This window comes from uncultured Cohaesibacter sp. (genome assembly GCF_963556055.3).
Lineage (GTDB): Bacteria > Pseudomonadota > Alphaproteobacteria > Rhizobiales > Cohaesibacteraceae > Cohaesibacter.
In genome coordinates, this window is record NZ_CAUVYE020000031.1 from 135001 (window position 1) to 365686 (window position 230686).

Consider the following 230686-nt stretch of genomic DNA (forward strand, 5'->3'; position numbering starts at 1 on the left):
CATTTGGTCAGAGACCAAAGCCCCAAGACGTTTTCCATCACCGAATTCAAGTTCAACATGTTCACGGCCCAAGAAGGTCGCATTGGTATCAACCATGCACCCGCTTTCGGTTACCGTCGTCATCGTTCCGAGCACACGGCGTCCTCCAGAGCGAATGATGCACAGTTGCATCATCTTGGCCTTGAGGTCATTACGTCGTTCATCAACGTCTCGGGCAATCCCTTCAAGAAAATGCTCAACCTCGGAGCCCAGCTTGCCCGCTGCGCTGGTCAACTGTTCAGCCGCCTGTTCCACCGACATGGCCTCATTGGCCGTTTCTTCAATGACATTGGATGCTCCTTGCGCTTTCGCGCGCGCTGTGTCCACTTCGGAGGACGCTTGCTGGACGGATCCCGCAATATCCTGCGTCGATGCCTCCTGTTCTTCCACTGCGGTGGCAATGGTCGTAGTAATCGCGCTGATTTCACCAACCGTCTCCGAAATGCGGGCAATCGAGCGAACCGCATTTTCAGTCAATTGTTGCACACCACCAATTTGGGTACTGATTTCTTCCGTGGCTTTTGAAGTTTGACTTGCCAGCTCCTTGACCTCTGATGCCACAACGGCAAATCCCTTGCCCATTTCTCCGGCGCGAGCCGCTTCAATCGTGGCATTCAGTGCCAACAGATTTGTTTGATCGGCGATATCGCGAATAAGACCGACGACGGCTCCGATCCGCTCGGCAGCTTCCGCCAGAGACCCAACATCGCGGTTTGTGGTTTGAGCGATTTCGGTTGCCTTGTTGACCATCTGATTGGCATGCACCGCCTGACCGGCAATCTCTCGGACCGAATGAACCATATGGTCCGTCGCAGTCGCAACCGACTGAACATTGCTCGAGGCACCTTCCGAGGCTTTCTCTGCCTGATTCGCCTCACTGGAAGCCTGGGTCGCGACACCGGACAGTGTCTTGGCAGACCCCTTCATGGAAGCGGCCTGACTATCGACAGCCCCGATGGTTGTCTCGATGACACTCTTGAAGCTTCTAACCATGTCTTCCAGATCGGTTTGCCGGTTGCGCTCACGCTTTCGCTCTGCTTGCTGGTCATTCTCCAGACGTGCCCGCGCCACGGCATTTTCCCGAAACACTTCCACAGCGCGCGCCATATGACCGATTTCATCATGGCGATCCAGCCCATCAATCTCCACATCGATATTGTTTTCGGCAAGCCGTGTCATGTTTTTCACAAGACCATAGAGTGGCTTTGTTATGGATCGGGCAACCAAGTAGGAAAGACCAATGACCGCGATAGTGATAACGGAGAGAAAACCGCAAATGATCCAGAACTGCTCTTCGGCCTCAAGAGCAAACGCCTCTGACTCAGACAGAATGCCGGCTGCGATTTTATCCTCTATCCCTTTCATCCGATCAATACGTTCCGTACTGGCAGCAAACCAGGCAGGGCCGCTAATCGAGGAAACCTCTCCCCCGAATGGCGCCTTGTTGGCAACAGAACGCATTTGATTGACGACGGCCTGCTCTTCACCCTCAAGCAACGCTTTCCAATCGGCAATGGCCAACGGATGACCGAATCTCTGAAATGTGGCAATGAAAGATCTTTGCATCGCCTCAAGACCAACGAAATTCCGATAGATCGGCTCTTCGAATTTTCCGGCACCGAACCCCGTCGCCCCCATGGCGCGCTCGATCCCAGCCCGCTCCTTTGCCTGCAAGAAACCGATGTAGGAAACCAGATCCCTGACAATATCGCCATTATCGGAGATCATGGCAACGCTCTCCACCATATTCAGCAACTCGGAGATGAGAGGCGTATAATAACCCGCCATTTGCGGCACAGTCAGAGCAAAGCCATCAACACCCGCACGCATGGCCTCCAGCTTTTCCAGATCTGAAACCGCTTTGTTGTAAGGAGTCGTAAAGCCTTCAAAGTCGAGATGCCCACTCGGAGCTGGCAGCTTCTGGCGAAATAGACTGAGAGCGCGATCTGTATCTGCGCGACGCGAACCGATGTCATTGGCAAATCTTGCCCCTTTCGAGCCAATGAAGCCCGCCGACGTCCCCCGCTCCTTTTGCAGCTCATGCACAAGATCGGACACCACTGGCGCAAGCGCAACCACTTCACTGACAGAGCGCGCCAACACCGCTTCCTGATTTGCCTTGATCAAGTCCGAAATACTGACCCCGATCAGTGCACATAAAGGCACGAGAGCCAGGATTGCAATACGAACAGAAAGCGAAAGATTTTTCCAAAACAGAATCATATCCAGTCCTCGCGAAGCTTAACTGGAAATATCAAGCCATAGAAACATTAATGAAAGTAATAAACAATGTTATATAAAACAAACATCTTCCAATGTTTCCAATAGACTTGCATAGAGAAGCAAGTAAGCATAGTAAATATCAAGAATGTATTATACTTGTTTTCTTGAAGACAAGGAACGACCAAGAATAAATCCATTGAGACCCAAAATCACGCCAAGGGCCAAGGGCGAGAAGAGCGCCTCTTCTTGAAAAATCCCGTTCACGAGCGCGACAAGAGTGATGTAAAAAGTGATGGAATGCAGATTGATATTGCTCACAAAGGAAACCTTGTAAGTCTGCCAGGCAATCCAGACATAAACGGCCAACAGTCCGAAAGTTGCGAAACCCATCTGATGCAACAAGGCGGCAACAGCACTTTCCATGGCAACAGGCGTCCGCCCGGCCCGTTGATAGGCTTGCCAATCGAGCTTGTCGAAATCGGTTATCAGGTTGCCTCCATCGCCGATCCCGTTGCCAAGAGGATAGTCGATAAAATTGTAAAGCCCTCCCATGAAGCCCAGCACATGGAAATCGCCAATTCTCAAACCCGTGATAATGCCCAGGAAAATATAGATCAGCAAAACAGCAACAAGAGCCCACACGGCGAAAATGGGACCAAAGAGCCAGCGCCCCAGCAAGGCGCAATAGGCCAGAAACAACATGATGAGGGCCCCTTTGGCACTCGCCATGAGCAGCAGGGGAGCAAGAAGCAGGGCCAGATACCATCTCTTGTTGGTCAACATCAAAACGGTGAGAAAGGCCAGAATATAGGAATAACTGATCGGATGCCCATTCGGGCCGTTCACTCGCAGAACGGTCAGGCCCTCACCCAGCAGAGGGGTATTGAAAAAGGCAACCCGCATCGAATCCAGCATGCCAACCACAAAACGACCGGTTTGCAGAGCCACCTTGTCGGGTACAAGATTTAGAACCGCTTCCCTGGTTGTCAAATCCCACAAGGTCCAGCCGTTTGTCAGATCAATCCATAGCTGCCGATCGAAAACCTCGATATAGCCAAGACCTATGATGAGCACTGTGACCCAGGTAAAGAACGGAACGACCGACAATTCCCGCTTCAATGTGGCCAAAAGGAAAATCTGGAAGATCACCAGCGGCGTGATGATGTTGCGCAGATAGATCGACGCGCCAATGGGATTTTTTGCAAAACCCAGAAGAAAATAGACGCCAATCAGGCAAAAGCCGACAAGACAGGCAAGCATGACGCGATTAACCGACCGGCTGTAGGATCGCCAATTCACTCCATAATGGCCAAACATCCAGAGCCAGAAGACCATCGCGGTGAAGAAGTTGTAGCCGCGGATAATATTGTAGTCGTCCGAACTTGAAAGATAACCCGAAAGCATTGAGACGAACATGTTCTGAAATATCTGGGAGAAGATCACCACAAATGGCGCTGCCGGCGAAAAAAAGAACACAAGCCCGGTCGCAAGAACGAACTGGCTGGCAAAGGCCAGAATCGGACTGATAGAATGAACAACGAGGGGAACTACCGTGAATGCAAGACAGAGAAAGAAGAGGAAGACCTGATCTGCAACGCCCCTCGCCAAACGGAGAACGGCACCCTTACCAATCTCAGGGCCAGAAAGCGTCGAGTCCAATTCAATCGATACCATCCAGAACGACCGCCCCTATAAAAGATCCAATGCCTGTCTCAACTTCAGGCAAAGCACCAGCACGAAAAACGCAGGCCGATCATGTCGGCCACTTCACACACACCCTTCAGACTAGCCACACTTCTATTAGAAAAGATTTAAGCAAACCGAGATGTCCCTTTCCCAAAAGAAAATCGTGGCTTCACAAGCTCGGAACAATAAGATTGGGCGGAAAAGACAGGATGGTGACCCCGGCGCGAGTCGAACGCGCGACCTACCGCTTAGGAGGCGGTTGCTCTATCCTTCTGAGCTACGGGGCCAGCCAGACGAAAAAATCGAATCAACTGGATGAAAAGGCAGGACCAGTCAAAACCGGACAGCTTCGCCAACACAACAATCCAAGCCATGTCTGATTTCTTCGCAGAGCAAAATGCCGACAATCGAATCCCCCAAGTGTCAGAACAACCCTGAGGACCGACGAAAGAGATCGACAAATTGTCATGGCTCTGTATCATTTCAACAAACCGAGATCAACCGGTCAGGCCATCATTTCACGACAGGTCTTCTTTGCTCAGAGATCCGGCCGAACAGGAAAGTGCGATGTTCAAATTCTTCAGCCGAGCAACGCTGTTTGCCCTGTTGTCCTCTCCAGCGGTCTCGACCCTGGCAGACACGAGCGGCATCAACAGCTGCCTGTCCGGCAACCGGGCTGAATTACCACCCGTTTTTCTGAGCTATTATCCGCCAAATGACTTCACGACACGGAATGGAGACAAGTTTAAACTGGCAGGCATCATCCTCGAGTCCCTCGCCACGCAAAAACTTGAAAAAAGGAAGCAGGACGTGATATCCCGCTTCATAGCAGAGACCCGTATCACCAACCACATCCCCGCCAGCCCAAAACCGGATCGCTATGCCAGACTTGCGACCTTCCCAACCCGTGTTGGAGACGACAAAGCGGTCACCCTTCAGGAAAAACTGATAGTACAAGGCCTTGCACGCGTCTTGATCGAAGGCCTGCCCTCCCAATGCGCCCATGGCTTGCTCAAATTGGAAGAGACGGCCCGATCAAAGCGGACTGGTTTGTGGAAATTGCAGCAATATTCCATAAAAAAGGCAGACCAGCTCCAACTTTCTGCCATTGTGTCGACTTACCAAATCGTTTCGGGGCAAGTCATTTCCGTAAGCCGCCGCCCGGAAGGAACGAGCTTTGTCAATTTTGGCAGGAACTGGTCCGAGGATTTTACTGTGTCCTTGAGCAAAAATGCGCTCAAAGAATGGGAGGCGGGAAAAAGAAATCTGGAAGATTTGCAAGATCGGACTATATATGTACGCGGTTGGATTGAAGAAAGCGGCGGGCCAATCGTCAGGATTTCAAACCCGTTTCAACTGTCGATTGCCTTAAGCGAATAAGAAGATTTGACGGCGATCCCGAAACGAATAACTTGTAACAGATCGTTTGACATGGCACTTGTCAAAAGTAACAAGATCAAAAGCAGTGTGGGGACGAAAGCGTGACTAAAAAGCGCAAGAGCAATTTGAGAGTGATAGGCACAGTCTGCCTTTCTTTCATGCTGCTGTCCGCATGCAAAAGCTTTTTGTCCGGAACAGAAGGCCCCTCCATTTCCGGTGTTGCCCCCAGTGGTCAATATGCGGTGAACAGTGCGGAAACCGAGATTGGCGCTGCCGAGCATCCCAAGATCGTAAAGGCCTACGGCGGGATCTATTACAACAACAAACTGGAAATGATGGTCAGCAAGCTTGTCGGTCGTCTGGTTGCCGCCTCAAGCGAGCCCAATCGTCCCTATCGCATAACCATCTTGAATTCGCCCACGGTCAATGCCTTCGCCCTGCCCGGTGGATATCTCTATGTCACCAGAGGCCTTCTGGCCCTCTCCAACGACAAGGCTGAACTCGCCGCAGTCCTCTCCCATGAAATGGCCCATGTCACTTCCCGTCACGCCCTCGCAAGGGCCGAGGCGAAGAAGAATAATGAGCTTGTTTCAAAAGTGATGGACAAGATGGTGGGGCAAAACACAAAAACCGCCAGCGTCAAGGCCAAAAATCTTGTGACCCTGGCATCTTTCAGCCAGATTCAGGAACTCGAAGCCGACAAGGTTGGCATTGAAACTGCTTATCTGGCGGGACTGGATCCTTTTGCCGCAAGCCGCTTTCTGTCCACCATGGGCGACTACGCCAATTATCTGACCGGCCGTTCTGAAACGAATCAGGCCAGCTTCCTGTCAACGCACCCTACGACGCCACAAAGAATCAAGGCGGCCATCCTGACAGCCCGTCGCTATGGCGGACCTGACATAGGTGCCAAGGAAAGAGACGATTTCCTTGATGCAATTGATGGCATCCTGTTTGGAGATTCACCGGACGAAGGCTTTGTCCGAGGCAATGCCTATATCCACCCGCAATTGCGCATTCGCTTCAGCCTGCCCAAGGGATACCGACTGGAAAACACTTCCAAGGCGGTTCTGGCCGTCGCAGCAGACGGCACCGCCATGCGCTTTGATGGCGTCAATGTCAGCCCGGATATTCCGCTTACCCAATATCTGACATCGGGCTGGGTAACAGGTCTCATAACCGGCTCAATCAGAGAACAGAATATCAACGGTCATTCAGCGGTTCTGGCAGCAGCCGAAGCAAAGGGCTGGACCTTCCGCATTGCCATCATTCGGGATCGCTCGGCAACCTACCGATTCGTCTTTGCCACCACCAATCCCAATGCCGATTTTGAAAGTGCAATCGCCGAGACAGTGAACAGCTTCCAAACATTGACCGCAGCACAGGCCAAACTCTTCAAACCTCTGCAAATCAGTATCGTCACAGCGAGCAGGGCCGACACGATCGACTCAATGGCCGCCCACATGGACGGAACAGACGACAAGAAACGGCTCTTCATGATTCTGAACAATATCGATCCGAGCCAGAACTTGAAGAATGGCCAGAAGGTCAAACTCGTCGTCAGCCGCTACTAGTCGAGAGGCCGCACGCCAATCTTGCAACTTCCCCCCCCGAACGCACCGAGCGCCCCTTTTTCCGCGCAACGCGGCGTGCAAGGCGTGAGAAAAGACAAGCTTCCAGCTGATCCGAAAAGACCACTGGCACGATTGGCGCCCTCCAAAAGACAAGAATGAAAAAACCCGACAGCATCGAAATGCCACCGGGCTTTTTCCTATCAGGGAATTGAACCGGGCAAAAATCAGGCAGCAGCCTCTTCCTGCTCACTCTTGGCAGCCCCGCGACGGGGGCTCTTTGAGAGATTTTTCTCGATCAGATGAACCGCTTCAGTACCAGACAATTTGCGAATTGCTGCCACTTCACGCGCCATCCGGTCAAGTGCAGCTTCATAAAGCTGGCGTTCTGAGTAGGATTGCTCTGGCTGGGTATCCGAACGATAAAGATCGCGAACGACCTCTGCGATTGATTGCAGATCTCCGGAATTGATTTTTGCTTCATATTCTTGAGCGCGGCGACTCCACATGGTGCGCTTGATCCGTGCGCGACCGGTTACCGTGGTCAATGCTTTTTCAACGGTTTCTTCTTCAGACAGTTTACGCATGCCAACAGAAGCAATCTTGCCTGTTGGAACACGCAAGGTCATTTTGTCCTGCTCGAAACTGATGACGAACAATTCGAGCGTCAGGCCAGCAACTTCCTGTTCCTCGATATTGACGATTTGGCCCACACCGTGGGCCGGATAGACAATAAACTCGTTGATTTTAAAGCCCTGACGTTGGGTGGCTTTTTTGATTGCCATACGCTTGAAACTCCCGCGTCACTTGTCGAAGCGAACAAAATTGCCCGCTTGCAATTATTCCGAATAAAAAGAGGGAAATCCCCCTTGACCGGTATTCTGTCGAGACAAAACCGTCCTGCACCCACCTACACAAGCAGGCCCATTCCGGTATCGCCATTTCCTTCAAAGCTGAAATCGGTCCTCACATAAAAAGGCCGGTGTGGATTGCGTACTTTCACATTGCATCTGGAACCAAATACGCATAAAAAAACTCCTGAAGTAGGAGCCGTGCAACCTTCCTTTGTCAGCTGATTAGGGGAGCATATCATATTTTTGCACATTTTCCAATGTTTGATTGTGATCAAATTGACATCTGATGTCCGCGCTCCCGGCATGCGCTTTCATATTCCCGTAAAAAAGCTCGAATTTCAGTCGTTTTAGACTGCAAAACACTGACTTTTATTGGGACCAAAAAAGTCGGCCAATCCATCTCGGACCGCCGACTTCCAGCCTAGCAAAATTGCATGGCTGCCATTCTCAATCACCATCACCCGGATTTGGAGACAGATGTTTCAGCTTGTCTGACACGCCGTCCCATTTCTTGGCATCTTCCATTGGCTCCTTGGCAATCGTGATATTCGGCCAGATCTGGGAATATTTGGTGTTGATTTCAAGCCACTCCTCAAGCCCCGGTTCCGTATCGGGCTTGATTGCTTCAGCCGGACATTCCGGTTCACAGACACCGCAATCAATGCACTCATCTGGATTGATGACGAGAAAGTTTTCACCTTCATAGAAGCAATCCACCGGACAGACTTCCACGCAGTCCGTGTATTTGCACTTGATGCAATTGTCCGTTACCACATATGTCATTGCAAACTCCGCGTAAATTATGGTTTGCAGCAGCCCCTGCACGTCGTCGCCGAGACTGCTAACATTGGCTCTTCAACCAGAAGCTTGAAAGAAGTTGCCAAAGAACGACCGCCAACAATACGATCTTTTTGTTCGATCCCTTAGCTATCGTTTTTGCAGAAACCATTCAAGCAGAACCAAAGTCAAGTATCCACTCGAACAAAGCTTTAGGTCAATTTCCTTCAAAAAATCATAATAGAGGCATGATATCCCCCACCGGAAACAGCTTTAGCCGAATCGCAACGTTCAATGCAAATTAAATGAATGTCATGGACGCTTCCAGATCGAATTCGGTGAACACATCGAAAACCGCAAAGCCCGAAAACCAACCTAGTCCAGATAACCACGCTTCAGGCGCAACAATTCACGACGATCCTTCTTCGTGGGACGCCCGGAATGCATCTCTTGCGTCACTCCGCCTGGTTCTTGCACTTTTTTATCCGGCACCGGAGACAGATCCTTATAGAGCAATTGTGCCTCAGGTGCAGGGCCGCGACGGCTCCCCAATGCAGCCACTTCAAGAATGCGGACCTGATTGGCTTTTGCAATGGTCAACACATCACCGACTTTGACAGTGCGGCTGGCAGCTGCGACCTTTTCCTTGTTAATGCGTACTGTTCCGGATGTAACAAGTTTGGCCGCAAGGCTCCGTGTCTTGGCCACCCGTGCAAACCAAAGCCATTTATCAATCCGCAATTTGGCGTTTTCTTCGCTCATCCCGTTGCAGACCCACTCTTCGATGCAGTCATGAAAAAGCGGGCAGACGCCCGCTTTTTCATAAAGTTTTCAATCAAGAACAGTGACAAGACACTATTTTTTCTTGTCCAGATTGGCCTTGAGAGCGGCCAAGGCTGCAAATGGTGAATCCGGATCCGCAACCTTTTCCGGTTTGCGTGCGCCTTGATCTCTCGGCTTACCACGGTTTTTGTCACCACCGCGAGGACGATCACCACCCTTGTGGCCACCCTCCGACCGCGGACCACCACCGCGTTTGCCGCCACCTTTTCCGCGGAAATCTCGCTGACCATCCTTCTGGCCATCTCCGTGACCACTTCGGGAACCAGACCTCGGCCGCTGACCGGAACGGTTGGGACGCTTGTCTCCCCGTCCACCAGGACGCCAGATCTCAAGCCACTTTTCTTCTTCCTCTTCCGCTACAGCCTTGCCTTCCGCACTCGCCTCTTCGGCTGGCTCATTGGCAGCCTCGGCGCTCTTGTCCTCGTCCGCTGCCGGACCTTCACTGTCTGAAGGTGCCTGAGTTTCCGAAGGCGCAGAAGTTTCGCTTGCACCCTCATCTCCGGCTTCCAATGTAGCGGGAGTCTCAGACGCGTCGGTTGCCTCAGCAGCCTCAGCGGTTGCCTCGCCCGCCGGCTTGGCAGCCTCGTCGGCCTCGACCGGGGTCGGTTCGATCTTGCGACGCTCGACCCGATAGCCAAGAGACTTCAGGATGGTCGAGAAATCTTCACCCGCACATCCAAGCAGCGATGTCATGGCAACAGTGACGGTAAAGCCCCTGTCAACCACGCCTTCGGGTGGCTCTGGTGCTTCCTCGGTCGGACGCCAGCTTAGCAGAGGACGAATCAAATCGGCCAGCCGCTCCAGAATGTCGATGCGCACGGCCCGCTTGCCATAGACGCCAAAACCGACAGTCTTGTAAAGTGCCGGCGTAATGGCTTCATTGACCGGTATCGATGTCCGCCCGGAAGCCGACAGAGACGGAACCTCGACAACACCGTCCTGTTCGAGTCCTCCATTATGCAAAGCCCACATCATGACCAGCAAAGTGCTGGGAGCAGGCTTGAGAAGAGCAGGAACATAGATGTGATAGGCACCAAAACGCACACCGAACTTGCGCAAGGAGGCACGCGCCTCCTGATCAAGCGAGCGGACATCGTCCGCGACAGACCGGCGATCCAGAATACCGAGATTTTCAACCAGTTGGAAGGCAAGCCCCTTGGCGATCCCTTCAAGTTCCTCGGCGCTGGACAGATCGACCAGTGGCTGAAGCAACAGATTGATATGATTGCTCAGCCAAAGATTGATACGGTTCTGCACATTTTCAAGCGCCGCACCGGTCAGACCTTCATCAGCCAATATCGTCAATCTTGGTTTCAGGACATCATCACCAGCCACAAGCTTGGCGATCGGAGCACCTTGCCAACGCAGCATGCCATCACCAGACAGCAAGAACTGGTCATTGGCCGCTCCGGCTATTTTTTCCGATCTGTTTTCGAATTCCACAGACAGGACTTTCTGCGCAGCGGCATGAATGGCTTTGGCGTCATTGCCTTCGGCACTCACATCGGGCGCAAAGCGAAATCCATGCAATTGTCCAACATGCTGGCCTTCTACCAACACGTCTCCGGCAGGAGTAATTTCCGCTTCGAGCATTGCTTTTTCTCTCAGACGTTTCATTAATACACTGGTGCGCCTATCTAGAAAGCGCTTGGTAAGCCGCTCATGCAGAGCATCGGATAACCGATCCTCTACGGCTCTGGTCTTCTCTTGCCACAAAAGGGGATCATCAAGCCACCCCTTTTTGTTAGCAACAAAGGTCCAAGTGCGGATATGTGCGATTCTATTGGCGAGTGTGTCAATATCGCCATCAATTCTATCCGCATATGCAATTTGTGCAGAGAGCCAGTCCTCTGACAAGATCCCTCGATCATCAAGCTGTTGATAAAGAAGACCAATCAATTCTGCATGGTTCGCAGGTGCAATCTTGCGATAATCGGGCACCTGGCAAACATCCCATAGAAGTTTCAATCGCTCAGGATGATTGGCCCGACGCTTGATATCCCGATTTTTGTACAAAAGTTCCAGCGCCTGCAAGTCGCTGGCTGGCAGGCTCCGCGTCAATCCGGGCTGGTTCGGTGTCACTTCAAGCGACGCAATCAGATCCGCATAGGATGTGAAATCAAGAAGCCGACTGCGCCATTGCATCATCTTGACCGGCTGAAAGATGTGACATTCAAGCTGTTCAACCAGTTCATCCTCGAACGGAGCCACGCGCCCCGTAACACCGAATGTGCCATCGCTCGTGTGACGACCCGCCCGTCCCGCGATCTGGGCCAACTCCGCAGCTGTCAAACGGCGATGCTGAAATCCGTCAAACTTCTTCTCTGCCGCAAAAGCCACATGGTCGAGGTCGAGATTGAGCCCCATCCCGATAGCATCCGTCGCAATCAGATGGTCGACGTCACCATTTTGAAACAACTCCACCTGAGCATTGCGCGTGCGAGGGCTGAGGCTGCCCATGACAACCGCGGCACCCCCCTTTTGCCGGCGCACCAATTCGGCAATCGCATAAACATCATTGACAGAAAAGGTCACAACCGCCGAGCGCCTTGGCAGGCGGGACAGCTTTTTTTGCCCCATATAGGAAAGCTGGGAAAGCCTCGGTCTCGATGTGATTGTCGCCTTTGGCAACAACTGCTCTATCAGCGGCTTCATGGTCGCAGCCCCCAGAAGCAGCGTCTCTTCTCGCCCACGCAAATTCAACATGCGATCTGTGAAGACATGACCGCGTTCAAAGTCGGCAGCCAACTGGATTTCGTCAATGGCAACAAAGGCAACGTCCGCTTCCGATGGCATCGCCTCGACGGTGCAGGCATGATAGCGCGCGCCATCCGGCACAATGCGTTCCTCGCCGGTATGCAGCGCCACCTGTGCTTTTCCGACCTTGGCGACGAGCCGGCCATAAACCTCACGTGCCAGAAGCCGAAGGGGCAAGCCGATGATGCCGGAGGAATGGGCAACCATGCGTTCGATCGCCATATGCGTCTTGCCCGTATTGGTGGGGCCAAGAACAGCGGTCACGCCTCCATGCGAAGCATCACCCTTCGGAGCGTGACTGAAATTGTCTGCCCAACCCGGCGCACGTTCACGAATATGTGCCCCCGCGCTTTCTGCCGTCTCGTCCGTCGGGGTGGATTTCGCAATCGGAGCAACCTTTCGCGCCGCTGTTGAAGAGGTCGGCTTGTGATGCTTTCTGGCTGGCTCTTCAATACCCTTGGCCTTCGAATGCCTCAGGAGTTCGGCTTCAATGCCGGCAAACCCGTCCTGCTCGTCGGAGCGCACCTTCCGACGCATCTTCTCAGCGGCCCGTGACGCTTTTTCTTGCCGCGCCCGTTCTTCCTGCTCGCTTCTGAGAGAGTGTCCGAGTTCGACAAGCGTCGCAAACGGTGAATCAGGATTGCTCTTTTTACTCATGACTTCGGCATCAGCCTATCTCTGAGCCGATCAGATCATCGGCCGGCTCAGTCATTATCATAGTGGCGGCACAAAGATGTGGCGCAGTTTCATCTTTCTTCCAGATAGCGACCCCTGCCAGCAAAGGCAACAACAAAGGATCCCGGCATATCTTCATGCCGTTCCAAATTTGCAGCAAAATGACAAGCGCCGCAATTGCCTGCAAAGGAAAGACAAAGAACCAAACCTCTTTGTGAAAAAGGAGTCGTAAGTGACTCTTTTTAATAAATAGAACGAGTCTGGAACGAATCATGGCCGAATCGCTGACACTTCGATGTTTCCACTTTGTTCCAACCCCATCTAGATGACAATTTCAATACAGACACCAAATATGGTGGGACGAATGTTTCACGGACAAATGCGAATGGTTTCGGAGAGTTTCAAAAATCGCCAGTTTTTAATCAAAGTGATTTAAAATGGAACAGTCATTTCTTTTCAATAAGTTAATAAGGGCATCAACGGAAAGCAGCCCATCTTAACCATTTGAACGCAGGTGGAACAAAGTCAGCACGAATCGATGATATCGCAATGTTTGCGATTTGTTCTCACAACATATATACATTTTTCACTCAACACGACCACATTTAGTGCAAAGGATCTTGATTTTCAAAATGGACCTGATTCTCTGGCTTGGGAAATTAAGCAAATTTCCCGAAATGAAACAAAAATCAAATGAAGGCTGGAAAGTGTAAGCGCCGCCTTTCGAACGGTTGGCGCGTCACAATAGGAGAACAAAGAAGAAGCAGGAAGCAGGTTTCCAAAGCTGACACGAAAAAAGGGCCTTTCGGCCCTTCTCGAATTCACTTCATTAAGCAGGCATATTCTGGCGACGGGTCTGCCATGACCGCAGACCGTAGCAGCTAGTCGATATGCATTTCCTTTGCGGCAAGCACCATCCGCCCGACATTCGTTCCGATCTGCAACCGGTAAATTGCAACCACCGGATCATCGGCCACCGGAATGAACCAGGCTTCGATGTCCTTGTTATTCTCCAGGCTTTTGGTGCTGCTATTGTCAGGTCTGTGACCGGCCACAAAGCGAACACGCGCCCCGCAAACCGTTGCAGGCCCGGAATACTGATCCGCTCCCTGCCCCTTGATATCTTTCATGCCCTTGTAAAAGAGCTCGATATTATAGCGCCAACGCCCATCGAACATGCGGATCGTGCGATCACAAACCGACTTGCCGACCCGATCATTCTTGGAGCGCACAGACATCAGCAGACTGCTGAGAGGATCAACAATGCCTCTGGTATGAACGCGCGTCAGAGGAATGCGATCCTCACGCTTGATCAGCGGTGGTGAGGCAGAAAAGTCGCTCACATTGCCCGAATGCATCGCGATCTGAACCACATTGTGAATTCTGGCCTCTTTGGAATTGAGCGCATACATGGAAGGCAGAATACGTTCGCCGCTGAAGGAGCCTTTGCTAACAGCCCGCCCCTTGCTATCGATGAACAGTCTGGAAATACCGGATGTTTGCGCAAAGGCATCGATCTCATAACGGTGCCCCTTGACCGAAGCGCTGACAGAGCCACCCCCGACCGGAATACCGGCAACATAAATCGAGAATTTGGCCCCGATCTCTGTGGCACTCACCTGAGGAACCACGCCGATCAAACCCGCCAGCAATCCCAGTGCCAAAGGCGCGCGAGACAAACCGGCGCGATGACGCAAATCAGATGAACCCAACATCCATCGTGAGGAAAAATGCTTCCATTTCAGCATATTTATGCCCCGAACGCCCTTCACAACGACAACTCACTTGTCGTATTCAGAAAAATAAAGCACCGCAAATCCCCGAATGCGATGATCGCAAAGAGAACGCTTGCATAGCTCACTATCTCCACACTTTCACTGAATATGGTTAACAAATTGCGAGCAATTCATTAGTCTTGCCAAACGAGACAATTCTGCAACAGGACGACTTTCCCAAAATGCAATGCCCCGCACAAAGCCGCTCATTTTCTTGCCAATCCCGGTTGAGCGCCTTACGGAAGCAAACAACTGGATAGAGCGAATATCTGGGAAATACGTTAGATTCTTGAACAGAAGGGATTAAACAGAGCAGAAATGCTTGACGAGCCGCCAAAGGATCACTATACCGAGGCGACTTTCCGCCGAACTGCAAGAACGCAGACCGGATGGACACAGAATCTGTAATGAGCGGGCGCCGTTCGGCGTCCTAATAATTTGTGAGGGAATTTCCATGGCACGTCGCTGTGAACTGACCGGTAAAGGCGTTCAGTCCGGTAACAATGTCAGCCACGCAAAAAACAGAACCCGCCGTCGCTTTCTGCCAAATCTGGTGAATGTGACTCTGCTGAGCGATACCCTCGGCACTGGTTTCAAGATGCGCGTCAGCGCTCACGCTTTGCGTTCTGTTGAGCACCGTGGCGGCCTTGACGCTTTTCTGGCCAAAGCCAAAGACACTGATCTGTCCGATAACGCGCTTCAGATCAAACGCAAGATCGAAAAAGCAACTGCTATCGCATCTTGACGGTCTGGCGGCTTGGCCGCTGACAATCGAACAACAAAACAGCGCCAATTGGCGCTGTTTTCTTATCTCCCTGCTGCTTTGGGCTATTCTCCCATTCGCGGCCTATATCAAGGAGGGTGACATATGGTTGCTACTCGAAAAAGCATTGGCCTTGCTGTTCTGGCCATGGTCGGCGTTGTTGCCGCCTCCAATTATCTCGTTCAATTCCCCTTCAAGCCGTTCGGATTGCAGGACCTCCTCACCTGGGGAGCCTTCACCTATCCGATGGCCTTTCTGGTCACCGATCTGACCAACCGCAAGTGCGGCCCCCAGAATGCCCGTCTGGTGGTTCTGGCAGGCTTTGCCATTGCGGTGCTGATTTCCATTTGGCTCGCTACCCCGCGTATCGCGATTGCGTCAGGCTCGGCATTTCTCGTTGCCCAGCTGCTTGACATCACGGTTTTCAACCGCCTGCGTAAGAATACCTGGTGGCAAGCCCCATTGGCCTCTTCCTTTTTTGGATCAGTGATCGACACGGTGATCTTTTTTGGCATCAGCTTTGCCGTGCAATTCGCCTTCATCGATCTCGCTTCCGGCATCACGCCCGACACATTCGCCACAGAAAGCGCATCGCTTCTGAGCCTCGGCCTCATCGACGCACCGCGCTGGGTCAGTTGGGCGATTGTTGACTATTCATGCAAAATGGTCGTGGCGCTCGCCATGCTTGCCCCTTACAGGCTCTTGCTTGGCCGCAAGGACTTGCTGACACTAGCCGCCTGAAAGAGCAAAGACTGATCACAATGAGCGAAAGCCGGTTTGAAAGAAATCAGACCGGCTTTTTTACTGGTCCCGGGACAGAAGAAACTGCAAAAGCAATGTGCGTTGCAAGGCGCTGAAATTATCGTCGGAGATAAGGCTGACGACATTGTCTCCATCAGGCAGACCCTGAATATCAAGCCCCTCCATATTGTCGAGCGCGTAGGCAAGATTGCCACGCATGAGGACATCGGTCTGCTCGATCGGGCCAGGCCTGAAATCACTGCGTCTAATCCGGCGCAATTGTATCTCAAGCCCGCCGAGCAACGACACTTTTCGCTCCAGAATGATCAGATCGCCCTGTTGGGTAAAGGCCGCATCTGTCACCGAAAGTCCATCGGACTGAGGCAGGTCGAAGGTGCGCACCTGTCCCGGCTCGTAAATCCAGCCGAGCACCCGTCCTTGCCTCACCTTTTCTGACAGCAGAATGAACGCACCATTATATGGGCTGCCTTCCGGCGCAATTGCGAGCGCTTCAAGCCCCTCATTGGCCTGATTGGCCTCCTCGATCAAAGCGGGCAATCGCTGCTTTCCCTCAAGACGGGCAAAGCCGAAATCCTTGAGACGATAACGCGTGAGCCGAACGATCCCCTCGAAGCTGACAAAGGCCTCCCCACTTCTGACAGCCAACCCCTCGGCATCTCTCTGCCAGTCTCTCTGCGCTTTCCCAAGGCCAGGCAGATAACGGATTGCGGTTTCCCTGACATCCACCGGCTTTCCCTGTTCGAACACCAGCCGCCCCGAGAGGGCTGCCCCCTTGTCACCTACAGCGATGAAATGCTCGGCATCCAGAAAGGCAAGGCCCGAAAATCCCCCGAAAAGAGGATCGTCGCTGGAAAGCTCAAGACCACCTATCCAGTCAAGTTTGCCAAACCGCGTTTGTGATCCGGAAAGACCATGAAAGGAGAGGATCTTCGAGGCTTGCACCCATATCGGATGCGCATGCGGTCGGTCCCTGGGCAACACCGAAAGCGTTTGAGCCCTGGAAGCACTTGCAAAACTCGCCATGAAGATCGCAACAACAAAAAGGCAGGCCACTGAAAGCAACCTGCCTGATACAGAAAAACACCCAACCGGTTTCATGCGATCAGCGTCTCCGCAACCGGCGAGGTGGTTTTTTCAATTCTACCGAAGCATTTTCATCAAACAGCTCTGCCAGTTTTTCCGTCATCGCACCACCAAGCTCTTCGGCATCGATAATCGTCAGCGCCCGCTTGTAATATCGGGTCACGTCATGACCGATACCAATCGCCAGCAGATTGACCGGAGAGCGGTTTTCGATCTCGTCAATCACTTCCCGCAAGTGCTTTTCAAGATAGTTGCCGGCATTGACCGACAGGGTTGAATCATCCACCGGTGCCCCATCCGAGATCATCATCAGGATCTTGCGCTGCTCGGGTCGCATCAGCAGCCGCTTGTGAGCCCAATCCAGTGCTTCACCGTCTATATTTTCCTTCAGCAGCCCTTCGCGCATCATCAGACCCAGATTACGCCGCGATCGCCGCCATGGGCTATCGGCAGACTTGTAGATGATGTGGCGCAGATCATTAAGACGCCCCGGTGTTGCGGGTTTGTCGGCCTGCATCCATGCCTCGCGAGACTGCCCGCCTTTCCATGCCTTTGTGGTAAAGCCGAGAATTTCCACCTTGACGTTACAACGTTCAAGCGTCCGCGCCAGAATATCGGCACAAACCGCAGCAATGGAAATGGGACGTCCTCGCATGGAGCCCGAATTATCCAGCAACAGCGTCACGACGGTATCTCTGAACTCGGTATCACGCTCCCATTTGAAGGAAAGCGGACGCATCGGATCAGTAACCACACGGGTCAAGCGCGCGGTATCGAGCAATCCTTCTTCAAGGTCAAAATCCCAACCGCGATTCTGCTGGGCCAGCAACCGGCGCTGCAAACGGTTGGCAAGACGTGCGACCACCTGGTGTAGATTCTGAAGCTGCTTGTCCAGATGCCCACGCAGCCGATCCAGTTCGGCCTGCTCGCACAACTCTTCTGCATGTACGATTTCGTCATAGGCACGTGTAAAGACCTTATAGCCGGTATCGGGCGAATTCTTGCCATAATCCTTCGGATTGACGGCCTGCCCTGCATCCTCGCCCTCCAGATCATCAAAATCCTGCATGTCCTGACTGATCTGGTCATCGGCGTCGGATTCGCCACCTTCAACATCTTCAGCGCTTTGCTGAGTCTGATCTTCCTGTTGCTGCTCGCCGCCCTCTTCGGTCTCGGACGGCTTGTCATTTTCAGCAGACTCATCCGTGCCATTGTCGGTATCGTCTGCATTGTCATCACTGTCTTCAGGCTCGCCGCCAAGATCATCGGCAACATCGAGATCAGACAGCAACCGCCGCAATTTACGTGCAAATCCAGCCTGATCAAGCATCTCCTCTCCAAGGTCGGAAAGGCTATCCCCGGCTGTCTGCTCGACCCAGTCACGCCATTGCTCGACAAGATGGTGTGCCGATTTTGGGATCGGCGTTCCCGTCAGCTTTTCTCGCACGATGAGAGACAGCACATGATCGAGCGGAGCTTCCTCACCGCGCGTGGAATCGCCACTGACAAATCGGCTATAGCGGTCCTCGAGCATGGCGGAAACATTCTGCGCAAGCCCTGACATCTGGCTTGAACCGATCGCCTCGACCCGCGCCTGCTCCACAGCATCGAAAACGCCTCTGGCTCTCGCCCCTTGCGGTGCCAGCTTGGCATGAACGCGCGGATCATGGCAGGCAACACGCAAAGCCAGGCTATCGGCCTGTCCGCGCAAGATTGCAGCTTTCTCGGCAGTCAGGGCCCTGGGAGGCTCGGGCAGACGGGCCTGTCCCGATACCAGCATGGGCCGATCAGCAGAGAAATGCACATCAAGCTCGACATGACCCGCGATCGCCCTCAGCGTCCCACTGACAGACTGCTTGAAACGTTCATTCGGATCGACCGAACCACCTAACTTGGATGATGACTTACTCGACATGCTTACAATTTCTCACTGAAGCCCTTTATTGAAAACGGGCTTAACTGACAGCCACATTCAGAGCGGATTCAGGCAACTCCTCACCAAAACAGCGCTGATAGAATTCGGCAACCAGCGGCTGCTCCAGCTCATCGCATTTATTGAGGAAGGTCACACGGAAGGCAAAGCCGAGATCGCCAAAGATATCGGCATTTTCCGCCCAGGTAATGACGGTACGAGGGCTCATGACCGTGGAAAGATCACCATTCATGAAGGCGTTCCGCGTCAGATCGGCAACCCGTACCATTTTGTCAGCGGTATCGTGCCCATCATCACCAACCAAGGACTTGACCTTGGCAAGAACGATATCGGTTTCCTTGCCGTGAGGCAGATAATTGAGCGTGGTGACAATGGACCAGCGGTCCATCTGCCCCTGGTTGATCTGCTGCGTACCGTGATAAAGCCCGGACGTATCCCCCAGACCAACGGTGTTTGCGGTTGCAAACAGACGGAACGCCGGATGAGGCCGAATTACGCGGTTCTGGTCAAGCAATGTCAGCCGACCGGCGACCTCAAGCACGCGCTGAATGACAAACATCACGTCAGGACGACCAGCGTCATATTCGTCAAAAACCAGCGCAACGTTATTCTGCAAGGCCCAGGGCAGGATGCCATCACGGAATTCGGTGATCTGCTTGCCGTCCTTCAAAACGATGGCGTCCTTGCCGATCAGATCGATACGGGAGATATGGCTATCGAGGTTGACGCGCACACAAGGCCAATTAAGACGGGCAGCCACCTGTTCGATATGGGAGGATTTGCCCGTTCCATGATAGCCGGAAATCATCACGCGTCGATTGTGGGCAAACCCCGCCAGAATCGCCAGTGTTGTCTCCTTGTCAAACAGGTAATCGGGATCGAAATCGGGCACATGATCGCTTGCCTCGGAGAAAGCAGGCACTTTCAAATCGATATCAATGCCAAAAAGGTCGCGCACAGACACTTCGGTATCCGGCAAATTGGAAATCTCGTTGCTCATTTCATTCATAATACTGCTCTGGATAAGGCCATTCTGCGTCTTGCACAGATGCTGCTTTGAGGGAATGTCAACTGGCGTCAGACTTGCGGCCCGCTTCATAAAAGCTCTGCTGTTCAAGTCGGCAACTTAAAGCAAACAGACCCAAAAAGGAAAGGAAAGATTACTCATTCTGTTCCAAATAGGAAAATCAACAGGACAGCCGATCAAATCTGCAAAAAATCAGGACACGAGTGAAAAAGGATGAGGGAGCGCAATAAGGGACCTTGAGGCCCCTTATACAATCTTGTCTAGCAGTAACCACCGGCGCGGAGCGTATTATAGGCCGCGATCACATCTTGCAGCCGCTCTTCGCAGGCCCGATCGCCCTTGTTGAGATCAGGATGATTTTCCTTCAACAGGCGCTTGTAAGCGCGTTTGACGTCATCCGCCGTTGCCGGCAGCGTCAAACCAAGCGTCTGAAAGGCCTTGGCCTCCAACGGGCGCAGCTTGCGTGTCTGGCCCTGATGCCGAGACCGGCGCTTCATGCGCTCGGTGGCGCGCTGTTGCCTGCCGTTCGAAAAGCCGGTGGTCTCCCAGCTCTTACCAAGTGTTTCACCGGCCTTCTCGGTTTCATTGCCCCAGGCATTGACACCCATTTTCCAAGTCGGGCGATCACCGGTTACCGTGCTGGCCTTTGCTTCATCTGCGGTCTGGTCGTCCATTCCGGAAAAATAGTTATAGTTCCGGTTGAATTCCCGGGCATGCTCTTCACAAAAATTGTGATACTCGCGACCGTTCGAGCCCCGCTTTGGAGCACGACAGCCCCCGCGTTTCTCGCATCCGGGCCATTCGCAGGTTTCTTCTTCTTGCTGCTTTTTTCTACGATCGACATCGGGTTTGATCCGAATGGAGTCGAAGAGTTTTGAATCAAGTTTCATGCGTCTTTACTTGTCTCCAACCATTGTGTTTGACAAACAAATTCAAAACGGGCATTTCAAAAATTCATGGGATCTTTGAAATACCCGAAGATTGATGGTGACTTGCGCTTCGGCATTCACAACGCCCGGAGGCATCCCACAAGCGCGAATTAGGGTAATCGGATCTTGAGAATTTTCCGTAAAAATATTTTTCAAAATCCCTTGCGAAACCGCTTACTGTTCCCATTTGCAAAAGACAGTGAAGTCAAGATCCAAATCACCTCGAAATTCTAGAGTGCAATAGTTCACCATTCTGAGCCATGACCGTCAAGAAGAACATCGAAAATAAACTGAACAATCAACTTCATCCAACCATGCTGGAGGTCATTGACGAATCCGATCTTCATCGTGGTCACCTTCACGCCCGTCCTGAAGGGGAAACACATTTCCACATCAGGCTAAGCAGCCCTGCCTTTGACGGTCTGTCTCGCGTTGAAGCGCACCGACTGGTCCATGACAGCCTCAAGGAAGAGCTCAAGGAGCAGATCCATGCACTCAGGCTGGAAATCATTGCCCCCTGAAGACGAGTCTGTCTCGTGCGTTATTTGACCGGCGTGATGCGCAAGGATGTAATCCTGTTTCGCTCTTTCTTCAACACCCGAAACCGGAAGTTATAGAAAGTGAACCCCTGACCCGGCAAGGGAATCTGCCGCGCCTCATGAATGACAAGCCCGGCAATGGTCGTAGCTTCATCATCCGGCAGCTCCCAGTCCAGGGCACGATTAAGGTCGCGAATGGGCACGGAGCCATCCACAAGCACCGATCCGTCCGGCTGCTTTTTCACGCCCTTGACGTCGACATCATGCTCATCGGCAATGTCTCCGACGATCTCCTCGATGATGTCCTCAAGGGTAACAATCCCCATCACCTCGCCATATTCATCGACAACCATCGCGAAATGGCTCTTGCGTTTCAAGAAGGCATTGAGCTGCGCCTTGAGGCTCGTCGTATCAGGCACGAACCATGTCTCTGAAGCAACAGCCAGGATATCGAGGTCGCCGGCTTCGCCCTTCACGTCTGCCAGCGCGCGCAAGAGATCCTTGGCATGCAGAACACCAATGAAATTGTCCTGCTCTCCCTGCCAGAGCGGAATACGGGTATAGGGGCTTTTCAACACCTGATCGACGATTGACTGGGCCCCATCATCAAGATTGATCGACATGACATTGGTCCGGTGAACCATGACATCGGAAACGTCCAGCTCTCCCAGATCAAGCAAGCCGCCAAACCGGTCCCTGTCAGCCTTGACGACACTCCCTTCCTTGTGCAGAAGATCAACCGCGCCACGCAATTCATCCTGCCCAGACTGCGCCAGATTGTCCTTGGCGCTGATGCCCAGAAGCGAGATCAACCGGTTGACCAGCCATTCCACAGCCGCCATCGGCGGCCCGAACACCTTGGTCAGGACATGAACATACGGCCCCACGCGCAAGGCGAAATTGTCAGGATCGGAGATAGCCCAGGTTTTGGGAAACACTTCGGCAAAGACAAGCACGATCACGGTCATCACCAGCGTTGCATAAACAACACCGGTTTGCCCGAACAGGTGGATGAACAGACTGGTGGCAAGAGCCGAAGCCAGAATATTGACCAGATTGTTGCCCAGCAACAGCGACCCGATCATCCGTTCCTTGATCTGTAGAAGCTGGTTGACTGCATGCGCTCCCTGCTCACCATTCTTTTCCTTCTGGTGCATGCGCGCTCTTGAGGCCGCGGTCAACGCAGTCTCTGAGCCGGAAAAGAAGCCGGAAAGCAAAATCAGAACCAGAATAGCCAGCGTGATCAACCAAAGACCGGTTACCATCAGACCAATTTCTCCTCAAGAAACGCGCGTATCAAATCTGGCTCAACATCTTTCTTGACGAAAGACTGCCCCAGACCACGCGTCAGAATGAATGTGAGACTGCCGCGCGAAACTTTCTTGTCCTGCGCGATATAGTCCATCAACAGCTCAACCTTGGGCAACTGCCCCGGAATGTCCCTAATGTGGGTAGGCAACCCCACCTGTTGCAAGTGTGCGACCACACGGTCTGTTACTGCCAGATCGCAAAGCCCCAGACGGGCCGAAAACTCATGCGCCAGCACCATGCCGATCGCGACGCCCTCACCATGCACGATCCGCTCGGCGTCATATTCCGCCATCCCTTCAAGAGCGTGCCCGAATGTGTGACCAAGATTGAGCAAGGCCCGTTGATTGGCTTCATGCTCGTCCGCCGCCACGACATCGGCCTTTGCCTGACACGAGCGGGCAATTGCCTCTTCCCGTTCCGGGCCACCTTCGAAAATGCCCTGCCAATTATTCTCAAGCCATTCAAAGAAATCGGGCTGATTGATAAGGCCATATTTGGCGACTTCGCCATATCCGGCCTTGAAGTCGCGCGGTTTCAAGGTATCAAGGACAGCAGTATCGGCCAGCACCAGATGGGGTTGATTGAAAAGGCCAACCAGATTTTTACCATGCCCGGTATTGATCCCGGTCTTGCCACCCACCGACGAATCCACCTGAGACAACAGGGTGGTCGGCACCTGAATGAAACGCATCCCGCGCCGGATCACGCCAGCAACAAAACCCGCCAGATCACCAATAACCCCACCACCGAGCGCGATGACGATATCGCCACGTTCCATCTTGCTGTCGAGCACCGCATCACAAGCCTTGATCAGACCCTGATAGCTTTTGCTTTTCTCACCGGGTGCCATGATAACCACGGAATAGTCGACACCCGCTTCATGAAGGGAGCTTTCCGCGGTGTCCAGATGCAGACCGGCAACCGTCTGATCGGTAATGATCACGGCTCTTGAGTGAGGAAACAGATCTTTGAAATAGCGCCCGAGGTCGCTCAGAATGGATCGTCCGATAAGAATGTCATAGCTGCGTGTACCAAGTTCCACGCGAACGGTATTGCTAACATTATCCATTTACTTTGCTTCCCAGCCACAAATGCGAGCACGCATGGCCCGCTTCATTGGTTTGCCCTAAGGCAAGAGAGTTGAAATCAGTCTTTGTCCGCCTGTGCCAGATGGTGCTCTATCGCATCAATCACGGATGTAACGATCTGCTCGTGCGGAGCATCCAGAGACATCACAGTCACATCTGCTTCCGCATAGACAGGATAGCGTTGATCGATCAGCCTCCGCATCACACCTTCCGGATCCGGGTCTTTAAGCAAGGGCCGATGGGATCTGCGTCGAACACGCGCCATCAGGACATTGAATTCGGCCTTTAACCAGATCGATATCCCAGATCTTGCAACAAGGTCTCTGGTTTCCGCATTCATCCACGCCCCGCCACCAGTCGCGATTACCTGATCACCCTCATCAATCAGGCGTGCGATGACCCTCTTCTCGCCATCTCTGAAATGCGCTTCCCCATGCTGGGCGAAAATCTCGGCAACGGTCATATTGGCAGCGGCTTCAATTTCATGATCGGCATCGCGAAAGGGGATCGCCAGCCTTTTGGCCAGCCGACGACCGATTGTCGTCTTGCCGGCCCCCATCAAGCCAACCAGAACGATCGGACGTCCATCGAGCGCTGCGACGAGACGGCTCTCCCGAGCGTTGCTGACACCTTTCTTTGAATCCGCCATTTGCGTCCTTGCCATTTGCGCCTTTATGCACATCCCGTCTGTTGTTTCCAATCGCGGTCAGGTTTGCGCCGGAATGGTTCGAACTGTCAAGCGAGCATTTGAATTTCAATCGCTTCAAAAGGAACCCGTCCCCAAGTGAACACGGAGACCTTGGAAAAGATCTGCCCCAAAAAAGACAATGACTTCCCTTAAGCGCTAAGATATCACACAATAATGTCCTGACATCAAACCAAGGATATTTTCATGTCTAGTCTTTTTAAAGCGCTTATATTTCTGCTCATCCTGGGTGGCATCGTGGCAGGCGGCATTTTCTCGCTCGCAACCTTTGTAGAGCCTGGCTCGCGCGAAATGGTTGTGCGCATTCCGGCAAAAGACCTGCAATAGCATCAGCACCTGAAATCAACCACCATATAAGAGAGCAAAGCGTGCCCCTTAACAACCGTCAGGCAATCAATCTCTTTCTTGACTCCTTGAGCGCAGAGAAAGGCGCCTCAAACAACACGCTTGACGCCTATCGCAGAGACCTGGACGATCTGGACGAGTACCTGACGGGGCAAGACCTTGACCTTGAGAGCTGCAACACCAACATCCTGCGCGGCTATATTTCAGAGCTTGCAGAACGAAATCTCGCCTCCTCCTCGGTCGCCCGAAAGATTTCCTCCATAAGGCAACTCTTCCGCTTCCTTTATCGCGACGGATATCGTGCCGATGATCCGTCAACCATGCTCAAGGCACCCAAGCGCCAACGACCACTGCCCAAAATCCTGAGTGTTGCAGAAGTGGACAGGCTGATCGAGGCGGCGCGCTTCAATGCCTCTCTTGCAGGCCCTACTCCCAAAAGGCAGGTTCGGGCAATGCGGCTCTATGTTTTGCTGGAGCTGCTCTATGCCACAGGTTTGCGTGTTTCAGAGCTTGTTACCTTGCCAGCTGCCGCCGCCCATTTGGACCGCCAGTTTCTCAATGTGCGCGGCAAAGGCGACAAGGAACGTCTGGTTCCGCTGTCAGAGCGTGCCAAAACCGCCATGAAAGACTATCGCGCCATGCTCGAGGCAACAGGAACACCGCAAAATGCGGACCCGGATCACTGGCTCTTCCCCTCCTTTGGAGAAGCGGGTCATTATTCCCGTCAAGCCTTTGCCCGCGAATTGAAATCTCTCGCCCATGACGTCGGACTGGACGCGGCATCGGTTTCTCCCCATGTGCTTCGCCACGCCTTTGCCAGCCATCTGCTGCAAAATGGAGCCAACTTGCGCGCCGTCCAGAAACTGCTCGGTCATAGCGACATTTCCACCACACAGATCTATACTCACATTCTGGATGAGCGTCTGATTGAACTGGTCAATCAGAATCACCCATTGTCCGAACAATTCAAGCCCGGTCACGAATGAACTGACGGCGTCAACTGACGGTGCCCCTCTTAAGCATAGTTGTTGTTATTGTCTCAAAGCACAAAGCTAGCCGGAGCGATTGCTTGACAGCGACACACAAAAAAGGCCAACGTGGCCGCAAATCTGGTACCTGTGGTCAAGGCTTGAGAGCCGGACACATAGATATGACGGCCAAGCCTGACTTTGAGACAGCATAACGGGCGTCAGACATCGTCGAGGATACCAACAGGAAAGAAATTGGATCGAACCTGATATGCATAGTTATCTGGAATTTGAAAAACCCGTAGCAGACCTTGAAGGCAAAGTTCAGGAACTGCTTGTCTTGCAGGATGCTGGCGAAGCCGTTGATGTCGCCGATGAAATCAAGCGCCTGCAAACCAAGGCGGATACTGCGCTCAAGGATCTCTATGCCAATTTGACCCCCTGGCACAAAACGCAAGTGGCACGACACCCCGATCGGCCCCACTTCGTCGACTATATCAAGGGCCTCGTAGACGAATGGACACCGCTGGCCGGAGACCGGAAATTCTCCGATGACGAAGCCATTGAAGCAGGCTTTGGCCGCTTCCGAGGACGCCCTGTGGCCATTCTCGGCCAGGAAAAGGGGAGCGACACAGAAAGCCGTATCCGTCACAATTTCGGCATGGCCAGACCGGAAGGGTATCGCAAGGCGGTGCGCATCATGGAACTGGCCGACCGCTTTGACCTGCCGATGATCACCTTTGTCGACACGGCAGGTGCCTATCCGGGAATCGGGGCCGAGGAGCGAGGCCAGTCAGAGGCAATTGCCCGCTCGACAGATGCCTGCCTTGCCATGGGAACCCCCAATGTCGCCACCATCATAGGAGAAGGAGGGTCCGGCGGTGCCATTGCCATTGCAACGGCCAACCGGGTCTTGATGCTTGAACACTCGATCTACAGCGTCATTTCTCCCGAAGGAGCTGCATCCATTCTCTGGCGCGATTCAACCCGCGCAGAAGATGCGGCAACCAGCATGAAAATCACCGCTCAGGACCTGATGGAATTCGAGATCATCGATCGAATCGTATCCGAACCCATGGGTGGCGCACATCGCAATCCTGCCAGCGTGATCGAGCGCGCAGGCAACATGATCGAAGACTGCCTGAAGGAATTCGACGGCATGAGCAGGGATGCCATTCGCAAACAACGGCGAGCAAAATTCCTTGCCATTGGATCAAAGCTCTAACCTGACCAGTCCTGCGAATAGAAAAGGGTGGCCAATTTGGACTGCCCTTTTTTGCGCGGCCACGACTGTTCACTTGAGCCCAAAGCGCTTATGACCGGACCCTTCTGCCAAACAACGAGGTCAACACCCATGGAGCGTTGATCAAGACAGCCCTGCACATCATTTATTTACGGTTTGAATCTATTGATCTTTGACAAAGAAGTCCCATTTTAGCCTAGTCAGACCGCCGCACAAAAAGCTGTCCGCAGACACGTTCTGGCCAACCTTTTTTGCGAAATCAACCCTTGGCCATAAAATGACTATTTGAATCCTCTTTACTTGATGGCTCCTTCTTGCACCGCTCAGAGGAACATGGCAAAAGGTATGTAATGAAATTATCTAGAATGAGTCAGGGTTTTTTCGTGCGCTTCATATCCGATAAAAAAACGAACCGGCGCGCTGCCTTGCTGGCAGCTTTGGTAGGCTGCTCCCTGTTAAGTGCCTGCAATCCTGAACTTATGGAAGACGGCAAAGCGACCCAGCCGATCCCGCACAAACTCAAGGACGCAATTCACAAGATTGGCTCCAGTGAAAGTGCCCCTCTCTATATCCGGATATTCAAAAAGGAAGCAGTTCTCGAAGCCTGGAAACAGCGCAAGGACGGAACCTATGCGCTGCTGAAGACCTATCCTATCTGCGCTTACTCGGGCACCTATGGCCCGAAAAAGAAAGAGGGCGACCGCCAGGCACCAGAGGGATTTTACTCCATTACGCCGGGGCAAATGAACCCCAACTCCAACTATTACCTGTCCTTCAATATCGGCTACCCCAACAAGTTTGATCGCGCCTATGGCCGCACCGGTGCGCACCTGATGGTGCATGGCTCTTGCTCCTCTCGTGGATGCTACGCCATGGATGATGCGCAAATTGCCGAAATCTACGCGCTTGGCAGAGAAGCCTTTGCCGGTGGCCAACGGTCCTTCTCCGTGCATGCCTTCCCGTTTCGCATGACCCCGGAGAACATGGCCGAGGTTCGAAACAACGAGCATTTCCCTTTCTGGCAGAATCTCAAGAATGGGTATGATCATTTCCAGATCACTCATGTACCGCCGCAAGTGGAAGTCTGTGATCGAACCTACGTTTTTGATCCACAAGGTAACGGCCGGTTCAATGCGACGTCCCCCTGCCCTGACTATACGATTGATCCGTCTCTTCTATCGGCTCTCCAGAAATTGAGAACAAAGGAAAATGTCCAGTTCCAGCAAGCGGTTGAAAAACTCCAGGCAAAGCAGCAGGAACAGGAACTGAAAACCAACAACAAGATGATAGAAGCGCAGCTTGACCTGCTCAAGCGCAAGGAACGCGTGGCAGAAGGAAAGGACCCTGACGGGTTCCTCGCCGGATTGATCAAGAGCAACAAGCCAACAGAAACTGTGACCTCTTCCGTTCAGACAGAGCCTTCGGAAAGCACCCCTGAGGCATCGCAACCAACTGAGAAGGCAGGGTTTTTCTCAAGGTTGACGTCCAGCTTTTCGAAGAAAAAGATCCTTTTGCCGCAATCGGCAAGCAATGAGTCAGCCTCAGCCTCGACGCTCACCACACTTCCCAAACCGCGACAGTGAAACGGACCTTGCGTCGCTTTGCATAAGATATAAAATATCTCCGGGAAGAGCTTGACGACACTTGCGTCAGGCGATAAATGTAATGTTATAACGTTACTGAAAATGGATTGCACTTTTCAGAACCGATCAACAATTCACGCAAATATGAGGTCATACAGAGAGATCATGACAAACCCCGCTCATCTGAAATCCCTTTTTGCTGCCTCTGTCGCCCTGATAGCACTTGGAGCAACTCATCCCGCCAATGCCGCCCCCAAGGTTGCAGCGTCGATAGCGCCGGTCTATTCCATCACGGCAGCCATTATGAAAGGCGTCGCCGAACCTCATCTTCTGGTCGAGCAGGCAACCTCCCCTCATACCGCAAAATTGCGCCCGTCGCAGGCAAGAATTCTGCAAGAAGCAGACCTTGTTTTCTGGATTGGTCCCTTTTTGACACCCGGATTGAGCAAACCGCTAGACTCTCTTTCAGACCCTGAAAAGATTGTCACCTTGGGAGACATCAAGGGGCTGACCAAACTGCCGGTGCGTATTGGTGGCAATTTCGAAAGGCATGTTCATGGCGATGATGAAGGTCATGATCACGAAGAAGGCCACGATCATGAGGCCGAACATGATTACAATCACGAAGAAGACCATGGTCATGAACATGAACATGATCACGCAGCCGACACTGAACACGATCATGGGCCAAGCGATCCGCATCTCTGGCTTGATCCGCACAACGGCATCCAGATGGCCAAAGCCATTACCAATAGACTGAGCGCGATTGACAAGGAAAACACTTCGACATATCAGGCCAACGAAAAAGCATTCGAAGAGGCAATGAACAAGGCAGAAGCCGAAGCCAAAAAGCTTCTGGAACCGGTCAAGGACAAACCGTTTCTCGTCTTTCACGATGCCTTTCAATATTATGAAAAGCATTTCGGCATTTCAGCAGCCGGGTCCGTCATGCTTCAGCCTGGCGTCGCGCCGGGCGTTGCCCGCGTCAAGGAAATCCGGGCGAAACTCATGGATCTGAAGGTGGCCTGCCTCATGTCCGAACCTCAATTTTCAGACAAGATCCTGACAACCCTGATTGAGGGAACCGGCACGAAACTGGGCCAGCTGGATCCTCTGGGCACCAATCTGACCCTGGGCCCGGATCTCTATCCCGAGCTCATAAAATATGAAGCCGTCAAGCTCAACGAGTGCCTGCAATAGTCAAGAAAGCAACCGCCCTCCGGCATTGTTTTTCGATCTTGCTTTGTCCCGTAAGCCAGACACAATATTGCAGTATATCTCAAAGAGGAAAAGCGGGCCCGACGGGCCCGCTTTTTTGATAACCACTTGCGATCAATGCAAAGGCCCCTACTCGCCCTTTTTGAGGAACGGGAAGCCATATCCCAGAATTTCAGGATCAATCGAGCCAATGACCGCAAGATCCTTGTCTGGATAAGGCAGATGGGACAACACATGGCGCAGCAGATTGAGCCGGGCCCGGCGTTTATCATTTGAGCGAACAACAACCCAAGGCGAATAGTCCTTGTGTGTTTCCTGAAGCATGCGATCACGCGCGGCGGTATAGGCGTCCCATTTATCCAGAGCCTTGAGATCAATCGGCGACAGCTTCCAGTGTTTGAGGCGGCTATGCCTGCGATCATGAAAGCGCATGAGCTGCATCTCCTGCCCGACATTAAGCCAGAATTTAAACAGCCGCGTGCCACTGTCACACATCATCTGCTCGAACCTTGGCGCATCCAGAAGGAATTTCTCGGTCTGCTCGGGTGTACAGAACCCCATCACCGGCTCCACGACGGCACGGTTATACCAAGAGCGATCGAAAAGCACGATTTCGCCTTTGGTGGGAAAATGCTCCACGTAACGCTGGAAATACCATTGACCTTGCTCGACATCGCTTGGTTTTGGCAGGGCCACAGCCCTCACATTGCGCGGATTGGTATATTGGGTGATAACCTTGATGCATCCGCCCTTGCCCGCAGCATCCCGCCCTTCGAAGACGCAGACTATCCGCTCGCCATTGGCCTTGACCCATTCCTGAGCCTTGACCAGTTCGATCTGGAGGAGTTCAAGCTCTTCCTCATACTGCTCCCGATCCAGCTTTTTCTTGTAGGGATAGCCACCGCTTTCCATCGCTTCTTTCTCAAAGCCTTTTGGTAATTTGGGATCGTCCAGATCAAACGACATCGTCAGCTTTCCTTCTTTCCAATCGGGATCCAGTCACACATGGGAGCAAGCCTAGCTCCAAAAAAATCAACATGCCAGCCTCACAAGGAAGGATTGTCAAATTTCCTTCACAATTCAGGAGTCATTTGCGCGACCGAGATGCGATATCTAGGTTCAAAAACACGTCATCAAAAGCTTTCCGCATTCATTTGTCTGAACAAAATGCTATGATCGAATCTCGCGATCACGTCTGATGAGATGGCCCAAAGCTTACGGAAATCGCAAGACGCTGCGGCTCGGCGATCCGGAATGAATGGCCCTCGTATCAATTCTGGTTACAGAAAAGGAAAATCCGTGCTCTGTATCAATACCATGCACCGCATGATGATCATCATCCACCTGGCACTCGCTCTTTTGTTGGGAAGCTTGAGTCTTGGCTGGGCACAGCAGGATACGACAAATCTGGCTGATTCCCTGATTGCCAGGCTTGACCAGATTGAGGCAACCCTGAGCCGGGACAGTCTGTCCGATCAGACTTACACGGACTTGCGCACCGAACTGACCCAAATCACGAAAGAGGCAACGGATCAGAAGCAGATCCTGCAACCTCAATTGCAGGACGCTCAGGCCAGACTGAACGCTCTGAAACCTGCCGAAAGCACGGAAACCACCGACAAGAGCAATGAAACCGAAGAATTGACAACGCGGCGGCAGGAAATCGAAACCAAGCTGACTGAAATCGACGGAAAGCTCAAACTGGTCTCTTCAACTCTTGTCCGCATCGAACAGCTAAACAATCGCATCACGCTTGCCCGGCAGGAACGCTTCACCAACCGCCTGATGGAACGCAGCAACACCATTCTTGACCCCACTCTCTGGGTCAAGGGGCTTACCGGTCTCGCAACGACATGGCATGTGAGCGCAACGCTCTTTTCCGATTGGGGTTCCTTTCTTGCGACCAAGGTTGCCGATCAGGCCTGGCAACTGGTCACGATGCTGGTTTTCGTTATCCTTCTGATTTTCGGACCTCTGAGATATCTTCTCTTTTCCGGGCTCTCGAAACTGGCGAGCCTGGAAGCGCCGACACCCCTTCAGCGAAGCTTTTTTGCCGCATGGGCCGTCATGGTCTACACGCTGTTCCCCGTTGCCATTTTCTGGACGGTGATTCTGATCCTGAGCAATGCTGGTCTGCTACCCACTCGCATAGAAACGCTCTTCTCCAGACTTCTGTTCGTGCTCTTCTGTGCATCAATTTCCTATGGACTGACGCGCGTCCTGCTTGCGCCCAACAGACCGAATTACAGATTGTTGAGGATCGAAACCGGCGACGCGCAGAAGCTCTTCAGCCTTGCCATGGCCCTGCTTGCCACTTTCATGATTCAGATGCTGTTTGATGAAGTGGACGAGATCCTGTTCGCACCGCTGGAAACAACGATCTTCATCAATGGTGCCGCCTCCGTGCTGATCGCCATTTTGGTATCGCTTGGCTTGCGCCTGATCATCAGAACCCAAACTGATCAGGAGCCCTCGCCTCACCCCCTGACCGAGATTTCCCAGCATGGCTTTACGCTACCGCGCTTCATTCATTTTCTTCAGCCGCTGATCTGGCTGATCTGTATTGTCATTTCGGCAGCTCCAATCCTTGGCTATGTCTCCCTGGGTTCCTTCGTTGCCGAGCAATTGGGGCGCCTATTCGTCATTCTTGCTTTGCTTGGCATTCTGTCAGCTCTCATTGACAATTTCCTCATGGAATATCTTGATCGGGCGGATACAAGAAAAGTGGGCCTTTCCAAAACGATCGGCATAGCCCCCTCGGCGATCGATCAGCTCAGCGTCCTTCTGAACGGTGTGCTGAGAGTTTTGCTTTACGTTGGTGCCGCCCTGATGGTCTTCACCCCTTGGGGGGTTGAGTCGGACGACTTCCTGACAGCTCTCAAAAACGCTGTCTTCAGCATCAAGCTCGGCGACCTGACCATTTCTCCGATCAATATTCTTGGAGCACTTGTCGTCTTCATCATCGCCATTGCACTTCTCAAAAGCGTTGAAAGATGGATCGAACAAAGATGGCTGCCTGCCACCAATCTGGATACCGGCCTCAAAAGCTCGATTGAGACCAGCCTCGGTTATCTGGGCTTTATCATCGCAGCCATGCTGGCCTTCTCTTACATGGGCATAGACCTCTCAAACATTGCTCTGGTCGCCGGGGCTTTGTCGGTTGGTATCGGCTTTGGTCTGCAAAGCATCGTCAACAATTTCGTCTCCGGCCTGATCCTGCTAGTCGAACGCCCCATCAAAACCGGTGACTGGGTCGTGGTCGGATCGGATCAGGGTTACGTCAAGAAAATTTCCGTAAGGGCGACCAAGATCGAAACCTTTGATCGGGCCACGGTTGTCGTTCCCAACTCCGAATTGATTTCGAACCGGATGATGAACTGGATGCATAATGGCTCGATTGGCCGCATCATCATTCCGGTTGGGGTGTCCTATGACGCCAACCCCGAACAGATCCGCGAAATCTTGATGAAGGCGGCGGAAGAGTCCGAATTCGTCACCAGCTATCCCGCCCCGATTGTCTATTTCATGGATTTCGGAGCCTCGTCTCTGGACTTCGAGCTGCGCTGCTACATACATGACATCAACAGCTCGCTGGCCGCGAAAAGCGCATTGCGTTTCGAGATTTTCAGAACCCTGAAAGAAGCCAATATTGAAATTCCATTCCCGCAGCGCGATGTTCATGTGCGTTCGATCTCCTTGCCTGAAGGCAAGCAGGCGAGTGACATCCTGCCCCAACAAAAAAAGCCCAAAGCAGCAACCAAGCAGAAAAAGAACGTGAAGAATGATGAGGTCGATATCGAAGACATGCCTTCAGCCGAGCAAGACAATGCGGGAACCGAAGGGGCGGCAAACAGTGCGGAAAGCTAACAGGAAAGCAATTCTGGCCCCGATGCTATTGGCCTTCCTTCTAAGCGGCTGTTTGGGATCATCAATGGAGCAATCCCCGGCCCTTTATACCAATCTGGGACAGGGCGGGGTGAGCGTTGACCCCAACGAAGCGCTTGCCATGCTCAATGCTTACCGCAACCGCCATGGCCTCAACAGTCTCAGCCTTGATGAGAAGCTGAACAAGGCGGCTCAGGAAGAGGCCGACGCAATGGCGGGCGCAGTGAAGGTCAGCCACGCACTCACACCGGATCTCACTCTGGTCAAGCGCCTCAGACGCGCCGGGTACGAACCTGCCATTGCCACGGAAAATATCGGTGCAGGCTATTGGACCCTGGCAGAGGCCTTTTCCGGCTGGCGCGACTCCCACCGCCACAATGCCAATATGCTGCGCGAAGGCGTGACGCAAATGGGGATCGCCACCCAATATCGGGAGAATGTGAAATACAAGGTATTCTGGTCGTTGATTTTGGCCAAGCCTGACGAGGGACGAGGCGCTCAGCCGCTTTCTCAAACGCGTCCGAGCAATCTCTTTGCCCATTGACGAGCCGTGTCGTTGACCTGATAACCCAGCTTCATGCCACGGCACGCAACCCGCCCCTTTTCGGTAAGGGGAACGAACAGAACGGCAAGCCTGCGGCGGCCTGACCAGATATGCTCTGCCACCGGATGGCCAGAGTCGGCCAGGCTGTCGATATAGTCGACATCCGGGTTCGCCATCACCTGCCGACTGACCTCCAGCAGGATCTGAACACCGGGCGAATATCGCTTATAGACTTCGTCCATACCGGTTTTCCAGGTAAAGAGTCCATTGCCAGCCCTGAAAGAGGCAAGGGCCGATATGCATCGATCCTCCAGCATCAGCATGTCGATCTGCAATCGCCCCGCAGCGAGCAAGTCCGGCATGAAATCCCTGGCAAAGGCCAACATGTCCGGATTGGCAGCCAATGCTGTTCCGCTCAGCCCCTTCCAACCCGATGCTTCCACTTTGAAAAACTGTTCAAGGGCATCGCCGTGCCCAAGCCCCTTGGCGGTTGACTCGAACCGCAAGGACCCAAGTTCCTTCAAGCGCCGTTCCTGACGCCCTGTGGTTCTTCGCTTGTTTCGGCTCAAGGACAGCCCACAACATCGCGCTTCCATGGCTGAAGGATCGCTTTGCATGAATGCGCGCTCATGAAGTCGCGACATCACGATCCGGGACATGTCTCCTTCTCCCAGCCTGTTTTTCACCCAGCCGCTCAACCATCGATATTCAGAAGTGTCGATTGGGAAATAGGGCCAGAGCAACACATCGACACCGGATGTCTGAGCGAGATGATCGAGGCCGTTGCAAAAATCTTTCTCATTGCGAACGAACAGATTGTCCGGATCCCAGAAGGCACCACCGACAGGCCCATATCCATGCGCCCAAAATCGGGCTACCCGAGCCCCCAGAGAGGCTGCATTGCTAAAAATTTCAAAGGGAAAGCGATATCCGCCAGCTTGTGCGATATGAATTTTTCCAGCCGTGACGCGCCCCTCACCGGCGCGCACAAACACTTCCTGAACAAAAGGATTGTCAAAATGGTCGACCTGACAGCAACATGACTGTTTCGGCTTGACTTCAAGAAGCATTAATAAAGTCCTATTGGTTCACTCAAAATGCCTTGACTTTCACAGGCCGGAACTTTGGCTTGATATCTACCAGAAACCTCTTTCGCAAAAGAAAACACCAGCCTGCCAGCACCTGCACTTGTCCAGAAACAGCGAATTATGCTGAACAAAATCTTTACATTACAAAACTACAGTAAAATCCGTGAATTCGGAATCCAAAAGCGCCAGCATGGTTAACTTCGCTCGCCGTTTGCCATGCCGGTTTCGGCAGAATTCAGAGCCGAAATCCATCCTGTTATCAACCGAAGTCCCACGCCCCAACCCCGCCCCCATATGCTAGACTGGGATGACGATCAAATAGCGGCAAAGACAAACAGAAGACGATATTGTGACAGAGCTTGACCTTTCAGACCTCAAATGCCCGATGCCAACCCTATTGACACAAAAAGCGCTTGAAAGGCTCATGCCAGGTGATCGTCTGCACGTTACGACCACCGACCCGATGGCCCGGATCGACCTGCCCCATTTCTGTTCCCAGAAGCAGCATACTCTTGTTGAAATGCATCAACTGGACGACACCAGAATGATCTTCATCATTCAAAAAGGTGAAGCGGATCCCTCGCGAGAAGCCTGAGTTCAGAAATCACTCAAGGCTTCGGCTTGGGCAATTGTGCCAGATGAATGAGCGTACCCTTTTGAGCCTTGAGAGGCAGAACGGACTTCGCTTTGGGACCCAACTGCGGCAACTGCGCCAAGGTATCAGGCAACAAGACCGGCTTGAGAGTCTTTTGCACGCCGACATAGACACGAACCGGATCCATCAACTTGAAGCGGGGCGAGAGATAACTGTTCTTGAATGTCACCGTCGGCGTCCATTTGACCTGACCATTTGGACAGATGTCGGACCGCAAATCTTTCGCCGAGCGCACTGGCCCAAAGGCTGCTCCATTGGCGACAGACACCCCGGTGCCCCGCGCCATATCCTTGCGAGAGAAACCTTGCGTCAACAGAAAGGCAGCCGTTTCAGCTCGTATCTGAGAGTTCGGAGCGCCCAGCACAACCGCAATCAACTGGCGACCACCCCGCTTGGCAGACGCAACGATATTATACCCTGACGCACAGACAAAACCGGTCTTCATGCCATTGGAACCGCGAAACTGCTCAAGCAAAGTATTGTAAGATCGCAAGACCCGTTTGCCATGCCGGATCGCCGGGATCTGAAAGAGAAAGCGATATTGCGGGAATTCAAGCAAAATGTGACGCGCCAACAGAGCCAGATCACGCGCTGAAGAAGTCTGCCTGCGATCATAAAGGCCATTGGCATTGACAAAATGTGTCGCACTCATCCCAAGTCGCGCAGCCTCTGCATTCATCCGATTGGCGAAGGCAGCCTCCGAGCCGGAGATGCGTTCACCGAGCGCGGCTGCAATGTCATTGGCGGATTTGACCAGCACCATGCGCAACGCGTTGGCCACAGTCAATTGCGTGCCGACGGGAAACCCCATCTTGGCAGGAGGATAGGCAAGCGCATGTTCCGATACTGTCAGAACCGAATCCTCGGACAACTCCCCGCTCTCCAGTGCCCTGAAGGCAATATAGGCCGTCATGAGTTTGGTCAGCGAAGCCGGATACCACTTTCTGTTGGCCTCCTGCTGATAAAGCACATTGCCAGTATCCACATCAAGCAACAGCATTGGATTGGGCGAAAGCGTCAAGTCCGGCAAGGGCTCTGCCTTCGTTTCCTTGGCAGCGGCCAGCGCCAGGTCCGCACCCTGCCCGACAACAAGAAGACCACCGAGCAGCAGGACAAGCACAGCCCACTTTCCCGCGCGCGCCAGACAGACAAGACAGGCATTGAAATATGCGAACATAAGAGAACAACTCCCAGCCGAAACCGGCCAACATCTTAACAAATCAATAACGCCCATTCTCTAGCGCAAGCGGACAATCCAAACAAGTTTGAACATCAATTTCAGATTTCAATCTTTTCGTAGATATTACCCAAATGGGTTTCGCTTCTCTGCAAAATCGCTTGCCCATCCCTAGTCGTAAGGCTAGTCTCTAGCCGATCTCGAAGCATCTGGAGAAAGCAACCGAGAACAAAAGATGCTATGAAGACAACACAGAGCCCTCCATATCCCATTTACGAGCCCGGATAAAGAAACAGGTTTGAAAAATGCCAATCATCAACCGCATTGCTGAATTCCAGAACCAGATCAAGAAGCTGCGCCAGGATCTCCATGAATATCCGGAATTGCAATATGATGTGCAGAAAACAACAACACGGATCATCTCCGAGCTGAAATCCTATGGCATCTCCAACATCACATCTGGCGTTGGCCGCTCCGGTGTGGTTGCAGTGATTCAGGGCAAGAGCAACAAGACAGGGCGCACCATTGGCCTGCGCGCCGACATGGATGCCCTTCCCCTGCACGAGACGACCGGCAAGCCCTATGCCTCCAAGGTTGAGGGCAAAATGCACGCCTGTGGCCATGATGGCCATACAGCGATGCTGCTCGCAGCGGCAAAATATCTTCAGGAAACCCGCAACTTTGACGGCGAAGTGGTGCTGATTTTCCAACCCGCTGAAGAAGGCGGTGGCGGTGCCCGCGCGATGGTGGAAGACGGGCTCATGGATCGCTGGAATATCGAGCAGGTTTACGGTATGCACAACTGGCCGAATGTCCCGGTTGGAGCCTTTCATATGTGTTCCGGCCCGATCATGGCGTCTGCTGACCGCTTAAAAATCGAAGTCGAAGGCAAGGGTGGTCACGCGGCAAAGCCGCATGAATGTGTCGACACGATTGTCGTGATGGCGGCCATCATCCAGGCGGTGCAGACCATTGCCAGCCGCAACACCGACCCGCAAAAATCGATTGTCGTATCACTCTGCCACGTCAACGCTGGCTTCACTGACAATGTCATTCCGCAAACCGGCCTGATCGAAGGCACCGTTAGGACGCTGGATCCGGCGGTTCGCAACATGGCAGAGACACGCCTCAAACAGATTGTTGAAGGGACGGCAGCCATTTATGGTGCCAAGGCAAGCCTGAGCTATATTCGCGACTACCCGGTCACGGTCAATCATGATGATCAGACGAAAATAGCGGCAAAGGTCGCCAAATCCATTTCCGGTGCGGACAAGGTCGAAACCGACATTGTAGCCTCGATGGGATCGGAAGACTTTTCTTTCATGCTCCAGGAAAGACCCGGTGCCTTCGTCTTTGTCGGCAATGGCAATTCGGCAGCCCTTCACCACCCGGACTATGACTTCAATGACGAACTCATTCCGATCGGAGCCTCTTACTGGGCAAAACTGGTTGAAGAAATCCTGCCAGCATAAGTGCCTTTGAAAGACCAAAGACAAACAGGATCAGCAGCGCCGCGCGTCTACCCAATTCGCGGCCCTGCCTGTCGGGTCTGCGTCATGAGACCTACAGACCTACAGAGCAGCGAAGCCGGCTCAACCGGCCAGCACCACGAAAAACAGGACAGCTCAAACCTCCAGCGCCATCAGATGGGCCTCGATTTCTTCGATCAACGCCATCTCGTCTGAACGGCGACCCTTCTTTGAGCAATCAAGACAGACATCTATTCTCGCCGGCTTTGCACTCAAGAGAACAACCTTGTCTGCCATTCTCGCCGCATCGCTCGCGTCATGAGTTACCATCAGGATACTCATGCCTGTTTTCTCGACCAAATCGAGCAGCAGGCCCTGCATCGAGCGCACAAGCCCGATATCCAGCGCCCGAAATGGCTCATCCAGCAACAGAAGATCGGGGTCTATCACCAACGCCCTTGCAAGGGACACCCTTTGCCGCAAGCCTCCCGACAACTGGCCGGGATAGGCATGTTGCTGGTCGCAGGGAAAACCCACGGCATCAAGAATTGCCCGCGCCCGCTCATCTCTTTCCTTGCGTGACACAGCCAGAGCCTTGAGGGCAAAAGCAACATTCTCCAGCGCGGAACGCCAGGGAAGCAACAGCGGATCCTGAAACATCATCCCGACCCGTTTGGCCGTTCTCGCCACCCGTCCCGATAAAGGATCGCCAAGACCTGCGGCAAGGGACAGCATTGTTGTTTTGCCACAGCCGGACAGCCCCATCAAAACACTCACGCTCTGCCTCTGGCAATCGAGATCGATCCCGTCCAGAATGAGCCTCTGACCATAGGAAAAGCGGACATTGTCAAACTGAAGACAAGGATCATGCCTGTTCATTGTCTGCCCCCTTCGCTCCCGGAACAATGAGCCATTGACGCACCAAGCGCAGCAAAACCTGATCAAGCAGCAACAGAATGAAAATGACGACAAGAATCCAGGCAATCATCTGGGCAGTGTCAACCCGCGCACGTGCCGCCGCAATGCCGTCCCCGATCCCGCCCGAGCCGGACAGCAACTCAGCCATGATCGACACTTTCCAGGACATTGCCAGGGTTGTCGCGAGAGCGGGATAAATATGGTGAAGCATATGCGGACCATAAATATCGACGATCATGGACCCGGTCGGGGCCCTGAACAGACGCGCCATGTGGGCAAGATCATTGTCAAGACTGCGCACCCCTTGCGCAGCTGACGCAAAAATGATCGGAGCCGTGGCAACCACCACCGTGAAAACAACGGCCCAACGGCCACCAAACCACAATAGCGCCAGCACCACCCAGGCAATCGCAGGCACCCCCAGAAGCATCACGCTGACCGGACGAACCATGAAGCGGAAATCATCCCAAAGACCAGCGATCCCGCCGAGCACAACACCCAGCCCGACACTGAAGAACCAGCCGGTGATCGCATTAAAAGCGGTCTGGACCAAAGCCTCGCCGACCTCTCCACTTTTGATCATCTGGCCAAGAGTCGCAAATGTCTCCGCAACACCGGGCAGAACCAGATCACCGTAACGCCTGTGACCAAGCTCCCAAAGAAGAATGATCAGTGCCACCCCGGCGACAAAAAACAACGAGCGTTTCAGAAAAGGCCCTGAAATCCTGCCAGATGCCGACACGCCTACCCCCAATAGAAGCCTTCATCTGGCTTCCTGCCTCCTACGATGCCCGGATCAAGGCTCATGATATGCTCGAAATACAACTCGATATCTTCGCGTGATTCCTTGGCCGACTTGACATCAAGATGAATGAAAGGCAACGACTTTTCAATGATCGGAGCAGGTAAGGGCAGTGTTTGAGCGGCCAGCTTGCCTGCCTCGGCCCAGTTCTGCTTGATCCATTGGCCGGCATCGACGCAAGCCTCATGGACAGCACGAACGACGTCGGGATTGGCGTCAAGAAATTCGGGATTGACCGCAAGACCAACCTGCGGAATCTTCGCTCCTCGCCCGGTATGCCGACCATACACTTCAGTGATATCGATCGCACGATAGAGCGGCAATTTTGCCTTGGCGGCCCTGATCAGAGCCGCCGTGGAAGCAGGCTCATGCAACAACGCAACGTCCCCGCGACCGGAGAGATAAAGCGGCACCGCTTCACCGGGCGTGCCGACATAGTCAAGCTTGACATCCTTGTCAGGATCAAGCCCCGACCATTTCAAGACAAGGCGGAACAGCAGATCCGGCGCTTCATTCTTGTTGGACAGCAGCACCGTTTTGCCCGCCAGATCTTCAATTCTGTGCAATCCCTCTTCCCGTGACATGAGGTAGAGCACGCCCCAGGTGACCACATTGACCATGACGGTTCCCGCCCCGCGATTGAAGAAATTGGCTGCCGCATAGGTTGAGGTTGCAAACAGCTTGAAATCTCCCGATGCAATCCCGGCCCGCATCTGGTCGGTGCTTTTCCAGACATCGAATTTCAGGTCTGGAACCTTCGAGGCAAGCTGACCCGACGCGACGGCCCTTGCGAACACCGCCGATGGAGAGGCAGGAATGCCCCAAACGGTCAGCGGATCACCAGCCGCCAACGCTCTCATCGCCGCGCCGGGAAACAGACCCAACCCACACAGGGCGCAACCGAATTGCAACATGGAACGACGATCAATCAAGTGACGTGAAGATATTGACACTGCCTCATTCTCCCCCAATTGCTGCACTGCAATATCTTACAAGAATTACAGTCAGGCATTTGTTTGCTTCAATCTGCATTTTACTATGGTTTGACGAGTCGAAATCTTTATAATCGTTCAAAGTTTGCCAGCAATGATGATTTATACATTCGTATGCGTCATTCTGTCGCTTCCGAAACAAAAATGAACAAACAATCCGCTTCGGTTATCATTCATAGATCTGGAAACATTTCGACTCGGTACGCCAACCTCAAGTAAAATATACACATTACGATTTTTCGATATAATTATACAAAAAAAATACAGCTATGGCAAAATTCTTGACAAATAAATTCATAAATTTGTCAAGCCCACCGGAAATAATACTTTTGATTTAGCGCAAAGTAATTAGCCCCCTCAGGTAGATCATGCCCCTCGAGGAAGTCTGAGTGTACCGGGGGGAAATCTTTTTCTAGCAAAATGTCCATCAGAAAACTGCGGATATTTGCATTACGGGAAAATTGCGCGTCGAAAAAAGAAGCCCTTGGGTCACGGGAACCGATTAACACGAAATGGGGGTCACTGTGGCTAAAGTCGTGTATGGTGTATGGGATGGAGTGGTTCATGATTCAAGACAGCCGATATCATCGACCAATACTCCAATCAAAACACTGAAAAACTTTGAAGAATTTGATGATGGAAACCCGATAAGAGCCTTTTTTGCCGATCGCGGGTTTCTCGTTTTTGACGAAACAGTCAGTCTTGTCGACGCTCTGTTCCATTACATGAACAAGGCGGCCGAGCAGTCATGTGGCGCCTGCACACCGTGCAGAATGGGAACCGTGCTTGTTCGGGATGCTCTGGACAAAATGAGACGAGGACTGGATTCGCCGCTCGACTTCGACGAGATCGCAATGCTCGGCGAGCAGATGCAAGCCACCTCACTATGCGGTCTGGGCCAGACCTGCGCGACGGCACTCGTGGATGTCATCAAGCATTTCCGCGATCAAATCGAAAGTGAAACCGCCAACCACATGCCAATCCGGGGCCAACATGGCATGGTCTACATGACTGCCCCATGCATCGAGGCCTGCCCTTCCAAAGTCAACGTTCCGCGCTATATCGACTATATTCGCGACGGCAAACCGGAAAACTCACTCGGCGTGCTGTTGCAGAAATATCCGATGGCCGCGACTTGCGGTCGTGTCTGCGTACGCTATTGCGAAGAAGCCTGCCGCCGCCAGTTTGTCGACGAAGCCGTCGGCATCAAGACACTCAAGCGCTTCGTTGCCGATCAGCAAAAAGGGCCAAATGCTCTCAAATTCACCAGAGACATGATTGCAAAACCGCTGGCCGAAGGCATGCGCGTTGCAGTCATCGGCGCGGGACCGGCTGGCATTTCCTGTGCCTACCATCTGCTGCTGCACGGCTATCACGTCGATATCTTTGAAAAACTTGATCAGGCCGGAGGCATGGCCCAGATCGGCATCCCGAACTATCGCCTGCCCAAAGACACGTTGGCCATGGAAACCGACATCATCGTCGATCTTGGCGGTCGTTTCATGTTTGGCCAACAGCTGGGCACCGACTTCACCATCGATGATCTTTTCGCCCGTGGCTACAAGGCGGTCTTCCTTGGCCTTGGCTGCCAGGAAGGCACGATGCTCGGTCTGGAAGGCGAGGACAAATCCCGCCAGGGTTACTATACCGGCATCGACTTCCTGCTGAAGGTCCATGACCATGTTGACGGCATCGAGAAACTCAATCTCGAAGGCGATGTCGTTGTTGTTGGCGGCGGCAACGTTGCGATGGATTGCGTCCGTTCTGCGGTTCGTCTCGGCGCACAAAAAACCCATCTGATCTATCGCCGCACACGCGACGCCATGCCCGCCGACCGCGAGGAAATCGAAGCGGCGGATCACGAAGACATCGAATTCCACACGCTGTGCAATCCAACCAAGATCATCATGGAAAACGGCAAGATCACGGGAATCGAGCTTATCAGGATGGAAGAAACGGAACCTGACGAGTCAGGCAGACGCAACGTCAGGCCCATCCCGGGAACGGAATTCGTGATGCCCTGCACCACGGTTATCGCAGCGATTGGCCAACAGGTGGAAAATCAGGCCGAAATCTCCAATGAAGGCATCGACTTCAACAAATGGCGTTGTGTGGAAGCGGACAAGTCCCTGACCACTTCGCGACCCGGCGTCTTTGCCGGCGGCGACTGCGTGACGGGCCCTTCGACCCTGATTTACGCCATGTCGGCGGGCCTCAAGGCTGCCCGCAGTATTGACGACTGGATTCAGGTCGGAACGCCGCGCTTCTTCAAACGCTCTCGCATGAGAGAACTCATTAACGACAATGCATTCCTGGCAAATGATGTGGTCGAAGCTCCGGTTCGCAACGAATACCGCGTCCACAACCCGGAACTTGATCCGGAACTGCGCAAGAAAATGTTTGGAGAAGTCGAACAGACGATCAGCAAGGCGGAAGCTTACGCCGAAGCCCAGCGCTGCATGCGCTGCTATCGTCTTTATTCCGTCATTACCCAACACGCCATCCCGGAAGGAGCCGCCTGAGCCATGTGCACAAATGAGCCAATCAGCTATGCCGGACGCGATCCCGCCGAGGCTACCATCAACTTGACCATCAATGGCAAGAAATGTACCGCGTTTGACAATGAGACCATTCTGTCCTGCGCACGAAGGCACGACATCTATATCCCCACTCTTTGCGAGCTGGATGACATCGACCATATTCCCGGCACCTGTCGAGTCTGCGTCGTTGAAATTGCCCAGTCGGGACATGAGGAAACCCAGATTGTCACCTCCTGTAACACACCTGTCCTGGAAGGCATGAATGTTCAGACCCGCAGCCAGAAAGCACGTCAAATGCAACGGTTGCAGGTTGAACTTCTCATGGCCGACCATTTGCAGGATTGTGCAACCTGCATCCGCCATGGCGATTGCGAATTGCAGGACGTGGCCCAATATGTCGGGCTCAAGGAAAACCGCTTCTTTGATCGCGCCTTTGCCGAATCCCGCGTCGCCGAGGTTGCCACGACAGCCATGAGCCGCGACATGCGTCGCTGCATCCGCTGTCAGCGTTGCGTCGCCATCTGCCGCTATCATCAGGGCATCGATGCGCTGGTCATCGAGGGTACGGGCATCGACCGCGTTGTTGCCCTGCGCGATGGCCATGACCCATTGAGCAACATTTGCGTTTCTTGCGGCCAATGTGTTCTGGTCTGCCCGACCGGCGCGCTCGGCGAACGTGACGAAACCGACAAGGCCCTTGACTATATCTGCGATCCGGACATCACCACCGTTGTCCAGTTTGCCCCCGCTGTACGCGTCGCGTTCGGTGAGGAATTCGGTATGCCAGCCGGCACCAATGTGGAAGGCCACATCATCGCCGCCTGTCGCAAGATCGGCATCGACATCGTACTCGATACCAACTTCGCCGCCGATGTGGTGATCATGGAAGAAGGCACCGAATTGCTCGGCCGCCTGAAGGAAGGCAAGAAACCGACCTTCACGTCCTGTTGCCCGGCATGGATCAATCTGGCAGAAACGCACTATCCCGACATTCTGCCGATGCTTTCTTCCACCAAGTCCCCCCAGCAGGTTCTCTCGACCATAGCCAAGAGCTATCTGCCGGAAAAACACAATATTGATCCGGAAAAAATCCGTGTCATCTCCATCATGCCCTGCATCGCCAAAAAGGATGAAGCCGCCCGCCAGCAGCTTGGCCATTTTGGCAGACAGGACACGGACGTGGTTCTGACAACCCGTGAATTTGCCCGTCTCCTGCGTCGGGTAGGGATCGATCTCAAGGACATCAAGCCATCGACATTCGACGATCCATTCATGAGTGAATATTCCGGTGCTGGCGCCATTTTCGGCACCACAGGCGGCGTCATGGAAGCAGCGGTACGCACCATCTACGCCGTCGTCAACGGCAAGGAACTTGATGCAATCGAACTGACCCAGCTTCGCGGCTTTGAGGGTGTCCGATCCGCAACGGTCGATCTCGGCGGCCCGATCGGTGAAGTGAAGGTCGCCATGGTCCACGGACTTGGAGACACCCGCAAACTGGTAGAAGCTGTTCGCAACGGTGACGTGGATTTCGACTTCATCGAAGTCATGGCATGTCCTGGCGGCTGTGTAGATGGCGGCGGGTCCTTGCGGTCCAAAAAGGCCTACCTGCCGCTGGCGATGGCAAGACGCGAGACCATCTATAACGTTGACAGACAGAAAAATGTCCGCCAGTCGCACAAGAACGAACAGGTTCAGGCTCTCTATCGCGACTTCCTTGGCGAACCGAACTCGGACAAGGCCCATCACTTGCTTCACACCCATTATGAAGACCGCCGCCGCGAGCTTCAGCACACAGTGAGTGAAATCTGGGCAGATATCACAATGAGTACGATGCTCTACTAAGCCTCTCTCGACTTGCGACACTTGCTGCGGGGCATCCGCCCCGCGGCTCTCTTCCCGGGAAACGCCCCGTTACCCCTCTTCAATACCCGCCTCATTGTTTGCAGCCAATACAATCATTCCAGCACAAGAAACATTGCAACAAGCAGGGTTTCTTCCACAAACCATTTGCGTCAGGCAGATAGCTTTATAAACAATCTATGATTGCATTTAACTGATTGTTCCCCTTTATGGAGCACTTATCCAGGTCATCGAGAAAGGCAAAAAAGCGAAGATTCTTGCCGGTCAATTCGGTTGATTTTGTTTTAGATCAACTGGACAGTTATGGTTTAGAGTGCTAGCAAAGACGCAGTTTGATTGGGATAGTTTAAGAAATAAGAGATCGAAAAGATGGATTTTTCAGAATTGATTGCGACGAAAGCAGCCAAGGTTGGGATATTGGGTCTTGGCTATGTCGGGATCCCGCTTGCGCACCGGATATCGGAGGTTGGTTTACGGGTTCTTGGTTTTGATATTCTGGAGAAGCGCGCGGACGATCTGAACAGCGGCAAGAGTCCGATCAAGCATATACCTGATGCCAGTATATCGCAGATGCTTGAAGCGGGTTTTGAAGCGACGACGGATTTTTCCCGATCGAGTGAATGTGATGCCCTGATCATTTGCGTTCCGACGCCACTTGACAAGTCACGGGAGCCGGATCTTTCGTTTGTTGTCGAGACGATGGATTCGATTGCGCCTTATCTGCGCAAGGGTCAATTGCTTTCGCTTGAGAGCACGACCTGGCCGGGCACGACGAAGGAAGTTTTGCTTCCCTATTTTTCGAAAGCAGGTCTTGAGGTTGGCAAGGATTGCTATCTTGTCTATTCCCCGGAGCGCGAAGATCCGGGCAACCCGAATTTTCATACCAGAACGATCCCGAAGGTTGTTGGCGGACACAGCCCGCACTGCCTTGAGGCCGGCCTACAGCTTTATGGCACATTCATCGACCATGTTGTTCCGATCAGTTCCACCGATGCGGCAGAAATGGTCAAGCTGCTCGAAAACATCCATCGCTCGATCAATATTGGTCTTGTCAATGAGATGAAGGTGATTGCGGACGCGATGGGCCTTGATATTTTCGAGATCATCGACGCGGCCAAAACCAAGCCGTTTGGCTTTACCGCCTATTATCCTGGCCCCGGGATTGGAGGCCACTGCATTCCGATTGATCCGTTTTACCTGACCTGGAAGGCCCGTGAATTCGGGATCCATACCCGTTTCATCGAGCTTGCGGGAGAAATCAACGCGGCGATGCCTCAGTATGTGGTCGACAAGACCGTCAAGGCCCTGAATGAAGCCGGCAAGCCGCTGAAGGGAGCCAAGGTTCTTGCTCTCGGGATTGCCTACAAGCGTGATGTGGATGACATGCGCGAAAGCCCTTCGGTATTCGTGATGGAGATTTTGCGCGATTGGGGAGCCGACATCAGCTATTCCGATCCCAACGTTCCCGTTTTTCCGAAGATGAGAGAACACCGGTTTGACCTGACCTCAGTTGATCTGTCACCGGAAACGGTTGCGGACTATGATGCGGTACTGCTTCTGACGGATCACAATGCCTTTGATTACGAGATGATCAAGAAGCATGCGAAGCTGATTGTCGATACCAGAGGCAAGTTCAGGAATGACAGCGAGGTCGTCAGGGCCTGATCGGCCGGATGATCCCGAGGATAGAGACAGGAAACGAATAGATGACAAATTTCGCCTTGATTGGTGCTGCGGGGTATATTGCCCCCCGCCATCTTAAGGCTATCAAAGAGGTTGGCGGCAATCTTCAGGTTGCCTATGATATCAATGATAGCGTGGGTATCATGGACAGCCATTTCCCTGATGCTGCCTTTTTTACCGAATTCGAACAGTTTGATACCTATTGTCATGCCCGTCAGGTTGCGGGAGACAAGATTGACTATGTGAGCATTTGTTCTCCGAACTATCTGCACAAGTCCCATATTGGCTTTGCGCTTCGCGCTGGAGCGGATGCGATCTGCGAGAAGCCACTGGTTCTCAATCCTTCCGACATTGACGATCTTGAGAGGCTTGAGAAGGAAACGGGCAAACGGGTCTATTCCATTTTGCAGTTGCGCCATCATCGCGCCATTCTTGATTTGAAAAAGCAGGTTGAGGCCGGTCCGAAAGACAAGGTCTATGATATTGACCTTGGCTATTTCACCTCGCGCGGGGCCTGGTATCATGCGTCCTGGAAAGGCTTCCCACACAAGTCCGGGGGTGTTGCGACCAATATTGGCGTTCATTTCTATGACATGCTGAGCTTCATCTTCGGCAAAGTGCGCAGCAGCGTTGTGCATTATCGTGGAGAGGACGCGACCGCAGGCTATATCGAGCTGGAGCGTGCTCGGGTTCGCTGGGTGCTTTCGATCAACCGCAATCATTTGCCCGACCACACACCGGCAGGCCAGACGACCCATCGCTCGATCACGGTTGATGGCAAGGAGATCGAATTCTCTTCAGGCTTTACCGATCTGCATACGGTCAGCTATCAGGAAATTCTGGGCGGCCGGGGCTATGGGCTTGAGGCTGTCCGCCCTTCCATTGAGCTGGTGAGCGGCATCCGGACTGCGCCGATTGAATTGTCTCGAGGTGAACAGCATCCCGATTTGCAGAAAATCATCAAGTCATGAGCAACGCGGCCTCCTTTGTCCATGAAAGCGCCTATGTCGACCAGCCTTGCGAGATCGGCAAGGGCACCAGGATCTGGCATTTTGTCCATGTTCTGGCCAACACGGTGATTGGCGAGAATTGTGTTTTGGGACAGAATGTCATGGTCGGTCCGGACGTGACGATTGGCAATGGATGCAAGATCCAGAACAATGTCGCGCTCTATCGCGGCATCCGGCTTGAAGAGGATGTTTTCTGCGGCCCGTCCTGTGTCTTCACGAATGTTACGACACCGCGTGCGCATGTGGAGCGCAAGAGTGAATTCAGTGAAACACTGGTCAAGCGCGGGGCAACGATCGGGGCCAACGCAACGATTGTTTGCGGCAACCAGCTTGGTGCCTATTGCATGGTTGCGGCCGGAGCCGTTGTGACAAAAGATGTGCCGGACTATGCGCTCGTCGCCGGGGTTCCAGCCAGACGGATCGGCTGGGTATCGCGATCCGGCGAACGCCTGGGAGAGGATTTGAAATGTCCCAGAACCGGAGAGCTCTATAGAGAAGTGAACGGAGCGCTTGAGCTTGTCGCTTAGGAGAAAATCAGATGCAATTTATCGATCTGGGTGCGCAACAGGACCACATCAAATCCTTGCTGGATGAGCGCATGGCGCGGGTTCTTTCTCACGGCAACTATATCATGGGGCCGGAGATCGGGGAACTTGAGACAGCCCTCTCGGATTTTTGTGGCGCAAAGCATTCGCTGACCTGCGCCAATGGTACGGACGCGCTTCAACTGGCGCTGATGGCAGCCGAAATCGGAGCGGGTGACGCGGTTTTTGTCCCGTCTTTCACGTTTGCCTCCACAGCAGAAATCGTTCCGATGGTCGGGGCGACGCCCTTTTTTGTTGATGTCTGTGCGGACAGTTTCAACATGGATGCCGACAGCCTTGCCAGAAGCGTGGACGCTGCGCGCAAGATGGGGCTTCGCCCAGCGGCCGTCATTCCGGTCGATCTGTTTGGCCTGTCTGCCGATTATGACAGGCTTGGAGACATCGCCAGGGCCGAAGGCATGATTGTCATTGCCGACAGCGCTCAGGGCTTCGGGGCCAGTTACAAGGGTCGCGTTTCCGGCAGCATCGGTGATATATCGACAACCTCCTTTTTTCCGGCAAAACCACTTGGCTGCTACGGTGATGGCGGTGCGCTGTTTACCGACAATGACGACTGGGCGGACATGATCCGTTCGCTGCGCGTGCATGGCAAGGGCCATCACAAATATGAAAATGTCCGTCTTGGCCTGAATTCGCGACTTGATACCTTGCAAGCTGCCATATTGCTGGCAAAGCTCAGCGTCTATCCGCAGGAGATCGAGAAAAGGCAGGCCGTAGCAGAGCGATATGACGCAGCGCTCAGGGACGTCATTGAGGTGCCTGTCGTTGCCGAAGGCTATCGCTCGGTTTGGGCGCAATATACGCTCAAGGCCCGGGACGCAGACCATCGCACCGCAATCATGGATACATTGTCCCGCAACGACATTCCGTCAGCCATCTACTATCCCAAACCGCTGCATATGCAGAAAGCCTACATGAACTATCCGGGAGATCCTGACGGTCTGGCAATCTCTGCAACGCTGGCAGATCAGGTCTTTTCCATTCCAATGCATCCATATCTGGACGAAATGACCCAGGATCAAATCATCGCAGGGCTCAGAAAAGCAATCTGATACAAAATCATCCAAACCAGACAAATGCTGGTTTGGTCACGTTCCTGAGATAAACCGCAATTTAAACATCACTGCGAAGATTTTCCAAGACGCGCCAACGTGCCTTGGAAAGTTGATCGCCATCGTTGAAATGCCGGGCAATTTGCTGATACAACTTCTGAGGTATGCATGTGCCTGTTGAAGTTGCCTCCCCGAGTGTTGGCAGTTCGATACGCAAAGACTGGAATTTGAATGATGCCTCAACCAGAAGGGCAGAGCAGAGCGAAACGTATCGCCATTCTGTTGCCCAATCCCTGCAATCCTGATTATCGTGTGATTAAGTGGGCAAAGCTCATGGCGGCAGAGGGGCACGATGTGAGACTTTTTTGTCGGCATCAAGGCCAGATCCCGGCGCGCGAAGAAATTGACGGCATCACATTCATACGAAAAGAAATTAGCCCGAGAACATTTTTGAAGTTGAAGGCAAAATCGCTTTTAAAGACGCTCTTTTTTTCAAAAACCAGATAAGATGCGACCGTGTCGGAATGAGCTAACAAGACGACACACCTGTCCCGGACCACATGCTGATGATCAGATCCTTTTTCTACAAAGTCCTGAAGTTCAACGCTCATCTTTTGAACAGGTTGGTGCGTGTCTACTATTACCGGGAGCAAGCTACGGCATTTGAACTGACCTTTGAAGAGGAGCTGCGGGATTGGCAACCCGATATCATCCAGTGTCATGACTGGCAGACCTTGAGACTTGGTAGCAAGATCAAGGACGAACTCGGCTCCTATCTGATCTTTGACAGCCACGAACTTGAAACACATCGCAATCCTCCCATGTCACCATCCCGCAAACGCTGGATGGAAGCGTATGAAAAGACACATCTTCCGAAATGTGATCTTGTGTCGACAGTTGGCGGCATGATCGGGGAATATCTTGAAGAGCATTATGGGGTCCCACTGCCCGCTGTTGTCTACAATGCCCCCATAGAGGAGGAGAATGTGCGCCCCAGTGTCTTCGAACGATGGGGAAAATCGGCACAGGATTGCACTGTACGCGACCACATTCCAATGGACACACGAACAGAAGATCTTTTCCTCATGGTCGTCGTGGGCAATGTGACCGTCAATCGCGGCGTGGAAACCGTCCTGACCGCGATGCGTGACATTCCTCAGAATGCACATCTTGCAATTGTTGGGCGCATCAATGACCAGTTCCGGAGCATCGTGGGTCAATTGATTGAGCAGGGCGGACTGGAGGGACGGGTTCATCTTGTGGATCCGGTCAATCCCGTTGAGGTGGTGCCATTCATCAGCACAGCTGATCTCGGCGTCATACCGCTCATTCCTGCAACGCTTTCATACGATTTGGCTCTGCCAAACAAGTTGTTTGAGTGTGCCTTTGCGGACCTGCCAATCGTGGCTTCCAACACGCGTGAAATCAAGAAAATGATCGACCAGCATCAACTTGGCGAAACCTGCATCCCGAACGACTCGGATGCGCTTGCCAAGGCGATTAACAAGATGATGATGCAAATCCGCGCCGGGGAGCGAAAGCAGGACAATTCGGCTTTTCGGGAGATGTACCGGTTTGAGAAGAATGCGCGTCCGGTATTGGACGCCATCGCATCCGCTCCCCTGTTGGAGACGTCTTCGGTCAAGTCTTGATCAGCACCGGTTTTGGTCTCCGCCAGAAGTTTTTGCCAGAGGCACAGGATACCCATGAAAACAATCTGGATTATCAATCAATATGCCTCAACGCCTGAAACAGGATATGGAGGCCGGTTCCATTATCTGTCCAAGGCGCTTGCCAAACGCGGCTATCAGGTCGTTGTGATCGGAGAACAGCATCACCATCTCCTGAATTCCAACCTGCCGCGGCCCCTGCCCGAAACCGAGACATGCGAAGGCTACCAGCTTGTTCGCATACCACTGCTGAATTATGACCACGCCCATTCCAAAAAGCGTGTTCTGAACTGGATCCTGTTCGATCGCAAGCTTGGCAAGCTCTATCCGACGATCTCACCAAAGCCGGATGTCATCCTTTATTCTTCGCCGTCCCTGCTACCTTTCTCTGGCGCTTGCAAATTGGCAAGACGCACCGGTGCCCGCCTCGTTTTTGACGTCCGCGATATCTGGCCCTTGACCTTGATGGAGCTTGGAGGCATATCCCGCATAAACCCGATCATCCAGTGGATGCTGCACGTCGAGAAAAAGGCCTACAGACTGTCCGATGCCGTGACGTCCAGCATGCCCAATGCGATTGAGCATTTTGTCATGAACGGGCTAGATCCTCACAAATTCACATGGATACCGAACGGGGTCGATGTTGAGGAGTGGGAAAAAGCCGAGCCACTGAGCGATAAAATTGACCGGCAAATCCCCCGTGGCATGTTCACAATCGGTTATGCCGGATCTCTGGGCACGGCAAATGCTATCGGAACGATCAAGGAAGCGGCGAGCAAACTTGCCACTCATGACGATATTCTCTTCATTTTTGCAGGAGAACGGGACCCTGCAAAAACGGGCCGAGATGGCAACATTCTGACCCTGCCATTTCTTCCCAAGCGACAAATCCCCACCTTGCTGTCGCGCTTTGATGCCAGTGTCATTTCCTGGCATGATTCCCCTCTCTATCGCTTTGGCATTTCTGCCAACAAAGTTCCGGAATATCTTCTTGCAGGCAAACCAATCCTGAATTGCTATTCAGGCCGGGCTGATCTGGTTGAGGGATTCAATGCCGGGATGACTGTGCCCGCGGGCAATTCCGATGCGCTTGCAGAGGCCATCCTGGCTATGAAAGCCCTTTCAGAGCAAGAGCGCCGGGAGATGGGCGAGAATGGGCGCCATTCGGCTGTTACGCAGTTGAGTTATGAAACACTGGCCGAGAAGCTGGAAGACGTTCTCTTTCCAGACCAGAACACGAAAATCTAGCGTGCTTTCCCCACCCCACCAAAGATGCGTTCGCTTCAATCAATGGCAGGTCGGCTTTTGACTGTAAGGAGGCATTCTCGTCGGGGCGTATTTTCCTTTTTGTTGTGCGGCGAAAAACGGATGGCGAAATTTCTCTTGGCAACAAGGCTGATCTACGCCCTGCCATTTGAAAGTGGCATGGACAGTCAGTTGGCCAGATTCAGACTGCCAGTCTTGATAATCATGGCAAATGAGAGAAAACACTCCCGAGTTGTCAATCCTCGAGCAGTTTCTGCAAGTAGCTCGGGACACTGGCTTCCGGCAATGAAATTCCTTTGGGCCAAATTGTGCAGCTATGCGCTTTGAGCAGAGTTGTAACCCCATATTTCTTTCTGGAAGCTGCCGAGTTTGCTTTCAGAACGTTCGGGTCTATCATTATCGCACCGTCATGGGCGGTAGAATTGTATACAGGCGCTACAGAAAACTCGGTTGGCTTCGTGGTCATTTGGTATTTTTTCGATTTTCTTACCAGCTTTTGCACGTCATCAAGAATGCAGAACCCGATCTGCGACAGAACTTTCTTTCCCTCAATTTCAGAGTTTCCAAGATTCTTAAATGAGTGTGTCGGGCAATACTCGACACTTTGTTCTGTTGCGGTAAAACGGATTATTGTTGGCACTCCACTCTGAAGCATGTTTTTCAAGAATTGCAATTGCTTCTCTGGGCTCATGAAGTTAAGAACACTGTGGATGTGTACTATGTCAAACTCTCTAATGAATGAACTGGTGATGTCAGCTGCATGCCCGACACGAAAATCATCATTGAAGCGTGATTTGGCTCTGCGGATCTGTTCAGAAGAAATATCCACGCCAACATATCGCTCAACAGGGTGCTCGTAATACTCCTGAAGAGCATAGCGTAGAAAACCTGCGCCGCAGCCGACATCCAGGAATTTTTTGGCTCCCAGGGAACGCGCCAATTCAATCAATTCAAATGAGTGGCTGTTGAGATATGAGCTAGATTTCCGATGGTGCTCACCTTTTATATATCCAACTATATCATAAGCATCCACAACAGCGGGATCTTCATAATATTCCTGATTCCGAAGCGTGTTGCTTTCATCAATATTTACCGACCAAAGCGAGTTCCTCTCATTATACTCATCAATTTTCGAGAGTCTTTCTTTTTCATTTGGGCTGAAGGTCGCAAAAATCTGTTTCAGTACACTCATGACTAAATTCCGCTCCAGAAACGAATTCTAAATATTGGATGCAGTATCCGTATTAAATGTGGCATACACTGTCCATGAAAAAATGTTCTCATCCTAATTTATTGCTGGTTACGATGACAGAAGCCAGAAAGCCGGATTTGGGTGGATGTTGGCAACTGAAGTCTATTATTGAATGGATCAGACATGCCCAGATGAGCTCATCTGCATCCAATGAAATAATATGATTCAAAGAGCCCGGTCGACGAGCACAGTGTTCCTTTTCTGCTCCAATAGTCTCGTCTGCAATGATCCGCTTTGGTCGCGGTTCTTCTGCTTGCAACCGACATCCAGCAGGTTGAATATCTGGCCCTAAAGATATCCATTGGGGTTCCTCTGTTGCCAGCGCCAATGGTCGGAACACATTTGTTTGAGGTCCCTCTCAGCAGTCCAGCCTAGCAGGTCTTTTGCGCGTTTTGGATCGGCGTAGCATGTGGCTATATCACCGGCACGACGTGGGTACATGTCAAATGGGACGGCTTGCCCACAAACATCGGCAAATGTGTTGACGATATCCAGAACACTGTACCCAATGCCCGTGCCAAGATTGAGCGCCAGACAGCGATGGTCCGAGATTTGCTCCAAAGCCTTGACATGACCGCGTGCCAAATCCATCACGTGAATGTAATCCCGAACGCCCGTTCCATCGGGGGTCGGATAATCATTGCCCCATATTCTGAGTTTTTCGAGACGCCCTGCCATCACCTGCGTAATGTAGGGAACCAGATTATTCGGCACACCAATCGGGTTTTCTCCAATTCTGCCGCTGTCATGCGCTCCCACCGGATTGAAATAGCGCAATATTCCGATGGACCAGTCTTCATCCGAGCTGGAAATATCGCGCAGGATATCCTCGATCATGAGTTTGGTGCGGCCATAAGGATTTGTGACAGACAGAGGATGCTTCTCATCGATCGGCAGATATTGCGGCTCTCCATAAACGGTTGCCGAAGAACTGAAAATGAGCGTTTTCAGTCCAACTTCTCTCATTGCTTGAAGCAGGGACAGTGAGCCAGCCAGATTATTGTCAAAATAAACGAGTGGGTTCTCGACAGATTCCCCGACCGCTTTCAGACCTGCAAAATGGATGACAGCCTGACTTTTGCTCTCTCGCAGGGCTTGGGCAACTTTTTCGTGGTATCGAATGTCTCCCTTGATCAAAGCCACTTTTTTACCTGCTATCGCTTCGACCCGTTTCACTGCCTCGATATGACTATTGCTAAAATTATCGAATATGGTGACATCATAGCCTGAAATCAGAAGCTCAAGACAAGTATGGCTGCCAATATATCCTGCGCCACCAGTTAAAAAAACTCTTGAACTCAAAGGGGACTTCCTTTCATCCGTCGATCATTGCCAATGTAAAATAAATTTCAAATGTGTAGAGCAATTGAGATCTGTCATGGTTTCCTTGACGATCTGCCGGCAAGCATATTCATTTTGATGCTATTAGCCTTTGGTTCTTTTAGGTTTTCCTTTCGTATGACTATGAAACAAATTGCAACCGAGTGAGGTCGCTCCAGAATATCGGCTGGCATTGAGTGACGCCTGCATCTGGTTTCTGACAGGGTTTTACAACTTATTAGTCATGCATGTCCAATTAACAATCTTGGTGCTGACTTTTCCCTAAATCACAGCCTACTCCTGTGATTGCATTGAGGCTAGCTGAATATTTCTAATGGAATCCTGTTTGCCTCTGGTCCATATCCGGGTCATGTGAAGCCTTTCTTGAACATTGGCTTTTGGCCCACAGCGCCCTGAGTTTGGTTGTGTCCTGCGAGGAGTGGTTCCCCGTGCAAGCAGTTTCGCGTTGACCACTTGTTGTTGCAAAATGTCTGCGTCAATTGTAAGGAGACTTCGTCTGGCCAGAAACAACATAATTACGCCACAAAAACGATGCATTGGAGGCTCTGCTTTGAAGGTTGGTTTTCTTCCAGCCTCGACATTCTATAGCAACCGATTTTGGCCATTTGGCAAGAAGGCCTTTGCCAATTGTGCTTACAGATTTAAATGATGGTAGAATGAAGGTAAGCTCCCACAGCATAGGACACTGGCAACCCTTGATTTGAATTCCAGGTAAAGCTTTTTGTTTGGTAAGCTTGCCTTTGAATAGGGTTGCAAAATAGACGTTTGATCTTGTGGCCAACAGTCATGCTAAAGATCTTTGAGTGGAGATAAGATGAGCATAAATAATCAAAGCGAAAAGAAAAATTTTGCGATTTCGGAAAGAATCAACAAGATCGTGAGTAATTTCACTCCTGATCATTTTTCATTCTTTCACGCCAATCTGATTATCTCCTTTATCAATACGGTCATCATCAAAAACAATATTCTTTTGATTTCATGTCTTGTTTTTCTGAGAGTTATTGGTCGGGTCATCATAATTCTGAACTTTGCGATTACGCTGAAAGCGGTTGTGTCTGCAATACGTCCGGATTTGTTGCTGAAGCTTTTCAATAGAATACTTCATCATTACGGATCTGGAATGACGGTCGAGTATGCTCATTTGGCCTATATCGTCGTTGCCCTCATCGTCATCGTCAACATTGTCGACTGGGTTGCGTTCCTGTTGACGGAGAGACTGACCACCACTTTGAACAAGCGCATCAATGCGAACAGCAGCAAGTTTGGCGAGGATGCCGCCATGGGTGAAGACCTGTTCCTGATAGAACGGGTCACCATTATTACTCAAAGTGTCTTGAAGTGTCTGGATGCGCTCATTTACATCTCGATCATGATGTTCCTGATCTTTTTCTTCTCTCCAATTCTTGCGGTGTTCCTTGCCCCTCTACTGTTGTTGCAGATTGCATTTCAGGTCTTGTCAAGGCGCTCAAATTTGAAGGCCACCGAGGAAAACAGACAAATCAGAGATGGCTATGTTTTCGATAGTCAAACGGAAGGCGTGAAGAACAAACGCCTCTTTTCTGAAGACATTACAGAACGCAAACGTTATGTCGACTCGCTTGAAAACCGCCGCTATTCGCGCAATCTCAAGCTTCATTTTGATAATTTCCTGGGAGCGCTGGTCCTTGTCGCGGTCATTTTCTATCTGTTTTCCAGCGAGATGGAGATGGACGCAACGAGAGCCAGTCTGCTCATTCTCTTCATTGTTGCGCTGCGCCAAACCGTTGGCCTGGGCAAGGAACTAAGCCGGGAATTCACGGCACTTCTGGATCTGCGCCGGGATACCGACAAATTGCAATATATCATTGACGCCAATAATTTAACCAAAAAGGAATAGAGACAGCGGCTTTTCGTGATGCCAACTGAAGGTCCTGGGTTTCCGTCCATCTTTTCCCTAGAGGCAGAGGCGGCAGGCCTTTACAGCATTTGGATTTCTCTCTATGTCTTGTCAGGGAAAATCGGTTATCACGAATGCACTCCAGACAACCTAGAACTGGATACCCAGCCAGAGATTTCGGCGGTTGCTTTATGCGTGCGCTTTTTCAGGGAGGGCTATGCAATTGCAATCATCAGTCAACGCCATGTATTCTATCGGAAGGTTGCCGGAACTGCCGCAGCTGGCCTTGAAGCTGAAAGAGCGTCTTGGCTGGGAACCGACCTACTGGATCACCCAGCCGGGTCTTGAAGCCGATGTGAAGTCCTTTTTTCCAGATGTCATCACGCAGGATTTTACGGACGCCAATCTGGGCGTGAACGATCCCGTAGAGCTTGAAACATTGCCAGTCATTGATCCCGGCCTTCTGGTTTCCAATGGTCTGCTTTTGCGCCAGGGGCTGGAAATAACGGCCAGACATGTCCTGGATAACTCGATCAGACCGGATCAGCAGTTCAATTTCTATCTGAATCGTCTGAATTATGCGTTCCGTGTCGTCAAGGGACTGGATTTGCAAGTCTTCGTGCTGGCTTCTTCGCCGCATTGCGTCGCTGATTTCGCTTTCTATACCGCTTTCAAGTTGCTTGGAAGATCGATCCGTTATCAGCACCTGACGGGATTTCGCGGATATCAGTTGGTGTTCGATGATGTCGCTGCTTGGCCCGTAAATGACCTGCCACCTGAAGCTGATCACGACATCTGGGATGACAATGACAAGGAATTGGCGAAGCTTCTGGACGACCAGTCCGACAACACACCATGGTATGTCACCGCTCAAAATGAGCGGAATATGAAGCATGAAAAATATTATACCACTGCGCAAGAGATTATAGAGTCCGGTCTCTATGACTATGGCCACGTCGATTTTCACAAACCGCCACAGAAAATCGTGATTGCAAAGAAGGCAAAGGCGGCGCCGAGCGAGATCACTCATCAAGAGCCTGCTCCAAAAGGCTCAGGCCTTTTCAGTCGGCTGAAACGGGGAGGCGCGTCCCCCTCTGTTGACGCGCCTGTACCGCAGCCTGTCCTAGAAGAGCCTGAGCCGCATCTGGTTGATGCCTTTTCCAGAAAGTTTCAGGAAAAGCATTCCTTGGAACTGGCTCGGGCTTTTGCCTGGACCAGTCGGGGATTTGGGCGCCCCAATATTTCATGGGTCAATCATTATCACTATCGGGACTGGTCTCTTTTGACCAAGCAGCGTTGGGCGGCTCAGTATGAAGCGTTGACGCAAGATTTCAACTTCGACGATTTCAAAGAAACCCCATACGTATTTTATGCATTGCAGTATCAGCCGGAGCGAACCACGAGCCCGGAAGCGGGTATCTTGTCTGATCAATTGTTTGCGCTGCAAATGATACGCGAAGCCATGCCTGAAGACTGGCATTTGCTGGTCAAAGAGCATCCCTCGCAGTTTCTTTGGCAAACAGAAGGCGAACTTGGGCGTTGGGACGGGTATTATGATCAGATCCAAAATCTACCCAGAACCACCCTTGTGCCGACCTCCGTGCCGTCAAGACCCTTGATAAAGTCTGCAAAGGCCGTGTGTACTCTGACCGGGACGGTTGGTTGGGAGGCGAGTCTTGCTGGCATTCCGGCAATATGCCTGGCACCAACCTGGTATTCCACCGAAGGAATTGTGTTGCCAGTGGCTAACCTGGAGACCCTTGGCGAAGCCTTCGGAAAAATCATCAACGGATGGCGGCCTGATCACAGTATCATCAAAGACAGAATTGCTTTTTTGCAGCATTTCGGGCGCAGGTGTTACATCAATCCCAGCCATGCACCACAATATGACGGATTGTCGGAAGACATGAATGCTGAAACGCTTGCAGATCTGTTTGTTGTGAATGAAAGCCGTTTTACAGGAGCATTTCATGAAACCCTTGATCGTGATTCAGTGCCGACTGAGCTCATCTAGGTTACCCGCCAAAGCCCTTCTCGATCTGGGGGGAGCATCACTGCTTCAACGTGTTGTCGAGCGGTGCCAGATGGTCCAGAGCCCGTCGGACATCGTCATTGCAACGTCCACAAATCCGGAAGATGCGATGATTGCTGATCACGCCACGCGATTGGGGGTCAAATCGTTTCGCGGGTCTTTGGAGGATGTTCGACAACGCTTCATTGATTGCGCCTCTGAATTCGGATCAGACTGCGTGATAAGAGTAACCGCTGACAATCCTTACACGGAACCCGCTTTTATCGATGACATGATCAAGGCGAAGATGGCCAATCCGTCATGCCCCTATATCGTGCACGATCTTGACAAGGTTGTTTATGGCACAGCAGGCGAATTGATAGACATGAAGGCCCTGACAAATAATCTGTCTTCGTTACCCGGCATCGGAAAAGAACATACGACTTCGGGGCTCGCGCAGTTACCCGGAGCGATAAAGCTTGTCCCGTCGGCTCCCTTGTCTGATGAAAATTTGTCTCTGACGGTCGACAATCTGGACCAGTTTCACAAGGTTTGGGCGATCATGAAGACATTTGGCAATGGAAAGGATGCGTTGGCAAAGATTGTCGCGTCATTCAAGGCCAGTGATCATCCTTCCCTTCAGTTTCCGGTTCGAAGTCAATGACAGCCAAAGAACTCGTCCTGGGCACAGCCAATCTCGGCATGGCCTATGGAACTGCAATCAAGAGACACGAACCAGACCATGCTTTCAGCCAGCTTATTCTTGGCAAGGCAATGGAGGCTGGCATCACAAGGCTCGATAGCGCCGCAGCCTATGGCAACAGCGAAGATCGCATCGGCGACTTCATCGCTGCCTTGAATGATGGGTCTCTGTTATGTGCCTCCACCAAGACACCGCCCTATTCCGAGGCGATGGGACAGGCCATCGATGCTCTCGTGACCAAGGATATCGAGACGTCCTGCCAGAAACTCAGGCTTCGACGGCTTCCTCAGGTTCTGTTGCATCGATGGTGCAATTACGCTCAGGACGATGGCCTCATCTGGGCGTGCCTTCAAAAACTGAAGGCAGCTGGCAAGATCGGCGTGCTGGGCGCTTCTGTCCAGTCTCCGGCAGAGATGCAGGAAGCGTTAAAAACAGCGGATGTCGAGGCGATCCAACTGGCCTGCAATTTGCTCGACTGGCGGTATGACGAAGCCCCTTACAGGCATGCGCTTATTCAAAGCAACAAGCGGATTGAGGTCCGAAGCGTTTTTCTTCAGGGCTTGCTAACTCTGGATGAAAGAGTGGTTTTTCCGACAACGCCAGACCCCTATGACGAAGGCCAGGTTCGCGCGTTTCTCAAGCAAGCGGCCGATCGCTTGGCTGGTGGTGATCTGATTGAGCTATGCCTGAGATTTGCACGCGGTTTGGAATGGGCCGATGCGATTGTGGTTGGGGCGGATTCTCCTGCTCAAATCGAACAATTGGTTTCGATTTGGAACAAGGGACCATTTTCTGTTGAAGACATGAATTGGATACGTGCTTCCCGTCCACGGTTGCCGGTCAGTTTCCTTGATCCCGCAAAATGGTCTTGACCCGATATTTGGGTTTGAACGGCCATTTCGGTTTTGATAGTTTGAGCCGGTATTTTGTCTACGAAATTCTTTTTCTGTCGGTTGGTTTGCCATGGATAATTCAAGCTCCTCTTCTCTTCCTCTTTACGGTTCTGCAATTTTCGTATCCGGTGCGGCCGGGCATTTGGGAAGAGCAATCGTTGAAGGAATCGCCAGAGATGGCGGCGTGCCGATCTTGAATGGTCGCAATGGCAGAAAGCTCGAGGCCGTTGCAGAGGACTTGGAGCGATCCGGCCATGACTGCCTGATAGCCGCCGGAGATGTGAGTGATTGTGCCCAGATCGACACGCTTCTGGCGGACAGTCATTCGGAGGTTGAGCGACGCGGATTGCGATTTGATGGAATGGTGAACAATGCCTACGCTGGTCAGGCATCTGATACATCAGAAACCATTGCCGATCTCTTCACGCAGGTAGCTCGCACCAACATCGGTGCCGTTGCTCACTTGGTCTACCGATTTTCGGAACTCTCTCCGCATCTGCCAAAATCGGTCGTCAATGTCGCCTCGATGTACGGGATGGTCAGTCCCGACCCGGGCCTTTATCCGGATGGGGTGGCGGTGAATCCAATACAATATGGTGCAACGAAGGCCGGGCTCATTCAATTGACGCGATATCTTGCAGTCAATCTGGCGAACAGGAATATTCGGGTCAATGCCATCAGTCCCGGCCCTTTTCCGACGGGACAGGTTCAGACAGAATTGCCACAATTTATAAGCAATCTGGAAACACGCGTGCCATTGAAACGCATTGGGCAGGCGGCGGAAGTCTATCCCGCCGTTCGGTTTTTGCTCAGAAGCGATGCCAGCTATGTGACTGGGATCAATGTACCCATAGATGGTGGTTGGACTGCCATATAGTGATCGTTCTGGATGTATCGCAGTTTTGCTCTCCGCTGGGGCCTATCAAGTAGCCGGAAACTGCACGTGAAGTGCATTCCCCTTTTTATCACAGGCTCATGATGCGGCCTTCACCTCGCCGTCGGAAAGCAAAGCATAATCAGGTCTTGGCGCAATTCAGTGTGCCTCAGATCATTGATGACCATTCATTGACGACCATAATGCAGGAAATCCAGTTCGCCCCGTGTAAAGACCTGCATCCAATAATCCGCAGAAGCTCCAATATCCAGAGCGGTCCCCCCATTTTTCGCAATACGCCCGATCAGGATCTTGCCAACAAAACCACCACCAACATAGAAGACCGGATCGAGCGAGGCCAAATCATCAATTTGTTCAAGCAAGCTGTCCAGAAGATGCGGCGTGGCTTGTGCGGCCATCTCGTCTTTCTGCACATTATCCTTCACCATCGAGTGAGGCGGCAGTCGGACGTCATTTGTGAACATCTCAAATCCCAAAGACTTATTGATTTCATCCTTGGTGAAACAGCTGACAAGAACATTCGAGCGTCCTTCCTGATGAAAATCCTTCATGTGTTTTGAGATGAACAGATCCTGATGGCATCGATCATCCAACAGGACTTTCTGGCTCCAATCCAGTTGACCCGATTTGGCCAGACGATCAAGTTCCTTATAAAGAATAACATGCGTTCTCATGGTCGACGGCCAATTCTCGATTGGGTTCACCGTTGCATGTATCGCCAGAGGCATATCCCGCATAAGACGATAAATTGATGGAATCCCGAGCATATCCACTCTGGTGAAGGCGTCCTCGGCATCCCGTCTCAGCCTTTGCCGTATGTCTTCGGACATGGTTTGGCTCCACCACAGACGCTCACGCCGATCACGATCAGCCTGCTGCACTCCGGATGCAACATAGTCCACATCGAATGCATAGACTTCACCATCGCCAATTCTCAGCATCGTGAAATTCTCGTGGCGCTGGAGTTTGTCCAAGATCTCCCGCTTAAGTTCACCCTGCTCAAATTCTGAGATTCTGTAATCTGCATATTGCGTCTTTGCCGCAGTCGCGATGTCACGATAACTGTCGGCCAGCCTGCGCGTTGTTGTCGACAAAGAGGAAAAAAGCGCTAACGCCTCCTTCCAATAATAGGTTTTGCTTTTTGATGTCTCTTTGAAATGCGTAACATAGTGCTCAAACACATGAGCCCGAAACGATTTGCTGGAATCGGACGTGTCCGAAAAAACCAGTTTGAGTATTTGCCTGGCTCCATCCCGGTCACCTTCCAGAATGCGCTTTTTCAGCAAATCATTAAGCGTCACCCGATAACGAGCCAGTGGCATGCCTTCCGATATGGCTGTTTTGATCGCCTCGAAATGTTTGTTCTCTGGAATTGTGTCGAGCTCCGTGCGCAGTAATCTATCATATTCCAAACGGTGAGTACGCCGATAATGGCTCATCTTGGTTGCCCAGAACCAATTCTCCAGTCCCTTGAGATAGAATATTTTGCGCTTGTCTTTCTCAACAGCCTCTTCGAGAGCCTGCAAGTCTGCGTTATATTTCTTTGCCTTTTTGGAAAGATCATTCTTCTGGAAAAGGGGAGTGCTCTTTGGAACCGGTGGCAATAGAGAAGCGCCATCAAGTTCCAGCGAGTCAAAGAAAAACTCCCATTCATTCTGTGTCACAGGATGATGGACCAACTCCACCGGAATGGACTGACTATCCATCAATGCCAGAGCCTGATCAATGTTGCCAGCGTCTTGTGTTATTACGGGCACATCAAATTGCTTGATGAAATCATCGATATATTCCACAGCCTGAGAGTGGATCGCACCAATTTTACATCCCTCCTGAAGAGAGTCGAAAAGTGAGCTGGAGCAGATGCTGACAACATATTTGGCGGTTCGGGCGGCAGCGAGGATGTCTACATCACCGGACAAGAACTTGACATTTGAGAACTTGCCCAAAGCCGCTTCATAGGCGGAAATATCTTCACGCGGATGACATTTGACAAGAATCGTCATTGATGGTTTGCGGAGTGCGAGCGCCTCGACGAACTGACTGAAAATCGTCTGCATGGCCCAGGATGTGGCGACCAGGATCGTGTGGTCTCGATCTTCGTTCTGCGCGACAGGGGCTGTCTTTGCATCTTCCTGTTTATCTGGCGCATCGAAGGAGCTGTAGTAACCCAAATTCCTGACAAAGGAGTTTTTGGTTGGAAACCACTTCTCTGGCGCCCAAACGGGTCCCCAACACAGATACTCGTCTGGAAAATAGGGGGGAGTGCGATGCTCCTCCGCGACATTGGGATAGCCATAGCCGAGATGAAAGCGACTGTTTAGTCCATGCTGATAATCAAATGATCTTATTTTCAGTTTTCTCGCAGCATCTATTTGCGCTCCGCGAAAATAATGCGTCATAAGAATCATCGCCTTAGGATTGACCATGCGCAAAAAATTGCTTTGCCATTCAAATTGCTGCTTGAAAGACCGGATAAGTTTGTGAAAGCCTTCGGCATCTCTCAGCTCGACACCCAATTGACTTTGAAAAAAAGCATTGACCGAGTTCCAGAATTCAATGGCTTCCTCGTTCAATTCCGTTTTGGGAAGACGCCACTTACCCGCGAGAAAGCGCATCAGCCCGCTATGCTCGACAGTTGTGATAGACGTCAAATTCTCGTGCTGAACAAGACGATCCGGATCATCGTGCAGAAGAAGAATCTTCTTGTTTCGCTCCAGAAGAGGCTTGATGAACCGTTCTGTGTAAACACATCCATACTCTCTGGCACGGTTTTTGGCACTCGGGCCAAGGGCTCCGCTTTCGATGTAAATATCTGCTTCCGAAAACGGGTTCCCCCCTTCCTCATAGTCGTACCGACTAGGCACCTCCGCTTGAGGGGCCGCCTGTTGATCGTATAATCCAAGTGCCTTTGACAAATCATAATAGAAACGAACCCGGTTGGCAGCCCAGACATGAACGCCCAAGTCCTGCCGAAAGACGAGATTGAACTTGCGCTCAGCCTCCCAGATGGTCCGAAAAACGTCCCACAACGGTGTGCGCACTTCGGGCTCATCAAAATCCTGATAAAACTCTGAGTAGGAATTACTTGTATCCGACATTGACCAGTCCCAGTTCATCGATCCGGTTCGATTATTCTCATAAGAACGTTGTGTTCTGCCATGATTATGGTTTTGCAGGCCATAGGGCAATAGACGAATAATATATTTGGTCGTTTTATTTTAGAGATTGGTGTACATTTCTCAATAACTATTTAGCTTGTCATGAATAAACAAATGTTTTGCCAATGAAAACTACAATTTTAGTTTGTATTTATTTAAAATACTACTTTGTGATGCATTGATCGTGTTGTGCCGTTTCCCGCGCGCTCAAAAGCTGGATCGATATTAAGTCAAGTTTTTGTGCGATTTTTCAGGGGGCAAGGGGCAAGGAAAGCAGCAAGATATCGAAATTTTCGAGTGCGTCGGTCGTATTCTTCGGTTTGAGGCTGCAAGCTGCAACAGCATGCCTTGTCGCATTGGGCAGGTCGCAGCACCTGGCTCGACAAATTCATCGTTGCTAGAAATATTTATCGGTCTGGAAAAATGAGTTGAAATCTTGATGCCCGCTTTATAGTTCTACGACAATGATTGCGTGCAAAGGCCGACCGTGGAAAATCAAATGGGCTCAGAATCCAGCCGATATTTTGACGCGTTTGAAACGGCAGAAACCTGTAGGGAAAACCAATGAATTTTATAGATGTACTAGAAGCCAGGAATGTCTATGAACGGGGCGAGAATGTTACAGAGTATTTGCGAGCCAAATACGGAGAAACTGTAAACAACTCAGAAATAATTGAAATATCATACGATTTACAAGCTGGCAGTTATGTCGAGTTCGTCAAGTCAAATTTCGAAAAAGCAAAACTGTATACGAATGAGTTGGCAGAATTGATTGGCAAGCATGCTTGCGAGGGAGACTCTCTTCTAGATGTCGGAACTGGAGAATTGACGACGCTGTCATTAATTCTCGAAGCAAACAAGTTTTCGCCCTCTCAGGTGCTCGCTTTTGATATAAGCTGGTCTAGACTCAAGAAGGGAGAGGCATTTTTTCATGAAAACAACCGCAAGAATGACGTTCCCTTGCAGACTTTTGTTTCTGACATGAAAGAAATACCGCTTCATTCCAAGAGCGTAGATGTCATTATATCCAGCCACGCGCTGGAACCAAATGGAGATAATCTTTCACAGCTGCTGAAAGAGCTTTTCAGAGTTGCCAAACGCAAGCTCGTTCTTTTTGAACCTTCTTACGAGTTGAACACTCAAGAAGGCAAAGAGAGGATGCAGCGTTTGGGCTATATCAAGGGAATGGAAGCCACCGCTGAGGCCCTTGGAGGTCGGGTGCTGGATATCATCCCGATTAAAAATGTCAGCAATCCACTCAACCCGACAGCTTGTTATGTCATTGAACCACCCCAGGCAGACGGCATGGTCTCAAAAGAAAAGCCGACATTTAGCGTGCCTGGCACGAATTTCGTGCTTGAGCGAAAAGACAGCTTCTTCGCATCCAAAGATACGGGTCTGATTTTCCCAATATTCGAGAATATCCCTATATTGAAAGGGCAAAATGGTATTCTGGCAACTGCTCATTTTTGATGCTGCATAGCGTGAACAGGCTTGCCGATTGTGTATCGTCCTGACCGTTTCCCTTCAACGCTGATGACTTTGATTTTTGCACCAGCTTGGCAAAAAAACGACCCTTTCGTAGTTGAAGCCTGTTCAAACAACTACTGTTCGAGAGTCCGCTCGAGCAGTTTCAGAATTTTGGAGCGCGTATCGCCGTCGCCATAATCTTCGATTGATCTAGGTTCACAGGCATAGCCAGAACTGGTCCACAATCGATTCCAGCCATTTTCAATCGTTTCCACCCATTCGGTCTCATCACGCAGGGTTATGCAGCGAGTTTGGTGGAAATATGCTTCTTTCTGCAAACCACCCGAGTCTGTGAGGGCGAGGCTTGCTTGGTTCAGCAAAGCTTGAATGGATTGATAGGGAACCGGATCTACCACATTAATGTTGCTGTAGCTAAGACCAAACTCTTTTATCTTGTTTCTCGTGTTTGGGTGGCATGGAAATACAATCTGGAAGTCCTTTCCAAACGCATCGCAAAAATCCAGTACCTCACTCAGCCTCTGTTTGTCCTGAACATTTTCCTGACGGTGAACGGTCATAACCGCCAGTGGGCGTTCATCTCTCTTTATGACTTGCGAAACAAGGTCCTGACTCTCAACTGTTTTGCTAAAGCGCAGCACCGCATCATACATGATGTCTCCAACGTGGTGGACACCGTTTGTAATTCCTTCATGCTTGAGATTTTTCAGTGACTCAGGCGTGGAGCAAAAGAGCAGTTTGCTGACATGATCTGTCAAAATGCGATTGATTTCTTCGGGCATATTCTTATTGAAAGACCGAAGCCCCGCTTCAACGTGACAAACGGGAATCAGCAGTTTGGCAGCTGCCAGTGCGGCGGCAAGCGTAGAGTTGGTGTCTCCATAAACCAGACAGTAGTCCGGTTTTTCTTTGATCAGGATATCTTCAATTTTGTGAAGAATTTCCCCGGTCATCCCGCCGTGGGAGCGATTTTCCAGCACGCATCGGTAGTCTGGAGCAGCAATATTCATCTGTTCAAAAAAAACGTCAGACATATTGTGATCATAATGCTGACCGGTATGAACCAGGATCTCGTCTACTCCGTGTTCCAAAAAGAATTCCCGCAACACTGCGGCTTTGACAAATTGTGGCCTTGCACCAACGACTGAAACAATCTTCATTTCTTTTGGATCTCTTCGTAAATTGCTAAAAGGCTGGGCTCATATTTTTCCCAGTTTTCACTTTGACCATATGCCAAGCAGTTGTTGCGCATCTCGTCAAGCTGGTCATCAGTCACGTCGGTCACTGCATTAACAATGTCATCCTCGGTGAAATCCCTTGGCAACAGAAGGCCAATTCCAAACTGATTGATCATCTTGGACATTTCAACCATATCGCTGGCAAGGATGGGCACCCCTGCATTGGGATATTCCCAAAGCTTGTTCGGGGTACAATAGACATGGTTCAAACTGGTATTTTCATATGGGATGATTCCCAGCGTGGCACCCGATGTCCATTTGGCCAGCTCATCATAAGGCGCGGACGGAACCGATACGATACATGCCATGTCGCTGGGGCGATCCGCTTGATGCTGCTCGGCACGCTCATTGACCAGCCCTTGCAGTCTACCATTTCCCATAAAGACCACGGACCAATCACGAGGCAATCTCGGAGCTGCATCCAGCAGGATCCTGATCCCGCGTCCTTCAGCGAGTCCACCTTGAAACAACAGAATTTTTTGATCAGGCTTCAGATTCGCTGCTTGCTGCAAGAAATCGAATTTCTGTTCGAGAACCGTCTTGGGCGTGGCATTCATCAAAATGGAAGCCTTGGGCAGTCTTGGATATTGTTTGGCGTAAATATCCTTGAAGCTCGAACTGATCGTTGTGAAATGATCAACAAATTTGGAGCTCTTCCTAATGACATCTCCCATGAATTTCGCCACATCCGGTGTTTTATAGGACACTTCGGTATAGAGCTCGTGGGCATCCCAGATGACAATTGTATCCGGTGCGGCTTTCTTCAATTTAACCGCGGTCATGAGACCAATTATGTCGTGGGAATGGATGACATTGAAGTTCCCCGGCGCGATGGCGTCCGCCAACTTGTTGGAAATATGACGATAGGCGACAGGAACCGGTTTCTTTTTTTGTACATCGTTTAGTTTTTTTGCAATTAGCTTAAGAAAATACTTCAAATATGACTTCAACAGAAGGAACAAAATCAAGATAATATTTGCAGGCCAAAAAATGTCGATTGCAGAAATGTCGTTGTTTTTGAAAATGAAGTAGCATAAAATCAATAAGTTCAAGAAAAACAATGACAAAAAAGTCAATCTTTTGCTGTTTTTATAAATTGAGTAGTAAAGTGTTTTCTTCAGCTTTTTTATAAAGACGCCAATTGTGTGGCCATAAAAATTTTTAAATTTAGTTCCGATATAAACGGGAGAGCTTTTTTGCACGATAGTTAAGGGAACACCATCAATTTCTTTGGCACTGTTGAAGGATTCTCCATAACCAAACAAATGAACGTCGATATTCTTCGCTTTTAGTGATCTTGCCTGCTTTCGCACCCGAGCATCACTCAAAACCGAGTTGTGAACGACCATCGCAACTTTTATAGGTGCCAGAAAAGACTTTTCAGTATCAGTTCCCATAATTTATAGCCTTCAATCATATTGCGTAGATCCTATATTGCAAGAATACAAAATCATGTGTGTGACAACACCCCGGTTACTTTTGACAAAAAACATATCAATGATCAAGAATGGCAAGTGCTATTCAAGGACTATATTGCCCTGCATGACCATAAGGTTGCTTTTTGTCCTAGCACAACTTTAGAGGGTTTTTTATTCGTTTTTTTAACATAATGCATCTGAAGAAGCACAATCGTGTCAAAAACCGCAAACCAGCAAGGATCAAGGTTGCCAGCCCGCTAGCCTTGCTTGGTCTCTCTCAGCCAGTGCGATCATGTCCAAAAGCGTTGCATTATGTTTGTCCCGGAGAGGGTCCATGGAGGGGTGGGCTGGTTTTGTTCGATGATGGCTCGCCAAGCATTTGTCTGGTTTGGATGATTTTGTATCAGATTGCTTTTCTGAGCCCTGCGATGATTTGATCCTGGGTCATTTCGTCCAGATATGGATGCATTGGAATGGAAAAGACCTGATCTGCCAGCGTTGCAGAGATTGCCAGACCGTCAGGATCTCCCGGATAGTTCATGTAGGCTTTCTGCATATGCAGCGGTTTGGGATAGTAGATGGCTGACGGAATGTCGTTGCGGGACAATGTATCCATGATTGCGGTGCGATGGTCTGCGTCCCGGGCCTTGAGCGTATATTGCGCCCAAACCGAGCGATAGCCTTCGGCAACGACAGGCACCTCAATGACGTCCCTGAGCGCTGCGTCATATCGCTCTGCTACGGCCTGCCTTTTCTCGATCTCCTGCGGATAGACGCTGAGCTTTGCCAGCAATATGGCAGCTTGCAAGGTATCAAGTCGCGAATTCAGGCCAAGACGGACATTTTCATATTTGTGATGGCCCTTGCCATGCACGCGCAGCGAACGGATCATGTCCGCCCAGTCGTCATTGTCGGTAAACAGCGCACCGCCATCACCGTAGCAGCCAAGTGGTTTTGCCGGAAAAAAGGAGGTTGTCGATATATCACCGATGCTGCCGGAAACGCGACCCTTGTAACTGGCCCCGAAGCCCTGAGCGCTGTCGGCAATGACAATCATGCCTTCGGCCCTGGCGATGTCTCCAAGCCTGTCATAATCGGCAGACAGGCCAAACAGATCGACCGGAATGACGGCCGCTGGGCGAAGCCCCATCTTGCGCGCAGCGTCCACGCTTCTGGCAAGGCTGTCGGCATCCATGTTGAAACTGTCCGCACAGACATCAACAAAAAAGGGCGTCGCCCCGACCATCGGAACGATTTCTGCTGTGGAGGCAAACGTGAAAGACGGGACAAAAACCGCGTCACCCGCTCCGATTTCGGCTGCCATCAGCGCCAGTTGAAGCGCGTCCGTACCATTGGCGCAGGTCAGCGAATGCTTTGCGCCACAAAAATCCGAGAGGGCTGTCTCAAGTTCCCCGATCTCCGGCCCCATGATATAGTTGCCGTGAGAAAGAACCCGCGCCATGCGCTCATCCAGCAAGGATTTGATGTGGTCCTGTTGCGCACCCAGATCGATAAATTGCATCTGATTTTCTCCTAAGCGACAAGCTCAAGCGCTCCGTTCACTTCTCTATAGAGCTCTCCGGTTCTGGGACATTTCAAATCCTCTCCCAGGCGTTCGCCGGATCGCGATACCCAGCCGATCCGTCTGGCTGGAACCCCGGCGACGAGCGCATAGTCCGGCACATCTTTTGTCACAACGGCTCCGGCCGCAACCATGCAATAGGCACCAAGCTGGTTGCCGCAAACAATCGTTGCGTTGGCCCCGATCGTTGCCCCGCGCTTGACCAGTGTTTCACTGAATTCACTCTTGCGCTCCACATGCGCACGCGGTGTCGTAACATTCGTGAAGACACAGGACGGGCCGCAGAAAACATCCTCTTCAAGCCGGATGCCGCGATAGAGCGCGACATTGTTCTGGATCTTGCATCCATTGCCAATCGTCACGTCCGGACCGACCATGACATTCTGTCCCAAAACACAATTCTCGCCAATCACCGTGTTGGCCAGAACATGGACAAAATGCCAGATCCTGGTGCCCTTGCCGATCTCGCAAGGCTGGTCGACATAGGCGCTTTCATGGACAAAGGAGGCCGCGTTGCTCATGACTTGATGATTTTCTGCAAATCGGGATGCTGTTCACCTCGAGACAATTCAATCGGCGCAGTCCGGATGCCGCTCACCAGCTCAATGGAAGGGCGGACAGCCTCAAGCCCATAGCCCCGGCCGCCCAGAATTTCCTGATAGCTGACCGTATGCAGATCGGTAAAGCCTGAAGAGAATTCGATCTCCTTGCCATCAACCGTGATCGAGCGATGGGTCGTCTGGCCTGCCGGTGTGTGGTCGGGCAAATGATTGCGGTTGATCGAAAGCACCCAGCGAACCCGAGCACGCTCCAGCTCGATATAGCCTGCGGTCGCGTCCTCTCCACGATAATGCACAACGCTGCTGCGCACTTTGCCGAAGATGAAGCTCAGCATGTCATAGAAATGAACGCCAATATTGGTCGCAACACCCCCGGACTTGTGTGGGAAGCCTTTCCAGGACGCATGATACCAGGCCCCGCGCGAGGTGAAATAGCCAAGGTCAATATCATAGACCTTGTCTTTCGGACCGGCCTCAACCTGCTTTTTCAAATCAAGAATGGCGCGATGATGGCGCAACTGCAAAATGGAATAGACCCGTTTGCCCGTTTCCTTCTCAAGCCTCTCAAGATCGTCAATGTCGGAAGGATTGAGAACCAGTGGCTTCTCGCAGATCGCATCCGCTCCAGCGCGAAGCGCAAAGCCAATATGGGACTTGTGCAGATAGTTCGGAGAACAAATGCTCACATAGTCAATCTTGTCTCCCGCAACCTGACGGGCATGACAATAGGTATCAAACTGTTCGAATTCGGTAAAAAAGGCAGCATCAGGGAAATGGCTGTCCATGATACCCACGCTATCATTGATATCATAGGCAACCTGAAGATTGCCGCCAACCTCTTTGATAGCCTTAAGATGGCGGGGGGCAATATACCCCGCAGCACCAATCAAGGCGAAATTTGTCATCTATTCGTTTCCTGTCTCTATCCTCGGGATCATCCGGCCGATCAGGCCCTGACGACCTCGCTGTCATTCCTGAACTTGCCTCTGGTATCGACAATCAGCTTCGCATGCTTCTTGATCATCTCGTAATCAAAGGCATTGTGATCCGTCAGAAGCAGTACCGCATCATAGTCCGCAACCGTTTCCGGTGACAGATCAACTGAGGTCAGGTCAAACCGGTGTTCTCTCATCTTCGGAAAAACGGGAACGTTGGGATCGGAATAGCTGATGTCGGCTCCCCAATCGCGCAAAATCTCCATCACGAATACCGAAGGGCTTTCGCGCATGTCATCCACATCACGCTTGTAGGCAATCCCGAGAGCAAGAACCTTGGCTCCCTTCAGCGGCTTGCCGGCTTCATTCAGGGCCTTGACGGTCTTGTCGACCACATACTGAGGCATCGCCGCGTTGATTTCTCCCGCAAGCTCGATGAAACGGGTATGGATCCCGAATTCACGGGCCTTCCAGGTCAGGTAAAACGGATCAATCGGAATGCAGTGGCCTCCAATCCCGGGGCCAGGATAATAGGCGGTAAAGCCAAACGGCTTGGTTTTGGCCGCGTCGATGATCTCGAAAATATCAAGGCCCATCGCGTCCGCAATCACCTTCATCTCATTGACAAGACCAATATTGATCGAGCGATGGATGTTTTCGAGCAGCTTGACCATTTCTGCCGCATCGGTGGAACTGATCGGAACAACATGGTCGATGAATGTGCCATAAAGCTGTAGACCAGCCTCAAGGCAGTGCGGGCTGTGTCCGCCAACAACCTTCGGGATCGTTCTGGTATGAAAATTCGGGTTGCCCGGATCTTCGCGCTCCGGGGAATAGACAAGATAGCAATCCTTGCCAACCTCAAGACCCGCTTTCGAAAAATAGGGAAGCAAAACTTCCTTCGTCGTGCCCGGCCAGGTCGTGCTCTCAAGCGAAAGCAATTGACCCTTGCGCAGATAAGGCGCAATCGAATCCATCGTCTCGACAACAAACGAAAGATCCGGCTCCCGTGACTTGTCAAGTGGCGTCGGAACGCAAATGATCAGGGCATCACATTCACTCGATCGGGAAAAATCCGTCGTCGCTTCAAAACCCGCTTCAAGCATCTGCGATATACTGGCATCAGGTATATGCTTGATCGGACTCTTGCCGCTGTTCAGATCGTCCGCGCGCTTCTCCAGAATATCAAAACCAAGAACCCGTAAACCAACCTCCGATATCCGGTGCGCAAGCGGGATCCCGACATAGCCAAGACCCAATATCCCAACCTTGGCTGCTTTCGTCGCAATCAATTCTGAAAAATCCATCTTTTCGATCTCTTATTTCTTAAACTATCCCAATCAAACTGCGTCTTTGCTAGCACTCTAAACCATAACTGTCCAGTTGATCTAAAACAAAATCAACCGAATTGACCGGCATCAAAAACGACAGAAACCCGGCACAAACACAAACCATCACCCTTCGGCACAAAGGCAAGTACCTGACTGTAACTTAAGCAAAATCGTCCCAGCTAACGGCCTCACCAAAAGAGATGTCTCTCGCCAGCCTGCGGCCGATCAAACCGGCATAATGCTTGGGCGGCAACCCAAAACCGGGCCGCACCCGCCTTATATGCGCCTCGGTCACGACATCGCCCTTTTTGGCATCCATGGCGAAATAGAGAGAGCGCCTGAAGATCTTGTTTCCGTCCTCGACCTCAGAACGCTTCATTCCCGGAGCACCAATCGAAGAGGCAGCCTCAGCGGTCAGTTTGACCAGTTGCTTCAACTCGTCCGGTTCTATTGAAAAACTGCTGTCCGGCCCCTTCTCTGCCCTATCAAGGGTAAAATGCTTCTCGATAGACGCAGCCCCCAACACCGTCGCACCAATTGCCGCAACATGATCAAGCGTATGGTCTGACAGCCCAACTTCGACATCAAATTCCTTTTTCAAAAAAGGAATATTGGCCAAATTCGCCTGATCAATTGGCGTCGGATAACCACTGATGCAATGGAACAGAAGAATAGACTGGCATCCAGCACCTCGGGCAGCATCCACCGCCTCCGCGGTCTCCTCGACAGACCCCATACCTGTAGAAATGAGCATGGGTTTATTCTGCTTTGCCACATATCGGATCAGGTCCAGATCAACCAACTCGAAGGATGCAATTTTGAAAGCGGGAGCATCCAGCCTGACCAGAAGATCGACAGCACTCTCGTCAAAGGGCGTTGAAAACAAGGTAATGCCAAGATTGCCGGCAAAGGCAAACAGGTCTTCATGCCACTCAAACGGCGTGTGGGCCTCCTCATAGAGCCGATACAGATTGTATCCCTTCCACAAGCCTTGCGTGATCTGAAAATCGTCCCGGTCCGAACTCAACGTCATTGTATCCGGCGTGTAGGTCTGCATCTTGACAGCATGGGCACCTGCCAGATGCGCAGCCTTGATCGTCGCCTTGGCCCGTTCGATCGAGCCATTATGGTTTGCAGACACTTCCGCGATAATATACGGAGGCTGACCCTCACCGATGGTTCGGCCATTGATGACAAAGGGATGTGATTTCAATTTGCTCATGGATCAGCTTTGCTCGTTTTTGGAAATGGGAAGCTCGTAGGAGCTTTGGATATGCCTGGCATTGGCTGCAAGCAATGCAGCCTGCATGTCTTTATTGCCCGGTGCGATATTCATGAAAAAGAAACCAGCTCTTACAGACGGAATCGCAGGCAACGGGCTATAGGTTCGCTCGATATAGGCCAATGTCGCTCGCAGATAATAGTCGGCATCTTCAAACACGGAAAGCCCGACACAATTGTCATTCATCAGATAGAAACTGCCCACATAGCGCCCGGAAGACGACTTGATGAGATACCAGCAGCGATAAGGATGGTTGCGAACAAAGGCCTCATGATCGGCAAAAGAAGGCAGAGCCCGATGGCTGATGCCATATTTTCTTTGTCCCAGCAGATCATACAGGGCCTGGATCTGCTCTGGCGTCTTCTCGATCTTTTCGAAATGTTGAAACTCGTCAACCCCGGCCATCACCACGTTCCTATCCACTCCCCGCCTGTTCATCATCGTCTGTGACATCGGCCCGGATCCGAGGAGCACATCTGTCGAGCCCACCTTGGCGGCTGGAACAAATCAACCAACCGCATTCACAAGGGCATCCTTGAGAGTGGAGACAACATAGTCCTGTTGCTCGATCGTCAACTTGGGATGCAAAGGCAAAGAGATGGCACGGGCATAATAGGCCTCGGCCTTTGGAAAATCGCCATCGCCAAACCCCATTGCGCGGTAATAAGGCTGGAGATGGACCGGAATATAATGAAGATTTACGCCGACATCGTTCGCTCTCAGATATTCAAAAACCGACCGGTGAATTTCAGGCTTTTCCAGCTGGATGATATAGAGATGAAACGCAGAATAGGACAGGGACTGGCGACCGGGCAGAATGACCGGCAATCCCGCCAGTTTTTCGTCATAGCCGGAAGCCAGTTGATTTCTGACGCTCACATATGTCTCCAGCCGCGACAATTGTGACAGGCCCAACGCGGCCTGAATATCGGTCATGCGATAATTGTAGCCCAAATCGATCTGCTGATAATACCAGGGACCATGGGATGGTTCGGTCATCCTGTCCACATCGCGGGTTATCCCATGCGAACGCAGCAACGCCATGGAATCATAAAGATCCTTTCGTTTGGTCAGAGCCACCCCGCCCTCTGCCGTGGTGACAATCTTGACGGGATGAAAGCTGAAAACCGTGATGTCCGAAAACTGGCAGTTCCCGACCGGCGCATCCTTATAGCGCGCACCCATGGCATGAGACGCATCTTCGATAAGCCCAATGCCATATTGCTGCGCCAGGGAATAAATCTTCTCCATGTCTGGAGATTGACCACACATGTGAACAGGAATGATGACTTTCGGCAATTGCCCGGCTTTATCCGCCTCTATCAATTTCTGATGAAGCGCGTCAGGGCACATGTTGAATGTATCTGGATCAATATCGACAAAATCAATTGCAGCACCGCAATAAAGGGCGCTATTGGCAGAGGCAACAAATGTTATGGGAGACGTCCACACGCGATCTCCGCTTGACACTCCCAACGCCAGACATGCCAGATGCAAGGCAGACGTCGCACTGTTGACGGCCACCGCATAAGGCGCCTCGCAACGCGCTTTCAGATCCTCTTCAAATGCCGGGACCTTGGGACCTTGCGTCAGGAAATCGGATTTCAGAACCTCGACAACCGCATCAATATCGTCTTGCGTTATGTCTTGCTTGCCATAAGGGATCATCAAAGGCTCCCGATGTCGGATGTATTCTCTTCAATCCAGCGAGCCAGAGTTTCCGGCGCCATCCACTCCTGATTATTCTCACTGGTATATTGGAAATCATCCGCCACACTCACGCCATTCTTGATGCGCTCCTGACTGCTCTGCCAGTGATGGATCGAAGGAAGAATTTTGAAGTAGCTATCATAGGCATAAGTGAAAGGAGCATCTTCAGGACTGATCATTTGCTCATGCAGCTTTTCGCCTGGCCGAATACCGATGAACTCATATTTGGCGTCAGGGGCAACCACCTTGGCAATATCCATGATATTCATGGAAGGAATCCGTTTGACATAGATCTCGCCACCAATCATGTCATCAAACGCCGTCCAGACCAAATCGACACCTTGCTCAAGAGTGATCATGAAACGCGTCATGCGCGCATCGGTAATGGGAAGAGATCCCTTGTCCTTGATCGAAAGGAAAAAGGGAATGACCGATCCGCGAGATCCCATGACATTGCCATAGCGGACAACGGAAAAGCGTGTGCCATGTTCTCCGGAATAGGCGTTCCCGGCGATGAACAGCTTGTCCGACGCAAGCTTGGTCGCACCATAAAGATTGATCGGGCTGGACGCCTTGTCCGTCGACAGGGCCACAACCCGCTTCACCTTCTTGTCGATACAGGCATCAATGACATTCATCGCGCCCATGACATTGGTCTTAACGCATTCGAAGGGGTTATATTCCGCCGTCGGCACGATTTTTGTGGCAGCGGCATGAACGACATAATCAACCCCGTCGAGAGCTCGATAAAGCCGCTCGCGATCTCTCACGTCTCCGATGAAAAACCGAACTCTTGGATCATTGGCGAATTTGCGCGCCATTTCCCATTGTTTCATTTCATCGCGTGAAAAAACGATTATCTTCTGGGGGTTGTATTTTTTCAGGGTCATAGGGACGAACTTGTTGCCGAAGGAACCCGTGCCGCCAGTTACCAAGATCACGCTATCTTTAAGCATCAATGCCTCTTGAAATGAAAGGAAGTGGATGAACCGTCCTGAAACTCAGACAAAATCATATAAAGCCAGTTTTCCATAGCATGAAAAAGGCCTGAAGGATGCCACAATCTAGCAAATAGATATCACAGATATCAACCAATTAATCCCGGCCACACCCCGAAAAGTACCCCCTTCCAAACCGAAAATTCCCGGCTCTTGTCTTGATACCCGCAGGCTGTTCCAACCATTGAAACCAAATGCCAAGGTGTCTTTTCCAAAAGGAAAAGACAGGACTGACAGACAGATATGTCACCTGACCGATTACGATTACGAACACAAATCCAGACCGACGCCGAGACTGCACCGCAAGAATTGACGCTTCAGGATCTTTCGAATAAGTATGAAACCAATCCCTATATGATCAGCAGCTCCCGAACAAGCCTGGCCGGTCAAAGGATCAATGCAGGACTCAAACCAAAGGCAGAGTTTCTTTATGATCATCAAAGACCAGGAAACATCAGGAAAGCGAATACTCGTTGTCGTTGCCCATACCGATGACGAAACATTGGGGGCTGGCGCGACAATTGCCCGGCATGCTGCCAGAGGAGACAAGGTTTTTGGACTGTCCATGACCGACGGGGTCGGCTCTCGATTGGCTACGATTGACGATCATGTCAAAAGGCGCCAAAAAGCGGCGCAAAAGGCCGCAGATATACTTGGCTTTGAATGGCTCGAGGCTGGAAATTTTCCTGACAATGCGATGGATTCCGTACCACTCCTATCCATTGCGCAAAGCATTGAAGCCGCAAAAAACACGGTCATGCCCGAGTTGGTCTATACCCACAGCGCAGCAGATCTGAATATTGACCACCGCATCACATGCCAAGCAGTACTGACCGCATTCAGGCCTCAACCCGGAGAAATCTGCACCGAAATTCGCAGCATTGAAGTCCCTTCGGCAACGGACTACGGCCACCCCACTTTAGCACCTCCCTTTGCCCCGAACCTTTATGTCGATGCCACAGAATTCATTGGTGCCAAACTGGCGGCCGCCGAGGCCTATGAAGAGGAAATGCGCCCCTACCCCCATTGCCGTTCGATCCAGGGCATTGAAAATCTGGCTAAATGTCGCGGCAACCAGGTTGGCTTGAACTATGCGGAAGCTTTTTCCATTCTTCGAAAGCTGGAAGTATGAGCAAGATCGTAATTGCTTCGTCCAAAGACTGGTTTGAAAAGGCTGAAAAATCAGCCGAGTTCGACCAGTTGGATGTTCACTGGATCCATAACAAGCACGATTTGACAATTGAACGGCTTGAAGACCTGCAACCACGCTACATATTCTTTCCTCACTGGAACTGGATCATCCCCGAAGAAATCTACCAGCCTTACGAATGTATCGTATTTCACACCGCACCACTGCCATATGGTCGCGGAGGCAGCCCGATCCAGAATTTGATCCTTCGCGGCTTCACATCCTCGCCAGTTTGCGCATTGCGCGTGACCGGAATCCTGGATGGCGGCCCGATTTATGATCGAAGAGAGGTGTCTCTGGATGGAACCATTGAAGCCATTTTCTCAAGAATTGCCACATGTGTTGAAGATTTGATCGTCTCAATTTGTCGTGACGAACCCCTGCCCGAACCACAATCCGGCGACATTGTCGAGTTTTCCCGACGCGTACCCGCAGACAGCGCGCTATCACAGGATCTATCCAGGAGCGATCTCTATGACCGCATAAGAATGGTCGATGGAGCAGGCTACCCCAAGGCCTTTATCCAGTTTGGAGATTACAGGCTGGAACTGAGCGAAGCAGATTTCAGCCAAGGCACGCTTTCCGCAAAGGTCACATTTCATGCCACTGACGATTAGACCGGCCAGTCTTGAGGATATGCAAGACATCTTTGATTGGCGAAATGACGCGCTGTCGCGCGCCATGTTCAAGGATAGCGGCACAGTGAGCTGGGACAATCATGTCACATGGTTTCAAAAAAAGCTGCAATCCAGCGATAGCCAATTGTTCATGGCCTTAGAGAACAACCAGAAGATTGGCATCGTAAGATTTGATGCCAATCAAGAACAGAATGGTTTCGAAGTTTCAATCAACCTGAATCCAGAATGCAGAGGCAAGAAGCTCTCATGCCCTGCGCTTGACGCTGCGATAGAAGAATTTGCCAAGATCCATCCGGACCGATTGACGGCAACAGTCAAGCATTCGAACCCACCCAGCCTCAAGCTGTTTGCCAAATGCGGATTCAAACAAACAAGCTCTGATCACGAGTTCGTTTATCTTTATCGCGATATCGAAATCTGACACTCCTCCCTGCCGGGACGGGTTTGAGTGCGCCATCCCCGATCCTTGGAAACCTCGAACGCGCCAGTGAGCATTCGATGGCCTCACGGACAAACTCGTCGATGCATCCAGCGATCTCACCGCCAAAGCCCATGATCGCCGAATTGAGAAGCTGAAAATCGAAACACAGAAATAGAGCATCTTTTGATTGAGGAAAAGCTGGCAAATGGGTTCCAACCAAAGGCATCCCAAGACCGGATTGATGCACTCGCTCACGACTCTCTCAAACTCCTGCAAAGTCTGAAAAATCGGCGATCTGATCCTACAAAAACTGGTCATCAGATCAGCATTTTCAGAGCATTTGGCCTATTGCAAAAATGAAGGGTATAGAACGCCAAAAACCACCTTACCTTTCAAGGTCTTAGGTGGTCAAAATAGCCAAAGGAGAGAAATGGTGCCCCTGGCCCGACTCGAACGGGCACTCCGGTAAGGGAAACGGATTTTGAATCCGTCGCGTCTACCAGTTCCGCCACAGGGGCATGTGAGGAGCGAATATAGATGCAAAATTTCTGCCGTCAACAGACAACCGTCATAATTCTTCTATAGTCAACACGAATTGACAGCCCTTTGCCGCATCCTCTATAGAGCCTTTTTGGAATTGGCACCTTTTCCTTTGCCACTCCCTACTTGAGGCAGCAATGAGCCGGTTCATTGACAAGGCGTTGTAACCAAGAGCGCTTCAGACCACGATCACGATATCAGAAGGCATAACCCGCGATGCTCAAGAAAATCTATGATTGGACCATGGCACTGGCCAGCAGTCAGCGTGCATCTTATGCCCTTGCAGGTGTTTCCTTCATCGAAAGCTCCATCTTCCCGATTCCACCCGATGCCCTTCTCATCCCGATGGTCATTGCCAAACGGGAAAAGGCATGGGTCTATGCCACCATCTGCACCATAGCATCGGTCATTGGCGGCCTGTTCGGATACGCCATTGGTTCGCTCCTGTTCCAACAGGTGGCCGAACCCATTCTGGCCCTCTATGGCTATGCGGACAAATTCCAGAGCTTCACCGAGCAATATAACGACTGGGGTGTCTGGATTGTCCTGATCGCCGGCCTTACCCCCTTCCCCTACAAGGTCATCACGATTGCATCCGGAGCCACCGGCCTGTCCCTTCCGGTTTTCCTCATCGCATCCATCGTCGCGCGCGGACTGCGCTTTTTCATTCTTTCGGCGCTCTTGTTCTGGCTCGGGCCTCCGATCAGGGATTTCATCGAAAAGCGTCTCGGACTGGTTTTCTCCTTGGCAATGGCGTTGCTGATCGGTGGATTTGTCCTTGCAAAATATTTGCTATGAAGGCAGGGGCGGGACGAATTGCAGCAACCTCAATACTTGACAAATTTCCGTCACCTTTGCTCTTTAGCGAAAAACCAATCTCCCTCTGTGAAAGACATTCTCAATGAAATTGACAGCTCAAATTGGTAAGCCTCAGGCTCTGGCAGCCTCCCTTCTGGTGCTTGGCGCCCTTTTCATTTCGGCCTGTTCCCTGGGGTTCGAACATATTGGTGGCTATCTGCCTTGCCAGCTTTGCTATGTCCAGCGCCATATTCATTATTTGATGATACCACTTTCGCTCATCACCTTTCTGGCTGTCTGGAGACGCCTTCCTCCGCTTGTTGTTCGGGGATTGTTCATCCTTCTTGCAGCAGTGCTGTTTTATGGTGCCTGCGTTGGTGTCTATCAGGCCGGAGCCGAATGGGATTTCTGGCTTGGCCCGAATGATTGCACCAACTCGCTATCGATAACAACCGATGCATCCAATCTTCTGGAACGTTTGAAAAAGACAAGACTGGTTAGCTGTGATGTGGCACAATTGCGTATTCTGGGACTGTCCTTTGGCGGTTGGAATGCGGTGCTTTCTTCCATCGAAGTGGTGATTGCCCTTTGTGGCGCGTTTCTGGGGAGAGACGCCCTTGGCTTCCTGTTCTCAAGACTGCCATTTCTTTCCAATTGGATGCAGGCCATCCATAAAGGCTAACACGAGGGTGTGGGCGTTTTCTTGGCCAGACCCTAGAGAACGCCCTCTCGTCCGGCTTTCATATCCCGATAAATCGCCCAGAACAAATGAGCGGCCGCTCCCCGCTCGGGAGCCCAGTTCATCTCGGCCATATGCGCAAGCTTCTTCTCGGCAGGACGATCATCAAGCTCGAGAACCTTTGCCACCGCAACCTGCAAAGCAAGGTCTCCGGCGGGAAAAATGTCGGCCTTTCCCAGACAGAACAGCAAATAGATGTCTGCCGTCCAGCCCCCGACGCCGTGAAGCGACATCAAGAGACGTCTGGCCTCATCAACATCGCAGGTCCCCAGTCTTTCAAGATCAAAGCCTTCCTCCAGTGCCAATGCGATCTGGCGTACCGTTTTCATTTTCGGGCGAGAAAGAGAACAAGTGCGCAAGTCCTCATCACTTGCCGTTGCCAGCAATGCACTGCCACAGGCACCAAAGCGCTGATTGAATTTGCTCCATATCGCCCGCGCCGATGCGACCGAGACCTGTTGCGCCAGAATGATCTGCAAAAGCCCGAAAAGCCCCGCAGGTTGCCGCCTCAACGGAATGGGCTGACACCGCTCCAGATAGGGAGCAAGCCGCGCATCCTTTTGCACCAGCCTGTCAAGCGAAGCATCAAGCGCCTGCTGATCCTCAAGACGGTCCACGAGCATCTCCTACCAATTTGAGCCCCAAACAAAACAATCCGGATACTGGACGAAGAACATCCTTAAGGGCTATCAAGGTGACAAGCAAGTCGTCCCGACATCAGAGCAAGCAACCCGAGCCAGAAACCCTCATGCAACCGACATTCCGTTTTGCACCAAGCCCAAATGGGGCCCTTCATCTGGGGCATGCCCTCTCGGCACTCCTCAATTTCGAAGCGGCCAAATGCATGGGAGGGCGATTTCTGCTGCGCATCGAGGATATCGACAGGATCCGCTGCACAGATGACAAAATTAACCAGATGCTTGATGATCTGGATTGGCTCGGCATCAGCTGGGAAGAGCCCGTCATGCGCCAGTCGGACCGCTTTGAGATTTACGAACAAGCGTTGAGCAGTCTTAAGGCCAAGCAGATGGTTTATCCCTCCCTTGCCAGCCGCAAGGATATCCGTGAGGCAATCGCGCAATGGCAAAGACAAAACGGGGCGACTTGGCCGAGCGATCCGGATGGATCGCCCCTCTTCCCCCGCTCACAGTTGGCACAAAAGGAACACGCCATGGGAGAGGTCGCCTGGCGCCTTGACATGGACCGCGCCCTTGAAGGATTGCCCTGTCCGCTTGCATGGCATGAAACCGGACCACTGTCTCCCGCTTATCCGGGCGGTGCAGAGCTTGAAGCCAATCCGGCCGAATGGGGTGATGTCATCCTTGCCCGCAAGGACTGCCCCACGAGCTACCATCTCTCGGTCGTCCTTGACGATACCGCGCAAGGCATAACCCACATTGTACGTGGGCAGGATCTGTTTGCAGCAACCAGCCTGCACCGATTGCTCCAAAGCCATCTCGGGCTCCCCGCTCCGCACTATCATCACCATCGCCTTCTTCATGACATCCGGGGGGCAAAGCTGTCCAAGAGCCGAGAAAGCCTGAGCCTTGGATCCTTGCGCAAGGACGGGGTCACGCCCATACAGATCCGCAGCCTGATAGAGTGGAATGACGATGACCTTTCAGCCTTTTCGCTCATTGAGCGATGATGCTGTGGGCCACGGATATCCAGAATGGCAGAGTGACGATGCTCAGAAGAACCGAAAGTGAAATCGCGTTGGCGGACAAGCGATGTCCCACCCCGAAATGGCTCGCCAGAATATAGGCATTCACTCCGGTCGGGCTCGCAGCACCAAGCAGAATCGCAGCCGTCCACTCTTTCGGTAAGGGCAGGATCGTCGCAGTGATCACATAAAACAGCGCCGGAAAGGCAACTGTTTTGACAAGACCGAGAACCAGACCATTCAGCACATCACCGCGCAACCCGTATTCGCGCATGCCGATGCCCATCGACATCAAGGCCAGAGGCACTGTGACCGGTACGATACGATCAATGACCACCCCGGCCAATTGCGGAATGGGCAGGCCCGTCACGCCCCAGATCCCACCCGCAACAATGCCAATAATGATTGGATTGCGCACAAGCCCGATACCAACCTTTTTCAGGATGGCCAGAAAATCAAGAGACTGCCCGGGCTCCCGTCCGTAGACCTCGACCATGGTTGAGCTGAGCAGCGTCATGATCGGCAGATGAATGGTCAGCAGCATGACAAGAGGAACCAGCGCATCCTCCCCCATAACGGCCGAAATCACCGGTATGCCAAGCAGAACCAGATTGGAAAAGCCGCTTGAAATACCAGCCACCGCCAAGACGCTTCCTTCCCTCCCAAAAAGAAAGCGCGTGAGCAACATGCCAAGACCAAAGGCGGCGAACACACAGATGAAAAAGGCAGCCCAAAGAGACCAGGGGGCCTGTTCGGTCAGATTGCTGGTCGCCAGCGAACGGAACATGGTCAGCGGCAACGGCACAGTGAAGACGAATTTGGACAGTGCGGTGCCCGTTTCCTGCGGAATGAGACCACTGGAGATCAGCCCATAACCAATGCCGATCAAGGCAAAGATGGGGAACACGATATAGAAAATGTCGAGCATGGAAGGCTCCGGGAGGAAGGAAATTCTGAAAAGACCTGATACAAGCAAGGCATGATGCCGCTCTTTGGCCGAAAAGACAAATGAATCACGCAAAAATCTTGTTGGCGTTTACGATCGGATCAGGGCATCATGGCCCAACTTTGAAGCGGATAACATACCAACCCGATGCCTATAGCATAGAACATGTCTAGAAACAGCCCTGAAACAGACACCAAAACACAAAACGCGGAGAGCTTTCGTCATGATCTCCGCACCCATCTCAGTGCCATCGTTTCCCTGACAGATCTCATCCAGAAAACATCAGACCCGGACAAATCGGCTAGCCTGATCGCGGCGCTTCATTTTGCAGCCGACAGCGCCCTTGCCATGGTTGCTGGAGATGTCGCAACCAACAAGACAGAAACCAGCGCAAGCATTCTGCTGACAAACTGGCTTGCCGAATTCAAGGGGCTTGCTGAAATCCTCACTCATGCGCAGAAAACGGCCTTTTCGCTCAGGATTGACAAGAGCCTTCAGAATTCAAAACTGATCGCGCCGGACCCGGTCTATCTGCATCGTATTTTGATGTTGTTGCTCGACAATGCGCTGAAATATGCCCCGGGTTCGGATATCACCTTGTCTGCAAGCCAGAATGGCCAAGAGGACATTTGCCTTGAGCTGGCAGATACGGGCCCCGGCTTTCAGTCCCAGGATCCATCCCTGCTCTTTGAGCCCTACAACAGGGGAGAAAATATCAAGCAACAGGGACAGGGGCTTGGGCTCTGGAGCGTGAGAAACATTCTCGCAGCCATGGGCGGCAGCATCACAGCGCATGAAAACAAGCCAAACGGCGCGGTTTTTCAGATTCGGCTGCCCGCTCAGTCGGCATCGCAAAACCTCATTGGCGGAGAAGACAAAAAAGACATTTCAGATGGCCTTCCTGACAAAGCAGGCCAGTCTCAGCTCCATATTCTGGCGGTTGACGACAATGATACCAATCGCTTCATTCTGAGCGAAGTGCTGCAAGCGATGGACCATTCCATCACCGCAGTCCGATCGGGCGAGGAAGCATTGACCTTGCTGGAAGAGATTACCCCGGATCTTGCCATCATCGATATCAGGATGGAGGAAATGGACGGATGGCAACTGGCAAAGCAGATCAAGAAAAAGGACAGCCTTTCCTCGATGCCGCTCATCGCCATGTCGGCCGATGACGCCCCGAACGCCATCGACCCCTTTTGCTGCTGGATGAAGCGCCCGGTTGATCCGGGCACCCTTTATGAAATCATCAACAGGGTATCGCCGGAATGAGCCTCAGGCCACCAGTTCGGTGATATTGCGAATGATCTCGTTGAGCTGAAAATCCTTCGGCGTATAGACAGCCGCAACTCCATATTCCTTGAGGATTTTCTCGTCCGCTGGCGGGATGATACCACCGACCACCACCGGTACATCCTCAAGTTCCAGTTCTTTCATGAGTTTCATGACATCCCCCACCAATGCCAGATGAGAACCCGAAAGAATGGAAAGCCCGACCACGTGAACACCTTCTTCAAGGGCTGTATTGACGATCTGCTCCGGCGTCAGGCGAATGCCCTGATAGACCACCTCGATGCCACTGTCACGCGCCCGGACCGCAATCTGTTCGGCCCCGTTTGAATGACCATCGAGCCCAGGCTTGCCAACCAGCATCTTGAGACGACGCCCAAGTTTTTCAGACGCCACGCTGACAGCTTCACGTACATCTTCCAGATCGGTCCCATCGGTACGAGCCGCCTTGCCAACCCCGGTTGGCGCACGATATTCCCCAAAGACATCACGCAGAATGGCACCCCATTCGCCGGTCGTGACCCCAGCCTTGGCACAGGCGATGGAGGGCTCCATGATGTTGGCACCTGCGGCAGCCGCCTCACGCAAGGCAGTGAGCGCATCTTCAACCGCAACATCGTTACGAGCTTCACGCCAGGCCTTGATCTTTTCAACCGCCTCCTGCTCGACCGCAGGATCAACCGTCAGAATACCGCTATCCTCACCAGAAGACAAAGGCGAGGGTTCGCTTTCCTTAAACCGGTTGACGCCAACTAGCGTCAGACTACCCTTCTCGATGGCTTCGAGCCGCATGGCGTTGGACTCCACCAGCTTCTGTTTCATGTAGCTGGTTTCAATCGCCGCAATGGCCCCCCCCATTTCCTCTATACGCACCATTTCCTCGCGCGCTTCGGCCTTGAGTGCCCGAACCTTGTCCTCGATCTCCTTGGAGCCATCAAACAGATCGCCATATTCAAGCAGATCCGTCTCATAGGCCATGATTTGCTGCATGCGCAGGGACCATTGCTGATCCCACGGACGCGGCAAGCCCAGAGCTTCATTCCAGGCAGGCAACTGCACAGCACGAGCCCTCGCGTTCTTGGACAGAACCACCGCAAGCATCTCGATGAGAATGCGATAGACGTTATTTTCAGGCTGTTGTTCTGTCAGACCGAGCGAGTTGACCTGAACCCCATAACGAAAACGACGATATTTCTCGTCCTTCACATCATAGCGTTCGCGGCAGATCTCATCCCAAAGCTCGGCAAAGGCGCGCATCTTGCAAAGTTCGGTCACAAACCGCATCCCGGCATTGACGAAAAAGGAAATACGACCCACGGCTTTGGCAAAATCTTCCTCCCCGATCACGCCACCATCCTTGACCGCGTCAAGCACGTCGATTGCCGTAGACAAGGCATAGGCCAGTTCCTGCACCGGCGTCGCTCCGGCTTCCTGCAAATGATAGGAACAGACATTCATCGGGTTGAATTTCGGCATGTGGTTATAGGTGAAGCCGATGATGTCGGTGGTCAGACGCAAGGAGGGTTTCGGCGGAAACACATAGGTTCCACGAGAGAGATATTCCTTGATCAGATCATTCTGCGTCGTACCGGACAGTTTCTTGCGATCCGCCCCCTGTTCATCGGCAACAGCGATATAGAGCGCCAGCAACCAGGCCGCGGTCGCATTGATGGTCATGGAGGTGTTCATCTGCTCGAGCGGGATCTGGTCGAATAGCTCCCGCATGTCGCCAAGATGGGCAATCGGCACACCAACCTTGCCCACTTCCCCCCTCGAAAGGGGATGGTCCGGATCATAACCGGTTTGCGTCGGCAAATCGAAAGCCACAGACAGACCTGTCTGCCCTTTGGCCAGATTGGATCTGTAGAGCGCATTGGAGTCCTTGGCCGTTGAATGGCCCGCATAGGTACGGAAGATCCACGGCCTGTCCCTCGTTTTTTCGTCTAATATCGTCTTTGCACCACCGGAATTCAGGCCCTCTTCGGCGCGTTTCGCTCCACTCATAACTCTTTCCTCCCCTAAGGCAATTGCCGTTGCCTCACCCCTCTAAAAACCGGCCTTCCATTCCCACGGAATGAAAAAAGCTTCAAAAACCAACGGTTACGCCGCCGGTGTGCGTTCTCTTCCCTGCGGGCTGCTCCATGCCGCAAAAAAGGGGTTCCTATATTCACTGATCGGAAAGTTTCTCTTCGCACACGCAAAAAGCAAATTGGCAATAAGGCTTATATCTTCTGGCGAAATAATTTCAGATAGTTTCGCAAATGCGTGAAAAACACGATTGAACGACGAATTATGTTGCAACGCAACAAGTCCCTTGCGATGGATTTCTGACCGGAGGAGCATCAATGAACGAAGAGTTACGCGCCCAGGGCACCACTGGCGAGAAAAAGGATCTGTACGAACTGGGAGAAATCCCACCACTGGGGCATGTGCCCAAGGAAATGTATGCCTGGGCCATCCGTCAGGAGCGACACGGCCCACCCCTCACCTCATTCCAGCTCGAAGTCGTCCCGACCTGGGAGTTGGACAGCCATGAGGTTCTCGTTCTGAACATGGCAGCAGGCGTCAACTATAACGGCATCTGGGCCGGGCTGGGCGAACCCGTATCTGTCCTCGACGTGCACAAGCACCCTTATCACATTGCAGGTTCTGATGCCTCGGGCATCGTCTGGGCCGTCGGCAGCAAGGTGAAAAACTGGAAGGTCGGCGACGAGGTTGTCATTCACTGCAATCAGGATGACGGCGATGACGAGGAGTGCAATGGTGGCGATCCGATGTATTCGCCTACCCAGCGCATCTGGGGCTATGAGACCCCCGACGGCTCCTTTGCCCAATTCTCACGCGTACAGGCCCAACAGCTGATGCCACGGCCCAAGCATCTTACCTGGGAAGAAAGCGCCTGTTACGTGCTGACCCTCGCCACAGCCTATCGCATGCTGTTTGGCCATATACCGCACGAGCTGAAACCCGGACAGAATGTCCTGATCTGGGGTGCTTCAGGTGGCTTGGGTGTCTTCGGCATTCAGATTGCAGCCGCAGCAGGTGCCAACCCAATTGGCGTCATTTCTGACGAAAGCAAGCGAGACTTCGTCATGAAACTCGGCGCAAAAGGCGTCATCAACCGCAAGGATTTCAACTGTTGGGGCCAGCTGCCCAAAGTCAACTCCGAAGACTACAACACCTGGTTCAAGGAAGTGCGCAAATTCGGCAAGGCCATTTGGGACATCACCGGCAAGGGCAAAAATGTCGACATGGTCTTCGAGCATCCCGGCGAGGCGACCATTCCGGTTTCCACTTTCGTGGTCAAGCGCGGTGGCATGGTGGTGATTTGTGCCGGCACTTCAGGCTTCAATCTCACCATGGATGCACGTTATATCTGGATGCATCAGAAGCGGGTTCAGGGCTCTCACTTTGCCCATCTCAAACAGGCCCTTGCAGCCAACAGAATGGTAATCGACAAGCATGTGGATCCCTGTCTGTCCGATGTCTTCACATGGGACCAGATTCCTCAGGCGCATGAGCTGATGCTGGGCAACAAACATCAGCCGGGCAACATGTCCTGCCTTGTCAACAGCACGAGAACCGGCCTGAGAACGCTCGAAGAAGCCATTTTGGCAAGTCGCGGAAGATAGATCCCGGCAAAAAGTCACGACGTCGAATACCATCAGGATTGAGCAGAAAGCCGGTTTACCGGCTTTTTGTTTGTCAACCAGAGTGCCGACATCTCCCCTCAGCCATCATTGGCTGGTTCACGGAGCACGGAATCTGCCGTTTCCTCGTCTTCAAACGGTTTTCCCGCCTTGCTGCGCTGAACCCGACGCCAGCGAATGATCCAGGCATTCACTTCCGCGCCGTAAAGATAGATCATCGCCATGATCTGAAGAAAGATCAGCGTCGCCACAACGCCGGCAAGACCCGCATAAACGCGCGCATATTGGGCAAAATGCGACAGATAGTAGGAATAGCCTTCTGCCGTCACCCACCACATGATGAGCGTGATCAACACCCCCGGCCAGACATCATTCCATTCGATCAGACGCATCGGCAGCCACCGATGACTGGCAACGAGAAAAATGGACAGGATCGGGATGGCAATCCCGAACCGGATCACGTTGAAAATGCCCTGAAAATCTTCAATCCATGAAATATGCGGCTTGAGAAGATTCCACGCAATGGGCGCAAAAAACAAACCGGCCGCCGCCGTGAGCATGATGGCTGTCGCCCCGAAGATACCGATCAGTCCCATTGCGCGACGAGAAAGAATGGAGCGCCTTTCATAATAGCCATAGGCGCGGTTAAGCCCCTCACGCAGGCTCTCGACAAGCGATGTCAGCGTGACCAGAAAGATGACCAGAGAAATGGAGAGCAGGCTGCGGGTCCGCTCCGCAATCACCGCATCGACATCAGGCTGAAGAATGGCCGCAATCGGATCGGGCATCAACAAGGCGAGAAGATCCTGAAGGATCTTGCCCAGCCCTTCCCCGCCGATCCACACCGAAACCCCCGTCAACAACAAGAGAAATGGGAAAATCGACAACAGCATCGAGAAGGCGATATTGCTCGCCAGCGCAAATCCGTGATTATCCGAAAACCGCCAGAAAATGCGGACCGGCACCATTACCCATTCCCAAAGACGAGACATTTCAAACAACCTGATTTGACGTAACTGGCCCCAAGACGGAACCTTACACCCCTCTTATTGAGCGATCACGCTTGCAGAGTGATCTTCAAATCGCCGCCTCCTGACCCAGCTGCAAATCGAAAGCCGGAATCATGAAGATCTCGCAGAAATCAGATCTCAATGGCCCACGCATCGTTTTTATAAGCGTTCAGCAAGGAAAATCAAACGCGGAAAACAACAACCTTCGAACGGAGCACAAATCAAACCAGCTTTTACGCCCCTCACAACTGATTAAGCCATTGAATGGACTTTTCCAGAAATGGCAGATAGAGAAGGAAGCTCCCGCCTTTTTATTTGAGTATAAAAATGTTTTCAAAAGCCTTTCCCTTTTCTCTGCCTCAACTTGCTCCCTTTGTTTTCGTCGTGCTTTGGTCCACCGGATTTGTCGGCTCCAGAATGGGGGCACCCTATTCCGAACCCATGACATTCCTCTCCCTTCGCTTTGGCTCGGTGATGATCTTGCTCCTGATCCTGTCCCTTGCCCTTGGAGCAAAATGGCCGACACCTCGACAGAGTCTTCATGCTTTCATTTCCGGATTCATGATCCACGGAATTTATCTTTCCGGGGTTTTCTGGGCCATTGATGACGGCATGCCTGCGGGCCTTTTCGCACTGGTCACCGGATTACAGCCGGTGCTGACAGCCTTCTTCGCCCATGCCATTCTCAAGGAAACCATCAATCGCAATCACGTTATCGGCCTTGGTCTTGGATTGGTTGGCATATCGCTGGTTCTGCTCCCACGATTGCACGGTGGTGCCTTCTCCGTTACCCCCCAGCAGATATGCGTTGCCGTCATCGCCATTGTCGGCATTTCTCTTGGTACTGTTTATCAAAAACGCTTTGCTTCCAATCTTGACATGCGCACCGCGACCATCTGGCAATATCTCGCAGCTCTTCTGTTATGTGGCAGCTTGAGTTGTCTTTTGGAAAGCCAGACCATCATCTGGTCTGGAGCCTTCATCTTCGCGCTGGGCTGGCTGGTGCTCGTGCTCTCGATTGGCGCAATCTTCATGCTTTTATGGCTCATCGAGCATGGAGCGGTGTCCAACACCGCATCGCTCTTCTATCTTGTTCCTGCTGTCACCGCAGTGATTTCCTTTCTTCTGTTCGACGAACCCATCACCTTGTTGCAGATTGTCGGAATGATCATCACAGCAGCAAGCGTGATCCTTGCCAGCAGGAAGGCAGGATAAGCCTAAAGGTTCGCGACCAAAGTCGTGTGCATTGCAACATCAAATCGTATTACTCCTTTGGCTTATTGCAAAAATCGGCTCCTCCATTCACTGTGCAGTGCAGCATAAATGAATTTCTGTCAGCGACTTTCCAATCTCTCATCGTCCGGGAGAAACATAAAGAGATTGGATGTCACAGTCGCCGCCATGAGGAGGAGCCCCCCATGTCTTTGACTATCGAGACCCATCCGATCACCACTCCAGAGACCTTCATGCAGGACATGGAGAAGGCGATCAGTGCATGTGAAACCCTGCTGCAATCCATTATCGAGGCCGTCCGCGAAAAGGTCTCGGAAGACGGCAGGATCAAATCTGGCCTCATCGAGAAGGAACAGCGCATCACCCATGGCCTTGCCTGGGTCGCTACCTATGTCGAAGCGCTCAAGGAAATGCGCAGCTATGCCGAGAACCAGAGCAATGAAGGCAAGTTCGGTGAAATCGAAAGCCTGATCACACGCATCGCCTTTGCCGAATATCTCGCACAGATTTTTGGCGGCATCCCGATGACACAAGGCGAGATTGTCCGCCTCGCCGATTTCGGCATCACACATGACGGGGCGAGCGCCGCCTTAAGCGAAGAAGTGAACCGCCTCATCTCAGAGGGCAACAATCCCGACATCCGCAACCGTCTGGTTGCTCTGATGGAAGCCGCAGAAGGCACCGCCTCTTTTGGCAATGCAGGCCTTGACGAAACCATGGAGGCTTTCCGCGACGAGATGACCCGTTTCGCAGAAAGTGAAGTGACGCCCCACGCACATGAGTGGCATTTGGAAGACGCCTATATTCCGATGGACATCATCGAGAAAATGGCAGAAATGGGTGTCTTCGGCCTGACCATTCCGGAGGAATATGGTGGTCTTGGCCTTGGCAAGGAAAGCATGTGCGTGGTCTCCGAAGCCCTGTCACGAGGCTATATCGGCGTCGGATCATTGGGTACACGTTCGGAAATCGCAGCGGAGCTGATCCTTTGCGGCGGCACCCAAGAGCAGAAAGAAAAATGGCTGCCAGCCATTGCGAGCGGCGAAATCCTGCCAACCGCAGTCTTCACCGAACCCAATACGGGCTCAGACCTTGCAAGCCTCAAAACCCGCGCAACACTTGACGGCGACAGCTACAAGGTCACCGGCAACAAGACATGGATCACCCATCCGGTCCGGGCCGATCTGATGACCCTGCTTGTCCGCACCAACCCCAATGAGCCAGGCTACAAGGGGCTTTCCATGCTGCTGGCTGAAAAACCGCGCGGTGATGACGACACCCCCTTCCCGGCCCAGGGCATGGATGGCGGCGAGATTGAAGTACTCGGCTATCGCGGCATGAAGGAATATGACATCGCCTTCGACAATTTCGAAGTCAAGCGCGAGAATCTCCTTGGAGGCGAGGAAGGTCAGGGCTTCAAGCAATTGATGCAAACCTTCGAGGCCGCCCGCATCCAGACCGCCGCCCGCGCTATCGGCGTTGCCCAAAATGCGCTTGATCTCGGCCTGCGTTATGCTCAGGAACGGGTGCAGTTTGGCAAATCGCTGATCAACTTCCCACGCGTCATCGACAAGCTCGCGATGATGGCGGTGGAAATTATGATTGCCCGCCAGCTTACCTATTATTCAGCCCGCCAGAAAGACCATGACAAGCGCTGTGATCTCGAGGCAGGCATGGCCAAGCTGCTCGGCGCCCGCGTTGCATGGGCCGCAGCCGACAATGCATTGCAGATCCATGGCGGCAACGGCTTTGCTCTTGAATATCCCATCTCTCGTGTCTTGTGCGATGCGCGCGTCCTCAACATCTTCGAAGGAGCCGGTGAAATTCAGGCGCAGGTCATCGCCCGGCGCCTGCTCGACAGCCGCAGTTAAGAAGCCGCACCAACACACAACAACAAGAAAGGGAGGCCATCGCCTCCCTTTTTCACATCCCTTTCAGCCTGCCATGACCTTCTTTCGCAAATTTCCTTGAAAGATTGAACGCAAGACCGTTTAAATCTTTACAGAAGGAGCCAAAGGAATGATGCGATGCGCTGGCGCAAGGCCCTCAAGCAAGCAGAGACCGATCACCCTCAATGGCAAAATGCCTTTGCCGAAAAAGCCATGCGGCACCTGCCAGGCCGCAAGCAACACCCCCCGAGGCTCCAAGTCCCAACACGATAGTGAAAAATCATGACCCAGCGCTCCATCCTCATCACCGGTTGCTCGTCCGGGATTGGCCAACACTGCGCCCTGCGCCTCAAGGAAATGGGCTGGCAGGTCTTTGCCACTGCCAGAAAACTCGAAGATATCGAAAAATTGCGCAACCAGGGGCTCTTTGCCATTTATCTCGACTATACAGACACCCAATCGATCAAGGCCTGTGTCGAGGCGGTGCTCAATCACACCGGAGGCAAACTTGATGCCCTGTTCAACAATGGAGCCTATGGACAGGCCGGAGCCGTGGAAGACCTCAGCACCGATATTCTCAGAGACCAGTTTGAAGCCAACTTCTTTGGCTGGCATGAATTGACGCGCCAGATTGTTCCCGTCATGCGCAAACAGGGCCATGGGCACATCATTCATTGCTCTTCTGTTCTGGCCATAACCCCCTTGACCTTCCGAGGAGCCTATGTTGCCTCCAAATTCGCTCTGGAAGGGCTGACGGACACCATGCGACTGGAACTTCATGGTAGCAACATTCATCTCACCATGATCGAGCCCGGCTCGATTACCAGCCAGTTTCGCGAAAATGCGCGTCAGATGTTCCTCAAGACCATCGACATCAAGGGATCTCACTATCGGGACAGATACAAGACGCGCCTCAAAGCTATGGAATCCGAAGAACCGTCACGCTTCGAACTGCCTCCGGAAGCTGTTTTCAAAAAACTGCAATTCGCTCTTGAATCCAAAAATCCGAAAGCGCGATATATGGTAACCTTCCCCACCTATCTGGTCAGCTACCTCAAGCGCCTGATGCCGACGAGCTGGCTCGATGCCTTCTTGCGGGCCAATAGCGATTGACGCCCATCGGACATTGTCAGGTATATGCAAACACAGCCCTTGGCCATGTCCGCCAATTTCCGCATTTCCAATATCGCACCAATTGCATTAGAGTGCGGCTGACCAAAATCGCGGTCCTTCGCCGCAACAGTCCACAATCAAGCAACGGAAGAAATCTATGGTTCGTCTCAACAAGATCTATACCCGCACCGGCGACAAGGGAACAACCATGCTTGGCAGTGGCGAACGTCGTGCAAAACATGACCTGCGCGTGGAAGCCTATGGCACCGTTGATGAAACAAACGCGATTGTCGGGATGGCCCGTCTTGAAACCGGAGACCATCCCGGGCTTGATCACATGTTGATGCAAATCCAGAATGATCTGTTCGACCTCGGCGCGGATCTCTCAACGCCGGACACTGGTGAGGATCTTGGTTATGAGCCCTTGCGAATCATTGCAAGCCAGGTTGAACGGTTGGAAAATCAGATTGATGCCCTGAATGCAGATCTGGAACCGCTCAAGAGCTTTGTGCTACCCGGTGGCTCCCGCGCAGCCGCTCACCTGCATGTTGCCCGCACCATATCCCGCCGGACAGAAAGACTGGTCACGGCCCTTGCCGCAATTGAAACAGAGCCGGTATCGCCTGAAGCCATCAAGTATCTGAACAGACTGTCTGATTTCTTCTTTGTTGCCGCCCGCTGGACCAACGACAAGGGCGAGCGCGACGTCCTCTGGGTGCCGGGCCAAAACCGCTGACTTCCATCTGCCGATCAGCCAGTTTGGAGGCACGAATGCCACTTCGAGGGTGAAACGAGACATGTTTATTCCACTCCATGACAGAAATGAACTGCACTATGTTCGCCTGCAATATGTGACCATCGGCCTGATAGCGCTCAACGTCATCATTTTCCTGATGACAGGTGCAGGATCAAACGGACTGCAACTGAAGGAAATCGCCTACGCCTATGGGCTCATTCCGAGCCATTTCACCCCCTCGGAACTGACCTCGATCGCCGCCACCGCCCCCAGCGAATGGACAGATTTCATAACATATTCCTTCCTTCATGGCGGCTGGATGCATCTTATCGGCAATATGGCCTTCCTGTGGGTCTTTGGCGACAATATCGAAGATGCGGTCGGCCATTTCAAATTTCTGATTTTCTACTGCTTATGCGCGGCCGGCGCGGCTGCGCTTCACATGCTGGCCAATTGGGGCTCACCCGTCCCCCTCATCGGCGCATCCGGTGCAACAGCCGGCATCATCGCCGCCTACCTGATGCTGACCCCCGATGTCCGCGTCTGGATTCTCCTGCTCGGTCGCATCCCTCTGCCGATCCCCGCAATCTATTGCCTTGGCGCCTGGTTATTGATGCAACTGTTCAATTCGCTAACCAGCACCGAGGACACGGTTGCCTGGTGGGCTCATGTGGGAGGAGCCCTGACCGGAGCCATACTTATCCCGATCATGAAAAGAAAATCTGTTCCTCTGTTCCAACGTGCTAAGTGAAGCCACGTAAGCACAAACAACATATGACAGAAACTCATGTCTATCCGACGGACGGATTGTTGACAGGCCCAATCCCTGCCATTACCGTCCTCGGCGACCAACTTAAATTGTACCTGAAAACTCTGTATTCGATGCAGAAACACCATCGCATACAACTATGATCACATTGCGGATTTCAGAGAAATTTGGAAAAGATCAGCAGGCCTTAATTGAAAGCATTGGCACCGTGATCAGATCGGTTCCAACCTAGCATATATGCCAAGTCTCTTGCGCATCGATTTAGTCACTTGAACCGACACCGGCCGGTTCATATGGGAGAAGTAATTCATGAAAATCCTCGTACCCGTCAAGCGGGTTGTAGATTACAATGTCAAAATTCGCGTCAAAGCCGACGGATCAGGCGTTGATTTGGCCAATGTCAAAATGTCCATGAATCCGTTTGATGAAATTGCGGTGGAAGAGGCGGTTCGTTTGAAAGAGGCTGGAGTGGCCAGTGAAATCGTCGTCGTCTCCGTTGGTCCGCAACAGGCCCAGGAAACATTGCGCACGGGCCTTGCGATGGGGGCTGACCGCGCCATTCTGATCAAGAGCGATGAAGCAGTTGAACCGCTCGGCGTTGCAAAATTGCTCAAGGCCGTTGTTGAACAGGAAGAACCCAAACTCGTCATTCTTGGCAAACAGGCCATTGATGATGATTCAAACCAGACCGGTCAGATGCTCTCTGCCCTGCTGGGCTGGGGTCAGGGTGCCTTCGCCTCCTGCATCACCATTGAGGGTGAAAGCGCCAATGTCACCCGCGAAATCGATGGCGGCTTGCAGAAAGTCACCATTGCATTGCCCGCAGTCATGACCGCCGATCTGCGCCTCAACGAACCACGTTATGCGTCTCTGCCCAACATCATGAAGGCCAAGAAAAAGCCGCTCGAAATGAAAGAGGCTGCCGAATTCGGGGTTGATATCGCCCCTCGCCTGACCGTGCTTTCCACGACTGAGCCAGAAGCTCGCAAGGCAGGCATCAAGGTCGAAAGCGTCGCCGAACTGGTCGACAAACTGAAAAACGAAGCCAGCGTACTTTAAGGCAAGGACGAGGAGACAAATACGATGACAACCCTTCTGATTGCCGAACATGACAACAAGGCCCTGAACGAAGCAACCGCCAAGGCTCTGAATGCAGCGCTCGATCTGGGTGCGGATGTCGACATTCTCGTCGCAGGCAATGCTTGCGCCGATGTTGCCAATGAAGCAGCAAAACTGAGCGGTGCCAACAAGGTCCTGCTTGCAGAAAGCGAAGCTCTCGAGCACCACATGGCCGAAGCCATGTCTGCGCAGGTGCTGGCAATTGCCGATCAGTATGACGCAATTCTTGCTCCGGCCACCGCTTGCGGCAAAAGCTTCATGCCACGCGTTGCGGCCCTGCTTGACGTCATGCAGATTTCCGAGATCACAAAAATTGTCGCGCCGGATACGTTCGAACGCCCGACCTATGCCGGCAACGCCATCCAGACCGTGAAAAGCCAAGATTCCAAAAAGGTTCTGACAGTCCGCACCGCAACCTTCCCTGCGGTCGCCTCCGAAGGATCCGCACCGGTCGAAACCATCGCGGCTGCTGACGCACCATCGACCACGGTCTTTGTGAGTGAAGAGCTTTCCGCTTCTGATCGCCCAGAACTGGCAGGGGCCCGCGTTATCATCTCCGGTGGTCGTGGTCTTGCATCCGAAGAGCAGTTCAATGCCCTTCTGACACCAATCGCCGACAAGCTCGGCGCTGCCATCGGTGCATCTCGCGCAGCTGTTGATGCAGGCTATGCACCGAACGATCTCCAGGTCGGACAGACTGGCAAGGTCGTGGCTCCCGAACTCTATATTGCCGCCGGGATCTCCGGTGCCATCCAGCATCTGGCAGGCATGAAGGACTCCAAGGTGATTGTGGCAATCAACAAGGACGAAGAAGCGCCGATCTTCCAGGTCGCCGACTACGGACTGGTAGGAGACCTGTTCGACATTCTTCCGGAATTGGAAAAGGCCCTCTAGGCCGAGCCATCCCTGAAGCGCGCCTTTCAGGCAAAGATAAAGAAGGCCCTGCACCATCCTTGATGGCTCAGGGTCTTTTTTTTGGCCTCGGAATAAGCCAGACGTGATGAGACCGCTCAATCCTGTTCAAAATGCAGAAAAAGACAAGCCTGTTCGCAGAAAAGGGAACAAAATCTCTGCGCATGAAGGAATTTGACATATTTCAAATTTGGCAACATGCTTTAGTCGAACTGTACTCGCAGGCCATTCTCTGGAAATCTGGCATGCAAAAGCAGCCTATTGGACCCTCGTTTTGTAAATCGGTGATCAGAAAATGTCTGAAATCAGGAAGATTGGTATCATTGGCGCCGGCCAAATGGGCAATGGCATCGCCCATGTCTGTAGCCTTGCCAAATATGAAGTCGTTCTGAACGATATCGACAACGAAAAGCTCGAAAAGAGCATCAAGACCGTTGACCAAATCCTGTCACGTCAGGTGGAAAAGGGACGTATTTCACAGAAGGTGAAGGACGAAGCCTTTGCCCGCGTGCAATTCTCCCGTGATCTGGACCCGCTCTCCGAAGTCGATCTTGTGATCGAGGCCGTGACCGAAGAAGAAGATGCCAAGCGCAAGGTCTTTACAACGATCACGCCATTGTTGCGTCCCGAAACAATCGTTGCTTCCAACACCTCATCGATCTCCATCACCCGCCTTGCTGCGGCAACCGACCGACCAGAACATTTCATCGGCATGCACTTCATGAAGCCGGTTCGTGCGATGAAACTGATCGAGTTGGTGCGTGGCATCGCCACTGATGAGCAAACCTTCCTGAAGGCCAAGGACTTTGCCGAAAGTCTGGGCAAGACGGTTGCCGTTTCGGAAGATTTCCCCGCCTTCATGGTCAATCGCATCCTGATGCCGATGATCAATGAAGCGATCTATACCCTTTACGAAGGCGTGGGCAACGTGGAATCCATCGACACGGCCATTCGCCTCGGCGCAAATCACCCGATGGGACCGCTGGAACTGGCCGACTTCATCGGCCTTGATATTTGCCTCGCCATCATGCAGGTGCTTTATGATGGCCTTGCTGACACCAAATATCGCCCTTGCCCCTTGTTGGTAAAATATGTTGAGGCAGGGTGGCTCGGCAGAAAATCGGCGCGCGGATTTTACGACTATCGCGGTGAAATTCCGATCCCCACCCGATAGGCTGAAACGCCTCCGGCCATGACTGAAGAGCTGGCGCGACATTTTGTCTGATGTTGCACCAGTGTCGCACAATCAAAGCAAATTTCAACGAAGGATTGCAAGCCCGGCGTTCGGCATGTTATTGCAGCACCGGACAAAGAGAAAGGGCTTTATGATTACTCCTACCACATCAGAGCTTGTAACCTGCTAGGCATCACCCGTGAAGGGTCGATGCAATGGAGTCGTTTGCACCTGATCACCGCTCGCGTGAAGCGGGTTCGGGCGTGTTGACGGCTGGATTGGCAGCAGAATCTTTTTCCCATTCATAAACAGAAATCAGATGAAACGGACGGATCTCGTCCGCTAACGTTGCACACGTGCGAACACCACAGCAAACGCTGAGGAGCACGCGCATCGCAAAGATTTTGCTCTGCCATGTCATCCATTCGAGATGAACGGTAGACCCTTATGGAAAGACATAGCAAGCGCGACCGCAAGATGTGGTCTCCAGACTCTAGCCCAAAATGTGAAACCAACCACACAGCAGGAAAAGACAGAAAAAGAAAAAGATGGCAGGCTGCGAACACTCCGTTTCGGTGTGTTCATTGTCGGCAAATGGTATTTCCCACCGATAGCATGGGCACCATTCACCGGAACCATTGCCCCAATTGCCTTTGGTCTTTGCATGTAGACACCAAACCGGGAAACCGGGCGTCATCCTGCCACTCCAGCATGGAACCTGTGGGGCTGACATTCAAGCATAATGGCTTTGACAAATATGGGCGCGCCAGAACCGGCGATATCATGCTGGTCCATATTTGCCGCTCCTGCAACTCGATCAATCTCAATCGGATTGCAAGCGATGACCGGATCGAGGGACTTTTTGACATTTTCAGACAGTCGCAATCCTTGTCGCCAGACATCAGAAAAGGGCTCGAGGAGCATGGCGTCACGCTGTTGAATGGCTGTGACATCAAGGCGCTTCGAACCGCCCTGCTTGGCAAGGCTCATTCAGCCTCTGCCTTGATGGCCGTAGAAGGATCTCAATAGGAGACCTGTTTGAACAGGTGACCAAAGCCAGAAGACCGGAGCACAAATCGCTCCGGTCTTTGCAAATGTCATACAATTTTACGGTTTGGTTTAAAAGCGCATTTACCAGAGATTAACGCAGCCCCTGCTATAAATACGTATTCGTTACCGAACGGTCGAAAGGACTCCCCATGTCAGGCACGGAATGCCTAGGTTCTGCTATCGCCAGCACCAACATGGCACAGGGCAAGATGGAGCTAGGGGCGACCCTCACCAAGATTGCTCAGAATGCGGACAATAACATTGCCGGCGTTCTTGATGCACTTGTCCAAAGAGGGTTGGAAGCGAGCACCGCCAGCACATCACCCGGACTTGGCGAAAATCTGGATATCAAGGCTTGACGGACTTTCTTGCGTCAATTCTCTTGAGCAGATTGATCTGACCGGGCGTGGCACAATCGGAGTTACTGGCCTGCCCGGAGCCACCATCCTTGAGTTTTTCAACCAAAGCCTTCATTTCGTCGGCCGCCCAGCGGGCAGGACCGGCCATATGCGCAAGCGAACAGCCATCAGCATCAATCAGCACCGTTGAGGGCATTCCAAACGCCATGCCCTTGGCTCTCAGCCCGTTGAAGAGTGCCATCTTCTCATCATAATAAAGAGAGAGATCCCTTATCCCGGTTTCTTCGAAAAAAGCCTTCGGCTTTGATGGGGCCTTACGGTCCATGCTGACCGCAACCACCTCAAATCCGTCCCCGCCAACGGCCGACTGCAAGGCGTCCAGATCCGGCATTTCCTCACGGCACGGAGCGCACCAGGTCGCCCAGATATTGAGCAAAACCGTTTTGCCGCCAAAATCAGCCAATTGAATCTCGGCTCCATCCCCTCGCTTGAAGGTGAAGCCGGAAAGATCCACCGGATGACCTTCCGTCTGCAATCCTGCGATTGGCCCTGCGATCAGAGGCTCGATTGCCGAGATCCGGGCCTTTGATGCAGAGCAGGACCCCTGTGCAAACGCCATGCTCGGAACAAGGATCAGCAAAGATACAAATGTCACAAGGCAAATCTGCCAGACTTTGAAAATTGACGATAAATACATGGTCTTTTCCTTTTCAGCCAGACACCCAGCATGGCAATGACTGGACACTTGCCTTTGACATATTTCGTTTTTCACACGCAAAGACGCTGACAGCGATATGTTGATGTGGCATAAAGCAACACGACTTTGACGATCTGATCAATGGAACATGCAGAATGAGTAATAAAATGTGGGGCGGCCGCTTTGCGGAAGGCCCGGATGCCATAATGGAAGAGATCAACGCTTCCATCGATTTCGATAAAAAACTCTACTCCCAGGACATTGCCGGATCCAAAGCCCATGTCCGCATGCTGGCCCATCAGGGTATTGTCGCCGCCGATGATGCCAAAACCATCGAACAAGGTCTAGACACAATCGCGGGTGAAATTGAGGCAGGGGACTTCACTTTTTCGCGCGCCCTTGAAGATATTCATATGAATGTGGAAAGCCGGCTTTCCGAACTTATCGGACCAACCGCCGGCCGCCTTCACACCGCTCGCTCGCGCAACGATCAGGTCGCCACCGATTTCCGCCTCTGGGTTCGGGACACGCTGGATACGCTCGATGAGCAGCTTGCCGAGTTGCAAATCGCCTTCGCAACAAAGGCTGAAGCATTTTCAACCGCAGTCATGCCCGGCTTCACCCATTTGCAAAGCGCTCAGCCTGTTACCTTCGGCCACCATATGCTGGCCTATGTCGAAATGCTCTCTCGCGACCGTGGACGCATCAAGGATGCACGCAAACGCATGAATGAATGCCCCCTGGGTAGTGCAGCCCTGGCGGGCACGTCTTTCCCGATTGACCGTCACATGACGGCCGAATTGCTCGGTTTTGACAGACCGATGGCCAACTCGCTTGATGGCGTATCGGATCGCGATTTTGCCCTTGAAGCCCTCTCGGCGACATCCATCAGCGCCATGCATCTGTCACGCTTTGCAGAGGAACTGGTCATCTGGTCTTCTGCCCAGTTCCGCTTTGCCAAGCTTTCGGACAAGTTCTCGACCGGCTCGTCCATCATGCCGCAAAAGCGCAACCCGGACGCCGCCGAATTGGTCCGGGCCAAATCGGGCCGCATCATCGGAGCACTCAACGCTCTGCTGATCGTCATGAAGGGCCTGCCGCTTGCCTATTCCAAGGATATGCAGGAAGACAAGGAACAGGCCTTTGACGCGCTTCAGAATTTCTCGCTCTGCGTGGCCGCCATGACCGGCATGGTCAAGGACCTTGAGCCCAACATCAAGGAGCTGAAAAAGGCCGCAGGCTCGGGCTACTCGACCGCAACCGATCTTGCCGACTGGCTTGTGCGCAGCCTCAACATGCCTTTCCGTAACGCCCACCATGTCACGGGTAGTCTGGTGGCAATGGCGGCAGAGCGAAATATCGAGCTGCACAAGCTGAGCCTCGAGGACATGCAAACCGTCGAGCCGAAGATAACCGACGATGTCTTTTCGGTCCTGTCCGTCGACAAATCGGTTCGCAGCAGAACCTCTTTTGGCGGCACAGCACCGGCCAATGTCAAAAAACAGGCTAAAAGCTGGCTTAAAAGGCTTGAAAAAGAAAGAGCAGCCAAGCAATAGTGCGATCAAGCACTGGCCGGAGACAGAATTCTCCGGCCTCCACTTCCCCTCGGCTTCCATGCGGACGTGAAGACCGACCAGTCCATGTCAGAGTAAAGGATACAAGCGATGGCCAAATACACTGTCTCAAAGCCTTGCACCAAGACCGTCGCAACACTTCTCATCGCATTGGCCGCAACCGCTGGTCTGTCAGCCTGTGGTGTGCGTGGCCCTTTGAAACCTCCATCGAGTGTCGTCAACAGCCAATCCAAGCAAACGGATCCCGCCGCCAAACAAGAAACGCTTGGCGAACAGCAGCCGGAAACAACCCCGGCCAAGGCTCCGGAAAAGGGGTTCTTCCTGGATCCTCTTCTCTAGGATCGTCGCTTGAAGCAAGACACCACACATTTTACTCTGGCGCTCAAACCCTGTTTTCCTGACACGCCAGATGGCAATTTCACGAGAGTTCCATGCATCATTTTGAATATGTAGACGGCGTCCTGCATGCCGAAGGTGTTCCGGTTCCACTGATCGCCAAAGAGTCGGAACCCCTTGCTACATCTATTCCACGGCCACACTGGAGCGCCATTACAAGATTTTCTCCGAAGCCTTCAGTGATGTGAAGTCGATGCTCTGCTACGCCATGAAGGCCAATTCGAACCTGGCGGTTCTGAAGACCCTCGCACGCCTGGGCGCTGGAGCGGATGTTGTCTCGGAGGGCGAGTTGCGCCGTGCGCTTGCTGCGGGCATACCGGCCTCGAAAATCCTGTTTTCCGGAGTCGGCAAGACGCGCTCAGAACTGATCTTTGCCCTTGAGAATGACATTCTGTGTTTCAATGTCGAATCCGAGCCCGAACTTGACCATCTCAGCCGTATCGCTGTTGAGTTGGGCAAGGAAGCCCGCATTTCCCTGCGCATCAACCCCGATGTTGACGCCCAGACCCACGCCAAGATCGCGACAGGCAAATCGGAAAACAAATTCGGTATCCCGTGGAAACATGCGCGCGCGGTCTATAAGCGAGCCAGCACGCTACCCGGTATCAAGGTGACAGGCATCGATATGCATATCGGTAGCCAGATCACCCGCCTGGAACCCTTTGACTCCGCCTTCAAGCGTCTTGGTGATCTCGTCAAACAATTGCGTGAAGATGGTATCGAGATTGATCATGTCGATCTCGGCGGTGGCCTAGGCATTCCTTACCAGAACAACCAGACCCCGCCCCCCTTGCCCCGCGATTATGCAGAGACCGTCAAGAAACATGTCCGGGATCTTGACTGCGAGGTCTATTTCGAGCCCGGTCGGCTGATTGCAGGCAATGCCGGGATTCTTCTGACCGAAGTCATCTATCGCAAGGAAGGCGAGGGCAAGACCTTTGTGATTGTCGACGGCGCGATGAATGATCTCATCAGACCCACTCTTTACGAAGCCTGGCACGATGTCATACCCGTCAGGGAGCCTGGATTTGATACCCCCGTCAGCATAGTGGACATTGTCGGGCCGGTTTGCGAAACAGGTGATTTTCTGGCGCAGAACCGCCCACTGGCAATGCTTGAGCCTGGCGATCTCGTCGCCGTAATGTCCGCCGGAGCCTATGGCGCGGTCCAGTCCAGCACCTACAACAGCCGCCTGCTGGTGCCGGAAGTGCTGGTGAACGGTGACAAATGGCATGTCATTCGCAATCGTCCCACTTATGAGGAGCTGATCGGGCTCGACAAGATCCCCGACTGGCTCAGCGACTGATCAGCAACAAAACAAAGGGATGGTAAAAACCATCCCTTTTTGATTCCATGAAAAGAAGAAACCGCCTAGCCAACCATGGCCCGGACAATGGAAACCGGCTCTTCAGCCGCCCTGCCCGACAAGGCCCCTTTGACCGCCGAACGGATTTCGGCAAGCGAAAACGGCTTTGACACAACGTCGTGAACAATAACGCTCAAGCTATCACAACGTTCCCGCTGTTCCGCAAACCCCGTCATCATGAGGATTGTCATGTCAGGCCAGCTCTTGGCCGCCGACTTGGCCAACGCGATACCATCCATTTCAGGCATTTGGATATCTGTTAGAAGCAGATCGAATGAATCATCGCTTTCTGACAGGACTTCCAGGGCATCCGTGCCGTCTTCGGCTGTCGCTACGGAGTGGCCATCCATCATCAACGCCCGCTGCACAAACATGCGCACCCCGTCATCATCTTCGGTCAGAAGAATTCGGGCCATTGCTTAACTCCCACATACGCTTTTACTACATCAAGGCCGAACCAGATGGCCTTGTACTCTTGCCCCTATTTGACAAGCAAAAGGTTTACCAAAAGCGAAAGCGAGAACAAAAAGAGAAGAAACGGCACTCTTTTCACAAGAGGGTTTGAACGCAACCACGAGCGCATGGTCCTGAAGCGTCCGTCAGGCCAACATGAATAGTGACAAAATATTGAAATATAATGATATTCGCTATTGCGACTTACGGAAGATATCCCACAAACGGAACTTCACGATAGGAATGAGCCTTGTCCATTCCATAGCCAACGACAAATTTGTCAGGGCATTCGAAGCCAACATAGTCGGCATTGATTTCCGCCACCCGTTTACCCGGCTTATCAAGCAAAACAGCAACATCGGCGCGATTGGCACCCCGTTCCAGCAGCAGGTTCCTGGCAAAGGCAAGCGTGCGGCCCGACTCCAGAATATCATCGATCAGAAGCACATCACGGCCTTTGACAATGACCTCGATATCCCGAACCACTTTGACGGTCCCAGATGATTTGGTGCCCGTCCCATAGCTCGAAAGAGACATGAATTCGACTTCTAGCGGAACTCCGGCACGGTAAAGCGCGCGCAGCAAATCAGCCGCAAAAATAAAACTGCCTTTCAAAACCGCAACGACCAGCAGTTTTTTATAACCAGCAGTCGCAATCGAGGTCGCCAATTCTTCATTCCGTTTGGAAAGAGTCGCCTCGTCATAGAGGACTTCAATCGTCTCTGTCATCGTGTAATCAAATTCCTCTTGGCGCTACATCCAAACGGCAAAGCCGACAAGGCTTGCTCATTCGTTAAACACGCGAAGCGATAGATATTTAGCTTTTGCAGGAGCGGCAATAGACGTTTCGATCTGTTTGCGCTCCCCTGGTCCCAGCCCGACATTGTCAGGACCGATGACCCATGAATAAAGCTCCTCGCGGTCATTGCCAAGAACGGAAAACTCAATAGAAGGAAGAATCACAGGTTCTGTGCCCGGATTGACCAATTCCGTATCGATAGACAGAACAGGCGAGCCATCCCTCTGCTGGATCCGGGCGTCAACAAGATCGATATTCACACCGACAACATTTACATTCATTCCAAACATCGAGAAAAAAGATGCAAGATCAGGGAAATGACGAACCCAGAATGTTGGTGCAAGAAACAGACCCGCCAGAATGACGAGGGTGGACCCGAGGGCTGCTCCACCCCTCATCCATTCGCGTTTGTCCGAAGCCTCCCTTTGCCGAGGACCTGACGCCTTGCGTCCCTTTCGCTTCCCGCGCAACCGTCTACGGCGGTTGGCTCTGGATTCGATGTCCGTTCCACGTGCAGCGACCTTCTGCGCTTCAAATGCTGCGGCATCAATCAAGTCGACGACAGGCGGTTGAAAGTCAGCGCCGCCATCTCCCTTGATCACGAACGGGCTCTCTGTTTCCCTACCCGTTTGCGGCTCAGCCTCGCTGCCAGACACCTTGTCTGCCTCTTCGGTCTTGGCCGGAGCAGTATCAAACATCGCATCGACATCATCCTGACTTTGTTCCTTGCCACCAGCTGAAGGGCTATCGAACAAGGCATCGATGTCATCCTGATTCTGCTCTTCTCCGCCTCCCGAAGGGCTGTCAAACAGGGCATCTATATCGTCCTGACTTTGATCCTCCCCCCCCGAGGGGCTATCAAACAGGGCATCGATATCATCCTGACTCTGTTCTTCTCCCCCCCCTGAAGGGCTGTCAAACAGGGCATCGATATCATCCTGGCTCTGTTCTTCTCCGCCTCCTGAAGGGCTGTCAAACAAGGCATCGATATCATCCTGACTCTGTTCTTCTCCGCCTGACGGGCTGTCGAACAAGGCATCGATATCATCCTGACTCTGCTCTTCTCCACCTGAGGGGCTATCGAACAGGGCATCGATGTCATCCTGACTCTGTTCTTCCTCAAGTGAAGGGGCGACCTCCTCAGGAGGTTGGCTTGGCATTGAAGGCTCCGCAGGCTCTGGCGCCTGCTCTGCGTGCCAGGTCTTCCCGCAGCTCGAGCAGCGAACAGAGCGACCACTTTCACCGATATAATCATCGGGAACCTGATAGCTTGTCGCACAGTTGGGGCAGGTTATCTTCATCAGCGCATCAATTTTCTCGAACCGGGATCAGTCAACAACGGAGGTGATCCTGAAAATGCCTTTGAAACATGTCGAATCATCCACAACATAGGATATCAGCCAAGAAAACTTTGCCAAGCCCTGCCCACAAATCGAGGCCGGTGGTCACAATTCAGATGAATTCATAATCAAGATAATGCAAGCTGCCATCAGCCGATTGGAGGAAACAGAGCTTTGATTCGATTTGAAAATGTTGGTTTGCGCTATGGAATGGGACAGGAAGTGCTGCGTGATGTATCTTTTCATGTTCCTCCCAAGTCTTTCCAGTTTTTGTCCGGACCATCGGGAGCTGGCAAGACCTCCCTGCTCAAGCTCATGTTTCTGTCACTGAAACCGAACCGGGGCCTCATCAAGGTCTTTGGCAAGGATACCGCTCGCCTCGACCATGATGAACTGTCGGAGCTGCGTCGGCAGATCGGCTTTGTCTTTCAGGAATTTCGTCTTCTCAATCATCTGACAACCTTCGAAAATGTCGCCCTGCCCTTGCGCGTCAAGGGTATCTCGGAACAGAATTACAAAACGGATGTGGCCGAACTGCTCGAATGGGTTGGCCTTGGCCATCGCATGCATGTTTATCCGCCCGTCATGTCAGGGGGAGAAAAGCAGCGGGCCGCCATAGCGAGGGCACTCATTTCCCGCCCCAAACTTTTGCTGGCTGACGAACCCACAGGCAACGTTGACCCGATTCTGGCTCGCCGTCTTTTGCGCCTGTTCATCGAATTGCATAGATCAGGAACCTCGATTGTGGTCGCAACCCACGACACCGGCCTTATGGATCAGGTCGATGCGCGTCGCATTGTCCTCAACGACGGAACCCTCTACATCTATGACTGACGGAGGGAAGGACGATGGCTAGAAAACCCGATGGAGACAAATCCAATGGCAACGAGCAGAACAATCGGATACCGCCGCTTGCCCCAATGCCCTCCAGCACACCACGCGTAGGCCCCAACCTCGGTCCCTTCAACAAGCCATTGAGGCATGACACGATGGATGACCCGGAAACCGGGTCCAAGACCTACAGAGATTCCTTTGCGCCTCCGGGAGCGGACATCGCGCCGTCGAACCCGGACGGAGAGCACCCAGCCAAGAAGAAAACCAAAAGCCGCCGCAAAAAGAAGGGGCGCAGCAAGGCGGCAAATGCCGCCGCGGCCCTCATATTGGAGAAAAAACCCGGCCCGATTGTTCCCAAGGGAACCATAGCAGGGCATGCACTGGTATTGGTCATTGCCATCATGAGCTTTCTGGCAGCTCTCACGGTGGCTGCGGTGAGCATCATCTCGGACGCGACGCGCGACTGGCAGTCTGACATAAGCAAGGGGGCAACGATCCAGATCCGGCAGATCGAAGGAACCGACATAGAACGCGAAATTGCCAAGGCAATCGCCATTGCACGCAAGACCCGTGGCATATCAAGCGCCACGGTTCTGTCCAGCAGCGAAAGCAACGCCCTGCTTGAGCCGTGGCTCGGACTGGACATCACCTTTGACGATCTCCCCGTCCCCCGCTTGATCGAGCTGACCGTCAACAATCCAATGACCGTCGATTTTGACTCGTTGAGCAAAGCCCTTCAGGAAGAGGTTCCCGGAGCTATTCTCGACAATCACCGTTTCTGGGTGGAACGCCTCCGCTCCATGGCGGAAACCGCAATCTTCATTGGCTTCACCATCCTGTTGCTTGTCGTGCTGGCGACCATTCTGACGGTGGTTTTTGCCACACGCTCAGCAATGTCCGGCAACAAGGAGACCATTGAAGTGCTTCACTTCGTCGGAGCCAGCAACAAATTCATTGCCGGTGAGTTCCAGCGCAAATTTTTCGCCCTCGGTCTACAGGGAGCTTTCGCCGGAGGTCTTGCCGCCATGGTAACCTTTGTTACGCTTCAGCTGTTATTGGGAGTGCAGGAAGGCTCTGCGGCAATGGATCAGATGCAGGCACTACTCGGTGTGATTGATCTCGGCTATAAAGCCTATATTGGCACTTTTGCGCTTATCATTCTCATCGCAGTATTTACCGCAATCACAACAAGATTGACGGTTACAAACACGTTGAAGAAACTATCTTGAATTCAGTCCAGAACGACAGTCAACATTTGATGCCGCAGGAAACAGAAGATCAGCAGAAGGACAGGGCCCTTGTCCAGAGCAAGAAAAGTCTTGCCTCCAGAATGCGCAAAGCGCTGATGGGGATGATTGCGCTCGTTCTGTTTGCATTCTTTGTGCTCCTCACAGGGTGGGTCATGTTCACCGGCTACGTCCTGATGGCAAGTGAATCCGAGCCCGAAGCCTCTGACGCGATCGTCGTGGTAACCGGTGGAGCGGGCCGACTTGAGAGAGCCATCGAGCTGCTCCGGGAAAACAAGGGCAAAAAGCTCCTGATCTCCGGGGTCCATTATCAGAATTCGGACCATACCCTCATCGCGCGATTTGACCTCTCCGAGAAGGAAATCAATTGCTGCGTCGATATAGACCGCGAAGCACTCAATACGGTCGCCAATGCAACCCAGACCGCGCTTTGGGCGGACAGGAACAATTTCTCAAGTCTGATCATCGTCACGAGCGCCTATCACATGCCTCGCACGATGCTGGAAATGCGTCGCGCCGCGCCACACATCACGTTTCATGGTGACGTGGTTGCTGTCCCGAACCCGGAATCCTGGCTTGTGCGCCTGACTGACTGGAACAATCTGACCCTGCTCTCCAAGGAATATGGCAAACTGCTCGCCGCCATCGTGCATGGAACGACCGAACGCTTGCTTTCAAAACGAACCCATCAACATCTCTAGCGCCTGTAGTCTCCAAAGCCAGAAGAAGCGACATCCCCTAGCATAGCGCCGAACAGGCATGTTGAAAGCAATATCGCCATTCTCGCGAAAATGCCTGCCGAAACTCTGGACAGGCTTGCTGCTTTCATCGATAAATGAGACTGGCCTTCAATCTCAGTGAGCCCTTTCAGATGCAGCTTTTCCGATCAGTGCTATTTATCATAGCCTTCTATTTCGTCACGACACTCACGCTGATCGTCACCCTCTTTACAATGCCTCTTCCCCGCCGTTTCATTATTGTGATCGCAAAGCATTGGGGAACAATCTGCTCCCATCTTTATACAATCATCATGGGCGGGAGCTTCGAGATCAGGGGCCGTGAGCATCTGCGCTCTCACGAAAATTGCATATTGGCCGCAAAGCATATGAGCGCGTTCGAAACCTTTGCCTTGTTGCCGGTGGTTGACGATCCCCTGTTCATTTTCAAGCGCGAGTTGCTGCATATCCCGTTGTTCGGTTGGGGCCTGGCAAAAGCAGGCATGATACCGGTTGATCGCAATTCAGGGCTTGCTGCCCTCAAATCCATGCAGAAGAAGACAAAGGAGAAGATGACGCAGGACACACGCCAATTGATCATCTTTCCGGAAGGCACGCGGCGCCCTGTGGGAGCCCCCCCGGATTATAAGTCAGGGGTCAGCCTTCTCTATAAGGGCCTCAATGTCCGGTGCTATCCTGTGGCACTAAACACGGGATTATTCTGGCCCAAGGACTCCCCGATTCGCCGTTCAGGCAAGATCATCATCGAAATTCTGCCTCCGATTGAGCCAGGTTTACCCATGGATAAATTTTTTGAACAGTTGAGTAACACGATAGAATCGCAGTCAAATCGGCTTATTTCCGAGGCTCAGCGAGCCGTCGGTTCTCAGGAAGCAAGTTAAAGTTAACGAATTGGAAATCCATATATTGTATTTCTCAGAATTCGAGCTACCTAATGTTGTAGGACTTGCAAAGTTCGCAAAATTGTTCTATATTTGTTCATGCCGGGAAAGTACTTAGTTGTGGGAATTTGAAATGATATCAAGGCCAATCGGGGATTTTTCCATCGACAGTTTGACCAATCGGTTCTGCTATTGGCAGAGCGCGAACGGTACGCGTCATATTTTCACGCAGATTTCAAAAGACGATATTGCAAGCTTTTCCGATTGTGTTCTGCTTCTGGCGACAGAAAAGGAAACAGGGCAGCAGCCCGATCTGGAATGGGTTGGAGAAATTTCCGATCTTTCTCCCATGACACTTCAACATCTTGAACCCGAAGCAGTCGAATTTCTGACAGCGTACGTCCACCTGCTATCCGGAAGCCCTCAGGAGCGTCAGGAAGTGATCGCCGATCTATCCGGTGTAGCGGGAGCCGGACGGGAAGCCTGTAGCCTGAGCGCCTGATAGCCTGAGCGATCCAGCCAATTCATATATCTCGAGCCAGATATGGCCAAGAGTTAGCCCTTCACCTGCCTGAGCCGATTGGCCAGCGAAGTCAGATCGTCATCCCTGATCTGGATCTCCTCCAGATGGTCGACCGTGTTCAGGACATAGTCGATATTGGGCCCTGCCTGCCCGGAACTACCCAGCACAATTTGACATTGCTCCTCAAGCGACAATTTTCCCGCAAATTGCTCGTGTTGTGTGTCGGCAATATATGTGACGGCACTTACCACCGCATCCTCTTGCTCTTCGGGTCGCCTTCTGAGCCGAACAGGGACATAGTCTTCCAGATAGACAGACGTTACCTGTTCACGAGCACGCAGATAGTCGATCACGGCACCCCTTTGACCATGTGGCACGCGAAACACCATACCCTGACAGGATCCACCCTCGCTCAGCCCCATGACCAGCCCCGGATGTTCCACCGTCCCGCGATGAACATAGGAATAAACACACAAAGCACGATGATAGCCATCAAGCGTCCCGATACGTGCCTCGACGAAGTCAAAACCCGGACGCCACATGAGTGAGCCATAACCAAAAACCCAGAGATCAGACATACTGCAACATTCCGAAATATTCATGCCCAATCAAAAAGACCGGCTTTAGAGTGGATAACGCCTTGATTGCGTCATAAGAACAAGCGACAAGGGAACTCAGATAACAATCTCGGTCGGCATTTGCAACAGAGCGAGCGTCCAATGCAAGATGAGTCAGATCATTTCGAGCCACAACTCGACCCGCGAACAAGATTCGACGAAGAAAAGCAGAAAACCCCCCGCAAGAGAAAATACACCCTTCTCGTAACCAGCCTGCTGGTTCTGTTCGCGCTGTGGTCCGCTGCCTGGTATGCCGGTTTTACGGTTGCCAACAAGGCAGCTGATCGCATCGTCTCGCTTCAAATCCGCGACCAGTCTCTTCTGACCTGTGCGGACCGAGAGGTCGGCGGCTATCCGTTCAGTCTATCCGTTGGATGTTCCTCTTATCGCCTCAGCGACCCGAGAACGGGCCTGATTGTCGAGGGAACCAACGCGGAAACGGATTGGCACGTCTACACCCCTCACCTCGCCTATATCAAGACGGCTCCGAACATTCACTTCAAGCACGCCCAACTGGATCAAGGTCTGGACATTTCAGCCAGCGACATCAGCGGCCTTGTCCATCTCGATCCCTTCAAACTCGTCAGGCAGATCTCTTTCCGGGCGCAAGACGCAACCTTGAAGCCAAGTGATGAGAAGCTAAAGCAGTTTACCGGCGACATGACCGCAAAGGAATTGACGATCAGGGTGCAGCCAAAACCGGACCATGAACAGGATCTCAATCTGTCCTTTGCAGCAAGCGAGCTTTCGATGGGCCAGATCCCCGTCGTAACAGGTGAGCTGTCCTTGACTGCGGCCAATGGAGTGGACGCCATCGCCCAGCTCAGCGGCAACCCGGTCCGCATCTGGTTGGAGCAGTCTGGAGAGCTGAAGGATGTCAAAGGCTGGCTCGAAATTGGTCGAAAGACGCTCAAACTTGACGGGGCCCTTTCCATTGATGAAAAAGGCATGGCCAACGGCACCATGATCCTTCGGATACTCAATCCCTCAATGGACGATATGCAACTGACCCAAAGCCAGGCCGCGCCAGCCAAGCGCGACAACTATGATGGCCTGCTTACCGCAATCCAGTTGATGGGAAAACCGGTTCAGGAAGGCAATCTTGTGGGTTCGGAAATAGCAATCAGCATCGTCAAGGGCAAGATCAAGGCCGGCATGCTGCCTCTGGGATCTCTGCCAGCCATCCGCTAAAAAGAAAGCCCGCCGCCCCCATTTCCGGGTTCGCGACAGGCTCAATATCATCTCTTATCGGCCACCATCCTGTTTGATGGCAACGCCGATCAAACCGGTCAGGCGCTAACTGCCGGTATGCTCGTGATCATCACTGGCAAGTTTGGCTGCATGGGTTTCCCCTTCCTTGAGATGACGCCCGAAGTCAGACGCTTCGATCTCCTGTCCGGCATCAATAATGCTGCGACGAATCGAGCGAGTCCGGGAGAAAAGGTCAAACAAGGCATCTCCATCACCCCAGCGAATGGCCCGCTGCAAGGCCGTCAGGTCTTCGGTAAACCGCCCCAGCATTTCAAGCGCAGCTTCCTTGTTGTGCAAGAAGACATCCCGCCACATGGTCGGGTCTGACGCAGCAATGCGGGTAAAGTCCCTGAAACCACCGGCAGAATACTTGATCACTTCCGAATTGGTGACGATCTCCAGATCAGATGCAGTACCAACGATATTGTAGGCGATGAGATGAGGAAGGTGAGAGGTGATGGCAAGCACATTGTCATGATGGTGTGCATCCATCCGCTCGACATTGGAGCCAAGCGCCGTCCAGAATTCTTCAACACGATCAACCGCAGCCGGATCAGTTCCCTTTGGTGGTGTGAGAATGCACCAGCGATTGACGAACAACTCGGCAAAGCCCGCATCAGGCCCGGACTGCTCGGTCCCAGCAATCGGATGTCCGGGAACAAATTCCACATAGTCAGGCAGATGAGGCTGCATCTGCTGAATGACGGAACCTTTCACGGAGCCGACATCGGAGATGATCGCCCCCTTTGCCAGATGAGGAGCGATTGACTTGGCCACGGCTTCGCACACACCGACAGGCGTGCAGACGATGACGAAATCAGAACCTTCGACGCTCTCACCCAGATCACTGTGATAACTGTCACCAAGTCCCAATTCTTCCGCTCGTGCCAACGTCTCTGACGAGCGGGTATGGACGGCAATATGCTCGACAAGACCCTTCTGCCGGGCAGCAAGCGAAATAGACGATCCAAGAAGGCCGATGCCAATCAAGGTCATCCGCTTGAACAAGAAGTCTGTCATCACGCCTCTCCCTTCAGGAATTTGGCGAGATGCCCCACAACCGTCTCGCATGCCTCGGCAGAACCGATTGTCATTCTGAGCGCATTGGGCAATCCATAGGCGCCGACCTGTCGCAAGACACATCCCCTTTTCAGCAGATAGGCATCGGCCTCAGCGGCGCTTTTGCCCGGCTCATCAAGGAAATGAATGAGAATGAAGTTACCAACGCTTGGCGTTACTCTGAGACCCAGCGCTTCAAGCGCTTCGCTCACTTTGGGAAGCCACTCGGTATTATGCGCAACAGCGGCCCTGACAAAATCCTGATCCCGAATAGCGGCAACCCCGGCGGCCTGTGTCGCGCCGGTCACATTGAACGGTTCCTTGAGTCGATAGAGCGCTTCCAGGATCGCTGTTGGCGCATAGCACCAGCCGAGCCGGAGATTGGCCAGGCCGTAAATCTTGGAAAATGTGCGTGTCATCACGACATTCTCGCTGGTCGCAGCAAGCTCGATTCCCGTTTCGTAATCGCTCCGGGTCACATACTCCGCATAGGCTGCATCAAGCACCAGAATGACATTTCCCGGCAACCCCGCATGCAAACGGCGAATTTCCGAAGAAGGAAGATAAGTCCCGGTCGGATTATTCGGATTGGCGATGAAGACCATCTTGGTCCGCTCGGTGACCGCCGCAAGAATAGCATCGACATCGGTGGTCAGATTGCTTTCCCTGGCAACAACAGGCGTCGCCCCTGCGGCCATGATAACAATCGGATAATAGGAGAAACCGTGTTCGGAATAGATCGCCTCATCGCCTCTTTCCATGAAGGCATAGGACAATAGCGACAGGATTTCATCCGATCCGGCCCCACACAGAATGCGATCAGGGTGCAGCCCGTGAACTTCACCGATGGCCTCACGCAACAAGGCACTGCCACCGTCCGGGTAGAGCTCCAGATTCCCCGCCAACTGCCGATAGGCATCCACTGCCTTTGCACTGGCTCCCAGAGGCGTTTCGTTGGAGGACAGCTTATGAATAGGCGCTGCCCCATCGATTTCCGCTTTGCCGGGAATATAGAGGGGAATATTCATCAACCCTTCGCGAGGCTGAGGTCTCAAGGCTTGTCCGTCACTGGACATCTGACCACTCCTGGAGTTTCTTGTTCTTGTACCACCCGGCGAGTATTACAGCCAAGCTCCCGAACCATTCAAGCAAAAAGCTGTCTGTACAGGCAAAAAACGGGGCTCGCCTGTCGCATCAGGCATCAATCCGCCGAACGAAGCATCTCTATTCGGCCGCGGACAAAGAAACCGGAGACCAGAAACCGCCGACAGTGCCGCGTATGATCATCGGATTGTCAGCGAGCCGCGTCAGCTTTTCGACTGCAACATCGGCAACCGAGAAAGGAACGGCGGCAAGGCATTCGCAATGTCCCTCCTGCATGACGCAGGAAACCAGTTGGCCACCAATCGCTTCAACGGAAGACTGAACGCCTTCGGAGGACGGCGCAGACAAGGCAACGAGACGCATATCCGGCACGCTCGTATCCATCAATGGCATGGATAGCACAAAGGCATCCAGCGCCGCCGGACGATCCACCTGATTGATCACCGGAAGCCGGGCGATGACCTGAACGCCCTGCATGGACAGCGGAATCCACCAGGCACTTTCCGCCTGCCTGTGATTATCGACGACACCCAGCACAGATCCATTTCCCTCATGAACCTGTTCAATGACGTCGACAGCGCTTTCTCCCTCGGCGAAACCGACCGTAAAGCCGAAATAGAAGCGGGCGACATCGCGCAATTCGGATCCAGGTGCCACAACGACACTGAAAGGGGCTTGCATGTGCGTGAAAGTGGCAATGATCTCGCGCCAGATATGTTCAACCGTAGTGATCGGCAAGATCCCTCTGTGGCGGCTGACCAGGCGGCGCATCATGTTCATCTCGCGTCCAGGCCTGAACGCGGCACCGGGTTTGTCGGTGCGCTTGACAGCAATCAGGGCTTCGATGATCTCACTGCGCTCGATCAGATTGTTATGGATGGATTGATCGATCCGGTCGATCTTCTGGCGCAATTCATCAAGGGTTGGTGCGTTGCTTTCATCCACACCTTCAGGGGACTTGCTCATTCTGGTCTCGTCTTGCTTTACGGTCTTTCGACAGAAACCGGCGGCATGCCTGCTCAACCTGGTTGAAATCTGGAAAAACCGCCGATCATTAATCGAATAATATCCAAAGATTTGGATAATATTCATAAAGGCAGAAATCTTAAACGCAAAGAAAAGATTTGACTTGTACCCCCATGCTTCCTAGCTACGTTGCATGAACGCGCGATCTGCCCCCTTGGAGGAAATGCAAAATGAACATCCCGACCGATAGCGACACCCCGGCTCACGGTCATGAGGGTCGGGAAGTCAGTGCCTTGAAAGAGGCCCAGTCCCCGAGCAGCAAGAGCGTGACCTTTGGCCCCGACAAGCCACTGATGCTGGATGCCGGTGTCGAGCTCAGCCCCTTTTCCATTGCCTATGAAACCTACGGAACACTGAATGAGGATCGCAGCAATGCCATTCTGGTCTTTCACGCCTTGACGGGTGATCAGTATGCCGCCTCCCCATCTCCGGTCACAGGCAAGATGGGTTGGTGGTCGACAATGATCGGACCGGGCAAGCCGATTGACACAAATCGCTATTTCGTCATCTGCTCCAATGTTCTGGGAGGCTGTTCAGGCTCCACGGGTCCGGCTTCCATCAATCCGCAAACCGGGAAAGTCTATGGCCTTGATCTACCGGTCATCACGGTTCCGGACATGGTCCGGGCACAAGTCATGCTGATCGACCATCTCGGTATCGACACGCTTTTCAGCGTCATTGGCGGGTCCATGGGCGGCATGCAAGCCATGCAGTGGGCGGCGGAGTATTCCTCACGCGTCAACACCGCAATTCTCATTGCAACCGCCTCTCATCATTCATCACAGAATATCGCCTTTTATGAAGTAGGGCGTCAGGCAGTCATGGCCGATCCGGAATGGCAACGCGGGCGCTATCATGACCATGGAGTAACGCCACGAAAAGGCCTGTCCGTTGCGCGCATGGCTGCTCACGTCACCTACATGTCAGAACAGTCACTTCAGAGCAAGTTTGGCCGGGCCCTGCAAAATAGCGATGAAAAGGCCTTTTCCTTTGACGCCGAATTTCAGATCGAAAGCTATCTGCACCATCAGGGCATGACCTTTGTTGATCGCTTCGATGCCAACTCCTATCTCTATGTCACCCGAGCCATGGACTATTTCGACCTTGCGGCCGATCACAACGGCCAGTTGGCAAAGGCCTTCATGAATACCGAGACACGCTTCTGCGTGGTCTCCTTCACCTCAGACTGGCATTTCCCGACCGCCGCCAGCCGCCACATCGTCCATGCTCTGAATGCAGCGGGAGCCTCCGTCAGCTTTGTCGAAATCGAAAGCGACAAGGGACACGACGCCTTCCTGCTCGAGGAACCGGAGTTTTTCGATGCGATCAACGGTTTTCTGCATTCCGCAGACCGGGAGCTTGAGCTGTCGAAAGCCGCCAGGGACAACAAGGAGACAGGTGCGTGAAAAACATGACGAAAAAGCCCTTGATCGTCGGAGGCCGCGCCGACAATACGCGCATCGATTTCGAACTGGTCGCCGACATGATCGAGCCGGGCACCAAGATCCTTGATGTTGGCAGCGATGATGGCGCTCTGCTGGAGCTGCTGCGAGACACACGAGATGTCAGGGGACGCGGCATCGAGCTATCGCAAAAAGGGGTCAACAAATGCGTGGCCCGTGGTCTCTCCGTCATCCAGGGAGACGCGGATGAGGATCTGATCTATTACCCGGACGACAGCTTTGATTATGTCATCCTCAGCCAGACGATCCAGGCCACGCGCAACCCAAAGATGGTTCTGGAGCATCTTTTGCGCATTGGCCGCAGGGCAATCGTATCCTTTCCGAATTTCGGGCACTGGCGCGTCCGCACAGACCTGCTCTTGCGCGGTACCATGCCCGTGAACGACTATCTCCCATATAGCTGGTATGATACGCCCAACATCCACTTCTGCACCGTCCGCGACTTTGTCAATCTGTGCGGGGAAACCGAAGCCAAAATCGAAAAAGCGCACGGCCTTCAGGGCAATGGAGAGCGGATTTCCTTCAGTGCTCCATGGTGGTTCTGGAATCTTTTTGCCGAACAGGCAATCTTCCTTCTTCGCCGCAAGGACTGAGCGAACAAGGGCCACGCCAGATCGGGAAGATCGCTACGAGTTCAAAAACAGGTCTCCTTCACCGGCCCGCTCTTCTGCCGGGAAGCGCGAAGAATAATGATGCACCGATGCGGGCAGGTTTGGAACTGGCAGGAAGACCGGGCGGAAGCTTGCCTTGACCATCTGGCTCTCTTTGGTGACAAGGCCTTGAGCCATCAATTTCGTCGCCTCCACAATGAGGACACCTGAAAAGGCTGGCCAGAACTGAGCCCCGACGCGTTCCCACAAATGAGCCGAACCGAAAAAACGTTCCCGCTTGAAAGGCGCGAAAAAAAGGCCATCATTCCAGCGTGTGGGGGTAAACATGGTATCGCGCAGCAGATGCGTGAGCTGCCCTCTCGAAAAGGGGCGTCCATAGGCAAAAGGCGAATGCTCAAGCCGCGCCCAGACCCCCCGACGGTTCGGCACAACGATCAGCAAACGCCCACCCGGGGTCAAAACCCTCCAGATCTCGCGCAAATGCTCCGCCGGATTGTCCACCAGTTCCAGCATATGCACAAGAACGATGCGATCAATGCTGGCGTCGGCCAGGGGGAGTTGATTGCATTCGACAAGAGCGGTGAGGGAAGATCCGTTCGACGGCCAGTAGACAGCCCCCTGTCGCGACGGCATGAAGGCGAGAGTGCGATCGGCCCCGTTGCGCATACCGCGAAGATAGGGCGGAGGATAACCGACCCCCAGAATGCTCAGTCCCTTCACATTCGGCCAAAGCCCGCGGATACGCTGATTGATATAGTGAGCGGTCACGCGGCCCAGAGGCTGGGAATAGAAATTACGCAGATCGAGAACATCAAGAAACATATGTTGGTGATCCCATCCCGAACAGAAAGAGAGAGCGAGCAAATGATATCTTCACATCGTTAATGTGGCATCTCACGGGGGGGATTCCAAGATGTAAAAAAAACGAAGCGATCGGCAAGGGCATCCAGATTTCAAATATTTGTGAGCTTGCAAGCGGTGCCAAGTCACGCCAGCCTATGGATCTTGTTCGTGAAACATGCCAATGTGTTTGCGACACCGGGTAACCTGCCATTGGAGAGTTGAAACATGGCTCAGCATCCTCTTTTAACAAAACTCATCCCCTGTCGTTCAGACAATTACGCTGTTCTGGCACATGACCCGGAAGAGAATGTGACGTTGCTGGTCGATGCTCCCGAAGCCACGGCGATCCGACAAGCACTTGAGGAAACAGGTTGGTCCCTCACCCATATTCTGGTCACCCACCACCATTTCGATCATGTTGATGGGCTTGACGATATCAAACAGGCAAGCGGTGCTCACGTCATCGGCCCGGCCCTGAGCCTCGACAAGATCCCCTCGATTGATCAGGGCGTTGCCGATGGTGACGAAATCCGGTTTGGCGGGCAGAAAATCTATTGTCTGGCGACGCCCGGACACACGCTGGACCATATCAGCTATTGGCTACCGGAGGCGGAATTGGCCTTCACCGGTGACACGCTCTTTGCCATGGGCTGTGGTCGTGTTTTTGAGGGCACCCTCAGGGATATGTGGTTTTCGGTCGACAAATTGGCAAAGCTACCCGCTGAAACCACAGTCTTTTGTGGCCATGAATATACCCAAGCCAACGGCGATTTCTGCCTGACAATCGAGCCTGACAATCAGGCACTCCAACAGCGGGTTGAAGAAATAAAGGCGCTGAGACAAAAGGGCCTGCCCACGATACCAACAACCATTCTGGATGAGCTATCAACAAACAGTTTCGTTCGCGCCCACGAAGGAGAAGTGAAAGAGGCTTTGGGCATGGCAGAAGCAGAAGACTGGGAAGTCTTTGCCGAAATTCGCAAGCGCAAGGATAACGCCTAGCCCCCGTCCATCCGGACCAGGCGCATTCGTCAACATGACCGAAACCGAGACTAGAACGGCTCGCTTCCAAACAGCTTTTTGGCGGTTTCGTTGATCAAGGTATGCCGACGATCAAATTTCTTGGCCAGAATGATGTTGGTCATCGTCCGCACGACACCCTGAATTTCCCCTATTTCATCGAGCAGAACATCAAGATCTTCCAGCTGCGGCATCTCGACGATCAGCGCCAGATCAAAGGCACCATTCACCGTGAAACAGGAAGAAATTTCCGGATAGTCTTCCAGCTTCCCCACGACGGAGGCTTGCATTTTCGGATCGATTTCGACAAAAACGATGGCCCGATTGAGCGTTTCAAGGGGATCGCTGTTCAGCAGCACTGTAAATCCGTCGATCACACCCTCACGCTTGAGCCGCTCAATCCGCTCGTGAACCGTCGAACGCGCAACATCAAGTTTGCGACCAATTTCAGACGTTGAAAGCCGCGCATCAGCTTGCAACAGCCTGATAAGCTTTCGATCCAGTTCATCAAGCGCTCTTCGCATCAAGCAATCCTCTTCAAATTGATAAACCAAAAACAATGCCCACCGAATTTTCGGACATATGCCACCGCGGTCATTTCAATTGCTCACTTATTCATGATTTTTCATTTCGCACTAGTGGCAATTTGATACATTACCAAAAATTCCCGGCAATTTATCAGAACTATCCAGCAGTTTGCGAAAACCACAATAACACCCCTCTATATAAAAAGGCACTCGATAATTATACTAAAAGTCGACATCAACAAGTCTGTCATAAAAAACAATATCTTAAAGGTGGACAACTCCTCCCGGTTGATCCATCGGAGCCTTTTTCAAGCTTCTTGCCCACCAGAAGGATCAGGACAACCGACCCATAACAAAGGTCGCAACAGGTCCCTGATGCAAAGATCGCGCGAATAGCTCTTTACAATCACTTTCACTGGAGATCCCATAGATGAGCTCTTCTCTCGCCACGGAAACCAAAACTTTGCTTGAAGCAATGGGCGTTGAGGCGTCCCGACTTTCCGGAACCATAAAAGTGAGCAGCCCGATTGATGGCTCGCTGATCGGCGAAGTCGCCGAGAAAACACCTGAAGACATGAACAAGGCCGTCGAACTGGCGCACGAAGCCTTTCAGAGCTGGCGGGTTGTTCCTGCCCCTGTCCGCGGCGAACTGGTTCGCCTCTTGGGCGAAGAATTGCGCAAACACAAGGAAGCTCTGGGCAAGCTCGTCTCGATTGAAGCGGGCAAAATCCTTTCCGAAGGCCTTGGTGAAGTTCAGGAAATGATCGATATCTGCGATTTTGCCGTCGGACAGTCACGCCAGCTTTATGGCAAGACCATCGCATCGGAACGCCCAGGTCACCGCATGATGGAAACCTGGCATCCGATGGGCGTCTGCGGGGTCATCTCAGCGTTCAACTTCCCCGTCGCCGTCTGGTCGTGGAACACCTGCCTTGCGCTTGTCGCGGGTGATGCCGTTGTCTGGAAACCATCGGAAAAGACACCTCTGACCGCCCTTGCCTGCGATGCAATTCTTGAAAAGGTAATCGCCAGTTTCGATGCAGCGCCCGAAGGCCTGCACCAACTGATCATCGGTGGCCCCGCTGTCGGTGAAGCTCTGGTCGACAATCCACTCGTACCGATCATTTCGGCAACCGGATCCACCCGCATGGGCAAGGCCGTAGGCCCCAGAGTTGCGGCCCGCTTTGGCCGGTCCATCCTTGAACTGGGTGGCAACAACGCCATGATCGTCGCACCAAGCGCAGATCTCGATATGGCTGTGCGCGCAATCTGCTTCTCAGCCGTTGGCACGGCAGGCCAGCGTTGCACGTCCCTGCGCCGCCTCATCGTCCATGAAAGCGTTGCGGACACGCTGGTTCCACAGTTGAAAAAGGCCTATGCCTCTCTGCCGGTCGGAACACCCCTCGATGCAGGCACCCTGGTGGGTCCGCTCATTGACAAAGCCGCCTTCGACATGATGCAGACATCGCTTGCACATGCCAAAGCCGAAGGTGGTACAGTCACCGGTGGCGAAAGGACCGACGTCAAAGAATGCGATGGCGGTTATTATGTCCGTCCAGCCATTGCCGAAATGCCTGCCCAGACCGAAGTGGTGAAGACCGAAACCTTTGCCCCAATCCTGTATGTCATGACATACAAGGATTTCGACGAAGCCCTGAAGTTGCATAACGACGTCCCGCAAGGCTTGTCATCCTGCATTTTCACTCTCGATATGCGCGAAGCTGAAACCTTCATGAGCGCAGCCGGGTCTGACTGCGGCATTTGCAACGTCAATATCGGCCCATCAGGTGCCGAAATCGGCGGTGCATTCGGCGGCGAAAAAGAGACCGGCGGTGGACGTGAATCCGGATCCGATGCATGGAAAGGCTACATGCGCCGCGCCACCAACACAATCAATTATTCAGCTCAGCTGCCACTCGCGCAAGGCGTGTCGTTTGACGTTTAGCGTGCACAGCAAAACAGAAATGTTAAGAAAAAGGGCCGCTTGAGGCCCTTTTTTGTGTTATGAAAGGATTGACCCTTGAGCTTGAGAAAAAATGTTATATTATAACATTCCTTCTCTCTTCTCCTCCTAAGAGACAGCACACGCGTGACCACAAGCAATTCCCTCATTTCCGGCACCGGCATCTCTGTGCACAGCGATGGCAAGGTCCTGCTCGACAATGTTTCGATATCTGTCAGTTCGGGCGAGATTGTCACCGTCATCGGACCCAATGGCGGCGGCAAGACAACTTTGCTCAAAGCCCTGCTCGGTCTGCGCACGATCACCAGCGGCAAGGTTCAGCGCGCCAACGACCTCAATATAGGCTATGTGCCGCAGAAGCTGTCGATAGACCGAACCCTGCCGCTCTCGGTTCACCGTCTGATGACACTGACGGGCACCTACAGCAAAGCCGAGATCATCGCCGCTCTGGAAGAAACCGGTGTGGACCACAAGCTCCATGATACGATCCACACGCTTTCGGGTGGTGAAATGCAAAGGGTGCTCTTGGCTCGCGCCCTCATCCGCAAACCCGAATTGCTGGTGCTTGATGAGCCGGTGCAAGGCGTGGACTATATCGGAGAGATCTCGCTCTACCAGTTGATTGAGAGCATCCGCGGCAAATATCGGTGCGGCATTCTTCTTGTCTCTCATGATCTGCACATGGTGATGCGCGCATCAAACCGTGTCATTTGCCTCAATACCCATGTCTGCTGCTCCGGCCAGCCCACTCATGTGGAGCAGAGCCCGGATTATCAACGACTGTTTGGCACGAAAGGTCTTCAGACCATGGCTCCCTATGGCCACAGACACGGCCATTTCCCGGAAAATGGCGAGCCGCATGACCACATCCATGAGGAAGCCTGCGACCATCATCACCATGACGAGAAAAAGGAATCTCATCATGCTGGATGATTTTTTCATGCGCGCCATGATAGGGGGCGTCGGCATCGCGCTGGTTTCAGGCCCCCTCGGCTGCTTCATCGTCTGGCGGCGCATGGCCTATTTTGGCGACACCATGTCCCACGCTGCGCTGCTCGGAATCGCGCTGAGCCTGATGCTCAATCTGATGCCATTCTGGGGCGTTTTCAGCATTTCCATTGTCATAGCCCTGGCTCTTTATGGCCTTGAGAAGCTGGACCGGCTCTCGAGCGATACGCTGCTCGGCATACTTTCTCACGCTTCCCTCGCTATCGGGCTCATCGCCCTCAGCTTCATGACCTGGCTGCGCGTCGATGTGATGTCACTATTGTTCGGCGACATCCTCTCGATCAACAAAGGCGACCTGACACTCATATGGAGTGGTGGTGCGATCGTGCTGCTCCTGCTCTTTTTCAATTGGCGCACACTGCTTGCGTCAACCGTCAGCCATGACATTGCCGCAGCCGAAGGCATGCCGATAAAGAGAGCCAATCTCATCTTCATTCTGCTGATTGCGCTTGTCATCGCCGTAGCCATGAAGTTGATCGGTGCATTGCTGATCACATCCCTGCTGATCATTCCAGCAGCGGCGGCCCGCCAATTTGCCCGCAGCCCGGAGAGCATGGCGCTGCTTGCCGCACTCGCCGCCTGTTGTTCGACCATTCTTGGCCTCAACATTTCGCTTGTGTGGGATTCCAATCCCGGCCCCTCCATCGTCCTGGGAGCCTTCCTGATCTTTCTCATCTCCCTCGCCATGGCCCCGATCGTGCGATCATTTCGCAAAAATTAGGATTTGGAGCGAAAGAACAGATCCTTGGAGGCCAGCACGGCCCCAAGCGTGATGAGAAGAGCAGCGAGCCCAATAACAAGGGTGAAATCGGCGACACCACCCAGGATGAGCACGCCTGTCGAGAGCAGTGGGGCGGCATAGGCTGCCGCTCCCAGCACCTGAATGTCACCATGCTTGACGCCATAGTCCCAGACATAGAAAGCTCCGCCTGCGGGCCCCAGCCCCAGACCGATGGTCGCCAGCCATTGAGTGAGATTTTCCGGCCAAACCGTTGTTTCGAAGACGAGATGCGCACCAATACTCAAAAGCATGGCAACGAAACAGAAACCGACAACGATATCGGTGGATACATTGGCAAAGCGCCGCGACAGCACCGAATAGCCAGCCCAGAAAAAGGCACCGAAAAGCGCAGCACCATAGCCCGAGATATAGCGCGGATCGATGGAAATCGAGCGCCCCTTTGTCACCACCAGAATGGCACCTGCCAATCCCAGAAGAGCCCCAAGGGCATGGAACCAGCGAAGCCGCTCGCCGGGAAGCAGCGACGAAAGAACCACGATCAACAGCGGCCAGAGATAATTGACCAACCCCGCCTCTACAGGCGGCGATAGCCGAAGTGCGGTATAATAGGCCGCATGATAGCCAAAGATTCCGAACACCCCCAAGGCCCAAACGGTCCATGGCTGTTTCAAAACCCTGATGGCGCTTGGTCTGCGAATCCAGCTTACAAGACCAACCAGCCCCCCGACCAGAAAAGACATCGCGGTTAGCTGGAAGGGTGGCACCTCGCCGCTCAGGACCGTAAAAAGGGCCAAAAGAGACCACATTAGAATTGCAGTGAATCCAACAAGCGTGGCAAGCAATCGTTTTGACATGGAAACTCGCATCCGGACAAATTTGTAAAGGCTTTCCTACAAATACACAAAAACCGCAGAAGGAAAGCTCCTGCGGTTTGTTATCAAAGGCTTTTCTCGAAATGGCTATATTTTAGCCATTTGCCATATATTGCCCGCCATTCATCGTCACCACCGAACCGGTAATGAACCCGGCATGATCCGAAGCAAGAAAGGCAACCATTGCGGCGATCTCTTCGGCCTGACCAAGCCGCCCGACCGGAATGTTGGCAACGATGCTTTCAAGCACTTTTTCCGGGACTGCGGACACCATATCCGTGTCGATATAGCCCGGACAAATGCAGTTGACGGTAATCCCCTTGCGGGCCACTTCCTGAGCCAAAGCCTTGGTGAAGCCGATGACACCGGCCTTGGCTGCTGAATAGTTCACCTGACCCATCTGACCTTTCTGGCCATTGATCGACGAGATGTTGATGATCCGGCCATGACACCGGGCGCGCATTTCATCAAGCACAGGCTTGATCATGTAATACATGGAATTGAGATTGACATTGATGACTTCATGCCATTGATCAACCTCCATCTTGTGCATCATGCTATCGCGCGTAATACCGGCGTTATTCACCACGATATCGATAATTCCGAGATCCTGCTCCACCTGCCGCAAACCCGCATTGCAGGCTTCGGCGTTGCCGACATCCCATTTGTAGGCCTTGATGCCAGTGCGCTCGGTGAAGGCATTGGCGCTTTCGTCATTGCCCGCATAATTGGCGGCCACGATAAAGCCCGCTTCCTTCAGAGCCAGTGAAATGGCCTCACCTATTCCTCTTGTCCCTCCCGTAACAACGGCAACTTTGGACATGCTCTTTCTCCCCTCTGGCAAGTCGCGATCCCTGTCTCTTTCCCGATCAGGCCGATCTGCGCTTACCCGTTTTCGCTCGCCTTCAAGACCCGTGACCCTCCGCAGTACGGCAAAGATCTCTCGCCACCTGTTCGGCCCTCTGCAAGACACTGTCCGAAACGTCTCCCGTTCCACGCCTGTATTCATCAACCGAAAGAGCAAAGTGCCTTTCGATAGTCCACTCTCTGTCACCAGCACCGGCATCCCAGATAGCCCTTCTCTGCTGCATCGCAAAAAAAGCAGGGCATTTGGCTCCTCAGACCGACGCTGGTGCCTTGAAAATCGTTTAGAAGTTGGGGATGAGTCAATTACGCCATGGGCCTAATCTGAAAGACCAATGAAGCCCTTACAGTCGAAACAGAACAAAATTTGCATTTTTGCACTTGCAAAAAGGATAGGTGGCTCACTATTGGCAATGCAGCATGAACAATTTAAGCTATAGATGTGCTAGCACCAACTCTATACCAATCCCTGACCAGTCTGACCCTTTTCAAGAGGCACTGAACATGAAAACGCAATCGGATCAAACTGTCATCAAAAAATACGCCAACCGCCGACTATATAACACAGGGACCAGCACCTATGTGACGCTCGAAGATCTTTCAGAGATGGTCAAGGCGGGCGAAGATTTTGTCGTGTTCGATGCGAAAAGCGGTGAAGATATTACCCGCTCTGTCCTGACCCAGATTATTTTTGAACATGAAAACCGAGGCCAGAATCTTCTGCCCATAACGTTCCTGCGCCAGCTTATCCGTTTCTATGGCGATTCGATGCAAAGCCTGGTGCCAAGCTACCTTGAATTCACCATGCAGAATCTGGCCAAGGATCAGGAACAATTGCGCGACCAGATGGAGCAATCCTTTGGTGCCAAGGCGTTTGAGGCCATGGAAGAACAGGTGCAGCGCAATTCCGAGCTGTTCGAAAATGCGATGAAAATGTTCATGCCCTTTGGCACGACACAACCCAAAAAGCAGCCACAGCCAGAACCTGAAGCACCAAAGTCAAGCGAACTTGACGTCCTAAAGGATCAGATTGCAGACATGCAAAGAAAAATCACCGAATTGGTCGACAAGAGCAATCGCGGCTAGATCGCACGGGATCAGTTCACGCTGACCATTTCGCTTTCATCACCAAAGGGCAACTGCTTGCTGGGCTCGCCAAAATGAAACCCCTGAAGATAGGTGACATCCAGTGGTGACAAGACATCGACAATCTCGGAACTGACGACCCATTTTGCAACCACATCAAAGCCAAGTTCCTTGGCAAGCTCGGCAAACATCCGCACAATCGCTCGATTTTGACTATTCTGGGCTATATCCAGCATGAGAGATCCGGCAATCTTCACCATGTCAGCCTTGACCTGTTTGAGATTCTGGAACGATGTGTGGCCTGCCCCGAAATCGTCAATAGCGACTTTTGCTCCCAACTCGTGCAGAGACGCCACAAAATCGGTAGCAACAGAAAGATTGTCCAGAATGGCTGCTTCGGAAATCTCGATCATCAAACGTTCGGCAACATCCGGGAAATTCGCAATGCGTGCCCGCAAATAGGCCATCCATTCCTTGTCCGTGCCGATTTCCGGTGAAACATTGATGCTGAGCCGGGCATCTGAATAGGTAAAGAGCAGATCAAGCGTCATTTCCAGAATGCGATGATCAAGCATGGCGGCCAGCCCCAACTGCTCGGCAAAATCGATGAATTCCACGGCCGGAATAGGAGCACCATCCCGATCATCGATGCGCACAAGCACTTCGTGCAAAACGACATCACCGCTCTTTGCCTCAACGATCGGCTGAAAGGCAAGCTCAATCCGTCGCTCGTTGAGAGCAGTGATCACTTCGTCAGCCATCCGGATTTTCTTCTGCCGCTCTTCCAGTGCAAACGGTTTGGCGTGGAACGATCTGAAGGTACCCCGATTGTGATGGGTGGCATGGTCGAGCGCATCAAGAGCACAGATTTCCGCAGTCCTGAGATCCCTGACCTCTTCGCCGAGATAAACCCCACCCATGGACAGGGTCACGTGAACCGGACCAGCATCCGTGATGATCAGCTCTTCACGGGCGGCATCGAGAAAGCGCTCGGCTGCCGCTTCCATTTCCTTCTCGGAGCAATTGTTGATCAACAGACCGAATTTGGTACCTGAAATCCGACCCACCAGATCCCCGTCACGCAGACGCCGCGAGATCCGCTTGGCAATTTCCTTGACCACCTGATCGGCGACATCAAACCCGTATGCCTCATTCACGATACGGAAATTGTCGATGTGAGCAACAATGAAACAGGCATGCTTGCCAGCCCCTGCAACCTCATCAAGCGTTTGCTGCAACTGGTCAAAAAAGATGGAGCGATTGAAAAGACCGGTCAGCTCATCAAACTGCGACAGGAAGCGCAACCGCTGCTCACGATGCTGCTGTTCATTGACAACCCGAACGACACCATGAACGCGCTCGGCGCGGCCATCCTCGCCAGCGAACCATCGTCCATTCTCCTCGACCCACAACCGAAGCTCGTTCTCGAATCCAAGCGGGGCCAGACAATAGATGCACTCGAACGGAACCCCTTGCCCTTCATCGCTTTTGCCTGAGCCGAATATGGAGCGATAACGCGAGGTCAGCGTATCTGGCGTGATAAAATCCGTGTAGGCCTTGCCGCTTGGAAAGACGCTGATAATGTCGGTTTGCAGCACATCAAAGGCGTTATTGCTCCAACGCAGCCGATCCCCGCTGGCGTGCCACTCATAGACCACTTCACCGATCGAAGTAAGAATATCCCGCGCATTGTCTGCCATCTTCAGTCCGTAACCCAATCTTGTTGCCGGTCCATGCCTCGGCCAGCTCGCCCTGTCCCCTTTTAGGATCGAACATCGGCAAGCCGGGGACATCAGAAATACCCAGAGTCATAATGGGTCCATCGCGGTTAATTTTTGCCAAATTTATTCCATCACACACATCATTTGCGTTAACCAAGTTATTAACGAAGTGTTAACGTCTGGCTCGGAAATTGCAAATCCTTCCCCTAAACAGGCCAAAAAACAAAAACACGTCTCAAAATGAGACAGTTAACAGGGAAGATAAACGATGTCGGGCTTGAAAATTGTGTCTTTACACGATTATACCGCTGGCCGGAATCAACATTTCCAACAGTTGCTGGGCAACAGTGTGCCGCAGCCAGACAAGGCAAAAGATCGCACGGAGCAGATGGAACAGCCGGTGATCCCGCAAGCCTTGCAATATGCCTCCAATCAGCAGGCATACATCCAGGCGCAAATCCTGGCCAACGAGCTTTACCGCAGCCACAGGCGCCACACGGCCACAAAGAGCCCGCGGGAAGCTGCCCGTGCCTATGGTCAGGCTCGCCGCCGTCCACAATCCGTTTCCGAGATGCCTCAGCAGAAAAACATCATCTAGAAACAGCCCGGCGACCATGAGCGACACACCTGTTAACGCAGCTGTCGCCGACCCGTCCGAAGACAACAAAAGCGGCCCATCTCCAAATGGACCGCTTTTTTCATTTCAGTGTCGCTTTGTTTCAGAATGAAACACCGACAACAGCACGAAACATCTCCACCCTCCCGACAGGATGGGACATCACAAGCAGCAGCAAAAGACAGGGCCCGTCACCTATGGGCCTCTGTCTGACGTCACCCTATCGATAATCACTGAGGCCCGTGACCAAAAGATACATCACGGCGAGCCCCGCGAATGGTCACCGAGTAGCCTGCAATAACGTCTATCAACGATATGAACATCAGAATGAAGAAGACAGACGTCGCAGCCCGACCGACCAGCAGAAACTCGATCAGATAGATGATGAACAGAATCGTCGAGAGAATATGATCGACAATGGACCCGACACTGGTCCGGGTTGCCTTGATGATTTCGACGAAGAGCAGAATCAGCGCCGCGATGATCATCAGATCACCAAGGGTCAGCATGCAGGTTTGCCCCGAGACCATTGGAATATTGATAATCGGCTCGAAACCGGCTTGGGTGATTTCATTTCCAAACCAGCCGAAGGCAAAAATATTATAAACAATCAGCGGAGCAATCAGTAGAGGAATGTTAAAAAGCATTGCGTGTCTCCGTGCAATCTCGATGACTCAAACACATTGCCTGAAAAACAGCATAGGGATATGACCGGCCATTAACAAAAGCAGCATTCCCGATCCGTCCCCCTGGCGCGCCAATGTGCCTCTCTATTTCTTTCATAAAATTGAGCATAAAAAAAGGCCGGACAAGTCCGACCTTTTGAATTTCATCGTCATGAACCAAAGAAATTAGTCTTTCGGCTCCAGGATCTGACGACCACGATACATGCCGGTCTTCAGGTCGATATGATGAGGACGGCGCAGTTCGCCAGAATCCTTGTCTTCGACATAGACCGACTGTTTGAGTGCATCCGCAGAGCGGCGGAAGCCACGCTTCATACGGGTCACTTTACTTTTTGGCACAGCCATGGTCAAAACTCCGTCGTCAATAAGCCACTGTCCGGGGCGCAACCCCGCCGTGGAAACAACTCTAATTGAAGAGATTGCGGGCCTTATACAGAACCAAACCGCACTTGACCAGAGCAATCTTTCAAAAAAGACCGCTTTTTTACGAATTCGCTGAACAGTGCGAGCGGATTTGCGCGTTTTAAACTGGAACCGGTTAACATTCAAGCCCAAAACGGACCCAAGACACGATACCGGCCCGCAAATTCACCTTATCCTTAAGCAGGAACAGATAATCAGCTGGTCAGAGGTGAAAGCCTCTCGATAAATCGCTCTTTCACAAGAGCCACAGCCAGAAACAGCGCCACCACTTGTCAAATCTCACATATTGTAAAGCTGGATTTAAAGCCCATATTTGACACAAGTTGTAATGGCTCTTCTATTGTTTTAGCCCAGAGCAACAGTTACAACAGACTCTGGTAGCCGGAAGATTTTTCAATGACGTTTTGCATCTGATCTTAGGCGGCAATCTGCAAAAAAGCCTCCACGTCGAACTGGAAAGCTGAATTTTAAGGGTTTTGGCAATGATGTCGCGCACCGTCCCCCCTGCACAAACCGTTGAGACGCGTCTCAAAGCATGCGCTGAAGACGTAGCCGAAAAGCTGAACAAATTCCTGACTGACGAGCCAAGGGGCGCCGAGCAGTATCGCCCGCAAAAACTGCTCGATGCCATGCGCCACGGTGTTTTGAACGGAGGCAAGCGGATCAGGCCTTTCCTGATGATCGAGACGGCCAGAATGCTGGGATATGAGCATCCCGGCGTCCTCAGAGCAGCCTGTGCTCTTGAATGTGTCCACAGCTACAGCCTGATCCATGACGACCTTCCTGCAATGGATGACGACGAATTGCGACGGGGGAAGCCGACCGTCCATGTCGCTTTTGATGAAGCAACCGCCATCCTTGCCGGCGATAGCCTGCTCACTCTGGCCTTCGACATCATGGCCGATGAGAAAACGCACTATCGTGCTGAGGTAAGAACCGAACTGATCAGAGGCCTTGCACAAAATGCCGGTATCGGCGGAATGGCTGGTGGCCAGTGTCTGGACATCGAAGGCGAAGGCCGAAACAGGACCGAAGGCGAAATCAGACAGATGGAGCAGATGAAAACCGGTGCCCTGTTGCGGTTTGCGTGCGAAGCGGGGGCTATGCTCGCCGAAGCCAATGCCAAGGAGAGAGCCGCAGTTGCCCGCTTCGGTACCTGCATCGGCCTTGCCTTTCAGCTTGCAGATGACCTGCTTGATGTTACCGCGACCTCCGAGCAACTGGGCAAGACAGCGGGCAAGGACGCAAAGGCCGAAAAGGCGACACTTGTCAGCCTGCATGGCATCGACGCGACAAGGGACGAGCTCAACCAGTTGATCGCTGAAGCGGAATCCGTGCTGACCGTCTTTGGCAGCAAGGCCGACATTCTGTCAGCCACGGCCCGGTTCATCGCCACCCGAAAAAGCTGACCGAACTTGCAAAGCACAAGGGGTGCCCGTCAGGCGCCCCCATTCCCGAACCGCTTCTCGATATAATCAAGAACCATATTGTGAAATTCGGCGGCAATATTCTCACCCCGCAAGGTTGCCGCTTTCTCGCCATCGATGAAGACCGGGGCTGCGGGTGTTTCCCCTGTTCCGGGCAGGGATATGCCAATATCGGCATGCTTGGATTCTCCCGGACCGTTGACGATACAGCCCATCACAGCCACGTTGAGCGCTTCGACGCCGGGATATTTCTCTCGCCATAGAGGCATATTGTCCCGAATATCGGTCTGGATCGCCTGAGCAAGCTCCTGAAATACCGTCGAGGTCGTGCGTCCACACCCCGGACAAGCCGCAACGATAGGAATGAAAGAACGAAAGCCCATCGACTGCAAAAGCTCCTGGGCGACCTGAACTTCACGGGTACGGTCTCCACCCGGCTCAGGCGTCAGGGACACCCGAATGGTGTCGCCGATACCCTGTTGCAGCACCATGCCCATGGAAGCAGCAGAGGCCACAATGCCCTTGGTTCCCATGCCGGCCTCGGTGAGACCAAGATGGAGCGCATAGTCTGACCGTCGAGCCAATTCGACATTAACCGCGATGAGATCCTGAACCTGAGATACCTTGGCGGAAAGAATGATCTTGTCCGCCCCCATACCCAATTCCTCGGCGCGTCCGGCAGACAGAAGTGCCGACTGGATAATGGCCTCATGCATGACTTTTTGTGCGGGCATCGGATCATCACTGGCGGAATTCTCGTCCATCAGCCGGGTCAGCAAGTCCTGATCCAACGATCCCCAGTTAACCCCGATCCGGACCGGCTTGTCATATCGGTTGGCCAATTCGATCAGCGTCGAGAATTGCTTGTCTCGCCGATCCTTGAAGCCCACATTGCCCGGATTGATCCGATATTTGTCAAGCGCTTCGGCGCAAGCGGGATTCTCGCTCAGAAGCTTGTGGCCGATATAGTGAAAGTCGCCAACCAGCGGAACCTCGATCCCCAATCGCAACAGCCGCTCCTTGATGTGCGGCACTGCCTTTGCAGATTCATCCCGGTCAACCGTAATCCGCACCAGCTCCGACCCTGCCTTGTGCAAAGCGGCCACCTGCGCCACCGTGCTATCGACATCTGCGGTATCGGTATTGGTCATCGACTGCACCACGATGGGTGCACCACCACCAACGGTCACAGATCCGACCTTGACCGCGTGGGTTATTTTTCTGGGCAATGGCGAGGTGAGCATGGGCATCGCAGTGACAGAAGGTTGAGACATGGATTCTCACTTTCCCGATCGAAAAAGAAGGGCCAAACCGGGGGGCACCCGGCAGGATCAGACGAACCAACAGCTATATCGCAAATCGAACAGGACTGTTCAAGCCGAGAAGATTTCTATGCCCCATTGTCTGAAAGATCGGATCTGGAACAGGACCTGTGAAACTCAATTCTCAACTGACTTTCGGCTCTCATCCTCGATTTTCCGGCAATCTGCACAAAGGCCGCGAATTTCCATGACCGGTTCATTCGGCTTGAACGAGGCTGCCGAGGCGATGGCCTCGATCATTCCGCCGAGGCTTTCTGACTGAAACTCATCAGCACGCCCGCATTTCTCGCAAAGCAGGAAAATGGTTGCCTCGCCATGAGGCGTATGGCTCTCGCTACAAGCAATATAGGCATTCCGGCTTTCAATCCGATGGATTATGCCATGCTGAATGAGGAAATCGAGCGCACGATAGACCGAAACGGGAGCCAGCATGCTCTCGCCCTGCTCCTTGCGCTCCCTGTTGAGCTGATTGAGAATATCATAGGCGCTGGCAGGAACATGGCTCGAAGCAAGAACCTTCAGCACGGATTTGCGCTGCTCGGTGAGACGCACCCCCTTCTCAGCACACAGCGACACCGCTTCACCCACAACCCGATCAACACAATCTTCATTGTCATGGGCATGAGTTTCGATCATTGCGTATTTCCTTGCATTTCCAGCAACATGATCATCGTCAGTCAGTTAGGCTACGCTTTCGCATATACAGGATCACACGCCAGGTGTATCGCTACAATAAGCCGCATCATTCTCCCGAACAAAGGGGAGGCGACACAAGCAGGGGGCAGCATAAAGGTCATTGGACACCATCAGGTGACCGAATTCAAGCGGTCTTTGCTCCTTCGATATGAAGCAGGTTACGCATATCCCCTTCCCTGGCCGTGAGATCTGCCAAGGTATATTTGTCCAGCGCCGTGAGGAAGGATTCGAGCGCATCATTGAGCGCAGCATTGAAATCACACATCGACAGCAAGGGGCAATCGTAGCTGCCTTCGTCAAAGCAGTCTGCCAGATGGAAATTCTCCTCAGCCGCCCGGATGATCTGACCCAGCGTGATCTCGGATGTGTCCTTGGCCAGTTTCAATCCGCCATTGCGCCCGCGATGAGTCGTAATAAAGCCATTGGAAACAAGAATGGGCAGAATTTTGAACAGGTGATATTCCGATATCCCGTAAACACGTGCGATTTCACTGACTTTTGCAAATTCTTCTTTCTTGGCCGCACAATACATCAAGATACGAACGGAATAATTGGCCTGCTGTGTCAGTCTCATGATTTCCCACCTGTCCTGCTGGCACCCAAAAAGAAGCGTACCAAAGTTATATTTGTTTAACTAGCTCTTTTCCGCATTTCCTTCAATAGCAATAGGCGAAAATGCCATAGGAACCAATGAATATAATATAGGGATAAAAAAGGCGGCTGCCACGCCAAAAAGCAAGCCTATTCTCTTGATTTGCAAATTGCCGGCCCTGCCTCGGGATCAAGTTCACTGGCCCATCGCAAGGACCATTCTGCCACCGGTTCCAGCAGCGAGAAAAGATCCCTCCCCAATTCGGTAAGGGCATAGCCTTCATCGGTCTTCTCGATCAGACCGGCTTCCCTCAGGTCTTTGGTTCGGCTGTTCAGGATGGAAGGAGAAATGGTTTCGCACTGCTCTTGCAGAGAGCGAAAGGTGGCTGGTCCCTTGCTCAGGTTCCAGATGATGCCCATGGCCCATCGACGCCCGAGCAAATCAAAAGCAGCCATGACCGGAGCCCCTCTCTGGGAGCCCCGGACGGGTTTTCCTGGGCGTGGTATTGCCATGTCTTCCATCCTCGATCCGGTAAGGATCTCCACATTATAGAATGAAAGAAAAAGAAACAACCAGATCGCCAGATGAGGTCAGATTATCCGCGCAGCTTTTCAGCCAGCGAGAGACCGCCAATACCGATATTGTCTGCATCCAGTTGTTCTATGAAAACAATGAAGGACTTCTCTGGAATGCGCGTAATTTCTGCGGCGGATGCGGTTATCTGTTTAATGAATGCATTTTTCTGCTGTTGATCAATCTGATCGGCTCCCAGTGTCATTGTAATGACGGGCATCGTTCTGCTCCTTATGCAAAAGGCAAACAATATATGTTTGCTACAAAAATTGTAGCAAACGAACACTAGCACGCTACAAAAATAGTAGCAAGCAGAAAAGTGCATGACCTTTTCGAATGACATAACCACAGGAAAATTCTGAATCAGCGAGAAATTCTTAGACTTTCTTTTGATTTTTACCGAAATTGATGAGAAAAATTACAGTCATCACCAGATCCGAACAGAAATCACCATAACAAAAACGCATGCCATGCTGAATTATCTTCCCTCTCTGTCCGCCCTGCGCGCCTTTGAAGCAGCGGCCCGGCATCTGAGCTTCACAAAAGCGGCCAGCGAACTTGGCGTCACTCAAAGCGCCATATCAAGACAAATGCGAAGCATGGAAGATCTGTTGGGATTGCGGTTGTTCGAGAGAACCGGTACGGGGCTGGTTCTCACCGAATCCGGCGCCATCTATGCTCACAAGATCCGCACCAAATTGCAGGATATAGAGACAGCCACCCTTGAATTGCTTGCCTACAGGGGACAGGGGGGAGAGCTGACCATTGCCTGCCTGCCCACCCTGGCCGCGCGTTGGCTTGTCCCGCGCCTTACCAAATTCACCACAGCCCATCCCGAGGTGATGATCCAGATCATCACCAAGGTTGAGCCCTTCGATTTCGCGGGTCAGGAAATCGACGCAGCCTTCCATTTTGGAGAAGGTGCCTGGCCAAATGCCCTGACCGATGAATTGATGCCCGAATATATCGCGCCATTGGGCCATCCCGGTTTGCTCGAGGAACTGAAACAGACGAGCCTCCAGGAGCTGCTGCTCACTCATCCCCTTCTTCAGGCCTCCTCAAGGCCTTCGCTATGGTCGCACTGGTTCAGCCAGAAGGGCCTGCATCATCCCAATCCCCATGTTGGTCCGCGATTTGAGCATTTTCACATGGTCGTCCGCGCTGCGGCCGCCAAAATGGGCATCGCAGTGATGCCCCGCCTTCTGGCCGAAGAGGAACTGGCAAGCGGGGAGCTTGTCATGCTCGACAAACAACTGACACCCTCCAATGGCAGTTACTATTTTGTCTATCCGCAAGCCAAACGCGCCAATCCGAATTTGCAGACCTTCCGAACCTGGGTGATGCGCGAGGCCTTGGCTGCCAAGAAAAAGATGAACAGCCAGATCGGATAGGGCTTGGAGAGGCTCCCCGCCTGCAAGCGGACATAAACAAATCTCATGAGGGATTGAAATATCCTCGCTTCTCTCGCCTTCCGGCAGGCTCTACTATTGCGCCCATTGACGCCTCATGAATGGGCATGTTGACTGGGCATCATCAACACTTCAAAGGAGCCGGGCCAATGGCCGCCAAATCAGCCTTCACATGGGATGACCCATTTCTTTTTCGCAGTCAATTGAGCGAAGAGGAACGCATGATCATGGATGCCGCCCGCTCTTATTGCGACGACAGATTGATGCCGCGTGTGCTTGAGGCCAATCGACAGGAAGCATTCGATATCGACATCATGCGCGAGATGGGAGACATGGGATTTCTGGGTCCGACGATCCCGGAAGACTATGGCTGCGCCGGGGTCAATCATGTTGCCTATGGGCTGATTGCACGGGAAATCGAACGCGTGGATTCAGGCTATCGATCAGCCATGTCGGTGCAATCGTCTCTCGTCATGCATCCCATTTTCACCTATGGCACGGAAGAACAGAAACAGGCCTATCTGCCAAAACTCGCATCTGGTGAGCTGATCGGCTGTTTCGGCCTGACCGAACCCGATCACGGCTCGGATCCCGGCTCCATGATCACCCGGGCCGAAAAGGTCGAGGATGGCTATTTGCTCACTGGCGCGAAAATGTGGATCACCAATTCCCCCCTTGCCGACATCGCCATCATCTGGGCCAAATCCGATGCCCATGACGGCAAGATAAAGGGCTTCATCGTCTCGGCAAGATCGGATGGCTATTCTGCGCCCAAAATCGAAGGCAAACTGAGTTTGAGGGGCTCCATTACCGGGGAGATCGTACTCGACAGGGTTTTTGTGCCCGAAAATCACCTGCTACCCAATGTCGAAGGCCTATCAGGACCGTTCGGATGCCTCAACAAGGCCCGTTACGGCATCGCCTGGGGTGTGCTGGGTGCGGCGGAATTCTGCTGGCACGCCGCCCGGCAATATACCCTTGACCGCAAACAGTTCGGCCGCCCGCTCGCCCAGACCCAGCTCATCCAGCTCAAGCTTGCCGACATGCAAACCGAAATTGCCCTCGGTCTGCAAGCTGCCTTGCGTGTCGCCCACATGATGGATGACGGCAATTGCCCGGTTGAAAATGTCTCACTGATCAAACGCAACAATTCCGGCAAGGCGCTTCAAATCGCCCGCATCGCAAGGGATATGCATGGCGGGAATGGCGTGTCGGACGAATATCACGTCATGCGGCATATGGTGAATCTGGAAAGCGTCAACACCTATGAAGGCACGCACGATATCCACGCCCTTATTCTGGGGCGTGCCCAGACCGGACTGCAAGCCTTCTGTTAGCACCCAGAACCAGAAGGCCCTGAAAACAACGGATCAGACATGAGTTTGATCAATGAACCCGCCAAGACGGCCCACCTGATCGCTGATATCAGGACATGACCGAAAAAGAGAAAAGGACAGCGACATGACGCTGACAACTGGAGCATCCCTTTTGGTGGATTGCCTCGTGGAACAAGGGGCCTCAACCATTTTCGGCGTCCCCGGAGAAAGCTATCTGGCGGTGCTGGACGCCATTCATGACGCGCCATCCCTGCGCTATGTCAATGCCCGCCAGGAAGGGGGCGCATCCATGATGGCCGATGCATGGGCAAAGCTGACCGGAGAGGTTGGCCTTTGCATGGTAACCCGCGGCCCCGGCGCCACCAACGCCAGTTCCGGCGTTCATGTCGCCTTTCAGGATTCCTCGCCCATGATCCTGTTGATCGGGCAGGTCGCCAGCGACCAGATCGAACGCGAGGCCTTCCAGGAAATTGACTACCGGCGCATGTATGGGCAACTGGCCAAATGGGTCGCCCAGATTGATGAGCCTGAAAGGATCCCTGAATATATCGCGCGTGCCTACCGCACCGCTCTTTCGGGACGTCCCGGCCCCGTTGTCCTTGCCTTGCCTGAAGACATGCTGGTCAAACAGGTCGAGAAACCGGCCCGGTTGCCCACAAGGGCAAAAGCTGCTGACAGTGCACCATCGCCCGAAGCCATGGACGAGTTGAAACAGCGCCTCAGCCAAGCCGAGCGCCCTTTCATGATCGTGGGCGGCGGTGGCTGGTCGCAGGCCGCAAAGGACGCCGTCACCCGATTTGCCGAACGAAATGACCTGCCTGTCGGAGTGTCCTTCCGCTGTCAGGACTATTTCCCGAACACCCATCCCAACTTCGCCGGTCATGTCGGCATTGGCATTGACCCGGCGTTGGCGGCACGGATCAAGCAGAGTGATCTCTTGTTGGTGCTGGGTGCGCGGCTTGGTGAAATGACCACTTCCGGTTATAGCCTCATCGAAACACCGGTCCCCAGCCAGCAGCTCATCCATATTCATGCAGACCCCGAAGAACTGGGCCGCGTCTATCAGCCAGACCTTGCCATAGCTGCCCGCCATGAAACCATGGCTTTGCTACTCGGTGCGCTTGAGCCTGTCCGCAAGGCAACCGATCCAGCTTGGGTTTCCGGCGCCCATGCCGGTTACGAGGCTTTCAGCACCATCCCGGAAAGAAAACTTCCCGGCGATGTGCAATTGGCCGAGATCATGCAGTATATCGATGCCAATACCCCCGACAATACCGTCTACACCAATGGCGCTGGCAACTATGCAATCTGGCTTCACCGCTTCATCAAATATCGCGGATGGCGCACACAGCTTGCCTCCACGTGCGGCTCGATGGGCTACGGCATGCCTGCGGTCGCCGCCGCTGCCATTCAAGACCCGAACCGCCCCGCCATCTGTTTTGCCGGAGATGGCTGCTTCCAGATGACCTGTCAGGAATTTGCCACTGCCGCGCAGGAAGGTGCGCCGATCAAGGTGATCGTGGTCAACAACTCCATGTATGGCACCATCCGCATGCATCAGGAACGGGAATATCCGACCCGCGTATCCGGCACAGCCCTGTCGAACCCGGACTTTGCAGCCATGGCCCGAGCCATGGGTGGCCACGCGGAAAAGGTTGTCAAAACCGAAGAGTTCCCCGCCGCCTTCGAGCGCATGATGGGCCATGACGGCCCGGCACTCATCGAAGTCATCACAGATCCGCGCGCACTGACCCCTGTCAAAACCATCGATGACTTCCGCAACAAAAGCTGAAAACGCAGCTTGAAAATCGCCATGAAATGAAAAAAGAGGGGGGCTCAACGCCCCCCTTTGTGTTATCAGTGCAGCAATCCAGCGGATTTTTACACAAGAAAATTGGAAATGCGACGTTAGTTTTGGCTGCATTGACCCGACAAGATGTGCAACAAATGCGCCCCGAGACCCTTATTTCGGCTCATGCAGCCGCTTAGACCCAGACGGTTGGGGAGACCTGAGATGAAACAACCTGCACCAAAATGGATTATGGCCCTTTGCCTGTCGGTTTGCCTGTTTGCCCCGGACGCAGGGGCTGCACAATCCGACCTAACCTTGGGCATACGCCTCGAGCCGCCCCATCTGGACCCCACAGCGGGAGCGGCCGCCGCCATCGATGAGATCACCTACGCAAACATTTTTGAAGGCCTGACCCGGATCGACGAAACAGGTGCGGTAAAGCCCGCTCTGGCAAAAAGCTGGTCAATTTCCGAAGACGGCCTGACCTACACCTTCAGCTTGCAACAGAATGTCAAATTCCATGATGGAACCGACTTCGAAGCGAGCGACGTGGTCTTCTCTCTGGATCGGGCACGGGGTGAGTCTTCCGTCAACGCCCAGAAGGCGCTGTTCGAGCCCATCGAGCAGGTAACAGCAGAAGACAAATACACGGTCAAGATGACATTGAAACGCCCGACCGGAGCCATGTTGTTCAATCTGGGCTGGGGTGACGCGATCATGGTTGCTCCCGAAAGCGCCGAGACCAACAAGGCCAATCCGATCGGAACCGGCCCCTTCAAACTGGCAAAATGGGTCAAGGGCGATTCCATCACGCTTGCAAAAAACCCAGACTATTGGGGCACGCCTGCCAAGCTGGAAAAGGCCACCTTCAAGATCGTCGCTGACGCCGCAGCAAGCCTTTCGGCCTTGATGGCAGGCGATGTCGATGCTTTCCCGATTTTCCCGGCCCCCGAAATGCTCACCTCCATTGAAGCGGATCCACGTTTCAAGGTCGTCATCGGCACAACAGAAGGCGAAACCATTCTGGCCACCAACAATGCCGAGCAACATTTCAAGGATGTACGGGTGCGCAAGGCAATGGCACACGCCATCAACCGGCAAGCTTTGATTGATGGTGCCATGTTCGGCTACGGCACCCCGATCGGCTCGCACTTCGCGCCACACAATCCAGCTTATGTCGATTTGTCCAAGGTCTATGATTATGACCTCGACAAGGCCAGGGCCCTTCTCAAGGAAGCCGGATATGAGGCTGGCTTCTCGGCGCGCCTGTTCCTGCCTCCAACCGATTATGCCCGCCGTTCCGGCCTTATCATCGCATCGGACCTGAAGAAAATCGGCATTGATCTTGAAATCATCAATGTTGAATGGGCCCAGTGGCTCAAGCAGGTCTTCAAAGACAAAGACTATGATCTGACCATCATCTCTCACACCGAGCCGATGGACATCGATATCTATGCTCGTGATGATTATTACTTCAATTATCACAATGCGGACTTCAACAAGATCATCACGGACCTCAACGCAACCGCCGATGTTGCCAAGAGGACAGAGCTTTTGCATCAGGCACAGAAGAAACTCAATGACGATGCTGTCAACGGTTTCCTCTTCCAGCTTGCAAAAACCGGCGTCTGGAATGCCAGGATCAAGGGTCTTTGGGCCAATGCACCAATTCAGGCCAATGATTTAACTGCCGTGGAATGGATGGACTAAAGCAAATTTTCGCGCTAAAAGGCGTCCGGGTATGGCAGCACAATCTGCCATACCCTTTTTCACAAAAGCGTCTGGCACATGATGCCAGAACCCTGGTCCGTGCGTCATGTTTGTCTATACCCTGCGCCGCTTTGTTTCCCTCTGCATAACGCTTGCGGCCGCATCCCTGTTTGTCTTTGCCGTGATGGAAATTCTCCCCGGCGATCCGGCCGAATTGATATTGGGCATCAACGCACAAGAAGACACGCTTGCCGCCTTGCGTGAACAGCTCGGGCTCAACCTTCCCCTGATCCATCGATACTGGCTCTGGATCTCGGGGATGTTTCAGGGTGATTTCGGTACCAGCTACACCTATTCAGTTCCGGTGACCGAACTGATCGGAGCAAGACTGACCATCTCCCTGCCGCTTGCCCTCATGGCCCTGTTCCTCTCCACCATTCTTGCCCTTCCGCTCGGCATTGTCGCAGCGGCCAATCATTCCAAATGGCAGGATATCTCGCTCATAGGCGCAACACAGATCGGCATCGCCGTACCCAATTTCTGGTTTGCAATGCTGCTCGTTCTGGTCTTTGCCGTTACACTGCACTGGTTTCCCTCGGGCGGCTTTCCCGGCTGGGATGCGGGATTCTGGCAAGCCTTGAAAGCTCTACTGCTGCCAGCAATTGCCCTTGCCCTGCCTCAAGCCTCAATCCTCGTGCGCATCATGCGTTCCTCGATGCTCGATGTGCTGCATGAAGACTATATGCGCACGGCCCGTGCAAAGGGTCTCAACTTGCGTCAAACCCTTGCCCGCCACGGCCTTCGCAATGCCCTCATTCCGGTGGTCACGATCCTGGGCCTGCAATTCTCTTTCCTGCTTGCCGGAACCGTCATCATTGAAAATGTCTTTTCCCTGCCAGGTGTTGGTCGCCTTGTCTTTCAGGCCATCAATCAGCGCGATCTCATAACCGTCAAGGCCGTCATCATCCTGCTTGTGGCAACCGTCATCACCGTCAATTTTCTGGTCGACGTCGCCTACGGACTGATCGACCCAAGACTCCACGGAAAGAGAAGCGCATGAACAAGCCACGCCTCTTTTCTTCACCATCCGACAGGGGTCATGGCTTCTTCGCTCGAGGCCTACACTCGCCTTCCTTCGTCATTGGCGGTCTGATCACGCTTTTCTTTGTCGCTCTGGCGCTCTTGTCCTTTGTCTGGACGCCCCATGATGCGCTCTCGGTCAACATCGCTGACCGGCTCAAACCCATGAGCAGCACCTATTGGCTCGGCACCGACCAATATGGCCATGATCTTTTTTCCATGATCATGCTCGGTGCACGAAATTCCATCGCAGTGGCTCTTGTCGCGGTGGGAATCGGTGCAGGCATCGGTGTCCCGCTTGGCACCTGGGCAGCAGCAAAAGGCGGATGGATGGACGAATCCATCATGCGCCTTGGGGATTTCATTTTTGCCTTTCCTGCAATCATTTCAGCGATCATGATAACCGCCCTTGCCGGTCCCGGAGCGATCAATGCGATCATCGCCATCGGTATTTTCAATATTCCGGTTTTTGCCCGTCTGTCTCGTGGTGCGGCGCTCAGCCTCTGGACGCGCGAGTTCATTTTCGCCGCCCGCCTCTCCGGCAAGGGCTCGATCCGCATCACCATCGAGCATATTCTGCCCAATATCGCCAACCTTCTCATCGTACAGGGCACGATCCAATTCTCGCTCGGAATACTGGCTGAAGCGGGCCTGTCCTATGTTGGCCTTGGCACCCAGCCCCCCATGCCCAGTTGGGGTCAGATGCTGTCCGAAGCCCAGACATGGCTGATGATGGCACCTCAACTGGCGATTATCCCCGGCCTTGCGATTATCCTGACCGTGCTCGGTCTCAATCTGCTCGGCGACGGTCTCAGAGACATGCTGGATCCGAAAATCCGCTCAAGTCTCGATATCGGTGGGAGCAAGGCGTCATGACCCTTTTGCAACTCACCAATCTTTCGCTTTCCATTGCTGGCAAGCCGATCCTGAAAGACATCTCATTTTCGCTTGATGCTGGCCAATGCCTTGGACTGGTAGGTGAATCCGGCTCAGGCAAAAGCCTCACGGCACTCTCGATCATGCAACTGCTGCCAAACCGCAGCTCCCTTGTCGGCTCGATAGATCTTGTCGGAGATGACCTTGTCGGTCTTTCCGAGCAGGCACTTTGTCGACGACGCGGCAATGTCATGGGCATGATTTTCCAGGAGCCGATGACCGCGCTCAACCCGTTAAAGACAATCGGTGCCCAGGTGGAGGAATGCATCCGGCTGCACGCATCGGTAACCCGGCATGAAGCCGAAGAACTCGCCATCAAACAGCTCCAGCGCGTCGGCCTTGATACATCCCGCACATCGCCGGATCGCTTCCCCCATCAGTTGTCCGGCGGCCAGCGTCAGCGCGCCATCATCGCCATGGCGATTGCCATGCAGCCAAGCCTTGTCATCGCCGACGAGCCAACCACGGCCCTTGACGTCACATCGCAGGCAGAAATCCTGGCACTGCTCAAAGAACTTATGCTGGAAGATCGGTCAGCCCTCATCCTGATTTCCCACGACCTTGCCGTGGTGGCGGACATGGCCGACAAAATCGCCATCATGAAAGATGGAGCGATTGTCGAGGCCGGTCCCCTTCCTGCCCTGTTCAATGAGTTGAACCACCCCTATAGCAAAGGCCTTTTTGCCGCCTCGACTCATAAGCCGACACGCAAGAAACCACCCCTGTTCAGCGACGCACCATCGCTTGAACAGCAAAAGCCCATCCTTGACGCAAAAAAGATCGTGCGATCCTACCCGCTGCCACGCAGCTTTCCCTATCTTGAACGATCTGTCACCCGCGCCGTCGACGAGGTGGACCTGACCATTTACCAGGGCCAGAGCGTCGGGTTGGTGGGTGAGTCAGGCTGCGGGAAGTCCACTCTTGCCCGCACGCTTCTGGGGCTTGAGAAGCCCCAGGATGGCACCGTCCGTATCGGCAGACACGATCCTTATGCAGCAGGCAAGGAAGATCTTCTCAATGTCCGCAAGGATATTCAGATTGTCTTTCAGGATCCCAATGGGTCTTTCAATCCACGCCACAAGATCGGCCAATCGATAGCCGAACCCCTTCATCTTTATCGCAACAGCCTCAGCAGGTCCGAACGCGATGCCCGTATTCTCGCGAGCCTCGAACAGGTTGGCCTTGATGCAAGCGACGCGGAAAAATACCCTCATGAATTCTCGGGTGGTCAACGGCAACGTCTGGCCCTCGCACGGGCTCTCATAACAAAACCGAAAATCATCATTGCCGATGAACCGGTTTCCGCACTTGACGTTTCCATCCGGGCTCAGATTCTGGACCTCTTCGCAGATCTGCGAGACAGGCTGAACCTTGCCTACCTCTTCATCAGCCACGACCTGTCAGTCGTTCGCGCGATAACTGACGAAGTCATGGTGATGTATCGCGGCAAGATCGTCGAGCGCGGCAGGACCGAGGACATTTTTTCAGCGCCCCAAAATGCCTACACCCAGACGCTCATGAACGCGGCCCCCAACTTGATGGACGCAATAGACAAGCGGCAGCGCGAACAAAAAGACCCACCGGCAAAGTGACCGGCAGGCCTTGATAACAAGTCAATTGCTCGCAGACATGACGAGACGATCAGCAGGATACGAGACAAAAATGACTGAGCATCAACATAAGATTTTGTTGGACACCATACTCGACATTCAGTATCGCGAAGAGAAGGGTGAAGATATCGCTCTTGCGCTTGCCGAACTCTATCAATTGGCAGGAAGTCTCGACTTCCCAGACGAAGAGTTTGATCTCGTTTTTGAAAAATCAGAGGCATTAAGAGGATTACATACATAAAAAAGACCCACCGGCAAAGTGACCGGCAGGCCTTGATAACAAGCTGAGCATGATAACCCTATGCCGGCTTACACCATGCGATAGGCTTTGAGACGATCAAGGATCGCAGGGTCTCCCTCTCCGCGTTCGGCGGATTTGACCGCAGGCGCAAGCTTGTTGGCCAGTTCCTTGCCAAGCTCCACACCCCACTGGTCATAAGAGTTGATGCCCCAGACAACGCCCTGAACAAACACCTTCTGTTCGTAAAGAGCGATCAGTCGACCAAGCATTTTTGGTGTCAGCTGGTCATAAAACAACAGCGAACTTGGACGGTTGCCCGGGAAAACCTTGTGCGGAGCAAGAAGGGCTGCGGCATCTTCAGATTTGCCCGACGCCAACAATTGGGCGCGGGCTTCCTCTTCGGTCCGCCCCATGGCCAATGCCTCGACCTGCGCGAAACAGTTGGAAAGCAGCAATTCATGCTGTCCAGTGTCCGCATCCGTGGGATTGGCGGCAACCATGAATTCACACGGAATGATGTCATGACCCTGATGCAGTTCCTGATAGAAGGCATGCTGGCCATTGGTTCCCGCAGCCCCCCAAATAACAGGTCCGGTCGCACGCAGAATGTCCGATCCATCTCGGCGAACCCGCTTGCCGTTTGACTCCATATCAAGCTGTTGCAAGAAGGCGGAGAAATATTCAAGCCGCTGGTCATATGGCAATACGGCCATGGACGAACAGCTCCAGACATTGCGATACCACAAGCCAAGTGCAGCAAGCAACATCGGGATATTTTCCCTGAACGGGGCCGTTCCAAAATGCTCATCCATCGCATTGGCACCGGCGAGGAAGTCTTCAAAGCCGTCCGGACCGATAGCAATCATCACCGGCAGACCAATGGCAGACCAGACCGAGTAGCGCCCGCCGACCCAGTCCCAGAATTCGAACATTCGCTCGGAGCTGATGCCGAAGCCTTCAACGCCTTCCTTGTTGGTGGAAAGGGCCGCGAAATGCGCACCAACCGCATCGTCCCCCAAAGCGGAGACAAGCCAGGCCTTGGCCGCTCTTGCATTGGTCATGGTTTCCTGAGTGGTGAAGGTCTTGGAGGCAACAAGGAACAGGGTCCGCGCCGGGTCCAGAAGCTTGAGCGTATCGCCCATATGGGCGCCGTCAACGTTGGACACGAAATGCACATTCGGGCCATCATGGAAAGCGGCAAGCGCCCTGGTCACCATGTGAGGGCCTAGATCAGAGCCCCCGATTCCGATATTGACCACATCGGTAAAGGGCTTTCCGTCAGAGGCGGCAATCGAACCATCACGAACGCCTTCTGCGAAGGCATAAAGCCGATTTTTGACAGCGTTGATGTCGGCCGCAACCATCTGTCCATTGACCTGCAAGTCATCGGAGACGCTGCCACGAAGAGCGATATGCAACACCGAGCGATTTTCTGTATTGTTGATCGCGACGCCCGACTTCATGTCCTGAAAGCGCTCTGCCACACCTGCTTGCAACAGAAGATTCTCCAAAAGCAGCAGCGTCTTGTCATTCACATAGTTGCGTGAGTAATCCAGCGTCAAACACTCATCCATCTGTGCTGAATAGCGATCAAATCGCGCCGGATCCTCGGCAAAGGCCTTCCGCAGGTGAAAGTCAGCGAAATCCTGACGATGGCGGACCAGATCGGACCAAACAACTTCCAATGAGCTCATCTTGCTACCCCAATACGTAAAAAAGACATTATCTCTCCCTCTATTAGCCTGACTATGTGACGCTGTCATATGAGATCGGTCAACAGGGAGCCCTAAAGAAAACTTTTCCACTCAAGCAAGGTCAATCCGTTGACGAAAAGAGGGAGCCGGCGGATTTTATTTCTTGATTTAAAAAGTCTTCTATTTGTGTTTCTGTTGATCCTGATTGTATGATGCAGACATATCGAATCGCACGGTAAAGACGAAAGACAAGAGCAAAAGCTGCTTTGCATGAGCGGCGGGAGAGCTTAATGCGCAATATCATTATTTCCCTTCTCTCGACTATTTTCCTCATCCTGCTCGCTCTGGTCTTCCTCCCCTTCTTCCTTTCAACCGACTATCTCAAGACGCAAGTGGAAGACTTCGTCAAGAAACAATCGGGCATGACGCTTGATATCGGCGGGGATGTCTCCCTCTCCTTTATCACCGGTGTCAAGCTTTCCGCAGAAGCCGTTTCTCTGGAAGACAAACAGAATAAGCCGATCTTTTCTGTCGAACGCCTCGACTTCGGCCTTGCTCTCTCCCCATTGCTTTCGGGCAAAGCCGATGTCACCGGCATCGCGCTGACGCGACCCTTGTTCACCATCAGCCAAGCCAGCGACACGTTGCCTCAAACAGGCGGCCAGCAAGGAAAAGAGCCCCCCTCGGCATCGACGAATGTGTCCACCTCGAAAGACACGCCCGCCACAACGGCCGACGGCCAAGATGACGAAATCGACTTGTCCGCGTTAAGCCTTCGCCAGATTTTGGTCAGTGATGCGATGATTGTGAGTGTCGATGAAGGCGGCCATAGCACAACTCTGGCATCCAACCTTGATGCCAATATCCGGATACCCGACTTTGCAGCTCTGGCAGAACTCGAGATCAGCTTCACCTATCGGGGCAACAAACTCACCCTTGATGGAACGCTTGATAATCCGGCAAACGCAATCAATAAACGACGCGCTCGCTTTGAGCTTGATGTATCGGCAGAGGCGCTCCGCCTGAAGGCCATTGGAGATGTAGACTTGGGCTCCGAACAATGGCTGGTCGCCAACTATGCGGCCAATTCAAGCAATGTCACTCAATTGTTGAGCTGGCTGGACGTCGGATCTGATGTCCTTGACATCGGAACCGCAAGCCTTGAAGGCTCCCTGCTTGCACAAAATGATGAAATCCGCCTTCCCAGCCTGTCGCTCTCGCTGGACAAGCAGACCGTCAAGGCAGCCGCCCGCATCTTTACCTCGAGCAAGCTTGCAAGGCCCTTTGTCAGGCTCGCTCTGCTCGGCTCGGTCTTGAATTTCGACGAAATCTTGCCAAAGACGTCAGGCCAGCAAAGCAAGAAAAGCGCTTCCATCGCTCCCGTTGCCAACCGGTCCTTGATCGCGGCTCACGCACAAACCATCACGGAAACCCTCAAGAGCCAACAAGCAGGAAGTACCACACCGGATCTGTCTGTCCTCACCCGGTTCGACGGAACCCTCGATCTGCGCTCCGGTCGTGTGGTCTATCAAGGCAAGTCCATTCGCCAGTTGAAACTGCTGGCCCAGCTCATAGATGGTCAGCTTGACCTTGATATCAAATCGGCCAATCTGGCCAAAGGCAATATCAAGGCAAATGTGAAGGGAAATATCAATCAACTGGTCTGGACAGGCACACTCAACGCGCGCGAACTTGACTTGACCGAAATTGCCGCGCTCGCAGGGCAGAAAAGCCCGCTTCTGGGCCAGATCTCGACCGATGTCAATTTCGCAGCTCAGGGGCTGGACGCCAAAACGATTCTCGCCAAAGGCAACCTCGCCGGTATTCTTTCCCTGAGCAAGGGCGAACTGGCACCCGAAATTCTGAAAGCGGCCAATCTCAACGGCAAGAATGACAAGCCATCGAACATTTCGGGCCGGATCACAATCGCCAATCTCGATGACCCCGTTGACATCTCCGGCAACCTCAAATGGCGCGGCGAAGCGATCCGTTTTGCAAGCACCGTGGGATTGGGCGAAGCCTTGAACGGAACGGCGATCCCGGCAAGTGTTTCCCTTGATAGCAAGCCCTTGTCGATATTGCTCGCTGGCAAGTTCGACCCGAACAAGCTGAGCCTTACGGGCAGCAAGCTGACGGTCAACACCAAATCGAGCAAAAATCTGCTTGCCTGGCTGGGGCAAAAGGTCAATTCCGGCACCCCCGACATGCCCGTCCGCTTTTCAACCAACCTTGCGCTTGACAGCCAGACCTCGAACCTGACAAATCTTTCTCTTGTAATGGGACAGTCCAAAGGGGCCGGCAATATCACATACAAAGCTGGTAGCATTCCAACAATCACCGGCAAACTCGCCTTTGACAAGCTCGATGTGACGCCCCTGATGGGCGTTGGAACATCGCAAGGACGAACCACAAGCGCCAGCGCATCGTCAAGCAAGGCCAAAGCAACCCCCGGCAAATCGAGCAAAACGGCAACACAATCCAGTTCCACAAGCTGGGACAACAGCCCGATCGATTTTTCAGGGCTCAACACCGTCAATGCCGATTTCACCATCTCGACAAAATCGCTGATTGCGAGGGACATCGTAACCGGTGCGGTCAATCTCAAAACCACATTGCAGAATGGCAAGCTCGCCTCATCTCTGACAAAACTGAACCTCTACAAGGGAACCGGCAACGGAGAGGTTACAATCGATGCGACGTCCAAACCGGAGAAAATGACCGCCAAGTTCGATTTCGCAAATCTTGACATGAAGCCTTTCCTCACAGACTCGATCAGCCTGGATGCCCTGAGCGGTAGAGGCAAGACAAGCATCAACATGAAAAGCCAGGGATCCAGTCAGTTGGCTCTGATCAAGGCTCTTAATGGCACTGCCAATATCGAAATGAGCGATGGCCAGATAAACGGCATCAACATTCCGCAAATGCTGCGCAGCCTTCAGTCCAACATTCTTGAGGGCTGGTCTTCAAGCAAAGCCCAAAGCACGGATTTCTCGGCTCTGACGGCAAGCTTCAAGATCACGAACGGCATCGCGGCAAATTCGGACCTGTCGATCCTCAGTCCGCTGTTTCGCCTGTCTGGCGAGGGCTCGATCGATTTGCCCCAGCAACGGATCGATTATAAGACAACACCGAAAGTCGTGTCGAAATTGCGTGGTCAGGGCGGGCCGGTCAACACCAAGGGCGTTCCCATTCCGATCATCATCAAGGGCAAGCTGGCCAAGCCGCGTATCTATCCCGACATCAAGGGAATCCTCGAAAATCCGCAAGCGATCCTCGAAGGCCTCAATGAAATGGGAAGCGCCGGAAAAGCGGCATCCAAAGGCGTGAAGAAGCTTGAGAAAACCGTCAACAAGGAGCTGAAAAAGCAATCGGAAAAACTTGGAATTGATCTCAACAAGATCATTCAGTTGCCAACGCAGAACAACAACAAAAAGAACCAGAGCCTGGAACAACAACTGCTGAAAGGCATCACCAAGGGCTTGTTCTAGAACAAGCCGGCGTCCGCAAATCGATCAGCCAGCCAACCGGCTGGCGGCATTTGCCTTGGCCAAAGGACCTGCGGTTTCCGGCCACAGAACACGGAAGGCACGATGCGCATGATGCGCATGTTGCTTTGGCTCGCCTCCTTTGTCCGCTCTGCCTGATCTTCCCCTCCTCCTCGCGCTCTGTCCTTTTGAAAGCCCCCATGGTCATCCCGTCTTGTGGAACCTGTTGCCAACAGCACCTTCTTTCGAGACTCACCAATCCCACTGCAACCAAATCAACCTCCGAAAGACGCATTCACACTGTCATTTTGCACAAACACTCTATACAAATTTTGTAGTATTCTGACATTTTTATCAAAGATTATGCCTTTTCTCTGACAACCGCCTCCTGTCTATTAGCGCCAGACATGAGCAGCTTCAGGGATCCTTCTGATGAAACCAACCACCCAAAGTGACGAAAAATCCGTATCGACAATAGCCCTGCTCGGCGTTCCCGTTCAGGATGGAACCCACGAAAAAGGGTGTTTGATGGGCCCGGCAGCCCTACGCACGGCGGGCATCGTTGAAACGCTTGAGCGCCTTGGCTTTGCTTGTGTCGATCATGGTGATCTTCATCCACCCTCCGTCGTCCCCGACATTGCTATTGATGGCAAAGCCAACAATGCCGGACGCATCGCAAGCTGGACGCGTGCGCTTGCCGACAAGGCCTATGACTTGGCCAAGACCGGTTTTCCGCTCTTCATGGGCGGCGATCATTCGCTTTCCATGGGATCGGTTTCCGGCATCGCCCAATATGCCTTCGAGCAACAAAGACCGCTCTATGTTCTTTGGCTGGACGCTCATACCGATTTCAACACGCCTCTCAGCTCCGAGACAGGCAATATGCACGGTATGCCGGTTGCCGCCTTTTGCGGTCTTGAAGAGCTGGCCCCGCTCTACACCGCTCCTCTGGCAAATCCTGTCAAGACAAGTCAGGTCCACATGATGGGCATCCGCAGCGTCGATAGCAAAGAACGTGAGCTGCTCAAGCAGAACAATGTCAGAGTAAGCGACATGCGCATCCTGGATGAAGTCGGCATCGTCCGCCCCTTGATGGAACTGATCGACGAAGTTCTGGCCCGCAATGCCATGCTCCACGTAAGTCTGGATGTTGACTTCCTGGATCCCGAGATCGCGCCTGCGGTGGGAACGACCGTTCCCGGAGGCGCAACCTTTCGCGAGGCACATCTGATCATGGAGCTCCTGCATGAAAGTGCCTGTGTAACCTCACTCGATCTCGTTGAACTCAATCCCTTTCTTGATCACCGTGGCAAAACCGCAGAGCTCTTGACCGATTTGACAGCCTCCCTGTTCGGACGGAAGATTTTCGACCGCCCGACACGGCGTCCAAGACCGCAGACCTGATGCTTTCAACAGTTGCGTCTCCCAAGAAGCAAACTGTGCCTATGGCTTAACTGGACAGACATCATTTGATGCTAATAAGCTGTGATAGACATAAGACCACCCGCTTCTGATTTTCCATGACAAACGGACAAGAGCCGGCGGTCTGACCACCAGGACCCAACGGCTTAAGGAAATGCGGTCATGCATGACGAAGAAACCAATGTCGATAACTCCCCCTTGCGAATTGCTCTGGTCGCCCATGACGCAAAAAAAGATGATCTGATCAAATGGATCGGAGAGCATCTGAACTTGCTGAGAAAAGCCGAGTTTGTGGGCACGGGCACGACCGGCGGGCGCATTCTCGACGCCTATCCCGAACTCAATCTCAGACCGCTCTTCTCGGGACCACTGGGAGGCGACCAACAGATCGGAGCGATGATTGCCGAAGGCAAGCTTGACGGTCTGATTTTCTTTGTCGATCCCCTGTCCCCAATGCCTCATGACGTTGACGTCAAGGCCCTTAACCGCCTCGCAGTGGTCTATGACCTGCCAATGGCCCAGAGCCCGAGCACGGCAAATATGGTCATCCGCGGCTTGATGCTGAAAAAATACGGCACCCTTGATTTTGCTTGAAAATCAAGCCTGTAGGCTCAGAAAAATCGAAACCGCCTCCCATCGCAACGAGGCGGTTTTTTTGCATTCAGGCAAAGGCTTGATAGAAGGCTGTTGACAGGCTTCCACAGGAGGGAGGCGCCAGACCTCACCGCACGCCAGCTTCATTTACGCTTTGTTATTCATAATCAAAAAAACAGCAAATTCAGCCGTCACCCAAAAGATTGCTAAATCTTTCATTTCTATAGTGACCTCAACAAGATAAATCTATCTTCAGGTCGGAAATGAAGCGGTTATTTTTCTATCGGACATTGGCATTATTGGCGATTTTCCTAAGCTGCGCCTTTGCTTGGGAAATGGGTGCCTTCATGCATATCGATAACGCCATAGCCGAAAAGCGCATGTCAGCAAAATCACATGCTGCATCGGGCAAGATCGCACTGCTTGAGATCGACAACAAAAGCCTGACGTCAATCGGTGTCTGGCCATGGAACAGATCCATATATGCCGACATTATCAAGAAGTCCTTCGAGGCAGGGGCCGAAGAGCTTGCCTTCGATATAGACTTCTCCTCTCATTCCACCGACCGCGCCGACAGTAAGTTCGCCAAAGCGCTTGAAGAGGCCAGCGGGCCCGTAACACTGGCTGTCTTCCAGCAATATTCGACATCGGAAATTGCCGATACCCGGTTGCAAACAAATCGCCCGATCGACAAGCTGGCAGATGTTGCCTGGCTCGCAACAGTGAATGTGATTGCAGACGCAGACGGCCTTGTCAGGTCAATTCCTCTTGGTCAGCAAACAGACGGGGAACTGGTTCCATCGCTGACAAGCGTACTGGGTGGAGTTCAGGACATTACAGCCTCCACGCATCTGATCAACTACGACATCGACCCCGAAACAATCCCGACTTATTCCATAATCGACTTGCTTGAAGGCAGCCTGCCCGCTGATGTCCTGAAAAATCGCAAAGTCCTGATTGGGGCCGGAGCAGCGGAGCTACGCGACACCATGGCAGTCCCCGTCTACGGGGTTTTATCAGGACCAAAATTGCAAATATTGGCGGCGGAGAATCTCATTCAGAACACGAGTCTTCACGAGATTTCCCAAAGGTGGCTCTATTATGCCGCAGGTCTGGGTTGCCTGCCGATATTTCTGTTTTTCATGGTTCGCCATGTCAAGAATATCACCCGCATCCTGGGGCTATTGTTGCTCTCTGCATGCGTTGAACTGGTTGGTTACTGGCTCTATTCAGACTATCACCTGCTTTTGCAAACAGCGATGATCCAGATCTTTCTGATTTCATCGGGTATCATCCTGATGATCACGGAAATCAGCTTCAAATCGCTGATGCTCAATTTGTCGCACAAGCACAATAAAAGCATCTCTGCCTTCCTTGAAACGATCATTGAAGACAACTTGTCAGGCATCATCATCGTCAGCGAGGAAAATAGGATCATTGGCATCAGCCGACATGCCATAGAAATGCTATCTTCCCTCGGTTACGAGCCCGCCAGGAATGACAAATACACCGAAGTGCTGCCGTGGGAATTCGGACACAAAATTCAACAGTGCCTCAAGGACGGAGAGAATTGCCACATCCCCGACGCACTGCAAATCGAGAAAATCGAACGCCATGGTGAAACCCGCTATTTCGAATTCACCATAACACCATCCTCTTTCATGCAGGGAAACGACGACGAGGAAACCAGCAACAGGGTGGCCACCCTGCTGTTTCACGATGTCACCGAGACGCAGCTCAAGCAGATCCATCTTGAATATCTGGCAGATCATGATCCTGTCACTGATCTGCTCAATATCAATGGCTTCACCAATGAGGTAGAGGCACTCGTCACAAGCAAAGCAGCACGCCGCGCCAGTATCTTTGTCTGTCAGGGGCGCAGGCTGGAAAAAGTGTATCAGACCCTTGGTGAAGACTATCACGACCAGCTGCTTCACAAAATGGGCGAGGCATTGAGCGCGCTGGACGCGTTTGATGTCGTGGGCAATGTCGATCACAAGAAATTCATGCTTTGCAAACTCGATTGCAGCCCGAGAGATCATGCAGATCTCATCGCCAGGATCAGAGAGTGCCTCGAGACACCATTCTCGGTGAGAGGTCACAACATCATTGTGAACGGCCATATCGGCATCGCTACATTCTACTCCGATGACGAACAGGTAACGCGCACCATCGATGACGCGGTTCTTGCGCTCAGCGATGCTATCGCGACGGGTGAAACATTCCGCCATTACACAGCCAAATTAAAACAGGAAGCGGACAAGAGCCGGGCACTGGAAGGCGAAATCATCGGGGCCTTGGAGCGAAACGAATTCGAGCTTCGCTATCAGCCCCAGACGGATCTGGCAACGGGCGAAACCATCGGCTGTGAAGCGCTTATACGGTGGAACCACAAGGAGTTCGGCCTGATCAGACCGGACCTTTTCATTCCACTGCTGGAGGAAACGGGAAAAATCGTCGACATTGGTCGCTGGATCATCAGAACGGCCTGCAAGGACGCGGAAAACTGGCCAAAGCCGGTGACGGTAGCCGTCAACGTGTCAGCGGTCCAATTCTAACACTCCGACGTTCTTGCCGACATTAACAATGCTTTGAAAACATCGCATTTGCCCAGCAACCGCCTTCATATTGAAATCACCGAGTCTCTTTTCATCGCAGATCCCGAAACCATCATCTCGGCGTTGAACACCATCAACCAAAGCGGCATCAAGATCGCTCTTGATGATTTTGGCACAGGCTATTCATCGCTCAGCTACATCCATCAATTCCCACTCGACAAGATCAAGATCGATCGGGCCTTCGTGAAAGATCTGCCCGACTCGGTGGATTCCATGGCCGTCATCAATTCGGTCACATCGCTGGCGCGCGGATTTGACCTTACCATCATTGCTGAAGGCATCGAAACCCAGGCGCAGGCAGATGTCCTTCACGCTTCGGGTTGCCATACAGGGCAAGGATATTTCTACGGCAAGCCAATGACATCCGATGAGTTTGCGAACTATTTGGCACTCCAGATGGGTCAGCTGGACAAAATCGACAAGCGTCTGGTTGGCTGAAGCAAGGTGCGTCAAGCCCGACGCACAAAGAGAGACCTGCTCCATGATAAAAGAGCAAACGGAAGCTCACTGAGCATGGCAACGGTCCAAATCAAACCGATCTCATGCGGCTGTAAACAGCGATTGACCCCCACAGAATCAGAAGTTGAGAAAAAGTAGTCAACAATCAACAACTTGATAAAACTTCCCAAATTTCATTTTATAAAATGCCAAACACATCAGAATAAGTGAAATTCACTTTATACCCTGTGGATCTTTGGTAGTATCACGGTATCCAAGACAAATCACAATATGATTTTCTCAAGATTGGGATTCTATCGAGACCTGAATCGTCTTGATTTTAGTCGCCCATAGTTTGCTTCGACGACCAAACACAAGCTCCGGTAAACATGAATGCCAGAAAAACTATTTAGAGAAAATATGGACACTACAGTCCTTAAGAATATGGCCAATATTGCTCCACAGGCTGCAAATCTTCTCAAGGTTATCGGGCATGATGGCCGATTGATGATCTTGTGTCATTTGGCTTCTGGAGAAAAATCCGTCACAGAACTTGAAGAACTACTATCAGCAAGACAGGCTGCGGTGTCACAGCAACTTTCGCGCTTGCGGCTGGAAGGTCTCATCGAGTCAAGAAGAGAAGGTAAATCGATTTACTACAATCTATCGGACAATCGCGCACGGCAAATCATGTGCACAGTCTATAATCTATTCTATCAGGAATCATAGCCTTCAGGCCCCAAACCCTGAGATGACTTGCTTCCCCCCTGCTCAAAATAGAAAACCCCTGGCACTCTTCCGGAAAACGGAGACCGCCAAGGGACTGTTCTAGCGGAACGAGGGCCTGCCACTTGAGGCGCGACCCTTGCCCTTGCCTATTTCCCGATTTTGATGGAACAACCCTTTTTGAAGGATTCCTGAGCAGCTTCCGCCAACTCCATCGCCTTCAGACCATCGATGTGATCCGGATGGACTTCAACCTGGCCCGCAACAACCTTGCAGAAGGTTTGCAATTCGGCCTGGTAGGCAATCGCATAGCGTTCCATGAAGAAGTCGAGAAGAGGATCGCTGCGATAGCCCTGTTTGTTGGCCAGCGTTACGGAGGTTCCGCGCAGGTTGTCGGCACGAACCATGCCCTTGGATCCATGCACCTCGATACGCTGGTCATAACCATAGCTTGCGCGGCGGCTATTGGTGATCACAGCGACACGCCCCTTGGCAGAACGCAAGGTCGCCGTCGCAGTATCCAGATCGCCAATCTTGCCAATCGCCGGATCGGTCAAGACCGAGCCCGTTGCAAAGACTTCAACGATCTCATCATCAAGCAGATAGCGCGCCATATCAAAATCATGGATCATCATATCAACGAAGATGCCACCGGATTTCTCAAGATAGCTGATAGAAGGCGCTTCCGGATCGCGGGATGTGATCTGCACAAGCTCCACTTCGCCGATTTCCCCGTTGCGGATATTCTTTTTCACCGCATCGAAGTTGAGGTCGAAACGGCGGTTGAAACCGATCATCATCTTGACGCCAGCCTTCTCGACCGCAGCCACACATTCGCGGACCTTGTCCATGTTCAGATCAATCGGTTTTTCGCAGAAAATGTGTTTTCCACCCTGGGCCGCTTCCAGAATCTGCTCTGCATGCTGGGCTGTCGGAGACGCGATGACGACTGCATCGATATCCGGGTCATCAACAATTTCCAAAAGGGTCGCCCGTGCTGCACCGGTCATGGCCTGAACGAAGGCCGCGGCGGCGTCTTCCGGTTCATGAATTGCAACAATTTCGACATTGTCCAGAGCACTCACTGTTCTGGCGTGAATTTGGCCAATGCGGCCGGCTCCCAAAAGACCGATACGGATCATGAAGATCTCTCCAAATAGCGTTTCCAAAGGGGTATTATCTTTGTTGGATCGCGTCTATGTGACACTTTCCCTTCTACCTTACCCGATTGCGACGTCTGTCCACCAAATCAATAATTTTCCGTTCCTGAACGAACGACCTAGACTTTCGTATCGCTCAAATGGCACAGAAAGACCCCAACAGTCAAATCCCGAACTGGAATATTATCTGCCAGTCGGGATAACTGACAAGAAACGATAGGAGCAGAAATTCGGATAAGGCAAGCGGAAAAACAAAAACGCCCGGCAAAGCCGGGCGTTCCTGGTGGAAATAACCATCAAGGCATGGACACCTTGAACAATCATCCGATGATTGCGTTCAAACTGGCGCTCGGACGCATGACCGCCGCCTTTTTCTCAACCGATGGATGATAATAGCCACCGATGTCGGCAGCAGGCCCCTGACAGGCCGCCAACTCGCCAAGAATGGAAGCTTCTTTTTCTTCAAGAGCCTTGGCAATCGGCGCAAAATGAGCTGCGATTGCTTCATCTTCCTTCTGCTCGGCCAGAGCCGCGGCCCAGTAACGAGCAAACCAGTAGTGGCTATCACGGTTGTCCGGCTCGCCAACCTTGCGCGATGGCGAGCGATTGTCATCGAGAATGCCTTGCGTTGCCACTTCAGCGGCGGCACCCAGAATTGCCGCCTTCTTGTTGCCTTTGACATCGGCAAGGAAATTGAGGCTCTCGCTGAGAGCGCAGAACTCACCCATGGAATCCCAACGCAAGTGATTTTTCTCGACCAGCTGTTGCACATGTTTCGGCGCAGATCCACCAGCACCGGTCTCGAACAATCCGCCGCCATTCATCAGCTTGACAATCGAAAGCATCTTGGCCGAGGTCCCCAGTTCCAGAATAGGGAACAGGTCCGTCAGATAGTCACGCAACACGTTGCCGGTGATGGCGATGCTGTCATTGCCCGCGGTAATCGTTTCAAGAGAGGCGCGGGTCGCTTCACGCGGTGCCATAATCTGGAACTTGTCTGCAACACCAGCTGCTTCCAGAGCCGGTTTCACATATTTGATCAGTTCCGCATCATGGGCGCGACTTTCGTCAAGCCAGAAAATGGCCTCAAAGCCTGTCAGGCGCTGACGATCCATCGCCAGTTGAATCCAGTTTTCAATCGGTGCCTTCTTGACCGTGCAAGCACGCCAGATATCACCCCCTTCGACCTCATGGCTATGCAGAATGGCACCATTGGCCAGAACGACACGAATGACACCATCAGCAGGCGCTTCGAAGGTCGTCGGATGGGAGCCATATTCCTCGGCCTTCTGTGCCATCAGACCCACATTCTGCACAGTGCCAGCTGTTGCAGGATTGAGGGCACCGTTGGCCTTGAAGAACGAAACCGCCTCATCATAGACCGGAGCGTAGCAATTGTCCGGGATCACGCAATTGACATCGCCTTTCGCACCACTTTCATCCCAACCCTTGCCACCGGCACGAATGAGAGCAGGCATGGATGCATCGATGATCACATCAGAGGGCACATGCAGGTTGGTGATGCCCTTGTCGCTGTCAACCATATAAATGGATGGCCGATCCGCTTTCAGCGCTTCAATCTCTGCCTGAATATTGGCAGCAAGTGGCAAGGCTGCGATGCGATCCAGAACATCGCCCATGCCAGAATTGGGATTGACCCCTGCTTCAGCCAGCATATCGCCGTATTTCTCGAAAATCGGCTTGAGCCAGGCTTTCACCGCATGACCGAAGATGATCGGATCGGACACTTTCATCATGGTCGCTTTCATATGCAGCGAGAACATGACACCGTCTTTTTTACTTTTCTCGATTTCCTCACCGAGGAACACCGCCAGCGCTTTGGCAGACATGAAGGTCGCATCCACGACCGTTCCCCCACTAAGGGCCCAACCGTCTTTGAGCACGCTCACGGAGCCATCCTTGGCGACAAATTCGATTTTCGCTTCACCGGCTTGCGCGGCAGTGAGGGTTGCGGAAACCTCATTGGCATAAAAATCATCACCCGGCATCGAGGAAACATGGGTCTTGCTGTCCGATGCCCATGCCCCCATGGAATGCGGATTCTTCTGGGCGAAATTCTTGACCGCTTTTGCCGCGCGACGATCCGAGTTGCCCTCGCGCAGAACCGGGTTCACTGCCGATCCCTTGATTGAGTCATAGCGGGCACGGATGCCTTTTTCCTCATCACTCCTCGGCTCTTCCGGATAGCTGGGAATATCATAGCCCTGAGCCTGAAGCTCTTCGATCGCAGCAACCAACTGCGGCACGGACGTGGAAATATTCGGCAGTTTGATGACATTGGCGTCCGGCGTCTTGACCAGTTCACCAAGCTCGGCCAGATCATCTGACTGCTTCTGATCCTCGCTCAGATTTTCCGGGAAAGTGGCCAGAATACGGCCTGAAAGAGAAATGTCCTTGGTGCCAACATTGATCCCGGCAACCGCTGCAAAGGAGCGGATGATCGGCAACAGTGACGCACTGGCAAGTTCGGGGGCTTCGTCCACTATGGTATAGATGATATCTGGATGAGATTGATCGGCCATATTTGCTACCTTTCCGGTTCTGAGCGTTCCGAGCATGCGAGCAATGTCAAAGTGCTTCGCCAAGGATCTGATGCAGGTCTTCCTCATGACTGCAAAAGATCGGTTATACAATCGGGGCGCACTATGCGTTACCAATATATGCACTTCAAGTCAGGATTTGCCGGTTGGCAAAAGCTGATAAAAGCTGACAAAAGGCTTTCCATAAAAGTGAATATTCTTCCCGAGACTTGTCTTTAGTCAGAAGAAGTCCGTATTCCAATTCAACATCCGTCGCATTCGGATCCCTCCAAAGCATCACCCATGATCTGGTCTGTTGATCAGCTGTGCTTGCGCAGCATAGATCTTTGTCTTAGGGTTTGCCAAATTCTTGTAAAAAATCCCCCACCAATTTTTTGACAAGACCACACGCCAACAAGCGCTGACAAAAACCGGATATCTGATCATGAACATTAAAGACCAAAGCCTGCTTGAAACCCGCGCCTATATTGATGGTGAGTGGCTTGAGCTTTCGAATACATTTCCCGTTTCCAATCCAGCCACTGGCGAGGTGATCGCACATGTATCCGATTGCAACATAGACCATGTCAAACAGGCCATCGACGCAGCCTATGAGGCGCGTCACGGCTGGGCAGCCAAAACGGGCAAGGAACGCGGTGCTATCCTGCGCAAATGGTATGATCTGATGATGGAGAATGCCGATGACCTTGGCCTTATCCTGTGTCAGGAAATGGGCAAACCGCTTGCCGAAGCTATTGGCGAGATCAAATATGGGGCCTCTTTCATCGAGTGGTTCGCAGAAGAAGCGAAACGCGTTTATGGCGACACCATTCCCGGTCATCAGGCCGACAAGCGCATTCTCGTCCTCAAACAGCCCGTTGGCGTCGTGGGCTCCATCACACCATGGAATTTCCCCAATGCGATGATTGCCCGCAAGGTGGCCCCTGCTCTGGCCGCCGGTTGCACCTTCGTTGCCCGCCCTGCTGAACTGACGCCGCTGTCGGCAATCGCCATGGCCGTGCTCGCCGAGCGGGCAGGTGTTCCCAAAGGCGTCTTCAATGTCATTCCAAACAGCCACTCTGCCGCGACCGGTGAGGAGCTTTGCGCCAACCCCAAAGTGGCAAAGATCACCTTTACCGGCTCGACGCGCGTTGGTCAGATCCTGATGCGCCAATGCGCTGATACCATCAAGAAAATGAGCATGGAACTGGGTGGCAACGCCCCCTTCATTGTCTTCGATGACGCAGACATTGACGCCGCGGTTGAAGGTGCAATGATCGCCAAATATCGCAACAACGGTCAAACTTGCGTCTGCGCCAACCGCATTTATGTTCAGGAAGGCGTCTATGATGCCTTCGCCGAAAAACTGAGCAAGGCGGTATCAGCCCTCAAGTCTGGCAATGGCATGGACGAGGGTGTCACCGTCGGCCCGCTGATCAATGAAGCGGCCGTTACCAAGGTCGAAGAACATCTCAGTGACGCCATGAGCAAGGGTGCCAAAATTCTGACCGGTGGCTCCCGTCTTGGCGGCACATTCTTTGAGCCCACCGTGATCACCGATGTCCCAAGCTCGGCCAAGGTCTCAAGGGAAGAAACCTTCGGCCCGGTCGCTCCGCTCATCCGCTTCTCTACAGAAGAAGAGGTGCTTGCGCTGGCCAATGACAGCGAATTCGGCCTTGCCGGATATTTCTACGCCAACGATCTTTCCCGCGTCTGGCGCGTTGCCGAGGCCATGGAAACCGGCATGGTCGGTGTCAATACCGGCCTGATTTCGACAGAAGTCGCTCCCTTTGGCGGCATCAAGCAATCTGGCCTTGGCCGTGAAGGCTCCAAATACGGCATGGATGACTATCTCGAAATAAAATATGTCTGCATTGGCGGCATCTGATCATGACCACGGGCCCGAACCATTTGTGTTTCGGGCCCTGTCAAAGGCACTCAGTCACGCGATTACAAACGATTGCTAAATCTCTCCACTCCCTCGCCACACACATCAGCCCACCCGACAAGCGCAATGATCGCCTCGATGATGGGATGAATTGTCATCGCCCGGATGGGTCACTTTCGCCAAGCGATCAAGGAACAGTCACGCCGCCAACAAGGGATGATTGACGCTTGCACTACGGGGCAGAACATGGCAGGGACGAGCCTGACAACAACGAGCCGGGATCGGCCAATTGCATCCCGCCAAAACAGGAAGCCTCTCATGAGCGAACTACCACCTTGCCCAGAATGCGGCGGCACCTACACTTACGAAGACGGGCCCTTGCTCATTTGCCCCGAATGCGCCCACGAATGGTCTCCAAACGCAGCCCCCGCGCAAGCGGACGAAGCCGACATCATCCGTGACGCCAATGGAACACCGCTCGCTGACGGCGATACGGTAACCGTTATCAAGGACCTCAAGATCAAGGGCACCAATGATGTTGTGAAGGTCGGCACGAAGGTGAAAAATATTCGCCTGGTTGGTGGCGATCATGACATTGATTGCAAGATCCCCGGCATCGGGCCAATGGGCCTGAAATCGGAATTCATCAAAAAGGTCATCGAGTAATCGCTCCGGCGGCCCATCAGCGGACAATGAAAAAGGGCACCATTCTTGCCGATGGGTCCCTTTTCATTTATGCAAATGGCCCGACGGCCAAATGGATTACAGCATCAGGGAATGATTGAGGCCGCCATTGACGTGAAGCACTTCACCGGTCATTCCGCCAGACGCATCGCTGAGCAGAAATTCAACGCTGCTGGCAATTTCCTCTGTCGTCACAGGCCGCCGGAGGAAAGAACGGCGGCTGAGAATCGAATGCACCTTGCTGAAGTCCGGCAACACCCTCGAGGAAGGTGTGCGCAGGGATCCTGCCGATACGATATTGGCACGAATTCCCCGCTCTCCAAGTTCGGATGCCAAGATCCGGTTTGTTTGCTCGAGAGCGGCCTTGGCAACACCAATCGCATCATACCCCGGAATGACTCTCTCGCCCCCAAGATAGGAAAGCCCGACAATGGATTTGATATTGGGATTACGCTTGAGGGCCTCATTGACCACGGAAATATAGGAGTAGCAACTGTCGCTCATGGTCTGCAAAAACTCGTCCCGGCTGGTGCCAAGCAAGCCTTTTGGCGCTGTCACGCTGGACTTTGCGATACAGAAAACCAGACCCGTCACGTCATTGACATCGTCGATATCATCAAAGGAGCGGGAATAGTCGAGCTCGCGCACATCGTGACGTTGAGACATATGCATGAATTTGTCCTTGCGCCGGGTGGTCACAACCGTTTCCCAGCCGCAATCGGCCAAATGTTCAGCGATACCGAAACCAATGGATCGTCTTGAGCTGACACCGACAATCATGGCTTTGCCAGACTGATGTGGCAGTGGGCGCGGAGAATTGTCCGGAACAGGTGCAAAAAAGTTCCGTTTATCAAGAAACGCACTATATTTCAGGACCTGCCCTTGCCAACCCATTGCCATTTGACCAAATATCCCGTTCCGCAAAGATGCATCAACTGCATCACACCCAAACATTGTACAAATTCGACATATTTGCCGGTCTTGTTAGACCCGATTTGTAAAAGTGCCATGACAAATATGTAGTTCGTCACTCACTGCCTTTAAGAACGGCCTTCGATATCACGCATTTCAATCGATAATGTGACAGCTCGATAGCAAGCAACGAAATTTGAAGACGCAAATAAACCTGTTCGACACCCCCCTCTCTTGATGCCGAAATAAAAGGCATCCAAGCTTTATGTAGGGCTCACGTATCGAACAATTTCTTTCAATATAGTTGACAAGGATCAAATTGCCAACTGCCCTGATCGGCTTCAGATTTGGAAAAATCGTTACCAAACAGCAACCTAATACCTTCGCCCAAGAGATACGAAGACTTTGCTTAACCTGCCTTTATCTAAGCACTTTTTAGCAACCTATGGCGCGCAATCCATCAAGGTCCCAAATTTTGAAAGAAATTAGAACGTTTAGTTTACATAATTTGAAACAAAATTTGATCTTGGCAAATCCTTAACAGGACCGAGAATCACGCCTAACCGGGGGTGACGGTAACGAGCCCGAAAGACAGCATCAAGGCTTTCATCTTCTGAGACAGGATCAAATCTCCAATTTCATCCTGATGGCTGGGCAGACCATAAACTGCGGTGGCCAAAAAATGCCGTCCGGCTGGCAACCGGGTCACAAGACGCGGAAAAAGGGTGCGAGGGTAACGAATATTTGTATTGGGAGATGCGCGAACGATTTCCCCTTGCCGCCCAGTGCTCAAATCCACCATTGCACTGGTGGCGTCCGGCGTCCGGATCTCCACCCTGCCCGCTTCATTGACAAGGCCCTTTTGAAAGCCCGGTTCTTTCTCGCATGTGCGGTCAACCGAGAAGCCGCTTTCGGCAATCGAGACAGACGTCGTCGCAGAAATCCGGTGCAAGCGCACGTGCCATCCTTGTGAGGCAAAGTCGAGCCAGCTCTCCACCGTCAGGCGCTCGTCCGGCTGCCAAACCCCATAGACCAGATCATCCCTGATCCCGGCCTTGAGAATATGTCCGCGGGATATCCATGAAAGGTCATCAAAGGACGCCATCATGCCGCTATCAACCGCAGACCGATCCGCATAATCGGGGCTGGTCATGTCGCTCTTGACCGAAAAGGCAAAAGCGGAGGAATAGGCAAAGCGGGCATATTTGGCATCATAGGCGCGATGTTCATGCCCGTCCTGCCCGCCCATCAAAAGCACCGCGTCCCCATCTGCACGCCGCATGGCAAACCCGGCGGCGGGTGCCAGAACGACCTCTCCGTCAGACGGAGGCATCGCCTCCTCTTCAGCCTGCCAGAAGGGATGGTCCTGAGGCAAAGCCAGAACTATGAAGCTTTTGAGTGCCCAATAGGGCGAGCCAGGCGCATTGTAAGCCTCGCTCATGAAAAGATTGGGATAAACATAGCCAATGCTCATCACGCCGTCGCGCTCGGCAAAAGGCTGGTCCGACCACCAGCGCAAATGGCGCAGCAAGAGCCCCTTGATCTGCCCCCAGGGCAACACCTCTTCACCGGCAAAGGCACAACCGGCCCAGAAAGCCCCTTGCGCAAAACGATAGGTGAGTGAGCGCCCGAAAGGAATGGCCGCCCCATCATCCGCAAACCAATGCTGAAAATCCCTGGCAAAAAGCCGCGCTCTTTCCCGATAGCGCTTCGCATGCTCAGGGAACAGATCGCCCGCAAGCCCGGCCACCATCAGGCCATAGAAATGCAGCGCCATGGGCAGATAATAATCCCGCTGCTTCCATTCCCCGTCTCGATAATACCCATCACCCAGATAAAATGTCTCGATCCGGTCGAGCCCTTCCCGCACAATGGATTCAGACCATTGCCGACCAACATTGCGCAGCGCGAGATTGGTCAGAATACGGAAGAACAGCCAGTTATTGTCAGGCATCGGATGGGCGTTGATCGACAGCAGCCAATGCGCGACATTGTCCTTGGCACGATCGGTCATCGGCTCCCAAAAGCTTTCCGGAGCCAATAGAAAGGCGGTCGCAATGCCAGCCATTTCGACCATGCGCTGATCATAGGGGCCAACCTCCCCCCAATAATCGGGATGCTCTGGATCCATGCCATTGGCAAGCCCATCGATATAGCGGGAAACGTCGTCAAATCCATAGCCACCCGCCATCATCGGCACGAGCCCCCAGAGAGGGCGAACAAAGGCCTCCATCTCGGCAGCGGTTTGATCATAATGAGTGGCAGAAACGGCCAATCGCAAACGCCCGCCGCCATCGGAAAAATAGGGTTTGAGCGGTTCGTAAAATCCCAAAACCGCTCGCGCCAAATCATCCCGCGTTCTCAGCGGATTGCCAAACATCGGATTTCTTTTGACCATCTCGCGCGTTACCGGTAGACGGTCCCAGGCACTCATTTGCTTCATCATTGACTTAATCCTGACTGAATTCCTGTTTGACTTCTGCCCCGAGCTCTTCACATCAAAACCCGACCGGCGCGATGGAAAATTTCAATCTCATTGGATCTTTTGCAGACAACCGATAAGGCTCATGCACCGGGGCGCCCCAGCTGTCATCCCCGCCAACGCCCATTTGCCTCGCCGCAATTGTAACGACCGTGCGATAGACCGGAGGCAATTCCTCAGACCGAAGGGCGCTTTCAAGTTCCATCGTCCCCCAAGGCAGAACACCACATTCAAACGGATCCGCCTCGCTCGCAAAGCGCAAGCCCACTCCATCGGAATTCAGAATTTCCGCCCAGCGAACCCCCATCCTGTTGCCGCTCTCCTGCGGCACCAGATAGGCTGGGAAATTGTCCATAACACTGGTCTCGAAAATACCTAATCGCGCTCCACGCATGCGGTCGCAATAATTTTCATCCGGCCCGAGACCATAAAAACGGAACCGATCAAATTGCGCATCCATCGTGAATTGCATGCCGAAAATTGGTAAATCCGGCAGATTTTCCGCACCCGGATAGGAGGCTTCGACATGGACGAGACCATCATGGCCAACCCTGTAACACACTGTTGGCTCAACGGGCAGATTGGGCAAGGCAAAGCGATAGGAGATGATCGGCTCCCCGTCCTCCTCGCCGACCTCATACCCGACCCGTTTGTAATAGAGGCTCGCGGTCTGCCAGGGCGCAAGATCAAAGCCATGATGCCGTCCGCGATCATTGTCTACCATGGCCCGCCAGAAAGTGAGACGCGGTGGCCGCCGGATAAACTCCAACCCCCTGGCCTTGATCGACGAGATGCCACCAAAAACCATGGAAAAAAGCGATGAGAAGTCCGGAGTTTCAGCCCCGAAATTGAGATCTCCACGTGTCAGGCTCAAGGATATGGCTGCCGGAGCATCTGGCGCACCCTCAACCTGCCAGACCGTTTCACCAAAAGCCACCTCGTGCCCGGCCTCTGCCCAAAGACACGGATCTTTCAGATACAGACCTGCTTGCAATACATATTCGCCAGCCTTATCGAACTCAGGCAATTCAAGCGATACAAAAAGGCTCTCGCCAGCCGCAACATCAATGTCCTTCTTGCTCGCAAAAATCTCGTAACCGTCCCTAAGCAGGCGATAGGCGAGTTCCAACCCATCAGTGGAGACAAACAGGTTCTTGTTGCGAACTCTCACGCCCTCTTTTGAAGGCGAGAGATCAAAGGGCTGATAAAGCGCCTTGACTTCCTGCACCTTCGGCGTCAATTCGCGCCAGGCGGTGACGATACCATCGGCGCAGAATTCATAATCACTGGGCCGATCACCAAAATCGCCACCATAGGCCAGACGTCTGTCGCCCTCACGGTCTCCCACGGCGATCGCCTGATCGATATAGTCCCAAACGAAGCCCCCCTGATAGAGTTCATACTTGTCAACGAGATCGGTATATAGATGCATACCGCCACAGCTATTGCCCATGGCATGCATATATTCACACAACACAAAAGGCTTTTGTGGGTCATTCTGCAAATAGGCCTCGACATCCTGAGGCTTGGTATACATGTGGCTTTCCATATCCGAGGTCGCATCAAAACGGCGATCCCAGACAATCCCTTCATAATGAACCAGTCGCGACGGATCCCGCTCGCGATAATATTGCGCCATCAGATAGATATTTTCGCCACCATAGCTCTCGTTGCCACAGGACCAGATCAGAATCGAAGGATGGTTCTTGTCGCGCTCGAGCATGGACTTTGCCCGATCCAGCACGCACTCGCGCCATTGAGGAATGTCATTCGGCACCGTCCATTCCGGATCGCAGCGTCCGTCTTTCTGCCATGAGCCATGGGATTCAAGATTGGCCTCATCGATGACATAGAGCCCATATTCATCACACAGATCATAAAAGACCGACTGGTTCGGATAGTGGCTGGTACGCACCGCATTGATGTTGTTGCGCTTGAAGAATGTCACATCCCACAGCATCTGTTCATAGGTCACAGCCCGTCCACGCACCGCGTCGAAATCATGCCGGTTGATTCCATTGAAGATGATGCGCTTGCCATTGAGCATCATCACCTTGCCCACCATCTCGAAACGCCTGAAACCGACACGCTGAGGAACAACTTCACAGATCCCTCCTGAGCCGTCGCGCACAATGATGGTCAGCTCATAAAGATGGGGCGCTTCGGCACTCCAGAGCGCAGGCTGATCAACAGAGAGGCACAGATCCATCTTCCCAGCCGCCGGAATGGCGTCCATACTGGCGACCTGCTTTCCTTGCGCATCGCTCAATACGAGATCAACGACACCATCGGCCTCAGCCCCATCCAGCACCATATTCAGGTGCAAGGAGGCAGAGAAAAAATCATCGCCAAGATCTGTCTTCACGAACAGATCCCGCACATGCAGCTTGGGTTGCTGCTCAATCCAGACATCGCGGAAGATACCGGTGAGGCGCCAGAAATCCTGATCCTCGATCCAGCTGGCAGACGAGCGCTGGAAAACCTGAACGGCAATCCAGTTGTCGCCCTCGCGGATAATGCCTGTCACATCGAAATGGGCTGGGGTAAAACTGTCTTCGCTATAGCCAACAAATTCGCCATTGAGCCAAACGAAAAAGGCCGTCTCAACGCCATCGAATGTCAGCACCACACGCCCGGTCTGATCCCCTTTTTCAAAAGAGAAATTACGCCGATAGGAGCCAACCAGATTGGCCTCTGGCACCTGGGGTGGTCGTAGTTCCTCCACCCCGTCCCACGGATACTGGGTATTCACATATTGATGTCTGCCATACCCCTGCAACTGCATATAGCCGGGCACTTCGATCATGCCCCAACCGGCAATGTCGGACGCTTCCTCGAAAAAGGCCTCGGGGCGCGTGCTGACGGACTGGGCAAGACGAAACTGCCACTGCCCGCCAAGGCTTTGCCGAAAGCCACTCCCAGACCGCTCCCTGGCGCTTGCGGCATCAGGATAGGCAACGTGATCTGAATAGGCATCAAGACGGTTGACCGCGAAAATCTCCGGATCAGACAACCATGAAATATCAGGTTGAATCGACATGGACTATGCCTCCCTGGCTCGAAAATGTCCTCATGCAAAAAGACCCCAGCCGCAATGAGAGCTTTTTGGATGAAGGCATCGGCAGATGGAAATCGGCCGCCCGCAACAACGGGCGACCGAAGATCAATTTACAGGTAAGAGATCAGGCGAGAAACCGAATTCCTCGCAACGACCCTATTCATTGATGATGGCCTGAACGCCTTCATTCATTTCCTTGATGCCTTCTTCAATGGAAATATTGTCAGTCATGATCGCATCATGCGCACGGTTGAGAATGACTTCCATTTTGGCAGCCTTGAGGTTGACCGGCATTTCCAGATATCCCTTGACTGTTTTAAGGGCAGCCTTGGAAGTTTCATCCTGTGGGAAGCCTTCCTTGGAGGTGATGATCGAGAGAACATCGTCGGTTTTCATCGCTGGCAGAGTACCGGTAGAAGCGATTGCCTTGGCCCCTTCGGCGCTGGAGATGAAGTCGACAAATTTCAGAGCGGCTTCCTTGTGTTTGGAATTGGCGCTGACGCCAACAGAAGTGATGGTTGCAGCCGTTGTGCCCGGTTTTACGCCTTCAGGATGCGGGAAGCTTGCAATGCCCCAATCCTTGGCCAGAGATTCGCCGCTTTCCACTTTGGCGATCTGGGTGCCGATGAACCAGCTGCCCATATGCATCATGGCAATCTCACCATTGTAGAACGGGCCTGAATAGTGGGTGCTTGAGGTTTTCAGCGCTGCATAGGAACGAATGGCCTTGTCATTTTGCAGACCCAGAACCCGGTCATAGCAGACTTTCAGGAAATCATATTCGCCACCATCTAGCGAATATTTGCCATCCAGAATGCAAGGCATCTGAACGGTTGAGCGCCATGTATGGAAGTGCGCGCCATAAACCTTGTTGGCACCCATGCCGGAAGTCATTTCGCGAGCGATTTTCGCATAGTCATCCCAGGTCATGTCATTGGTTGGATAAGCATGACCCGCTTTGTCGAACAGAGCCTTGTTGTAATAAAGGATCCAGACGTCAGAGCGGAATGGCAGGCCGTAGAGACCGGAATCAACGGTCAATTCTTCAATCAAACCACCGAAATCATCGGTGTTGATGCCTGCTTCCTTGATATAAGAGCTCAGATCAAGAAGGCTGTTGGACTTGATCAGGTTTGCATAACCGGGAATGTCCTTGATCTGCACCACATCCAGATCGGAACCGCCACCGGAAAGCTGGGTCATCAGCATGGTGGAATAATCCGAGGAACCAAGGTCGGTATGGTCTACCTTGATGTCCGGATATTTTGCTTCGAAAGCATCAATTACGGGTTGGTAATAAGCGGTAGCGTCCCAGTCCCAAAGGGCCCAGTTGATCGTTACCTGATCCGCGGCCTGAGCCGCAAAAGGCATCAAGCCAGCGGTAAGGAAAAGAGCAGCTTTAGCAATTCTGTTCATGTTTGTTCCTCCAATCAAACGTGCATCAAATAGATGCAGATTCTTCCGCACCCTGACGGGAGCCAACAAGCTCGAGCATTTGAAGTGCGAAATCGGTTGCCTTGTACGCCCCGAAAACCATCGCAAGCGTTCCAAGAGAAAAATTGAGAACCACCGGCAGGAAAATCGATGCCGGGTAGAAAATGACGTGGGCCAGCCACAGCAAGGCAGCAAAGGCGATACCGGCCAGAATCGGAATCGGTTTGGCCAGCGCAGCAAGGCATGCGGACTTGAGCAACACCAGTGCGGGCAAGCAAACCTGCTTGCTCAAAATCGTGAAAAGGCAAACCGCAACCATCAGCACAAGCAGCGTCAGACAAATTGCAATGACGGCTGGGGCAACATAAACCATGTCATGCAAGCCAAGCTGGCCATAGATGAATGCCGAATAACCACAAATGCCAAGCAGAACCGCAAAAAACAGACCCCAAAGCGTCGACGCCACCGCCCGTTGCCCAAAGGCTCGCCAATAATCACGCCAGAAAAAGACAACTTCATCCTCGATCATCAGACCGCAAATTCGGCCCGCCGCAACAAGATTGGCAGGAATGGTGATCACCGGAATGCAAAGCAGCAGCATGAGCAGGTTCAGCTTGAACAGTTCCCACGGCTCCCTCAGAATGATGCTGACAAACAGCGCAAGACCGGTCTTCTTCGGCTCATCCTTGCGGACGCCCGGCCCTTCCTTCATCATCCAGTTGGTTAGCCACTGCATGGCGTTGCCCTCAAGTCAGCGTTCTAGAACAAAATCGATTTTTCGGTTTCCTTGTCGAACAAATGGGGATTGGCAAGATCACAATAGAGCGTCACCATTTCACCATCTTCAGCCTCGCAGCGTGGCGAAACACGCGCGATCAGATTGGCGCCATGGGCAACCAGATTGAGATGGATCTCGGCCCCCATCGGCTCGGCCAGCTCTACCAGCGCCGAGAAAGAACAGGTTTTGGCCGGATCGACATCATGCGGCATGGTTTCGTGGAAACTCTCGGGGCGCAGCCCCAGCACCACGGACTTGCCAACATAGGGATCAAGGCGGGCAGCCTTCTCGCCAAGCATCAGCGGAAAATCCGTATCGTGGAATTTGCCGATATACGCCTCACCCTGTTTCTCAATGGTGACATCAAGCATGTTCATCTGCGGGGCACCGATAAAGCCGGCCACGAACATGTTGATCGGGCGATCATAGAGCACCTGCGGCGTGTCGACCTGATGGATATAGCCATCCTTCATCACAACGATCCTGTCGGCCATGGTCATGGCTTCGACCTGGTCGTGGGTCACATAAATGAAGGTACTGTCAAGCTGACGATGCAGCTTTGTGATAGCCGAGCGCATGGAGCCACGTAATTTGGCATCAAGGTTTGAAAGCGGCTCATCGAGGAGAAAAACCTCAGGATTACGCACCATCGCACGCCCCAGCGCAACACGCTGGCGCTGCCCGCCGGACAAGGCCTTGGGCTTGCGGTTAAGCAGATGTTCGATATCAAGGATCTTGGCGGTTTCACGCACCTTGGCATCAATCTCGTCCTCTGGTGCCTTACGCAATTGCAGGCCAAAGGCCATATTCTTGTAGACCGTCATATGCGGATAAAGCGCATAATTCTGGAACACCATCGCGATGTCTCGATCTTTTGACGGAATGTCATTGACCAGATCGTCGCCGATATAAAGCTCGCCGGAGGAAATCTCCTCAAGCCCGGCAATCATCCGCAAGGTTGTTGATTTACCACATCCTGAAGGCCCGACCAGAATAATGAATTCCTTGTCGGCAATCTCCAGATCGATGTCGTGGACCACGGTCAGATGACCGTAGGTCTTGTTGAGTTTTTTTAGCGAAATGCCGGACATTCACATAACTCCAAATCTTGCCATCCACCGGTTCACCAGTAGGAGGACCAGTTGCGGGACAGGCGGGTCAGCGCTTCGAGATAATAATAGTCACCCCAGGAAACGCATTCATCGACGCCTTCCGGCGTGCAGGTATTGTAGGGGGATTTCTTGGAATAGGTGCCGTGCAACACCAGACCGTTCGAACGGGACGGATCACGCACCGCATAACCGCGCCAGAGACTGCCGACAAACCGGCGCGCCAGCAGGCGATAATGCTCCGCAGCCTCGCCGCCCACGATATCAGCCATTTCCAGAAGACCGCAGGCAACAATGGCCGCCGAGGAGGAGTCGCGCGGCTCATTGTCACCATCCGAGAAGATCATGTCCCAGTAGGGAACCATGTCCTCAGGCAACCCTTTGAGGAAAAAACCGAGCAGTTGATCGAACATCGCCCGATATTCGTCCCGACGGTCATAGCGATAGGACAGCGCCATGCCATAAACGCCCCAAGCCTGACCGCGAGCCCAGTTACTGTCATCCTTGTAGCCCTGACAGGTCTCACCTCTGACCGGCCCACCGGTTTCTGGGTCCATGAAGAAGGTATGATAGGTCGAGCCATCGGGACGAATGGAATTGGCAAGCGTGGTCGCTGCGTGAAGGCGCGCAATATCGGCATATTTGCTCTCGCCCGTCTCCCGGCTTGCCCAATAGAGCAACGGCAGATTGAGCAGACAATCGATGATATAGCGATAATTCTCAGGCGCCCCCATCTGCCCCCAGGCCTGGATGAACTGGCCAACTTCGTGATAGCGGGCAATCAGCTGATCAGCGGCAAGAATCGCCGCCTTGCGCCCATCTTCATCGCCGACAAGCTTCCAGGCAGCAACGCAGGTCGGGCTATAGAGAAAACCCATATCGTGGTGATCGACCTCGATTTTATTCTCGATCCGATGCAGGAAACTCTGCACCATGATTTGCGCTGCGTGACGGAAAACCGGATTACCGGTCCATTCATAGGCGAGCCACACTTCACCCGGCCAGAAGCCACAAGTCCATTGCACATTGTCACAAGCCGGATAGACATGCCCCACACTCGAATGATTTTGCATGCGATAGGTGAAGTCGGGCAAATTGCGCAGCACCTGATTTGCGGCCAGATCGCCAGCAGCCCTGATCTCATCTTCGCCAATCGGCTCGACCGAAAACTCTTTTTCAAAATCAAGCATCATATCAGCCCTTAATCCCCGTGCTCGCCACCCCTTCAACAAAGAAGCGTTGCAGAGCAAGGAACACCACAAGAACCGGAATGATCGCCACCACGGAAGCCGCCATGATCAGCCCATATTCAGCCGAATATTGCGAGATGAACATGCGAAGACCGATCTGGATGGTCTTGAGCTCTGTCTTGGTGAGATAGATCATCGGCCCGAGAAAATCGTTCCAGGCAAAAACGAAGGTAAAAATCGTCAGAGTCGACAGAGCCGGCTTGGACAATGGCAGCATGATCGTCCACCAGATCTGATATTCGCTCATGCCGTCCACCCGCGCCGCTTCGCAAAGCTCGTCCGGCACCGACATATAGAATTGCCGCATAAGAAACACCCCAAAGGCGGTAAAGGCCTGAAGGCAGATCAGGGCCCAATGGGTGTTGTAAAGGCCGATTTCGCGCATGAACAGAAACTGCGGCACCATATAGACCTGCCACGGCATCGCGATGGTCGCGATATAGCCAAGGAACAGCACGTCACGATAGGGGAAACGCAGTTTGGCAAAGGCATAGGCGGCAAAGCTCGAGGTGAACAGCTGCAACAAGGTGACGATGATCGTGATCTTGGCGGTGTTGAACACGAAGGTCAGCATCGGGATCTTGGTCCAGATATCGAGATAGTTCTCCCAGCGTGGATGCGGCGGAATCCACTGGATCGGAAATTCGAACACCTCTCGGTTCAGCTTCAGGGAAGCCGACAGCATCCAGACAAAGGGTAGCAGCATCAGAATGGTGATGGCCACGATCAACAGATAGATCAGAATGCGACTGGTCTTGATTTTCTTACCGAACAATCTCATGTCTCCGCCCTCCTAATCCATGTTTCGTGAGTAACGGAACTGGATCAGCGTCACCGCAAGAACCAGCACGAAGAGAACAAGCGCAACCATGCTGGAATAGCCAAGATCCCAGGAAATGAAGGCTTCGTTATAAATGTGATAGACCAGCACAAGGGTCGACGTACCCGGACCGCCTTGCGTGATCATGTAAACCTGATCGAACACCTTGAAGGAGTTGATCGTCAGCATGACCGAGACAAAGAACGTCGTCGGCATCAATTGCGGAACGGTCACATTCCAGAATTTCTGCCAGCTATTGGCCCCATCAAGATCCGCCGCTTCATAAAGCTCCTGATTGACCCCTTGCAACCCGGCCAGATAGATCACCATGAAATAGCCTGCCTGCTTCCAGATACCAAACAGGATGATCGTCACCATCGCCCAGTCTTTGTCCGCAGCCCAGCCGGGCAAGTCACGTGGATCAATGCCGAAGGTATAAAGCAGCATGTTGACCGGACCCATTTCCGGGTTGAACAACATGTTCCAGACCACAGCAGCCGCCACCAGCGAGGCAACATAGGGGAAGAACATCGCCGCCCGGAAGAAATCGCGCCCGAATATCTTCTTGTTCAGAAGCAACGCCAGCCCCAACGAACAAGCCATGGTGAGCGGCACTGAAAAGGCGGTATAGATGATCGTATTCCAGAAAGCGTCAATGAAGGCCTTGTCGCGGAAAAGCTTGAAAAAATTGTCAAGCCCCGCAAACTCGATCGGATTTGAACCATCCCAATGCATGAAAGCCAGCGCAAAGGCGAACAGAATGGGCCCGAGGGTAAAGATCGCAAAGCCCAGAAAATTTGGTGCAATGAATGAATAGGCCACGAGATAGGAGCGGATCTTTTGCTGCTTTTTGCTCAGAACCCGTCGCTTTGGCCGCCCGGCCGCTCCATTGAGTCTCAAGTCGCTTGTCGCCACTCCGTCCTCCCACGCAAGATCTCGGTCGATCCTGTTTATTCCCAGCAACACCCGCAAAGACAAATGCTCGCACGGGCCTCCTATTGACTGGCATAGTACCGCCAAACAAGTCATAATACAAGTACAAAGATTTTGCAGCATTTATCTTCCAATATTGCCAAACATATATTATAAGTTAAACAAATTGGCGACGAAGCCTGTGGAAAGCGGACCTGGCAAGCCATCCCTTGAAACCCACATTTGGCTTCGTCTCCGCGAGGAGGAAAAAATGTTCGTCGAATGCACAAAGGCATTGCCCGAACGGTTGCAGCCCTTTTGCCCCGCCTGGCCATTATCTGGCACAGAGGCAAAAGAGACGCTCGGCAAGCTGCCCGGACAATTCTTCAACCAATTGCTCGAAACAGCCAAAAAGCATGAAGGGGAGTGGCCCGGTCTTCCGGCCAGCCGTTATCTAGATTTCACACGAAACGGCAATCGGGAACGCTTTGAGGCGCCTTACATGCAAAGGCGGCGCATGCTCAATGCCTATGCGATGGCAGAGCTGGTTTCAGACAAGACGACATATCTCGATTCAATTATCGATGGCACGATGCTTTTGTGCGAGGAAAGCGGCTGGCAGTTACCGGCGCACAACAGTTACATCAGAGATACCGCCTGCGCCCCCCTGCCGGATCCCGACCGTCCGGTAATCGACCTGTTTGCCGCGGAAACCGGTGCCCAGCTGGCAATGCTGCTTCATCTTTTCGGCAAGCAATTTGATGACATCAGCCCGTTGATCAAGGGCCGCATACGTTCCGAGCTGCAAAAGCGCATCATAGAACCCTATCTCAACGAGCATTTCTGGTGGATGGGCAATGGCGACGAACCGATGTGCAACTGGACCGCCTGGTGCACGCAAAATATCCTTCTCACCAGTTTTCTCATACCACTTGAGGAAGACACCAGACGCACCATCATGACCAAGGCCGCCTACAGCCTGGACTGTTTTCTCAAGGATTATGGCCAAGACGGTGCCTGCGAGGAGGGTGTTCTATATTATCGCCACGCCGGGCTTTGCCTGTTCAATGCGCTCAACATCCTCACTCAGGTCGCCCCCGATGCCTTCTCATCCCTTTGGAACGAGCCCAAAATCCGCAATATCGCCGAATTTATCGTGCATATGCATGTCGAAGATGAGCGCTATTTCAATTTTGCCGACGCCCCGGCCAAAGCCGGCCATTGCGGCGCAAGGGAATATCTGTTCGGCAAGGCCATCAGGTCCGACATCCTGAGCACCTTCGCCCTGTTTGACTGGCAACAGGATCCATGCGCGGATCTGCCCGATGAAATCAATCTTTTCTATCGCTACCAGACTGCCTGCGCCCTTGCCAATCTCAGCCCAGACGCAGCGAAGCAAAGCACCAGACCTTCTATCCCGGACCATTTCTATCAAAGCATCGGACTGCTCACTGCACGGGATGATCATTTCACCCTCGCAGCGAAAGCCGGAGACAATGGCGACAGCCACAATCACAATGACGTGGGCAGCGTCACACTTTACAAGGACGGCAAGCCTGTCCTGATTGATCTGGGCGTCGAAACCTACACCGCCAAGACCTTCTCGCCGCGCCGCTATGAAATCTGGACCATGCAGTCCGGTTATCACAATCTGCCAAGCTTTGAAGGGGTCGATCAGCAAGACGGCCTGAGATTTGCTGCAAGAGATGTGACAGCTCAACTGACCGACGATCTTGCCTCACTATCCATGGAGCTTGCAGGTGCCTATCCCACGCATGCGGGCGTTGAAAGCTATCATCGGACAGTGTCTCTGATCAAGGGGCAACATATTGAAATACTTGACCAGTTTAAGGGCGACAAACGCCCGACCCTGTCTTTGATGCTGGCCATCGAACCTCAAATCAAGGGCAACCTGATCATTCTTGATGACGTTTGCAACACTTGGCTTCGAAGGCGCCGGATCGCCAACCCTTGAGACCATTACCATTGAAGATCAGCGACTGCGATCATCCTGGCCGAACCAGCTTTATCGCCTGTTGCTTCCGCTCGCTTCTTCAACCTTCCGTCTCACAATAAGCTGAAGAGGGACATAATGACCATCACCCTATCCATTCTGGACCAACATGGAGAAACCCGTGCCAGGGCAAGCGGGGAAACCAGCGTTTTTCTTTGCCATGACCTGAGCTATCAGGATGGCGACCTTGTTCTGCTGCAATCCGATCAAAAGGGTGTTTTTTCTGGAGCTTTGCCTCGACAACAGCCTTTCCAGCGCAAGGCTGTTCCTGCCAGAAGGGCGCTTTGCCTTCCCGATCCCGTCCGAGCAGCAAAAAGAAGCCTATCCGCCTTTTGCTTTCAAGGGAAACCAGCACCGCCTGATGGCTCGCCTCGAACCCGAAAGCGCCAGAAAAAACCATCGCAATCTTGCGGTCAATCCCTATGATCGCGGCGACAATGAGGAAGCCTTCCCTCATGTGACAGCCAATGTTGAAAACCCGTGGCGAAGCCGCCTTTGCGGCCCGCAACGTCATCGATGGCGAAATTGCCAACACAAATCACGGTTTCTGGCCCTATACAAGTTGGGGAATAAATTGCGATCCGAATGCGGCACTTACTCTCAACTTTGGTCGTATGGTCTGTGTGAAACAAATCGTCATTTTCACGCGCGCAGACTTTCCGCACGACGCCTGGTGGCAAAGTGCTCGCATCACATTGAGCGATGGCTGGAGCACAACAATGTCCCTCAAAAAACAAAGTGAGGGGCAACTCATTGAAATTGAACCTCATTTTACGACGAGCGTTCACCTTGACCAACTCGTCAAGGCAGAGGACCCCTCCCCGTTCCCGGCTCTTAGCCAACTGGAAGTCTGGGGGTGCGACGACATCACATGCTGAGCAACACGCACAGCAAAACAGCATTCTTATATTGCAATCGTCACGATCTTATCATACAAGTGAATTGGCAAGACGCTGGAACTTCTTGATTTTGGGGAAGCCATCCAAATTCACCAGACAACTTTGACGGCACAAAGAATGACGCAGGATCAACAAGTCAAGAGCCCAAGACAGTCCCGAGGGAATCTTGTTTCGCGCGTCGGTGATGCCGTTCGCAATGATATCCTGCAAGGAAGTTACCCGCCGGGCAGCAAGGCTTCCCAGCGAAGCGCAACTGACCCGAGCCTTTGGCGTATCCCGCACTGTCATCAGGGAAGCCATTGCAGCCCTGCGCTCAGATGGACTGGTTGAAGCCAAACAGGGTGCCGGCGTCTTTGTTCTTGATCCGATCAACTTCACCTTCCAGCGCAACAGACAAACCGTAGACAAGGAACGCCTTTTCTCGTCTCTCGAAATTCTGGAAGCCAGAACCCCTCTGGAAATCGAAGCCGCCGGTCTTGCCGCCTTACGCCGCTCTCCTGCACAGGAAGAAGAGATTTTCGAAAAACACGCAGCCGTGATCGCCTGCGTCAATGACGGTCAACATTGGAGCGATGCCGACATCGCGCTTCATATTGCCATTGCCAAGGCAACCAACAATCCACTCTTTGCACTTTCCTTGAAATGCAAGGCAATGCCGCCATTCCACAAACCGGCATGGAAACCCAGGTCGAGGATAACGACGAGGTGGATTATCGCAATCTGCTCATCAAGGAGCATGAACGCATCGTCATGGCCATTTCAAACGGCGACGAGGCCGGTGCTCGAGAGGCCATGCGGGACCATCTGAAAGGGTCGCAACAACGCCACCGAAATCTCCTTCGCAGCGAACGTATGCGGGTCACGGCAAAACTGCGCCGCCAGGGCTGAGACCGCGCAAGCTACACAGATCAGCATATCCGACGGCTCGCACTTGCTAGCCATCTCGTCTGGTGCCTCAAACCTCATTCCAGCTTTCCGCAAAAGCTGACAAGGTCCACATCCCTTTGATAATCGACCCCTTCGAGACCGAAGCCGTTGAGCTTCAGAAAATCGGCCTTGAAGCCATCATAGTCGCCCAGTTGACGGAAATTGTCCGGAGTCATCTCCTTCACGATTGCCGCCCACTTTTTCCTGTATGTCCGGCCTCAGTTCCCGGTCATCGATCCGTACAAGGCGCTTTTCATCAACAGGGATCCGGCCATCAGCCCGATAGAGGCATTCGCAATAGAGTCGATGCATCTGTTCGATGCACCCCCTCATGCAGCCCCATCTCCTTCATCACCTTGAACAAACGCCAGAAGATAGGGCGACAGACCGGGAATGAAAACACTGGCCTTGGTCACCAAAGCCTTGCAAACGGCCACATGAGCCTTGCCGTCAATCTCGCCCATCTCCTCTTGCAAGCGATCAGCAGTCCGGTGCAAATCCTGTTTGGGCGCGCCCAAGCGTTCCGTCCGTATAAATCGGACGCGTCAAGTCCGGACCAAGATAGGAATAGGCCACGGTCTGACAGCCCTTGGCCAAAAGCCCCTCCCCCTTGAGAAACAGGATCCAGTCCTGCCAGTCACCGCCTCCCATGACAGCAACGGTATCGGCAATTTCCTGATCGGTTGCAGGCTCAATACAAGCGGCCTCAAGACCATCCGTCTCAAGATTGACACTGTAGCCGCAAAAAGACTCGCCAACCGGCTTGATCACAGATCTGATCATCGAGCCAGTCTCGCTGTCTGGCCTGACGCCTGTTGCCAGCGAATAGACAACCAGATCAACGGCCCCACCAAATTCCATCCCTGATATAATCAGCAAGAGACCGCCGCATCTGAAGAGAAAAGGCATCCCCGATAAAATTTTTGGCAATCAGCCCTTCGCTCTCAGCCCGCTCTTTGTAGCTGCGCATATTATACCAACCCGCCGTGCCAACGCCCTTTTCCGAAGGCCCCCGCTCGAAGGGCCACTCCGATGGTATCCGCCTTTGGCCCACCGAATCCGAGACAGATCCGTGACGCAAGACCGAAGCCCGAGGAGGCACCCAGAATCAGGACCTTTTGGGGGCCGTTGGAAATCTCTTTTGCATGCTGGACAAAGTCGATCTGATCCGCCACAGCCTTGTCACATCCAAAGGGATGGCAGGACTTGGCGACCTGACCTTTGATAATCGGTTGAATAATCATTTATAACTCAATTTGAATATGGACCGGCGCGAAAGGGCAATCAGACGGGATCTGCATCCATCACGCAGGGCAAGCCGTAAAAGGCCTGAAAAGACGGCGGCCCGAGTTGCAAAGCATGCAACATAGGCTTGAGCCAATCGATATAGTCAGGAAAGACAAAAAGCAAGGCGGGCAGGGTTTCAGATCCCCGGCCCTTTAGGTGAGGTTCAATTGACGAGACGCGAATAGAGTATGAGTTCAGGCCTATACTCGAAATGCATGCCATCGAAAATTGTTCCATTTTCCGCCCCAGATGAAACCACGACGCTCCATTGCCATCACCAGCGCTTGCGGGATCTCATTGGCATAGCGACCGACCTTTCCTTCCTTGGCTCCGGTCCACTTCCAGTATTTGCCGAGCTGGGTATTCACATCAATAGCGGTTCCGAAACTGTGGCTGCTGAGCCGATTGGTGCCGGAAATCAGACGCCAGTTGAAGCTGCCTCCCACCTTGGTAAAAAACCGGTCCATGCTTTTGCCATGGCTGGCAATTTCCTCAAGTGCCGCTTTCAGCTGAATATGCATGCAGTATTTGCGGGTAACAAGAAAAGAGGCGGATTGGCTCTGTCCGCGATAGATGACCTTGGCCAGACTCTTGCGCGCTTCAGACCTGCTACCGAAATAAAGCTCGCGGAAAAAAGCTTCATTTCTCACTCGTCCCGGATCAAAGAAGGACTGCTTGCGCTCCTCAAGAGAAAAAGCAAGCGGATAGAGATAGGTGAATTGATCCCCGATGGTTGCACCATCCATGAGCGCTTTGCCACTCACACCCACCCGCGCAGGCAAAAAGGCCAGGCTTGCTCCAGACGGCAGACTGATCACACCTTTTGCAAAATCCGCATCAAGCCCCGAATAAGACATTTCAAGAGCGCGCTCAATGGGATCTCCCGACCCTGAAAGCTTCATTGTCAGAAAATCTCTTGCTGCCCCGCATTCCTCAGCGCGTGACCAAAAGGGCACGGCAACAAACGAGATACCCAAAAACAGAATCGATAAAGCCCTTAGCGGGGCGAGTGCCTTGCCATCCTTCCCCATCCCGATGCCTCCTGAGATGCCATCAACCATCAGGCAGCATTGTCCCATCGAGCCGACAAAAGGGCCATAGGACAAATATAGCAATCACCTCACCGCCCACCCCAAGACAATCGGATGGTGCATCAGCAGCCGCGAAATATGCACATATTCACTTTTCACGATGCGGCATTTTGTAGCAGGATCAAACCGTAATACTTTTCGTTGAGAGACTGGGATCCAATTTTACGGAAATCTCGCCCTTGAAATGCTCAAATATTTGGCATGACTAAAAATACAGCATAACCCACTGAGCCGACGAAGAATTGTTTGCAACAACTCAAAGCATTCAAACAGACCTGCACAAAAAGGTACCAGACCACTGCTGAAAAATTCGCCATACGTATTATAAAAATCAATGAGTTATAACAAAATTTGATTGGTCAAAAACGATCAGTTTTGTAATCAATATTCATTTGACGCACCCCGGCAGCAAGTGACCTAATTTCTCTGTACTTGGTTGAATTGATAAAAACACGCCCGGAAAACAGGCATTTTCGCAAGCAGAGCGAGGTTCAAAAATGAAAATGGATAAGATCAAGAAAACACTTTTGATGGCTGCACTGGCCGGTGGCTTTGCACTGTCGGCGTCCATTGTTGCTGAAGCAGGCGCGGCTCTCGACAAGATCAAAGCCCAAAGGCGTTCTGACAATCGGCACCAACTCCGATTACCGCCCCAACTCTTTCATGAATGACAATAACGAGTTGGATGGCTTTGATGTGTCTGTGGCCAAGGAGCTGGCAAGCCGCATGGGCGTTAAGGCAGAGTTTGTGACACCGAGTTGGGATATCATGACCGCTGGCCACTGGGCCGGACGCTGGGATGTGGTCATCGGCTCCATGACCCCGACCAAAAAGCGCGCGGAAGTGCTGAACTTCCCGGCTGTCTATTATTTTGACCCCGCAGCCGTTGCCGTTCACAAAACCGCCAAATACACCAAGGTCGAAGAGCTCGACGGGAAACGCGTTGCCGCAGTCGTCGCGTCCACCTATGAAGCCTATCTCAAGCATGATCTGAAGGTGGATGTGGAAGGCATGCCGCCTTACACCTACAAGATCACACCTGCCGAAATCGTTCCCTTTACCGATATCAACCCGGTGCCTGATCTGGCGCTTGGCGATGGCGTCCGCATGGATGGCCTGGTCTATTCCCTGTCCATCATCAACGAAGCCATTCGCAACGGCCTTCCGATCAAACTGCTGGGCGAACCGGTCTTCTACGAACCGCTCGCCATTGCAACCGACAAGGGCGACCCCGAACTCGATGCCCTGGTTGCAAAATCCATAAAGGAGATGAAAGAGGATGGTACGCTCTCCAAGCTTTCTCTCAAATGGCATCACATCGATCTGGCGACCGTCAAATAGGCCATTGTCATGATGAAATTGTCAAAGGGCACGTTCCGACATGGGCGTGAGCGGGGCATGTTTGCCGGGATTCTGGCTTTGCCCGTCGCCATATTCGTATTCGCCTTCGCCCCACAGGACGGGTCCTTTGCCCTTTCCTTGCAAAACGCGCTGGGCCCAAATCTGGGGACAGGTTATTGGGTCAATGTCTGGGCGACAGTGATCGCCTTGCTGATCGCCACCCTTGCCGCCTATGTCCTTTTGGGAGCGGAAAGAAAAGCCCAATCCTACATCACCTGGGGAGGTCTGGCGCTGCTTGCGCTCTTTTTGTTCAACTCGTTTGACCTCAGCTACGACTATATCATGCGCAAGCTGCCCTTCCTGCTTTGGCGAGGAGCAGTCACCACGCTTTATGTGTCGGCAATCTCGATCATTCTTGCCTTCGTCTTCGCCTTGTCAGGCGCAATTGCCAAAATGTCGGGCATTGGCATTCTCGAAGGGGTGGGCGGCTTCTATACCTCCTATTTCAGGGGGGTACCGCTTCTGGTCCAGCTCTTTTTGATCTATATGGGCCTGCCCCAAATCGGCTATATCGTCCAGCCCTTGCCCGCGGCCATCACGGCTCTTTCACTGGTCTATGGGGCCTATATGACCGAGATTTTCCGCTCAGGCATCGAATCCATTCACCCCGGACAGTGGGAAGCCGCCGACGCACTGGGCCTCACACGCATGCGCACCTTCAGAAAGGTGATCCTGCCTCAGGCCTTGCGTGTCATCATCCCACCGACCGGCAACCAGTTCATCGCCATGCTCAAGGACAGCTCCCTTGTCAGCGTGGTCGGGGTGTGGGATATCATGTTCATTGCACGCACCACGGGACGATCCGACTACAAGACCCTCGAGATGCTGATCACCGCATCCATCGTCTACTGGATCCTTTCAATCATCCTTGAAATCATCCAACGGCATATCGAGAATTACTACGGTAAGTCGCAAAAGAGATAGAAGCTGAAGAGAGAAAAATGACAATAACAGCAACATCATTCGGCCCGGAAGCCGACATCATTCTTCACAACGGCACGATCTGGCGCGGCCTTGAGGAAGGCACAGCAGAAGCTATCGCCCTTTGGCAGGGACGCGTTCTGGCAACCGGCACATTTAATCAGCTCAAACCCTATTGCGGCGACAAGACTGAGATCATCGATCTTGACGGCAAACTGGCGACCCCGGGATTGACCGACGCGCATCTGCACCTCATCTATCTCGGCGTCATCATGGATTGGGTCGACATCATTCCTGAAAAGGCCCCTACCCTTGAGAGCCTCTTGAGCGCGGTAAAAGACCGGGTTGATCAAAGCGCACCGGGAGACTGGGTCTTTGCCCGCGGCTATGATCAGACCAAGCTCGACGTGAAACGCCATCCCACATGCGAAGAGCTGGATGCCATCGCTCCGAACAATCCGGTCATGCTGATCCGTGCCTGCGGCCATGTTCAGGTAGCCAACTCGCTGGCATTAAAGCACGGCAATATCGATGCGAGCACCCCGGACCCGGATGGTGGACATATCGAAAAGAAAGACGGCAAACTGACCGGCTTTCTGGCGGAAAATGCCGCAGCGCCTGTCTGGGCCGCCGTTCCGCCCTTGTCAAAGGAGGCCGTCGTCAACGCGATCGAACGAGGCGGCAATTACCTCTTGAGCGAAGGCATCACAGCCGTCATGGACGCTGCCGTTGGCCATCAGGCCGGTTTCATGGAAATGGCAGCCTACCACGAGGCCAAACGGACTGGGCGCTTGCCGGTCAGAACCTGGCTTGCCTTGCGGGCAACCCCGGAGCATGAAAATGTCGTTCCTGCCTGCGAAGAGGTCGGATTGGTCCCCGGCACCGGCGACGACATGCTGATGGTCGGTGCCATCAAGCTGTTTCTGGATGGATCGGTTGGCGGTGGCACCGCCTGGATGTTTGATCCCTATCTTGGCGACGAGACCAATCACGGCATCCAGATGATCGAAACCGATGAGCTTGAAGCCATCGTCATGGACTATCACAAGAAAGGCTATCAGATCGTTGCCCACGCCATCGGCGATGCCGCCATCGACCAGTTGATCACCGCCTATGAAAAGGCACTGGCAGCCTTGCCCGATCCAGACCGCCGCCACCGCGTCGAGCATAGTGGCTTTCTGGCACCGGGACAGAATGAACGCATGCAAAAGGCGGGCATCATCCCTTCCCCGCAACAGGTTTTCCTTTATGATTTCGGCGATGCCTATGCGGCCATGATTGGCGGCCAGAGGGTTTATCGCAGCTATCCGCAAAAGACCTGGACCAATATGGGCCTCAAGCCACCTGCGGGCAGTGACGCTCCGGTCTGTACTCCGGCCCCATGGTCGAACCTCTATGCCATGCTCACGCGCAAAACCGGTGCGGGAACCGAACTTGATCCGGCGGAAAAAGTCTCAATCGAGGAAGCGCTTCAGGCCTATACCGAATTCGGAGCCTATTCGCAGAAACAGGAGCATATCCGAGGCAAGCTGATGCCGGGTTATCTGGCCGACATCGCCATTTTCTCGCGCAACCTGCTCGAAGCAAGCCCTGAGGACATCCTCAAGGACACCCGCTGCGACATGACCATCCTGGGCGGAAAAGTGGTCTTTGACCGCAGCAAAGAGCAGTAGACACGCAGCTCCTTTCACAAAAAGACAAGCCGGGCCAATCGACCCGGCTTTTTGTTATCTTGCCTCTGCCCTGAGCCGCCTCAAGCCTTATTCCTCAAGCATGCCGATGCGTTTAAGCCATGCCCTGCAAAGAGCAGGCCACCCACTCACGGGAAGGCCATTTGTCGCCCTTATACCAAATCCATGCCCGCCATCGCGGAAAATATGCATTTCGGCTTTCACTCCTGCCCGACGCAGCGCCTGATAAAGCAGAATGGAATTGTCCGCAGGCACCGCCGGATCATCATCAGCCAGCACCAGAAAAACCTCCGGTGCATTCTTCGTGATGCGCTGCTGGGATGAATATTGCCTGACGAGTTCTTCCCCTGCGCCCTTGCCAAGCAGGCAGGTCCGGGAATCAACGTGAGCAAAGGGGTCTTCCAACGTAACAACCGGATAGAGCAGAATCGCAAAATCAGGCCTCGCCGAGAGGCCATCAACCTCATCGACCGGAGCATTGAGCAACTGCTCCCCTTCGGAAATGATCGAAGACGCCATGTGTCCCGCTGCCGAAGCGCCAACAAGCCCGATCCGATCTGCATCAAGCCCCCAACGGCTCGCATTGGCACGCACCAGCCGAACCGCCCTCTGGGCATCCATCATCGGAACATCCTTGCCATTTTCATGACCCTCGGAAGGCAAGCGATAGGTGAGAAGAAAACAGGTAACGCCGAACTGCCCGAACCAGTCCGCAATGTCGCGCCCTTCCACCTCAAGGGTGATCCGCGAATAGCCACCGCCCGGGGCAATGATCATCGCCATGCCGTTGGGCTTTTCCGGACGAATCACCATGAGGCTCGGGCGTGAGATGTGCGAAACGGACATATGGTGAAAAAACACCACGTCCGAGCTGTTCTGCACCACTCGTTGTCCCATATCCCTCGGCGTCCCGGGAGGTACGGAAGGCCACAGGGGAATCTCCAAACCGGTTGTCAGACGTTCAAATGCATCCCCTGTCATAGGCTACCCCTTTGTTTTCACGTTGCTTATCCACCATAAGCCAGTTTTCTGCCGCCGCCTCTCATTTTGCGTATCAGGGACCAAGCCATGCACAAAAAAGATCCCGCCACGGATGTTGGCGAGATCAAGACATTGGAAAACCCGGCGAAACCCTAGCGAACGATCAAGAGACTGCAAGGGGCAAGATGGGCAATCTGCGCCGTCACAGGCCCTGTAACGCCTCCCATGGCGTCGGGACGGCTGCTGTTCAAAACGATATAGTGTGGCTTGAGCTTCTCGGCGAGCAGCAGGATCTGCTGATAGACCCCGCCTTTGAGCACATGGCGAACCACAACATCATCGGAGAGCTCGGCCTGCTGGATGATGTCAATGAGATCTTTCTTGACTTGCGCGATGCTGTCCTTGAGCACGTCCTCGGACAGAAACGGTTTGACATAGTCGTAAAAGCCGTAGGAAAGCACATAGCAGACATGGATCTCGGCATGAATGCACGAGGCCAATTGCGCCGCTTCCCTGAGCGCCTTGGTCGCATTCTCTCGATGTTCGACATCAATCGCGACCAGAATTTTCTTCTCCATGCATGTCCTCCTATTTCAGAACACCTGGCAACCAAAGGGCCAAGTCCGGAAAGGCGACCAGAACGCCGATAAACAGGCACATCACGAGGAAACTGGGGATCGCCGACTTGGCGATAAAGCCAATATCGTGCCCGGTCATGCCCTGAAGGACAAACAGGTTGAAGCCGATCGGAGGCGTGATCTGCGCCATCTCGACAACGATCATCAGATAGACCCCGAACCACAGCATATCAAAACCGGCCGCCCGGACCATGGGCTCGATCACAGCCATCGTCAGAACAATGGACGAAATGCCATCGAGGAAACAACCAAGAATGATGTAGAAGAATGTGAGCGTCAGGATAAGAACCATGGGCGAAGGATCCCACAGTGAAATGCCCTCGGCCAACGCCTTGGGAATACCGGTGAAACCCATTGCAAGCGAGAGGAAGCCCGATCCCATCAGGATGAACATGATCATCGTGTTGGTGCGCACGGCACCAATCACCGACTCGACAAAGCTCTCAAAAGTCAGTGTTCTCTGAAAAGCTGCCAGAACGAAAGAGCCCAGCACCCCGAGGGCAGCGGCTTCCGTCGCAGTGGCAATGCCCCCGTAGATCGAGCCAATGACGGCAAGGATCAGTGCGACAACCGGCAACAGGCCCAGGAAGGCCTTTAGCTTCTCACCAAGGCTGATGGATGGTTCGGGCTCAAAGGCAGATGGATTGCGCATCCCCCAGAAAATAATATAGCCCATGAACAACAAAGCGAGCGAAACACCCGGTATCATCGCCGCCATGAAGAGCTGTGCGATGCTCTCATTGACCGTGACACCGTAAATGATCATCGAAATGGACGGCGGTATCAACAAACCGAGTGTTCCGGCGCCAGCGAGCGAGCCGACAATCTGCTTTTCCGGATAGCCGCGTTTGCGCAATTCCGGAATGGCCATTTTACCGACCGTCGCAACCGTTGCTGCCGAAGAGCCGGAAATCGCGGCGAAAACCGCAGAGGCACCGACATTGACATGCAACAGGCTTCCCGGCAACCGACGCATGAAAGGTGCGATGCCGCGGAACAGGGTCTCGGACAGATTGGTGCGATAGAGGATTTCACCCATCCAGACAAAAAGCGGCAATGCCGTGAGGGTCCAGGAGGATTGACTGCCCCAAACCGTCAGGGCGAGCGCATCGCCAATCGGCGCGGAGGTAAACAGATACATGCCCAACATCGCGGTGAGCAGCAACGACGCCCCCACCCAGACACTCGTGCCGAGCAAAAAGAAAAGCGCGAACAGAAAAATCGCGATGGACAGCACTTCATTCATACTTCTTGCGGCCCCCCGCCCTCAGTCTGTTCAGGATCGATTGAGCTGTAATTGAACATGACGATCAAAAGGACATGGATCGTGGAAAGCGCAAACAGAATGGACCCGATCGCTACCGGCGTTTGCGGGATCCAAAGGAGAATGGCATCAGCCCCCTCACTCCGCTCACCAAATTCCAGAGAATCGAGCATCAGCCGAACCATGTAAAAGGCCAGAAAGCTGGAAACCGCAGCAATCGCCACATGCGCCCAGATTTCCATCAGGCGCCGTTTCATGCCCGAAAAACGCTGCGACAGGATCATCACCCGAATATGCCCTTGCGAGCGGAATGTATAAGCCAGCGCCATGAAGCTGCTGGTCGCCATCACATAGCCGGCAACATCCGAAGCACCACCGGCAAACCAGCCAACCAGCCTGGCCACAATGCTGTAAAGCACCAAAAGGCAAAGAAGAATGAGAAGCGCCCCGGCAATCCAGGCACCAAGTAAATAGAGGCGGTCCAAGAACCGACTGACATAAGCCATGAAAACGTCCCTGAATGAGACGGTACAAACCGTTTTGAAAAGGGTCGGAGCAGGAAAGACCCTGCCCCGACGGCTTTGATTACATTTCGCTGTAGGCCTTGAGAACCGCAGCACCTTTTTCGCCTGCACGTTCCAGCCACTCAGCTTTCAAAGCCTCTCCAGCTTCTTCAAATGCCTTTTTCATCTCCGGACTTGCTGGAGCCACAGACATGCCCTTTTCCTTGAACTGTTCGACATACCAGGTATCGAGTTCTTCCGATTTGGCCCAACATTTGGCTTCGGCATTGGCAGCCGCTTCGGTCACCACTGCTTTGACCTTGTCATCAAGACGGCTCCAGGCCTTGGCATTGACAATGACCATGTTGCGCGGCAACCAGGCTTTCACATCATAATAATATTTGACATGCTCCCAGAGCTTGCGGTCATAGCCTGTCGCGCCGGACGAAATCATCGATTCCGCCACACCGGTTGCAAATGCCTGGCTCAGCTCGGCAGCTTCAATCTTGGTCGGCACCATGCCGAACGCTTCGGCGATTTTCGATGTGGTGGCGTTATAGGCGCGGAATTTCAAGCCTTTCACATCAGCAGGCACCTTGGCTTCCTTGCTGGAATAGAAACCCTGAGGCGGCCACGGGCAGGAATAAAGCAGTTCCACGCGCGCCCCTGCGAGTGTTTCCTTCAGTGCAGGCTTGGAAGCTTCATAGAGCTTCTTGGCATCGGCATAGGAGGTTGCAAGAAAGGGAATCGCATCGATTTCATAAATCGGATCTTCATTGCCGAGAGCCGAAATCAGGCGTTCACCCATTGGAACCAGCCCTTTGCGCACAGCGCCGAAAATCTCGGCACCGCCGAACAGAGATCCCGATGGATGGGTCGTAATTTCAAGAGCACCGCCGGTTTTCTCAGCCACTTCCTTGGCAAATTCGGCAGCCATTTCGGAATGGAAGTTGGTCGCAGAATAAGCAAGAGCCATGTCCCACTTTTCAGCGTGAGAAACCGATGTCATGACCGCAAGCGAAGCGACCGTGGCAAGGAGAAATTTGATTTTCATTGTGACTACCTCTGTTTGGTGATGGCTAACGTGGTTGGTGATTGTGATTGTCTGTTTTCTGGAGCGCACTTTGGCGCAGCATTCCGGCCATTTTGTCATCGTTTGCAGAAAGGACGCGAACAGGTCTCTTGTGTGAGAAGCCGGATACAGCGACCTTGGTATTATACATCTCTGTAGCAAAAAGCATGCCCCTTGCCCTATTGCCAGCAAATAGTTAGACAAGCCCGGCAAAATAACAGAATTTTGCTAAATTATGACATATTATCAACAATTGACCAATGCATGACTTGCCAAGGCAACCGTGTCAAATCCGCACTCTTACAAAAGCGGTTCGGGGAGCGTGGCATTAATTTTGGCAACAAAAAACCAGAGTGACCCAATCCTGGGCAATTTTGACGGCAGGAAAGAAGCGGGAGTCTGGATCGGCACCAGACAAACAATCAATAGGTCAATCCCCGATGAGACCTGATTGAGAAAAGCGCTCAATCCATCATCACATAGTGTCCGATTTGGAGGCATAAACCGCCTCCAATGATCGCCCTGCCTCCACCCTGAAAATGCACAATGGCAGATGTCTCGATGAAATTTGAGATCACTCGAGCTGAGACAAGCCACCCTGATCGCCAACCAAATGGCCTTGGCATCCCTTCATGGAAGAACCATCTCTCGATGGCAGAAAGGCAATTCAATACATTGAAATACTAACATTATTTCCTCATTTCAAAAGCGGATGAAGATACCGGACACACCATCGAATGCCATCTCCGAGGTCCGCCAGAAGAAAGCAACCGGGTACCAACTATCGCCCGAAGATCCAGAAGTGAAGCGCGCCGCAAAATCCATCAATACATCTCGCCTTTGCGCAGGCACAAATCCTGCATTGGCTCGAACAGTGGCACAAGAAGACCGTCTCCAGGAGATGGGACACCCTGTCCTCTCGCGAGGAAGGCGGCTCAAACAAACCAGCCAATGAAAGACAACAAGACAATTGCGAGTCAAAAACCGAAATATGGCAGATTACGTCCGCCTGACACCATCGGGTCCTGGTCAGGAGGAAATCCGACTGCAAAGACCAGACTTGCTTGTGCCCGGGCGATTGCGCCAGATCCGGCATCGGGAAGACTCTCGGGTAAAAAAGCGCTTGAGTGAAACGGCATACGGCCCCCATCAAACCATGCCGCCTGGTCCGGCAACACACGATTGCACCAGCTGCGCACAGCATAATCATCACGAACATATCCCTAAGGTCCTTTCGCGACAGGCACATCTTGCGAACGGCGGACTTTTCTGGGATTTCTCCAGAAAGGGAAAGAATCCAATTGCAGGAGATATATCGTGACAGCAACGCTCAGTCTTTTCGCCGTCATTGCAGGCGCTGGCGCTATCGCCGGAATCATTTCGGGCCTTTTGGGCGTTGGCGGTGGCATCATTCTTGTGCCTGCCTTTTTCTATGCCTTTTCGTCCCTTGGCTTCCATTCTGAACAATTGATGCAGATCTGCGTGGCCACCTCAACAGGCACCATCATCTTCACCTCGATCCGATCTGTCTTGGCCCATCACAAAAGGGGCGCGGTCAGTGTCGACCTGATCAAGCGCTGGGGCCCGATCATTGCAGTAGGGTCGATCATCGGCGTGTTTGCAGCCGCATCCATGCGTTCAAGCCAATTGCAGTTGGTCTTTGGCTGCATCGGCATGATGCTCGGCCTCTACATGCTGCTTGGCAAGAAGGACTGGCGGATTTCCGACGAACTGCCGGGCCCCATTCTTGGCAAGATCTACCCTTTCATCATCGGCTTTTTCTCGGCCCTGATGGGGATTGGCGGCGGATCCTTCACGGTCCCGCTATTGACCGCCTATAATGTACCACCTCACAAGGCCGTGGGCACATCACCCGGCTTCGGCCTGATGATTTCCATTCCCGGCTTCATCACGTTCCTGAGCAAGGGCTGGCATCTGACCGACAAGCCCCCCTTCACCATCGGCTATGTCAACCTTCCCGCTGTGGTCCTGATCGTCATGACCACCATGTTGACGGTGCCCCTGGGCGTCCGCATGGCCCATGCTCTGTCCCCCAAACAATTGCGCATCGTTTTCGCCATCACAATCATCATTCTGACCGGGAACATGCTCAGAAAGGCACTGGTTGCATGACCATAAGACCCGACCTATCCAAACTGGATGCTGAAACGCTTGAAACGGTCAAAAAGGCCGCACCTTCCCTCTGGTGCAATCCTGCCTATTTGCCCACCAGAGACGAAGAGGCCGCAACCGGCCTCAAGACAGCAATCAGCGACTGGCATATGTTGGCTCCACTTCTAGAAAAGCTGTTTCCAGAACTCAGCGCGACCCATGGCACGATTTCCTCGAACCTCACGGAAGTCGCCCCCCTGCAACAGGCCCTGGGATACACACCCAAATTCCACGGGCGTCTGTTTGTCAAGGAAGACCACGCCCTGCCCGTTGCGGGATCAGTCAAGGCACGAGGCGGCATTTTCGAGGTCATGATGACCGCGATCAATCAGGCTCGTTCAGAAGGCTTTCTGGGGCTCTCGGAAGATGTGACCAAACTCGCAAGCAGGGAAGCCCACGACTTTTTCGCCGAACGAACCATCGCTGTCGGTTCAACCGGAAATCTGGGGCTCAGCGTCGGCATTGCGGCACGAACCCTTGGCTACAATGCTGTGGTTCACATGTCGTCGGATGCGAAAGCCTGGAAAATTGACCGCCTGCGTCGTTTCGGCGTCAAGGTCAGAAAACACCGGGGAGATTACAATCTTGCCGTGGCAGCTGCCCGCGATGCCGCAGCCAAAGACCCAATGGTCTATTTCGTCGATGATGAAGCCTCGGAGCTTTTGTTCCGTGGCTACAGCGCCGCCGCCATGGAGCTGCAAACTCAACTAAAGCAGATCGGCGTCGAGATCGGCCCGAAACAACCCCTCTTTCTTTATCTGCCCTGCGGCATAGGCGGAGCTCCAGGAGGCATCTCTTATGGTGCGCGCGGCGTTTTTGGCCCCGATGTTCATTGTTTCTTTGCTGAGCCGACCCAGTCACCCTCGGCATTGTTGCAAATGCTTCATGGCACAGAACTGCCGACTTCGGTCTATGATCTGGGGTTGAGCAACAAGACCGAAGCCGACGGAATGGCCGTTGCAACCATGTCCAAACTGGTTGCGAACCATATGAAACAACGCCTTGCCGGCGTCTACACGGTCGATGATGACACACTCCTCAACTGGCTCACCCTCGCCTATCAACAAGCCGATCTGAAGCTCGAACCCTCAGCAGTGATCGGCTTTGGCGGCCCGCATTTCCTGATCGATACCGCACAAGGACAGGCCTTTTGCCAACGTCACCTGGCCCGTGCTGCCCTTGAAAACGTCATCCATGTGGCCTGGACAACGGGAGGATCCTTCGTCCCCGAACTCCAGTTTCAGGCCTTCGTTGATCAGGGTAGCGCTGGTGCCCCAGACCATATCTTGTAGCAAAACAGGACAGGCCCCTGCCAATGGCCATCATTTCAGAGGTCATTGGCGCAGGAAAAACCCGAGAACACATCCAATTCACCCCCCCCTCCAGAAATCTCCTCAGTCTCTCGCACAACAACACCCTCCCTCCCTCCAACAATCTCCAAAATGCAAAATGAGACTGCAAAAAAACTAGGAAAAGCAATGACCAACCTTCCATTTTCAAAAGTGCGCCGCTCCGGCTCCACCGTCTATCTTTCCGGTGAAGTGGGTGTCGGTTCCGACGGAAAAGTCCCTCATGGAATCGAAGCCCAAACGAGAAATTGCCTCGAAACAATCAAGTCCACACTTGCCAGCGAAGGCCTCGACTTGTCGCACGTTCTCTCATGCACATGCTACCTGACAGACCCGGCCGATTTTTCCGCCTTCAATGCCGTTTATGCGCAGTATTTCTCGGATCCATTGCCCGTGCGCACCACGATTGGCTGCCAATTGATGATTGACGCAAAAGTGGAAATAACCGTGATCGCAGAAGCCTGACGCTTCGAGAAGAAAGAGTTTAGACATGTCCGAAATTCTCGTTCTTGGCGCCGGAATGGTTGGCGTCAGCACAGCGCTCGCGTTACAGGAACGCGGTGCCACAGTCACTCTGATGGACCGCCGCGAACCGGGCCTTGAAACCACTTACGGCAATGCTGGCATTATCCAGCGCGAAGCCGTTGAACCGTACAACATTCCCCATGATCTGGTGACCCTGTTTCTCTATGGCATAGGTCGGACCAACGACATCAGCTATCGCATGGGCGATTTGCCCCAACAACTCCCGGCCCTGTTCACCTATTATCGCAATTCAGGGGAAAGCAATCACCGCGCAATTTCGAAGATTTACGAGCAGCTTGCCATACGGGTAACCGATGATCATCAGCCCCTCATAAAAGCGGCCGACGCAGACCATCTGGTTCGCCGCAATGGCTTTCTCACGCTTTGCAGAACAAACAAGGCCTTTGATGAAAAACAGTCGGAAGTTGCCCGCCTGACCACCAATTACGATGTCCCGGCCAGAATGATCGATGCAAAGGAGCTTGCTCTGCTGGAACCCGCGCTCAAGGCCAATCTCGCTGGCGCTGCCTTCTGGACCGACAGTTGGAGCACATCCGATCCGGGTGCCCTGACCGCCGCCTATGCGGATCTGTTCAAAAAGCGTGGAGGCCGCTTTGTCAAGGGAAACGCAACAACGCTCAGGCAAACCGGTTCTGGCTGGCAGGCAGCAGGCGACGACGGTTTGGAAACGGCAAGTGACGTTGTCATCGCGCTGGGGCCGTGGGCTCCGGACATTCTTGCTCCCTTCGGCTATCGCATCATGATGGTCTATAAACGCGGCTATCACAGCCATTTCGCAATGGATGAGCTGCCAAACCGGCCAATTCACGACTTTGCCAACGGTGTCGTCTATTCTCCGATGCAAAAGGGATTGCGGATTGCGACCGGTGCCGAGCTGGTCAATCGCCAGGCACCGGAAAATCCCAAGCAATTGCTCCATGGCCTCAAAGCGGCAAGAGAGATTATGCAGGTCGGAGAGGAATTCGAGGGCAACCGCTGGTTCGGAAACCGCCCCTGCATGCCCGACATGCTGCCACTTGTCGGAGCAGCGACAAAGCACAAGGGGCTCTGGTTCCACTTCGGCCACGGTCATCAGGGTTTGACCCAAGGCCCGACCACCGCCCACATTCTGGCTGACGTCATGGACGGCAAAAGGGATGCTTTATCCGATGCTCTCGCTCCACAGAACAGGACAGCTGTCTGCTTCTGAAAGCAACGCGCCAATACCAGTCCCTGCGGGGGCTCCCATTTCAAAACCCGTTGGCAAGCCCGATGAAGGGGCCCCAAGGCCCCTTCCCCCTTGACTTGGTGAAGGCTTGAAAGCCCCATTTTTCAACAATTGCAAACCACTTGAAATGTAAAAGGGATTGACCTGCTTCAAAGGCGTTGTTACCTCGACTTCTACAAAAATCGCGCTAGGTTCCGGGTCAAACGGATCTGTATCCTTATGTGTGTCCCGGACAGACAAGACGATAAACATGGATGAAATTCGTACAGCCGAACCGAACAGGTGGCTCGACTTCACCCTCGCCAGCTCTTATATGTCTTGCGGATAAGAAATAGCGCCCCAAAAGTGGTCCCTTCGAATTGCCCCCACATTCGGATTGTACCCATATGTGACACCGCAAGTCTTTCGCCTTGCCGGTATTTTGAAGGGAAAGCAAATGCCCACAGCTCTGGTCACCGGTTCCGCAGGTTTCATAGGCTTCCATATCGCAAATCAACTATTGCAGGAAGGATGGCGTGTCATTGGCATTGATAGTCTCAGCGACTATTACGATTTGTCTTTGAAAAATGCGCGCGAAGCATTGTTGCTGGAACATGAGGGCTATCGCTCGGTACACGAAAAAATCGAAGCGCCGAACATTCTCAATACGCTATTTGACGAAGAAAAGCCCGACTATGTCGTCCATCTTGCCGCCCAACCCGGCGTACGAGGCTCGATAGACAATCCCCGCCCCTATCTTCAAAGCAATATCAACGGAACGTTCGAATTGCTCGAAGCGGCACGCCATTGTCCGCCCAAACATATGCTTCTGGCCTCGACCTCCTCGATTTTCGGGGCCAACGAAAAAATGCCATATGCGGAAACCGACAAGGCCGATCAGCAAATGTCCTTTTACGCGGCAACAAAAAAGGCAACCGAGAGCATCGCCCACAGCTACTCCCACCTTTATGGCCTGCCCATCACGATGTTCCGCTTTTTCACGGTCTACGGCCCTTGGGGGCGCCCGGACATGGCCATGTTCAAATTCACCAAGGCAACGCTCTCCGGTGATCCGATTGATGTCTACAACAATGGCAACATGAAACGGGACTTCACCTTCATTGATGACCTGAACAAGGCGATCCGATTGCTGATGGATGTCATTCCGCTACAAACCGGATCTGCAAAAGAGAGCAAGTATGACAGCCTATCATCTGTAGCACCCTTTAGAATTGTCAATATCGGGAACTCACAGCCGGTAGACCTCATCGACTTCATCAAGGCCGTCGAACTGGCAACAGGCAAGACCGCAAAACTCAATCTTCTACCAATGCAACCCGGCGACGTGGTGGCGACGTGGGCCGACACGACCCTTCTCAAGCAATTGACGGGCTTCTCAGCCAGTACAAGCGTTGTTGATGGGGTGAAGAAATTTGTCGACTGGTATCGCAGCTACTATGGTTTGTGACACGTGCCCCGATACGGCCATCACCGCGGCAGCTCTCCTGCAAAAAACAGAGAGCCGCCCGAAGCCAGCCCGAAGCCAGAATGACAACACGCCAGGCAAGGACATCAAGCTTATTGAATCAGCTTGATTTCTCGCGCCACGTAAGTCGCCAGATCGACATAGCCCGCCCCGGTAAAATGCACCATATCCTTGGCACGTAGCAGCTTTTTCTTGCCATCGGCTCCTTCGCCGCTGGCTTGGAAATCGCCCTCTTCAGATGCAAACCAATCCCAGCTGTCAATGAAGGTCACGCCATTTGCTGCGGCACGCGTTGCGAACAGACTGTTCAAATGCTTGTAGCCTTCGGCATAAGCCTTCTTGCCGACAATCGGCAATCCCACCCAATAGATTTTTCGCTCTGTCTTTTTGAGCGCCTTGGTTATGTCATCGATCCGCGCCACATAACGTTTGCCCCATTCTTCCGAAGGAAAGTGATAGCGCTTTGATTCCTCCCGGATGGACTGCAAGTCATTGGCACCGAACATCAGCAGATAAACATCCGACTTGTCCTCTTTCGAAATTTCTTCTGCTGCCGAAGTCCAGTCATAGCGATCATAACGGGTGATGCCTGTATTGACGCGAGAATATTTTTTGACACTGAGATTCTTGTTGATGCGGGAAAGCTGCACCATGCCGATGTAAAGACCATCGGCAAGTGAATCGCCCAAAATCGCAATGGAAGTCTGAACCGGTTCCTTTTCAGGCTTGATCTTGAGATCGCCCTTTTGTTCGCTCTTTAGCTCATCTTTGGGGCCGCTTTCGGAAGAGCCGGGCGTTGCGGCCACTGCAACAGTTGCAAAAAGGCTTAACAGACAGGAAAACAAAAGGCGCTTGTAGAGAGAAATCATTTTCAAATATCCAACGATGAACCAGATTGATCAGTCCCCAAGAGGCTGCAAATATCTCCATGGGACTGTTACATCAAATTGGGACAAGCAAAAGACCGGACGGAAAATTAGAACGTTTTTTCCTTAACATCCTGCATGATTTCGTCGATTCTCTCGCTACCTTGGGTAATTCCCAATTCGTCCATCCAGAAGCTCCATTTCTCAATCACGCTAACCAGTTGTTCGGTGCCCGCATTGATCGGCAGATCATAGGACCAGCTAAGCAATCCACCGGACTCAAAAGCAGCGAGCACCACCGCAGCAAACAGAAAGATGACAAGGCTTGCCCTGACATGCTGCATCGTTTGATCTGTCTTTTTGCCTGTTCCAATCATAAGGACACCTAGAACTGGAAATAGATGAAGGGAGCGGTTCCCGACGGAGACACCCACTGGATGAAGAGAAGCCCGAGCGTGAAAAAGAAGGTCATGCCCGCAAGGCCCGTCCGCGACAGGGCAACCTGACACCGCTCATAGCTGCGGCTCGGGACAAACTGACCAACAGCACAAAGAAGGATCAGGCCGGCAACAAAGGGCGTCAGAAGCGTTATCTCGCTCGTCCCCTTTCCGATTGCCGCCAGATAATCAAGCGCCAGTGACAGAGATGGCGAGCGGAAGAAGATCCAGGCCAGGCACACCACATGAAAGGTAACCAGAATACCGACAAGCCTGTTGAGCCTGCCATTCCCGGTCCAGCGACCAAATCCGGAAACCCTCTCAAGGATAAGAGCAAGGCCATGGATCACGCCCCAGATCACAAAGGTCATCGCCGCACCGTGCCATATCCCGCCAAGAAACATGGTGATGAAGAGATTGCGATAAGTCAGGATCGTGCCATGTCGGCTGCCGCCCAAGGGAATGTAAAGATAATCCCTCAGCCACTGCGAGAGAGAGATATGCCAACGCTGCCAGAATTCCCGCAGAGAGACCGCCCGATAGGGCTGATTGAAATTGCGTTTGAAATGGTAACCGAGCAAGGCTGCAACACCTATCGCGATATCGCTGTAGCCTGAGAAATCGCAATAGATCTGACCGGCATAGCCATAAATGGCCAGAACCAGCTCCAGACTGGATGCAAATTCCGGCGCGAGGAAAATCTCGTCGACATAAAGCGTTGCCAGATAGTTTGCCAACACCATTTTCTTGAACAGGCCGATCAGGATCAGAAACAGACCCTTGGCCATCATCCGGCGTGTCAGCACCGGGCGCCTGTCAAGCTGCGGAATGAAATGGGCCGCCCGCACGATAGGCCCGGCAACCAATTGAGGGAAAAAGGAAATGTAGAGCGCCAGATCCACAAAGGAACGGCAGGCCTGAATCTGCCGGTTTTTGACATCGACAATGTAGGAGATGCTCTGGAAAGTGAAAAAGGAAATCCCGACAGGAAGAATGATTTCCAGAATAGGAAGCTCACGCTCAAGTCCCAGGCTGTAGAACAGCTCCTGCAAGCTTTCAAAGAAAAAGCCGGTATATTTGAAATATCCCAGCAAAAGCAAATCTATGGCCACCACGATGCCGAGGGTCCAGCGTCGTTGGCTCTCGCTCTCGGACCGTTCAAGCAAAAGTCCACCGATATAGCTCACGACCGCATTGAACAGCAGCAGAAGGCAGAAAGACCAATCCCAATAACCATAGAAAAAATAACTGGCCAGCAATAACAGTTGCTTCCTCAGGGAGGCCTGATGTCGCAAGGCCCAGGAAGACACAAAAACAACGACAAAAAAGAGGGCAAAGTCAATCGTCGGAAAAAGCATACAGAATTTCGCAAACTGGAGCCAAGACCACCAAATCAGGGGCCCACTGCTCGTCATTCATGATCAATTCGATGCAATTTTCAAGCTGTTTTTAACCTGACGCTCAAGAAAGGAGACAAAAGCGCCAGCACTGCGATCATACCCCTTGGAAGTCATGTGAACGCGGTCGCCGCTGGCCAGTTTCGGGTTTTGGGTTGACCATTTGGCAACACCGCAACGCCCGCCCATGGCAGAAGACCAGTCCCAATAGAGAGCCGAATAATCCTCAGCCATTTCCTTGAGCGTATTTCTGACCGCCCCCAGCTTGGCAGGAGTATACCAGCCACCACCGCAGGAAAGAGAGCTTGAACGCCGCCGGGCCCCATCGGCAGGACCAATGAACATCAGGGCAGCACCCGGTGCGGCCTCTTGCATCTTGTCGACCAGACCACCAGCCATTTGTCTGTAGCTCGCCATGTTCAGATTATCGTTATACCCTTCATTGGTACCGTAGCCATAGATGATCAGGTCAGGATCGATCCGCTTGATATCATTGGCAATCAATTGATCAGACCAGCGCGTGGTAACGGCGACCGTCGCCCCTGAAATCCCGAAATTGACATAGCGGATGCCGGGCTTGTTGCTTCCCGTCGACCAATTGAGAACTGTTGTCCGCCCCCCACCATTATGGGCGACGGAAAGCGTCTTGGAACGCCCCTCTATGCGGACCGTCCTGGAGCCAGCCTTTGCTGCGCTGGTCGAAACCCGTTTGCTTCCAGCCTCCGTCGTCACAGTGGCACTGCCCTGCCCCGGTCCAACATAGAAAGTCACTTCCGCCCAATCGAAGGAACCGGCCTTTGACGTCAGGCTCATCTTGGCTCCGGGCGAAGAGGTCCAGACGCGCACACCGGACAAACCATAAGGGCCCGCTTTCACTTTTAGCGAATTGGCCGAGGACCAACCATTGCTGCGGCTCATTGAAAGCCCGTCCGCATAGGCCCACTTGAAGGCGTTGGCCGGGATGACAGCACCCCGCCCGGCATTGCCGAAATCGGATTGCAACCGCGTACGAATTCCACGCGTGAAGGAGTCCGAAGCGATATGACTATCCCCGATATGCAGAATGGTAATCGGCTCGTCGAGCTGCCCGGCCTGAAGCGCCTTCATCTTTGCAAGAAACCGCTGAGCATTGCCCGAGACCGGACCGACAACCGGCGCAGGGGTCGGAGCGGGTTCAAAACCCGGTTGCGGTGCTATGGATGCCAGCTTGACATTGGACTGGCTGTCGAGCTCAGCAGGTCGTGAGCGCGGCAGGGCCGTGAGGTCCAACTCTCCCGCTTGCACCTCGCGCGATTGCACGGACGCGCCATCTGTCGGAGCGGCTTGAGGTTCAAGCGCTGCAACCTCCATATCCTCTGATGACACCGCCTGCTGATTGTCCGGCGATGTCACAAGGGATCCACCATTCGCAGCAGCGGGCCTGGCTTCTCCCTCGGCTTGCCTTACAAGGCCTGCGTCCTGCTTGGATACAAAAACCTCTTGGTTCGGAATTGGATCATCAAGCGGTTTGAGCCGGTTAACGACTTCAACGGTTGCATCGAGAGGGCCATCGGACTGAACGGGCACAGTCAGGTAAAGATCCGGTGGGATAGAGGCGACAGTCTGTTCCTCTTTGAATAGCTTAGCCAAATCCTCCTTGACGATGGACCAGCTATTCTCCACACGCAGCGAGGAGTATAGCGACTTCATCTGGCCAAGATCGGCAAGAAGCGATGATCTCTGATCTCCAAGAGTGATCACTTGCCGTTGCAGGGATCCGTTTTGCTGCCGCTGTCTGAGGATCACTTGCGACATTTCCTGAAGCTTCGCCCGGTCATGTGCCGCCTGCCCGACCACCTGCCCTTGAGAGGACATTACGGACAGACTGCTATCATCCCCCCCAAGCAAGACATAGCCGCCGATGGCTGCAATCGCCACGATATCGACGAGAGCCAGAAGGATCAGCCAGAAAGCAGCGTGGCTTTTCTCAACATACGCAAGCTCGCCCCTTCTCTTGCGATCGGAAGGAATGGCAACGCCTTGAGGCCGTTGCTGGGGCATCTGTTGTCTTGCCTGCCCTTGCTGGACCGGACGGGGCTGAGATCGGTTCACCTGTTGCGAAGGGTGCGAAAAATGGGGTGCTGATGCAGGATGCGGTATCCGCTGAGAAGAAGAAGGTCTCTGCCCATGAGGCATCATTTGGCCTTGAGGAACGTTCTGCGGATGAGCCCCCCTCCGGGATTGCGGAAACTGCTGTGCCGCCTGCGGGTAAAGCGTGTGTATCTGAGGCTGTCTTGCAGCCGGTCTTGCCGCTCCGTTGCCTGCCATTGTGGCAGCATCTGAGCCGATCTGCGGGCCAGACATCTGAGGCATCTGTGCTTGAGTGGCATGATGAGAATGGCAGGACGGCATCGCAACCGGATGAGGCATTGGCCCTTGCGATCCATGGGACATGTCGCTGCCATCGCGATGACGGCTTACCGAACCATCGTCACCAGAAAGACCATCCGAGAGCTTCTTTGCCTGACTTTGAGACATTGTCTGTGCTCTTTACTCACATCACGAAGCAGAGAAACCCACTTTACGCGATTTTTTACGCAAACACAGCCACCTCCTGAAGATTCAAGACTGTGCACTTTGATATAGGAATGCTCCGTTATGCTTAATTATTCCTAAAGATCGCCTATCGGATCCTGAAAAGATCAGTAATATTCGCAATTTGCCACGCCAGCGACGACAAAGATCTTAATATTTCGGAAACCATCTCCATGCGTGGTCAGACTGAAGACTAACGCGACAATCGGACCGAATTTGGACTGCAAAGTAAAAATGTCCGGCAACAATGGGGCGAAAATCGCCGCCACACAAAGCAATCCAGGCCAAAATCCCCACCAGGAACAAACATTTATATTGATGTAAGGAAACTTTGATAGACTTCTGCAAACAGGAACACTTGGCCTTCAGAAATCGACAAGACAAAACTGTCTGCGTGATGAGTAAATGAGTTTTCAAATGCAGTATATACGCCAACAAAACCGCATCTTGATGATCTTGTTTCTGGCGACAGTCCTGCTTTTGCCCATTCCCACAAGTCCGCTCTGCGCACCGATTATTTCGCCCTCAAGCAATCCGGCATCCTCTGGCAGTATCAAGAATGGCCTCGTAACGACGGCATCTCTGAACAAACAGGTAACCATTGCGCCAACAGCCGCCAATTCTGAGACAAGCTATCTTTCCCTCGTGATGGTCGGAGACACCGGCTTTGCACCAAGTGGCGCAGCTCCCCTTAGCGATCGGGTCTACAAACATGGCCGCAAGCTGACTTTCGAGGAAACTCTGAAATTCATCGGCAACGACATCAATGGCCATGTCAATTTTGCCAATATAGAAACGATCATCACATCGTCGGCCAAACTGGCGCCCTATCCCAAAAAATACAATTTCCAAACCCATCCAAATGGAATTCGCCAACTTGTCAAAAGCGGGTTCAACCTCTTCTCTCTGGCCAACAATCACGCTTTCGACTATGGCAGGGCTGGCATTCTGGAAACCCTTCATTTTGCCAAAAAACTGCGGTCCGATGGTCTGCTCGCCTATGCCGGCATCGGTGAGGATCGTCAGCAGGCCGCCCACACACCTGTTTTTTCAGCACGCAACATGCAGATTGCCTTCGGAGCGATAGGCATTGGCGCAGGCACCGGAGGCCTTGAACGAGCGGGAAAGAACAGACCCGGCCAACTCGCCCTGTTCAACCAGTCCGATCAGACCCTGCTCACAGACAATCTGAGGCAAGCCACCGCCGACCTTCGCCTCTTGTCCATTCATCAGGGACCGGAAAGGATCAGCCGCCCATCGGCCAATGAGGTATATTTCAAAAGAAGCCTTGCCATGGCCTCCAACGCTGACGTCATCATTGGTCATCACGCCCACATCGCCCGCGGACTGGAACTCATGAAAGGGCGCCTGATCGTCTATGGGCTCGGAAATTTCAACCATCAGGGAACGGCCAACATGAACGACAAGGGAGGTTGCCACGACTTCAGCCTGATCGTCCGTGCCCATTTTGTCCGCAAGCAACAAAGCAGACCACAATTGGCTGCAATCGAAGTCTTGCCCATCAACTCCACCCACATGCAACCAACACGCATATCCGGCAAGGAAGGGGCTCGCCGGATCGCCATCCTCAATGGATTGTCGAAGCAGTTTGACAACAAAAAGACCGGCTCCCGCGGGATACGCCTGATGGCACAAACCGACGGCTCCGGCCTGTTCTGCACATCCTTTGCAAAGGAGCATCCCTATACGCACCAGCTTTGCAGCCATTTCAGTCTCAAACATGTTGCAACCGACGCACACTATCGGCGTGCCGTTGCTTCATGTGGCCGCTCTGCTCCGCTTAAGATGATCGCCAGGGCAGCCATTGATCCGGATCTGCAAAAGACAGCAGGAAGACAGCCAGTCAAAGACATCCCCGCCGATGCGGATCTGGCAATATCCCAGATTGGCCCGACGTTGCCCCTGCGCAAACCCTACCCTGCGCCAAGCCTTGCCCGTTCCGCTTCCGCTCCCGGTCCCCAACACGGCACGGCAACGGACACCCGCCCAACCGAGCGCAAAGCCATTGACCACGCCCCCGGTCTGAGCGCAAAGAACAAGACAGAGACCAGACCGGATCTACCAAGGCGCCTTGAGGCAAACCCCGCCCATTGGCCAGCAGGGATACCGCTGGCATGGGTGGTTCCGGACATGGAAACACCTGAGCAAAAGCAGGCCCGATGGACAAGAAAACGCTATTCCGTTGCCGAGGTCGAACGCTTGCTCCGCAAGCAGAATCTGATCAAATAGCGAAAGCTCCCCCCCCCGCCGAACACCACTCGCCAGGGCCTGACTCCAAAGCAGGGCCATCGGGCAAGAGCGACAGAATTTGTCCGATAGACGACAATGCCCGTTCGAATTTCATGCATCCTAGCGAGAAACCGCGCAAATCGGGCACAATTCCTTTGGCACAAAAGCTGCATTTCAGATCACTTGTCTGAAGATTTGTGCGTCCCTAAGAAGCACACAAGGCAACCAGACTTCGTCATTGATGTGCCAGCCATGGCAACAAGGGAAAAGGACCGTCAAATTGACCGCACTATCAAAAATCCGATTATTTGCCACCAGCCTTTGCCTGATGACATGTTTTGGCCCTGCCATGGGGAATTGCGCAGAAACCAAGATCGCTATTGCAGCCAATTTCACCGCCCCGGCAAAGGAAATTGCATCCGCATTTGAAAGGGTCACCGGGCACCATGTCAAAATAAGCTTCGGCTCCACGGGCAAGCTGTTCGCCCAGATCGTCAATGGCGCTCCCTTCTCCGCCTTTTTGGCAGCCGATCAGGCACGGCCGAAAAGAGCGGAGGAGCAAGGCTTTGCAATTGAGGGAAGCCGCTTCACTTACGCCCGAGGCCAGATCGCTCTTTATAGCACAGACCCCTCGTTGATTGATCCGCAAGGCGCTGTCCTGATGAAACCCGAGGCCTTTTCTCGGTTGGCCATCACCAACCCCAAAACCGCCCCTTACGGGGCCGCGGCGATGGAAGTATTGAACAACATGACCGTCCCTGAGCAGTCGCTCGACAAGATCGTCAAGGGTGACACGGTCATTCAGACCTATCAGTTCATCGCGACCAATAACGCCCAGCTCGGCTTTGTCGCTCTGTCTCAGCTCGTCGGGGTTGAAGAGGGATCACGCTGGATGGTTCCCGCAAGGCTTTATACCCCCATCAAACAGGATGCCATTCTGCTCAAATCCGGCGCAAAGGACAAAGCAGCCCTTGCCTTCCTTCACTTTCTGAAAGGAGAAGAAGCCAGAGCCATCATTCGCAAATTCGGCTATGACATCGAAAGATGATACGACGCCACACCACAAAGCCGAGGCTTATCCTTGCTGCGCATGGCCCAAAGCCCGAATTTCGGACTTGATGCGACGCTCGATATCATCAAGCATATCTTCGGGTGCCCGAATATAATTGATCATCCGGCCCTTCTTGCTGTAGAGCCTGATTTCATTGTCCTTGAAAATTCTGCGACTGCCATAAGCCTTGTCCCACGGCATGAACAGGGCATCGCTTTTTTGTGCCAGAAGTCCGATCCCTTTGGAGGTCATGTCGTCTGAAATGGCAAACAGCAGGGCACCGAGAATTGCGGCACCGTCCTTCCCCGCGCCGACTGTCACAGAAAAAATTCCCTTTTCATCAAGCACATAGGAAACTCGCAGGCTATTTCCTGTCACGAAAATCACAATCAGATAGCAAAAGGCGAAAAACAGGCTAATTGCGCCACACATCCCAAAAATCGCCAAGAGTCCATCATATTCGCCTTCCCAGGCCATATAGCCCGTGATGCCGACCCCCATGACGAGAGGAACCCCGACAATCGGAAGGAGGATCATTTTCATCAATCTCCACGAAAGAAGCTTGTGATCATAACTCCAGGTAATGGACTTGGGATCTTGAACCTTTTCCATGTAACGATCCTCTTGCGATAAAATCAGCCCTCTTGAAGCTGGGTCACTGTCTCGCGCTCAAATGATGCTTGACGAAATCCAGCACTTCATCAAAGCTTTCATCCCGGCAAAAGACGGCATCAAGCACCAGTCTCTTGCCATGCAGAACAATGGTCTTCTGATCGGGTAACAGTTCCAGTTTCCTGATGTCGCCCCAAGGGGTCGTGCGTCCTCGGTTGCCATGGGCGATGAGCCCGGCACCGGCAAGTGTCGGATTGATTGTCAGGAAACCGAAGAGAACGGCAAGAATTCGGCCAACGCTTGCCTTTCTGTCGATGACAAGTGAGCGCACGCCGTCTTTATCCAGAATGAAAGACATGCGCATGCGATTGCCAAACACCAGCAAGACAGCAACGGCAACAAGAAACAGCAGAACGCCAATACCGCCGAAAAAGATGTAGAAGGCAGCTTTCATTTCTGCCGGTTCATTATCGATGATCCCAAGCACCAGCATGAAGAGAGCAACGACAGCCGCAGGGATGATAATAATCAGGCTCAACTGTCTCAAAACCACACGATTGGTTGCCAGTGGCACATCTATGTCCCACGTCAAACTCGTCTTCTGCATAGCTCGAGACATGGCTTCTCTCCGCTCCGACCTCAGGCAAAAGCCTGAATCTCCCCCACTTGAAGAACAAAAACCTCTTTCAGCATAAGCCAGTCGGAGCCCATTCCGGTGAGGCGAGATGTCGCACAAGACACCTGTAGCATGGAGTCGCTCCCTTCTCTCTGGGAAACTTGTGGACACAATTCAGAGACATTAAGACATAAAATATACAAACCAATAGTTGCAAATCGACAGACCACTCACAGACCGCAGCTGGATTGATGAAATTGTCAAGAATCTGACTGCTTGGGGAGGGCTAGAAATGGTCGCGAAGATTCTCGGAACTCGCCAACTCGTTTTCTTTTGTCTATTGACCCTGATGATGCAATTATCCCATCCCGGTCCGGCATTCTCAGAAGCATGGCTCTCATACCAGCTTAGAACCGCAACTTTTGAAATGCCTGCCAACTGGAAGGTCAAGGATCATTGGCGCGATCAGGAATATGACTTCACCTCTCCCGATAACAGCATGACGATTTGGGTCCGCTGGTGGTTTCCTGACGAACCTCTGACCGGTTTTTCCGATGTCTTGTCGCACGAGAAATTGACGCTCGCCGGGCAGGATGCCCTTCTGGTGCGATCCGACAGCGGGGTAGACCGGTCCGTAAAGGTGGCTTTTCAGGATACGGACGAAGAGGGAGAACTGCTCCTTGTGCAACTCTTCAGCACAACGGCCTCGATCGAGCAACTGGAAGATCAGCTTTTCCGCATCCTCAAGCGCATGTTGGTCAAGGGAATACCGGCCCTTCAGGAACAAGATGCCGCGACTTCCTTCGGCGAACAATCCCCAACCTATCCTCCGCTGAAAGGCTACCACTATAACAGGAGGGGAGACTTTTCTTTTGCCGCCCTGCCGGGCTGGTCCTTCAAGGACGGACGCAGTGATGGTGCCGACTACACCTTTGCCCTTTCGGCAGAGAATGACGCTGCCATCCTTGTCGCCCATGCCGAGTCGACGTCTGGCAAAACGGCCAAGGCAATTCTTGATACCTATCTGGGCTACCTTTACCGGAACAGCGTACTGGTCAAATCCATCAAGGCGGAAAGCGACCCGATATTGGCCGGATACTATTTCCATGCCATAGATGTCGTCGCCAAACTCTATGAAATCGCAGGCACCCCTGTGCCTTTTGACAGAGGTCGGGTCACGATCTATCAAGGCGGCACCGACTATAGCGGTTTTGTAATCCTGACCTTTCGCAAGGAAAAGGGGTCGGAAGCAGTCGTTCCCATATTGCGCAGGATCACGGAAAGCCTGACCATCGGGCAGCCCGTTGACACCTCTGGAGCCATGAGTGCGGAGGCAGAAGGCAGCGAAGACGGTCTGCAAGTCATTGGCGGATCTGACACGATGGCAGACAACGCGCCCCCTGAAGGCAGCGAATGGCAATCCCAGATCGAAAAGCGGCTCAAAACCCAGTGCATTCTGCGCTCGAAAGACGAGTGGGATCATCCGACATATTCCGTAATGGTAGACGCAGGTGTCGACTTCCGCTTTGTCATGCAATGCAAGGACTTCGATCATACGGTCTTTGGGGTTTCATTCCGGTATGACATGCGAGCCAAAACAGACGACTATTTCCATCCCCTCTATTTCAACATGATAAAGGCCAACAATGGCCGCCCCTTTTCCTTCCTTGAAGTCAGAGACTATCTGCTTGCCAGCCTGAGACGTGAAACGAACGGCAATCTGCTGCTGGACTTTGCAGATCTTGACCCACCGGATCCGACAGTCACGATAGCCCGAACAAAAGACCCCGATATTGTCAACACCGAGCCTCAATCACAGCCAGACACAGCCAAAAGCCAGATTGATGATTATATGTTGCAACCTCAAAGCGGCATCCTGTTTGACGGCAAGTCTCTTGGTGAAAGCTGGTCGGCAATGAACCACTACAAAAACCACTTTGAGACGCTTGCAGATTTCACTGCTCAAGGTCTCGACATCGCCTGGCAGCCGGAGGACAAGGTCAACTTTCTGGGCATCTACTCAAAGGATCCGGTCTTGTGGCTTGAGCGCTTCACCCAGGGGGCCGAAGCACGCATTACCTACAAACTCGATGGTGCCTCGAGCAAAGGGCTGGTCATCGGCCTGCGCCAATCCTATGCCAACGAACACAATGTTCTTGGCAACAAGGACTATCTCCTTTCATGGGTGCAACAGACAAATAGACGTTTCCGGTATCAGCATCGCCTGAAGACACGCGAAAAGGACGGCCAGACGATAGATGATGTCAAGCAGATCCTCGACACGTTCACACTCATCCTGCGCCCGTCCGGCATCACAGTTGAAGCAAAAGGCATCCCGGCGTTTGAGCTGCCTTACGAGCAGTTGCTTGATGGTGCAGGATTACGCTTTTGGGCCTATGCCATTTCCGACAGCCAAAAGGCCGGTCGCCTGACGCTGAAAGAAATTTCCTATGAGTATAAACGAGGCGAGGCCGAACAGCCCGGAAGTCCAGCCCGGAATGTCAAACCACTCGAAGTCGCCACATTCTTTGATGGAGCAAGCACCGAAAATTGGGAAGGGCTTGATTTTGGCGACGTGAAGTTTGCTGACCTGAGCACTCGGAATAGCGGCGAGATAAGCCTCTCGCGTCGAGCAAATCCACCGAATGGCAACCGGATTGCCTTTGCAAGCAAGGGACCCGTGATCAAGCTCGATGAGCGAATTGAAAGAACCCCTTATGAGGTTGAAATCACCATCAATCCCAAGCTTTCCAATCTCTCCGGGCGAATTGTCTTGACGGACAATCCCAGAAATTACGTCAAGGCGGCCAATATCGCCATCACCCTTGAGAAGCTGACCGAAGGGCCCCATACAGGCAAGACAAAACTGACCCTCCACGCCAATCATTTCTTCTATGGCTTCTGGTCACGGCTCTTGCCCGAAGGGTTGGTCGACGATTCCTGGGACGGCAAACTCACTCTGACATTTGGCCACAAATGGTTCCGTGTCTCCCTGGGCGGAGACGCCTATATCACCGTCAACAGCTCCCAGGTTGCCCGCGGCAGAGACTACCATATTGTGTTCGTGCCGGGAGGCCTCTGGTACCGGACACCCGGAGAAATCTCCATTCGGTCCGTCACAGGTGGCTGGAAAACACCCGATGGCATGACAGAAATGGAACGCCAGCATCTGGTGGATCTGGATAAATTCGACGCAGATTTGTTTGCAGACATGCTTGCCAGCGAGAGGGCCGCCAAATGACATCTCAAACAGCAACAAGACAGTCTCTTTGCCTATTGTCACTCGGTATGGGTCTCGCCCTTGGTCTTCTTCAAGCCCACCAGGTTCGAGCCGAACCGACACGCGACGAGCATGACAACCACGCCATATCGCGCTGGATCAATCTACCCCATGAGCGCCAGCTGTTGGTCTTGCAGGCTCTGGGCGTCACCATCCCGCAAGCCTTTTACAATTGCGTCTGCAAATCCGCTGGCTATGGCACCTCGGGAACCCACCAATATTATCACCCCGACACGATCGGCAAGTACAACAAGACCTATGCCTGCCAGCATCCGGGCCCGCCATGCGTTGTCGCCGGTTTTGGTTGCACACGCCACGACTTGCCAAAAGACCCCAAGATCTACGAACGCTGCGCCGCTCAATCCGGGCTGAAGGGGGGCAATCCCCTCGACAACATTCTGTCAGCCCTTGATGACAGGGCCAACCGCAAGGGCTTGACCGGCAATCCGGTAGACATGGAAGCAAAGAAGCCCGATCCCGAGCAACCGGCCAACTGTGCCAGTCAACGACAAAAATTTGTCGTGAAAAAACCCGAACCATTCTTGAAAGACGTCAGGCAGGACAAACGGATCTATGCCATATCGCCCGAGTTTCTCAAGGAAATTGACCGCTGGAGCATACCAAAGGAAGTTCAGCAGAAACTCTTCGACTATGTCAACAAAGCCAGCGAAACGATGCACCACACCTATGTTGGTGACGAGCTTGATTGGCGTTTCGACTTTGATCTTTTCGAAATCGGTGTCTCCAGAGACAAAAGAGGCAAAATGTTTATCTCGGAAATCGTGTATAAACATTCCCCGCCCAAGGGGGCCAAACCGGTAAAGGTCGCCCCTGAATTTGCCATCAAAATGGGCCGATCTCGCGATTACAAGGAGAAAAGCGAATACGGGTATGTGAGCGATGATCTTGATATTTTCAATATGCCGACCGGCTTCAAGGCCGGCTATGTGGCCGAAGGAAAATATGGCGAAGGCAAGATCGGCGTGGACGTTGATTTCACCCGGCGAGCCTCTGACTATTATGACGGCGAATGGCAGAGAGAAAGCGAATATGCGGTTGTTCGCATGGTCGAAAACATGGTTTCGTGGATAGATGGCTATGTCGGAGGGTCTGTCAATGTCGACAAGATCGTTCCAACCGATTTGAGACCGGATGGCGGCATCATCAGCTTCGGTCCGGAAATATCCTTCAGCCTCAGGGAACGCTTTTCCAATCTGCTATTCTCCGACATGCATGCGGCACTCGACAATATGCTGGACAATCAGAAAAGATGGGAAAACCAACGCAAAGACTATATCGCCGAAGAGGCAAAACGTTTCGGTCTCGACAGCCGATGCTTCACGACCGGCGAGTTGATCACGCTCACGAAACAGGCCTATGAAGCACAGAAACAGAGCGACCCATTTGCACAAGAACCGTTCCTGCGACTTAAAAACAAGGCCAGAAAGAACAGTAAATAAGGCAGAAAACCCGGCAGGCCTTTTCGCCATGCCGACCGCCACACCATTCGGAGATTCTCCAAACAGCTGACGACCGGGAGACTATTATTATGGCTTGGATTTTGGCCGTGAACCATCTTTTCGACTACATCCTTAGGCACAAGCTTGCAGAGTTCAATAAAGTGTTGGCGAAGAATACGGATAAGCGTGTTAAAGTGACGGTTATTAAACAGCGTAATGACTTCAGTGAAATACCTGAGGGTAAGTTCATCGAGTTCTGCCGTAGTGCGGGTGTCATCTCAAACGATGTTCGTAAAATCCTTGATCAGAAGCTTGGCACGCAAAACACAAGTGCCCATCCATCGGGCGTGAAGATCATGCGCAGCAAGGTCATCGATTTTGTTGAAGATCTTGTTGAGAATGTTGTTCTTAAATATACGATCTAAGAAACGATTTTGGGAAAACGGGAGTTGACGGCTTTAGAGCTCGTTCACGGCCATGTAAAAGCGTGTCATCGTAAGTGCGGAGAATGACCGCTGTCCACTCTCGGCTGCAATCCACTCGGCCACTTCAGTTGATGCAAATTACAAGCATATAGGCTGATTTAGGGTTGGTAAAATATGCGCTTAGGATGTGCATTTGGTGTCAGGCTATATAACAGCAAGTTGGCCCCAAACGGCACCCCATGCCTAATACACGTAAAAACGCTCAGCACTCCCTGCACCCATCGTTCTGAAAATTATGAGAATTTTTGGTAGCGGAGGAGGGACTTGAACCCCCGACACGCGGATTATGATTCCGCTGCTCTAACCAACTGAGCTACTCCGCCATACCATGCCTACGCCCTTTCCGAGCGCGGTGTGTCAGGCTTATAGGCAGCACACCTTTGACTGTCAAGCTGGCTTTGCAGCAAGTAGACAGAAAATTTGCCATTGTGAATAAAGCATTTGCACCAATCTGCCCACATCAGCACCAACCAGTCCCGCCTAGCTACACCAGGCTTGGGGTGGCAACCAGCATCACCCTTCAGGCAGAAGAGCACGGCTATACGGCTTCCCGGCGAAAAGCGGCAAGGTCATTCGATGTCTGTGGCGATGTCCGCTCGTTGATGTCTCCTATGCGCAGGGAAGAAATGAGATAGTCGTGCACGGGCATTGTCTTTTCCGGTTTTTCGAGCACACGCGGCAAGATACTGGGTATTTTGACAATCTCGCGCCGCATCAGATCTTCTGTCATGGCATAGGTTTGAAAGCTTCCCTTGCCGACGAGAAGCGGCAGCCAGGATTGTCCAGAATTATAGTGGGCAATCGCTCGCGCCAACCCTCGCAAATACACATAATCCTTGGTAAAGCCGCCGCCCCGATAAACCCGGACAGCAACCATGAAGGCCCGATCAGCATCGGCCTGATAGTCCTCTGTAAGGCACTGCCAGGTTCTGGCGAAGGAATACCCGTCCAGAAGACAGCGCACCGCAACAACTCGCAAGGCGAGCGTCTTGAGGCGCGTCATGGAGAGATTGCCGGAAAGATATTCGGCCAATACCGCCAGCCCTTCCTGCGTTTCGGTCGACCCAAACCGACCCAGCCTGAAAATCTGCAAGGGCTGCTGGCGAGCGATCGCGGCCGTTACCAGATGGATCCCGACCTCATGATTGCAGAGCGCCTTGGCTGCCTTGAGGCTGCTGCGATGTCCCCGGCGCACAAGAACCCGATAGCGGCTGTTGTCGACCATCGCACCGGCAATAATCCGGCTGGACAAAAGGACATCCGCATCAAGCTGATAATAGTCGACCTCTTCCTGTATGAGCGAAAGAACCTGCCGATCCGACAAGTTCTGCGGCTCGTCATTTTCTTCGATGGGCACGGCAGCATGGAGAAGAAATCTGGCATTGTCCATATCGACCCGGTCGGGCTCTCCATAATATCGCAAGGAGTTATAGAGACAGTCCCGCGTTCCGATCACCGACATCAAATCAACCTTCATGGAAAGACTGTTGATCGCATGCCGATACAGGCTTTGCAGCGTGACATCCTCGATCGCCTCAAAGGGCAATCTGTATAGCTGTTCCTTGATCAGGAAGGGATCGATATCCAGATGGCGATATTTGAATTGCGGTTCGTAATGTCCCTTTTTGGCAAAGAATTTCTTGCGCTCACTGTCCAGATTGATCGGGTTGACATAAAGCAGCGGATCAAGCTTGCCAGCAACCTTGTAAAGTGCGCGATCCAGTTCCTTCAACTGCCTTGTAATGCCGTTTGAGAGCAGATCGTGACGAAGGAATTGTCGGCTCTTGAGCCTCTTGTTGGCCGCCATCGCGGCATGAGATGTAATGAAACGTGTAAGCTCGCCCTTTAGCGCGGCCACGACAGCAGGCCAAGACACTCCGCTTTGCTCATCGCAGAAGATCTTTCTGACTTCAAGCGGAATGCAAAGAACCAGATTGGAATGAGCCCTGCAAAAACCAGCCAGATACCCCCTGCCCTGAAACACTTCATCCAACGCGACCCGCATACTCCCTTCACCCAGATCACATTTTTCCAACTGCCTGTAGAAATACTGGATGGAAGCCCTGTGGCTGCGCATGTCGATCTGCGACGTCCCGATATTGAAGGTCGGAGCAGCATCACCGCCCCGCCTCTCGCCATTGTAGGAATGGACATCATAGACGACGCACCCACCATGCTCTCTTGAGAGCTTGGCAAGGACATGGGCCATCATCCTGTAGAACCGCCGGTGTTTTTCAAGAGCGCGGGCCCGTAGTCGCTCCGGCAGAGCCTCATCCCACACCGTCTGCCCCCAGGCCTCGTCATAAATGGCTGCTTCAGGCCTTCGGTTGAGATCATATTCATACCGACTGTCAAGCCCGATGATGCGATTGGGCATCCCGGAAATCAGCTCAGCCGTATGAGGGTCTTCTTCATAAATCCGCTGACCGGCATCCAGAGCACAATAGGCTTCCAGATCACTTTCAAAATCATGCCCGTCATGAATGGCCGTGCAGATATAGGGCATCGATGGATCGAAGTGAATTTCGAAAATTCCGCTCGCCTCGCGCGCCTGAAATGTCTCGCCTGCATCGATCTTCGCGATAATCGCATCAAGACTCAGAGACTGCATCTTCGATCAACCTTTGATACTGCGAACGCCGCGCCATCAGGACTTCTTTGGTAGCAATCACCGACTCGACAAAATCGATGACCTTGACCTGCAATTTGGTTCTGTTCAGCCTGTTGATCCTCACGATGCCGCCGGGGCTGAGCACATTCACCTCGATCAGCTTGCCACCGATGACATCAAGCCCGACAAAGAACAGACCATCCCTGACAAGTTTGGGGCCGATATGCTTGCAAAGAGCCTTTTCTTCCTTGCTCAGCGCATGCTTGACCGCCTTGCCTCCCTGATGAATGTTGGAGCGCAAATCCCCATCCGCAGGAACCCGTCGCATGGCACCGATCGGCTCACCATTGAGCATCAGAATGCGGACATCCCCCTCTTCGGCACCGGGAACAAATTCCTGCAAGATGACATATTGATCATTGTTGGCACCAAGATAGAAATCGAGCAGCGAGCGAAAGCTGGCCCGAGACCCTTTCTCGACGATGATGACACCCTGCCCGCCATATCCACCGAGCGGCTTCAGAATCATTTTCTCGCCCGAGGATTCCGCCAGCACCCGCTCCAGATAGTCCCTGTTTTTCGAAACATGGGTCACCGGCACATAATCGGTACCCGGATCATAAAGCGAGGCCGTGTAGATCTTGTTGCTGGCAAGGCGCAGTCCGTTGACATCATTGCAGATAAAGACATCTTCCTTGACCGAATCCAGAAAATTCAGAACCGTTGCGTCAAGTGGCGGGTTGGCACGCATGAATATCACGTCAAAGCCCGCAAGTGGCAGCATCTTCTTTTTCAGAACCGCCTGCTTGTAGAATTGTTCGGAAGACTTGGGCGCACTGTCACAGGTAATGACGGTACAGAAACCGAAAGCCTCTGTGTCTCTCAAGGTGAGGCTTGTCTGGCTGGCCAGAGCAACGATATGGCCGCGAGACCAGGCTTCGAAAATCAAGCGAAGCGTGGTGTCCGTTTCGGGATCTATTCGTTCCCACGGATACATGAGAAAACAGATCTTCATTGGTCGGGAAAGCGATGTCACTGGCGTCAACCCAAATAGTGGCAAAGGTGCCGCATCCTAGTTGAGAAGCGCGTTTCTAACTATCGCAAATTCGCAATGACGAAGCGCTTTCTGTGGAAATTTTCTGCTGCTTGTCACTCGCCCTTGATAGCAAAGCCTTTTTACAGTCCACCGATTTTTTTCAGCGCCTCGACAACCGCCTCGCCGCCCTTGCCGGTCTTGATATCGGTGAGAAAAACGGGCTTGCCCTGCCGCTGTTTGTCGGCATCGCTCAACATGATGTCAACGGACACATCCACATGTGGCGCAAGGCTTGTCTTGTTGATGACCAGAATATCGGAACGGGTGATCCCCGGCCCTCCTTTGCGCGGAATTTCCTCCCCCATAGCCACATCGATCACATAGATGGTCAGATCCGCAAGCTCTGGAGAAAAGGTTGCGGCAAGATTGTCGCCCCCGCTTTCGATGATGACAAGATCAAGATCGGGAAAGGCTGCGTTGAGGTCGTCAATGGCCGCCAGATTGATGGAAGCATCTTCGCGGATGGCCGTATGTGGGCAGCCTCCCGTCTCCACGCCTCTGATCCGGTCAAGGGGCAACACCTGTTTCCGCATCAGATATTCAGCATCTTCCGAGGTGTAGATATCATTGGTGATCACCGCCATGGAATAATCCCTGGCCATGGCCTTGCAGAGATACTCGGTAAGAGATGTCTTTCCCGCACCGACCGGGCCACCGATACCAACGCGCAAAGGTCCGTTTGAAGTCATGTTCTGAATATCCTGGTCTTCATTGTTTCATGTTGCATGCTTGCCATATCGGCAAGAAAGCAGATGCCGCCCACCTGCGACAGCTCGGCTCTTTCGGCCCGAACTGAAATCTCATCAATCAATTCAAACAGTGCGGCAAGCACCTGCTGCCCCTCCGTCTGGCCAAGCGGAATGAAGCGCACCCCGGCCGAAATGATATTGGCTGCAAAGGCATGCAGATAAAGCCGCAGGGTGCGCGAAAGATCGATGGACTGCAACGCTGCGGCACGCCCCAGACAAACGGGCAAGGCTGCCGGTTTGAGATCCAGCCCCCAGACCGCAGACGTCACCTTGGCAAAGGCCCTGCCCTGCGCCATCGTTTCAAGATGCCGCTCCTTGCTTGCACAAAGAGCTTCGGCAAGCTCCGCTATCTCAAACCATTGCGCATCCGTTTCCGCCCGATAGGCGTGGCTCAACAATAGCGCGTCATTCCAGCCGCTTCCCTGAGAGAGAATATCGCCAAGCCAAAGTTCAAGATCCTTGCTGGTACGGATTGTTCCACCGGCCACCGCATACTCCAAGCCGTGACTATAGGAAAAGGCACCGGTCGGATAGCTCGGCGAGAGCCACGAAAAAAGCTGATGCAATTGGAAATCAGACATGGGGCTCCCGAAAACAGGCCTTAATGCTCGTGGCTATGTGTACGACCCTGTCCATAGGCACCGCCCTCTGGATTGAACGGGCCTTCAAGCTCTTCAATTTCGGCACCCAAATGGATCAGCATATCCTTGATCACATGATCATGACGCAGCAGAAGATGATCAGGATGGATCTCGCATGTCAGATGCCGGTTGCCCACATGCCAGGCCATGCGCGTGAGATGATGCGCATCCGACGCGGTTGCCTTCATCAAGGGCTCGTCAGCTGCTCGCACACGAATGCGCCGGCCATCCTCAAGCAAAATGTCATCGCCATTCTGCAACTCGGTAACCTTTGGCAAATCGAGCAAGAATTCCAGCCCTTCATCGCTTTTCATGGCGATGCGGCGGCGATAGCGTTCTTCATAGGTGAGGGTCACGACGCCCGTCGGGGCATCGTGACTGTGAGTAAGGGACGTTGCTTTGATCATATCAGAACATGAAATATCGTTGCGCCATCGGTAGCACCGAAGCAGGTTCACAGGTTAGTAATTCACCATCGGCCCGCACCTCATAGGTTTCCGGATGCACCTCGATGTGCGGTTTGGCATTGTTGAGCAGCATGGCCGATTTGCCGATATTACGGGTATTTGCCACCGGCAGAGTTGCACGGGCCAACCCAAGCGTGGTCGCAATATTGTTGTCAAAGGCTGCTTGCGAGACAAAGCTGATGGCAGACTTCTCGACCGCCCGGCCCATCGCCCCGAACATAGGACGGGTATAAACCGGTTGCGGCGTCGGAATGGAGGCGTTTGGATCGCCCATTTGCGCAACGGCAATGGAGCCCCCGAGCAGAACCATTTCCGGTTTGACGCCGAAAAAGGCCGGCGACCACAATACAAGGTCAGCCCGTTTGCCTTCCTCGATGCTGCCGATATGCTTGGACATGCCGTGGGCAATCGCCGGGTTGATGGTATATTTGGCGATATAGCGCTTGACCCGGAAATTGTCATTGTCGCCGGTTTCTTCCGCCAGGCGCCCGCGCTGCACCTTCATCTTGTGAGCGGTCTGCCAGGTACGGATGGCGACCTCGCCAACGCGCCCCATGGCCTGACTGTCCGAGGCAATGATACTGAAGGCACCCATGTCATGGAGAATATCTTCTGCCGCGATGGTTTCCTTGCGAATGCGTGATTCCGCAAAGGCCACATCTTCCGGGATGGACTTATCCAGATGATGGCAGACCATCAGCATATCCAGATGCTCTTCCAGTGTGTTGCATGTATAGGGGCGGGTTGGGTTGGTCGAACTTGGCAAGACATGTTCCTCACCACAGACCTTGATGATGTCGGGAGCGTGCCCCCCGCCTGCGCCCTCGGTATGGAACGCATGAATGGTCCGGCCCTTCATGGCTGCGACGGTGTTTTCGACAAAGCCGCTTTCATTGAGCGTATCGGTGTGGATCATCACCTGCACGTCCATGGCATCCGCCACAGACAGACAGCAATCAATGGCACCGGGTGTCGTGCCCCAGTCTTCGTGAAGCTTCAAGGCACAGGCCCCACCACTGACCATTTCCTCCAGGGCAGCAGGAAGGCTGGCATTGCCCTTGCCCGCAAGGCCGATATTCATCGGCACACCATCCATGGCCTGCAACATGCGCCCGATGTGCCATGGCCCCGGTGTACAGGTGGTCGCCAGAGTGCCGTGCGCCGGGCCGGTGCCGCCACCAAGCATGGTGGTAATGCCCGAATGCAGCGCATCCTCGATCTGCTGAGGGCAGATGAAATGAATATGGGCATCAAAACCACCCGCAGTGAGGATCTTGCCCTCCCCGGCAATGGCCTCTGTGCCAGGGCCGATAATGATATCGACATTAGGCTGCGTGTCGGGGTTCCCCGCCTTGCCGATCTTGGCGATAGTGCCACCCTTGAGGCCCACATCAGCCTTGTAAATGCCGGTGACATCAACGATCAGCGCGTTGGTGATGACCGTATCAACAGCACCAGCGGCACGGGTGACCTGACTCTGGCCCATGCCATCGCGGATCACCTTGCCACCGCCGAACTTGACTTCATCCCCGTATGAAGTCAGATCGCGTTCAACCTCGATAATGAGATCCGTATCGGCGAGCCGCACTTTGTCGCCCGTGGTCGGGCCATACATGTCAGCATAGGCTGCGCGTGAAATCTTTGCTGGCATTACAGCTCTCCCATGATTTTCTGATTAAAGCCATACACCTTGCGCGCGCCTGAAAGCGGGATCAGGGTGACCTGCCGTGTCTGGCCGGGCTCGAAACGCACAGCTGTGCCTGCCGCAATATCAAGACGGGTCCCCCGAGCGGCTTCACGATCGAAAATGAGAGCCGGATTGGTTTCGGCAAAATGATAATGGCTGCCGACCTGTACGGGCCGGTCTCCTGAGTTGGAGACCTCAAGCGTGATCGCCTCAGCATCCGCATTCAGGGTAATGTCCCCATCGGCAATAAAAAGCTCACCTGGTTTCATGATCGGCTCCTATCGAATCGGATGGTGAACGGTGACGAGCTTGGTGCCGTCGGGAAATGTGGCCTCGACCTGAACGTCATGGATCATGTCGGCAATGCCTTCCATGCACTGATCGGCCGTAATCACCTTGCCACCCTCTTCCATCAACTGGGCGACCGATTTGCCATCTCGTGCACCTTCCACGACAAAGTCGGTAATAAGAGCAATGGCCTCGGGATGGTTGAGTTTCACGCCACGCTCAAGTCTGTTGCGCGCGACCATAGCCGCCACGCTAATCAGCAATTTGTCTTTTTCCCTAGGGGTTAGCAGCATATTGATTCCTCACATATTCCAGACACGCGGCAAGGGATGCGCGCGAAATTGAGACAGGGTTGCAATCAGGGCAGCACGCAAAGGCTGCGCATCAGGGGCAATAAAACGTGTCACCAGACAACCGTTCCAGGCGCTGGTCGACGCTCGCACATCATCGAATGAAAGAAGGCCAGCCATCTGGTCACGCCTGTCCTCAGCATCCAGTGAGATATAGACCAACGTTGCAAATGCTCGCATATTTTCAAGCGTTGCTCTACCCCCCAGTGCAGCAGGATCACGAAGCCGCAAAGCATCGGCATAGACCAGTTTTCCTTCGCGCATGACACGCCATTGATCACAAAAATCACAGCGCTTCAGCGTCTCTCCCATCGCCTTGCGGCCAAGCACAACAGCCTCAAGCAACAAGGCCGAAGAGCTTGCACTCATGGAAACATCGAGATGACGATCAAGGGCGCTGCCATCGAACAGAATGGTTTCCTGAGGCAACCAGTCCATAGCCGAGAAAGCCGCGAGTTCAAGTTTCGTCGAGATCACACCCGCCCCTGACGAGGACTTGTAAATCCTCTCGGCGGTCTGCGTCGTAAGACACAGCGAGGCTCCCTCTTCAAGCCTTGCACAATAATCAAGCCTGTCACCACCGGTCACACCGCCCGAGGTGTTGATCAACACCGCGTCCACACGGCTGGCATGATTGCGCGGCAGAAGCGCCTTGACACAGCCTGACTGGTGAAGGTCCGAGAGCACCGTCCTGCCATCGCGCAAGCCAAAGCCCAGAGCAGCCTTGCCCCGGGCCCGTTGCAAATCCTTCGATGGCGTCAAGGTCAACATTCACGCTCCAGTTCTACACACTGAGGGTAGCCAGAAGATCCTTTTTCGAAACGGACTCTTTCTCGCCTTGAAGGATAATCTCTCCCCGTCTCATGGAATAGAAATGGTCTCCAAGGGAAAAAGCAAACTCAAAATACTGTTCGACCAGCAAAATAGCCATATCGCCCTGATCCTTGAGGAAAGAGATAACGCGACCAATCTGCTGGATGATGTTGGGTTGAATGCCTTCGGTCGGCTCATCCAGCAGCAGCAATTTCGGTTTTGTGATCAATGCGCGAGCAATGGCCAGCTGCTGTTGCTGCCCCCCGGAAAGGTCACCACCACGCCGGTTCTGCATTTCCTTGAGCACCGGGAACAGCTCGAAAATTTCATCGGGAACCTTGCGTTCGCCTTTGTCGAGGCAGGCAAAACCGATCTCGAGATTCTCCTTCACCGTCATCAGTGGAAAAATATCGCGCCCCTGCGGAACATATCCAACACCCCGCTTGGCCAGATTGTGAGCCGGCTGTTTTCCCTGCTCCTGACCATCAAGCCTATAGGTCCCACCGGAGTGGTTATGTGTGCCGGAAATGACCTTCAGGAGGCTGGTCTTGCCAACACCGTTCGTGCCCATCAGGCAAGTGATTTTGCCCTGCTCGGCCTGCAAATCGACGCCATAAAGAATTTGGCTTTGGCCATAATGCAGGGTGATTCCTTCAAGATCCAACATTGATCAGCGCCCCAGATAGACATCAATTACATTTTGGTTTTTGACAACCGCGTCAAGGCTGCCTTCTGCCAGAACCGAGCCTTCATGCAGTACCGTAACCTTGCAATCAAGGTTGCGGATGAACTCCATGTCATGCTCGATGACGACAACGGCGCGGGTTTTGGCTGCTTCAACGAGCAATTCCACTGTGTGGTTGCGCTCATCAACGGTCATGCCTGCTGCTGGCTCATCAACCAGCAGCAACTGCGGATCCTGCGAGAGCAACATGCCAATCTCAAGCCATTGCTTCTGGCCGTGACTCAGGTCTCCGGCGCGACGCGAAAGATGTTCGGAAAGTCCGATTTCACCCGCAATGGTCTCAACCTTCTCAAGGTCTTCCTTGTTGCTTTGATAGAACAGCACCGCGAAAGGACTGCGCTTGTTGCGCAAGGCCATCATCAGATTGTCCTTGACGGACTGGTCTTCGAAAACCGTAGGCTTCTGAAACTTGCGCCCAATACCAAGACGGGCAATATCGCTCTCTGACTTTGTGAGAAGGCTGATATTGTCGTCCCCCCAACGCACCTCGCCGCTGTCGGGCCGGGTCTTTCCGGTGACAATATCCATGAAGGTGGTCTTGCCAGCCCCGTTCGGACCGATGATGGCATGCAACTCGCCAGCGAAAATATTGAAGGAGAGATTGTTGATCGCCTTGAAACCGTCAAAGGAAACCGAAACACCGTCCACTTCCAACAGAGCGCCACTCATTGCTCGCCTCCCTTGCTGCCCTTGACAAGATTGATTTTATCAAACAGACCACCGATCCCTTGCGGCGCGTAAAGTGTCACCGCCACGAAGCTGACACCGAGAAGAACCTGCCACCAGTCCACCCATTTGATGGTATAGATGCCAAGATCAACATCGGGAGCCTGACCGCCCGTGAACCAACTGGACAACAGCGAGACAAAGGCAGCACCGATTGCAGCGCCATAGAGCCGCCCCCGGCCACCGATTGCCACCCAGACCGCCAGATAGATCGACGCAATGGGCGCAATTTCTGCCGGATTGATGATTCCGGCCTGCGGATAGTAAAGAGCCCCCGCAATTGCTGCGATAATGGCGGTCAATGTGAAAACAAACAGCTTGTAAACCTCGACATTATAGCCAAGGAAGCGCACGCGGGCTTCATCATCACGAATCCCGCGAATGACATTGCCCATCTTGCTCTCGACAATCAGCTTGATGAGCAGATAGCCAAGCGCCAGCGCAAAGGCCGAGGCCCAGAAGAACCAGATGGTAATGAAGGATTGCGGCGTATCCTCAAGATGCGGCAAATTCTGCAAACCGGACAAGCCGTTGTTACCGCGCAGGCCGCTATCATTCTGGAACAGATACAGCGAAAGCGCCAAGGTCATCGCCTGCGTCAGGATCGAGAGATAAACCCCCGTCACACGAGATTTGAAGGCCAGCCAGCCAAAAACAAATGCGAGCAGGCCGGGCACCAGCACGACCAGAAGAAGCTGCACTGGCAGCAAATGCGCAAAGCCCCAGATGGCCGGCAAGTCAGCCCCGCCCACAACACCGAAAATCTGCGTACCGATGGCATCCTGAATTTCCGCAAAAGTCGGCGGCAGAGGCGCATTATGCGCCGCTTCCACCACGATAAGGCGGGTACGCTCATACATCAGCCACATGCCGATCATGTAGCCGCCCAGACCAAAGAAAGCGAAATGGCCAAGGCTGAGAATGCCTGTATAGCCCCAGACGAGATCCATCGCGATGGCAATCAGACAAAAGCAAAGCGTCTTGCCAAGTGTCTTGATGAAGGAGGTCGAGATGAAACCGTAACCCACAGCCTCGCTCCCAAGCGTGACGAAAATCGTGAAGAGTGCAACAACACCCAGAAAGATCATTGCGCTGGGATGTTTGAGCAGAAACTTGATCAATGGTCCTTGCATTGCTTAGTCCCCCGCTGCCCGACCTTTAAGGGCAATGATGCCGCGCGGTCTGAACTGAATGAAAATGATAATGAAGATGATCATGAAGGTCTGGGCTGCAAGCGTGTTGGACGGGTTGAACCATTCAATGCCTTTTTGCAAGAAGCCGATCATGGCAGCACCAGCCAGGGTTCCCCAGATATTGCCAACCCCGCCGACAACCACGGTCATGAAAGACTGCACAATATAGTCGGACCCCAGTTCGGACGTCACTTTGGCGAACAGACCGATGGCAACCCCGGCAATCCCGGCAATGCCGGAGCCTAGCCCGAAGGTCAGCATGTTGATCTTGTTGGGATTGATGCCCATGGACGCAGCCATGCGCGGATTTTGTGTCACCGCACGGGTTTCCAGTCCCAGCCGCGTCCGGTTGAGAATGAACCAGAGCATGGCGAAGAAAATCAGCGAAAGAGCAAAGATCGCGACGCGAATCCAGCTGATGGATATCACGTCATTGATCACCAACGCCCCATCCAGCCACTCGGGCGACGTGAGCGGGCGGGCCTGTGTGCCAAAGATATTCTTGGCCAACTGCTGCAAGGCGATCGAGACACCGAAGGTCGCCAGCAGGGTTTCCAGCGGTCGATGATAGAGATGGCGGATAACCAGCCGCTCAAGAGCAACCCCCGCCGCAAAGGTCACCACAAAAGCCGCCGGGATCGCGACAATGATCGAGAGCGTATAATTGGTAATATATTGCTGAACGAGATAGCCGGTATAGGCGCCCATCATGATAAACTCGCCATGGGCCATGTTGATCACCCCCATCACGCCGAAGGTGATGGCAAGACCGATGGCGGCAAGGAAGAAGATCGATGCCAGCGACAGACCATCCAGGAACAAATCCGCAAATTCGGACAGAGACACACGGGTTTCAATGCTCGCGAGCGTTTCCTGCGTCGCCTTGATGACAGCCTCGGACGGCTCGTCATAAACAGCATAGAAGGCCGCATTGGCAACCGCCGCCGCAACCTCTTCATCACTTGGATCGTGAGGCGCAAGACCAGCCTCGACCAATGCCTTGTAAGCGGTGTGTCGGGCCTCTGGCTCGTTAAGGCTTGCAACAGGCAAGCCGCCCACCTGCCCATCCTTGATATTGGCAACCAGCGTATCATATTTCTGATCGGGCGAGATGTCAGCCGAAGCCCAGCCTTTGGCGACCAGCATGTCATAGGCCTGAGTGACAGACAAATGCTCGTCGCTGCCTGCATAAACGCGGCGCGCGGTGCCTTCATCTTCTCGCTCGGTTTTCTCAACTACGATCCTTGATGCTAGGATCGGATTGAGACGGGCACGCACATCGAGCCCCAGATCGGAAGCAAAACTCCGGATCGCGGCAACCCGCGCCTTCTCGTCCTTGTCATATTGTGTTGTAAGCAGGCGCTCGAGACGGATCATGCTTCTCTTGAGCCCTTCGTCAGTCTCGCGCGAAACGGCTCGGCGCAATGGCAACAGATGGGATGGTTTGGGATCCCGCGCAAGGCTGTCAAGACTTGCCTTGCGAAGCTCGACATCCTCGCTCACCAACTGATTGGCAACGAGGGCCGCACCAACCATCGCTCGCACCCCGGAATTGGGCTTGATCTGTTTGATCTCCTTTTTGGATGCCGTCCCGACGGGATCGCCGCTCTCCGGATCAAACAGGGTGTAGGTCTTTGAGTCCTTCTTCTTGACCGTAAACAGTGCCTTGTCTTTTTTCCTGTACCAGACATCCTTGTTCTGCCAGAGATCCAGAAACATATCAGCGGCAGGCGAACCGGTTTCCTGAATGGCATCAATCACCGATTGGGCAGTCTTGACCGACCCCTTGATGATGTGAGCAGCATTCGCCTTGAGTGCGGCACTGAAGGCAGAGGCATGGGGTTCGGCAGAGTGTTCCAGGCTCGCGCTGGTCGCTTGTTGGGCTTGCGCGATTGATCCGGCAAGTCCCAGACTGAGGGTGAACAGAGCCAGAAACAGAAATGCAGGAAAAAAGCGGGTCATGGGGAATGAACTTTCCTGAGCGCAGGGACCATGAAGGCCCCTGCGCTGATTGGCAACTCGGAAGGCTTAGTAGTTGGACTTCAACTGAACACAGGTTTTGGTTTCTGTGTTGTACATGCCGCAATTGAGGTTTTTCCAATCAGACTTCAGAACCGCAGACTCTGGCAGGTAGTCGGTCCAGGCATCGCCTGGTACTTCTGCGGTCTGGCTGATGATGTCGAACTGCCCATCTTCCAGGATTTCACCGATCAGAACCGGTTTGGAGAGATGGTGGTTGACGAGCATTTCAGCAGTGCCGCCGGTCAGGTTCGGGAATTTCTGGCCATACATTTTTTCGCGAACAGCGTCCACATCGGTCGTGCCAGCTTCGGTGACAGCATTCACCCACATGTTGAAGCCGATATAATGGGCTTCCATCGGGTCGTTGGTGACGCGTTCTTCACCCATGCGGGCTTTCCAGGTTTTGATGAATTCGGCGTTTGCTTCGCTGTCAGCAGACTGGAAATAGTTCCAGGCAGCCAGATGGCCAACAAGGTTGGTGGTGTCAAGCCCGGTCAGCTCTTCTTCGCCAACAGAGAAGGCAACGACGGGAATATCGTCAGCAGACACGCCAGCCGCAGCCAGCTCTTTGTAAAAACCGATATTGGCGTCACCGTTGATGGTGGAGATTACGCCGACCTTCTTGCCGTCTTCTCCGAGTTTGACAACGTCAGCAACAATCTTGGACCAGTCGGAATGACCGAACGGGGTGTAGTTGACGAAAATGTCTTCGGCTGCGATGCCCTTGTCTTTCAGATACTGCTCAAGGATCTTGTTGGTCGTGCGAGGATAGACATAGTCGGTACCCAGCAACGCGAATTTTTCGACGCCCAGCTCTTCAAGGAAATAGTCTGTCGCAGGAATTGCCTGCTGGTTCGGAGCAGCACCGGTGTAGAAGACGTTCTTGGAGCTTTCTTCGCCTTCATACTGAACAGGGTAGAAGAGCAGGCCGTTCAACTCTTCCAGAACAGGCAGCACAGATTTACGGGAAACGGACGTCCAGCAGCCGAAAATGACGTCAACTTTTTCCACGGTCAGAAGCTCTCGTGCCTTCTCGGCGAAAAGCGGCCAGTCAGAAGCCGGGTCAACAACAACAGGAACGAGTTTCTCGCCATTGATGCCGCCTTTTGCATTCTGCTGGTCAATCAGCATCAACATGGTGTCTTTGAGTGTAGTTTCGGAAATGGCCATGGTGCCGGACAAGGAATGCAGGATGCCAACCTTGATGTCAGCCATAGCACCGCAAGTCGTAGAAGCCAAAAGTGCTGTGGCAAGAATTAGTTTTTTCATTTTTGATGATCCCCTGGCAGATCAGCGCTGGAAGGTGCGCTTATTTTGGTTTTGCTATGATAACCGCTGGATGATATGTGTCAGTGGTTGATGGGAACGCTAGATTGAAATTACACTTTCGTCTGCCTCAAACTTCTCAGTGACGTGTTGCGTTTCTTGCACCACAAGACCTAAGTTGCTGGAATATATGAATTTATGCGCCACTTACAGTCGTTCAAATATGTTAAATCAATCGCTGAAGCCGGCTCGATCAGAGGGGCTGCGGAGACCTTGGCAATCTCGCCATCGGCCCTCAACAGGCATATTCAAACACTGGAAATGGACCTAGGAATCCAGATTTTCGATCGCCTGACCAAGGGGGTTCGTCTCTCGGTGGAAGGGGAGTTATTCTATAGATATGCACAGAAGCAGCTGGCCGGATTCGAGAAGTTGCAGAGCCAGATCAGCGACATCAAGGGCCTTAGAACAGGCACCGTGCGGATCGGCATCAGCGGCGATCTCGGCCACAAATTCATTCATAAGCAGATCGCCGAATATCAGAATGATCATCCGCAGGTTTCCTTCACGCTGAAGGTCATTGCGCAAAAAGACCTAGAAGCAGCCCTCAAAAGCAACCATATCGATGTTGCCCTGTTTTATCAGCCGGTTCTGACGCGCAATCTTCAGGTCATCCATGCCATTGAAACCCAGATTTTCGCGGCCTTGCCCAACGGTGCCCCGACCCGACAGAAAAACGCCCTGCTGCTTTATGAACTCATTGATCATGCCATCGTGATGCCCCCAAGAGACACCGAATTGCGCATCAAGATCGATTCAGCCTGCGAGAAAATTGGCATCGAATTACGCAATCTTCTGGAATGTGCCGACCCTCTGCCACACCTGAGCGCCACCATGAATGCCCGCATTGCTTTCTGCCTGCCATTTCGGGAGGATTTCGAAGAATTTGCCATGCGCGGATACAAGCTTGTTCCCATCACGTCCAGCGAATTGCTGACGGGCTTCATCAACATCGTATGCGCCGCCCAGAGCCTAACCTCGATTGCGGCGCAAAAATTCGTGGAACGCCTGATCGTCTCTCTCGAGGAAAGACGGGCAAGACCATTCTGACTCCGCCAACAGGCTTTGAGGCCTCTCCCCCAAAGGCAGGCTACTCAATCCCAAAAGCAGAAAACCGGCTCTGTTTGTCCATTTGACACATCCTGCGCAAATGCGGCTCAGCTCTGGTCTGCCACATTACAAGCATGACGAGCAGTTCTCACCCTGTTCCCTTATTCAAATTATGGTTAAACTGGTATTAATTATAATATGACATCTTTGCTTCGAAGGCTTTCCGAAAGCTCCCAACCGAACGCTATTCGAAGGATAAAGAGATGCGTAAGCTTGCAAAGAGAGTATCTTTGAGTGTTTTTGCTGTTGCAATGTCCACAGCAGCCGCTTTTGCAGCGGATATGCAAGCCCCTCCCTTTGTTGAATACGAACCACTGCCCCCTGTTGAAATCGGGTCTGGTTGGTATTTACGAGGAGATCTCGGTGCTGCCGCCTATTCAGGTGGTCACGGGTCATGGCTTCCGGTTGCAAGCGCCGACCCGGAATTTTACAACGAGCATATTGAAAACGGCCTCGTCGCCGGTGCCGGTATCGGCTATTATTTCAATGAAAAACTCCGTGGCGACCTGACTGTCGATTACCATGGAAAGGCAAAACTCACTGGTAACGCGCCTTGCACCGAACTCAATTGCAGCACAATTGAAACCCTCAATTTCAGTGCATGGACCCTGATGCTCAATGGTTATTATGACATCGGAACCTGGAACTCCATGACCCCCTATATCGGAGCCGGTGCCGGGATGGCCTATCTCAGAACGTCCGATTACACGACCACCAAAGGCTATGCCTTCGGAGACTATGGCAAAGTCAACTTTGCCTGGAACGTCATGGCAGGTGCTTCGTTCGATATCAGCGACAGGCTGAAGTTCGATACCAACTATCGCCTGGTATCCTTGGGGACAGCCCGGACAGATCATCCGACGACAAACCCTTCGGAAAATCCGGTGAAGTTCGAAAATCTATATGCGCAGGAAATCCGCGTTGGCCTTCGCTACGACTTGAACTAGAGACAGGCCGTCATTGCCACAGGAAACGCGACAGGATTGCAGACTGTCATCAGCCCGATGCAAGGCACACCGTGCCTCGCATCGCCATGGCTGGCAATGAACAATCAAAGCCAGACCCGGCCAGATGTCACCGACCAACGCGTGACACGAAATCATCCGGCCCAAACAGGGCTTGGAAAACAAGAAAGTGCGCGATGTGCTCCCTTTGACTTCCACCAGGGATTGGAAGGGGCTTGTTTCTTTTTGTTCCCATCTTGCAGGAAGCACACCGCTTGTATTCGGAATTTCAAGGCTCGCTTTAGTGCAGAATTTGAGCCAGAAATTCCTTGGCTCTTTCATGTTGCGGGTTCGTGAAGAAGACATCAGGCTTTGCAACTTCCAAAATCATCCCCTGATCCATGAAGACAACCTTGTTGGCAACCTTGCGCGCAAAATTCATTTCATGAGTCACACAGATCATCGTGCTGCCTTCGCGGGCCAGTTCGACCATCGTGTCAAGAACCTCTCGAACCATTTCCGGATCAAGTGCCGACGTCGGCTCGTCAAACAACATGACCTCCGGGCTCATGCACAAGGCTCTGGCGATTGCAACGCGCTGCTGCTGACCACCGGATAGTTGCGAGGGATATTTGTTTGCCTGTTCGGGAATCTTGACACGGGCGAGAAAGCGCTCGGCGACTTTCTTTGCGTCTTCCTTGGACGTCTTTTTGACCCGCATCTGGGCAATCATGCAGTTTTCGAGAACCGTCATATGGGGAAACAGATTGAAGCTCTGGAACACCATGCCGGTTTTGCGACGAACAAGATCGACATCCTTGCGTTTGCCCGAAAGCTTTACGCCAGCCACTTCCAGATTTCCCTTTTCGTGCATTTCAAGTGCATTCAGACACCGGATCAATGTCGATTTGCCAGACCCCGAAGGCCCGCAGAGCACCACCGTCTCCCCTCGTGCGACTGTCAGATCAATGTCTTTCAAGGCGTGAAAGGCACCGAAGAACTTATTCATTTTCTCGGCACGAATGATCGGATTTGATTGTTGTTCTGAACTCGTCATGATTTCCACCTTCGAAACAGGCATTCGACAGGGAGCGTCCTGGTTAACTATAGACTTGAATCTTGTCCATCCGGCCCAAGGTTGGATTTCCAACATTGGTTTGTGCAGATTTGTCCCAAAC

198 protein-coding genes, 3 tRNA genes and 5 pseudogenes (1 of these 206 cut by a window edge) are annotated in these 230686 nt (G+C 52.9%); 98 read left to right on the plus strand and 108 right to left on the minus strand.

From position 1 onward, the window contains the following. From ACHZB8_RS20105 to ACHZB8_RS20115, 3 genes are all read right to left on the minus strand, one after another. A protein-coding gene (locus tag ACHZB8_RS20105) for a methyl-accepting chemotaxis protein (protein ID WP_316862932.1) crosses the window boundary here: on the minus strand, positions 1-2262 show its 5' portion. The gene continues 66 nt to the left of window position 1, outside the view; the window shows 2262 of its 2328 coding nt (coding positions 1-2262); the start codon lies at positions 2260-2262; its stop codon lies beyond the left edge, outside the window. A 150-nt stretch (positions 2263-2412) separates the two neighbouring features. Then, positions 2413-3936 (minus strand): hypothetical protein, encoded by a 1524-nt coding sequence (locus ACHZB8_RS20110; protein ID WP_316862934.1) that lies wholly within the window; start codon positions 3934-3936, stop codon positions 2413-2415. A 222-nt stretch (positions 3937-4158) separates the two neighbouring features. Then, positions 4159-4235: transfer RNA gene (locus tag ACHZB8_RS20115), tRNA-Arg, on the minus strand. Positions 4236-4515: 280 nt separating this feature from the next. Here ACHZB8_RS20115 and ACHZB8_RS20120 point away from each other — a divergent pair. Together ACHZB8_RS20120 and ACHZB8_RS20125 are read left to right on the plus strand one after the other, a co-directional pair. Further along, complete coding sequence (locus ACHZB8_RS20120; protein WP_316862936.1) at positions 4516-5328, plus strand: thermonuclease family protein; 813 nt, start codon at positions 4516-4518, stop codon at positions 5326-5328. Positions 5329-5429: 101 nt separating this feature from the next. Continuing rightward, entirely contained in the window at positions 5430-6902 is a 1473-nt protein-coding gene (locus ACHZB8_RS20125; RefSeq protein ID WP_316862938.1) for a M48 family metalloprotease, read from the plus strand. A gap of 224 nt (positions 6903-7126) precedes the next feature. Here ACHZB8_RS20125 and ACHZB8_RS20130 read toward each other — a convergent pair whose 3' ends face one another. The 6 genes from ACHZB8_RS20130 to ACHZB8_RS20155 form a co-directional block, all read right to left on the minus strand. Next, on the minus strand, positions 7127-7684 hold the full coding sequence (locus ACHZB8_RS20130; RefSeq protein ID WP_316862940.1) for a CarD family transcriptional regulator: 558 nt from the start codon (positions 7682-7684) through the stop codon (positions 7127-7129). Positions 7685-8200: 516 nt separating this feature from the next. Beyond that, on the minus strand, positions 8201-8536 hold the full coding sequence (fdxA, locus tag ACHZB8_RS20135; RefSeq protein WP_316862941.1) for a ferredoxin FdxA: 336 nt from the start codon (positions 8534-8536) through the stop codon (positions 8201-8203). 369 nt (positions 8537-8905) lie between these two features. Then, entirely contained in the window at positions 8906-9292 is a 387-nt protein-coding gene (locus tag ACHZB8_RS20140) for an RNA-binding S4 domain-containing protein (RefSeq protein WP_316862943.1), read from the minus strand. Positions 9293-9385: 93 nt separating this feature from the next. Beyond that, positions 9386-12787 (minus strand): helicase-related protein, encoded by a 3402-nt coding sequence (locus ACHZB8_RS20145; protein WP_394706231.1) that lies wholly within the window; start codon positions 12785-12787, stop codon positions 9386-9388. A gap of 10 nt (positions 12788-12797) precedes the next feature. Further along, a complete protein-coding gene (locus ACHZB8_RS20150) occupies positions 12798-13079 on the minus strand; it encodes a hypothetical protein (RefSeq protein ID WP_316862945.1) in 282 nt (93 codons plus the stop codon). A 607-nt stretch (positions 13080-13686) separates the two neighbouring features. Next, positions 13687-14553, minus strand: coding sequence for a DUF3108 domain-containing protein (locus ACHZB8_RS20155; protein WP_316862946.1), 867 nt, complete (start codon positions 14551-14553; stop codon positions 13687-13689). Between the two features lie 481 nt (positions 14554-15034). On the opposite strand from ACHZB8_RS20155, the gene rpmB reads away from it, so the two are divergent. Together rpmB and ACHZB8_RS20165 are read left to right on the plus strand one after the other, a co-directional pair. Next, complete coding sequence (gene rpmB, locus ACHZB8_RS20160) at positions 15035-15325, plus strand: 50S ribosomal protein L28 (RefSeq protein ID WP_316862947.1); 291 nt, start codon at positions 15035-15037, stop codon at positions 15323-15325. A 123-nt stretch (positions 15326-15448) separates the two neighbouring features. Further along, positions 15449-16084, plus strand: coding sequence for a queuosine precursor transporter (locus ACHZB8_RS20165; protein WP_316862948.1), 636 nt, complete (start codon positions 15449-15451; stop codon positions 16082-16084). Positions 16085-16144: 60 nt separating this feature from the next. Here the strand turns inward: ACHZB8_RS20165 and ACHZB8_RS20170 are convergent, their stop codons facing one another. The 4 genes from ACHZB8_RS20170 to ACHZB8_RS20185 form a co-directional block, all read right to left on the minus strand. Continuing rightward, positions 16145-17128: an esterase-like activity of phytase family protein gene (locus tag ACHZB8_RS20170; protein ID WP_316862950.1), complete on the minus strand. Its 984-nt coding sequence runs from the start codon at positions 17126-17128 to the stop codon at positions 16145-16147. A 79-nt stretch (positions 17129-17207) separates the two neighbouring features. Further along, a complete protein-coding gene (gene cobT, locus ACHZB8_RS20175; protein WP_316862952.1) occupies positions 17208-19103 on the minus strand; it encodes a cobaltochelatase subunit CobT in 1896 nt (631 codons plus the stop codon). A 40-nt stretch (positions 19104-19143) separates the two neighbouring features. Beyond that, positions 19144-20121, minus strand: a complete 978-nt coding sequence (gene cobS / locus ACHZB8_RS20180; protein ID WP_394706239.1) for a cobaltochelatase subunit CobS — start codon at positions 20119-20121, stop codon at positions 19144-19146. A gap of 287 nt (positions 20122-20408) precedes the next feature. Beyond that, on the minus strand, positions 20409-21038 hold the full coding sequence (locus ACHZB8_RS20185; protein ID WP_316862953.1) for a J domain-containing protein: 630 nt from the start codon (positions 21036-21038) through the stop codon (positions 20409-20411). 299 nt (positions 21039-21337) lie between these two features. Here ACHZB8_RS20185 and ACHZB8_RS20190 point away from each other — a divergent pair, with 299 nt between their 5' ends. Further along, positions 21338-21598 (plus strand): BolA family protein, encoded by a 261-nt coding sequence (locus ACHZB8_RS20190; protein ID WP_316862954.1) that lies wholly within the window; start codon positions 21338-21340, stop codon positions 21596-21598. Between the two features lie 20 nt (positions 21599-21618). Here the strand turns inward: ACHZB8_RS20190 and ACHZB8_RS20195 are convergent, their stop codons facing one another. From ACHZB8_RS20195 to ACHZB8_RS20205, 3 genes are all read right to left on the minus strand, one after another. Next, a complete protein-coding gene (locus tag ACHZB8_RS20195) occupies positions 21619-22881 on the minus strand; it encodes an HlyC/CorC family transporter (RefSeq protein WP_316862956.1) in 1263 nt (420 codons plus the stop codon). Continuing rightward, positions 22881-23996: a 3-dehydroquinate synthase gene (gene aroB, locus ACHZB8_RS20200; protein ID WP_316862958.1), complete on the minus strand. Its 1116-nt coding sequence runs from the start codon at positions 23994-23996 to the stop codon at positions 22881-22883. The genes ACHZB8_RS20195 and aroB overlap by 1 nt, the downstream gene beginning before the upstream one ends. Before the next feature lie 77 nt (positions 23997-24073). After that, positions 24074-24664 (minus strand): shikimate kinase, encoded by a 591-nt coding sequence (locus ACHZB8_RS20205; RefSeq protein WP_316862960.1) that lies wholly within the window; start codon positions 24662-24664, stop codon positions 24074-24076. Positions 24665-24907: 243 nt separating this feature from the next. Here ACHZB8_RS20205 and ACHZB8_RS20210 point away from each other — a divergent pair, with 243 nt between their 5' ends. From ACHZB8_RS20210 to ACHZB8_RS20230, 5 genes are all read left to right on the plus strand, one after another. Next, positions 24908-25048, plus strand: coding sequence for a histidine kinase (locus tag ACHZB8_RS20210; RefSeq protein WP_316862962.1), 141 nt, complete (start codon positions 24908-24910; stop codon positions 25046-25048). 41 nt (positions 25049-25089) lie between these two features. Beyond that, positions 25090-26052, plus strand: coding sequence for a site-specific tyrosine recombinase XerD (locus ACHZB8_RS20215; RefSeq protein ID WP_316862964.1), 963 nt, complete (start codon positions 25090-25092; stop codon positions 26050-26052). A gap of 253 nt (positions 26053-26305) precedes the next feature. After that, a complete protein-coding gene (locus ACHZB8_RS20220) occupies positions 26306-27259 on the plus strand; it encodes an acetyl-CoA carboxylase carboxyltransferase subunit alpha (RefSeq protein WP_316862966.1) in 954 nt (317 codons plus the stop codon). Positions 27260-27642: 383 nt separating this feature from the next. Next, entirely contained in the window at positions 27643-28860 is a 1218-nt protein-coding gene (locus tag ACHZB8_RS20225) for a murein L,D-transpeptidase family protein (protein WP_316862968.1), read from the plus strand. Between the two features lie 165 nt (positions 28861-29025). Beyond that, positions 29026-30060: a metal ABC transporter solute-binding protein, Zn/Mn family gene (locus tag ACHZB8_RS20230; protein ID WP_316862970.1), complete on the plus strand. Its 1035-nt coding sequence runs from the start codon at positions 29026-29028 to the stop codon at positions 30058-30060. 147 nt (positions 30061-30207) lie between these two features. Here ACHZB8_RS20230 and ppk2 read toward each other — a convergent pair whose 3' ends face one another. Next, positions 30208-31044, minus strand: a complete 837-nt coding sequence (gene ppk2, locus ACHZB8_RS20235) for a polyphosphate kinase 2 (protein WP_316862972.1) — start codon at positions 31042-31044, stop codon at positions 30208-30210. Between the two features lie 333 nt (positions 31045-31377). Here ppk2 and ACHZB8_RS20240 point away from each other — a divergent pair, with 333 nt between their 5' ends. Next, positions 31378-33945: a DUF3772 domain-containing protein gene (locus tag ACHZB8_RS20240; protein ID WP_316862973.1), complete on the plus strand. Its 2568-nt coding sequence runs from the start codon at positions 31378-31380 to the stop codon at positions 33943-33945. 64 nt (positions 33946-34009) lie between these two features. Next, on the plus strand, positions 34010-34507 hold the full coding sequence (locus ACHZB8_RS20245; protein WP_316862975.1) for a CAP domain-containing protein: 498 nt from the start codon (positions 34010-34012) through the stop codon (positions 34505-34507). Here ACHZB8_RS20245 and ACHZB8_RS20250 read toward each other — a convergent pair. Then, positions 34474-35577 (minus strand): GNAT family N-acetyltransferase, encoded by a 1104-nt coding sequence (locus ACHZB8_RS20250; RefSeq protein ID WP_316862977.1) that lies wholly within the window; start codon positions 35575-35577, stop codon positions 34474-34476. The two genes, ACHZB8_RS20245 and ACHZB8_RS20250, sit on opposite strands and share 34 nt — an antisense overlap. A gap of 367 nt (positions 35578-35944) precedes the next feature. Here ACHZB8_RS20250 and ACHZB8_RS20255 point away from each other — a divergent pair, with 367 nt between their 5' ends. Then, positions 35945-36190, plus strand: a complete 246-nt coding sequence (locus tag ACHZB8_RS20255) for a sulfurtransferase TusA family protein (RefSeq protein ID WP_316862980.1) — start codon at positions 35945-35947, stop codon at positions 36188-36190. Between the two features lie 13 nt (positions 36191-36203). Here the strand turns inward: ACHZB8_RS20255 and ACHZB8_RS20260 are convergent, their stop codons facing one another. Then, on the minus strand, positions 36204-37427 hold the full coding sequence (locus ACHZB8_RS20260) for a D-alanyl-D-alanine carboxypeptidase family protein (protein WP_316862981.1): 1224 nt from the start codon (positions 37425-37427) through the stop codon (positions 36204-36206). Between the two features lie 305 nt (positions 37428-37732). On the opposite strand from ACHZB8_RS20260, the gene ACHZB8_RS20265 reads away from it, so the two are divergent. After that, the gene (locus ACHZB8_RS20265; protein WP_316862982.1) at positions 37733-38899 is read left to right on the plus strand and encodes a M20 aminoacylase family protein; all 1167 of its coding nucleotides are present in this window, start codon (positions 37733-37735) and stop codon (positions 38897-38899) included. A gap of 153 nt (positions 38900-39052) precedes the next feature. On the opposite strand, the gene ACHZB8_RS20270 is transcribed toward ACHZB8_RS20265, so the two are convergent. The 3 genes from ACHZB8_RS20270 to ACHZB8_RS20280 are packed head-to-tail and all read right to left on the minus strand — an operon-like array spanning position 39053 to position 41569. After that, positions 39053-39775 (minus strand): ATP-binding cassette domain-containing protein, encoded by a 723-nt coding sequence (locus ACHZB8_RS20270; RefSeq protein ID WP_316862983.1) that lies wholly within the window; start codon positions 39773-39775, stop codon positions 39053-39055. Then, entirely contained in the window at positions 39762-40556 is a 795-nt protein-coding gene (locus ACHZB8_RS20275) for an ABC transporter permease subunit (protein WP_316862985.1), read from the minus strand. The genes ACHZB8_RS20270 and ACHZB8_RS20275 overlap by 14 nt, the downstream gene beginning before the upstream one ends. Before the next feature lie 2 nt (positions 40557-40558). Continuing rightward, positions 40559-41569 (minus strand): PhnD/SsuA/transferrin family substrate-binding protein, encoded by a 1011-nt coding sequence (locus ACHZB8_RS20280; RefSeq protein WP_316862986.1) that lies wholly within the window; start codon positions 41567-41569, stop codon positions 40559-40561. A 563-nt stretch (positions 41570-42132) separates the two neighbouring features. Here ACHZB8_RS20280 and ACHZB8_RS20285 point away from each other — a divergent pair. The 9 genes from ACHZB8_RS20285 to ACHZB8_RS20325 all read left to right on the plus strand — a co-directional run bounded on the left by ACHZB8_RS20285 (position 42133) and on the right by ACHZB8_RS20325 (position 53279). Then, the gene (locus ACHZB8_RS20285; protein WP_316862987.1) at positions 42133-44130 is read left to right on the plus strand and encodes an FAD-dependent oxidoreductase; all 1998 of its coding nucleotides are present in this window, start codon (positions 42133-42135) and stop codon (positions 44128-44130) included. Positions 44131-44133: 3 nt separating this feature from the next. Further along, positions 44134-45993 carry a [FeFe] hydrogenase, group A gene (locus ACHZB8_RS20290; RefSeq protein WP_316862988.1) on the plus strand — a complete coding sequence of 620 codons (1860 nt, stop codon included), beginning with the start codon at positions 44134-44136 and terminating at the stop codon, positions 45991-45993. A gap of 387 nt (positions 45994-46380) precedes the next feature. Then, entirely contained in the window at positions 46381-47676 is a 1296-nt protein-coding gene (locus tag ACHZB8_RS20295; RefSeq protein WP_316862990.1) for a nucleotide sugar dehydrogenase, read from the plus strand. A 41-nt stretch (positions 47677-47717) separates the two neighbouring features. Continuing rightward, complete coding sequence (locus tag ACHZB8_RS20300; protein ID WP_316862992.1) at positions 47718-48665, plus strand: Gfo/Idh/MocA family oxidoreductase; 948 nt, start codon at positions 47718-47720, stop codon at positions 48663-48665. Continuing rightward, entirely contained in the window at positions 48662-49231 is a 570-nt protein-coding gene (locus tag ACHZB8_RS20305) for an acyltransferase (protein ID WP_316862993.1), read from the plus strand. The genes ACHZB8_RS20300 and ACHZB8_RS20305 overlap by 4 nt, the downstream gene beginning before the upstream one ends. A gap of 11 nt (positions 49232-49242) precedes the next feature. Then, entirely contained in the window at positions 49243-50361 is a 1119-nt protein-coding gene (locus tag ACHZB8_RS20310; protein ID WP_316862994.1) for a DegT/DnrJ/EryC1/StrS family aminotransferase, read from the plus strand. 231 nt (positions 50362-50592) lie between these two features. Continuing rightward, on the plus strand, positions 50593-50868 hold the full coding sequence (locus ACHZB8_RS20315; protein WP_316862995.1) for a hypothetical protein: 276 nt from the start codon (positions 50593-50595) through the stop codon (positions 50866-50868). A gap of 59 nt (positions 50869-50927) precedes the next feature. Then, on the plus strand, positions 50928-52013 hold the full coding sequence (locus ACHZB8_RS20320; RefSeq protein ID WP_316862996.1) for a glycosyltransferase: 1086 nt from the start codon (positions 50928-50930) through the stop codon (positions 52011-52013). Positions 52014-52067: 54 nt separating this feature from the next. Next, entirely contained in the window at positions 52068-53279 is a 1212-nt protein-coding gene (locus ACHZB8_RS20325; protein WP_316862998.1) for a glycosyltransferase family 4 protein, read from the plus strand. A 253-nt stretch (positions 53280-53532) separates the two neighbouring features. Here ACHZB8_RS20325 and ACHZB8_RS20330 read toward each other — a convergent pair whose 3' ends face one another. Then, positions 53533-54489, minus strand: a complete 957-nt coding sequence (locus ACHZB8_RS20330) for a class I SAM-dependent methyltransferase (protein WP_316863000.1) — start codon at positions 54487-54489, stop codon at positions 53533-53535. 348 nt (positions 54490-54837) lie between these two features. Beyond that, positions 54838-55851, minus strand: coding sequence for a UDP-glucose 4-epimerase GalE (gene galE, locus ACHZB8_RS20335; protein ID WP_316863002.1), 1014 nt, complete (start codon positions 55849-55851; stop codon positions 54838-54840). Between the two features lie 1159 nt (positions 55852-57010). Between galE and ACHZB8_RS20340 the strand changes: the two genes are divergently transcribed. The 5 genes from ACHZB8_RS20340 (at position 57011) to ACHZB8_RS20360 (ending at position 62250) form a co-directional block, all read left to right on the plus strand. Then, the gene (locus tag ACHZB8_RS20340) at positions 57011-57766 is read left to right on the plus strand and encodes a hypothetical protein (RefSeq protein ID WP_316863003.1); all 756 of its coding nucleotides are present in this window, start codon (positions 57011-57013) and stop codon (positions 57764-57766) included. Positions 57767-57983: 217 nt separating this feature from the next. After that, positions 57984-59780 (plus strand): hypothetical protein, encoded by a 1797-nt coding sequence (locus tag ACHZB8_RS20345; protein WP_316863004.1) that lies wholly within the window; start codon positions 57984-57986, stop codon positions 59778-59780. Beyond that, the gene (locus ACHZB8_RS20350) at positions 59737-60441 is read left to right on the plus strand and encodes a cytidylyltransferase domain-containing protein (RefSeq protein ID WP_316863006.1); all 705 of its coding nucleotides are present in this window, start codon (positions 59737-59739) and stop codon (positions 60439-60441) included. Before ACHZB8_RS20345 ends, ACHZB8_RS20350 begins: the two co-directional genes overlap by 44 nt. Then, entirely contained in the window at positions 60438-61352 is a 915-nt protein-coding gene (locus ACHZB8_RS20355; protein WP_316863008.1) for an aldo/keto reductase, read from the plus strand. Before ACHZB8_RS20350 ends, ACHZB8_RS20355 begins: the two co-directional genes overlap by 4 nt. 91 nt (positions 61353-61443) lie before the next feature. Continuing rightward, positions 61444-62250: an SDR family oxidoreductase gene (locus ACHZB8_RS20360; RefSeq protein ID WP_316863010.1), complete on the plus strand. Its 807-nt coding sequence runs from the start codon at positions 61444-61446 to the stop codon at positions 62248-62250. A gap of 185 nt (positions 62251-62435) precedes the next feature. Here ACHZB8_RS20360 and ACHZB8_RS20365 read toward each other — a convergent pair whose 3' ends face one another. Further along, on the minus strand, positions 62436-65366 hold the full coding sequence (locus ACHZB8_RS20365; protein WP_316863012.1) for a hypothetical protein: 2931 nt from the start codon (positions 65364-65366) through the stop codon (positions 62436-62438). Positions 65367-65990: 624 nt separating this feature from the next. Here ACHZB8_RS20365 and ACHZB8_RS20370 point away from each other — a divergent pair. Next, on the plus strand, positions 65991-66899 hold the full coding sequence (locus ACHZB8_RS20370) for a class I SAM-dependent methyltransferase (protein WP_316863014.1): 909 nt from the start codon (positions 65991-65993) through the stop codon (positions 66897-66899). Between the two features lie 131 nt (positions 66900-67030). Here ACHZB8_RS20370 and wecB read toward each other — a convergent pair whose 3' ends face one another. The 10 genes from wecB to pseB all read right to left on the minus strand — a co-directional run bounded on the left by wecB (position 67031) and on the right by pseB (position 77926). After that, entirely contained in the window at positions 67031-68074 is a 1044-nt protein-coding gene (wecB, locus tag ACHZB8_RS20375) for a non-hydrolyzing UDP-N-acetylglucosamine 2-epimerase (RefSeq protein ID WP_316863016.1), read from the minus strand. After that, positions 68071-69549, minus strand: coding sequence for a glycosyltransferase family 4 protein (locus ACHZB8_RS20380; RefSeq protein WP_316863017.1), 1479 nt, complete (start codon positions 69547-69549; stop codon positions 68071-68073). The genes wecB and ACHZB8_RS20380 overlap by 4 nt, the downstream gene beginning before the upstream one ends. Before the next feature lie 424 nt (positions 69550-69973). Then, complete coding sequence (locus ACHZB8_RS20385; RefSeq protein ID WP_316862994.1) at positions 69974-71092, minus strand: DegT/DnrJ/EryC1/StrS family aminotransferase; 1119 nt, start codon at positions 71090-71092, stop codon at positions 69974-69976. An 11-nt stretch (positions 71093-71103) separates the two neighbouring features. Beyond that, complete coding sequence (locus tag ACHZB8_RS20390) at positions 71104-71673, minus strand: acyltransferase (protein ID WP_316862993.1); 570 nt, start codon at positions 71671-71673, stop codon at positions 71104-71106. Further along, positions 71670-72617, minus strand: coding sequence for a Gfo/Idh/MocA family oxidoreductase (locus tag ACHZB8_RS20395; RefSeq protein WP_316862992.1), 948 nt, complete (start codon positions 72615-72617; stop codon positions 71670-71672). The genes ACHZB8_RS20390 and ACHZB8_RS20395 overlap by 4 nt, the downstream gene beginning before the upstream one ends. A 41-nt stretch (positions 72618-72658) precedes the next feature. Further along, positions 72659-73954, minus strand: coding sequence for a nucleotide sugar dehydrogenase (locus tag ACHZB8_RS20400; RefSeq protein ID WP_316862990.1), 1296 nt, complete (start codon positions 73952-73954; stop codon positions 72659-72661). Positions 73955-74138: 184 nt separating this feature from the next. Then, positions 74139-75200, minus strand: a complete 1062-nt coding sequence (gene pseI, locus ACHZB8_RS20405) for a pseudaminic acid synthase (RefSeq protein ID WP_316863019.1) — start codon at positions 75198-75200, stop codon at positions 74139-74141. A 3-nt stretch (positions 75201-75203) separates the two neighbouring features. Further along, positions 75204-75713, minus strand: coding sequence for a hypothetical protein (locus tag ACHZB8_RS20410; protein ID WP_316863020.1), 510 nt, complete (start codon positions 75711-75713; stop codon positions 75204-75206). 54 nt (positions 75714-75767) lie between these two features. Further along, the gene (gene pseC / locus ACHZB8_RS20415; RefSeq protein WP_316863022.1) at positions 75768-76928 is read right to left on the minus strand and encodes a UDP-4-amino-4,6-dideoxy-N-acetyl-beta-L-altrosamine transaminase; all 1161 of its coding nucleotides are present in this window, start codon (positions 76926-76928) and stop codon (positions 75768-75770) included. Continuing rightward, positions 76928-77926, minus strand: a complete 999-nt coding sequence (pseB, locus tag ACHZB8_RS20420) for a UDP-N-acetylglucosamine 4,6-dehydratase (inverting) (RefSeq protein WP_316863024.1) — start codon at positions 77924-77926, stop codon at positions 76928-76930. Before pseB ends, pseC begins: the two co-directional genes overlap by 1 nt. Before the next feature lie 472 nt (positions 77927-78398). Between pseB and ACHZB8_RS20425 the strand changes: the two genes are divergently transcribed. Genes ACHZB8_RS20425 through ACHZB8_RS20435 form a run of 3 tightly spaced genes read left to right on the plus strand, consistent with a single transcriptional unit; the run spans position 78399 to position 80216 of the window. Next, positions 78399-79100: a PIG-L deacetylase family protein gene (locus tag ACHZB8_RS20425; protein WP_316863026.1), complete on the plus strand. Its 702-nt coding sequence runs from the start codon at positions 78399-78401 to the stop codon at positions 79098-79100. Then, positions 79097-79774, plus strand: coding sequence for a methionyl-tRNA formyltransferase (locus ACHZB8_RS20430; protein ID WP_316863027.1), 678 nt, complete (start codon positions 79097-79099; stop codon positions 79772-79774). The genes ACHZB8_RS20425 and ACHZB8_RS20430 overlap by 4 nt, the downstream gene beginning before the upstream one ends. Next, positions 79758-80216 (plus strand): GNAT family N-acetyltransferase, encoded by a 459-nt coding sequence (locus ACHZB8_RS20435; RefSeq protein ID WP_316863028.1) that lies wholly within the window; start codon positions 79758-79760, stop codon positions 80214-80216. The genes ACHZB8_RS20430 and ACHZB8_RS20435 overlap by 17 nt, the downstream gene beginning before the upstream one ends. A gap of 431 nt (positions 80217-80647) precedes the next feature. Here the strand turns inward: ACHZB8_RS20435 and ACHZB8_RS20440 are convergent. After that, positions 80648-80734, minus strand: a tRNA-Leu gene (locus tag ACHZB8_RS20440). A gap of 238 nt (positions 80735-80972) precedes the next feature. Here ACHZB8_RS20440 and ACHZB8_RS20445 point away from each other — a divergent pair. Together ACHZB8_RS20445 and ACHZB8_RS20450 are read left to right on the plus strand one after the other, a co-directional pair. Continuing rightward, positions 80973-81554, plus strand: a complete 582-nt coding sequence (locus ACHZB8_RS20445; protein ID WP_316863030.1) for a YqaA family protein — start codon at positions 80973-80975, stop codon at positions 81552-81554. 103 nt (positions 81555-81657) lie between these two features. Continuing rightward, a complete protein-coding gene (locus ACHZB8_RS20450) occupies positions 81658-82236 on the plus strand; it encodes a disulfide bond formation protein B (RefSeq protein ID WP_316863031.1) in 579 nt (192 codons plus the stop codon). Positions 82237-82268: 32 nt separating this feature from the next. Here the strand turns inward: ACHZB8_RS20450 and ACHZB8_RS20455 are convergent, their stop codons facing one another. Continuing rightward, the gene (locus ACHZB8_RS20455; protein ID WP_316863032.1) at positions 82269-82910 is read right to left on the minus strand and encodes a DNA-3-methyladenine glycosylase 2 family protein; all 642 of its coding nucleotides are present in this window, start codon (positions 82908-82910) and stop codon (positions 82269-82271) included. Positions 82911-83041: 131 nt separating this feature from the next. Between ACHZB8_RS20455 and gluQRS the strand changes: the two genes are divergently transcribed. Beyond that, positions 83042-83941, plus strand: coding sequence for a tRNA glutamyl-Q(34) synthetase GluQRS (gene gluQRS, locus ACHZB8_RS20460; protein WP_316863033.1), 900 nt, complete (start codon positions 83042-83044; stop codon positions 83939-83941). Here gluQRS and ACHZB8_RS20465 read toward each other — a convergent pair. Continuing rightward, a complete protein-coding gene (locus tag ACHZB8_RS20465; protein WP_316863034.1) occupies positions 83928-84884 on the minus strand; it encodes an AEC family transporter in 957 nt (318 codons plus the stop codon). The two genes, gluQRS and ACHZB8_RS20465, sit on opposite strands and share 14 nt — an antisense overlap. A gap of 183 nt (positions 84885-85067) precedes the next feature. On the opposite strand from ACHZB8_RS20465, the gene ACHZB8_RS20470 reads away from it, so the two are divergent. Continuing rightward, positions 85068-86174 carry a hybrid sensor histidine kinase/response regulator gene (locus ACHZB8_RS20470; protein WP_316863035.1) on the plus strand — a complete coding sequence of 369 codons (1107 nt, stop codon included), beginning with the start codon at positions 85068-85070 and terminating at the stop codon, positions 86172-86174. A gap of 3 nt (positions 86175-86177) precedes the next feature. Here the strand turns inward: ACHZB8_RS20470 and ACHZB8_RS20475 are convergent, their stop codons facing one another. After that, positions 86178-88196 (minus strand): protein meaA, encoded by a 2019-nt coding sequence (locus ACHZB8_RS20475; RefSeq protein ID WP_316863037.1) that lies wholly within the window; start codon positions 88194-88196, stop codon positions 86178-86180. A gap of 341 nt (positions 88197-88537) precedes the next feature. Here ACHZB8_RS20475 and ccrA point away from each other — a divergent pair, with 341 nt between their 5' ends. Next, the gene (ccrA, locus tag ACHZB8_RS20480; protein ID WP_316863039.1) at positions 88538-89824 is read left to right on the plus strand and encodes a crotonyl-CoA carboxylase/reductase; all 1287 of its coding nucleotides are present in this window, start codon (positions 88538-88540) and stop codon (positions 89822-89824) included. A 98-nt stretch (positions 89825-89922) separates the two neighbouring features. Here the strand turns inward: ccrA and ACHZB8_RS20485 are convergent, their stop codons facing one another. Beyond that, entirely contained in the window at positions 89923-90834 is a 912-nt protein-coding gene (locus tag ACHZB8_RS20485; protein WP_316863040.1) for a YihY/virulence factor BrkB family protein, read from the minus strand. Between the two features lie 345 nt (positions 90835-91179). Between ACHZB8_RS20485 and ACHZB8_RS20490 the strand changes: the two genes are divergently transcribed. The 10 genes from ACHZB8_RS20490 (at position 91180) to ACHZB8_RS20535 (ending at position 101206) form a co-directional block, all read left to right on the plus strand. Further along, the gene (locus ACHZB8_RS20490) at positions 91180-92067 is read left to right on the plus strand and encodes a DMT family transporter (protein WP_316863041.1); all 888 of its coding nucleotides are present in this window, start codon (positions 91180-91182) and stop codon (positions 92065-92067) included. Positions 92068-92270: 203 nt separating this feature from the next. Continuing rightward, positions 92271-93956 (plus strand): acyl-CoA dehydrogenase family protein, encoded by a 1686-nt coding sequence (locus tag ACHZB8_RS20495; protein ID WP_394706232.1) that lies wholly within the window; start codon positions 92271-92273, stop codon positions 93954-93956. 300 nt (positions 93957-94256) lie between these two features. Beyond that, on the plus strand, positions 94257-95087 hold the full coding sequence (locus ACHZB8_RS20500; RefSeq protein WP_316863042.1) for an SDR family oxidoreductase: 831 nt from the start codon (positions 94257-94259) through the stop codon (positions 95085-95087). 157 nt (positions 95088-95244) lie between these two features. Further along, positions 95245-95823: a cob(I)yrinic acid a,c-diamide adenosyltransferase gene (locus tag ACHZB8_RS20505; RefSeq protein WP_316863043.1), complete on the plus strand. Its 579-nt coding sequence runs from the start codon at positions 95245-95247 to the stop codon at positions 95821-95823. Between the two features lie 61 nt (positions 95824-95884). Then, complete coding sequence (locus ACHZB8_RS20510) at positions 95885-96574, plus strand: rhomboid family intramembrane serine protease (protein ID WP_316863045.1); 690 nt, start codon at positions 95885-95887, stop codon at positions 96572-96574. A gap of 327 nt (positions 96575-96901) precedes the next feature. Next, positions 96902-97651, plus strand: a complete 750-nt coding sequence (locus ACHZB8_RS20515) for an electron transfer flavoprotein subunit beta/FixA family protein (RefSeq protein WP_316863046.1) — start codon at positions 96902-96904, stop codon at positions 97649-97651. Positions 97652-97675: 24 nt separating this feature from the next. After that, a complete protein-coding gene (locus ACHZB8_RS20520; protein WP_316863048.1) occupies positions 97676-98605 on the plus strand; it encodes an electron transfer flavoprotein subunit alpha/FixB family protein in 930 nt (309 codons plus the stop codon). A gap of 313 nt (positions 98606-98918) precedes the next feature. After that, positions 98919-99797 carry a 3-hydroxybutyryl-CoA dehydrogenase gene (locus ACHZB8_RS20525; RefSeq protein ID WP_316863050.1) on the plus strand — a complete coding sequence of 293 codons (879 nt, stop codon included), beginning with the start codon at positions 98919-98921 and terminating at the stop codon, positions 99795-99797. 477 nt (positions 99798-100274) lie between these two features. After that, a complete protein-coding gene (locus ACHZB8_RS20530; protein ID WP_316863382.1) occupies positions 100275-100826 on the plus strand; it encodes an RNHCP domain-containing protein in 552 nt (183 codons plus the stop codon). Between the two features lie 170 nt (positions 100827-100996). After that, positions 100997-101206 carry a hypothetical protein gene (locus tag ACHZB8_RS20535; protein ID WP_316863051.1) on the plus strand — a complete coding sequence of 70 codons (210 nt, stop codon included), beginning with the start codon at positions 100997-100999 and terminating at the stop codon, positions 101204-101206. On the opposite strand, the gene ACHZB8_RS20540 is transcribed toward ACHZB8_RS20535, so the two are convergent. Continuing rightward, the gene (locus tag ACHZB8_RS20540; RefSeq protein ID WP_316863053.1) at positions 101196-101903 is read right to left on the minus strand and encodes a TlpA disulfide reductase family protein; all 708 of its coding nucleotides are present in this window, start codon (positions 101901-101903) and stop codon (positions 101196-101198) included. The two genes, ACHZB8_RS20535 and ACHZB8_RS20540, sit on opposite strands and share 11 nt — an antisense overlap. A 155-nt stretch (positions 101904-102058) precedes the next feature. Between ACHZB8_RS20540 and argH the strand changes: the two genes are divergently transcribed. From argH to lysA, 3 genes and pseudogenes are all read left to right on the plus strand, one after another. Continuing rightward, positions 102059-103459 carry an argininosuccinate lyase gene (gene argH, locus ACHZB8_RS20545; RefSeq protein ID WP_316863054.1) on the plus strand — a complete coding sequence of 467 codons (1401 nt, stop codon included), beginning with the start codon at positions 102059-102061 and terminating at the stop codon, positions 103457-103459. A gap of 108 nt (positions 103460-103567) precedes the next feature. Beyond that, complete coding sequence (locus ACHZB8_RS20550; protein WP_316863055.1) at positions 103568-103816, plus strand: lipoprotein; 249 nt, start codon at positions 103568-103570, stop codon at positions 103814-103816. A 92-nt stretch (positions 103817-103908) separates the two neighbouring features. Further along, a pseudogene (lysA, locus tag ACHZB8_RS20555) lies at positions 103909-105179 on the plus strand (diaminopimelate decarboxylase). 65 nt (positions 105180-105244) lie between these two features. On the opposite strand, the gene ACHZB8_RS20560 reads toward lysA, so the two are convergent. The 4 genes and pseudogenes from ACHZB8_RS20560 to ACHZB8_RS20575 all read right to left on the minus strand — a co-directional run. Continuing rightward, positions 105245-105655, minus strand: coding sequence for a response regulator (locus ACHZB8_RS20560; RefSeq protein ID WP_316863056.1), 411 nt, complete (start codon positions 105653-105655; stop codon positions 105245-105247). A 241-nt stretch (positions 105656-105896) separates the two neighbouring features. Next, complete coding sequence (gene hpt, locus ACHZB8_RS20565; RefSeq protein WP_316863058.1) at positions 105897-106421, minus strand: hypoxanthine phosphoribosyltransferase; 525 nt, start codon at positions 106419-106421, stop codon at positions 105897-105899. 57 nt (positions 106422-106478) lie between these two features. Further along, complete coding sequence (locus tag ACHZB8_RS20570) at positions 106479-107651, minus strand: hypothetical protein (RefSeq protein ID WP_316863060.1); 1173 nt, start codon at positions 107649-107651, stop codon at positions 106479-106481. A gap of 42 nt (positions 107652-107693) precedes the next feature. Next, positions 107694-107792, minus strand: a pseudogene (locus ACHZB8_RS20575) (zinc-ribbon domain-containing protein); the annotation flags it as partial. 213 nt (positions 107793-108005) lie between these two features. Between ACHZB8_RS20575 and ftsE the strand changes: the two are divergent. From ftsE to ACHZB8_RS20600, 5 genes are all read left to right on the plus strand, one after another. After that, positions 108006-108665, plus strand: a complete 660-nt coding sequence (gene ftsE, locus ACHZB8_RS20580; protein WP_316863062.1) for a cell division ATP-binding protein FtsE — start codon at positions 108006-108008, stop codon at positions 108663-108665. 14 nt (positions 108666-108679) lie between these two features. Further along, positions 108680-109894 (plus strand): ABC transporter permease, encoded by a 1215-nt coding sequence (locus tag ACHZB8_RS20585; RefSeq protein WP_316863064.1) that lies wholly within the window; start codon positions 108680-108682, stop codon positions 109892-109894. Next, on the plus strand, positions 109891-110613 hold the full coding sequence (locus ACHZB8_RS20590; protein ID WP_316863065.1) for a YdcF family protein: 723 nt from the start codon (positions 109891-109893) through the stop codon (positions 110611-110613). The genes ACHZB8_RS20585 and ACHZB8_RS20590 overlap by 4 nt, the downstream gene beginning before the upstream one ends. A gap of 170 nt (positions 110614-110783) precedes the next feature. Next, positions 110784-111530, plus strand: a complete 747-nt coding sequence (locus tag ACHZB8_RS20595) for a lysophospholipid acyltransferase family protein (protein WP_316863066.1) — start codon at positions 110784-110786, stop codon at positions 111528-111530. A 133-nt stretch (positions 111531-111663) separates the two neighbouring features. After that, entirely contained in the window at positions 111664-112032 is a 369-nt protein-coding gene (locus tag ACHZB8_RS20600) for a hypothetical protein (RefSeq protein WP_316863067.1), read from the plus strand. Between the two features lie 53 nt (positions 112033-112085). Here ACHZB8_RS20600 and ACHZB8_RS20605 read toward each other — a convergent pair whose 3' ends face one another. Next, entirely contained in the window at positions 112086-112631 is a 546-nt protein-coding gene (locus ACHZB8_RS20605) for a gamma-glutamylcyclotransferase (protein WP_316863068.1), read from the minus strand. A gap of 141 nt (positions 112632-112772) precedes the next feature. Here ACHZB8_RS20605 and ACHZB8_RS20610 point away from each other — a divergent pair, with 141 nt between their 5' ends. Beyond that, positions 112773-113861: a DUF2125 domain-containing protein gene (locus ACHZB8_RS20610; RefSeq protein ID WP_316863069.1), complete on the plus strand. Its 1089-nt coding sequence runs from the start codon at positions 112773-112775 to the stop codon at positions 113859-113861. Positions 113862-113966: 105 nt separating this feature from the next. Here the strand turns inward: ACHZB8_RS20610 and ACHZB8_RS20615 are convergent, their stop codons facing one another. The 3 genes from ACHZB8_RS20615 to ACHZB8_RS20625 all read right to left on the minus strand — a co-directional run bounded on the left by ACHZB8_RS20615 (position 113967) and on the right by ACHZB8_RS20625 (position 117050). Then, positions 113967-114941, minus strand: coding sequence for a prephenate/arogenate dehydrogenase family protein (locus ACHZB8_RS20615; protein ID WP_316863070.1), 975 nt, complete (start codon positions 114939-114941; stop codon positions 113967-113969). Further along, positions 114941-116056 carry a histidinol-phosphate transaminase gene (locus tag ACHZB8_RS20620; protein ID WP_316863071.1) on the minus strand — a complete coding sequence of 372 codons (1116 nt, stop codon included), beginning with the start codon at positions 116054-116056 and terminating at the stop codon, positions 114941-114943. Before ACHZB8_RS20620 ends, ACHZB8_RS20615 begins: the two co-directional genes overlap by 1 nt. A gap of 148 nt (positions 116057-116204) precedes the next feature. Continuing rightward, entirely contained in the window at positions 116205-117050 is an 846-nt protein-coding gene (locus tag ACHZB8_RS20625) for a chorismate mutase (protein ID WP_316863073.1), read from the minus strand. Between the two features lie 230 nt (positions 117051-117280). Between ACHZB8_RS20625 and ACHZB8_RS20630 the strand changes: the two genes are divergently transcribed. After that, positions 117281-118516 carry a homoserine O-acetyltransferase gene (locus ACHZB8_RS20630; RefSeq protein WP_316863074.1) on the plus strand — a complete coding sequence of 412 codons (1236 nt, stop codon included), beginning with the start codon at positions 117281-117283 and terminating at the stop codon, positions 118514-118516. 5 nt (positions 118517-118521) lie between these two features. Then, positions 118522-119166 (plus strand): methionine biosynthesis protein MetW, encoded by a 645-nt coding sequence (gene metW, locus ACHZB8_RS20635; protein WP_316863384.1) that lies wholly within the window; start codon positions 118522-118524, stop codon positions 119164-119166. A gap of 33 nt (positions 119167-119199) precedes the next feature. Here the strand turns inward: metW and ACHZB8_RS20640 are convergent, their stop codons facing one another. Beyond that, a complete protein-coding gene (locus ACHZB8_RS20640; RefSeq protein WP_316863076.1) occupies positions 119200-120006 on the minus strand; it encodes a class I SAM-dependent methyltransferase in 807 nt (268 codons plus the stop codon). Between the two features lie 246 nt (positions 120007-120252). Between ACHZB8_RS20640 and gloB the strand changes: the two genes are divergently transcribed. After that, positions 120253-121029: a hydroxyacylglutathione hydrolase gene (gene gloB, locus ACHZB8_RS20645; RefSeq protein WP_316863078.1), complete on the plus strand. Its 777-nt coding sequence runs from the start codon at positions 120253-120255 to the stop codon at positions 121027-121029. A 50-nt stretch (positions 121030-121079) separates the two neighbouring features. Here the strand turns inward: gloB and ACHZB8_RS20650 are convergent, their stop codons facing one another. Continuing rightward, complete coding sequence (locus ACHZB8_RS20650) at positions 121080-121571, minus strand: Lrp/AsnC family transcriptional regulator (RefSeq protein ID WP_316863079.1); 492 nt, start codon at positions 121569-121571, stop codon at positions 121080-121082. A gap of 433 nt (positions 121572-122004) precedes the next feature. Here ACHZB8_RS20650 and ACHZB8_RS20655 point away from each other — a divergent pair, with 433 nt between their 5' ends. The 3 genes from ACHZB8_RS20655 to ACHZB8_RS20665 all read left to right on the plus strand — a co-directional run bounded on the left by ACHZB8_RS20655 (position 122005) and on the right by ACHZB8_RS20665 (position 125266). Then, complete coding sequence (locus ACHZB8_RS20655) at positions 122005-123519, plus strand: aldehyde dehydrogenase family protein (RefSeq protein WP_316863081.1); 1515 nt, start codon at positions 122005-122007, stop codon at positions 123517-123519. Positions 123520-123663: 144 nt separating this feature from the next. Further along, positions 123664-124470, plus strand: a complete 807-nt coding sequence (locus tag ACHZB8_RS20660) for a metal ABC transporter ATP-binding protein (protein WP_316863082.1) — start codon at positions 123664-123666, stop codon at positions 124468-124470. Continuing rightward, entirely contained in the window at positions 124460-125266 is an 807-nt protein-coding gene (locus tag ACHZB8_RS20665; RefSeq protein WP_316863083.1) for a metal ABC transporter permease, read from the plus strand. Before ACHZB8_RS20660 ends, ACHZB8_RS20665 begins: the two co-directional genes overlap by 11 nt. On the opposite strand, the gene ACHZB8_RS20670 is transcribed toward ACHZB8_RS20665, so the two are convergent. Then, entirely contained in the window at positions 125263-126141 is an 879-nt protein-coding gene (locus ACHZB8_RS20670) for an EamA family transporter (RefSeq protein WP_316863085.1), read from the minus strand. The genes ACHZB8_RS20665 and ACHZB8_RS20670 overlap by 4 nt on opposite strands. 112 nt (positions 126142-126253) lie before the next feature. Further along, positions 126254-126982 (minus strand): acetoacetyl-CoA reductase, encoded by a 729-nt coding sequence (gene phbB / locus ACHZB8_RS20675; RefSeq protein ID WP_316863086.1) that lies wholly within the window; start codon positions 126980-126982, stop codon positions 126254-126256. A gap of 545 nt (positions 126983-127527) precedes the next feature. On the opposite strand from phbB, the gene phaR reads away from it, so the two are divergent. Next, a complete protein-coding gene (gene phaR / locus ACHZB8_RS20680) occupies positions 127528-128109 on the plus strand; it encodes a polyhydroxyalkanoate synthesis repressor PhaR (protein WP_316863087.1) in 582 nt (193 codons plus the stop codon). Positions 128110-128120: 11 nt separating this feature from the next. Here the strand turns inward: phaR and ACHZB8_RS20685 are convergent, their stop codons facing one another. After that, positions 128121-129809: a GGDEF and EAL domain-containing protein gene (locus tag ACHZB8_RS20685; RefSeq protein WP_316863088.1), complete on the minus strand. Its 1689-nt coding sequence runs from the start codon at positions 129807-129809 to the stop codon at positions 128121-128123. A gap of 289 nt (positions 129810-130098) precedes the next feature. On the opposite strand from ACHZB8_RS20685, the gene ACHZB8_RS20690 reads away from it, so the two are divergent. Next, positions 130099-130428, plus strand: coding sequence for a hypothetical protein (locus ACHZB8_RS20690; protein ID WP_316863089.1), 330 nt, complete (start codon positions 130099-130101; stop codon positions 130426-130428). Positions 130429-130676: 248 nt separating this feature from the next. Here ACHZB8_RS20690 and ACHZB8_RS20695 read toward each other — a convergent pair whose 3' ends face one another. Both ACHZB8_RS20695 and rpmF read right to left on the minus strand, forming a co-directional pair. Next, on the minus strand, positions 130677-131093 hold the full coding sequence (locus ACHZB8_RS20695; protein ID WP_316863090.1) for a hypothetical protein: 417 nt from the start codon (positions 131091-131093) through the stop codon (positions 130677-130679). 204 nt (positions 131094-131297) lie between these two features. Then, a complete protein-coding gene (rpmF, locus tag ACHZB8_RS20700) occupies positions 131298-131477 on the minus strand; it encodes a 50S ribosomal protein L32 (RefSeq protein WP_119306424.1) in 180 nt (59 codons plus the stop codon). Between the two features lie 563 nt (positions 131478-132040). Here rpmF and ACHZB8_RS20705 point away from each other — a divergent pair. Beyond that, positions 132041-132964, plus strand: a complete 924-nt coding sequence (locus ACHZB8_RS20705; RefSeq protein ID WP_394706240.1) for a polyprenyl synthetase family protein — start codon at positions 132041-132043, stop codon at positions 132962-132964. A 29-nt stretch (positions 132965-132993) separates the two neighbouring features. On the opposite strand, the gene ispG is transcribed toward ACHZB8_RS20705, so the two are convergent. The 5 genes from ispG to ACHZB8_RS20730 all read right to left on the minus strand — a co-directional run bounded on the left by ispG (position 132994) and on the right by ACHZB8_RS20730 (position 136385). Continuing rightward, positions 132994-134232 carry a flavodoxin-dependent (E)-4-hydroxy-3-methylbut-2-enyl-diphosphate synthase gene (ispG, locus tag ACHZB8_RS20710; RefSeq protein WP_394706241.1) on the minus strand — a complete coding sequence of 413 codons (1239 nt, stop codon included), beginning with the start codon at positions 134230-134232 and terminating at the stop codon, positions 132994-132996. 189 nt (positions 134233-134421) lie between these two features. Further along, positions 134422-134940, minus strand: a complete 519-nt coding sequence (locus ACHZB8_RS20715) for a Fur family transcriptional regulator (RefSeq protein WP_316863095.1) — start codon at positions 134938-134940, stop codon at positions 134422-134424. 184 nt (positions 134941-135124) lie between these two features. Continuing rightward, positions 135125-135574 (minus strand): Rrf2 family transcriptional regulator, encoded by a 450-nt coding sequence (locus ACHZB8_RS20720; RefSeq protein ID WP_316863097.1) that lies wholly within the window; start codon positions 135572-135574, stop codon positions 135125-135127. Between the two features lie 167 nt (positions 135575-135741). Further along, positions 135742-136104: a helix-turn-helix domain-containing protein gene (locus ACHZB8_RS20725; protein WP_316863099.1), complete on the minus strand. Its 363-nt coding sequence runs from the start codon at positions 136102-136104 to the stop codon at positions 135742-135744. An 83-nt stretch (positions 136105-136187) separates the two neighbouring features. Further along, positions 136188-136385, minus strand: coding sequence for a tautomerase family protein (locus ACHZB8_RS20730; protein ID WP_316863100.1), 198 nt, complete (start codon positions 136383-136385; stop codon positions 136188-136190). Positions 136386-136635: 250 nt separating this feature from the next. On the opposite strand from ACHZB8_RS20730, the gene gcvA reads away from it, so the two are divergent. The 8 genes from gcvA to ACHZB8_RS20770 all read left to right on the plus strand — a co-directional run bounded on the left by gcvA (position 136636) and on the right by ACHZB8_RS20770 (position 146280). Continuing rightward, positions 136636-137556: a transcriptional regulator GcvA gene (gene gcvA, locus ACHZB8_RS20735; protein ID WP_316863101.1), complete on the plus strand. Its 921-nt coding sequence runs from the start codon at positions 136636-136638 to the stop codon at positions 137554-137556. A 167-nt stretch (positions 137557-137723) separates the two neighbouring features. Then, positions 137724-138911, plus strand: coding sequence for an acyl-CoA dehydrogenase (locus ACHZB8_RS20740; RefSeq protein ID WP_316863102.1), 1188 nt, complete (start codon positions 137724-137726; stop codon positions 138909-138911). A gap of 124 nt (positions 138912-139035) precedes the next feature. Continuing rightward, complete coding sequence (locus tag ACHZB8_RS20745; protein ID WP_316863103.1) at positions 139036-140703, plus strand: thiamine pyrophosphate-binding protein; 1668 nt, start codon at positions 139036-139038, stop codon at positions 140701-140703. Positions 140704-140925: 222 nt separating this feature from the next. Beyond that, positions 140926-142413: an ABC transporter substrate-binding protein gene (locus tag ACHZB8_RS20750; RefSeq protein WP_394706233.1), complete on the plus strand. Its 1488-nt coding sequence runs from the start codon at positions 140926-140928 to the stop codon at positions 142411-142413. A gap of 106 nt (positions 142414-142519) precedes the next feature. Beyond that, positions 142520-143473 (plus strand): ABC transporter permease, encoded by a 954-nt coding sequence (locus ACHZB8_RS20755; RefSeq protein ID WP_316863105.1) that lies wholly within the window; start codon positions 142520-142522, stop codon positions 143471-143473. Beyond that, positions 143470-144369 (plus strand): ABC transporter permease, encoded by a 900-nt coding sequence (locus tag ACHZB8_RS20760; protein ID WP_316863106.1) that lies wholly within the window; start codon positions 143470-143472, stop codon positions 144367-144369. Before ACHZB8_RS20755 ends, ACHZB8_RS20760 begins: the two co-directional genes overlap by 4 nt. Then, positions 144366-146021 carry a dipeptide ABC transporter ATP-binding protein gene (locus tag ACHZB8_RS20765; RefSeq protein ID WP_316863108.1) on the plus strand — a complete coding sequence of 552 codons (1656 nt, stop codon included), beginning with the start codon at positions 144366-144368 and terminating at the stop codon, positions 146019-146021. Before ACHZB8_RS20760 ends, ACHZB8_RS20765 begins: the two co-directional genes overlap by 4 nt. 70 nt (positions 146022-146091) lie before the next feature. Next, positions 146092-146280, plus strand: a complete 189-nt coding sequence (locus ACHZB8_RS20770) for a hypothetical protein (RefSeq protein ID WP_316863110.1) — start codon at positions 146092-146094, stop codon at positions 146278-146280. Between the two features lie 68 nt (positions 146281-146348). On the opposite strand, the gene pgi is transcribed toward ACHZB8_RS20770, so the two are convergent. Continuing rightward, positions 146349-147974: a glucose-6-phosphate isomerase gene (gene pgi / locus ACHZB8_RS20775; RefSeq protein WP_316863111.1), complete on the minus strand. Its 1626-nt coding sequence runs from the start codon at positions 147972-147974 to the stop codon at positions 146349-146351. A 290-nt stretch (positions 147975-148264) separates the two neighbouring features. Here pgi and ACHZB8_RS20780 point away from each other — a divergent pair, with 290 nt between their 5' ends. The 5 genes and pseudogenes from ACHZB8_RS20780 (at position 148265) to ACHZB8_RS20800 (ending at position 157260) form a co-directional block, all read left to right on the plus strand. Beyond that, entirely contained in the window at positions 148265-151462 is a 3198-nt protein-coding gene (locus ACHZB8_RS20780; protein WP_316863113.1) for an AsmA family protein, read from the plus strand. Positions 151463-151891: 429 nt separating this feature from the next. Then, positions 151892-152863, plus strand: coding sequence for an arginase (gene rocF, locus ACHZB8_RS20785; protein ID WP_316863115.1), 972 nt, complete (start codon positions 151892-151894; stop codon positions 152861-152863). 180 nt (positions 152864-153043) lie between these two features. Further along, positions 153044-153475, plus strand: coding sequence for a methylglyoxal synthase (locus tag ACHZB8_RS20790; RefSeq protein WP_316863117.1), 432 nt, complete (start codon positions 153044-153046; stop codon positions 153473-153475). 263 nt (positions 153476-153738) lie between these two features. After that, positions 153739-156531 (plus strand): annotated as a pseudogene (locus ACHZB8_RS20795) (EAL domain-containing protein). Between the two features lie 393 nt (positions 156532-156924). Further along, positions 156925-157260, plus strand: coding sequence for a metalloregulator ArsR/SmtB family transcription factor (locus ACHZB8_RS20800; RefSeq protein WP_316863118.1), 336 nt, complete (start codon positions 156925-156927; stop codon positions 157258-157260). A gap of 146 nt (positions 157261-157406) precedes the next feature. Here the strand turns inward: ACHZB8_RS20800 and iolG are convergent, their stop codons facing one another. Together iolG and ACHZB8_RS20810 are read right to left on the minus strand one after the other, a co-directional pair. Next, the gene (gene iolG / locus ACHZB8_RS20805) at positions 157407-158399 is read right to left on the minus strand and encodes an inositol 2-dehydrogenase (RefSeq protein WP_316863119.1); all 993 of its coding nucleotides are present in this window, start codon (positions 158397-158399) and stop codon (positions 157407-157409) included. Positions 158400-158737: 338 nt separating this feature from the next. Further along, the gene (locus tag ACHZB8_RS20810) at positions 158738-160960 is read right to left on the minus strand and encodes an NADP-dependent isocitrate dehydrogenase (protein ID WP_316863120.1); all 2223 of its coding nucleotides are present in this window, start codon (positions 160958-160960) and stop codon (positions 158738-158740) included. A gap of 418 nt (positions 160961-161378) precedes the next feature. Here ACHZB8_RS20810 and ACHZB8_RS20815 point away from each other — a divergent pair, with 418 nt between their 5' ends. Both ACHZB8_RS20815 and ACHZB8_RS20820 read left to right on the plus strand, forming a co-directional pair. Further along, positions 161379-162845 carry an NAD-dependent succinate-semialdehyde dehydrogenase gene (locus tag ACHZB8_RS20815; RefSeq protein WP_394706242.1) on the plus strand — a complete coding sequence of 489 codons (1467 nt, stop codon included), beginning with the start codon at positions 161379-161381 and terminating at the stop codon, positions 162843-162845. A 318-nt stretch (positions 162846-163163) separates the two neighbouring features. After that, on the plus strand, positions 163164-163511 hold the full coding sequence (locus ACHZB8_RS20820) for a zinc ribbon domain-containing protein YjdM (RefSeq protein WP_316863123.1): 348 nt from the start codon (positions 163164-163166) through the stop codon (positions 163509-163511). Positions 163512-163607: 96 nt separating this feature from the next. On the opposite strand, the gene ACHZB8_RS20825 is transcribed toward ACHZB8_RS20820, so the two are convergent. The 9 genes from ACHZB8_RS20825 to ACHZB8_RS20865 all read right to left on the minus strand — a co-directional run bounded on the left by ACHZB8_RS20825 (position 163608) and on the right by ACHZB8_RS20865 (position 176287). Next, positions 163608-164429, minus strand: coding sequence for an SDR family oxidoreductase (locus tag ACHZB8_RS20825; RefSeq protein WP_316863125.1), 822 nt, complete (start codon positions 164427-164429; stop codon positions 163608-163610). 571 nt (positions 164430-165000) lie between these two features. Then, positions 165001-166887 (minus strand): DUF2264 domain-containing protein, encoded by a 1887-nt coding sequence (locus tag ACHZB8_RS20830; protein WP_316863127.1) that lies wholly within the window; start codon positions 166885-166887, stop codon positions 165001-165003. A 52-nt stretch (positions 166888-166939) separates the two neighbouring features. After that, positions 166940-169963, minus strand: a complete 3024-nt coding sequence (locus ACHZB8_RS20835; protein ID WP_316863129.1) for a glycoside hydrolase family 2 TIM barrel-domain containing protein — start codon at positions 169961-169963, stop codon at positions 166940-166942. A 174-nt stretch (positions 169964-170137) separates the two neighbouring features. Then, entirely contained in the window at positions 170138-171397 is a 1260-nt protein-coding gene (locus tag ACHZB8_RS20840; RefSeq protein WP_316863131.1) for a sugar ABC transporter substrate-binding protein, read from the minus strand. A 25-nt stretch (positions 171398-171422) separates the two neighbouring features. Further along, positions 171423-172151, minus strand: coding sequence for a DUF624 domain-containing protein (locus ACHZB8_RS20845; RefSeq protein WP_316863133.1), 729 nt, complete (start codon positions 172149-172151; stop codon positions 171423-171425). A 23-nt stretch (positions 172152-172174) separates the two neighbouring features. Next, the gene (locus tag ACHZB8_RS20850; RefSeq protein WP_316863135.1) at positions 172175-173284 is read right to left on the minus strand and encodes an ABC transporter ATP-binding protein; all 1110 of its coding nucleotides are present in this window, start codon (positions 173282-173284) and stop codon (positions 172175-172177) included. Between the two features lie 32 nt (positions 173285-173316). Beyond that, a complete protein-coding gene (locus ACHZB8_RS20855) occupies positions 173317-174492 on the minus strand; it encodes a glycoside hydrolase family 88 protein (protein WP_316863388.1) in 1176 nt (391 codons plus the stop codon). Positions 174493-174496: 4 nt separating this feature from the next. After that, positions 174497-175333 carry a carbohydrate ABC transporter permease gene (locus ACHZB8_RS20860; protein ID WP_316863137.1) on the minus strand — a complete coding sequence of 279 codons (837 nt, stop codon included), beginning with the start codon at positions 175331-175333 and terminating at the stop codon, positions 174497-174499. A 12-nt stretch (positions 175334-175345) separates the two neighbouring features. Further along, the gene (locus ACHZB8_RS20865) at positions 175346-176287 is read right to left on the minus strand and encodes a sugar ABC transporter permease (protein WP_316863138.1); all 942 of its coding nucleotides are present in this window, start codon (positions 176285-176287) and stop codon (positions 175346-175348) included. A 268-nt stretch (positions 176288-176555) separates the two neighbouring features. Here ACHZB8_RS20865 and ACHZB8_RS20870 point away from each other — a divergent pair. Further along, a pseudogene (locus tag ACHZB8_RS20870) lies at positions 176556-178365 on the plus strand (heparinase II/III family protein). An 18-nt stretch (positions 178366-178383) separates the two neighbouring features. Here ACHZB8_RS20870 and ACHZB8_RS20875 read toward each other — a convergent pair. Beyond that, complete coding sequence (locus ACHZB8_RS20875) at positions 178384-178755, minus strand: hypothetical protein (RefSeq protein ID WP_316863142.1); 372 nt, start codon at positions 178753-178755, stop codon at positions 178384-178386. Between the two features lie 10 nt (positions 178756-178765). Here ACHZB8_RS20875 and ACHZB8_RS20880 point away from each other — a divergent pair, with 10 nt between their 5' ends. Beyond that, complete coding sequence (locus tag ACHZB8_RS20880; protein WP_316863144.1) at positions 178766-179176, plus strand: hypothetical protein; 411 nt, start codon at positions 178766-178768, stop codon at positions 179174-179176. Between the two features lie 138 nt (positions 179177-179314). After that, positions 179315-180085: pseudogene (locus ACHZB8_RS20885) on the plus strand (FadR/GntR family transcriptional regulator). 74 nt (positions 180086-180159) lie between these two features. Here ACHZB8_RS20885 and ACHZB8_RS20890 read toward each other — a convergent pair. The 6 genes from ACHZB8_RS20890 to ACHZB8_RS20915 all read right to left on the minus strand — a co-directional run bounded on the left by ACHZB8_RS20890 (position 180160) and on the right by ACHZB8_RS20915 (position 182526). After that, positions 180160-180309 carry a hypothetical protein gene (locus ACHZB8_RS20890; protein ID WP_316863146.1) on the minus strand — a complete coding sequence of 50 codons (150 nt, stop codon included), beginning with the start codon at positions 180307-180309 and terminating at the stop codon, positions 180160-180162. Between the two features lie 144 nt (positions 180310-180453). Next, positions 180454-180588 carry a hypothetical protein gene (locus tag ACHZB8_RS20895; protein WP_316863147.1) on the minus strand — a complete coding sequence of 45 codons (135 nt, stop codon included), beginning with the start codon at positions 180586-180588 and terminating at the stop codon, positions 180454-180456. 16 nt (positions 180589-180604) lie between these two features. Then, complete coding sequence (locus ACHZB8_RS20900; protein WP_316863149.1) at positions 180605-181003, minus strand: hypothetical protein; 399 nt, start codon at positions 181001-181003, stop codon at positions 180605-180607. Continuing rightward, positions 180963-181094: a hypothetical protein gene (locus ACHZB8_RS20905; RefSeq protein WP_394706234.1), complete on the minus strand. Its 132-nt coding sequence runs from the start codon at positions 181092-181094 to the stop codon at positions 180963-180965. Before ACHZB8_RS20905 ends, ACHZB8_RS20900 begins: the two co-directional genes overlap by 41 nt. A 1-nt stretch (position 181095) precedes the next feature. Beyond that, entirely contained in the window at positions 181096-181368 is a 273-nt protein-coding gene (locus ACHZB8_RS20910; RefSeq protein WP_316863150.1) for a hypothetical protein, read from the minus strand. A gap of 243 nt (positions 181369-181611) precedes the next feature. Further along, complete coding sequence (locus ACHZB8_RS20915) at positions 181612-182526, minus strand: M15 family metallopeptidase (protein ID WP_316863152.1); 915 nt, start codon at positions 182524-182526, stop codon at positions 181612-181614. A gap of 549 nt (positions 182527-183075) precedes the next feature. On the opposite strand from ACHZB8_RS20915, the gene ACHZB8_RS20920 reads away from it, so the two are divergent. Genes ACHZB8_RS20920 through ACHZB8_RS20930 form a run of 3 tightly spaced genes read left to right on the plus strand, consistent with a single transcriptional unit; the run spans position 183076 to position 186497 of the window. Continuing rightward, on the plus strand, positions 183076-183843 hold the full coding sequence (locus ACHZB8_RS20920) for a transporter substrate-binding domain-containing protein (RefSeq protein ID WP_316863153.1): 768 nt from the start codon (positions 183076-183078) through the stop codon (positions 183841-183843). A gap of 9 nt (positions 183844-183852) precedes the next feature. Beyond that, on the plus strand, positions 183853-184827 hold the full coding sequence (locus tag ACHZB8_RS20925) for an amino acid ABC transporter permease (protein WP_316863155.1): 975 nt from the start codon (positions 183853-183855) through the stop codon (positions 184825-184827). A 17-nt stretch (positions 184828-184844) separates the two neighbouring features. Continuing rightward, on the plus strand, positions 184845-186497 hold the full coding sequence (locus ACHZB8_RS20930) for an amidohydrolase (protein WP_316863157.1): 1653 nt from the start codon (positions 184845-184847) through the stop codon (positions 186495-186497). 87 nt (positions 186498-186584) lie between these two features. Here the strand turns inward: ACHZB8_RS20930 and ACHZB8_RS20935 are convergent, their stop codons facing one another. The 5 genes from ACHZB8_RS20935 to ACHZB8_RS20955 form a co-directional block, all read right to left on the minus strand. After that, entirely contained in the window at positions 186585-187496 is a 912-nt protein-coding gene (locus ACHZB8_RS20935) for an alpha/beta hydrolase (RefSeq protein ID WP_316863158.1), read from the minus strand. Positions 187497-187648: 152 nt separating this feature from the next. Next, positions 187649-188074 (minus strand): universal stress protein, encoded by a 426-nt coding sequence (locus tag ACHZB8_RS20940; protein WP_316863160.1) that lies wholly within the window; start codon positions 188072-188074, stop codon positions 187649-187651. A 10-nt stretch (positions 188075-188084) separates the two neighbouring features. Beyond that, on the minus strand, positions 188085-189380 hold the full coding sequence (locus ACHZB8_RS20945) for a TRAP transporter large permease subunit (protein WP_316863161.1): 1296 nt from the start codon (positions 189378-189380) through the stop codon (positions 188085-188087). After that, entirely contained in the window at positions 189377-189904 is a 528-nt protein-coding gene (locus ACHZB8_RS20950; RefSeq protein ID WP_316863162.1) for a TRAP transporter small permease, read from the minus strand. The genes ACHZB8_RS20945 and ACHZB8_RS20950 overlap by 4 nt, the downstream gene beginning before the upstream one ends. Before the next feature lie 79 nt (positions 189905-189983). Next, entirely contained in the window at positions 189984-190955 is a 972-nt protein-coding gene (locus ACHZB8_RS20955) for a TRAP transporter substrate-binding protein (protein WP_316863163.1), read from the minus strand. A gap of 1335 nt (positions 190956-192290) precedes the next feature. Here ACHZB8_RS20955 and ACHZB8_RS20960 point away from each other — a divergent pair. The 5 genes from ACHZB8_RS20960 to ACHZB8_RS20980 all read left to right on the plus strand — a co-directional run bounded on the left by ACHZB8_RS20960 (position 192291) and on the right by ACHZB8_RS20980 (position 197694). After that, complete coding sequence (locus ACHZB8_RS20960; protein WP_316863164.1) at positions 192291-193106, plus strand: sulfite exporter TauE/SafE family protein; 816 nt, start codon at positions 192291-192293, stop codon at positions 193104-193106. Then, complete coding sequence (locus tag ACHZB8_RS20965; protein WP_316863165.1) at positions 193103-194437, plus strand: D-serine ammonia-lyase; 1335 nt, start codon at positions 193103-193105, stop codon at positions 194435-194437. The genes ACHZB8_RS20960 and ACHZB8_RS20965 overlap by 4 nt, the downstream gene beginning before the upstream one ends. Before the next feature lie 186 nt (positions 194438-194623). After that, positions 194624-194959, plus strand: coding sequence for a RidA family protein (locus tag ACHZB8_RS20970; protein ID WP_316863166.1), 336 nt, complete (start codon positions 194624-194626; stop codon positions 194957-194959). Positions 194960-194984: 25 nt separating this feature from the next. After that, a complete protein-coding gene (locus ACHZB8_RS20975) occupies positions 194985-196229 on the plus strand; it encodes an FAD-binding oxidoreductase (RefSeq protein WP_316863167.1) in 1245 nt (414 codons plus the stop codon). A gap of 454 nt (positions 196230-196683) precedes the next feature. Further along, positions 196684-197694 (plus strand): NAD-dependent epimerase/dehydratase family protein, encoded by a 1011-nt coding sequence (locus ACHZB8_RS20980; protein ID WP_316863168.1) that lies wholly within the window; start codon positions 196684-196686, stop codon positions 197692-197694. A gap of 110 nt (positions 197695-197804) precedes the next feature. Here the strand turns inward: ACHZB8_RS20980 and ACHZB8_RS20985 are convergent, their stop codons facing one another. From ACHZB8_RS20985 to ACHZB8_RS21005, 5 genes are all read right to left on the minus strand, one after another. After that, entirely contained in the window at positions 197805-198581 is a 777-nt protein-coding gene (locus tag ACHZB8_RS20985; RefSeq protein WP_316863169.1) for a GDSL-type esterase/lipase family protein, read from the minus strand. 107 nt (positions 198582-198688) lie between these two features. Next, complete coding sequence (locus ACHZB8_RS20990; RefSeq protein ID WP_316863171.1) at positions 198689-198955, minus strand: hypothetical protein; 267 nt, start codon at positions 198953-198955, stop codon at positions 198689-198691. Between the two features lie 8 nt (positions 198956-198963). Beyond that, a complete protein-coding gene (locus ACHZB8_RS20995; RefSeq protein ID WP_316863172.1) occupies positions 198964-200274 on the minus strand; it encodes an MBOAT family protein in 1311 nt (436 codons plus the stop codon). Positions 200275-200436: 162 nt separating this feature from the next. Beyond that, a complete protein-coding gene (locus ACHZB8_RS21000) occupies positions 200437-202452 on the minus strand; it encodes a GDSL-type esterase/lipase family protein (protein ID WP_316863173.1) in 2016 nt (671 codons plus the stop codon). A gap of 134 nt (positions 202453-202586) precedes the next feature. Then, a complete protein-coding gene (locus ACHZB8_RS21005) occupies positions 202587-202838 on the minus strand; it encodes a hypothetical protein (protein WP_316863174.1) in 252 nt (83 codons plus the stop codon). Positions 202839-203403: 565 nt separating this feature from the next. Here ACHZB8_RS21005 and ACHZB8_RS21010 point away from each other — a divergent pair. Both ACHZB8_RS21010 and modA read left to right on the plus strand, forming a co-directional pair. Then, complete coding sequence (locus ACHZB8_RS21010) at positions 203404-205236, plus strand: CapA family protein (RefSeq protein WP_316863175.1); 1833 nt, start codon at positions 203404-203406, stop codon at positions 205234-205236. Between the two features lie 280 nt (positions 205237-205516). Beyond that, on the plus strand, positions 205517-206284 hold the full coding sequence (gene modA / locus ACHZB8_RS21015; protein WP_316863176.1) for a molybdate ABC transporter substrate-binding protein: 768 nt from the start codon (positions 205517-205519) through the stop codon (positions 206282-206284). Between the two features lie 27 nt (positions 206285-206311). On the opposite strand, the gene ACHZB8_RS21020 is transcribed toward modA, so the two are convergent. Together ACHZB8_RS21020 and ACHZB8_RS21025 are read right to left on the minus strand one after the other, a co-directional pair. Then, a complete protein-coding gene (locus ACHZB8_RS21020; RefSeq protein ID WP_316863177.1) occupies positions 206312-206899 on the minus strand; it encodes a hypothetical protein in 588 nt (195 codons plus the stop codon). A gap of 43 nt (positions 206900-206942) precedes the next feature. Next, positions 206943-207518 (minus strand): hypothetical protein, encoded by a 576-nt coding sequence (locus tag ACHZB8_RS21025; protein WP_316863179.1) that lies wholly within the window; start codon positions 207516-207518, stop codon positions 206943-206945. 289 nt (positions 207519-207807) lie between these two features. Between ACHZB8_RS21025 and ACHZB8_RS21030 the strand changes: the two genes are divergently transcribed. From ACHZB8_RS21030 to ACHZB8_RS21040, 3 genes are all read left to right on the plus strand, one after another. Continuing rightward, positions 207808-210756 (plus strand): hypothetical protein, encoded by a 2949-nt coding sequence (locus ACHZB8_RS21030; protein ID WP_316863181.1) that lies wholly within the window; start codon positions 207808-207810, stop codon positions 210754-210756. Then, entirely contained in the window at positions 210753-212255 is a 1503-nt protein-coding gene (locus tag ACHZB8_RS21035; protein ID WP_316863183.1) for a hypothetical protein, read from the plus strand. The genes ACHZB8_RS21030 and ACHZB8_RS21035 overlap by 4 nt, the downstream gene beginning before the upstream one ends. 89 nt (positions 212256-212344) lie before the next feature. After that, complete coding sequence (locus ACHZB8_RS21040) at positions 212345-212680, plus strand: hypothetical protein (protein WP_316863185.1); 336 nt, start codon at positions 212345-212347, stop codon at positions 212678-212680. Positions 212681-212986: 306 nt separating this feature from the next. Here ACHZB8_RS21040 and ACHZB8_RS21045 read toward each other — a convergent pair. From ACHZB8_RS21045 to urtA, 15 genes are all read right to left on the minus strand, one after another. Beyond that, positions 212987-213063 (minus strand) — tRNA-Met (locus ACHZB8_RS21045). A 215-nt stretch (positions 213064-213278) separates the two neighbouring features. Continuing rightward, positions 213279-215351, minus strand: coding sequence for a flavohemoglobin expression-modulating QEGLA motif protein (locus ACHZB8_RS21050; protein ID WP_316863187.1), 2073 nt, complete (start codon positions 215349-215351; stop codon positions 213279-213281). Continuing rightward, on the minus strand, positions 215332-216366 hold the full coding sequence (gene gshB, locus ACHZB8_RS21055; RefSeq protein ID WP_316863389.1) for a glutathione synthase: 1035 nt from the start codon (positions 216364-216366) through the stop codon (positions 215332-215334). The genes ACHZB8_RS21050 and gshB overlap by 20 nt, the downstream gene beginning before the upstream one ends. A 161-nt stretch (positions 216367-216527) precedes the next feature. Continuing rightward, on the minus strand, positions 216528-217136 hold the full coding sequence (ureG, locus tag ACHZB8_RS21060; RefSeq protein WP_316863189.1) for an urease accessory protein UreG: 609 nt from the start codon (positions 217134-217136) through the stop codon (positions 216528-216530). Continuing rightward, positions 217133-217777, minus strand: a complete 645-nt coding sequence (locus ACHZB8_RS21065; RefSeq protein ID WP_316863191.1) for an urease accessory protein UreF — start codon at positions 217775-217777, stop codon at positions 217133-217135. Before ACHZB8_RS21065 ends, ureG begins: the two co-directional genes overlap by 4 nt. Positions 217778-217797: 20 nt before the next feature. Beyond that, complete coding sequence (locus tag ACHZB8_RS21070) at positions 217798-218244, minus strand: urease accessory protein UreE (protein WP_316863193.1); 447 nt, start codon at positions 218242-218244, stop codon at positions 217798-217800. A gap of 1 nt (position 218245) precedes the next feature. Then, on the minus strand, positions 218246-219955 hold the full coding sequence (ureC, locus tag ACHZB8_RS21075) for an urease subunit alpha (protein ID WP_316863194.1): 1710 nt from the start codon (positions 219953-219955) through the stop codon (positions 218246-218248). Next, positions 219955-220260 (minus strand): urease subunit beta, encoded by a 306-nt coding sequence (locus ACHZB8_RS21080; RefSeq protein WP_316863197.1) that lies wholly within the window; start codon positions 220258-220260, stop codon positions 219955-219957. The genes ureC and ACHZB8_RS21080 overlap by 1 nt, the downstream gene beginning before the upstream one ends. 9 nt (positions 220261-220269) lie before the next feature. Beyond that, the gene (locus ACHZB8_RS21085) at positions 220270-220572 is read right to left on the minus strand and encodes an urease subunit gamma (protein ID WP_316863199.1); all 303 of its coding nucleotides are present in this window, start codon (positions 220570-220572) and stop codon (positions 220270-220272) included. Positions 220573-220581: 9 nt separating this feature from the next. Next, complete coding sequence (locus ACHZB8_RS21090) at positions 220582-221400, minus strand: urease accessory protein UreD (protein ID WP_316863200.1); 819 nt, start codon at positions 221398-221400, stop codon at positions 220582-220584. A 13-nt stretch (positions 221401-221413) separates the two neighbouring features. After that, on the minus strand, positions 221414-222109 hold the full coding sequence (gene urtE, locus ACHZB8_RS21095; RefSeq protein WP_316863201.1) for an urea ABC transporter ATP-binding subunit UrtE: 696 nt from the start codon (positions 222107-222109) through the stop codon (positions 221414-221416). Between the two features lie 3 nt (positions 222110-222112). After that, the gene (urtD, locus tag ACHZB8_RS21100) at positions 222113-222856 is read right to left on the minus strand and encodes an urea ABC transporter ATP-binding protein UrtD (protein ID WP_316863203.1); all 744 of its coding nucleotides are present in this window, start codon (positions 222854-222856) and stop codon (positions 222113-222115) included. Then, on the minus strand, positions 222853-224046 hold the full coding sequence (gene urtC, locus ACHZB8_RS21105; RefSeq protein WP_316863205.1) for an urea ABC transporter permease subunit UrtC: 1194 nt from the start codon (positions 224044-224046) through the stop codon (positions 222853-222855). The genes urtD and urtC overlap by 4 nt, the downstream gene beginning before the upstream one ends. A gap of 3 nt (positions 224047-224049) precedes the next feature. Continuing rightward, positions 224050-226068, minus strand: a complete 2019-nt coding sequence (urtB, locus tag ACHZB8_RS21110) for an urea ABC transporter permease subunit UrtB (RefSeq protein WP_316863207.1) — start codon at positions 226066-226068, stop codon at positions 224050-224052. Between the two features lie 66 nt (positions 226069-226134). Next, positions 226135-227397: an urea ABC transporter substrate-binding protein gene (urtA, locus tag ACHZB8_RS21115; protein WP_316863209.1), complete on the minus strand. Its 1263-nt coding sequence runs from the start codon at positions 227395-227397 to the stop codon at positions 226135-226137. Positions 227398-227592: 195 nt separating this feature from the next. Between urtA and ACHZB8_RS21120 the strand changes: the two genes are divergently transcribed. Further along, entirely contained in the window at positions 227593-228504 is a 912-nt protein-coding gene (locus tag ACHZB8_RS21120) for a LysR family transcriptional regulator (RefSeq protein ID WP_316863210.1), read from the plus strand. A gap of 263 nt (positions 228505-228767) precedes the next feature. Beyond that, a complete protein-coding gene (locus tag ACHZB8_RS21125; protein WP_316863212.1) occupies positions 228768-229511 on the plus strand; it encodes an outer membrane beta-barrel protein in 744 nt (247 codons plus the stop codon). Positions 229512-229809: 298 nt separating this feature from the next. On the opposite strand, the gene ACHZB8_RS21130 is transcribed toward ACHZB8_RS21125, so the two are convergent. Further along, positions 229810-230589 (minus strand): amino acid ABC transporter ATP-binding protein, encoded by a 780-nt coding sequence (locus ACHZB8_RS21130; protein WP_394706235.1) that lies wholly within the window; start codon positions 230587-230589, stop codon positions 229810-229812. Positions 230590-230686 lie beyond the last annotated feature (97 nt).

What these genes read in the sequence shown, in the direction of transcription:
- ACHZB8_RS20445 (WP_316863030.1), top strand. Translation starts at nt 80,973, where the DNA reads ATGCTCAAGAAAATCTATGATTGGACCATGGCACTGGCCAGCAGTCAG.
- ACHZB8_RS20475 (WP_316863037.1), bottom strand. Translation starts at nt 88,196, where the DNA reads ATGAGTGGAGCGAAACGCGCCGAAGAGGGCCTGAATTCCGGTGGTGCA.
- aroB (WP_316862958.1), bottom strand. Translation starts at nt 23,996, where the DNA reads ATGGATAATGTTAGCAATACCGTTCGCGTGGAACTTGGTACACGCAGC.
- ACHZB8_RS20505 (WP_316863043.1), top strand. Translation starts at nt 95,245, where the DNA reads ATGGTTCGTCTCAACAAGATCTATACCCGCACCGGCGACAAGGGAACA.
- ACHZB8_RS20495 (WP_394706232.1), top strand. Translation starts at nt 92,271, where the DNA reads ATGTCTTTGACTATCGAGACCCATCCGATCACCACTCCAGAGACCTTC.
- pseC (WP_316863022.1), bottom strand. Translation starts at nt 76,928, where the DNA reads ATGATCCCTTATGGCAAGCAAGACATAACGCAAGACGATATTGATGCG.
- ACHZB8_RS20840 (WP_316863131.1), bottom strand. Translation starts at nt 171,397, where the DNA reads ATGAACAGAATTGCTAAAGCTGCTCTTTTCCTTACCGCTGGCTTGATG.
- ACHZB8_RS20510 (WP_316863045.1), top strand. Translation starts at nt 95,885, where the DNA reads ATGTTTATTCCACTCCATGACAGAAATGAACTGCACTATGTTCGCCTG.
- ACHZB8_RS21010 (WP_316863175.1), top strand. Translation starts at nt 203,404, where the DNA reads ATGCAGTATATACGCCAACAAAACCGCATCTTGATGATCTTGTTTCTG.
- ACHZB8_RS20745 (WP_316863103.1), top strand. Translation starts at nt 139,036, where the DNA reads ATGACGCTGACAACTGGAGCATCCCTTTTGGTGGATTGCCTCGTGGAA.
- ACHZB8_RS20620 (WP_316863071.1), bottom strand. Translation starts at nt 116,056, where the DNA reads ATGTCCAGTGACGGACAAGCCTTGAGACCTCAGCCTCGCGAAGGGTTG.
- ACHZB8_RS20600 (WP_316863067.1), top strand. Translation starts at nt 111,664, where the DNA reads ATGATATCAAGGCCAATCGGGGATTTTTCCATCGACAGTTTGACCAAT.
- ACHZB8_RS20465 (WP_316863034.1), bottom strand. Translation starts at nt 84,884, where the DNA reads ATGCTCGACATTTTCTATATCGTGTTCCCCATCTTTGCCTTGATCGGC.
- ACHZB8_RS20810 (WP_316863120.1), bottom strand. Translation starts at nt 160,960, where the DNA reads ATGGCCGATCAATCTCATCCAGATATCATCTATACCATAGTGGACGAA.
- ACHZB8_RS20155 (WP_316862946.1), bottom strand. Translation starts at nt 14,553, where the DNA reads ATGCTGAAATGGAAGCATTTTTCCTCACGATGGATGTTGGGTTCATCT.
- ACHZB8_RS20715 (WP_316863095.1), bottom strand. Translation starts at nt 134,940, where the DNA reads ATGATCGAAACTCATGCCCATGACAATGAAGATTGTGTTGATCGGGTT.
- ACHZB8_RS21040 (WP_316863185.1), top strand. Translation starts at nt 212,345, where the DNA reads ATGGCTTGGATTTTGGCCGTGAACCATCTTTTCGACTACATCCTTAGG.
- ACHZB8_RS20940 (WP_316863160.1), bottom strand. Translation starts at nt 188,074, where the DNA reads ATGGAGAAGAAAATTCTGGTCGCGATTGATGTCGAACATCGAGAGAAT.
- phbB (WP_316863086.1), bottom strand. Translation starts at nt 126,982, where the DNA reads ATGTCCAAAGTTGCCGTTGTTACGGGAGGGACAAGAGGAATAGGTGAG.
- ACHZB8_RS20165 (WP_316862948.1), top strand. Translation starts at nt 15,449, where the DNA reads ATGGTTGCTACTCGAAAAAGCATTGGCCTTGCTGTTCTGGCCATGGTC.
- ACHZB8_RS20130 (WP_316862940.1), bottom strand. Translation starts at nt 7,684, where the DNA reads ATGGCAATCAAAAAAGCCACCCAACGTCAGGGCTTTAAAATCAACGAG.
- pseB (WP_316863024.1), bottom strand. Translation starts at nt 77,926, where the DNA reads ATGCTTAAAGATAGCGTGATCTTGGTAACTGGCGGCACGGGTTCCTTC.
- ACHZB8_RS20410 (WP_316863020.1), bottom strand. Translation starts at nt 75,713, where the DNA reads ATGTCACAGACGATGATGAACAGGCGGGGAGTGGATAGGAACGTGGTG.
- ACHZB8_RS20910 (WP_316863150.1), bottom strand. Translation starts at nt 181,368, where the DNA reads ATGATTATTCAACCGATTATCAAAGGTCAGGTCGCCAAGTCCTGCCAT.
- ACHZB8_RS20270 (WP_316862983.1), bottom strand. Translation starts at nt 39,775, where the DNA reads ATGAACAGGCATGATCCTTGTCTTCAGTTTGACAATGTCCGCTTTTCC.
- ACHZB8_RS20625 (WP_316863073.1), bottom strand. Translation starts at nt 117,050, where the DNA reads ATGAGCAAGTCCCCTGAAGGTGTGGATGAAAGCAACGCACCAACCCTT.
- ACHZB8_RS21005 (WP_316863174.1), bottom strand. Translation starts at nt 202,838, where the DNA reads ATGGATCGCAAGGGCCAATGCCTCATCCGGTTGCGATGCCGTCCTGCC.
- ACHZB8_RS20295 (WP_316862990.1), top strand. Translation starts at nt 46,381, where the DNA reads ATGGATTTTTCAGAATTGATTGCGACGAAAGCAGCCAAGGTTGGGATA.
- ACHZB8_RS20485 (WP_316863040.1), bottom strand. Translation starts at nt 90,834, where the DNA reads ATGTCTCGTCTTTGGGAATGGGTAATGGTGCCGGTCCGCATTTTCTGG.
- ACHZB8_RS20725 (WP_316863099.1), bottom strand. Translation starts at nt 136,104, where the DNA reads ATGGCAATACCACGCCCAGGAAAACCCGTCCGGGGCTCCCAGAGAGGG.
- ACHZB8_RS20260 (WP_316862981.1), bottom strand. Translation starts at nt 37,427, where the DNA reads ATGTTCGCATATTTCAATGCCTGTCTTGTCTGTCTGGCGCGCGCGGGA.
- ACHZB8_RS21030 (WP_316863181.1), top strand. Translation starts at nt 207,808, where the DNA reads ATGGTCGCGAAGATTCTCGGAACTCGCCAACTCGTTTTCTTTTGTCTA.
- ppk2 (WP_316862972.1), bottom strand. Translation starts at nt 31,044, where the DNA reads ATGTCGTTTGATCTGGACGATCCCAAATTACCAAAAGGCTTTGAGAAA.
- ACHZB8_RS20875 (WP_316863142.1), bottom strand. Translation starts at nt 178,755, where the DNA reads ATGAGGGAAGGCTTCCTCATTGTCGCCGCGATCATAGGGATTGACCGC.
- ACHZB8_RS20385 (WP_316862994.1), bottom strand. Translation starts at nt 71,092, where the DNA reads ATGCAATTTATCGATCTGGGTGCGCAACAGGACCACATCAAATCCTTG.
- ACHZB8_RS20730 (WP_316863100.1), bottom strand. Translation starts at nt 136,385, where the DNA reads ATGCCCGTCATTACAATGACACTGGGAGCCGATCAGATTGATCAACAG.
- ACHZB8_RS20310 (WP_316862994.1), top strand. Translation starts at nt 49,243, where the DNA reads ATGCAATTTATCGATCTGGGTGCGCAACAGGACCACATCAAATCCTTG.
- urtE (WP_316863201.1), bottom strand. Translation starts at nt 222,109, where the DNA reads ATGTTGGATCTTGAAGGAATCACCCTGCATTATGGCCAAAGCCAAATT.
- ACHZB8_RS20975 (WP_316863167.1), top strand. Translation starts at nt 194,985, where the DNA reads ATGTCCGAAATTCTCGTTCTTGGCGCCGGAATGGTTGGCGTCAGCACA.
- ACHZB8_RS21080 (WP_316863197.1), bottom strand. Translation starts at nt 220,260, where the DNA reads ATGAAACCAGGTGAGCTTTTTATTGCCGATGGGGACATTACCCTGAAT.
- ACHZB8_RS20320 (WP_316862996.1), top strand. Translation starts at nt 50,928, where the DNA reads ATGATCAGATCCTTTTTCTACAAAGTCCTGAAGTTCAACGCTCATCTT.
- ACHZB8_RS20305 (WP_316862993.1), top strand. Translation starts at nt 48,662, where the DNA reads ATGAGCAACGCGGCCTCCTTTGTCCATGAAAGCGCCTATGTCGACCAG.
- gcvA (WP_316863101.1), top strand. Translation starts at nt 136,636, where the DNA reads ATGCTGAATTATCTTCCCTCTCTGTCCGCCCTGCGCGCCTTTGAAGCA.
- ACHZB8_RS20290 (WP_316862988.1), top strand. Translation starts at nt 44,134, where the DNA reads ATGTGCACAAATGAGCCAATCAGCTATGCCGGACGCGATCCCGCCGAG.
- ACHZB8_RS20360 (WP_316863010.1), top strand. Translation starts at nt 61,444, where the DNA reads ATGGATAATTCAAGCTCCTCTTCTCTTCCTCTTTACGGTTCTGCAATT.
- ACHZB8_RS20110 (WP_316862934.1), bottom strand. Translation starts at nt 3,936, where the DNA reads ATGGTATCGATTGAATTGGACTCGACGCTTTCTGGCCCTGAGATTGGT.
- ACHZB8_RS20705 (WP_394706240.1), top strand. Translation starts at nt 132,041, where the DNA reads ATGTCGCGCACCGTCCCCCCTGCACAAACCGTTGAGACGCGTCTCAAA.
- ACHZB8_RS20720 (WP_316863097.1), bottom strand. Translation starts at nt 135,574, where the DNA reads ATGAGACTGACACAGCAGGCCAATTATTCCGTTCGTATCTTGATGTAT.
- ACHZB8_RS20145 (WP_394706231.1), bottom strand. Translation starts at nt 12,787, where the DNA reads ATGAGTAAAAAGAGCAATCCTGATTCACCGTTTGCGACGCTTGTCGAA.
- ureC (WP_316863194.1), bottom strand. Translation starts at nt 219,955, where the DNA reads ATGCCAGCAAAGATTTCACGCGCAGCCTATGCTGACATGTATGGCCCG.
- gluQRS (WP_316863033.1), top strand. Translation starts at nt 83,042, where the DNA reads ATGCAACCGACATTCCGTTTTGCACCAAGCCCAAATGGGGCCCTTCAT.
- ACHZB8_RS20390 (WP_316862993.1), bottom strand. Translation starts at nt 71,673, where the DNA reads ATGAGCAACGCGGCCTCCTTTGTCCATGAAAGCGCCTATGTCGACCAG.
- ACHZB8_RS20220 (WP_316862966.1), top strand. Translation starts at nt 26,306, where the DNA reads ATGCATAGTTATCTGGAATTTGAAAAACCCGTAGCAGACCTTGAAGGC.
- ACHZB8_RS20985 (WP_316863169.1), bottom strand. Translation starts at nt 198,581, where the DNA reads ATGATTTCTCTCTACAAGCGCCTTTTGTTTTCCTGTCTGTTAAGCCTT.
- ACHZB8_RS20970 (WP_316863166.1), top strand. Translation starts at nt 194,624, where the DNA reads ATGACCAACCTTCCATTTTCAAAAGTGCGCCGCTCCGGCTCCACCGTC.
- ispG (WP_394706241.1), bottom strand. Translation starts at nt 134,232, where the DNA reads ATGCCCATGCTCACCTCGCCATTGCCCAGAAAAATAACCCACGCGGTC.
- ACHZB8_RS20540 (WP_316863053.1), bottom strand. Translation starts at nt 101,903, where the DNA reads ATGTATTTATCGTCAATTTTCAAAGTCTGGCAGATTTGCCTTGTGACA.
- ACHZB8_RS20665 (WP_316863083.1), top strand. Translation starts at nt 124,460, where the DNA reads ATGCTGGATGATTTTTTCATGCGCGCCATGATAGGGGGCGTCGGCATC.
- ACHZB8_RS20450 (WP_316863031.1), top strand. Translation starts at nt 81,658, where the DNA reads ATGAAATTGACAGCTCAAATTGGTAAGCCTCAGGCTCTGGCAGCCTCC.
- ACHZB8_RS20245 (WP_316862975.1), top strand. Translation starts at nt 34,010, where the DNA reads ATGGAGCAATCCCCGGCCCTTTATACCAATCTGGGACAGGGCGGGGTG.
- ACHZB8_RS20980 (WP_316863168.1), top strand. Translation starts at nt 196,684, where the DNA reads ATGCCCACAGCTCTGGTCACCGGTTCCGCAGGTTTCATAGGCTTCCAT.
- ACHZB8_RS20230 (WP_316862970.1), top strand. Translation starts at nt 29,026, where the DNA reads ATGACAAACCCCGCTCATCTGAAATCCCTTTTTGCTGCCTCTGTCGCC.
- urtD (WP_316863203.1), bottom strand. Translation starts at nt 222,856, where the DNA reads ATGAGTGGCGCTCTGTTGGAAGTGGACGGTGTTTCGGTTTCCTTTGAC.
- ureG (WP_316863189.1), bottom strand. Translation starts at nt 217,136, where the DNA reads ATGACTTCAAACGGACCTTTGCGCGTTGGTATCGGTGGCCCGGTCGGT.
- ACHZB8_RS20530 (WP_316863382.1), top strand. Translation starts at nt 100,275, where the DNA reads ATGTGGTCTCCAGACTCTAGCCCAAAATGTGAAACCAACCACACAGCA.
- ACHZB8_RS20740 (WP_316863102.1), top strand. Translation starts at nt 137,724, where the DNA reads ATGGCCGCCAAATCAGCCTTCACATGGGATGACCCATTTCTTTTTCGC.
- ACHZB8_RS20400 (WP_316862990.1), bottom strand. Translation starts at nt 73,954, where the DNA reads ATGGATTTTTCAGAATTGATTGCGACGAAAGCAGCCAAGGTTGGGATA.
- ACHZB8_RS20525 (WP_316863050.1), top strand. Translation starts at nt 98,919, where the DNA reads ATGTCTGAAATCAGGAAGATTGGTATCATTGGCGCCGGCCAAATGGGC.
- ACHZB8_RS20605 (WP_316863068.1), bottom strand. Translation starts at nt 112,631, where the DNA reads ATGTCTGATCTCTGGGTTTTTGGTTATGGCTCACTCATGTGGCGTCCG.
- pseI (WP_316863019.1), bottom strand. Translation starts at nt 75,200, where the DNA reads ATGAGCAAATTGAAATCACATCCCTTTGTCATCAATGGCCGAACCATC.
- ACHZB8_RS20670 (WP_316863085.1), bottom strand. Translation starts at nt 126,141, where the DNA reads ATGTCAAAACGATTGCTTGCCACGCTTGTTGGATTCACTGCAATTCTA.
- ACHZB8_RS20570 (WP_316863060.1), bottom strand. Translation starts at nt 107,651, where the DNA reads ATGCCAAGCCAACCTCCTGAGGAGGTCGCCCCTTCACTTGAGGAAGAA.
- ACHZB8_RS20780 (WP_316863113.1), top strand. Translation starts at nt 148,265, where the DNA reads ATGCGCAATATCATTATTTCCCTTCTCTCGACTATTTTCCTCATCCTG.
- ACHZB8_RS21050 (WP_316863187.1), bottom strand. Translation starts at nt 215,351, where the DNA reads ATGCAGTCTCTGAGTCTTGATGCGATTATCGCGAAGATCGATGCAGGC.
- ACHZB8_RS20850 (WP_316863135.1), bottom strand. Translation starts at nt 173,284, where the DNA reads ATGTCCGGCATTTCGCTAAAAAAACTCAACAAGACCTACGGTCATCTG.
- gshB (WP_316863389.1), bottom strand. Translation starts at nt 216,366, where the DNA reads ATGAAGATCTGTTTTCTCATGTATCCGTGGGAACGAATAGATCCCGAA.
- ACHZB8_RS20190 (WP_316862954.1), top strand. Translation starts at nt 21,338, where the DNA reads ATGACCGTCAAGAAGAACATCGAAAATAAACTGAACAATCAACTTCAT.
- ACHZB8_RS20140 (WP_316862943.1), bottom strand. Translation starts at nt 9,292, where the DNA reads ATGAGCGAAGAAAACGCCAAATTGCGGATTGATAAATGGCTTTGGTTT.
- ACHZB8_RS20835 (WP_316863129.1), bottom strand. Translation starts at nt 169,963, where the DNA reads ATGTCGATTCAACCTGATATTTCATGGTTGTCTGATCCGGAGATTTTC.
- ACHZB8_RS20435 (WP_316863028.1), top strand. Translation starts at nt 79,758, where the DNA reads ATGCCACTGACGATTAGACCGGCCAGTCTTGAGGATATGCAAGACATC.
- ACHZB8_RS20425 (WP_316863026.1), top strand. Translation starts at nt 78,399, where the DNA reads ATGATCATCAAAGACCAGGAAACATCAGGAAAGCGAATACTCGTTGTC.
- ACHZB8_RS20550 (WP_316863055.1), top strand. Translation starts at nt 103,568, where the DNA reads ATGGCCAAATACACTGTCTCAAAGCCTTGCACCAAGACCGTCGCAACA.
- urtB (WP_316863207.1), bottom strand. Translation starts at nt 226,068, where the DNA reads ATGACCCGCTTTTTTCCTGCATTTCTGTTTCTGGCTCTGTTCACCCTC.
- pgi (WP_316863111.1), bottom strand. Translation starts at nt 147,974, where the DNA reads ATGAGCTCATTGGAAGTTGTTTGGTCCGATCTGGTCCGCCATCGTCAG.
- ACHZB8_RS20935 (WP_316863158.1), bottom strand. Translation starts at nt 187,496, where the DNA reads ATGACAGGGGATGCATTTGAACGTCTGACAACCGGTTTGGAGATTCCC.
- ACHZB8_RS20755 (WP_316863105.1), top strand. Translation starts at nt 142,520, where the DNA reads ATGTTTGTCTATACCCTGCGCCGCTTTGTTTCCCTCTGCATAACGCTT.
- fdxA (WP_316862941.1), bottom strand. Translation starts at nt 8,536, where the DNA reads ATGACATATGTGGTAACGGACAATTGCATCAAGTGCAAATACACGGAC.
- cobS (WP_394706239.1), bottom strand. Translation starts at nt 20,121, where the DNA reads ATGAGCAACGAGATTTCCAATTTGCCGGATACCGAAGTGTCTGTGCGC.
- ACHZB8_RS20930 (WP_316863157.1), top strand. Translation starts at nt 184,845, where the DNA reads ATGACAATAACAGCAACATCATTCGGCCCGGAAGCCGACATCATTCTT.
- ACHZB8_RS20185 (WP_316862953.1), bottom strand. Translation starts at nt 21,038, where the DNA reads ATGAAACTTGATTCAAAACTCTTCGACTCCATTCGGATCAAACCCGAT.
- ACHZB8_RS20345 (WP_316863004.1), top strand. Translation starts at nt 57,984, where the DNA reads ATGCAATTGCAATCATCAGTCAACGCCATGTATTCTATCGGAAGGTTG.
- argH (WP_316863054.1), top strand. Translation starts at nt 102,059, where the DNA reads ATGAGTAATAAAATGTGGGGCGGCCGCTTTGCGGAAGGCCCGGATGCC.
- ACHZB8_RS20380 (WP_316863017.1), bottom strand. Translation starts at nt 69,549, where the DNA reads ATGGGAACTGATACTGAAAAGTCTTTTCTGGCACCTATAAAAGTTGCG.
- ACHZB8_RS20325 (WP_316862998.1), top strand. Translation starts at nt 52,068, where the DNA reads ATGAAAACAATCTGGATTATCAATCAATATGCCTCAACGCCTGAAACA.
- ACHZB8_RS21085 (WP_316863199.1), bottom strand. Translation starts at nt 220,572, where the DNA reads ATGCTGCTAACCCCTAGGGAAAAAGACAAATTGCTGATTAGCGTGGCG.
- ACHZB8_RS20825 (WP_316863125.1), bottom strand. Translation starts at nt 164,429, where the DNA reads ATGGCAATGGGTTGGCAAGGGCAGGTCCTGAAATATAGTGCGTTTCTT.
- ACHZB8_RS20470 (WP_316863035.1), top strand. Translation starts at nt 85,068, where the DNA reads ATGTCTAGAAACAGCCCTGAAACAGACACCAAAACACAAAACGCGGAG.
- ACHZB8_RS20300 (WP_316862992.1), top strand. Translation starts at nt 47,718, where the DNA reads ATGACAAATTTCGCCTTGATTGGTGCTGCGGGGTATATTGCCCCCCGC.
- rpmB (WP_316862947.1), top strand. Translation starts at nt 15,035, where the DNA reads ATGGCACGTCGCTGTGAACTGACCGGTAAAGGCGTTCAGTCCGGTAAC.
- ACHZB8_RS20855 (WP_316863388.1), bottom strand. Translation starts at nt 174,492, where the DNA reads ATGCTTGATTTTGAAAAAGAGTTTTCGGTCGAGCCGATTGGCGAAGAT.
- ACHZB8_RS20615 (WP_316863070.1), bottom strand. Translation starts at nt 114,941, where the DNA reads ATGACAGACTTCTTGTTCAAGCGGATGACCTTGATTGGCATCGGCCTT.
- ACHZB8_RS20925 (WP_316863155.1), top strand. Translation starts at nt 183,853, where the DNA reads ATGATGAAATTGTCAAAGGGCACGTTCCGACATGGGCGTGAGCGGGGC.
- ccrA (WP_316863039.1), top strand. Translation starts at nt 88,538, where the DNA reads ATGAACGAAGAGTTACGCGCCCAGGGCACCACTGGCGAGAAAAAGGAT.
- ACHZB8_RS20265 (WP_316862982.1), top strand. Translation starts at nt 37,733, where the DNA reads ATGCCAATCATCAACCGCATTGCTGAATTCCAGAACCAGATCAAGAAG.
- ACHZB8_RS21000 (WP_316863173.1), bottom strand. Translation starts at nt 202,452, where the DNA reads ATGCCCCAGCAACGGCCTCAAGGCGTTGCCATTCCTTCCGATCGCAAG.
- ACHZB8_RS20560 (WP_316863056.1), bottom strand. Translation starts at nt 105,655, where the DNA reads ATGGCCCGAATTCTTCTGACCGAAGATGATGACGGGGTGCGCATGTTT.
- ACHZB8_RS20640 (WP_316863076.1), bottom strand. Translation starts at nt 120,006, where the DNA reads ATGTTTCTTGATGTTCTCGATCTGCGTAATTTCTATTCCCAGCCTCTG.
- ACHZB8_RS21090 (WP_316863200.1), bottom strand. Translation starts at nt 221,400, where the DNA reads ATGTTGACCTTGACGCCATCGAAGGATTTGCAACGGGCCCGGGGCAAG.
- urtA (WP_316863209.1), bottom strand. Translation starts at nt 227,397, where the DNA reads ATGAAAAAACTAATTCTTGCCACAGCACTTTTGGCTTCTACGACTTGC.
- ACHZB8_RS20515 (WP_316863046.1), top strand. Translation starts at nt 96,902, where the DNA reads ATGAAAATCCTCGTACCCGTCAAGCGGGTTGTAGATTACAATGTCAAA.
- ACHZB8_RS20655 (WP_316863081.1), top strand. Translation starts at nt 122,005, where the DNA reads ATGAGCTCTTCTCTCGCCACGGAAACCAAAACTTTGCTTGAAGCAATG.
- ACHZB8_RS20895 (WP_316863147.1), bottom strand. Translation starts at nt 180,588, where the DNA reads ATGGGCGAGATTGACGGCAAGGCTCATGTGGCCGTTTGCAAGGCTTTG.
- ACHZB8_RS21035 (WP_316863183.1), top strand. Translation starts at nt 210,753, where the DNA reads ATGACATCTCAAACAGCAACAAGACAGTCTCTTTGCCTATTGTCACTC.
- ACHZB8_RS20955 (WP_316863163.1), bottom strand. Translation starts at nt 190,955, where the DNA reads ATGAAAATCAAATTTCTCCTTGCCACGGTCGCTTCGCTTGCGGTCATG.
- ACHZB8_RS20750 (WP_394706233.1), top strand. Translation starts at nt 140,926, where the DNA reads ATGAAACAACCTGCACCAAAATGGATTATGGCCCTTTGCCTGTCGGTT.
- ACHZB8_RS21020 (WP_316863177.1), bottom strand. Translation starts at nt 206,899, where the DNA reads ATGGAAAAGGTTCAAGATCCCAAGTCCATTACCTGGAGTTATGATCAC.
- ACHZB8_RS20845 (WP_316863133.1), bottom strand. Translation starts at nt 172,151, where the DNA reads ATGCAGTGGCTAACCAACTGGATGATGAAGGAAGGGCCGGGCGTCCGC.
- ACHZB8_RS20370 (WP_316863014.1), top strand. Translation starts at nt 65,991, where the DNA reads ATGAATTTTATAGATGTACTAGAAGCCAGGAATGTCTATGAACGGGGC.
- ACHZB8_RS20595 (WP_316863066.1), top strand. Translation starts at nt 110,784, where the DNA reads ATGCAGCTTTTCCGATCAGTGCTATTTATCATAGCCTTCTATTTCGTC.
- ACHZB8_RS20860 (WP_316863137.1), bottom strand. Translation starts at nt 175,333, where the DNA reads ATGAGATTGTTCGGTAAGAAAATCAAGACCAGTCGCATTCTGATCTAT.
- ACHZB8_RS20990 (WP_316863171.1), bottom strand. Translation starts at nt 198,955, where the DNA reads ATGATTGGAACAGGCAAAAAGACAGATCAAACGATGCAGCATGTCAGG.
- ACHZB8_RS20330 (WP_316863000.1), bottom strand. Translation starts at nt 54,489, where the DNA reads ATGAGTGTACTGAAACAGATTTTTGCGACCTTCAGCCCAAATGAAAAA.
- rpmF (WP_119306424.1), bottom strand. Translation starts at nt 131,477, where the DNA reads ATGGCTGTGCCAAAAAGTAAAGTGACCCGTATGAAGCGTGGCTTCCGC.
- ACHZB8_RS20770 (WP_316863110.1), top strand. Translation starts at nt 146,092, where the DNA reads ATGACTGAGCATCAACATAAGATTTTGTTGGACACCATACTCGACATT.
- ACHZB8_RS20945 (WP_316863161.1), bottom strand. Translation starts at nt 189,380, where the DNA reads ATGAATGAAGTGCTGTCCATCGCGATTTTTCTGTTCGCGCTTTTCTTT.
- ACHZB8_RS20340 (WP_316863003.1), top strand. Translation starts at nt 57,011, where the DNA reads ATGACGGTCGAGTATGCTCATTTGGCCTATATCGTCGTTGCCCTCATC.
- ACHZB8_RS20395 (WP_316862992.1), bottom strand. Translation starts at nt 72,617, where the DNA reads ATGACAAATTTCGCCTTGATTGGTGCTGCGGGGTATATTGCCCCCCGC.
- hpt (WP_316863058.1), bottom strand. Translation starts at nt 106,421, where the DNA reads ATGACAGAGACGATTGAAGTCCTCTATGACGAGGCGACTCTTTCCAAA.
- ACHZB8_RS20430 (WP_316863027.1), top strand. Translation starts at nt 79,097, where the DNA reads ATGAGCAAGATCGTAATTGCTTCGTCCAAAGACTGGTTTGAAAAGGCT.
- ACHZB8_RS20950 (WP_316863162.1), bottom strand. Translation starts at nt 189,904, where the DNA reads ATGGCTTATGTCAGTCGGTTCTTGGACCGCCTCTATTTACTTGGTGCC.
- ACHZB8_RS20765 (WP_316863108.1), top strand. Translation starts at nt 144,366, where the DNA reads ATGACCCTTTTGCAACTCACCAATCTTTCGCTTTCCATTGCTGGCAAG.
- ACHZB8_RS20355 (WP_316863008.1), top strand. Translation starts at nt 60,438, where the DNA reads ATGACAGCCAAAGAACTCGTCCTGGGCACAGCCAATCTCGGCATGGCC.
- ACHZB8_RS20695 (WP_316863090.1), bottom strand. Translation starts at nt 131,093, where the DNA reads ATGCTTTTTAACATTCCTCTACTGATTGCTCCGCTGATTGTTTATAAT.
- ACHZB8_RS20500 (WP_316863042.1), top strand. Translation starts at nt 94,257, where the DNA reads ATGACCCAGCGCTCCATCCTCATCACCGGTTGCTCGTCCGGGATTGGC.
- cobT (WP_316862952.1), bottom strand. Translation starts at nt 19,103, where the DNA reads ATGTCGAGTAAGTCATCATCCAAGTTAGGTGGTTCGGTCGATCCGAAT.
- ACHZB8_RS20150 (WP_316862945.1), bottom strand. Translation starts at nt 13,079, where the DNA reads ATGATTCGTTCCAGACTCGTTCTATTTATTAAAAAGAGTCACTTACGA.
- ACHZB8_RS20120 (WP_316862936.1), top strand. Translation starts at nt 4,516, where the DNA reads ATGTTCAAATTCTTCAGCCGAGCAACGCTGTTTGCCCTGTTGTCCTCT.
- ACHZB8_RS20365 (WP_316863012.1), bottom strand. Translation starts at nt 65,366, where the DNA reads ATGTCGGATACAAGTAATTCCTACTCAGAGTTTTATCAGGATTTTGAT.
- ACHZB8_RS20225 (WP_316862968.1), top strand. Translation starts at nt 27,643, where the DNA reads ATGAGTCAGGGTTTTTTCGTGCGCTTCATATCCGATAAAAAAACGAAC.
- ACHZB8_RS20650 (WP_316863079.1), bottom strand. Translation starts at nt 121,571, where the DNA reads ATGCGAAGAGCGCTTGATGAACTGGATCGAAAGCTTATCAGGCTGTTG.
- ACHZB8_RS21070 (WP_316863193.1), bottom strand. Translation starts at nt 218,244, where the DNA reads ATGATCAAAGCAACGTCCCTTACTCACAGTCACGATGCCCCGACGGGC.
- ACHZB8_RS21130 (WP_394706235.1), bottom strand. Translation starts at nt 230,589, where the DNA reads ATGCCTGTTTCGAAGGTGGAAATCATGACGAGTTCAGAACAACAATCA.
- ACHZB8_RS20170 (WP_316862950.1), bottom strand. Translation starts at nt 17,128, where the DNA reads ATGGCGAGTTTTGCAAGTGCTTCCAGGGCTCAAACGCTTTCGGTGTTG.
- ACHZB8_RS21025 (WP_316863179.1), bottom strand. Translation starts at nt 207,518, where the DNA reads ATGTCTCGAGCTATGCAGAAGACGAGTTTGACGTGGGACATAGATGTG.
- rocF (WP_316863115.1), top strand. Translation starts at nt 151,892, where the DNA reads ATGAAACCAACCACCCAAAGTGACGAAAAATCCGTATCGACAATAGCC.
- ACHZB8_RS20965 (WP_316863165.1), top strand. Translation starts at nt 193,103, where the DNA reads ATGACCATAAGACCCGACCTATCCAAACTGGATGCTGAAACGCTTGAA.
- urtC (WP_316863205.1), bottom strand. Translation starts at nt 224,046, where the DNA reads ATGCAAGGACCATTGATCAAGTTTCTGCTCAAACATCCCAGCGCAATG.
- ACHZB8_RS20585 (WP_316863064.1), top strand. Translation starts at nt 108,680, where the DNA reads ATGGCTAGAAAACCCGATGGAGACAAATCCAATGGCAACGAGCAGAAC.
- ACHZB8_RS20520 (WP_316863048.1), top strand. Translation starts at nt 97,676, where the DNA reads ATGACAACCCTTCTGATTGCCGAACATGACAACAAGGCCCTGAACGAA.
- ACHZB8_RS20315 (WP_316862995.1), top strand. Translation starts at nt 50,593, where the DNA reads ATGATGCCTCAACCAGAAGGGCAGAGCAGAGCGAAACGTATCGCCATT.
- ACHZB8_RS20800 (WP_316863118.1), top strand. Translation starts at nt 156,925, where the DNA reads ATGCCAGAAAAACTATTTAGAGAAAATATGGACACTACAGTCCTTAAG.
- iolG (WP_316863119.1), bottom strand. Translation starts at nt 158,399, where the DNA reads ATGATCCGTATCGGTCTTTTGGGAGCCGGCCGCATTGGCCAAATTCAC.
- ACHZB8_RS20195 (WP_316862956.1), bottom strand. Translation starts at nt 22,881, where the DNA reads ATGGTAACCGGTCTTTGGTTGATCACGCTGGCTATTCTGGTTCTGATT.
- ACHZB8_RS20880 (WP_316863144.1), top strand. Translation starts at nt 178,766, where the DNA reads ATGTTGAAAACCCGTGGCGAAGCCGCCTTTGCGGCCCGCAACGTCATC.
- ACHZB8_RS21120 (WP_316863210.1), top strand. Translation starts at nt 227,593, where the DNA reads ATGCGCCACTTACAGTCGTTCAAATATGTTAAATCAATCGCTGAAGCC.
- ACHZB8_RS20535 (WP_316863051.1), top strand. Translation starts at nt 100,997, where the DNA reads ATGTCAGGCACGGAATGCCTAGGTTCTGCTATCGCCAGCACCAACATG.
- ACHZB8_RS20490 (WP_316863041.1), top strand. Translation starts at nt 91,180, where the DNA reads ATGTTTTCAAAAGCCTTTCCCTTTTCTCTGCCTCAACTTGCTCCCTTT.
- wecB (WP_316863016.1), bottom strand. Translation starts at nt 68,074, where the DNA reads ATGAAGATTGTTTCAGTCGTTGGTGCAAGGCCACAATTTGTCAAAGCC.
- ACHZB8_RS20790 (WP_316863117.1), top strand. Translation starts at nt 153,044, where the DNA reads ATGCATGACGAAGAAACCAATGTCGATAACTCCCCCTTGCGAATTGCT.
- ACHZB8_RS20210 (WP_316862962.1), top strand. Translation starts at nt 24,908, where the DNA reads ATGTCTAGTCTTTTTAAAGCGCTTATATTTCTGCTCATCCTGGGTGGC.
- ACHZB8_RS21065 (WP_316863191.1), bottom strand. Translation starts at nt 217,777, where the DNA reads ATGTCTGATTTCCAATTGCATCAGCTTTTTTCGTGGCTCTCGCCGAGC.
- ACHZB8_RS20830 (WP_316863127.1), bottom strand. Translation starts at nt 166,887, where the DNA reads ATGATGAAGCAAATGAGTGCCTGGGACCGTCTACCGGTAACGCGCGAG.
- metW (WP_316863384.1), top strand. Translation starts at nt 118,522, where the DNA reads ATGACGAAAAAGCCCTTGATCGTCGGAGGCCGCGCCGACAATACGCGC.
- ACHZB8_RS20350 (WP_316863006.1), top strand. Translation starts at nt 59,737, where the DNA reads ATGAAACCCTTGATCGTGATTCAGTGCCGACTGAGCTCATCTAGGTTA.
- ACHZB8_RS20760 (WP_316863106.1), top strand. Translation starts at nt 143,470, where the DNA reads ATGAACAAGCCACGCCTCTTTTCTTCACCATCCGACAGGGGTCATGGC.
- ACHZB8_RS20205 (WP_316862960.1), bottom strand. Translation starts at nt 24,664, where the DNA reads ATGGCGGATTCAAAGAAAGGTGTCAGCAACGCTCGGGAGAGCCGTCTC.
- ACHZB8_RS20630 (WP_316863074.1), top strand. Translation starts at nt 117,281, where the DNA reads ATGAACATCCCGACCGATAGCGACACCCCGGCTCACGGTCATGAGGGT.
- phaR (WP_316863087.1), top strand. Translation starts at nt 127,528, where the DNA reads ATGAAAACGCAATCGGATCAAACTGTCATCAAAAAATACGCCAACCGC.
- ACHZB8_RS20820 (WP_316863123.1), top strand. Translation starts at nt 163,164, where the DNA reads ATGAGCGAACTACCACCTTGCCCAGAATGCGGCGGCACCTACACTTAC.
- gloB (WP_316863078.1), top strand. Translation starts at nt 120,253, where the DNA reads ATGGCTCAGCATCCTCTTTTAACAAAACTCATCCCCTGTCGTTCAGAC.
- ACHZB8_RS20250 (WP_316862977.1), bottom strand. Translation starts at nt 35,577, where the DNA reads ATGCTTCTTGAAGTCAAGCCGAAACAGTCATGTTGCTGTCAGGTCGAC.
- ACHZB8_RS20610 (WP_316863069.1), top strand. Translation starts at nt 112,773, where the DNA reads ATGCAAGATGAGTCAGATCATTTCGAGCCACAACTCGACCCGCGAACA.
- ACHZB8_RS20685 (WP_316863088.1), bottom strand. Translation starts at nt 129,809, where the DNA reads ATGGCAGACAATGCGCGGGATATTCTTACTTCGATCGGTGAAGTGGTC.
- ACHZB8_RS21125 (WP_316863212.1), top strand. Translation starts at nt 228,768, where the DNA reads ATGCGTAAGCTTGCAAAGAGAGTATCTTTGAGTGTTTTTGCTGTTGCA.
- ACHZB8_RS20690 (WP_316863089.1), top strand. Translation starts at nt 130,099, where the DNA reads ATGTCGGGCTTGAAAATTGTGTCTTTACACGATTATACCGCTGGCCGG.
- ACHZB8_RS20905 (WP_394706234.1), bottom strand. Translation starts at nt 181,094, where the DNA reads ATGCGCAGCTACAAAGAGCGGGCTGAGAGCGAAGGGCTGATTGCCAAA.